Below are 201,473 nucleotides of genomic sequence, written 5' to 3' on the forward strand. Positions count from 1 at the left end.
CCTCCTGCTCGGAGACCCCGCGGAGCGCCGCGATCTGCGCGTCGCTGAAGCCGTGCTCCTTGGCCCACCGGACGGTGTCCGCGTCCAGGGTCTCGGCGGCACGGACCTCGTCCGCGACCTCGTTGATGAGCACGATCTGGTCGATGAACCACGGGTCGATCTTCGTGGCCTCGAAGACCTCGGCCGCCGTGGCGCCGGCGACGAGGGCCTGCTGCACCGTGACGATGCGGCCGTCGGTCGGGACCGAGGACTTCTCGAGCAGGGCGGCCTTGTCGAGCTGGTCGGCGGGCACGTCCCAGTGGAAGCTCGACCCGCGCTTCTCGAGCGAGCGGAGCGACTTCTGCAGCGCGGTGGCGTAGTTGCGGCCGATCGCCATCGCCTCGCCGACGCTCTTCATCGTGGTGGTGAGCGTGGCGTCGGCGGCCGGGAACTTCTCGAACGCGAAGCGCGGGGTCTTCACGACGACGTAGTCGAGCGTCGGCTCGAAGCTCGCCGGGGTGACGCGGGTGATGTCGTTCTGGATCTCGTCCAGGCGGTACCCGATGGCGAGCTTCGCGGCGATCTTGGCGATCGGGAAGCCCGTCGCCTTCGACGCGAGCGCCGAGGAGCGGGAGACGCGCGGGTTCATCTCGATGACGATCAGACGGCCGTTCGCCGGGTCGACCGCGAACTGGATGTTGCACCCGCCGGTGTCGACCCCGACACGGCGGATGATGTCGATGCCGATGTTCCGCATGTTCTGGTACTCGCGGTCGGTCAGCGTCAGCGCCGGGGCGACGGTGATCGAGTCGCCGGTGTGCACGCCGACCGGGTCGACGTTCTCGATCGAGCAGACGACGACCGTGTTGTCGGCGTTGTCCCGCATCAACTCGAGCTCGTACTCCTTCCACCCGAGGATCGACTCCTCGAGCAGGACCTCGGTCGTCGGGCTGGACTGCAGACCGTCGCCGACGAAGCGCACGAGTTCCGACTCGTCGTAGGCGAAGCCGGAGCCGAGACCGCCCATCGTGAAGGACGGGCGGACCACGAGCGGGTAGCCGAGGTCCTTCGCGAACTCCTTCGCCTCCTCCAGGGTGTGCGCGATGTGGCTGCGCGCGACGTCGGCGCCGGACTCGAGGACGAGCTCCTTGAAGAGCTGCCGGTCCTCACCGCGCTGGATGGCGTCGACCTTCGCGCCGATGAGCTCGACGCCGTACTTCTCGAGGATGCCGGCTTCGTCGAGGGAGATCGCCGCGTTCAGCGCGGTCTGCCCGCCGAGAGTCGGCAGGACGGCGTCCGGCTGCTCGATGCGGATGATCTCCTCGAGCGAGGCGTTCGTGATCGGCTCGATGTAGGTCGCGTCGGCGAAGTCCGGGTCGGTCATGATCGTCGCCGGGTTCGGGTTCACCAGGATGACGCGGACGCCCTCCGCGCGGAGGACGCGGCAGGCCTGCGTGCCGGAGTAGTCGAACTCGGCGGCCTGCCCGATCACGATCGGGCCGGAGCCGATGACCAGGACGGAGCTGATGTCGGTGCGCTTGGGCATCAGTTGCCCTCCTTCGTGATGTCGGCGGCAGGCGTGGTGGCGTCGGCGGTGGCCGCGTCGAGCGGCGCTCCCTGCCGTCGGGCGAGCACCATGTCCCGGAAGCGGTCGAAGAGGTACATGCTGTCGTGCGGTCCGGCGGCGGCCTCGGGGTGGTACTGCACGCTGAACGCGGGGATGTCGAGCGCCCGGAGGCCCTCCACGACGTTGTCGTTCAGTGAGTAGTGCGAGACCTCGACACGACCGAAGCCGACCGGGGACTCGAGGACCTGACCGACGGGCGCGTCGACCGCGAAGCCGTGGTTCTGGCTCGTGATCTCGACCTTGCCGGTCGTGGTGTCGAGCACCGGCTGGTTGATGCCGCGGTGCCCGAACGGCAGCTTGTACGTGCCGAAGCCCAGGGCGCGGCCGAGCAGCTGGTTGCCGAAGCAGATCCCGAAGAACGGCCGGCCGTCACGGAGGCTCTCCTGCAGCAGGGACACCTGCGCGTCGGACGCCGACGGGTCGCCGGGGCCGTTCGAGTAGAAGAGCGCGTCGGGGTCGAGCTCGCGGAGCCGCTCGACCGTGACGTCCTGCGGCAGCACGTGCACCTCGAAGCCGCGCTCGGACAGGTAGCGGGTCGTCGACGACTTCACACCGAGGTCGAGGACGGCCAGCTTGCCGATCCGCTCGCCGACCGGCTCGACGACGTACTCCTCGGCCGTGGAGACCTCGGCGGAGAGGTTCTTCCCCGCCATGCCGGCCTGCTCGTTGACGATCCGGAGCTGCTCGTCGGCGTCGAGCGTGGCGTCCGCCCCGCTGAACACGCCGCCCTTCATGGCGCCCGCGTCGCGGATGCGACGGGTGAGGGCGCGGGTGTCGATCCCGGAGATCCCGACGATGCCGTCGCGCACCAGGTGGTCGTCGAGCGACGCGTCCGCGCGGTGGTTCGACACCACGCGGCTCGGGTCGCGCACGACGTACCCGGCGACCCAGATGCGCCGGGACTCGGGGTCCTCGTCGTTGACCCCGGTGTTGCCGATGTGCGGCGCGGTCTGCACCACGATCTGCCCGGCGTAGGAGGGGTCGGTGAGCGTCTCCTGGTAGCCGGTCATGCCGGTCGCGAAGACCACCTCGCCGAGCGTGCGCCCACGGGCGCCGTAGGCCCAGCCGTCGTACCGGGTGCCGTCTTCGAGGACCAGTACGGCCCGTTCGCGTGTCATGAGTTCGTCCCTTCGCCCGCGGTGTGCGGGGAGTCGTTCGTCGTCGCCAGTCCCTGCAGGGCGGTGAGCGCTTCCGCGTCGCCCTCCGGGAACCGGAAGTAGGTGTCGAGGTCCGTCGCTGCTGCGGCGCCGGTCGCCGTCCATCGCAGTCGGACCAGTCCCCCGGGCTCGACCACTCGGTCGATCGCCCACGTGGCCCGGTCGGCGCCGCGCACGGCGCTCCGGGCGATCCACCGGTCGTCCACGCCGGCGTGGTGCAGCACGACACCGGTCGCGTGCACGGTCACGCCGCCGCGACCGCGGAAACCGAGTCCGCCGGCGGTGATCCGTTCGAGCGGTTGGTCGGCTCGGGTCGTCGCGACGGTGAACCCGTCCCACGACCCGGCCGCCGGACCACGGTCGGCCGGTACCGGGACGGGAGGCACGGCCTCCGCCTGCCGTCGACTGCGGGTCCGCCAGGTGCGCGCCATCGCGACGAACAGCGCGGCCACCGCGAGCAGGATGACCCCGCCGAGCAGCCAGCGCGCCGTGTCACCGCTCATGCCGTCGCCACCCGTGCCGCTGCAGCCCGGCCCGCGACGGTGTCGGCGTCGACGAGCTGCCCGTCGAGCACCGTCGGCTCGCCGTGGTGGAAGGTCGCGACGACCCGGCCGGGCAGCCGCATCCCGAGGTACGGCGAGTTCTGCGACTGCCCGTGCAGGTCTGCCACGGAGAACTCGCGGCCCGCCGCGGGGTCGTAGAGCGTGATCTCGGCTGGCGCACCTGCGGCGATCGCGTGGCCGTGACCCGCGACCTGACCGATCCGGGCCGGCGCGCTCGACAGCACCCGGGCGACGTCGGCCCAGTCCAGTCGGCCGTCCTCGACCACGGCGGCGTGCACCACGCTCAGCGCGGACTCGAGCCCGACCATGCCGTTCGCGGCGGCGGGCCACTCGCAGTGCTTGGCCTCGGCTGGGTGCGGGGCGTGGTCGGTCGCGACGATGTCGATCGTGCCGTCGGCCAGGGCGGCGCGGAGTGCCTCGACGTCCTCGCGCCGACGGAGCGGCGGGTTCACCTTGTAGCGGGCGTCGTAGCCCGGGGCGCCGTCGTGCCCGGCGATCAGGTCCTCGGTGAGCAGCAGGTGGTGCGGTGTGACCTCGGCCGTGACGTCGATGCCGCGGGACTTGGCCCAGCGGATCACCTCGACGCTGCCGGCGGTCGAGACGTGGCAGACGTGCAGCCGTGCTCCGACGTGGTCGGCGAGCAGGACGTCCCGCGCGATGATCGACTCCTCCGCCACGGCCGGCCAGCCCGCCAGACCGAGTTCGGACGACAGTCGGCCTTCGTTCATCTGCGCGCCGACCGTCAGACGGGGCTCCTGCGCGTGCTGTGCGAGCACGCCGCCGAAGCCCTTGATGTACTCGAGCGCCCGGCGCATCAGCAGCGGGTCGGCGACGCACGAGCCGTCGTCCGAGAACACCCGGACCTTCGCGCGTGAGGTCGCCATGGCGCCGATCTCGGACAGGTGCGTGCCCTGCAGCCCCTGCGAGACGGCACCGATCGGACGGACCGTGACGTACCCGGCGTCGTCCCCGAGCGCCTGCACCTGCTCGACGACCCCGGCGGTGTCGGCGACCGGCGAGGAGTTCGCCATCGCGTTCACGGCCGTGAAACCGCCGGCGGCCGCGGCCCGCGAGCCGGAGAGGACGGTCTCGGACTCCTCGTGCCCGGGCTCCCGGAGGTGGGTGTGCAGGTCGACCAGGCCCGGCAGGGCGAGCAGCCCGTCGGCGTCGACCACCGTCGCACCAGCCGCGTCGTGACCGGACCCGACCGCGGCGACGAGCCGTCCCTCCAGGCGGATGTCGGCACGCGAGCCGTCGACCAGCTGCGCGCCACGGATGAGGTGTGCGGTCATGCGACGGTCTCCTTCTGGTGGTCACCGGTGAGGGCGAGGTAGAGCACGGCCATCCGGACCGAGACGCCGTTCGCGACCTGTTCCACGACGGTCGAGCGAGCGTCGTCCGCGGCGACCCCGGCGATCTCGAGGCCCCGGTTCATCGGTCCGGGGTGCATCACGAGCGTCCGCTCGGGCAGCCGGGCGAACCGCGCGGCGGTCAGCCCGAAGTGCCGCGTGTACTCACGCGGGTTCGGGAAGAAGGCGTCGTCCATCCGCTCCTGCTGGATCCGGAGGGTCATCACGACGTCCGGGTCCTCGGCCAGTGCGGCGTCGAGGTCGTGGTGCACCGCGGCCCCGAACGGACGGTCGACCGCGGGCAGCAGCGTCGGCGGGGCGGCGAAGGTGACGTGCGCGCCGAGGGTCCGGAGCAGCCAGGCGTTGCTCCGCGCGACCCGGCTGTGCAGGACGTCGCCCACGATGAGCACGCGGACGCCGTCGAGTCCCTGCCCGCGGCTCGCCGTGCCGTGCAGCCGACGGCGCATCGTGAACGCGTCGAGGAGCGCCTGCGTGGGGTGCTCGTGCGTGCCGTCACCCGCGTTGACGACGGGCACGTCGATCCAGTCCGCCTCGGCGAGCACGCGCGGCGCGCCGGACGCTCCGTGGCGGATGACGATGCCGTCGATGCCCATCGCGTCGAGGGTCTGCACGGTGTCCTTGAGCGACTCGCCCTTCGACACGCTCGACCCCTTGGCGGCGAAGTTGATGACGTCCGCGGACAACCGCTTGGCGGCGGCCTCGAACGAGATGCGGGTGCGGGTCGAGTCCTCGAAGAACAGGTTCACGACCGTCCGACCGCGGAGCGCCGGGAGCTTCCGGACCTCGCGCGTGTTGACCTCGGCCATCTCCTCGGCGACGTCGAGGATCCCGATCGCCTCGTCGCGTGACAGGTCGGCGGTGGAGAGCAGGTGCCTCACGACGCACCACCCTGTTCGGGACCGCCCTGTTCGATGACGACGTCGTCGACACCGTCCGTCTCGGTCAGGTGCAGCGTGACCCGTTCGTCGCCCGCCGTCGGCAGGTTCTTGCCGACGTGGTCGGCGCGGATCGGCAGTTCGCGGTGGCCGCGGTCGACGAGGACCGCGAGGCGGACGGCGCGCGGACGGCCGATGCCCTGCAGGGCGTCGAGGGCCGCGCGGACCGTCCGGCCGGAGTACAGCACGTCGTCGACCAGGACGACGACCTTGCCGTCGACGCCGCCGGCCGGGATCACCGTCGGGTGTGGCGCTCGACCGATGCCCCGGCGCAGGTCGTCCCGGTACATCGTGACGTCGAGTGCGCCGACCCGCTCACTGCCGATCCCCGCCGCGGCTGACTCCCACCCGGGCTCGATGTCGGCGAGGATGCGACCGAGGCGCTCGGCGAGGACGGCCCCACGCGTCGGGATGCCGAGCAGCACGAGTTCCGAGCCACCGTGGTTGGCCTCGAGGATCTCGTGCGCGATGCGTGTCAGAGCACGCGTGATGTCGGGTTGCTGCAGGACCGTTCTGGTACCCACGCCGACCTCCTTCCCCGCCTCTCTGGACGGCTCCCGTCTCTCTGGACGGCTTCAAGGATGCTGACGGCTTCGAGCCTAGCGGGACTCCTGGTCCTCCGCGACAGTCCGACCGGACGGTCCGCGGCCGCCCGCGACGGCGCCGAGGACACCGTTCACGAAGCCGGCCGAGTCGTCCGTGGAGAGCGACTGCGCGAGCTCGACGGCTTCGGCGATCGCGACCGCGTCGGGGACCTCCGGGTTGAACCGGAGCTCCCAGACCCCCATGCGCAGGATGCAGCGGTCGAGCACGGGCATACGCGCGATCGACCAGCCCTGCGCGTGGTCGGCGATCACGCCGTCGATCTCGTACCGGGCCTCGTCGATGCCCGTGACGATCTGCCGCGCGTAGTCCCAGCTGGAGGCACGCTCCGGCTGGTCGAGGTGGCGGACCGTCTCGGTCGCCAGGACGTCCGCGATCGGCAGCTCGCGCACCTCGGCCACGTAGAGCATGTCGAGGGCGCGCTTCCGCGCCTTGGAACGAGCACTCATCCGGTCAGCGCCTAGTCGTTGACGCGGCCGAGGTAGTTGCCGTCACGCGTGTCGACCTTGACCTTCGTGCCGCTCTCGAGGAACAGCGGGACCTGGATCTGGTAGCCCGTGACGATCGTCGCCGGCTTGGTGCCGCCGGAGGAGCGGTCACCCTGCAGGCCCGGCTCGGTCTCGATCGTGGTGACGATCGAGGTCGGGAGCTCGACGTAGAGCGGGTTGCCCTCGTTCATCGCGATGGTGACCTGCGCGGACTCGAGCAGGAAGTTGCGCGCGTCACCGACGACGGCCGCCGGGACGTTGACCTGGTCGTAGGTGTCCTGGTCCATGAAGACGTACGAGTCGCCGTCCTCGTAGAGGTACTGGAAGTCGCGACGGTCCACCACCGCGGTCTCGATCTTCGCGCCCGCGTTGAAGGTGCGGTCGACGACCTTGCCGGAGACGACCTGCTTGAGCTTGGTGCGCACGAAGGCGCCGCCCTTGCCCGGCTTCACGTGCTGGAACTCGACGACCGACCAGAGCTGCCCGTCGATGATGAGAACGGCGCCGTTCTTGATGTCAGTGGTACTCGCCATTGGTCTTCCGTTCGATGGTGTTGTGAAGGAGTCCGGGCTCGTGGAGCCCCGGACGAGTGTAGCGGACGGGCTACTGCCGTCGGCGCGCGAGCCAGGCGTCGATCGCTGCCCAGGCGAGCAGGACGACGCAGGTGCCGCCGAGCAGGGCGCCGGCCACGAGCGTGCTGATCACCGCGGTCGGTCGCGCGGGCGTCGCCAGGTACACCACGGCCAGGAGGCCCGACCCGGCTCCCAGGAGCACGAGCAGCACCCGACGGATCATGCCCGACACCGTCTGCCGGTCCCGTCGATCGCTGAGCAGGCGGATCTTCACCGACAGACGGCCGGCCTCGACCGCCTCGGTGATCTTGTCGATGCGTCGTGGGAGCCGACGTGCCGAGGTGACGAGGCCGAACAGTTCGCGCACCAGCACGTTCCGGATCGCGGCCGGACGGAGCTGGTCGCGGATCTGCTCCGCAGCCAGGCCGCGCGACTCCTCGAGCAGGTCGAACGACGGGGTCAGCGTGCGGAGCGTGCCCTCGAAGATCGCCAGGGCTCGGGCCGCCGCCACGAAGTCCGCCGGCGCACGGAGGCGGTACCGCCCAAACACCGCGACGGCGTCGTCGACCGTCTCGACCCCGATCCGTGCGCCCGGACCGAGCTCCTCCGCGACGAAACGGGCCATGTCCCGACGGAAGTCGGACTCGTCCTCGGCGTTGCGGACCGGGGCCATCCGGAGCACCGCGTCGGCGATGCGCGAGGTGTCGTCCTGCAGGTAGGCGGCGAGGAGTTCCTGGACCGTGTCCCGGAGACTCGGGTCGAGCCTCCCGACCGAGCCGAAGTCGATGAGGGCGGGCCGACCGTCGGGCAGCACCAGGACGTTCCCCGGGTGCAGGTCCGCGTGGTAGACCCCGTCGAAGACGACCTGGCGCAGGAACGACCGCAGGATCGCCCGCATCGGCTCGTCGAGGTCACGGTCCGAGCGCTCGGCCCGGATGGCGCTGAGCGTGTCCCCCTCGAGGAACTCCATCACGAGCACGCGACGGCTGGACAGGTCGCGGTACGGCTCCGGGAACCGGACCTCGTCGGGTCGGGCGCTGCGGGCCTGGGCGGCGCGGAGGGACTCGAGGTTGCGGAGTTCGGCCGAGAAGTCCACCTGGCGGATCAGGTCCGCACCGTACTGCTCGGCGACCTGCACCACCCCGAGCTGTCTTGCCTGGGCGGAGGTCCGGGTGAGGAACCGCACGACGCGGAGCGCGATGTCGACGTCCCGCCGGACGGCTGCGTCGATGCCGGGGCGCTGGACCTTCACGGCCACCGCGGTGCCGTCGGTGAGCCGGGCGCGGTGCACCTGCGCGATCGAGGCCGCGGCGACCGGTTCCGGGTCGAACGACGCGAACACCTCGGACACCGGCGCGCCGAGCTCGGCCTCGAGCAACGTCGCGACCTCGACCGGGTCCGCGGGACGGACGCCCCGCTGCAGGTGCGCGAGACCCTCGGTCCACTCCTCGGGCAGCAGGTCGTCGCGCGTGGACAGGAGTTGGCCCATCTTCACGAAACCGCCGCCCGCTTCCTCCAGTGCCCGGCGCAGGTGGTCCGCCTGGTCACGGCGCAGGTCAGCGGTGGCCGGGTCCCGGGAGAAGTCCAACCGACGGAACGGCAGCAGCGCGTGTCGTCGGGCGATCCCGAGCACCTCGGTGAAGCGGCGGCCGCGGCTGCGGAGACCCGAGGGCTCCTGGCGCTGCTGGGTGGAGAAGTCGCTGAGGCGGGGCGGATTCGGCACGCCGTCAGTCTGCTCCGCGGGCCTGGGGCCGACCGGGGTACAGCCCTCAGGCACCCACCTCCTGGTAGGCGGTGAAGAGGAGGTGGTCCTCGGGACCCTCGAGCGTCACCGGCTTGCCGACAGCATCGAGGATGATGAACCGGAGCATGCCGGCGCGGGCCTTCTTGTCGCGGCGCATCGTCGCCAGGAGGCTCTGCCACCGGCCGAGCGGGTAGGTCGTCGGGAGCGACAGCGAATCCAGGATCGAGCGGTGCCGGTCGACCGTGGCGTCGTCCAGGTGCCCGGTGAGGCGTGCCAGCTCGGCGGCGAACACCATGCCGACCGCCACCGCCGCACCGTGTCGCCACTGGTACCGCTCGGCGTGCTCGATGGCGTGGCCGAGGGTGTGCCCGTAGTTGAGCACCTCGCGGCGGCCCTGCTCGGTGAAGTCCTCGGACACGACCTGGGCCTTCAGCTCGATCGCGAGTTCGACCACGCGGCGGAACTCCGGCTTCGTCGGGTCGGTCACGCGGTCGACGTCCGCCTCGATCACGTCGAGGATCTCCGGCACGGCGATGAACCCGGCCTTCACGATCTCGGCGAAGCCCGCCAGGATCTCGTTCCGTGGCAGGGTGCGGAGCAGGTCCAGGTCACCGACCACGGCGCGCGGGGCGGCGAAGGCCCCGACCAGGTTCTTGCCCTCGTTCGTGTTGATGCCGGTCTTGCCACCGACGCTCGCGTCGACCAGCCCGAGGACCGTCGTCGGCATCGGCAGGTACGGCACACCGCGCAGCCAGGTCGCGGCGACGAAGCCGGCGAGGTCGGTGACGGCACCGCCGCCGAGGCCGATCACGGCGTCGGTGCGGGTGAAGTCCGACTGCCCCATGACCTGCCAGCAGAATGAGGCGACCTCGATCCGCTTCGCGGCCTCGGCGTCGGGCACCTCGGCGATGAGGGCCTCGAGCCCCGCGCCGACGAGCAGCTGACGGAGGTCCTCGGCGCGGGCACCCAGGGTCGGGGCGTGCACGATGAGGACCTTCGCCACTCGCGGACCGAGCAGGGCGGGGACCGACGCGAGCAGGCCGTTGCCGACCGCGACGACGTAGCCGTCCTGGCCGCCGACGCGGATCTCGGTGGTGCCCTCGGGCAGGGTCGACTCGGTCACGGTGCTCCTTCGTCGGAGGTGGGGGGAGGTGGAGTGCGGGTGCCGGCGGGTGCGCTGTCGCGGACCCAGGTGACGACGTCGTCGGCGACCCGGGACATGGGTCGGCGCGAGGTGTCGAACACCACGTGGGCGAGCGCGGCGTACGTCGCCGCCCGCTCGTCCAGGATCGTCTGCCAGGCGTCGATGCCACCCGAGGCGATGAGTGGGCGGTCGCTGCCGACGATCCGTGCGGCGACCGCCTCGGCCGTGACGGTGAGGAGCACGACGTGCGCGCCCGCCATCGCGGCGCGGGTCTCCGGGTGCATCACCGCTCCCCCGCCGACCGAGACGACGCCGCCGATCTGCACGGCGCGACGGACCGCCGCGGCCTCGAGTTCCCGGAAGGCCGGCTCGCCGCGCTCGGCGAAGAGCTGCGGGATCGGACCGTGTTCGCGTGCGATCACCCGGTCGGTGTCGGTGAACGGCACGCCCAGGGCCTTCGCGACCCGACGCCCGACGCTCGACTTGCCGGCACCCATCGGCCCGATCACGACGACGGGCGGGACCGCGGCCCCGGCCTGGACTGCCCCGGGCGGGACGTCGGCCCCGGTCACCAGGCGGCGGTCTGCGCGGACGACTCGGTGCGACGCGTCCGGAGCGTGTCCGGGATCGCGGCGAGGTAGCCCTCGAGGTTGCGCTTGGTCTCGGCGACGCTGTCGCCACCGAACTTCTCGAGCACGGCGTCGGCGAGCACGAGTGCCACCATCGCCTCTGCCACGACCCCGGATGCCGGCACCGCGCAGACGTCCGAGCGCTGGTGGTGTGCGGCCGCGTCCTCGCCGGTGGCGACGTCGATGGTCTGCAGGGCGTGCGGCACGGTGGCGATCGGCTTCATCGCGGCACGGACGCGGAGCACGGTGCCCGTGGACATGCCGCCCTCGGTCCCGCCGGCGCGGTCGGTCCTCCGGACGATCTCGCCGTCCTCACGCTGGAGTTCGTCGTGGGCGGCTGAGCCACGTCGGGCCGCGGTCGCGAAGCCGTCCCCGACCTCGACGCCCTTGATCGCCTGGATCCCCATGATCGCCGCCGCCAGTCGGGCGTCGAGACGACGGTCCCACTGCACGTGCGAGCCGAGCCCCGGTGGGACGCCGTAGAACAGGACCTCGACGACGCCGCCCAGGGTGTCGCCGTCCTTCTTGGCCGCCTCGACCTCGGTCACCATGCGCTCGGAGGTCGCGGGGTCGAAGCAGCGCAGCTGGTCGTCGTCGAGGCGGTCGACGTCCTCGGGCACGGGCAGTGCGGCGTCGTCCGGCACCCGGACGGTCCCGACCTGCAGGGTGTGCGCCACCGAGGTCATGCCGAGTTCGGCGAGGAAGGACTTCGCGACGGCGCCGAGGGCGACCCGCGCGGCGGTCTCACGGGCGGACGCGCGCTCGAGGATCGGCCGGGCCTCGTCGAAGCCGTACTTCTGCATGCCGACGAGGTCGGCGTGCCCGGGCCGCGGGCGGGTCAACGGCGCACCTCGGCCACGCGACGCGTCGGTCTGCTCGACGGGCTCGGGGTTCATCACCTCGACCCACTTCGGCCATTCGGTGTTGCCGATGCGGATCGCGATGGGGCTGCCCATCGAGAGGCCGTGTCGGACGCCGCCGGACAGGTGGAGCTCGTCCTGCTCGAACTTCATGCGCGAGCCACGCCCGTAGCCGAGCTTGCGGCGCGCGAGGTCGGCGCGGATGGACTCGTACGACACCGGGACGCCGGCCGGGAGGCCTTCCATCATGGCGATCAGTTCGGGTCCGTGGGACTCACCAGCGGTCAACCAACGAAGCATGACGACATCCTCCCACAGCGACGGGCGGCGGCCGGTGTACCGCGAGGTGCACCGACCGCCGCCCGTCGCGCGAGGTCCTGCTGGGGGTCCGACCGACTACTGGTAGGCGGGGTGGGCGCGCAGCCAGGCCTGGAACCGCTGCACGGCCTGCTCGTGCTGCGCGAGCGTGTCCGAGAACACGGTCTCACCGCTCTCGAGGTCGACCGTCACGAAGTAGTGCCAGTTGCCGGTCGCCATCTTCGTCACCGCGTTGATGGCGAGGTCGCCCGGGTTGGAGATCGGTGCGGGCGGCAGCCCCTCGTGCTGGTAGGTGTTGTACGGGTTGGACCCGTCCGCACGTTCGGCGTCCGTCGTCGTCACACGGTGCGTGTTGCCCGTGCCGTACGCCACCGTCGCGTCGGACTGCAGGAGCATGCCGTCGTCGAGTCGGTTCTGGAAGACCCGCGCGACCTTCGGGTAGTCGGCTGCGAGGCCGGCTTCCTTCTGCACGAGCGACGCGAACACGACGACGCGCTCCTGATCGGCGGCGGCGACACCGGCGGTCTCCAGGTGCTGCTTCATGGTGTCGACCATGGTCTGGAAGTACTGCTGCGCCGTCCACTTCGGGTTGATCGGGTAGGTGGCCGGGAACAGCCAGCCCTCGAGCGTGGTCACACCGGACGGCAGGCCGTACGCGGAGACGTCCTTCGCTGCAGCCTCGACGTCGGCCTTGCTCAGCCCGGCCTTCGAGACCATGCCGGCCTCGATGTCCTGCAGCGCCGTGCCCTCGGGGATCACGATCGACGGGTCCTCGACCCGGTTGGCCTTGTCCTGCAGCGCCGTCAGCGCCGCCTTCGAGCTCATCTTCTTCTTCAGCGAGTACGAGCCGGGCTGGAACTGCACGTTCGGCGACGAGAGCAGGAGCTGGTAGAAGACCTTCGAGGTCTTCACCACGCCGCTCCGCTGCAGCGTCGCGGCGACGTCCTCGCCGATGTCACCGTCCTTGATCGTGATCGTCACCTTCGAGGTGCCGTCGCCGGTGTAGTCGTCGCTCTCCTGCGACCCCGAGATCGCGCTGGCGATGGCCTGGATCTTCGGCGCCGCGAAGTTGTAGGCGACCGCACCGCCGGCGACCACGATCGCCACGATGACGATCCCGGCGATGAGAGGCCCCTTGCGGCGCGGCGGACGCTCGTCGCGCGGCGGTCGGGAGGCTCCCCCACGTCCGCCACGTCGCCCGCCACCGTCGCCACCGAGGCCACTCCCGCCGCCGGTGTCACCGGCACCACTCGTGCTCGCCGGGGCGTCGCCGTCCACGGGGTCGCCGTCCGGGCCGTCGCCGACCCGCTCGGTGCCGTCCGGGAGAGGCGTTCCGCCGCCGACGCCCTGCCAGGTGCCGCGTCGTCGGGGCTGCTGCCCGTGGTCGTCGTCGAGGTCGTCGGCCGGGCCACCGTCGGCCGGGCCGCCGTCGGCCGGTGCCGCGGTGCCGGGGACCGGACCGCTGTGCAGCGAGCCGCCGAGGAGGGCGTGCACGTCGGGGTGGACGTCGTCGCCTGTGGGAGCGGCGCCGACGCCGGGACGGGGGGCGGGCCTCTCGGCAGCGTCGGGACGCTGGTCCCCGTCGTCGTCGGGTCGGGCGGCGGTCGGATCGACGGCGTCGTCGGCCGATGCCGCCGCTGCGGCTCGTGCACGCGCAGCACGGGCTTCCCGACGCGACAGCGGCGGGTCGTCCGTGGGCGTCTCGGTGGGTCCCTCGCCTCGGCGGGTCCCCGTGCGGTCACGGCGTTCGGCGTCGCTGCCGGTCGCGATGATCGCGTTCCAGTCCAGATCGTCTGCCAACGGTCCTCGGTCTCTCGGTCGGGAACCCCGCGCGGCTCCGGTCCGCTGGGGCGGGTCCGGGAGGGCAGCTGTCAGGGGAGTTCGGCCCCGGGTGGGGCGCCGGCTGCGCGCTCGTGGTCGAGCGCATGTTGCAGAATGATAACAGCGGCCGCTTGGTCGATCACGGCCCGCGACTTCTTCGTGTTCTTCCCCGCCTGGTGGAGCCCGCGCTGCGCCGTGACCGTCGAGAGTCGCTCATCGACGAGCCGGACCGGCCGGTGCGCCGCGATCCGGGCGGCGAAGTCCCGGGCGTCGGTCGTGGAGGGGGTGTCCCCACCGGACATCGAGAGCGGGAGCCCGACGACGATCTCGAGGACGTCGTACTCCTCCGCGATCGCCAGGATCCGCCGGAGGTCGGCCGAGTCGTCCCGACGGACGGTCTCGACCGGGGTGGCGAGGAGCCCGTCGCGGTCGCACACCGCCACCCCGATCCGGGCGCGGCCGACGTCGATGCCGAGCCGGCGCCCGGAGCGGACCGCCACCGTCAGGCCGCGATGCGGTCGGACACGGCGCGGAGGGCCGCGGGAAGCGCCGACGCGTCGGTGCCACCGCCCTGCGCGAGGTCCGGCTTGCCGCCGCCGCCACCGCCGAGGACACCGGCGGCCTCCTTGGCGAGCGGCCCCGCCTGGACACCGGCGGAACGGGCGGCGTCGTTGGTCGCGACGATGACGACCGGCTTGCCGCCGACGACTGCACCGAGCACGACCACGGCGGCGTCGGAGCCGAGCTGGCCCCGGACACCGGTGGCGAGGGCACGGAGGTCGTCGCCGGAGGACAGCCCGTCGACCACCTGTGCGACGAGCGCCACGGCACCCACGCGCTCGGCGGTCCGGGCGATCGCCGGCACGCGCTGCTGCAGGTTCGCCGACTCGAACTCGGCGATGCGCTTCTGGGCCGTCTTCAGGTCCTCGAGCAGCGACTGCACACGGCCCGGGAGGTCGTCACGCGGCGCCTTGAGTGCGCTCGAGAGCTGGGACACGATGGTCCGCTCGACGGCGAGCTCGCGGAAGCCCTCGAGGCCGACGAGCGCCTCGACACGGCGGTTGGTCGACCCGACGCTGGACTCGCCGACGAGGTTGACGAGGCCGACCTGGGCGCTGGAGGCAACGTGGATGCCACCGCAGAGTTCACGGGACCAGGGGCCGCCGATGTCGACCATGCGGACCTCGGCACCGTACTTCTCGCCGAACAGCGCCTGGGCCCCGAGGGCCTTGGCGTCGTCGATCGGCAGGATGCGCGTGGAGACCTCGAGGTCGGAGCGGATCGCGGTGTTCACGACCTCCTCGATCTCGGAGCGGGTCTCGAGCGACACCGGCTGGCTCCACGAGAAGTCGAGGCGCATGTAGCCGGCCTTGTTGTACGAGCCGGCCTGCAGTGCCTCGGGGCCGAGGACGTCGCGGAGCGCCGCGTTCACCAGGTGCGTGGCCGAGTGGGCCTGGGTCGCACCACGGCGGTACTCGGCGTCGACCAGGGTCGTCGCCGGGTCACCGACACCGACCTCGCCGGAGCGCACCTGGACGGTGTGGCTCCAGAGGCCGGGCACCGGACGCTGCACGTCGAGCACCTCGAGGTCGAAGCCGTTGCCGACGATCGCCCCCTGGTCGGCGTCCTGGCCACCGGACTCGGCGTAGAGCGAGGTCTCGCCGAGGATGACCTCGGCGATGTCGCCGACGACCGCGCGGTCGACGCTCCGGCCGTCGACGATGAGGCCGAGGACCCGGCTCTCGGCCTGCAGGGCGTCGTAGCCGAGGAAGACGGTCTCCCCCGCGGCACGGAACGCGCTGTAGACGCTGAGGTCGGCGAGGGCGGTCTTCTTGCTCTTCGCATCGGCCTTGGCACGCGAGCGCTGCTCCGACATGAGCGTCTCGAACGCGGAACGGTCGACGTGGACGCCCGCCTCCTCGGCCATCTCCATGGTCAGGTCGATCGGGAAGCCGAACGTGTCGTGCAGCAGGAAGGCGGTGTCCCCGCCGATCGACGGACGGCCGTCCTGCTTGGCGCGGTCGACGGCGACGTCGAGGATCGTCGTGCCCTGCGCGAGCGTGCGGAGGAACGTCTCCTCTTCCGCGTAGGCGATCCTGGCGATGCGGTCGTACTGCTCGCCGACCTCGGGGTAGGCGTCGCGCATGGCGTCGCGCGACGCCGGGAACAGCTGGGGGAAGGTCGCACCCTCGACCCCGAGCAGCCGCATCGCGCGCACGGTGCGACGGAGCAGGCGACGGAGGATGTAGCCACGACCCTCGTTGGACGGTGAGACACCGTCGGTGATGAGCATGAGCGCCGAACGGACGTGGTCCGCGATGACGCGCATCCGGACGTCGTCCTCGTGGTCGGCACCGTAGCGGCGGCCCGAGACCTCGGCCGCCTTGTCGAGGACCGGGCGGACCTGGTCGATCTCGTACATGTTGTCGACGCCCTGCTTGATGAAGGCGACGCGCTCGAGCCCCATGCCGGTGTCGATGTTCTTGTTCGGCAGCTCGCCGGTGATCTCGAAGTCGTACTTCGACCGCACGTCGGCGATCTGGTACTGCATGAACACCAGGTTCCAGATCTCGACGTAGCGGTCGTCGTCGGTCGCGGGACCGCCGTCGACGCCGTACGCCGGGCCACGGTCGAAGAAGATCTCCGAGCAGGGGCCGGCCGGACCGGGCTGCCCCGTCGACCAGTAGTTCGTGTCCTTGCCGAGGCGCTGGATGCGGTCGTCCGGCAGCGTCGAGTGCCGCTTCCAGAAGTCGATCGCCTCGTCGTCCTCTTCGTAGACGGTGACCCAGAGGTCGTCCGCCGAGAAGCCGAGCCCGCCGTCGGACTCCGGGTCGGTCAGGAACTCCCAGGCGTACTGGATCGCCTGCTCCTTGAAGTAGTCGCCGAACGAGAAGTTGCCGTTCATCTGGAAGAACGTGCCGTGCCGCGGGGTCTTGCCGACCTCTTCGATGTCGTTGGTGCGGATGCACTTCTGGACGCTCGTGGCGCGGGGGTACGGCGCCGGGATGAGCCCGGTCAGGTACGGGATGAACGGCACCATGCCGGCCACCGTGAACAGCAGCGACGGGTCGTCCGAGACGAGCGACGCGGACGGGACGACGGTGTGGCCGCGGTCACCGAAGAACTGGAGCCAACGACGGCGGATCTCTGCGGTCTGCATGGTGCTTCCTGTAGGGCGTGTGGCGGGGACGGGAGGCTCGGAGCGAGTCAGGTGGGACGGTGCGGCAGGCGGACCCAGCGTCCGGAACGGGGCTGCGTCAGTCCGTGTGGGCGGTCGGGCGCAGCTCGGCTCCGCGTGAGCGGTACCCCTCGGCCACCGCGCCCGTGAAGGCCTTCGCGCGGGCGTCGACCTGGGCGAGGAGGTGTGCGGCGGACGGCGTCCGGCTGACGCGCTGCGCGGCGACGAAACCGATCACCACGCCGACGGCGACGAAGAACAGCTGCTTCACGATGCCTCCCTCTCGGGCACGCCGGGGCGTGCGTCCGACAAGCGTAGCGCGGGCACGAAGAACGGCGGGCCGCCCTCCGAGGAGGACGACCCGCCGTTCACACAGGCGCTGGGATCAGCGGGCTGCGTAGTACTCGACGACGAGCTGCACTTCGCAGGTCACGGGGACCTCGGCGCGCTTCGGGCGACGGACCAGGCGGGCCTGGAGCTTGTCGATCTCGACCTCGAGGTAGCCCGGGACCTTCGGGAGGACTTCCTGGTGGCCACCGGCAGCGGCGACCTGGAAGGGCTCGAGCGACTCGGAGCGCTGCTTGACGTGGATCAGCTGGCCCTCCTTGACGCGGAAGGAGGGGCGGTCGACGAGCTTGCCGTCGACCAGGATGTGGCGGTGCACGATCAGCTGGCGGGCCTGCGAGGTCGTGCGGGCGAAGCCGGCGCGGAGCACGAGGGCGTCCAGACGCGTCTCGAGGGTCTCGACGAGGTTCTCACCGGTCAGACCGGCCGCCTTGCGGGACTCTTCGAAGACGATGCGGAGCTGCTTCTCGCGGATGCCGTACTGGGCGCGCAGACGCTGCTTCTCACGGAGGCGCACCGCGTAGTCGCTGTCCTGACGACGGCGGGTACGACCGTGCTCACCGGGGCCGTAGGGGCGCTTCTCGAGGTAACGGGCCGCCTTCGGCGTCAGCGGGATGCCGAGCGCGCGAGACAGGCGGGTCTTGCTGCGGGTGCGTGACTTGGTAGACACAGGGTCCTTTTCTCTGTACTGAACTGAAGGTGTCACGGGTCTCGGAGCGCACACGCGCCGACGGACCCCGTGACGGGATCCAGAGGGATGAGCCTGTGGGATCGGGCGGCTACAGCCCGAACCTCTGCCCCCGTGCCGGTCAGGTCCGTTCAGGACGTGTCCGACACTGTGTCCTCGACGCAGCCGCACGCGAGGACCAGGACGTAGGCCCGTCAACGATAGCAGCATCCGGTCCCGATGTGGCCCTCACGGCACCCGCGCGTCGCACCCGGGGGTCAGTCGCCGCGGATGATCCCGCGGAGCCGGTCGAGCCGCGGGCCGATCTCGCGCTCGAAGCCGTTGCCGGTCGGTGTGTAGTACTCGGTGCCGTCCAGGGCGTCGGGCAGGTACTGCTGCGTCGCGACCCCGTGCTCGGCGTCGTGCGAGTAGACGTACCCCTTGCCGTGTCCGAGCCGCTTCGCTCCGGCGTAGTGCGCGTCGCGGAGGTGGTTCGGCACGACACCCATCCGGCCGGCCTTGACGTCGGCGACGGCCTGGTTGACCCCGTTGTACGCCGCGTTCGACTTCGGCGCGGTCGCCAGGTAGACGACGGCCTCGGCGAGCGGGATCCGGCCTTCGGGCATGCCGATCAACTGCACGGCCTGTGCGGCTGCGACGGCGATCGGCAACGCCTGCGGATCCGCCATGCCGATGTCCTCGGACGCCGAGATGATGATCCGTCGGGCGATGAACCGCGGGTCCTCGCCGGCCTCGATCATCCGCGCCAGGTAGTGCAGCGCCGCGTCGACGTCACTCCCCCGCACCGACTTGATGAAGGCGCTGATCACGTCGTAGTGCTCGTCGCCCTGCCGGTCGTACCGGAGGAGTGCTCGGTCCACCGCCGCGGCGACCGTGTCGGCGTCGACGACCGGGGCGGTGCCGGCCGCACGCTCGTCGTCGTCCTGGGCCGCCACCGCGGACGCCGCCGCTGCCTCGAGCGCGGTGAGGGCCCGGCGGGCGTCACCGGAGGCCAGACGGACGATCGCGGCCCGCGCTTCGTCACCGAGGACCACCGCACCACGCAGGCCCCTGGCGTCCTCGACCGCGCGGTCGACCAGCATGCCGAGGTCGGCGTCGGTCAGCGGCTTGAGCGTGAGGAGCAGCGAGCGCGAGAGCAGCGGCGAGATGACCGAGAAGGACGGGTTCTCGGTCGTCGCGGCGATGAGGATCACCCAGCCGTTCTCGACCCCGGGCAGCAGGGCGTCCTGCTGCGCCTTGCTGAACCGGTGGATCTCGTCGAGGAACAGGACCGTCGTCGCCCCGTAGAGGTCCCGGTGCGTCAGGGCCTTCTCCATGACCTCCCGGACGTCCTTGACACCGGCGGTCACCGCGGACAGCTCGACGAACTCACGGCCGGACTGCCGGGCGATCGCCTGCGCCAGGGTCGTCTTGCCGGTGCCGGGCGGGCCCCACAGGATCACCGAGACGCCGCCGGGGCTCTCCCGCGAGCCGGTCGCCAGCTGCACGAGCGGCGATCCGCGTCCGAGGAGGTGCTGCTGACCGGCCACCTCGTCGAGACTGGTCGGGCGCATGCGGACGGCCAGCGGTACCGAACCCTGGGCCAACCCGGTCCGGCCACCCGTCGTGGGCGCGTTCATCCCCGACCGGTCAGTTGCCATGCGTCGATCGTAAGCGCCAGCACCGACGGGCCGGTGACGGGCGAACCGGTACGCTCGTCGGACACCGCGACGAGAGGTCAGAAGAGCACCGTGGCACCGAAGAACCAGAGCCGTGAAGCCCGCGAGCGACTCCGTCTCTACCAGGCCAGACAGGGCCTCCACGAGCGTCAGCGTCGACGTCGTGTCCGTGACAACGTCATCGGGGCCGGTGCCCTCGTCCTCGTCGCCGCCCTCGCCACCGGGTCACAGCTGGTGCACGCGTCGACGCGGGATGACGACCGCGCCTCCACTCCGGCCAGCGCGACCTCCACGGCCACCCCGACGGCGTCGGCCAGCGCGACCGCCGGCAACACCGGCGACGTGCCGAGCAAGCGCATCGCACAGGGCACGACGTGGACCGGCACGCTCACGCTGAACAAGGACATCCGCCTGGGCATCGAACTGGACGGGGCGAAGGCCCCGCAGGCCGCGAGCGTCGAGATCGACCTCATCCGCAAGCAGTTCTACGAGGGCACGAAGTGCCACCGCCTGGCCGACAGCACCGGCTTCCACTTCCTGCAGTGCGGATCGGCGAACGGCGACGGCACGGGCGACGCCGGGTTCCAGTACGGACCGCTCGAGAACGTGCCGAGCGACGGCACCTACGCGAAGGGCACGATCGCCATCGCTCGCGGCGCGACCCCCGCGTCCCAGACGACGCAGTTCTTCATCGTGACGGACGACACCACGCTCGACCCGTCGACGGGCGGCTACACGGTGGTCGGCAAGGTGACCAGCGGGCTGTCGGACCTCGTGTCGAAGGTGACGTCGAAGGGCATCGCCGACGCGGGTTCCGACGGGTCCGGTGAGCCGAAGGTGGCCACCGAGATCACCGGCGCGACCATCGCGGAGCAGAAGTAGTCCACAGCGAAAGCGCACACGCCCGTCGTACGGCGCGGCGGTGCAATAGGCTGACGACCTGACCGTGCCGACGGTGACGTCGGTGATGCACGACCACGATCGAGGCGAGACCTGTGGCATCTGACGAAGCAACGACCTGGGGCCGGGTTGACGAGAACGGGACGGTCTACGTCCGGTACGAGGACTCGGAGCGGGTCGTGGGTGAGTACCCCGACGCCTCCGCGGAAGAGGCGCTGGCCTACTTCGCCCGCAAGTACGCGGACCTCGAAGGCCAGGTGAAGATCGCGGAACAGCGCGTCAAGGGCGGCGCGTCCGCCAACGACGTCGCCCGCACCGTCGAGCACCTGCGCAGCCTGGTGGCCGAAGCCCGCGTCGTCGGCGACATCAAGTCGCTCGAGGACCGCATCGGCGCCCTGACCGACCAGGTGGGCTCGCTCACCAAGGAGCAGGCCGCCCAGGCGCAGGCCGCCCTGACCGAGGCGCTGGCCCACCGCACCGCCCTGGTGGAAGAGGCCGAGGCACTCGCCGCGGTGGACCCCGCCCGTGCGCAGTGGAAGCAGGTGACCGCGCAGCTCGACGACGTGTTCGCCCGGTGGCAGCAGCACCAACACGACGGGCCCCGGATCCCGAAGAACGACGCGAACGACCTCTGGAAGCGGTTCCGCACCGCCCGCTCCACGGTCGACCAGCACCGTCGAGCCTTCTACTCGGAGCTCGACTCGCAGCACCGTGACGCCCGGGCGCGCAAGCAGGAGCTGGTCCAGCAGGCCGAGGCGCTTGCTCCCCGCGGTTCCGACGCCATCCCGGCCTACCGGGAGCTGCTCGACGAGTGGAAGAACGCCGGCCGCGCCGGCAAACGCCACGACGACACGCTCTGGGCACGCTTCAAGGCAGCCGGCGACGTCCTCTTCGAACAGCGCCATGCCGAGAACACGGCCGAGAACGAGGAGTACTCGGCCAACCTCGAGGCGAAGCTGGCACTCCTGACCGAGGCCGAGCCGATCCTGCAGATCACGGACCGGGTCGCCGCGCGCAAGGCCCTCACCGACGTGCAGCGCCGCTGGGACGAGATCGGACGGGTCCCCCGCGCCGACGTCCGTCGCGTCGAGGACCGCATCCGTGCGGTCGAGGACCACGTGCGCAGCCTCGAGGACACCCACTGGAAGCAGTCCGACCCGGAGCGCAAGGCCCGTCAGACGGGTCTGGCCAGCCAGCTCGAGGACGCGATCGCCAAACTGCAGTCGGAGCTCGCCGACGCGCAGGCGACCGGCGACGCCCGCAAGATCAAGGACGCGCAGGAAGCGCTCGACGCCCGCAAGATCTGGCTCGACGCGCTCGGCGGCTGAGCACGAGCTGCACCGACGAACGCCCCGCGACCAGATCGGTCGCGGGGCGTTCGCGTTGCGCTCGTGTGGATCGGACCGAGCAGACCAGGCGCTGACGATCAGGCGCGGACGATCACGCGCGGACGATCAGGCGGAGACGGGCATCCCGAGGAGCAGTCGGATGTCCAGGTCGTCCTGTCGCATCTGGGCGGCGAGTTCGTCCATGCCGCGGAAGGCGACCATGCCCCGGACGTAGGCGACGAACAGCACCGAGATCGTCTCGTCGTACAGGTCGAGGTCGACGTCGAGCAGGTGGGCTTCGATCTGCTTCGCCGGGACTCCCTCGAACGTCGGGTTGTTGCCGACCGAGACCGCGGCCGGGTACGTCACACCGTCGTGCAGCACCCGGGCGGCGTAGACGCCGTCAGCGGGCACGAAGCCCTCGCAGGCCGGCGCGAGGTTCGCCGTCGGGTACCCCATCGCGCGGCCGCGCTGGTTGCCGTGCACGACGACGCTCCGGACGGCGTGCTCACGACCGAGCAGACGAGCGGCCTCGGCGACCCGACCGACGGACAGGAGTTCGCGGATCCAGGTCGACGACACGCGTCGCTCCCCCACCGACCGGACGTCGTCGGCCAGGTCCACGTCGTCGATGAGCTCGACCTGGAAGCCGTGCCGTTCGCCGAGCTGTCGGAGCAGGGTGACGTCCCCGGCACCGCGGGCACCGAACCGGAAGTCGCTGCCGACGAAGACGAGCTTCGCGTGCAGGGTGTCGACGAGGATCTCGGACACGAACGCCTCGGCCGGCTTCGCCTGGAGCGCCGAGTCGAACCGGAGCAGCAGCGTCGTGTCGACACCGACCGCGTCGAGGAGTTCGCGCCGCTGGGCCGTGCTGGTCAGTGCCGGCGGCACACGCAGCGGGTCGATGACGTTGAGGGGGTGCTGGTCGAACGTGACCACCGTCGAGACGAGACCGCGGGCCCGTGCGGCGTCCTCGAGATGGGCGATGACGGCGCGGTGGCCGACGTGGACACCGTCGAACTTGCCGATGGTGACCGCGCTCGGACCGAAGTCGTCGGGGACGTCGGCGACGTCGTCGTAGAAGTGCATGCGCAGGTCCTCCGTCCTCACTCTGCAGACGCCACGGACGCGGCGGCCCGGTGGTGCTTGCGGAGCCACCAGAGTCCGGCGATCGGCAGCACGAGCGGGGCGAATGCGTAGCCGAGGCCGTAGTACGACCAGATCGTGTCGTCCGGGAACAGCTGCCGATCGAGCAGTGAGAGCGTCCCGATCACGAGCACACCGGTCATCTCGAAGACGATCGTCACGCAGGCGACCCGGTACCAGGCGCGGCCCGGCACGATGAGGGCGACCATGGCGACGATGTACACGACGGCGGCGATGGCGCTGAGCGTGTACGAGAACGGCGCGAACGAGAACTTCTCCGCGATCTGCACGATGCTCCGGCCGGTCGCGGCCAGGGCGAGGATGCCGTAGACGGCGATCAGGACCCGTCCGACACCGCTCGCCAGGGTCGACGTGCGACGGCCCCGGGCCGGGCGGTCGGTTCCTGCGGAGGACTTGATCACCATTGCACCGATCCTACCGACCGTCGCAGCGTCCCGAGCACGGGGAGCGGGCCGCGGACGACGTCGCCGGGGACGTCCGGACAGGAGGGCCGGCGTCAGTTCAGCGCGAACCAGATCTGGTACATCCGGTACACCATCACCGCTGCGGTGAAGGCCCCGGCGCCGAGCACGACGGTGCTCCAGCGCGTCCGGTCGACGAGCGCCCAGACGATCGTCGCCGGCGGGACCAGGACCACCGACACCGCGTAGACCCAGAACTCGAGCACGTTGCCCTGCGGCGGGTTCCCGACCGCCGGGGCGACGAGCGAGACCACCAGCTGCGCGAGGAGCAGGAGTTCGACGAGCGCGAGCCCGCCGACGGTGTAGTCGTTCGGCTTCCGTCCGATCAGGCCGAGCACGACCGCGGCCAGCCCGATGACGCACGCGATGCCGAACTGCACCCACATGAACCACTCGATCACGTGTTCGCTCCTGTCGCGGTCGGGAAGTTCGTGATGACCCGGAGCTGTCCACGCCGGACGGCGACGAGGCCGACGAGCCGGTCGGCACCCGTGGCGATCGCCGCGACCGGGCCGTCGGTGTCGGGGTGGTCCGCAGTGATCCGCTTGCCGTCCCCGAGGTCCTTCGCCTGGGCGCCGTCGAGCTGCACGACCGGGAACAGGCGACGGGCGACGTCGGTCGGTCGGGCGAGGGCGGCGCGGACGTCGACGGCGTCGTCTTCGAGGTCGACGGCGTCCTCGACCGCGAACGGGCCGACGACGGTCCGACGGAGTGCGGTGAGGTGGGCGCCGGTGCCGAGGGCGGCGCCGACGTCGCGGGCGAGCGCACGGATGTACGTACCGGACGAGCACGAGACGACGACGTCGAGGTCGATCACGGCGACGTCGGCCCCGTCCACCGAGACGACCCGGTCGGCTCGGCCCCGCACGTCGAACCGGTCGACGGTCACACGTCGGGCCTTGAGCGTGACCGCCTCCCCCTTGCGGGCCAGGTCGTAGGCACGTCGACCGTCGACCTTGATCGCGCTGACCGTCGACGGCACCTGGTCGATCGGACCGCGGAGCGCCGCCACGGCAGCTTCGATCGCGTCGTCACTCACCGTGCCCGCGGGGGCACCGTGGGCCGTGATCGGGTCACCGTCGGCGTCGTCCGAATCGGTGCCGACACCGAGCCGGATGGTGGCCGTGTAGGTCTTGCCGAGGCCGACGAGATGCGTCAGGAGGCGTGTCGACGGACCGACGCCGAGGATCAGGAGCCCGGTCGCCATCGGGTCCAGGGTCCCGGCATGTCCGATCTTCTTGAGGTCCAGGCGTCGTCGGGCGATCGAGACCACGCGGTGGCTCGAGATGCCCTGCGGCTTGTCGACGAGGAGGATGCCGTCGGGCGGGGTCACGAGCACCGGACGAGACTAGCAGCGGCATCGCGGCACGGCGCCAGTCAGCAGGCGTCGTTCCACTCGCGTCGGGGGTGCTCCGGGTCCGTGACGTCGAGCACCGCGGAGGCGGCGATCTTCACGTCGGCCCGCCGCTCGAGCCGGCCGGTCTCCTGCTCGACCCACAGGGACCACCGCCACAGGGTGCGGGTGCTCGGCGCGAGGAGCCCGTGGCCGTGCACGACGAGCACGCCCTCACCGGCCCCGGTCGTGCGGAACGGGGTCACCAGGTCGTTCCGCAGCGTGTCCACGTCGGTGGACGGGGCAGCCGCAGCCATGGCCTGGACGCCGTGCTGCTCGAAGCCCGCGACGAGCGCCGCCGCGACGTGTTCGAGGTCGGTCCCGTCCTGCCCGTCGACGGCGATGACCGTCCGGTTCGTCCCGACCTGCGCGACCACCTCGCTCGCGATCGCGGCCATGGTGTCGATCTCCTGCGGTGCCCAGCGTGCCATGCCACCACCGTAGGCTGTCGTGGTGAACGTGGGCAGAGCCTCCAGTCCGTCCGTGGACGACGCGACGATCCACAGGGCTGCGGCGATCTCGTCCCCCTTGCTGGCCTGGTACCGCCGGGAGGCTCGTGACCTGCCCTGGCGTCGTGTCGGCTTCCCGGCCTGGGGCACCCTGGTCAGCGAGATCATGCTCCAGCAGACGCAGGTCGCGCGGGTCGTCCCCCGACTGGAGGCGTGGCTCACCCGGTGGCCGACCCCCGCGGACCTCGCGGCGTCGCCCCCGGCGGACGCGGTGCGTGCCTGGGACCGGCTCGGCTACCCGAGACGGGCCCTCGCCCTGCACGCGGCCGCGACGGTCATCGCCGAACGGCACGGCAACGTCGTCCCCCGTGACGTCGACGACCTCCTGGCCCTCCCCGGGATCGGGGACTACACCGCCCGGGCCGTCGCGGTCTTCGCGTACGGCGACCGGCACCCCGTCGTCGACGTCAACGTCCGGCGTGTCCTGGCACGTGCCGTCCTCGGCCAGGGCGAGCCCGGGCCGGCGAAGGCCAAGCAGGACCTGCCGCTGATGGAGGCGACCCTGCCGGCCGACCGCGACGACGCCGCGGCGACGAACGCGGCGGTGATGGAGCTCGGAGCACTCGTGTGCGTCGCGCGGTCCCCCGCCTGCGACGCCTGCCCGATCGCGGACCGCTGCGCCTGGCGAGCGGCCGGGTACCCGGAGCACGACGGACCGCGCGCGCCGAAGCAGTCCCGGTTCGCCGGGAGCGACCGACAGGTCCGCGGGATGATCATGGCCGAACTGCGGGCGAGCGACGTCCCCGTCACGCCGACGGAGATCGCGATGGTGTGGCCGGATGCCGGTCAGCGGGACCGGGCGCTCGCGTCCTTGCTGCGTGACGGACTCGCCGAGGGCGACGACCTCGAGGGCTACCGACTGCCGCGCGGCTGACCCCCTGGCGCCTCCGGCCTCGCACACGTGCGAGCACCTGCCACACCAGAGCGCCCGCCGCGCGCCAGTGCGCCTGCCACGCCAGAGCGCCTGCCACACGAGAACGCCCGCCACCGGGGTGGTGGCGGGCGCTCTCGTGGTCGATCGGGTGTCAGACGCGAGCGTCGGGCCCGGACGGCGCTGTGCCGTCCACGTCCTCGTCCCCGTCCTCGTCGTCGTCGTCGTGCTTGTACGGGTCGGCATCGCCGGCGTAGGTCGCACCGACCGCCGCCTGCTGGACCTGCAGGTCACGCATCTGGGCCTGCGCGAGCAGATCCTCGAGGTGCGCCGACGTGTCCGGCAGGGCGTCGGCGATGAACTCCAGCGACGGGGTGAGCCGCGCCGTGATGTTCTTGCCGACCTCGGTCCGGAGCATGCCGGTCGCGGCCTTCAGCGCCGCGGCGGAGTCCGCCCGCTCCTCGTCGGAGCCGTACACGGTGTAGAAGATCGACGCGTGCTGCAGGTCCCCCGTGACTCGAACGTCGGTGATCGTGACGAAGCCGAGCCGCGGGTCACGCAAGCCCTTGTCGAGTCGGCGGGCGACGACTTCCTTGATGCGGTCCGCCATCTTGCGGGCACGCTGCGGGTCAGCCATGGGTTCCTCCTTGCGGAACGGGGTGAGGCCCCGCCTCTCCCGTTCGGGAGAGGCGGGGCCCAGGGTACTCAGTGCGATCAGTCGCGCGGCTTCTCGACCAGTTCAGTGGTCTCGATCTCATCGCCGGGCTGGATGTCGTTGAACTTACCCAGACCGATACCGGCCTCGTAGTCCGTGCGGACCTCGGTGACGTCGTCCTTGAAGCGACGGAGCGACTCGATCGCCAGTCCGTCGGCCACGACCACACCGTCACGGATGACGCGCGCCTTGGCGTTGCGCGTGATCGTGCCGGAGCGGACGATGACACCCGCGATGTTGCCGAACTTGGAGGAACGGAACACCTCGCGGATCTCCGCCACACCCGACTGGACCTCTTCGTACTCGGGCTTGAGCATGCCCTTGAGCGAGTTCTCGATGTCCTCGAGTGCGTTGTAGATGACCGAGTAGAAGCGGACGTCGATGCCTTCACGGGCAGCACGCTCGCGGGCCTTGACGTCCGGACGGACGTTGAAGCCGACGACGATCGCGTTGTCGATCGTGGCGAGGTCGATGTCCGACTCCGTGATCGCACCCACACCGCGGTGCAGGATGCGCAGCTGGACACTGTCGTCCACCTCGATGTCGAGGAGCGACTGCTCGAGTGCCTCGACGGCACCGGAGACGTCACCCTTGATGATGAGGTTGAGCGAGTCGACCTTGCCCTCTTCGAGCGCGCGGGTGAAGTCCTCGAGCGAGATGCGCTTGCGGGCCTTGGCCAGCTGGGCGTTGCGCTGCGCGGCTTCACGCTTCTCGGCGATCTGACGGGCAGTGCGGTCGTCCTCGGTGACGAGGAACGTGTCACCGGCGCGGGGCACCGACGACAGACCCTGCACCTGGACCGGACGGGCAGGCGTCGCGGCCTCGACCAGGTTGCCGTTCTCGTCGGCCATCGCACGGACACGGCCGTACGCCGTGCCGGCGACGATCGCGTCACCGACGTGCAGCGTGCCGGACTGGATGAGGACGGTGGCGACTGCACCACGGCCCTTGTCGAGCCGTGCTTCGATCGCGACGCCTCGGGCGTCCTTGTCGGGGTTCGCACGCAGGTCGAGACCGGCGTCCGCGGTCAGCAGCACCGCGTCCAGGAGGTCCTGGATGCCGATGTTCTGACGGGCGGACACGTCGACGAACATGACGTCGCCGCCGTACTCCTCGGCCACAAGGTTGTACTCGGTGAGCTGCTGACGGACCTTGGCCGGGTTCGCCCCGTCCTTGTCGATCTTGTTCACCGCGACCACGATCGGCACACCGGCCGACTGGGCGTGGTTCAGCGCCTCGATCGTCTGCGGCATGATGCCGTCGTCCGCCGCGACCACCAGGATCGCGATGTCCGTCACCTGTGCACCACGAGCACGCATGGCCGTGAAGGCCTCGTGACCCGGGGTGTCGATGAAGGTGATCGGGCGTTCGATGCCCTCGTGCTCGGTGACAATCTGGTACGCGCCGATGTGCTGCGTGATGCCGCCGGCTTCACCCTCGACGACCTTGGAGTTCCGGATCGCGTCGAGCAGTCGGGTCTTACCGTGGTCGACGTGACCCATGACGGTGACGACCGGGGGACGCTGCTGCAGGACGGAGTCGTCCTCGTCGGCGTACTCGGCGTCGATGTCGATGTCGAAGCCCTCGAGGAGCTCCTTGTCCTCGTCCTCGGGCGAGACGACCTGGATCTTGTAGCCCAGCTCCTCGCCGAGGACCTCGAAGGTCGCCTCGTCGAGGGACTCGGTCGCGGTCGCCATCTCACCGAGGTGGAACAGCACCGTCACCAGGTTGCCGGGGCTCGCGTCGATCTTGTCCGCGAAGTCCGAGATGCTCGCACCGCGACGGAGTCGCACGACCGTGTTGCCGTCACCACGCGGGACCTGCACGCCGCCGAGCGACGGTGCCTGCCGCATCTCGTACTCGGCGCGCTTCGTCCGCTTCGACTTGCGGGCACGGCTCTTGCCGCCACCACGACCGAACGCACCAGCGGTACCCCCACCGGGGCCACGGCCACGGCCGCCACCACCTGCGGGGCGCGGGCCGGTGAACGCGGGACGGGCGAAGCCGCCACCTGCGCCGGCACCGGCACCACCGGGACGGTTGAAGCCGCCGCCGGGGCCACCACGGCCGCCGCCACCCTGGCCCGGGCGCTGCCCGAAGCCGTTCGGACGGTTGTTCTGGCCGGGACCACCGGGGCGCGGAGCACCCGGACGGGGCGCACCGGGACGCGGCGGCTGAGGACGCGGGATGCCGTTGCCGGCACCGGCGGCCGGGCGCTGGCCCATGCCCTGGTTGGAGGCGAACGGGTTGTTGCCGGGGCGCGGCGGACGTGCGCCCATGCCCTGGCTCGACGCGTAGGGGTTGTTGCCGGGACGGGCTCCGGGCTTCGGCCCACCGGGCTTCGGGGCGGAACCGGAACCGGACGGCTTGGTGCCGCCGGGCTTCACGGCGTCGCTGGGACCGGAGTCCTGCTGGTCGCCGTCGGTCTGCTGCGCAGCTGCCTGCTGCTCAGCGGCCTTCTGCTCGGCCGCGGCCTTGCGTGCTGCCTCGGCCTCGGCCTGCCGCTGCGCGACGGACTTCGGGGCGGCGGGAGTCGGCGCACCGTCGACCGGCTGGGCCGCGGGTGCTTCCTCGACGACGGGCTCGGGCGCCGGGGTGGGGCGCTTCGGGCCGGGCTTGGGGCCACCGGGCTTCGGCGCACCGGAACGCGGTGCCGCGGGAGCCTTGGCGGCGGGGGTCGCCGGAGCGGACGACGCGGACGCGCCCTCTGCCTGCAGCGCTGCACGGAGCTTCCGTGCGACGGGGGGTTCGATGCTCGAGCTCGGGCCCTTGACGAATTCGCCGAGTTCCTTGAGCTTCTCCATTGCGGTCTTGCTGTCGACGCCGAGCTCGCTTGCGATCTCGTGTACGCGTGGTTTCGCCACTGTTCTCCTTCACGGGTCCCACCCCGTCAAGGGGCAGGACTCAATGGTTGACGGGTCTCATTTCGAGCCGCTCATCAGTTGTCCATAAGCCGTTCAGCCTGTTCTGTCATGTCCTGGCGCTCGGGAGCTGTGCTGTTCGGGCCATCGGGCCCCAGCCCAGCGAGGTACTCGCGCACCGCGGACGTGTCGGGATCACGCTCCAGCCGGAGCGCACGGCGGAATGCCCTGCGCTTGACGGCCAGTTCGTACGCTTCGACGGTCGGTGTGAGCCATGCACCCCGGCCCGGCATGACTGCCTTCGGATCCGCTACCACGGAACCATCGCTGCGAGCGACGACACGGAGGAGGGAGGATCGGGTTGCGCGACGACGACTGCCGATGCACGTTCTGACGGCGTCCACTCTACTCCTTGACTCCGACGACCGCGATCCGGCGCGCCCGAGGCCTCTCGCCACGAGCGAACCGGACCGCGCCGATGGGGGTGCTGCTCAGTCGTCACCGTCGAGGATCGAGTCCGGCTGGATGTCGATCCGGGCACCGGTCAGCTTCGCGGCGAGACGGGCGTTCTGCCCCTCCTTGCCGATCGCGAGCGACAGCTGGTAGTCCGGCACGAGTGCGCGGACGGCCTTCGTCGAGGCGTCGAGCACGAACGCGCTCGTGACCTTCGCGGGCGACAGGGCGCTGGCGACGAAGGTGGAGAGGTCCGAGGACCAGTCCACGATGTCGATCTTCTCGGCACCGAGCTCGTTCGTCACCGCACGCACGCGGGCGCCGAGTTCGCCGATGCAGGCGCCCTTTGCGTTCACGCCGGGCTCGTTCGCCTTGACCGCCATCTTCGTGCGGTGCCCGGCTTCGCGCGCCAGCGAGGTGATCTCGACGACACCGGAGGCGATCTCCGGGACCTCGAGGGCGAACAGCTTCCGGACCAGGCCCGGGTGCGTCCGCGACACGGTGATCTGCGGCCCCTTGTGGCCACGACCCACGCTCGTCACGTAGACGCGCAGGCGGGTGCCGTGCGCGTAGGTCTCCCCCGGTACCTGCTCTTCGGGCGGCAGGATCGCCTCGACGGTGCCGAGGTCGACCATCACCATCTTCGGGTTCGGTCCCTGCTGCACGATGCCGGCGACGATGTCGCCTTCCTTGCCGCGGAACTCGCCGAGGATCTTGTCGTCGCCGATGTCGCGCAGACGCTGGTTGATGACCTGCTTGGCGGCGAACGCCGCGATCCGGCCGAAGTCGCTCGGCTGATCGACGGACTCGCCGATGACGTTGTCGTCCTCGTCGCGTTCGGGCACGAACACGGACACTTCGCCGGACTTGCGGTCCAGCTCGACCCGGGCCTGGGCGTCGACGGGTTCGTCGTTCTCAGCGCCGTGCTTCTGGTAAGCGGTCAGGATGGCAGATTCGATGATCTGGACGAGCTCGTCGAACGGGATCTCCCGCTCACGCTCCATGAGTCGCAGGACTGCGAGGTCGATCTTCACCGAGGTGCCTCCGTATTCAGATGAGTCACTCCCGCGGATGGAACCGCGCGGAAGCCGTCGTCGATCGTACCGCAGGAATGGCGGAGGCCCGTGGCGGATCCGCCACGGGCCTCGCTTCGGACGCCGGTGTGTCAGATCGCCCGGACCGCCTCGAGCAGTTCCGCGACCGGCAGGTCACGACGCTCACCGGTCGCCCGGTTCCAGAGCTCGACGACGCCGTCGGCAGCGCCGCGCCCCGCGACGACGACGACCGGCATGCCGAGCAGTTCCGCGTCCCGGAGCTTGACGCCCGGCGACACCTTCGGCCGGTCGTCGTAGACCACGTCGAAGCGCTCGCCCTCGAGCTGCGCGACGATCGACTCCGCCAGGTCGTACGCCGTGGCGTCCCGCCCGGTGGCCACCACGTGCACGTCGAACGGGGCGACGTGCTTCGGCCAGGCCAGGCCCTTCTCGTCGTTGTGCGCCTCGGCCAGGATCGCCAAGATGCGGGTCACGCCGATGCCGTACGAGCCCATCGTCACGGTCGCCAGCTTGCCGTTCTCGTCCTGCACCTTCAGCCCGAGCGCCTCGGCGTACTTCCGGCCGAGCTGGAACACGTGACCGATCTCCATGCCCCGAGCGGTCTCGAGCGGACCGGAGCCGTCGGGCGCGGGGTCACCGGCACGGACGTCGGACACCTCGGCGACGCCGTCGGCGACGAAGTCCCGCCCGGCCACCAGGCCGGAGACGTGGACGCCGCGCTCGTTGGCTCCGGTGACCCAGGAGGTGCCGTCCACCACGCGCGGGTCCACGAAGTAGCGCAGGCCGGTCGCACTGTCCGCTCCGAGGACCTGCGGGCCGATGTAGCCCTTGACCAGGCCACGGTGCTTGCGGAAGTCGTCGTCGCCGGCGGCTTCGACCTCGGCCGGGGCGAAGGCGACCTCGGCGCGCTTGAGGTCGACGTCACGGTCGCCGGGCAGGCCGACCACCACGATCTCTCGCGTGCCGTCGAGGTGCGTCAGTGCCAGGACGACGTTCTTCAGCGTGTCCGCCGCGGTCCACGGGGCGCCGTCGCGCGGGGCGACCGCGTTGGCGTGCGCCACGAGCGACTCGATCGTCGGCGTGTCCGACGCCGGCAGCAGCACGGGCTCCGGCAGGCCGTCGACCGGCTTCGCGTCGGGCACCGGGGTGACGTACGCCTCGACGTTGGCCGCGTAGCCGCCGGCACTCCGCACGAAGGTGTCCTCGCCGACCGCGATCGGGTGCAGGAACTCCTCGGACTTCGAGCCGCCCATGGCGCCGGCGTCGGCCTTGACGATGACGTACTCGAGGCCCAGGCGCGCGAAGATCCGCTCGTAGGCGTCGCGCATCACCTGGTAGCTGCGCTCGAGACCAGCGTCGGAGACGTCGAACGAGTAGGCGTCCTTCATCGTGAACTCACGGCCGCGCAGCAGCCCGGCGCGCGGACGGGCTTCGTCGCGGTACTTGTCCTGGATCTGGAAGAGCGTGACGGGGAGGTCCTTGTAGGACGAGTACAGGTCCTTCACGAGGAGCGCGAACATCTCTTCGTGGGTGGGCGCGAGTAGGTAGTCGGAGCCCTTGCGGTCCTGCAGGCGGAACATGCCGTCGCCGTACTCGGTCCAGCGGTTCGTGGCCTCGTAGGGCTCGCGCGGCAGGAGCGCGGGCAGCAGGACCTCCTGCGCACCGGCCGCGACCATCTCGTCGCGGATGATGCCCTCGATCTTCGCGCGGACGCGGAGTCCGAGCGGCAGCCAGGCGAAGATGCCCGGCGACTGGCGGCGGACGTAGCCGGCGCGGACGAGCAGCTTGTGACTCGTCACCTCCGCGTCGGAGGGGTCGTCGCGGAGCGTGCGGAGGAAGAGGTGAGAGAGCCGTGTGACCACGCCGTCAGCCTAGCGGCGCGCGGTCACGACGCGACCCGCCTGTGGACGGCGGGGCCGCGGCGCCGGACCTGTGGCGGAACGGACGGGAGGCCCGTGGCGGTGTCGCCACGGGCCTCCCGTCCAGCAGTCGGCTGCGAACAGCGACCGCGCGGCTGCTAGGGAGTGACGACCAGCGGCTTGCCGGTGCCGGCGGCGGGACCCATCTCGTCGGCGAGACGGTTCGCCTCCTCGATGAGGGTCTGGACGATCTCGGCCTCGGGCACCGTCTTGATGACCTGGCCCTTCACGAAGATCTGGCCCTTGCCGTTGCCCGAGGCGACGCCGAGGTCGGCCTCACGAGCCTCGCCCGGACCGTTCACGACGCAGCCCATGACGGCGACACGCAGCGGCACGGTCATGCCCTCGAGACCCGAGGTGACGTCGTTCGCCAGCTGGTAGACGTCGACCTGCGCGCGGCCACAGCTCGGGCAGGAGACGATCTCGAGCTTGCGCTCGCGGAGGTTCAGCGACTGCAGGATCTGCAGGCCGACCTTCACCTCCTGTGCGGGCGGAGCCGAGAGGGACACACGGATGGTGTCGCCGATGCCCTCGCCGAGCAGGATGCCGAACGCGGTCGCGCTCTTGATCGTGCCCTGGAACTCCGGGCCCGCCTCGGTCACGCCGAGGTGCAGCGGCCAGTCGCCGCGCTCGGCGAGTTGGCGGTACGCCTTGACCATGATGACGGGGTCGTTGTGCTTGACCGAGATCTTGAAGTCGTGGAAGTCGTGCTCCTCGAACAAGGAGGCTTCCCACACGGCCGACTCGACGAGCGCCTCGGGCGTGGCCTTGCCGTACTTCTGCATCAGGCTGGGCTCCAGCGAACCGGCGTTCACGCCGATGCGCAGGGACACGCCCGCAGCCTTCGCGGCGGCGGCGATGGCACCGACCTGGTCGTCGAACTTCCGGATGTTGCCCGGGTTCACGCGCACCGCGGCGCAGCCGGCGTCGATGGCCTGGAAGACGTACTTCGGCTGGAAGTGGATGTCCGCGATCACCGGGATCTGGGACTTCTTGGCGATGATCGGCAGCGCGTCGGCGTCGTCCTGGCTCGGCACGGCGACACGGACGATGTCGCAGCCCGACGCGGTGAGCTCGGCGATCTGCTGCAGGGTCGCGTTGATGTTCGTGGTCGGCGTCGTGGTCATTGACTGCACCGACACGGGGGCGTCGCCACCGACCAGGACCTTGCCGACCCGGATCTGCCGGGACTTGCGACGAGGGGCCAGGGTGTCGGGGGCCTTCGGCATTCCGAGGTTCACTGCGGGCACGTCCCGAACTCTACGCGCTCGTCCGGACAGCACGGTCCGCCGGGACTCAGGCTGGGTCGGCGGCAGCGGCCGTGTGTGCTGCCCGGGTCCGCGTCAGAGCGTGTCGACGACGGTGACGAGCGGGGCGTACAGCCGCATCGCGTCGAGTGCCCGGGCGTGGTCGACGTCGCTCGCGCCGGCACACGCGTCGGCCACCACGGTGACCCGGACGCCCGCATCCGCGGCCGCCAGGGCGGTCGAGAGGACGCAGCAGTCCGTGGAGACCCCGGTGAGCACCAGGTGGCGTCGCTCCGGCCCGGCTCCGGTGTCGGTGTCGGTCTCGGTGTCGGTGACGGTGTCGGTCTCGGTGACGGCCTGGAGGCTCGTCCCCCACTTCCCGAAGGTCGGCTCGGTGACGACGGGGACGGACGACGTCGTGACCCCGCTCGGCGTCCCCGTCGCCGCGAGTGCGGCGAACGGCTCGGTGAGTGCGTACAGCTCGTCGTCGTCCGGGACGAGCGCGAACGGCCAGTCGCGGTAGTACGGCACCCAGGCACCCGTCGGCTCCGCGGGCGCGACGAACCGGGTGACGACGGTGCGACCCGCGAAGCGCGGCAGGAGCCGCTCGATCGCGGCCGAGGCCTCGGCGAACCGCGGTGCCGCCCACGGGCTGTCGCCGGTGAACACCCGCTGCATGTCGATGACGACGAGCCAGGCGTTCGCCGTGTCCACCGCCACGTCCGCTGCCGTCACGGGCGGAGCTCGGCATCCGGCACGCGCGACACCGGCTCGGTGACCGGCAGCGCCTCCTGCCGACGGACGGCGCGGCCGCCGGACAGCAGCGTGCCGAGGAACCCGACGACGAGCGCCACGAGGACCCCGAGGTTGGCGTACGCCCAGGGCCCGGTCACCCCGCCGAGACCGAACGGTCCCAGCAGGAAGCCCTGCCAGTGCACGAGTTCCGCCCCCGGCGTCGAGTTGGTCACGAGCCCCCACCCGAGCACCGAACCGATGACCACCAGCGCGATGGCGGACCACCGGACGCTGCCGTAGCGACCCCGCGGGGTGTCGAGCTCGCCCTCGGCGTAGGCGCGTCGACGGAGCAGGACGTCCGCGACGAACACCCCGCACCATGCGGCGATCGGGACGCCGAGGGTGATGAGGAACGCCTGGAACGGACCGATGAAGTCCGTCGCGAAGAACACCACGAAGACCGCCCCGGCGACCATGAGCACGCCGTCGACACCGGCGGCCACCGGTCGCGGGATCCTGACCCCCGCGCTGAGGAGCGCGAGCCCCGAGGAGTAGATGTCGAGGACTGCTCCGCCCACGAGCCCGAGGATCGCGACCACCGCGAACGGCACGAGGAACCAGGTCGGCATCACCGTCACCAGGGCACCGATCGGGTCCGCCGAGATCGCTGCGTGCAGTTCCTCCGAGGACCCGGCGAGCATCACCCCGATGACGACGAGGACTGCGGGCGCCAGGGCACCGCCGAAGGTCGTCCACCCGACGACCCCGCCGGTGGAGGACGATCGCGGCAGGTAGCGCGAGTAGTCCGCAGCCGCGTTCACCCAGCCGAGACCGAAGCCCGTCATGACGAGGACCAGGGCACCGATGACGTTCTGCGCGCTCCCCGCCGGCAGGGCGGCCAGCGTGCCGAAGTCGATCGAGGGCAGCGCGAGCACCACGTAGACGATCGTCAGCACGCCGGTGACGACGGTGATCCAGGTCTGCATCCGCATGATCACGTCGAAGCCCGCGATGCCGGCCCCGACCACGAGCGCCGCGACGACGACCAGGGCGACGAGCTTCGTCAACACGCCGTCGTCCCAGCCGAGCGCCTGGAACACCGTCGAGGTCGCGAGCACGGCGAGGGCGGCCAGCGCGGTCTCCCACCCGACGGTGAGGACCCAGCTGAGGAAGGACGGCAACCGGTTGCCGTGCACGCCGAACGCGGCACGACTGAGGACCATCGTCGGGGCGGAGCCCCGCTTGCCGGCGATCGCGACCACGCCGCACAGCAGGAACGAGAAGACGACACCGATCACCGAGACCACGGTCGCCTGCGCCAGCGAGATCCCGAAGTCCAGGACGAACGAGCCGTAGGCCAGGCCGAGCACGGAGATGTTGGCGGCGAACCACGGCCAGAACAGCCCGCGCGGACGGCCCTTCCGCTCCGACTCGGTGATCACGTCGATGCCCTGCCGCTCGACGGTGCGGGTCGGGTCGGCGATCGGCCGCTTCGGGGCCGTCGGCTCTGCACTCATGGGGTGAGCGTAGTGGGCGCCGACGGCCTCGTCGTTCCCCCGCTCCCCGGAGCGGTCACGCTGCGCGAGGAGGTCGCCGCTACCCGAAGAGGTCGACCGGTCGGACGATGTCGGCGTAGATGAGGAGCGCGCTCATGCCGGCCAGCAGCACGACGACGACCATCGTCAGCGGCATCGTCTTCGCCAGGTCGATCGGACCGGGGTCGGCCTTGCCGAACAGGCGGAAGGTCCGCCGTTTCACGGCCTCCCAGAGCGCACCCGCGATGTGGCCGCCGTCGAGCGGCAGGAGCGGCACCATGTTGAGCACGAACAGGCCGATGTTCAACGACGCCAGCAGGCCGAGGATCGTGTAGACCTTGTCGACCACGGGGACGCCGCTCATCGACGAGACCGTCCCGATCGCCCGACCGACACCGACGACCGACACCGGGCTGTCCTGCGACCGGGCCTGCGATCCGAAGGCCGCGTTCCACACCGCGACCAGACGCTGCGGCAGGTCGATGATGAGGTGTGCCGATGCGCCGATCTGTGCGCCCGTCGCGGGCAGGACCGCCGCCGGGGACTGGCGCACCAGGGTCTGCCCGATGCTCACTCCCACCACGCCGACACGCTGGGTCTTCGTCGTGCCGTCGCTGTTCTCCGCGACCGTCCCGTCTGCGTCGTAGACGTCCCGGGTGGCCAGGACCGGCGTGACCCGCAGCGTGCGTTCGGTGCCGTCGCGTTCGACGACGACCGGGACGGCCTTGCCGGCGGACCGCTGGAAGGTGTCCGAGACCTGGGTGATCGTGGGGTTCCGCACGCCACCGACGGACAGGACGACGTCGCCGGAGCGGAGGCCGGCCTGCTTCGCGGGCGACACGGCGTCACCGTCCGTGCACGTCGTGCGCGCACTGGTCGGCAGGACGCAGTCGACACTCGACGTGAACGTCGTGGTGGGGGCACCGAAGCCGACGAGCAGGACCCCGAACAGCACGATGCCGATCACCAGGTTCATCGCCGGTCCGGCGACCATCACGATGATCCGCTTCCACGGCGTCAACCGGTAGAACGCGCGGGAGTCGTCACCGCCGGACTCGGCGATCTGCTCGGCGCTGGCCGCCCGGGCGTCCTGCACGAAGGCCGAGTACATGCCGGTGTTCGTGATCTCGCGTCCGGAGGCACGGGGCTTGAGCATCCCGACCATCGAGATGTAGCCGCCGAGCAGGATCGGCCGCAGCCCGTACTCGGTCTCGCCGCGCCGGAAGGACCAGATCGTCTTGCCGAACCCGAGTGAGTACTGGGTCACCTTCACGTTGAAGAGCTTCGCGAAGGCCAGGTGGCCGAGTTCGTGGAGGCCGATCGACACCAGCAGACCGATGACGAAGACGACGACGCCGAGGACGAAGAGCAGGACGGTTCCGACGGTCACCGGCAAAGAGTACGGGACGCTGGCCATGACGGAGCCGTACGCGGGCTGGGTGGCGATGTGAGCCTCCAGAGCGGTGCCGCCCGGGAGGCACGGATCACGCCGTGCGCGACAGGATGCGGTCCGCGGTCTGCCGCGCCCACCGCTCCGCGGCGAGCACACCGTCGAGCGACGGCTCCCCCGCGGTGTGCTCGTCGACGACCCGCACCACCGTGTCGACGATGTCGAGGAACCCGATCGCGCCCGCATGGAACGCGGCGACCGCCTGCTCGTTCGCGGCGTTGAAGACCGCCGGGAACGTCCCGCCGAGGACACCGACGCGCTTGGCGAGGTCGACGGCGCCGAACGCCCGGGTGTCCAGCGGTTCGAAGGTCCAGGTGCTCGCGGTCGTCCAGTCGAGGGGGACGCCGACGTGCGGCACGCGGTCCGGCCACGCCATCCCGAGCGCGATCGGCAGGCGCATGTCCGGCGGCGACGCCTGCGCGATCGTCGAACCGTCGACGAACTCGACCATCGAGTGCACGATCGACTGCGCGTGCACGGTGACGTCGATGCGGTCGTAGGGCACGCCGAACAGCAGGTGCGCCTCGATGACCTCGAGTCCCTTGTTGACGAGCGTCGCGGAGTTCGTCGTGACCACGAGGCCCATGTCCCACGTCGGGTGTGCCAGCGCCTGCGTCGGCGTGACGTCGGCGAGCTCGGCGCGGGTCCGCCCGCGGAAGGGGCCACCGCTGGCGGTCAGGACCAGGCGTCGCACCTCGGCATCGCTGCCCGACCGGAGCGCCTGCGCGATCGCCGAGTGCTCGCTGTCCACTGGGACGATCTGCCCCGGAGCGGCCGCTGCCTGCACGAGTGGACCGCCGACGATCAGACTCTCCTTGTTGGCCAGCGCCAGCGTCGCGCCCGTCTCGAGGACCGCGAGGGTCGGGCCGAGCCCCACCGAACCGGTGATGCCGTTGAGGACGACGTCCGCCTCGACGCTCCGGACCAACCGTTCGGCGTCGGCGGCCCCGAGGGCGGTCTCGCGGACCCCGAACCGGTCGGCCTGCTCCGCGAGGGCGCCGGCGTTGCTGCCCGCCGTCAGGCCGACGACCTCGAAGCGTTCGGGGTTCCGTTCGATGACGTCCAGCGCCTGGGTCCCGATCGATCCGGTGCTGCCGAGGAGGACGACGCGGCGGCGGGCGGGCATCGGGCTCAGCCCTTGGCGAGCAGGTCGACCACGAACACCAGGGTGGCGTTGGCCGGGATGCCCGAGCCCTCGGGCGGGTTCGCGCCGTAGCCGTCTTCCGGGGTGACGACGATCATGACCTGGGAGCCGATCTTCTGGCCGACCAGACCCTTGACGAAGCCGGGGATCAGGCCGCTGTTCGAGATGGTGAACGTGGTCGGGGAGCCCTTCGACCACGAGGAGTCGAACTCCTTGCCGCCCTTGTAGGCGACGCCCTTGTACTGGACGAGCGCGGTGTCGCCGTCCTTGATCGTGTCGCCGTCACCCTGCTTGATGACCTCGGCGGTGGTCTTCGTCGGCGCGGCCGTGTCGGGGATCGTGATCGTCGGCTCGCCCTTCGCGCCGTCCTTGACGGTCGGCAGCTTCGGGTCCTGGTCCTTCGGTGTGCCGGTCGCCTTGGTCGGGGTCTGCTCGACCACGTCCGCCACGACGACGATGGAGCCGCTCGTGTTGAAGCCGAGTGCCGCCGCCTGACCGACCACGGCGACGCGGTCACCGACCTTCGCGCACGACAGGATGGCGCCGAAGCCGGTGCCACCGACGGAGAGGACCTGCGGGTTGCCCTGGTCGAACCCGACCGTGACGAGGTTCTTCGCGTCCTTCGCGTTGTAGGCGCTGTAAGCGACCTGCACGAAGTCGCCCTCGGCGAGGGAAGCGCCTGTGCCCTTCACGACCCGGGTGGCCTGCGGCGGGTCTGCCGTCAGGCCCTTGTCGAACGTGACCTTCGGTGCCGCCGAGCCACCGACCGCTCCGGTGGCCTCCACGGAACCCGAGGCCTTGCCGGGCTTCGGGCACGAGGTGATCGGCGTCGGGGTCGAACTCGGGGCGGAGGTGGCTGATGCCGAGGGGTCCGACGAGCCGGAGCCGGAGCAGGCCGCGAGGCCGAGGATCACGGCGGGCACGAGGGCGAGGGGGAGCAGACGGAGACGCTTCACGCGTCTCATCCTGCCGCACCCACTGATGCGTCGGCTCCGAGTACCAGGATCTCGGCCTCGTGATGGACCGGGAACGCGACGGAGCGGGCGATGAAGCAGAGGCGGTTCGCCTCGGCGTGCGCCGCGCGGGCATCCTCGACGCGGTCGTCCTCGCGGATGGTGACGACGGGGCGGAGGACCGTCCCCGTCAGCTCGCCGGAGCCGTCGCGGTGCACGTCGAGGCTCGCCGTGGCTCGGTCCCGGTAGTCGACCACCGTGATGCCGAGGGTCGAGGCGACGTACAGGTAGCTGAGCATGTGGCACTGGCTCAGTGCCGCCAGGAGCATCTCCTCCGGGTTCCACCGGTCTCGGTCACCACGGAAGGTCGGGTCGGCGCTGCCGAGGACGTCGGGCTTGCCCGCAGCGGTGACCACGTGGTCTCGGCCGTAGTCGCGGTACCCGCTCGTGCCGGTCCCCCGGTCGCCGGTCCAGCGCACGGACACCTCGTAGGAGTGGTCGGTCATCGGCGGTCCCTTCGTCGCGGTGCGCGGTCCGTTGGTCGGTAGGCTCGCGGGATGCGCGCGGCTCCCAGCACCGACCGTCATCCTCTCACCGTCGACGGGTCCGTCGAGCTGGCGGTCCTCGACCGTTCCGGCTTCGACGAGAGTCGGCACATCGGGGCCGGAGTGGTCGTGGCTGCCGACGGCACGGTCATCGACGCGGTCGGTGACGCCGTGGCGAGCATCTACCCCCGCTCGACGATGAAGCCGTTCCAGGCGCTGGCGATCCGCCGTGCCGGAGCGCTCTTCGCGGGGGACGAGCTCGTGATGACGACCGCGAGTCACGCCGGGACCCCGTCCCACCAGTCACTGGCGCTGCGCATGCTCGAACGCTTCGACCACCGCGAGGACGACCTCGGGTGCCCACCGGACCTGCCCTTCGACCGGGAGAGCGCGCGCGGCATGGACGGTCCGCGACGTCTGGCGATGAACTGCTCCGGCAAGCACGCCGGGATGCTCGCTGCCTGCCGCGTGCACGGATGGGACGCGGCGACGTACCTCGACATCGACCACCCCCTCCAGCGTGCGGTGCGCAGCACCGTCGAGGACGTGACCGGAGAGGTCGTCGACGTCGTCGGCACCGACGGGTGCGGCGCGCCGGTGTTCCCGCTCACGCTCACCGGCCTGGCGCGCGGCATCGCGGGCGTGGTGGCCCGCGCGGACGACGACACGGCAGCGCTGACCGACGCGGTGCTGGCGAACGCGTGGGCGATCGACGGCGTGGGCCGGGCGAACACCGTGACGATCGAGCGGCTCGGCGTCCTGGCCAAGCTCGGTGCCGAGGGCGTGATGGTGATGGGCGTGCCCCAGGGGCCTGCCGTCGCGGTCAAGGTGCTCGACGGTTCGCTCCGCGCCGGCACGCTGGCGGCACTGACGCTCCTCGTGCGCAACGGACTCGTCGACGCCGCGGCCGCGGACGAGGTCCTCGCCACGACCGGCGAACGGGTGCTCGGCGGCGGCGTACCCGTCGGCGCGGTCCGCGTCGGCTCGGGCCTGCACTGAACCGGGATCCGCGCTGAGTCCTCCCCCGGGTCCGGGGCGCGGGGGACGTCGTGACGGTTCGGGATGACGAGCAGCGGCAGCGTCGGGGACACCGCGACACCGACGGCTTCCGCCGAACCGTCGGACAGCCGATGCCGGAGACGGCACCCGTACCGCGTGACGTCGACGACGGCGGTCCACCGACGTGGTGACGTCGCCGTGCTCGGGACCAGGACGACCGATGCCCGACGGCGGCCGTCCGGGTCCAGGAGCGCAGCCGCTGCGGTCCCCTCGGGCATGCCGCTGCGGACGACGCGCCGGCCGAGGACAGCGACGTCAGCGCTGACGCGCAGCGACGCCGATCCGGCGAACGGGTCGACGAGGTCCCGGTCGGCGTGCCGACGGCGGAGCTGGTCGAGCTGGTCCACCAGGCCGGTGAAGACGGCCCGAGCGAGCGCGCCGGTGCCGCACACGACGATCCCGTCGGTGGGGTCGAGCCGGACGAGCGCACCGCTGCTCGTGCGACCGACGACGACGAAACCGTCCGTTGCGTCGTCCGGCACTCGACCGTCGTCCAGGTCCGCGTCCCGCGCTGGGCCGGGACTCGCGACGGCCTCTTCGCGGGCATCGACGGACTCGCCGCGCTCGTCACCGGCACCCGCATCGGCACCGGCATCACCATCGGCACCGGGCGGGACGACGACCACCGGAGGCTCACCGTCGTGTCCTCGGGACCGCACCGAGAGCCCGACGAGCGTGCACACCGTCGCCGCGCAGCACAGGGCCGGCACGCTGCCGTTCGGCACGACCAGCGTCCCGGCGAGGATGAGGACCGCCACCGTCACGGCGACGCGACGTGCTGCACGAGGTTCCATGTCCCCCATCACAGCGCTGACACGCACCCGCCGCGGGTCCCCGACCAGGACTGTGGAGAACCGGGGGGCGAACGCGTCACTGTGGACAGGCGGCCGCGGACGTCACTGCAGCAGGAAGAACTGCTCCCCCACGTCCACGCGAGCACCGCGCTCGACCCGGTACCGGCGCCCCGGCTCGCAGCGGCGGATCGACCCGTCGATGTGCCGGACCACCGTGCCGTTGCCCGAGTAGCGGTCGGACACCCAGAGGTCGTCGCCGTCGCGCCCGAGTTCCAGGTGGGTCTTCGACACGGACTTGCCGGGGTCGCGGATGGTCAGCAGGTCGTCGAACCGTTCACCGGCCTCCGGGCGCGGCAGCCGCCCGAGGAGCGCCGACCCGTGGACGCCGAGCCGCTCACCGGTGCTGAAGTGCAGCAGGAACGGGGCGTGTTCGGCGGTACGGGACACGATGCGCGTCTCTTCGACGTCCTCGTCCTCGTCCGCGTCGAACGCCGGGCCGTCCGGCCTTCCGCCGTCCGGCGCTCCGTCGACGGGCGTTCCGCCGTCCGCAGCCTCGTCCAGGAGTCCGACAGGGGGCAGGGGTGCAGCAACCGGCGGCTGCCGGGGTGCGACGGGCGGGAGTGGCGCCGCGGAGGCGACGGGGGCCTCTTGGTCGACCGTGACGTCGCCGCTGTCGCTGTCGCTGTGCGCCGGACCGGGGTCCGGCGCGTCGTCGAGAACACCAGCGTCGTCGACGACGGGCTGGCCAGCCGCGGTCTCGACCGGGTCGTGCTGATCCGCAGCAGGTCCGTCCGCGACGGACTCGTCGGGAACGGGCTCGTCGGCAACTGGCCCGCCGACCACGGGCTCGTCGGCGACGGGCTCATCGGTGACGGCCTCGTCGACGACGGGCTCATCGGCGACGGCCTCGTCGACGACGGGCTCGTGGGTGCCGGGGTCACCCGCACCGTCGCGGTCCTCGGTCAGCTCGTGCGCGTCGGAGACGGCGCTGCGGAGTGCGTCCTCGTCAGCGGCCCAGTCCGGCCGGGTGAGCGGCAGGGGCATCACGGGACCGGTGAACGCCGCGGTGACGGCGGGTCGGACGGATCCGCACTCCTCGCAGAAGATGTCGTCGGGCTCGAGAGCGTGCCCGCACACGTGGCAGGTCGCACTCTGGCTCCCCGGTGCCACGAGCGGAGCGGGGCGGGGCGCGCGCCGCTCGAGGACCGGCTGGAACGCCGCGGTGTCACCGGGCCGGGGAGCGTCGTCGGACTCGCCGGCACCCGATCCGTCGGCGTCGTCCGAGGACGTCGGCGTGGCCGTGACCGCAGCCGAGGGGGCACGACCGATCCACCAGGACGGTCCGGCCGGCGGAGCGGCCGGGGTCGTCTGCGGTTCCCAGACCGGGACGTCAGCGGAGGGACCGGCCGAGTCGGCGGCGTCCGGTTCGAGGGGGGCCCAGGCGGCGGTGCGCTGGACCTCCGGGTCGTCCTGCGGGGCGACGGCCTCGGAGGGGAAGGCGTCGGGATCGAGTGTCGGCTCCGTGGGCGTCTCTGCACCGGCGGGGCGTCCGGTCCAGTCGCCGAGACCGGTGCCGGCGCCGTGCACGTGGCTGGGGGCACCGCGCGGCGTCAGGTCCGGGCGCGGAGTGACCGAGCCGGACGACGACCCCGCGTCGGGGGCGTCACCGGCACCAGCACCAGCACCAGCACCGGCACCGGCACCGGCACCAGCCGAGCCGGTCGCTGCCGGGGCGGGTCGCGCACGATCGGCGCCGGTCAGCCAGGCGCGGGTCGCGGGGTCGAGCGTCGACTCCGGGAGCCAGGTGTCGTCGCTCGTCTCGGGCGGGCGGCCGTGCGCGTCGGGTTGCTGCAGCGGTGGCGGGGTGGCGCGGTCGGCGGCTTCGACGGGTGCAGTGCGGCGAGCTGCCGAGGTCGTGACGGCTCGTCCGCACTCACCGCAGAAGATCGCTCCGTCGGGGAGCGCCGATCCGCAGTGTTCGCATCTGATCACAGGGTGCCTCTGTCCTCGTCCGGCCGTCCGCGAGGTGCCTCCGGCCTCGGGACATCGTAGTCACCGCCGATCGGAGCACTCTCCGACCGCTCCCGACGGCGACGTGGCACGGCCGCTCACCGCCGGAGCGACCGCAGCGACGTCGCCGCGCGGAACCGGGCGCGCCGGTCACGCCCGGCGCGCAGCGCGGCGATCGCCCCGTCCGCCGCCGCCCAGGTCCGGTCGGCGACGGCGTCGTCGACGTCGCTCGGCCCGAAGACGGCCGCATCGGCGTCGGCGGCGATCCCCGCGCCGGCCTCCCCGGGTGCAGCTGCACCGACCTCGCGGCGGGTCGCCGACGGGGCGACGTCGTGTCCGCCGTCGAGCAGGGCGTCCCGGTACTCGTCCCAGGCACCGACCACGCGCGCCCGGGGATCCGGTGCTCGTCTCCGCCGTCGACGACGGAGACGCTTGGCCAGCACGACGGTGGCGATCGGCAGCAGCACGAGTGCGAGGAGCCCGAGGACCCCGAGCGCCCACGGCAGCACGGCGAGCAGGATCTGCAACCACACCGGCTGCGTCGGCGGGGTGTCACGGTCCGCCTGCGGTGGTGTCTGCTCGTCCTGGTCGAGCTGCTGGGCCGGCGGCGGCGGGACGACGGTCTCCGGCCGTGTCACGGGCTGCGGCGTCTGGTCGGACTGGTCCGGGATCTCGCGGACCGCCGGGTTCGGGTCGAGCATGACCCATCCCCACTGCGCCGTGTCCACCTCGATGCGTGCGGTGACGTCCGAACCGCGGAAGGTGGTCCGGCCGGTGGTCGCCTCGCTGGTCGTGTCCCGCGCACCGGAGTCGCCACCGGGCGCGAACCCGAGGACGACCCGCGCGGGGAAACCGATCTCCTGGGCCATCAGAGCAGCGGCGACGGCGTACTGCTCCTGGTCCCCCACCATCGGCACCGCGGTGAGGAGTTCCGTGATCCGGTCGGCGCCGTGTCCGCTCCGGCTCGGACGGTCGTCGCCGACGCCGTGACTGACGTAGCCGTTGCGGTGCAGGGCCTGCAGGGCCGCGAGCAACTGTGCCCCGTCGCTCGTGTCCGCGTCGCTGTCGGCGCCCACGGCGTCCTGCACCGCAGCGGGGACGTCACGCGGAGTCGGGACGACCGCATCACCCGGTCGTGCGTCGCGGAGTTCGTCCTCGGTCGGCTGCTCGGGGAGCACAGCCGACAGCGTGTACCGGGTCCGGTCGCTCACGCCGTCGACGACCGCCGCGGTGCCGGTGGAGCGGTTGTAGAAGAAGGCGGTCCGCTCGCGATCGGCGTCCGGGCCGCGGAACGACACCGACGTCAGTTCTCCGACCGTCGGCAGCCAGACGCCCCGGTACCCGTCCACGGTCACCGCGACCCGGACGGCGGTCCCCCGGACGTCGCGTGTGTCCACCGTGGTCGGGACGCGCTCGAACGAGCCGGATGCCGCGTCGCCGTCCGGCCCGCCGACGCGGTAGACGACGCCGTCGTAGCTGTCGAGGGTGGCGATCCGCACGAACCCGCCGGCGGGCAGTCCGGTGACCGTGAGCTGCGGCTGGTCGGCCCGACCGCGTTCCTCGTAGGCGCGGAACCCGCTCAGCGGGCTGACCTGGTCACGCGGGTCGAAGGGCTTGACGACGCCGCTCCGCGCGACCGTGCGGGTGCCGGCAGGCGGTGCCACGAAGCCGAGTCCGGTCGCGACGACCGCCGCCGCGGCGATCGTGGCCGTGCCGACCAGCGCCGGCCGGACGACGGCACGGGCGATCGGGATGCGGGTACCGGTGGTCGCCGCGACGGTCGCCGCACGGCGGAGGTGCCGGACGGTCAACGCCCACACGAGCGCGATCCCCGTCAGCAGGACCCCGAGCCAGACGGACGTCTCGAGCCGGGTCGGACCGAAGACCGTGCCGGTCACGAAGAGCGCCAGTGCGGGCAGGCTGGCCAGTTCCGGACGGGAGGCACGGGTCGCGATGCTCACGCCGACGACCGTCACGAGGAGCACGGACACGAAGTACGGCACGAGGAGCGCCTCGTAGGACCCGACCGGCAGGCTGATCGTCAGGAGCTGCCGCCACCCGAGGGCGACGCCGCTGAACAGGTCGACCAGCCCGGGCACCGTCGGGAGCGGGCCGTCCGCCCCACCGGGTACGGCCGCGGGCACCCCCGTCGCCGCGAACCCGACGACGGTCGCGATCGACACGACCGCGGCCGGGAGGCGCATCCCGGCCCCCAGGAGCGCCACCACCGAACCGACCACCACCGCGGTGGCCCCCGCGGACACCATGGCGGCGTCACGGTGGATCGGCCACCACGCCGCACTCGCGAGTGCCACGAGGAGCCAGACGGCCAGGGTGCCCGCGACGAGACGCAGCGGTGCCACACGACGACGACGGGCTGCGCGCGCGCCGGAACGAGGACCGGAGCGGGCCACGGGAGGACGCGGGGACCGGCGCTCGTCGGCCGTCACACGGAGACCGATCGCTGCAGTGCGTGGCGGAGGTCCTCGAGGTACCCCACCGTCATGATCGTCAGGCCACCGACGCGCACCGACCGGGGCACGGCCTCCGGCTCGCAGACCACGGCGACGACCTCGACCCCGACCGGGAACCGGGTCGCCGCGAGGCGGAGGGCCGGCACGCCGACGGTCGACCCGACGACCAGGAACGCGACCGAGATCCCGGGGGTGTCGCGCCCGACGATGCGCGCGACCTCGGCGATCGGCAGGCAGGCGTCCGCCAGCCCGACCCGGGCGAACGCGTCGAGCAACCGGGTCGGTGTGACGGTCGGCATCGGGTGCACGGCACGGACGGCGCGCTTGGCGAACTCCGGGGTCCGTTCCGAGACCGCCACCGTGACCTCACGGCCGTCCCGGACGGCTCGGGTGCCGAGCGACGCGGCCACGCTGACCGCGAGCTCGAACTCGTCGTCGTCGGCGAACTCGGCGCGGGCGACGCCGAGCGCGACGACCAGGTGCGAGCGTCGGGTGTCCTCGAACTGTCGCACCATGAACGCGCCGGTCTTCGCCGTCGACTTCCAGTGGATCGTCCGCGGGTCGTCGCCCGGCATGTACTCGCGGATCGCGTGGAACGCGATGTCCGCGGGTGAGAGGTCGGTGGTCGCCTGCCCCTCGAGGTCGCGGACCAGCCCGGTGCTCGTCGACGGGATCGCGATCGTCCGCGGGTGCACGATGACCTGCTCACGCGTGGTCCACACGACCTCCCGGCGGACCAGGCCGACCGGGTCCGCACGGACACCCGTCACCGGTCCCACGTCGAGGACCCCTCGGCGGACGGTCGGGACCGCGACGTGCTGCTCGAAGGTGCCTCGCGGCGGTACCGCGGGGATCGTGACGTCGACGAGTCCGACCCCGACCGGCACCTCGACCGTCGTCGGGACGGTCGGCAGGCGCGTGGGGTTCTCGGCGGTGATCGTCACCCCGGCGTCGGCCCCGACGACCACGCGGTGCTGCGGTGGGGTCATCCGGATGAGCAGCCGGGACCGGCCGAGGAGCGCGATCGCCGCCACCACCACCAGGACCGCCCCCGCCCACCCGACGACCACGACCTCGCGGAGCCCGGAGCGGTACCCCGCGACGAACGCGACGATCGTCAGGACGACCGCGGTCCATCCGAGGCCCGTCACGACGGAGGCGACGTCGTCCCGGACACGGATGACGAGCCTCCCGGCCGTACGCCACGCGCGGACCACACCGACCACGGCGTCAGCGGCGACGTCCTCGCGGTCACCGACGAGACGGGTCCGGACGTTGGTGGGTCCGGCGACCGTCCGGGTGCCCTCCTGGGTGGCCGCCCGACGCGACCGTGTCGCCAGGGGCCGCCGGGACCGCGTCCCGGCGGGACGGTGGTCCGTCATCGCGGGACCCGGTCGGCCGGTGGTGGCGTGTCGACGAGCAGCTGCGCGACGACGCTCGAGGCACTGACGCCGTCGAACTCGGCCTCCGGATCGAGCACCATGCGGTGCGCGAGGACCGGCTCGGCGAGTGCCTTCACGTCGTCGGGCGTGACGTAGTGCCGACCGTTGACGGCGGCGAGGACGCGGCTCGCGCGCATCAGGCCCATCGCTCCGCGCACACTGACGCCGAGTCGGACCTCGGGCGCGGCCCGGGTGCCGTCCACCAGGCGCGCGACGTAGTCGGCGATCACCGGGTCGACGTGCACGGTGCGGGCGAGAGCGGCCATCTCGGTGACGGTCGCCGCGGGCACCACGCTCGCGACGGGGACCGCCGCGGATGGCGCCGCGGACGTCTCGAGGATCCGGACAGTCGCCGCGTGGTCCGGGTAACCGATCGACGTCTTCATGAGGAACCGGTCGAGCTGCGCCTCCGGCAGGCGGTAGGTGCCGGCCTGCTCGATCGGGTTCTGGGTGGCGACGACCATGAACGGCTGCGCCAGCCGGTGGGTGACGCCGTCCACGGTGACAGCGGACTCCTCCATCGCCTCGAGCAACGCCGACTGGGTCTTCGGGCTCGCGCGGTTGATCTCATCGGCCAGGACGATGTTCGCGAACACCGGGCCACGGTGGAACTCGAACGCCTGCGCACGCTGGTCGTACACGCTGATGCCGCTGATGTCGCCGGGCAGCAGGTCCGGGGTGAACTGGACACGGTTCGTCGACCCCTGCACGCTCTGGGCGAGGGCGCGCGCCAGGCTGGTCTTGCCGGTCCCCGGGACGTCCTCGAGGAGCAGGTGCCCCTCGCTGAGCATCGCGGTGACGGCGAGGCGGATCACGAACGTCTTCCCGAGGAGCACCTGCTCGACGTTGGTCACGATGCGGCCGGCGACGTCGGCGAACCAGGTGGCCTGCTCCGGGGTCATGCTCATGCGGGTGTCGTTCCTTCGGTGGTGGGGACGGCGTCGGCGGTGCTGGCGGTCACGATGTCGGCTCGGCGGGGTCGCCGGCACCGGGTGCGGGGTCAGCCGGAGGGTCCACCGGTGGGTCGGCCGCTGCGACGGGTGACGTCGGCGAGGACCTGCCGGTCGTGGCCGAGAGCCTGGGGTCGGCGTCCAGCTGCACCGTGACGAGGATCCGGACGGACCTGGCGCCGGCTGGCGCTGTCGGGGCCGTGTCGCCGGGTTGCCAGGTGTCCGCGTCCTGTGGCGTGATCCCGACCGTGCCGTCGCCGTCGCTGTACCACCGGGCCGTGTACGACGTCACACTCACACCGCTGCCGACGGTCGGACCGCTGACCACGATCTGCTGCCCCTCCTGCGCGCCGTCCACCGAGCTCGACGTGTCGAAGGCGACACCCGGTGCGGACCACGAATCGTCCTTGCCGGTGCAGAAGGCGTCGCCGGGCGCCCCGCACGCCTGGAGCGTGAGGGTGGCCGGGGCGTTCCGCGCGCCGGTCCCGGGCACCCCCGTCCAGGCCTGGCCGGGCTGGAGCGAGAGGACCGATGTGCCCGTCTGGAGGCGGTAGTGGTCGACCTCCGCACCCGGGGCGGTGACCCGGAGGTCGGACTGCGTGGCGGTCGCCCCGGAGACGATCGCGACGGCCGGGGCAGCGGTGCCGCCCGGGGTCTCGTAGGCGACCGCGCTGGCGGAGGCGACGTTGCAGAACAGGCCGTTGTCGGACACCACCGCGTACCGGACGCCACCGCCGCCGACACCCGCGTCGGTCGTCCCGGACTCCGCGCCGAGCGATGTCTGGCCCGACAGGGTGTCGCAGCTCGGGCTGCTCCCCGGTGCGACCCGGTACACCCGGTAGGCCGGACCGGACCCCCCGGCACCGTCCGCGGGCGACCAGGTGATCGTCACCGTCGACCTGCCCTGGTCGTCCGGCTGCTCACCGGTGACGGCCCGGACGTCCTGCGGCGCGCCGGGGGTCCCGACGGCGGTTCCGGACGCCGTCGCGCTGTTCCACTGCACGACCGTGCCGTCCCGAGCCGCGTCGTTGCGGGGCGAGACGGTCACGACGTAGACCGCGCCGCTCGTCGCGCCGCTGAAGGACGTGGTCGTCGCGGTGCCCGTGCGTCTCGTGTCACTGAGGCCAGGGCCGGCGATCGTCACGACGTGGTCGTCGACGGCGCTGCCCGTGGCGGGTCGGGGCACCGGGTCCCACGAGACGTCGAGCTGCCCGGGGTTCGTCCGGTCGGGGACGACCGAGAGCCCGGTCGGCGCCGTCGGGACGAAGTCGGCGCTCATCGTGGCTGACTGCGGCGACGGCTGCGAACTGCCGAGTTCGTTCTCGGCCAGGACGCTGAACCGGTAGGACGCGGTCGGGTCCAGCCCGGTGACCGTGCAGACGGTGGCGGTGCCGCAGTCCTTCGTGACGCCGCCGGTCCCGGTCACGCGGTAGCCGGTGATCGGTGCGTTGTTCGCACGGGGGGTGGACCAGTTCAGCGTGACCTGCCCACCGGCCTCGGTACCGGTCCGGGTCGGGGTACCCGGCGCGTCCGGGACATCCTGCACCGAGACCGTCACGTCGCCCCACACGGATCGGTCGGCGTCCCCCGTCGCATCGACGGCCCGGTACTGCAGGTGTGTGTCGACCGGCTTCGCGTCCGCGGCGACGCTCACCCGGAGGCGCGACCGGTCGGCACTCGGGGTGATCGTCACGCCCGCGGGGATGCCGCCGGCGAGGCCGCGGATGTCGACGACCCGCAACGGCTGCCCCGGGAAGGGGTTCGTCTGTCGGTCGTTCGCGAGCACGTCGACCGTGGTGGACGTGCCTCGTCGTACGACCGCGCTGTCCGGCCCGGGCTGCACCAGCGGTCGGGTCGACGTGACGACCTCGATCGTGATGCGGCCCGACCGCCCCTGGGCCGTCGAGTCGGCGACACCGACGCCGACCGTGGACCGCTCGCCCGGTGACGCCGCGTCGTCGACCGCGACGGTCAGGCGCCGCCCGGAGATCGTCGCCGTCGTGCCGTTGCCCGGTCGCTCGACCACGGACCACCGCAACTCCGGCAGGTCCCCCGGGTACGGGTAGTCGGTCAGCTTGGTGAGGTCGAGCACGCGCCGGTCGCCGGGCTGCATCTCGAGGGTCGTCCCCGTGAGCGCCGGCGGCTGGTTCGAGCGCGGCGTCACGGTGATCGGCAGCACGAGGGTCGCGACACGTCCGGTTCCGCCGTTCGCAGCCGATCCGTCCGTCACCTCGAACGAGATCGACGCCTTGCCGAAGTAGAGCTTCGACGAGGTGAACTGCAGCGTCGAGTCGTCGACCACCAGGGAACCACCGTCGGCGTGCGTCGCCTTCACGGCCCCGGGGTCGGTGACGACCGCGGTCTTGCCGTTCGCGGTCACGACGTAGCGGGACAGCGGGATACGGACCGTCGACTCACTGCGGACGGAGACCGCGGGAGCGGTCCGGTCAAGCTGCGGGAGCGCGTCGTCAGCGCCCGGGACGTGGACGAAACCGTAGGACACCACGTCCGGGTGGTCGCGTCGTGCGACCGAGAACGGGATCACCTGCGACGTGTCCGAGACACGGACGACGAGGCGGTCGTCACCGGTGACGGACGCGGTGCCGCGGTAGCCGTCGACCACGCCGACCCGGAGGTCCGCGTCCGTGCCCTCGGCGAAGAAGACGTTCCGGAGGACGTCGACGGTGACGGTCTGCCGTCCGATCACGTCCTGGAGGTCGAGCACGGTGTCGTCGACCTCGGGGCGCAGTGGGAGTGCGTCCTCGTCGACCGTCACGGTGACGAACGCGGTACTGGTCGCGCCCTGGTCGTCGGCCACCGTGTACGCCACCGCGAAGTCGCCGCGCCGGGCGGACGGCGGCGGGGTCACCTGGACGGTCTGGCCGCCGACGACCCGCGCGCGGACGTCCGGCGCGGTGGGCTCCACCGCGGTGACGGTGAGGCGACCGCCCTCGGGGTCGGAGTCGTTCTGCAGCACCCGGACCGACACGGATCCGCCGGGGCGGATGGTGACGCGGTCGGCCTCGGCGACGGGACGGCCGGCCGCGTCGGCACGCGGGGCGATGCCGACGCGGACCGTGCCCGTGGCGCGGGCCCCGAGGGCATCGACCACGGTGTAGGTGAACTCGTCCGTCCCCGCTGAGTAGTCACCGGCTTCGTAGGTGAGCGAATCGGCGGCGACGTCCGCCACCGAGCCCTTCTCCGGGTTCGATGCCACGCCGACGAGCTGCACGGAGTCGCCGTCCGGGTCGATCCCGCTCAGGGGCACCGAGACGCGCACTGACTGACCGGCGACCACGCGCGCCGTCACCGTCTGCGGGACGGGCGCGCCGTTCGTCGCACGGTCGCGGTCACGGACGGACACCGAGACGGTCGCGTCTGCGGTCTGCCCGTCCGGTCCGGCGACCCGGTACGCCGCCGTGTAGGTGCCCGGGGTGTTCGGTGCGAGGTAGCGCAGGTGGTCACCGGAGGCGAACAGCAGACCGGCACCGCGAGGGACGTCCTGGACGAGGTCGGGCAGCAGCGAGATCGCTCCGCCCTCCGGCTGGGTGTCGTTGGCGAGGACGTCGATGTCGGTGACGGCGCCGACCCGGACGGTCGCTGTGTCCGGCTGGGCGACGGGCGGCTGGATGCGCTCCGGCTCGGGGATCTCGACGACCGTGATCGTGCCCGTGGCCGTCGCGAGTCCGTTCGACACCGTGTAGCCGAAGGACACCGGGCCGTCGAGCGGTGCGGTGAGGCTCACCCGGACGATGTGCTGGTCGACCACGTCGGCCTGGACGCCGGAACCGCTCGGCGGCCCGTCGAGTCCGGTGACGAGGAGGACGCCGCCGGCCGGGTCGAAGTCGGTCGCCGTCACGTCGGTGTCCTTCGACGAGAGCGTGGTGACGAAGACGGTCTTCGGCGTCGTCACCGGCGCGGCCGAGGCGTCGGGCGGCGCGAGCACGGTGATCCGGACCACGCCGCTCGCCGTCTTGGTTCCGTCCGAGACGGTGTACTCGAGCTGCCAGTCCCCCGGCGTCCGCGCTTCGACGCGCACGGTCCCGCTGTCGTAGCTCGGCGTCACCGTCAGGCCTGGCGCTGACGACACGCTCGTGAGGGTGACGGCACCGTTGCCCCCGCGGACGTGATCGAGCGGTTCCACCGTGAACGGCTTGTCGGCGTACCCGCTCACGGGGAAGCCCTCGGCGCGCAGCGGCACGTCGCCCTGCGCCGCCACCGTCACCGTGACCGGACCGCGACCGGTGTCCCGGCCGTCGCTGACGGTGACCTGCTGGACCCGGTCGCCGGTGCGACCGCTGTCGTTCCGGTAGTCGAGCAGGCCGTCCGGCGTGGTCGAGGTGTGGTCGCCCTCGGACGGGTCGGCCGACTCGAGGTACACCGGGTCGCCGTCGGGGTCGATCCAGTCGCCGAGGACGTTCGTCGAGACGTGCCCGCCCCGGACGACGTCGGCCCGTGTCGCGCGGACCTGCCGGGGCGGCTCGTTCTCGGACTCCGGCCGGACGGTCACCCGGACGGTCGCCGTCGCGGACCCCCCGTTGCCGTCGGTGATCGTGTACGGGAACGTCACGACACCGGTGGCCGCGGCGGGCAGGGAGACCTGCAGCTGTTGGCCGTCGGTGACGATCATGACGCGCGCCACCGAGTCGTCGACGTCGCCGACGTCGCTGACGACCAGCGGGTCGCCGTTCGGGTCGTGGTCGTTGAGCAGGACCGGGAGGGTCGTGGTGCGGCCAGGACGAGCACCGAGGTCGTCGTCGACCGCGACGGGCGGGGCCTGCTCCTTCTCGACCTCCGGGTCGTCGTCCGACGCCCGCTCCTGCTGCTGGTCGTCCTGCTCGTCGACGAGCTGCGCCCAGTTGTCGATGAGCTGACCGCTGCGGCCGACGGCCCAGGAGCGCCCGGTCTCCGGGTCGTTGGCCACCACGGTGCGCCCGTTGTGCACCACTTGGAGCGCCGCGCCGCCCGGAACCCGGTCGAGGTCCTGCACGGCACGACCGTCGCAGGTGTCGATCGCCTGCCCGCCACTCCACGCTCCGAACGTGCACCCGTCGTCGGTCCACGGTCGAGCGGCACGTCCGGAGACGGCGAGGGCGGACTGCTGCACGGCGCCGGAAGCGGACACACGGACGAGGCCGGCAGTGCCCGCGACCGTCACGTCGTCACCGGTGCTGGTCGACTGCTGCAACGCGGGTGCGGAGCCGACTCGGTCCCCCAGGTCGACGGTCCGCCCGTCGATCGAGAGCACGCCGTCGGTGCGGTCGAGGACGGCGATGTGGTCGCCGACGGTCGCGACCTGGAAGGCGTGCGTGCGGTCCATCCGGACGGATGAGCGGCGTTCCACGGTCGGGGTCGTACCCAGAGCGACGAGCGACGCGGTGCCGGTCCGCGGCGAGTACACCGCGACGTGGTCGGCAGACGCGTCGAACACGGCATCAGCGCCCAGGGTCAGTTGCGGGTCCGTCGAGGCGTCGAACTCGTCGAGGGAGTCCGCGGGTGTGGACCAGAGGTCGCCAGTGTCCGCGTTGCCGATGACGGCGGTGTCCCCGGCGAAGAGGACGGTCGGCGAACCCGTGGGCAGCGTGACGGCGTCACCCAGGGTGGCGTCCGCGACGTCGACCCGGGCCACCGTGCCCTTCGTCTGGTCGACCGCGTAGACCGTCGATCCGTGCTGCAGCACGGCAGTGGCGTCCGAGGAGGTCTCCACCGCGGTGTTCAGTTCGAGCACCTGTGGATTGACGCGGCCCACCGCTCCGTACTGCGCCGAGGGCACCCAGACCGTGCCGTCGCCGAGGTCGACGCGCTGTGCGTGGTAGCCGTTCGACACGAGCGCCGTCCCGGCGACGACCGCCCCGACGACGACGGCCACCGCGGTCGTCACGGTCGCGGAACGCCGGGCAGCGAGCAGCCGTCGGATCACCGGGCTCCGCCGATCGTGCCGCACCGCTCGACGCTGTCCGCCCCGGTGCGGCCGTCACGGTTCACCGCGACCCGGATGCACTGCTCGACGCCGGGGCGGCCGGTCGCGACGAACGTCGTCCCGGTCTGCTGGCTCGTCGCACCATCGGTCGTCACGACGAAGGTGTCGCCCTGCTGGAGGCCCGGATCGGTCCAGCGGAACGTCACGGCGGACGCACCGGCGGTGGCGCTGACGTCCGACACGACGGGTACGGCGTCGTCACCGCCGCGGGTGAGGACAGCCGCGGTGGTCACGGCAAGCGCCACCACCACGACCGAGGACAGGACGGTCGCCCAGACCAGAGCAGACCGCGATCCGCGGCGGCCGCGCGCGGTGGAGGCGGACCGGTGGACGGTCCCGACACTCTCTGACGCGCTCGCCACCGCGCCGCCGCGCAGGGTGGAGCGGGTCCGACGACGACGGCCCGACCGAGCTCCGGCCCCACCGCCACCCGCACCGACCGCCGCGATGACGGTCTGTTCGCCGGGGCGCGACGGTGTGGCGACCGCCCAGGCCTCGACCGCGACCTCGGCCGGGGTCTGCGGGAGACCGAGCTCGGCCTCGACCTGCTGGAACCCACGCACGAGTTCCATGACCGTCGGAGGTCGGTCCCGTGGGCGCCGCGAGAGCGCTGTACCCAGGACTCGTTCGAGGGTCGGTGGCACGTCGGGACGCCCGGTGGGCAGCGGTCCGCCCTTGTCGATCCGCGCCATGAGGTCGGCGGCGCCGTTCTTGCCGCCGGGCACCTCGAACGGACTCCGCCCGGCCAGGAGCGAGTACACGGTCGCTGCGAGCGAGTAGACCTCGGACTGGATCGTGCCGCGCGACTCGTCGCCGAGCACCTCCGGCGCCGACCACGGGATCGACATGCCGACGGGCTCGTCGGGATCGGCCTCTCCGAGGGTCGCGGCGATCCCGAAGTCCGACAGCACCGGGTTGCCGTAGGCCGTGAGCAGGATGTTCGACGGCTTCACGTCACGGTGCAGCACGCCGTCGCGGTGTGCGGTCTCGAGCGCCGAGCCGATCCGCACGCCGACCGAGAGGACCTGCGACACCGGGACCGGTTCGCGACGGTAGCGCTCGCTGATCGACGCCGAGCAGAGCTCCATGACGAGGTACGGGCGACCGTCCGCGGCGACGCTCGCCTGGAACACGGTGAGGATCGAGGGGTGGGTGCTGAGACGCGCCATCAGGTTCGCCTCGGCCTGGAACATCTGGCGGACGCGGTCGTCCACGACCTCGTCGAGCAGGACCTTGACCGCGACCTGGCGTCGGGGCATGTCCTGCTCGTAGAGGAACACGTCGGCGAAGCCACCGGAGCCGAGCACGTGCACCGGACTGAAGCCCGGAAGCACGGGAGGGCTCGACGGCAGTCTGCGGGCCATGGACGCTCCTTCCCGGCTGAGTGGCGTGGTCACGACGGCGTTGCGGGATTCTACCGGGCCTGGTCGTCCAGACCCGTTCGCAGCACGTCCCGTCGAGGTCAGTGACGCGGGAGGGTGTCCTCGATGTCGTCGGGCACCGCCGGGGCGTCGTCGACCTGCAGCACGACGACCGTGACGTTGTCCCGACCGCCGGCGATGACGGCGTCGCCCACGAGCCGCTCCGCGAGCTCCTGCGGGTCGTCGACCTTCGCAGCGATGCGCGAGATGCCGACGTCGCCGATCTCCTTCGTCAGGCCGTCCGAGCAGACCACGTAGCGGTCGCCGGTCCGGAGCGGGATGGTCCACCAGTCCGGCTCCGGCGGCTCGCCGAACCCGACGGCCCGGGTGATGACGTTGCTGTCCGGGTGGGACTCGGCGTCCTCGGCCCGGAGGACACCGGCGTCCACCATCTCCTGCACCACCGAGTGGTCGATCGTCAGTCGCTTCAAGGGTGCTCCCGCATCGCTGCGGTAGGTGCGCGAGTCACCGACGTTGAACACGAGTGCCGAGGGCTGTCCGTGCGTCGCGACGAGCGCCACGCCGGTGACGGTCGTGCCGGCACCGATGGCGTTGCCGCCCGCTGCCCGCTCGATGTCGGCGGTGGCGAGCAGCAGTGCCCGCTGGATGGTCTGCCGCGAGGCAAACGGTTCGGTGGTGGAGTCGCCGAGGCGGCGCACGACCGCGTCGGACGCCCGGTCACCCGCCAGGTGGCCACCCATGCCGTCCGCCACCACGAAGTAGGGGGCGTCGACGATGTAGCTGTCCTCGTTGTGGTCACGGCGGCGTCCGACGTCGGTCGCGGCCCCCCACGACAAGGTCAGCGTCGCACCGTTGCCGTCGGGCAAGTCGATGGCGTGGGAGGAGGCAGCACGGCCGAGTTCGGTCACGGTTCAGGGTCGCTCTCTGGGGGTTCGGGACGGACCGGTGGTGGACGGTGGAGACAAGAGGGGTCCGGACGACTCGCGACCGCCGGGAGGGACGGACCGCAGGTACGGCGACAGCACCTCGATGGTGGCGCCGTCCCCGATGTCGACAACCGTACCGGTCAGCACGACCATCGAGGCACCCGAGGGCATCCGGTGCGGCGGGGCGCCGGGAGCGCGGACGACCGTGCCGTTCGTGGCGTGCAGGTCGTCGACGACGGCGGTGGACCCGGCGGCGTGGAACAGGACGTGGGAGGAGGACACCACTCCGCCCGGCGAGGGCACGGTCACGAGTTCCGGCACCGGGCCCTGGACGACCCGCGGGGGGCCGGGCCGCCGGCCGACGACGACGGGACGGTCCAGGCGGTACACCCGTACCCCGATCCGGATCGAGGGGACGTCCGCGGGGAGGCCGGCCTCCTGGTCCGGGCGAGACGACGCCGGAGTCCGATGACGCCCGGGACGAACGAAGGTGTCGTCGAGCTGCCCCGGAGCGGTGGTCGCCCGACGCCGGTCCGCCGCACGCAGCACGGTGTCGTCGAGCTGGTCCTCGTCGTCCTGCACGTGCGGCTCCTCCGGTCGGCACCACAACCGTAGACGATGCGGTGCACCCGGTCTCATCCACGCCACGCCGCCCGGATGCCCAGCGTGCAACTGCGGAGCACCAGTTGCGCGAGCGGGTCGTCAGCGCGCAGGTCGAGCGCGTACCGCGCCCGCGTCTCGGCACGGAGCTCCGCGCCCAGAGCCCACGCGCACCACGCACCGAGCCCGAGTGCTCCCCCGACGCCGACCACGGACTGTCCGGAGTCGCGTTCCCCGGACCACTGACGCCAGGCGTCCACACAACGGTCGCCGGCCCGTCGCACCCGGTCGCGGTCGGGCTCCGGACCGGATCCGAGCAGCGCCGAGGGCATCGGGTCGGTGAACGGATCGTGCCCGCTGATGCCGATCGGGTCGTCGGCGTCCGGGTCGGCCAGGAACCCGAGGAGCGCCACGCGGGTCGACAGCGCGCCGCACGCCGTCGTGAGCGCGATGCCGCCCGCCGTGGTCAGGGGGCCCGGTGCGACGAGGGCGCGAGCAGCGCTCGGCAGCGTGACGGCAGCGGCGATCTCGTGACTGTGGCGAGGGGAAGTCGGGGGCGTGGGTCCGGTCGTGGTGTCTGTGGTTCGCATGCAGGCGAGCCTGACGTGGGTCGGGCCTCCAGGACGGCCGCTCCAGCGACCAGTGGACGGCCAACCGTCGCGACCGCCCTGTGGAGGGACGGAGGTCAGACCGCCACGGGCTCGAGACTCTCGGCGACCAGGTCCCAGCCGTTCCCGACCTGCTCGATGACGACTCCGTGCGCCGCAGCCCAGGCGGCGAGTTCCACCATCGAGGAAACCGACGCCTGGGTCCGCCCGAGCAGCGAGACGAGCCACCCCTTCGCCGTCTTGTTCCAGTGGTTCAGTGCCTTGCGTCGACCGTCTCCGGCGACGCTGACCACGCGCAGGGGAACGCTGTCCGGAACCGGCGCGAGCGCGCGGTAGCCCTCCGACCGGAGGTCGAGGACCAGCCCCGGCGGACGGGTCGCCAGCGCCGCTGATGCCGGAACAGACCAGTGCGACGCGAGCCGGATCCCGGGGAGCCGGGAATCGTGCGACAGCCGGTACGCGGGGATCCGGTCCCCCGCGCCCACCGGTCCGAACATCGCGGACTGCACGACGACGTGACGATCCCACCAGGCGCGCGTCCCCGCGTCCGCGGTCAAGGCGTCCAGCGGGTCATAGAGCACGCCCGTGTACCGCTCGACGGCCGGCATGGTCGGACTGGTCTCGAGGACCATGTTGCGGAGTCGTTCGGCGACCGACTTCGGCCCGAGCTTCAACGCCGTCCGCGCGGAGCTCTCCTCAGAACTGACGGAGCGGGCCGCGGTGATCACCGCGGCCCGCTCTGTGGCCAGTTCCGGGAACGAGAGCTCACCCAGATCGAGCGAGCTCTCTGTGTCCCCGCCCTCCCGCTTCGTCTCGGACGGCGGGAGGAGGACGGTCAGTCCGGTCAGGACGCCAGCGCGGCCTGCCGCGCAACGATCGTGACCGTGTCGTGCTCGACGGAGAGGAAGCCGTCCTCCGCGTCGACCGCGACCGTGGAGCCGTCGGCCCGCGTGATGCGGACCTGACCCTGCGCGAGGATCGCGAGCATCGGCTCGTGTCCCGCGAGGATGCCGATCTGGCCCTCGGTCGTGCGCGCGACGACCATGGTGGTGTCGCCCGACCAGACCTCGCGGTCAGCCGAGACGACGCTCACGGTGAGACCCGCCATCTCAGCGGTTCTCCTTCTGGATCTGAGCCCACTTCTCTTCCACGTCGTTGATGCCACCGACGTTGAAGAACGCCTGCGTCGCGACGTGGTCGAACTCGCCATCGGCGATGGCGCGGAAGGACTCGATGGTGTCCTTGAGGGGCACCGTGGAGCCCTCGACACCGGTGAACTTCTTCGCCATGTAGGTGTTCTGGGACAGGAACTGCTGGATGCGACGGGCGCGCTCCACCGTGATCTTGTCCTCTTCGGAGAGCTCGTCGACACCGAGGATGGCGATGATCTCCTGCAGCTCCTTGTTCTTCTGGAGGATCTGCTTGACGCGCGTGGCGGTCTCGTAGTGGTCGGCGCCCAGGTACCGGGGGTCCATGATCCGTGACGTGGAGGTCAGCGGGTCGATGGCCGGGTAGAGACCCTGCGACGCGATCTCGCGGGAGAGCTCCGTGGTGGCGTCGAGGTGGGCGAACGTGGTCGCCGGCGCCGGGTCGGTGTAGTCGTCAGCCGGCACGTAGATCGCCTGCAGCGAGGTGATCGAGTGGCCACGCGTCGAGGTGATGCGCTCCTGGAGCACACCCATCTCGTCAGCGAGGTTCGGCTGGTAGCCCACCGCGGACGGCATGCGACCGAGCAGCGTGGAGACCTCGGAACCGGCCTGCGTGAAGCGGAAGATGTTGTCGATGAAGAGCAGGACGTCCTGCTTCTGCACGTCGCGGAAGTACTCCGCCATCGTCAGCGCCGACAGGGCGACACGGAGGCGCGTCCCCGGCGGCTCGTCCATCTGGCCGAACACGAGGGCCGTCTTGTCGAAGACCCCTGCCTCTTCCATCTCACCGATGAGGTCGTTGCCCTCACGGGTGCGCTCACCGACACCGGCGAACACCGACACACCGCCGTGGTCCTGCGCGACACGCTGGATCATCTCCTGGATGAGGACGGTCTTGCCGACGCCCGCACCACCGAAGAGACCGATCTTGCCACCCTGCACGTACGGGGTGAGGAGGTCGATGGACTTGATGCCGGTCTCGAACATCGAGGTCTTGGACTCGAGCTGGTCGAAGGCCGGGGCCTTGCGGTGGATCGGCCAGCGCTCGGTGATCTCGATCTTCTCGTCGGAGTTGAGCACGTTGCCGAGGACGTCGAAGACCTTGCCCTTGGTGACGTCGCCGACGGGGACCGAGATCGGAGCGCCCGAGTCACGGACTTCCTGACCACGGACCAGGCCGTCGGTCGGCTTCAGGGAGATGGCACGGACGAGGTCGTCGCCGAGGTGCTGCGCGACCTCGAGGCCGATCTCCTGCGACGACTCACCGATGGTGATGGTCGTGAACAGGAGGTTGTACATCTCCGGGATCGCGTCATGCGGGAACTCGATGTCGACGACGGGACCCGTGACACGGGCGATCCGGCCGACACCGGGCGCCGACGACGTCTCGACCGCGGTGGTTGCGGTGTCGGTCATGGCTGGTGCCTTCCTGGGGTGGGTGTCTGTCCGCGCACGCGGCGGACTACTTCTTCTTCGACGAGAGGGCGTCGGCGCCGCCGACGATCTCGGAGATCTGCTGCGTGATCTCGGCCTGTCGCGCGTTGTTCGCGAGACGGGTGAAGTCACGGATCAGGGAGTCGGCGTTGTCGCTCGCCGCCTTCATGGCCTTCTGACGGGCGGCGTGCTCGGAAGCAGCCGACTGCAGCATGGCGTTGAAGATGCGGCTCTCGATGTAGACCGGGAGGAGCGAGTCGAGCACCGCGTCGGCGTCCGGCTCGAACTCGTAGAGCGGGAGCGGCTCGTCGCCCTGGGGCTCGTCCACTCCGTCCACGACCTCGAGCGGCAGCAGGCGGACGACCTGCGGCTCCTGCGTGGCGAGGCTGAGGAACCGGTTGAAGACGATGTGGATCTCGTCCACGCCACCCTCTGCGGTGTCCTGCAGGAACTTCGCCACGACGGCGTCGCCGATCTCCTTGGCGGTCGAGAACTCCGGCTGGTCGGTGTTGCCGACCCACTGCTGCTCCGACGCGCGCTCGCGGAACGTGAAGTACCCGACGGACTTGCGCCCGACCAGGTAGTACACGATGTCCTTGCCCTCGCTGCGGAGCAGGGAGGCGAGCTCCTCGCCCTGCTTGAGGACGTTCGTGCTGAACGCGCCGTTGAGACCGCGGTCCGAGGTGAACAGCACCACGGCCGCGCGGGTCGACGTCGCCGGCTCGGTGGTCAGCACGTGGTCGACGTTCGAGAACGTCGCCACGGCCGACACGGCCCGGGTCACCGCACGGGAGTACGGACCGGACGCGGCCATGCGGGCTTGCGCCTTCTGGATCCGCGACGCCGAGATCAGCTCCATGGCGCGCGTGACCTTCTTCGTGGTCTTCGCGGACTTGATCCGCTGACGGTAGACCCGGACCTGCGCTGCCATCTAGCGACGACCCTTGACGATCTGCTCCTGGTCGACGTCCTCGGAGTCCGCGGCGTCGAACTGCTCCGAGCCGAGCGTCTTGCCGTCGCTCGTTTGGAAGCTCTTCGTGAACTCGTCGATCTGCTTCGACATCTCGGCGACGGTGTCGTCGCTGAGCTGGTTCGTCTCGCGCAGGGTCGTGAGCACGTCGGAGTTGCGACGCAGGTGGTCGAGCAGCTCGGACTCGAAACGCAGCACGTCCGGCACGGGGACCGTGTCGAGCTTGCCGTTGGTGCCGGCCCAGATCGAGACGACCTGCTCCTCCACCGGGTACGGCGAGTACTGCGGCTGCTTGAGCAGCTCGGTCAGGCGGGCACCACGGTCGAGCTGACGACGCGACGCCTGGTCGAGGTCGGACGCGAACATCGCGAACGCCTCGAGCGAGCGGTACTGCGCCAGTTCGAGCTTCAGGGTGCCGGAGACCTTCTTGATCGACTTCACCTGGGCGTCACCACCGACGCGGGACACCGAGATGCCCACGTCGACGGCCGGACGCTGGTTCGCGTTGAAGAGGTCCGACTGCAGGAAGATCTGGCCGTCGGTGATCGAGATCACGTTGGTCGGGATGTACGCCGAGACGTCGTTCGCCTTCGTCTCGATGATCGGGAGACCCGTCATCGATCCGGCGCCGAGCTCGTCGGACAGCTTCGCGCAACGCTCCAGCAGACGGGAGTGCAGGTAGAAGACGTCACCCGGGTATGCCTCGCGTCCCGGCGGACGACGCAGGAGGAGCGACACCGCACGGTAGGCCTCGGCCTGCTTCGACAGGTCGTCGAAGATGATCAGGACGTGCTTGCCCTGGTACATCCAGTGCTGGCCGATGGCCGAGCCGGTGTAGGGGGCCAGGTACTTGAAGCCGGCCGGGTCGGAGGCCGGAGCGGCGACGATGGTCGTGTACTCCATCGCGCCGGCGTCCTCGAGCGCACCCTTGACGGAGGCGATCGTGGAGCCCTTCTGACCGATGGCGACGTAGATGCAGCGGACCTGCTTGTTCTCGTCGCCGGAGTCCCAGTTGGCCTTCTGGTTGATGATCGTGTCGATCGCGATGGCCGTCTTGCCGGTCTGGCGGTCACCGATGATCAGCTGACGCTGGCCGCGGCCGACGGGGATCATCGCGTCGATCGCCTTGATGCCGGTCTGCATCGGCTCGTGGACCGACTTGCGGGACATGACGCCCGGCGCCTGCAGCTCGAGGGCACGACGACCCTCGGCGGCGATCTCGCCGAGACCGTCGATCGGGGCACCGAGCGGGTCGACGACCCGGCCGAGGAATGCGTCGCCGACGGGGGCGGAGAGGACCTCACCCGTGCGGGTGACTTCCTGGCCCTCTTCGACGCCGGAGAACTCGCCGAGCACGATGGCACCGATCGAGTCCTCGTCGAGGTTCTGGGCGAGGCCGAGCGTGCCGTCCTGGAAGCGGATCAGCTCGTTGGCCATGACGCCGGGGAGGCCTTCGACGTGGGCGATGCCGTCACCGGCGTCGGTGACGTGCCCGACCTCGGCCGTGGAGGCCTTCGTCGGCTCGTAGTTCGAGACGAAGTCCTTCAGGGCATCACGGATCTCATCGGGGCTGATGGTGATGTCTGCCATGGGATTTTCCTTGTTGGTTTCCGGGGCCCTTCGGCTCCGAGAGGGTGATGCTGCCGGGCGGGGCAGTTCCCGTTGTGGACTTGGAGGGACGAGTCCGACCGTACGCTCAGCCGGCGAGCTGCAGACGGAGGTCTGCGAGCCGCGTCGCGACGGTGCCGTCGATGACGTCGCCGCCGACCTGCACGCGCACCCCGCCGACGACCGAGGGGTCGACGACGCGGTTCACGGTGATGTCCCGTCCGTAGCGCTGCGCGATCCCCCGGGCGACACGAGCCGCCTGGTCGTCGGACAGCGGCGTCGCCGTGATGACCGTGGCGACGAGCTTGTCCGCCTGGTCTGCGACGATCCGGGAGGCGTCACGCACGATCTCGCCGATGCGGCGGCCGCGGGGCTGCTGCACGAGGTTCGACACGATGGTGATCGTCTGCTGCGACACCTTGCCGGCCAGCAGACGCTCCGCGAGGGAGCCCTTCTGGTCGGCGCTGCCGAGCTTGGTCCCGAGCGCGAGCTCGAGTCCGGCGTCCGAACGGACCGCGGTCTCGAAGGCGAACAGCTCGGCCTCGATCGAGGTCGACTGGTCCGCCGTGGCGGCCACGGCGCGTACCGCTGCGTCCTCGATGCCGGCAAGCAGGTCACCCTGCGACGACCAGCGCGAACCGGCCACGGCGGCCAGGACGGCGCGCGTGGCGTCGCTCTGTCCGGCGAAGACGCGGTCGATGAGGACCTTCTTGCCTGCGGTGTCGGCTGTCGGGTCGGCGAGCAGGTTGAGCAGCTGCGGCGCCCGGGCGATCGCTCGCCCGGAGGCGAAGATCTGTGCTCCGACGCCCAGGTCGACGGCACCGCCGAGGTCGGCGAGCACCGCCCTGGTGGACGTCATCGCTTCGCGGGTGGCGCTGCGCATGCTCAGTGCTCCGTTCCGGCCGCCGTCTGGGCACCCTGCGACGACTCGAGGTCGGCGAGGAAGCGGTCGACGACGGCGGTCGCCTTGGCGTCGTCCTGGAGGGACTCGCCGATGACACCCGACGCGAGGCCGAGTGCGAGCGTGCCGACCTCGGAGCGGAGCGACTGGAGCGCGCTCTGGCGCTCTGCCTCGATCTGCGCCTGGGCGTTCGCGGTGATGCGTGCGGCGTCGGCGCTGGCCTGCTCGCGGACCTCGTTGCCGATCGCGGTGGCGTCGGCACGGGCCTGCTCACGGATGCGCGATGCCTCGGCACGCGCATCAGCCAGCTGCTTGTTGTACTCGTCGAGCGCAGCAGCGGCCTGTTCCTGGGCGGCTTCGGCCTTCTTGATGCCGCCTTCGATGGCCTCGGTGCGCTCATCGAGCATCTTCGTGATCCGCGGCGTGACGACACGCCACATCACGATGAAGATGATGACGAAGGCCACCGCCGACCACAGGATGTCGTACCACTCGGGGATCAGCGGATTGTGGGCCGCTTCCTCCGCCGCGATGATGAGTGCAGTCTGCATCGAGAAGCCTTACGCGGTGAAGATGAAGTACGTCGCGATGCCGATGAAGGCAAGGGCCTCGGTGAAGGCGATACCGATGTACATGAGGGTGGTGAGGCGACCCTGGAGCTCGGGCTGGCGGGCCACGGACTCGATGGTCTTGCCGACGACGATGCCGACGCCGATGGCCGGGCCGATCGCAGCGAGGCCGTAGCCAACCGTCGCGATGTTGCCGTTGATCTCCGCGAGAACGGTCGTTGCGTCCACGTGTTTTCCTTTCGAGGTGCGGGTCCGACGAGTGTCGGTCCCGTAGGGGGTCAGAAGGGTGTCAGTGCTCGTCAGCCAGCGCGAGCTGGATGTAGACGGCCGTCAGCAGCATGAAGACGTACGCCTGGAGCAACCCGACGAGGACTTCGAAGAAGCTGAAGGCGATGCCGAACGCGAGCGTCCCGACACCGAACAACTTGAAGAGGCTCTCCGCGTCGAAGAAGAAGAACCAGGTCGCCGAGAAGAACAGGACGAGGAGCAGGTGCCCCACGACCATGTTCATCAGGAGTCGCAGCGTCAGCGTGATCGGACGGAGCACGAAGGTGGAGACGAGCTCGATCGGCGTCACGATGATGTACAGCGGCCACGGCACCCCGGGCGGGAAGAGCGAGTTCCGGAGGAACGTGCCCGGGTGCTTGCGGAGCCCGGCGTAGATGAACGCGACGTAGGCGACGATCGCGAGGATCATCGGCATCGCGATGCGGCTGGTACCGGCGATGTTCATGAACGGGACGAGTCCCGTGAGGTTCATGAACAGGACGCCGAAGAAGATCGTCGCGAGGAGCGGCAGGAAACGCTTGCCGTCCTTCTCACCCAGGTTGTCGAAGGTGTTCCGACGGACGACGTCGAAGGCGTACTCGATGAATGCCTGTCCACGGTTGGGGACCAGCTTGAGCGCGCGGGTTCCGGCGAACGCGAAGACGAGGAGCACGGCCACCGCGAAGAAGCGGATGAGGACGATGCGGTCCATCTCGAACGCAGTACCGGCGAAGAAGATCGGGTCCGGGAAGAACTCGTTGATCGACGGACCATGGAACTCGGCGGCCTTGCTGCTCCCCGCCGCGACGGGGTTACCCGCAGCGATGAGGGACAGGGGAAGAGCGTGGGATAGCAGCGCTGTCTCCTGTGTCGGGGCGCGCACGCATGGCACGCGGAGGTGGACTGGTGTGGAGGCTTGCCCGTCCGAGCTCATGCTCCGGCAGCGGGCTCCCGAAGCCTATCAGGTGTGTGCGGCTTCTCGGGCTCTCAGGCAGCGGGGCCGTGATCCTCAGCGTCCGTTCGGTCTCCCGGCAGCTCGACGCCGATCGGGACGCGCGCACGTGCGATGACGGTGACGTCGATGACGAGCGAACCGATCACACCGATGATGATCGCGATCGCGAGGACGGGCGTGTTGACCCAGTCACGGTCCTTGAGTGCCACGAGCACGACGATGAACAGGACGAACTTCACCAGGAAGGTGCCCATGATCGTGCCGAAGAAGGCGCCGGAGATCATCTGACCGCCGGAGAACCGGATCGCCAGGAGCACGCTGACCGCGGTGAGCCCGCAGAACACGACGCTCAACACCGCACCGATCAGCCCGCCGGTCAGCCCGGGGCCGCCCGCGACGAACCAGCCGACGACACCCCCGACGATGGCGAGGGCACCGGCGAGGACCGCGCCCTGCAGGAGGATGCGGCGGAACACCGGCCGGACGTGGTCGAGGCCGTTCGGGGTGGTCACGAGGGGTCTCCAGAGATCGGGTGGGACGAGGGGCGGGTGGGTGCGTCACGGATGGAGGCGGCGCGGTCCAACGGGTCGAGACTGGCGTCCACGGCTCCCCCGTTCCGGGCGGTCGTCTGCGCGGCGATCTCCACGCGCTTGCGTCCGAGCGGCGCGAACGTGGCGATGGCGCACGCCGTGAAGCCGACGGCGACGAAGGCCGTGACCCACCACCAGTTGACGAAGAGGAACAGCAGGCAACCGAACGCGACGGTCGCCGTCCACGCGTAGAAGACCAGCACCGCGTGGAAGTGCGAGTGCCCCATGTCCAGCAGGCGGTGGTGCAGGTGCTTCCGGTCGGCGGAGAAGGGTGACTTGCCGGCACTGACGCGACGGACCACGGCGAGGGCGAAGTCCAGGATCGGCACGACGAGGATCGCGAAGGGCAGCAGGATCGGGATGAACGCCGGCAGCAGGTCGGTGCGGGTGCGCACGGCGGCTGGGTCGATGTTGCCCGTGATCGACACCGCACTGGTGGCCATCAGGAACCCGACCAGAAGTGCGCCGGCGTCACCCATGAACAGCTTCGCGGGGTGCCAGTTGAGCACGAGGAACCCGGCACAGGCACCGACCAGCACCGCGGTCAGCAGCGACGGCAGGTTGAAGAAGAACTCCGTCTCGACCACCACGCGGTTGATGAAGAACGTGTAGAGGAAGAACACCCCACCGGCGATGATCGCGACGCCGGCGACCAGACCGTCCAGGCCGTCGATGAAGTTGACTGCGTTCATCACCAGGACGACGGCGAGCACCGTGAAGATCAGGCTCATGTAGGACGAGCCGACGCCGAGCGTGTTGCCGATCGGCAGTGAGACGATCGCGACGCCCTGCCACGCGAGGATGCCTGCGGCGATGATCTGGCCCGCGAGCTTCGTCATCCAGTCGAGGTCCCAGATGTCGTCCGCGACACCGAGCACCACGATGATCGTCGCCCCGGCAAGGACGGCCAGCACCCGCCCCGGCTCCGCGAAGACGAGCCGGAAGTAGTCCTGGCCGGCGATCGCCGGGAAGAGGAACCACGCGCAGAGCAGCGACACGATCACGCCGAGGAACATCGCGATGCCGCCGAGTCTCGGCGTCGGGGTGCGGTGCACGTCCCGTTCGCGGACCTTCGGGTACCACCTGTACCTGACGCCGAGCTTCCAGACGAGCCAGCTCACCAGGAAGCTCACGACCGCCGAGATGACCCCCGCGAGCAGGTAGAACTTCACCGCAGGAGGTCGTCCCCGACGACCCGCCTGATCTCGTCGTCGGAGATCACGCCGTGGCGCACGATCCGCAGGCCGTCGCCCGCGGCCAGGCCGGTGGCGTCGACGATCGTGGAGCCGGTCGAGGAGGCGGTGCCCTCGTGCACGGGGATCGCGCCTCCGTCGAGGTACACCGCGATGCTGTCGCCGAGCATCCGTTCGGCCTCGTCGATGTCCATCGCGGCGGGCTCACCGGTCGCGTTCGCGGACGACACTGCGAGCGGCCCCACTTCCTGGAGGAGCTCGAGGGCGATGCGCGAGTCCGGCATCCGGAGCGCCACGGTGCCGCGTGTCTCGCCGAGGTCCCAGTCGAGGGACGGCTGCGCGCGGAGGATGACGGTGAGACCGCCGGGCCAGAACTCGTCGACGAGTCGTCGCACCGCTTCGGGGACCTCGCTGGCGAGGGCGTCCATCGTCGCCACGCCCGGGATGAGCACGGGCGGTGGGGACTGCCGCGTCCGGCCCTTCGCGTCCAGGAGGCGCTGCACGGCCTGCGCGCTGAACGCGTCCGCGGCGACGCCGTACACGGTGTCGGTGGGGACGACGACGAGTTCACCGCGACCGAGGGCGGCTCGGGCGAGCCGCATCCCGGTGAGGAGCCCGTCGGGGTCGGAGCAGTCGTATCGGGAAGCCATGACCTGCACGATGATAGTGCGCGAGGATGGGGGGCATCGTGAACGAGACGCCAGCGCCCCCACTCCTGTTCCTCTTCGACATGGACGACGTTCTCGTCCGCTACGACTGGAAGACCCGCATGGCCGGACTCTCCGAGCTGACGGGACACGACTTCGTCGAGCTCCGGCGCCGCTGGTGGGACACCGGCAGCGAGCAGCGCGCCGAGGCGGGGCACTTCGCGGACGGCGACGAGTACCTGGCCGCCTTCCAGGAGGCCATGGGCTGCGACGTCGACGAGGCCGAGTGGGCCCGGGTCCGCGGCGCCGCGATGACCGAGCTGCCCGACCGGCTCGAAGCGGTCCGGATCGCCAAGGAGCACGGCCGGGTGGCGCTCCTCACGAACAACGGTCCGTTGGCCCGACGCTGGCTGCACGAGTGGGTGCCGTCCCTGCCTCCGCTGTTCGGCGAACACCTGGACACGTCGAGCAGGTTCGGTGCGCGCAAGCCCGAGCAGGACGTCTTCCGGCGGGTGCTCGAGCACCACGGCGTCCCCGCCGAGCGGACGTTCTTCGCCGACGACATGCCGGAGAACGTCGCCGGCGCTCGGAGTGTCGGCATCACAGCCGTCCTGGTCGAGCACGACACCGACCTGCGGCACGCGGTCCGGACCTTCGTCGCGGCGCACGAGACCACGCCCGTCCCGACGAACGCCCAGCCGGCCCCCGCCTGACCGCCGACCGGGAGGCTCGACCCAGGTCCGCCTAGCGCGTGGCGGTGGTCGTGCGGTCGCGTCCGGTGAGGTCGACGTGCGTCTCCGGTGATCGGAAGCCGCGCGCGGCGAGGACCGCTCGGACCCCGGCACCCTGCTGTTCGGCGTGCTCGACCACGACGAGACCACCGGGCACGAGCAACCGCCACGCGGTCTCGGTCAGGGCGCGCACGGCGTCGAGGCCGTCGGGTCCGCCGTAGAGCGCGAGTGCCGGGTCGTGGTCGCGGACCTCGGGGTCGATCGGCACCGCGTCGTCCGGGACGTACGGCGGGTTCGACACGACGACCGAGACCTGTCCGTCGAGCTCCGGGAACGCGTCGGCGAGGTCGCCCTCAACGAGTCGCACGGTGCCGCCGTGGGCGTCGACGTTGCACCGGGTCCACGGGAGGGCCTCGGCCGACCGCTCGACGGCGTACACGACGGCGTTCGGAACCTCGGTGTCCATGGCGATGGCGATCGCACCGCTCCCGGCACCGAGATCGACCGCGATCGGCTCGGGGACCGCGGTGGCGCGGAGCGCGTCGATGCCGAACTGCACGACCGACTCGGTCTCGGGTCGTGGCACGAACACCCCCGGTCCGACGGACAGGGTGAGCGCACGGAAGTGGGCTTCGCCGGTGACGTGCTGCAGTGGCTCGCGGGTGACACGTCGCGCCACCGCGTGCCGGAAGCGTTCGACGTGCTCGGCTGCGATCGCTCCCCCGGTCAGCGCCCGGGCCTGCACCGCGCCACGAGAGGTGTCGGTCGCCCACGCCAGCAGCAGCTCGGCGTCGACCTGCGGCGTGGGCACACCCGCTGCCGACAGCGCCGCGACCGCCTCACGCAGGAGGCGGTCCGCGGCGAACGTCGGCTGCGGGAGGTCCACGCCGCTCAGGCGTCCTGGTCGCCGATGGCGGCCAGTCGAGCCTCTTCGTCCGCTGAGATGGCGGACTGGATGACCGGCTCGAGCGCACCGTTCATGACACGGTCGAGGTCGTACGCCTTGTAGCCGGTGCGGTGGTCCGCGATCCGGTTCTCCGGGAAGTTGTACGTCCGGATGCGCTCCGAACGGTCCATCCCGCGGATCTGCGACTTGCGCGCGTCCGACGCCAGGGCGTCGAGCTCCTCCTGCTGACGAGCGAGGATCCGGGCACGCAGGACGCGCATCCCCGCCTCTCGGTTCTGCAGCTGCGACTTCTCGTTCTGCATCGCGACCGTGATGCCCGTCGGGAGGTGCGTGATGCGCACCGCGGAGTCCGTCGTGTTGACGGACTGCCCACCCGGACCCGACGACCGGTACACGTCGATCTTCAGGTCGTTCTGGTTGATCTCGACCTCTTCGGGCTCGTCGACCTCGGGGAAGACGAGCACCCCGGTGGTCGAGGTGTGGATACGACCCTGCGACTCGGTCTGCGGCACCCGCTGCACACGGTGCACCCCGCCCTCGTACTTCAGGTGCGCCCACACGCCCTGGGACGGGTCCGTCGTGTTCGACTTGATCGCGACCTGGACGTCCTTGTACCCGCCGAGGTCGGACTCGGTGCGCTCGAGGAGCTCGACCTTCCAGCCCTTGCCCTCGGCGTAGTGCGAGTACATCCGGAGCAGGTCGGCCGCGAACAGCGCCGATTCCTCGCCGCCCTCGCCGCCCTTGATCTCCATGATCACGTCGCGGCCGTCGTCCGGGTCGCGCGGGATGAGGAGTCGGCGGAGGCGCTCCTGGCGTTCGGCCAGCTGCCCCTCGAGCCCGGGGACCTCTTCCGCGAACGCCTCGTCCTCACGCGCGAGTTCCCGGGCGGCGGCGAGGTCGTCCCCCGCCGCCTGCCAGGCTTCGTACGCGGCCTTGATCTGGCTGAGTTCGGCGTACCGCCGGTTGACCTTCTTCGCACGGGCCGGGTCGGCGTGGAGCGCGGGGTCCGACAGCTGCTGCGTCAGTTCCTCGTGTTCCGCCAGCAGCCCTGCCACCGACTCGAACACGCGTTACTCCTGGTGGCCGTTGCCGTGGTGACCGCTGGTCGCCGGCACCGACTTCTGGATCTGGACCAGGAACTCGACGTTCGACTGCGTCTCCCGGAGGTTCCGCAGCACCACGTCGAGCGCCTGCTGCGGGTCGAGCCCGGCGAGGGCACGACGCAGGCGCCAGGTGATCGCGACCTCGTCGGCGGAGAGCAGCTGCTCCTCCCGACGGGTCCCGGAGGCGTTGATGTCGACGGCGGGGAAGATCCGCTTGTCGGCCAGGTGACGGTTGAGGCGGAGCTCCATGTTGCCGGTGCCCTTGAACTCCTCGAAGATCACCTCGTCCATCTTCGACCCGGTCTCGACGAGAGCGGTGGCGAGGATGGTCAGCGAGCCGCCGTTCTCGATGTTGCGGGCGGCGCCGAAGAAGCGCTTGACCGGGTAGAGCGCAGCCGAGTCCACGCCACCGGAGAGCACGCGGCCCGACGGCGGGGTGGCGAGGTTGTACGCGCGGCCCAGACGGGTGATGGAGTCGAGCAGCACCACGACGTCGTGGCCGAGCTCCACCAGGCGCTTGGCACGCTCGATGGCGAGCTCGGCGACCGTGGTGTGGTCCTCGGCGGGGCGGTCGAAGGTCGAGGCGATGACCTCGCCCTTCACCGTGCGCTGCATGTCGGTGACCTCTTCGGGACGCTCGTCCACCAGGACGACCATCAGGTGCGCCTCCGGGTTGTTCTTCGAGACGGCGTTCGCGATCGCCTGCAGGACGACGGTCTTGCCGGCCTTCGGCGGGGAGACGATCAGGCCGCGCTGGCCCTTGCCGATCGGCGACACGAGGTCGATGATCCGCGTCGACAGCTTCGCCGGCTCGGTCTCGAGGCGCAGACGCTCGTTCGGGTACAGCGGGGTGAGGTCCTGGAAGTCGACTCGGGCGGCGGCCTCGTCGGCGGTCTGACCGTTGATCGTGTCGATCTTGACCAGTGCGTTGTACTTCTGACGGCTCTGCTGCTCGTTGTCACGCGGCTGCTTGATCGCGCCGACGACGGCGTCGCCCTTGCGCAGGTGGTACTTCTTCACCTGGCCGAGGGAGACGTAGACGTCCTCCGGCCCCGGCAGGTAGCCCGTGGTGCGGACGAAGGCGTAGTTGTCGAGCACGTCGAGGATGCCGGCGATCGGGATGAGGACGTCGTCCTCGGTGACCTCGGGCTCGAACTCGTCGTTCTGGCCGCCGCGACCGCGCTTGCGGTCACGCTGCCGGCGGGTGCGCCCGTTCTCGGCTTCCTGCTCGGCGGCGCGCTGCTGCTCGCCACGCTGCTGGTCGCCACGCTGCTGCTCGCCGCGCTGCTGTTCCGGCTGCTTCTGGTCCTGCTGCTTCTGGTCGCGCTGCGCGTCGCGCTGGTCCTGCTGCTTCTGCTGGCCGTTCTGCTGCTTGCCGTTCTGCTGCTGGGCCGGCTTCTGCTCGGGCTCGGCCTGCTGCTGAGCGGGCTTCTGCTCGCCCTGGTCGGCCTGGTCGGCGTTCTGCCCGCGGCCACGACCGCGGCCACGGCTGCGTCGGCCACGACGGGCGCCGCCCTCGGTCTGGTCGCCCTGGTCGGACTGGTCGTTCTGCTGGCCCTCGTCCTGGCGGGCGTCGTCCTGGACGGCGTCCTGGTCGCCCTGCTCGACGGCGTCCGCGACCGGGACCTGGGTCTCGGCGGTGGCACCGCGCGACTCCTGAGTGTCGGCCTGCTGCGCCTGACGGTCGCGGCCGCGACCACGACGCTGGCCACTCTGGGCGGCTTCCTGGGCGTCCTTCTCGGCACGGACCTGGTCGAGACCGGCGAGGAGGTCCTCGGTGCCGGTGTGCCCGGCGTTGGTGTGCGAGACCGCAGCGGTCGGCTCGGCGGTGACCGTGCCTCCCGAGGTGACGCGGCGGCTGCGACGGCCGCGCGGTGCGGACTCGGCGGGGGCCTCGGTGGTCTGCGCGGCCGGAGCCTGCGCGATGTCGACCTGCGTGGCGGGCGCCTCGGCCGCTGCCGGTGCGACCTCGGCAGCCGGGGTGCCGGTGCCGGCACCGTCGAGGACCGGCGTCTCCGAGGCGGACGCCTCGGCCGGTCGCTTGTCCTCGATCGATGCGATCAGGTCGCCCTTGCGGAGCTTCGAGAGCCCGGTGATGCCGAGAGACGAGGCGATGCGCTGGAGCTCCGGGAGACGGAGCGTGCGCAGGTCAGTGGGGATCTCCACCGAGGTGGAGGTGGTGACGTCGGTCACGATGCTGTTGTTCCTTCCGACCGCAGAACGCGGAGAGTTTCCACCGGACCCGTGGCAGCGTGCAACGGCCGTCGTTCAGACGACGGACCGGGAACGGTGATCTGGCCAAGAACGGTGATCTGGAGAGAGTGCCCCACGCACCGGATCAGGCTGGCGGTCGACCGTGGATGGTCGAGGCCTGCGCGAGATCGGCTTCGAGCGTCGGGAGCGCCTTCACTGTAGCACCACCCAGATCGACGGCCAGCATGAGCGGGCGCCAGGTGGATTCGGCGTGTCGCTCGACCAGTTCCGCGGCGTCGAGACGCTGTGCCGGATCACTGCCCATGACCAGGAGGCTCGGTCCGGCACCCGAGACGACGGCGGCCAGGCCGTGCTGCCGGAGCAGGCCGATGAGGGCGTCGGTCTCCGGCATCGCACTCGCCCGGTAGGCCTGGTGGAGCCGGTCCTCGGTCGCGGCGAGGAGCAGTTCCGGGCTCTGGATGAGTGCCGCGACGAGCAGCGCCGACCGGGAGACGTTGAAGGCCGCGTCCTCGTGCGGCACCGTCATCGGCTGCAGGGAGCGAGCGAGCTTCGTCGAGAGCGTCGACGTCGGCACGAACACGACCGGCGAGACACCGCGGTGCACGAGCAGCCGTTTGTGTGCCGGGCCGTCCGGGGTCATCCACGCGATCGTCAAGCCGCCGAACAGGGCCGGGGCGACGTTGTCCGGGTGCCCCTCCATCTCGGTCGCGAGGGTGAGCAGGGTCGCGGCGTCCAGGTCGACCATGCCCTCGAGCAAGCCTCGAGCCGCCATCAGCCCGGCGACGATCGCCGCTGCCGAGGACCCCATGCCGCGTCCGTGCGGGATGGCGTTCGTGGCGTGCAGCTCGAGCCCCGGCTGCGCGACCCCGGCGTGCTCGAGGCCTCGGCGGACGGCCCGGACGACCAGGTTCGTGTCGTCCGTCGGGACCTCGCCCGCGCCGACACCGTCGATGGTGACGGTCGCGCCGGGTTCCGAGCGGACGCGGACGACGACCTCGTCGTAGAGGGAGAGCGCGAGCCCGAGGGAGTCGAAGCCGGGTCCGAGGTTCGCCGACGTCGCCGGGACGCGCACACGCACCGCCCGTCCGGCCGGTACAGCATCGTGGGCGGTCATGCCCTCCCCCGGTCCGGACGAGCGGTCGGCGTTCACCGCGCGCTGACCAGTCCGAGCACGTCGGCGATCGCCGCGGTGTCGACGGGGACGCTCGTCGGCGCGACCTCGCCACCGTCCTGGGTGCGGAGTGCCCACTGCGGGTCCTTGAGGCCGTGACCGGTCACCGTGATGACGACCGTGGCCCCCTTCGGGATGACGCCCGCGTCGGAGCGCTCGAGGAGCCCGGCGACGCCGATGGCCGAAGCGGGCTCGACGAAGACGCCGACCTCGGCCGACAGCAGGTGGTGCGCCGCCAGGATCGCCTCGTCCGAGATGGCGCCGAAGTAGCCGTCGGTCTCGTCACGGGCCTCCAGCGCGTACTTCCACGACGCCGGGTTGCCGATGCGGATGGCGGAGGCGATCGTCTCCGGGTGTCGGACGACCTCGCCGTGCACGATCGGGGCCGAGCCCGCCGCCTGGAAGCCGAACATGCGCGGCATCTTGGTGGAGCGGCCCGAGGCCACGTCCTCGCGGTAGCCGCGGGAGTACGCCGTGTAGTTGCCGGCGTTGCCGACGGGCAGGAAGTGGAAGTCCGGCGCGTCGCCGAGGACGTCGACGACCTCGAAGGCGGCGGTCTTCTGCCCCTCGATGCGGTCGTTGTTCACCGAGTTGACCAGGTGCACCGGGTAGTTGGCGGACAGGTCGCGCGCGATGTCCAGGCAGTCGTCGAAGTTGCCCTGCACCTGCAGCAGCTGGGCGTCGTGGGCGACCGCCTGGCTGAGCTTGCCCATCGCGATCTTGCCCTCGGGCACGAGCACGGCGGCGGTGATCCCGGCGTGCGTCGCGTACGCGGCGGCCGAGGCGCTGGTGTTGCCGGTCGAGGCGCAGATGACGGCCTTCGCGCCGTGCTCGACGGCCTTCGAGATCGCCATCGTCATGCCGCGGTCCTTGAAGGAGCCGGTCGGGTTCATGCCCTCGTACTTCACGTACACGGTCGCGCCGGTGCGCTCGGAGAGTCGACGCGCCGGGATCAGCGGGGTCCCGCCCTCACCGAGCGTCACGATCGGGGTCGCGTCGGTCACGTCGAGTCGGTCGGCGTACTCGCGCAGGACTCCCTGCCACTGGTGGGCCATCAGGCTTCTCTCTCTGTCCGGTGGATCGGTGTGGATGGGTCTGTCGGGAGGCGCGTGCCGGCGTCAGGCGCCGACGAACCGCAGGACGCTGGTCACGTCCAGGACGACGTCCTCGCCGCGGAGTGCGGCCACGGTGTCGGCCAGGTCGGCTTCGCGCGCCAGGTGCGTGCCGATGACGAGCGTCGCGGTCCCCTCGGTGGCGCCCGTGGTGGTCTGCTCGACGGTCTCGACGCTGACGCCGTGGGCCGCGAGCACCCCGGCGACGGTCGAGAGCACACCGGGTGCGTCCGACACGTGCAGGGAGATCTGGTAGCGGGTGCGGACGGTCCCGATCGGGAACACCGGCAGCGCCGACCGCGTCGACTCGGCGACGCCCGGACCACCGATGACGTGCCGTCGCGCCGCGGACACCAGGTCGCCGAGGACCGCGGAGGCCGTCTCGACCCCGCCGGCTCCCGCGCCGTAGAACATGAGGTCACCAGCGGCCTCGGCCTCGACGAACACCGCGTTCTTCGCGCCGTGGACGCTGGCCAGCGGGTGCGACTCCGGCACCAGTGCCGGGTAGACACGGGCGCTGACGCCTTCGCGGCCGTCGGCATCGGTGAGGCGCTCGCACGTGGCGAGGATCTTCACGACGTAGCCGGCCTTGCGGGCGGCGCGGACCTGCTCGATCGTGACCGAGGTGATGCCCTCGCGGTGCACGGCGGCGAGCGGGACCGAGGTGTGGAACGCGATCGAGGCCAGGATCGCGGCCTTCTGCGCGGCGTCGTAGCCCTCGATGTCCGCGGTCGGGTCGGCCTCGGCGTACCCGAGCTCCGTCGCGGTGGCCAAGGCGTCCTCGAACGTCGCGCCCTCGCGGTCCATCAGGTCGAGGATGAAGTTCGTCGTGCCGTTGACGATGCCCATGATGCGCTCGATGCGGTCACCCGCGAGCGAGTCGTGCAGCGGTCGGATGATCGGGATCGCCCCGGCGACGGCGGCCTCGTAGTAGAGCTGCGCGCCGACCTGCTCGGCAGCGGCGAAGAGCTCCGGGCCATGGGTGGCGAGCAGCGCCTTGTTGCCGGTGACGACGTCCGCACCGGACTGCAGCGCCTGCAGCACGAGCGTGCGGGCGGGCTCGATCCCGCCGATGAGCTCGACGACGATGTCGGCGCCGAGGATGAGCGAACCGGCGTCCGTCGTGAACAGCTCCCGCGGCAGGTCGACGTCCCGCTGGGCGTCGACGTCGCGCACGGCGATCCCGACGAGTTCGAGGCCGGCGCCGGCACGCGTGGCGAGCTCCGGTCCGTGCTCGAGCAGGAGTCGTGCGACCTGGGAGCCGACCGAGCCGGCTCCGAGCAGTGCGACGCGGACGTTGCGGTATTCGATCATCTGGTGGGGGTCTCTCCGGGTCGGGTTCTCAGGCGTCCGTACCGGCGTCGGGTACCGGCACGACGCCCGTGTCGCGGGCGAGGAGGTCGTCGACGCTCTCGCCCCGCACGAGGATACGGGCTGCCCCGTCGGCGACTGCGACGACCGGCGGACGGCCGACGTGGTTGTAGTTGCTCGCGAGGCTCCAGCAGTAGGCACCGGTCGCGGCCACGGCGAGCAGGTCGTCGCGGTGCACGTCGCCGGGCAGGTACTCGTCGTGGACGACGACGTCACCGCTCTCGCAGTGCTTGCCCACCACCCGGGTGAGCACCGGGTCGGCGTCCGAGGTCCGCGCGAGCCGCGCCGTGTAGTCGGCTCCGTAGAGCGCCGGCCGGACGTTGTCGCTCATCCCGCCGTCCACCGAGACGTAGGTGCGCGTCGCGGCGGATCCGTCCTCGGAGTCGACCGTGACGGGCTTGATCGTGCCGACGCGGTAGAGCGTGACGCCGGGCGGGCCGACGATGTACCGGCCGGGCTCCACCGCGATCTCGGGCACCGGGATACCTCGGGACGAGCACTCGTCCGCGATGATCACGGCCAGGGCGTCGGCGACGTCCTCGGGTTCGAGGGCGGAGTCGGCCTCGGTGTAGTCGATCCCCCAACCACCGCCGAGGTTGAGCTCCGGCACCGGACCCGACTCGACGAGCGTGGCGTGCACGTCCATGAGCCGACGGGCGGCCTCGCGGAACCCGCTGTCGTCGAAGATCTGCGATCCGATGTGCGAGTGCAGCCCGACGAAGGCGAGCGAGGGCTCGGCACGGACGGCGGTCGCCGCCTGCACCGCCTCGGACAGCGGGATGCCGAACTTCTGGTCCTCCCGCGCGGTGGCGAGGAACTCGTGTGTCGAGGCGTGCACGCCGCTGTTGATCCGGATGCGGACCCGCTGCGTCACCCCGGCGTCGGCGGCGATCCGGGCGACCCGGCCGATCTCCTCGTGGCTGTCGAGCACGATCGTGCCGAGGCCGACCGCGACGGCGCGCTCGATCTCGGCGTCCGACTTGTCGTTGCCGTGGAAGCCCATCCGTGCCGGGTCGACGCCCGCGGCCAGTCCGACGGCGAGTTCGCCCATCGTGCAGACGTCGAGCCGGAGGTCCGCGTCGGCCATCCAACGCGCGACGTGCGTCGTCCAGAAGGCCTTCGCCGCGTAGTAGACGTGCGCCCGCGTCCCGATCCGGGTGAACGCGTCGGTGAAGGCGTCCCGCACGCGGACGGCACGCGACTGCACGTCACGCTCGTCGACGACGTAGAGAGGGGAACCGAAGCGCTCGACCAGCGCGTCAGCAGCGACCCCACCGATCGCGAGCATGCCCTCGTCGGTACGGGTCGCGGAAGCGGGCCAGATCCGGTCCACCAGCTCGGAGGCGTCCGCCGGGTACCGCAGTCGCGGCGGCGCAAGGGGGTTCTCGCTCACGGGACCCGATCCTATCCGGCCGGGGCGTCCCTCCCGGCCATGTGACGCCGCCTGTGGACGGCCGTCGGACACGGCACCACGCGCCCGGTCAGCAGCGACCGGTGGTGCGGAGGCCCGCCTCGTTGAGGGGCAGTTCGTCGGCCGTGATCCGGACCGTCGCCGCCGCCGAGGTCACCCGGAGCGAGCGCACCCGGAGCTGCTCCGGCAGGAACTGCGCCGTGCACACCGGCACCGGGACGTCCGAGACGCCGGGGATGTCGTCGACGTCGAGCCCCAGTGAGGAGTTCGTGATCCGCACCGTCTTCGGCGTGATCGTCACCCCGCGCCCGTCGGACTGCGCCGTGACCGAACCGTCCGCCGCGTAGCCGATCCGGAAGCCGAGCACCGAGGCACTCCCCCGCAGCTCGACCCCACCGTCGATCAGGCGGACCCGCTCGAAGAGGGGCGAGTACTTCGCCAGGTCCTTCACCGCACCGGAAGCGAGCCGGACGGTGCCGTCGACGTCGTGCACAGCACCCTTGCCGTCCACCGGCAGGTCGTGCGCCGTGACGTCGGCGGCGAGCGGGATGCCCTCCACCGTGAGTCGGTCCGAGGTGATCCGGACGTCGTCGAGGGTGCCGCGGAGCAGCTGCGGGATGACGACCCCCGGCACGTGTGCGTCGACCGTTCCCGTCGTGCCGTCCGGCAGCGACTGCTCGACCTGCGACGCGACCGTCCGGTCCACCACGCCGCGGAGCACGAACTCCGCCACCACGACGAGCACGGCGAGGACCACGAGGACGACGACCAGCACGATCGCGACCGTCCGGCCGCGGCGCTTCGGACGTCGGCCCGCTGCCGGCGCTGCTGCGGACGACACGACTACATCCGGTCGGGCGCGCTGACGCCGAGCAGCCCGAGACCGTTGCGGACGACCTGCCCGGTGGCGTCGTTCAGCCACAGGCGCGTGCGGTGCAGGTCGGTCACCGGCTCGTCGCCCAGCGGGGTGACGCGGCAGGAGTCGTACCAGCGGTGGTACAGCCCGGCGAGCTGCTCGATGAAGCGCGCGATGCGGTGCGGCTCGCGGAGCTCGGCGGCCTGACGGAGCACCCGCGGGTACTCGGCGAGGGCACCGAGGAGCGAGCTCTCCGACTCGTGCGTGAGCAGCGACGCGTCGAAGACCGACCGGTCGACACCGGACGCCGCGGCGTTCCGCGCGACGGACTGCGTGCGGGCGTGGGCGTACTGCACGTAGAAGACGGGGTTGTCGTTCGTCCGCTTGGTGAGCAGGTCGAGGTCGATGTCGATCGCGGTGTCGCTCGCGAACCGGACGAGGGCGTACCGACCGGCGTCGACACCCACCGCGTCGACGAGGTCCTCCATCGTCACGACGGTGCCGTTGCGCTTCGACATCCGGAGCGGCTGGCCGTCCTTGAGCAGGTTCACCAGCTGACCGATGAGGATCTCGAGGTTCTTGCCCGGCTCGTCCCCGAACGCAGCGCACATCGCCATCATGCGACCGACGTAGCCGTGGTGGTCCGCGCCGAGCATGATCAGGTTGCGCTCGAAGCCGCGCTCGCGCTTGTCGAGGTAGTAGGCCAGGTCACCGGCGATGTACGCGGGCTCGCCGTCCGACTTGATGACCACACGGTCGCGGTCGTCGCCGAAGTCCGTCGTGCGGAGCCACAGTGCGCCGTCGGCCTCGTACATCCGGCCCTGCTCCTGCAGTCGGGCGATGGCGCGGTCGACGGCCTTCGACTCGTGCAGGGAGTTCTCGTGGAAGTAGACGTCGAAGTCCACCCCGAAGTCGTGCAGGGAGCGCTTGATGTCCGTGAACATGAACTCGACGCCCTCGCGCCGGAACAGCTCCTGCGCCTCGTCGCGCGGCAGGTCCGTCACGTCGAGCCCCGGCTCGAGCGTCGCGAGCACCCGGGCAGCGATCTCGCCGATGTAGGCGCCGCCGTAGCCGTCCTCGGGTGTCGGCTCGCCGAGCGCGGACGCCAGCAGCGACCGGGCGAACCGGTCGATCTGGTTGCCGTGGTCGTTGAAGTAGTACTCGCGGGTGACCAGGCCGCCCTGCGCCTGGAACACGCGGGCCAGGCTGTCGCCGACCGCGGCCCAGCGAACCCCGCCCATGTGGATCGGACCGGTGGGGTTCGCTGAGACGAACTCCAGGTCGATCCGCACCCCGTCGTACAGGTCACCGTGGCCGAAGGACTCCCCCTGGTCGACGACGGTGCGCGCGACCTCGCCCGCCGCGGCGGCCTCGAGCGTGATGTTGATGAAGCCCGGACCCGCGACGTCCACCGACGCCACACCGTCGAGCTCGGTCAGCTCGCCGGCGATCTCCGTGGCCAGCTCCCGCGGGTTCGTGCCCAGGCGCTTCGCGAGTTGCATCGCCGCGTTCGACGCCCAGTCGCCGTGCGCCCGGTTCTTCGGACGCTCCAGAGCCACGTGCGAGTCCTCGATCGTCACCGTGTCGGCAGCACCTCGTCGCTCGACGATGCCCGTGAGGATCGACAGGTACGCTTCGGAGAGTTCGGCAGGAGTCACGGCGGACGAGTCTACCGGGACACCCAGGCAGCACCCGGACCACGCCGGGCACCATGCAGCAGGATGGGGCGTCATGACCTCCCGCAGCCTCCGGGCGATCAGCATCGCCGCCCTCGTGCTCCCCGCCGCCCTCGTCCTCGCCGGCTGCTCCGGTGGCGACGGCGACGGCACGACCGCCTCGGCCTCGGCGACCGCCGGCGTCGTGGGACGACCCGTGACGCAGACCTGCGACGAGCTCGTGCCCGCCGACACGTTCAGCGTCTACGGGCAGCGGTTCGACCGCGTCCGGTCCCCGAAGCCGACGAAGGGCTCCCCCGTCGCTCAGATCGTCGCCCAGGACGGTCGGGTCTGCACCTGGCGGTCCACCACCGACGACAGCGTGACCGTGACCGTCGCCGTCGCCCACCTGCCGCAGGAGCAGCTGACGCAACTCGAGGACGCCCTCTTCGAACAGGGTGGTTCCGTCCCCACCTACACGGTCGAGGGCTACTTCAGCCTCGCCGGCAGGACCGGCCGCGCCGACGCCTTCGCCGACCGCTCCTGGATCCACACCTCGTCCTCCCTCTACACCGAACCCGGCACCGCGCAGCCCGTCGTCGACGCGGTCCGGGCAGCGGTCGCGCCCGACACCACGGCCCCGAGTGGGTCCCCGACGCCCTGATCGGACCGCTCGGCGGACCGCCGTCGGACGGGAGGCGCGGGGCGGGGCCGGCACGGGCCTCCCGTCCGGTGGGGCGTCCTGTCCGGAACAGCAGGCCGGAGGCCGGACACGCGTACGAGGGCGCGGTCCGGACCTGCTACGGTTGATGTCACCCCGGGCCCCCATAGCTCAGGGGATAGAGCACTGCCCTCCGGAGGCAGGGGCGGAGGTTCGAATCCTCCTGGGGGCACAGTGACACTCCCGCGCAAGCTGACGTCCTCGCTGCGCTCGGTCGGCAGCGCGCGATGTCGGCTTCGCCGACTGATCCCCCGTGGCGACTCCGGTGGGCCGGCGCACCTCGTCGTGGTGACCCCGGTGGGTCGGCGCACCTCCTCGTGACGACTCCGACAGGGTGACGCACCTCGTCGTGGCGACTCCGGTGGGCCGGCGCACCCCGTCGTGGTGACCCCGGTGGGCCGGCGCACCCCGTCGTGGCGACTCCGACGGGTGAGCGTCACCGCTGTTTCCGAGGAGGACACCTCGGGGCCCTAGGATCACGCGGCGTGACGCACTCCACGCAGCGGGAACTCGACCGGGGCAGCCTCGCGGCACCCGCCCGGACCCTGCTCGACGTCCTCACTGCCACCGCCGCGACGCACCCTGACGCCCTGGCCCTCGAGACGCCCGAGGGGCCGCTCGACTACCGCGCGCTCGTCGCCCTCGTGCACGAGGGCGCCGACGACCTGGCACGGCACGGCGTCCGCCGCGGCGACCGGGTCGGCATCCGCATCCCCTCCGGCGGCCGCGACCTCTCGCTCTCGATCCTCGCCGTCCTCGCCGCCGGTGCCGCCTACGTCCCCGTCGACGCCGACGACCCCGAGGAACGCGCGACCCTCGTCTTCGGTGAGGCCGGTGTCGTCGGCGTCATCGGGGCCGGCGGGGTGCTCCGCGACCGCGCCGGCGCAGCCCTGCCGGTCACCGACCCCACGGCGAGCGCCGAGCCCCCGACCACCGACGACGACGCGTGGGTCATCTTCACCTCCGGGTCCACGGGGGTGCCGAAGGGCGTCGCCGTCACCCACCGCTCCGCTGCCGCGTTCGTCGACGCCGAGGCGCGGATGTTCCTGCAGGCCGCTCCGCTCGGTCCGGCGGACCGGGTGCTCGCCGGGCTCAGTGTCGCGTTCGACGCGTCGTGTGAGGAGATGTGGCTGGCCTGGGGGCACGGCGCCTGCCTGGTCCCGGCGCCCCGGTCGTTGGTGAAGAGCGGTGTGGACCTCGGGCCGTGGCTCATCGCGCACGGGATCACCGTCGTGTCGACGGTCCCGACGCTCGCGGCGCTGTGGCCGGACGACGCGTTGGAGTCCGTGCGTCTGGTGATCTTCGGCGGTGAGGCGTGCCCGCCCGAGCTCGCCGCCCGCATCGCGTCGCGGGACCGGGAGGTCTGGAACACCTACGGACCGACCGAGGCCACGGTCGTCGCGTGCGGGGCCCTGCTCGACGGCAGCACCCCGATCCGGATCGGGCTGCCGCTCGACGGGTGGGACCTGGCCGTCGTGGACGCCGAGGGGCAGCGGGTCGCGCCGGGGCAGGTGGGTGAGCTCGTCATCGGGGGTGTCGGGCTCGGCCGTTACCTCGACCCGGCGAAGGACGCGGAGAAGTACGCGCCGTTCCCGACCCTCGGGTGGCCGCGGGCGTACCGGTCCGGCGACCTGGTCCGCTACGACCCGGAGGGGCTCGTCTTCCAGGGTCGTGCGGACGACCAGGTGAAGCTCGGTGGGCGGCGCATCGAACTCGGCGAGATCGACGCCGCGCTCCAGGCGCTCGACGGAGTCGCGGGTGGTGCTGCCGTGGTGCAGCGGACCCCCGCCGGCAACCAGGTGCTCGTCGGGTACGTGGCCCCGGTCGCCGGCGCGCCCATCGACACGGCCGCGGCGAACGAGCGACTGCGACAGGAGCTGCCCGCCGCGCTCGTGCCGCTCCTGGCCGTGGTCGACGTCCTGCCGACGCGCACGTCGGGCAAGGTCGACCGGGCGGCCCTCCCCTGGCCGCTCGAGGGTGTGACCGGCACCGACCTGCCGCCGACCGTCGCGTGGATCGCCGAACGGTGGTCCGCGATCCTCGGCGTGCCCGTCGCGGACGTCGACGACGACTTCTTCGCGCACGGTGGCGGCTCGTTGACCGCTGCGCAGCTGGTCTCCGCGATCCGCGAGCGGTACCCGACGACGACCGTCGCCGACGTGTACGACCATCCCCGCATCGGTGCACTGGCGGACGCGCTGGACGAGTCCGGTCCGGTCGCCGCGGTCCGCCGTGACGTCGTGCCGGTCCCGCCCGCGACCGGTGCGCTGCTGACCCTCCTCGGGCTGCCGCTCCAGGTGCTCCGCGGACTGCGGCTGCTCAGCTGGACGGCGCTGGTCGCACAGGTCCTGCACGCCACGACCATGCCGTTCCTGCCCGTGCTGCCCTGGCCGGCGCTCGTGGTCGGTCTCCTGCTGTTCGTCAGCCCCGCGGGCAAGATGACGCTCACGGTCGTCGCGGCCCGTCTGCTGCTGGCCGGCGTCCGTCCGGGCGACCATCCCCGTGGTGGGTCGGTGCACGTGCGGGTCTGGCTCGCCGAGCGGATCGCCGAGGCGGTGGACGGTCCCTCCACGGCGGGCGCGCCGTGGATCAGCTACTACGCCCGCGCACTCGGCGCGACCGTCGGTCGCGGCGTCGACCTGCACACGCTGCCGCCCGTGACCGGCATGCTCACGATCGGCAAGCGGGCCTCGGTCGAACCCGAGGTGGACCTCGCCGGGCACTGGGTGGACGGCGACGTCTTCCGGCTCGGCCGGGTGCACGTCGGAGCGGACGCGGTCGTGCACAGCCGCTCGACGCTGATGCCCGGCGCCCACGTCGGTGCCGGCGCCGAGGTCGAGGCCGGTTCCGCTGTCGCCGGCGCCGTCCCCGACGGCGAACGGTGGGCTGGTTCTCCCGCCGGACGCGTCGGCTCGGCACGCCACGGCCGGGAGGCGCGCCCCGCCTCCCCGAGACGCTGGCTGCTCGCGTACGGGGTCGGCTCCGTCGCCGTCGCCGGGCTCCCCGTGGTCGGGGTCGCCGCCGGGCTCGCCGTCGTCGCCGCGGTGGTCGGGCGTCCGGACTCGCTCGGCGCCGTGGTGGGTCCGGCCTTGGTCGCCGTCCCGCTCGGCACGGTCGTCGCCGGCGTCGTGTACGCGGGCCTCGTCGTCGCCGCGGTCCGGCTCCTCGGACTCGGACTGGTCGAGGGACGACACCCGGTGCGCTCACGGACCGGCTGGCAGGTGTGGAGCACCGAGCGGATCCTCGACGCCGCCCGGACGCTGCTGTTCCCGCTGTACGCGAGCCTCGTCACGCCGCTGTGGCTCCGGCTGCTCGGTGCGCAGGTCGGTCGGGACACCGAGATCTCCACCGTGCTGCTCATCCCCGCACTGACGCAGATCGCTTCGGGTGCGTTCCTGGCCGACGACACGATGGTCGCCACGTACGAACTCGGCGGTGGACGGGTGAAGATCGGCCGCTCGAAGGTCGGGCGTCGGGCGTTCCTCGGCAACTCGGGCATGACCGGTGCCGGTCGCTCGGTCCCCCGCGAGGCACTCGTCGCGGTGCTCTCGGCCGTGCCGAAGAAGGCCGAGCGCGGGTCGTCCTGGCTCGGCAGCCCGCCGGTCCGCCTGCGCCGGGCCGCCGCGCAGTTCGACGAGGAGCGCACCTTCCGGCCGCCGACCCGCCTCAAGGTCGCCCGCGGCGCGTGGGAGCTGCTGCGTCTGCTCGCCCCGATGGTGTCCGCCGCCATCGCCCTCGGCGTCGCGTCGACGCTCCTGGCGTCCTGGAGCACCGTCGGCATCGGGTGGACGGTGCTGCTCGCCGGCCCGGTGCTCATCGTCGCCGGAGCGGTGGCCGCGGCCGTGTCGACCCTGGCGAAGTGGGCCTTCGTCGGCCGGATCACCGCGACCGAGCACCCGCTGTGGTCCTCGTTCGTCTGGCGCAACGAGGTGCAGGACACCTTCGTCGAGACCGTCGCCCGTCCCTGGTTCGCCGAGCAGGCCATCGGCACGCCCGCCCTGTCCGTCTGGCTGCGGAGTCTCGGCGCGATGATCGGCCGCGGCGTGTGGTGCGAGACGTACTGGCTGCCCGAGGCGGACCTCGTCACGATCGGCGACGGCGGGACGGTCGCCCGCGGCACCGTCGTCCAGACCCACCTGTTCCACGACCGCGTCATGCAGCTCGACGCCGTCACCCTCGACGCGGGGTCGACGCTCGGCCCCCACGGCGTCGTCCTGCCCGCCGCCCGCATCGGCCCCGGTGCGACCGTCGGACCTGCGAGCCTCGTCATGCGCGGCGAGCAGGTCCCCGCCGGGACGCTCTGGGCCGGTAACCCGATCGCGCCGTGGGGACGCCCGCCGTGGCGTGACGCCCCCGGGGCCGTGACAGACTGACCGGCACCGTGAAGCAGACCGACCCCGCCGCCGACCCGTACACCCCGCACAGCGGCGACCGACGCTGGTCGAGCCGCCACCACGACCTGCACCTCGACTACCGCGTCGCCACGAACCGCCTGGACGCGACCGCGACCGTCACTGCGGTGGCGAACGAAGCGCTCGACCGGGTCGTCCTCGACCTGCACGGGCTGTCCGTCGACCGGGTCGACGTCGACGGTGTCCGCGCGAAGAAGGTCTCCGTCGGCACCCACAAGACGACCGTCACGCCCGCGACGCCGATCGCCGCCGGAGCCGAGTTCACCGTGCACGTCCGCTACCGCGGCGCACCCCGACCGCTCCGGAGCCCCTGGGGCACGCTCGGGTGGGAGGAGCTGACCGACGGCGTGATCGTCGCCAGCCAGCCGATCGGTGCGCCGTCGTGGTTCCCCTGCAACGACCGGCCCGACGACAAGGCGACCTACCGGATCGAGCTCACCTGCGAAGCCGGGTACGACGTCGTCGCGAACGGGGCACTGCTCGGCCGTGACCGCACCGCACGCGGCAGCCGGTGGACCTTCGCCGTCACCGAACCGATGGCGTCGTACCTCGCCACGGTGCAGATCGGCCGCTACCGCACGACGACGATCCGCGGCGGCGACGTCCCGGTCACGCTGCACCACCCGGCCGACCTGACCGCGGCGGTGAAGACCGACTTCGGACGGGTGCCGGACATGATCGCCCTGTTCACCGACCGCTTCGGCCCGTACCCGTTCGCGGAGTACGGCGTCGTGGTCACCGACGACGAGCTCGAGATCCCGCTCGAGGCACACGGCCTGGCCGTCTTCGGCCGGAACCACGTCGACGGCGAACACGGGACCGACCGGCTGATCGCCCACGAACTCGCCCATCAGTGGTTCGGGAACTCGGTCACCCTCGGGCAGTGGCGGGACATCTGGCTGCACGAGGGCTTCGCCTGCTACGCCGAGTGGCTCTGGTCCGAGCACCGCGGCGGTGCCTCGGCGGACGTGCTCGCCGCCGAGCACCGGGCCGGCCTGCTCGACCAGCCGCAGGACCTGGTGGTCGCCGACCCGGGCGCTCGGGACATGTTCGACGACCGCGTCTACAAGCGTGGGGCGATCGCCCTGCACGCCCTCCGTCGGACGATCGGTGACCAGGCCTTCACCGCGGGGCTCCGGACCATCACCGAACGGCACCGCCACGGGACGGTCGCGACGACCGACGTCGTCGAGGCGTTCGCCGCGGCGGACGACAGGACGCCCGTGGACGTGCTGCTCGCCATCGGGCCGTGGATCGACGAGCCCGGGGTGCCGGACCTGCCCTAGTCCCGGGGTCGCGTCTCCCCCGCGAGCATCCGGGCCAGGACCGCGTACAACTCCTCGGGGTCACGGGCGAGCATCTGCTTGACCAACGCCGTCTGCTCGTCCACCACGACCTCGTACACGCCGCGCTCCACCCCGTCGAGGGTCGCGCGCGCCACGTCCGCCGGGTCGGTCTTGGCCAGCGGGACTCCCGCCGCCATGTCCGTGTCGGCGATGCCGAGGTGCACGGACATCACCGATGTCCCCTGTCCGGCCAGCTCGTGGCGCAACGCGTTGCCCATGTTCCACAGGGCAGCCTTCGACACCGCGTACGCGGAGGCGCCCGGCATGGCCAGCCAGGAGGCGCCCGAGGCGATGTTCACGATGCTCCCACCACCGTTCGCGGACAGCACGGGTGCGAACGCCCGGATCACGGACAGGGTGCCCCAGACGTTCGTGTCCATGTCGGCGTGCGCCGCGTCCAGATCACCCAGCAGGGTCGCCGTGGTGGCGATCCCGGCGTTGTTGATCAGGAGGTCGGTGTCGGTCGCGACAGCGGCGGCGGCTGCGACGGACGCCGGGGAGGTGATGTCGAGGGCGAGCGGCTCGACGCCCTCGAGGTCGATCAGTTCAGGCCGGCGGGCGGTGGCGTACACCTTCGCCCCGCGTTCGACCAGCTGGGCGGCGAGGTGGCGTCCGATCCCGCGGTTCGCGCCGGTGACGAGGGCAGTGGCTCCAGAGATGTCCATGCCGCTACGGTAGAACCTGACGTCAGCGTGAGGATCAAGCCCAGGGGGTCGAGGATGCGGATCGGTGCACTCGCCGAACAGGCCGGCGTCAGCGTGCGGTCGCTGCGGTACTACGAGGAACGAGGCCTCCTCGAGTCCGAGCGGACTGCAGGAGGACACCGGGAGTACCGCGAGTCCGACGTCACGCGTGTGCGCTTCATGCAGATGCTCTACGCCGCGGGCATGCCGAGCCGCCGGATCATCGAGCTCCTGCCCTTCCTCGACACCGGGGTCGCCACGTCGACGATGCTCGACCACTTCGACGAGGAGAGCGATCGCATCCGACGCCAGATCGAGGCCCTCACCGCCACCCGTGATCGCCTCGCCCGGCTCCGCGGCATCGCGGCGGAGTCGGTCGCTGGTCGGCCGCCGGAGGAGTGTCGCTCCTCAGCGAACGCCGCCGCCGCCTGATGGCCGGTGTCGTCCCCGGGCGCTGAGCACCACGCCTCTACGGGCGCTCTCCGCTCTCCCGGTCGGAGACCAGCCCGACGCGTCGGTCCTGGACCGTGACCGGGGCGCCCCCTGCCGCGACGGCGAGCACGAGGTCGTCACCGAGCCGGAGGACCGTCACCGGCTGCACGAGGCCGTCGAAGCGGGCGGTGTGCCCGCTGGACTCGGGCGTGACCCGGTCGGCAGCGACGGACTCCGGCGTCATGCACCCGAGCACCACGTCGACCTCGGTCGGGTCGACACGGAGGCCCCGACCGTCCCGTTTCAGGACGGCCTCCTTCACGGCCCAGCACGCGGTGAGGTCGACGGCGGCGGACCCGGACCGTCCGGCTCGCTGACGCTCCCCCGGCGTGAAGGCGTCGAGCTCGGCGGCGGCGACGCGGGAGAGGCGTTCGACGTCGACGCCGATCGCGCTCGGGACGATCGCGCTCGGGTCGGTCGTGGCGGGGCTCGTCGAGCCGGAACTCGTCGTGGCGCGGCTGGTCGTGCTCGGGCCGACGGCCAGTGCGAGGACGCCCGTCGTCCGCGACAGGCTGACACCGATGTCGTGACCGTCCACGACGGCTGCCGGTCGGCCGTGGTCCGCGGCCCCGCAATGCGCGCAGCGACGCTCGACGCGCACCAGCGCCACGGCGGTGTCGGTGACGTCCGCGACGAAGGCGACCAGGGCCTCCCGGTCGGCGGCGCGCGTCCCACGTCCGGTCAGGACGCGGACGACGACACCGTCCGACACGGAGCCCTTCAGGCGTGCGTGAGGGCGATGAGTGCGACGTTCATCGTCGCGTACTTGCCCTCGGACCGGGTGGCCTGGCGGACGCGGCCACGGAGGACCTCGTACCGGCCGTCGCTCTCGCGGACGAACCCGATCACACCGCTCAGCGGTGTCGACACGCGGTGGTACCCGTCCTCCAGTGGGACGACTTCTGCAGTGGTCGCTCGCTCCATTGCTGGACCCCTTCCTCGTTGACGTGGACTCACCATACCCCGCTTCGGGGGACACGCCTCCCGGATTGTCCGCATCCGGCTCGGAGCCACGGAGGCGATACGGGGTACAGGTCGACGCCTCCTGACGGAGTTCTCCACAGCCCGGGCCGGTCCAGCGGGTGCCTGGATAGACTCCGAGCGACGGCCACGGACCAGGTCGACAGGACCACGGAAAGAGGACGGATGCGCGCGGTCGGAAGCAGGACGGACTCCGGGTCGGCGAGGGTGACGCGGCTGTCGTCGGGGATCGTCTCGGCGGTGACCGCGATGGCGCTCGTCGTGCTCCCCGCAGCGGGAGCGCAGGCCACCGCACCGGTCGACATCGGCAGCGCCTACGTCGTCGACGACGCCGACGCACTGACCGACGCGCAGCAGGCCGACGTCGAGCAGGCCGTGCAGGAGCTCTACCAGGACACGCAGACCCAGCTCTACGTGGTCTTCGTCCCGTCGTTCACCGACCCGACCGACCACACCGCATGGGGCGCGGCGACGCTGCAGCGGAACCAGATCGAGACGGACGGCATCCTGCTGTCCGTCGCGGTCGACGAGCGGAACTACGACGTCCAGCAGACGAACGAGACCGCGATCAGCTCCGGCGACGTCGAGAACGCTGTCGACTCGGACCTGCTCCCCCGGCTGAAGCAGGGGCAGTGGGCCGCTGCGGCGACCGCGTTCGCCGCCGGACTGCAGCAGACCCAGCAGCCCGCCGACCTGACCTGGCTGTGGATCCTGCTCGGCCTCGCCGTGCTCGCCGCCGTCGTCGCGGTCCTGTTGATCCGTACCCGCAACAGACGCCGCGCGGCCGCGGCACGCGAGCAGCAGGAGCAGACCCTCGCCGAGCTCGAACGCCGAGCCGGTGGCGCCCTCGTCACGATCGACGACGAGATCCGCACCGCCGAGCAGGAGGTCGGGTTCGCCGCGGCCCAGTTCGGCGACGACGCCGCGAAGCCGTTCGCCGACACCGTCGCGATCGCCAGACGCGAGGTCCGCAAGGCCTTCGCCCTCCAACAGCAGCTCGACGACGAGGTCCCGGACACCGCCCAGCAGCGCGTCGACTGGTCGAACCAGATCATCGCGACGTGCGAGCAGGCCCACGCGGCGATCGAGTCCCAGACCGAGGCGTTCGACCAGCTCCGGGCGCTCGAGGAGACGGTGGACACCGCCTCGGCCGACCTCACGACGTCGCTCACCGCGGCTCCCGCCGCCGTCGACGCAGCCCGCGCCGCTCTCGAGCGCGTCCGGAACGCCTACACCGGCCGGACCCTCGCGACCGTCGCCGACAACGTCGACCAGGCCGTCGAGGTCCTGCGGTACGCCGACGAGCGCGCCGCCGCAGCCCGGACGGCCCTCGCCGCCGGTGACCGTGGCGCAGCGGTCGTCGCCGTCCGCGACGGCCAGCACGCGCTGGCTCAGGTGCAGCAGCTCACCGGTGCCGTGACGGCCGCCGAGACCACCTTCGCCGACGCTGCCAGCCGCGCCGAGGCCATGCGCGCCGACATCGAGGGGGACCTCGCCGCCGCCGGCACCCTCACCACCGGTGGTGCGGACCTGGCCGCCGCCGTGGCGCGAGCGCAGCGGGTCCTCCGCGCCGACGTCGACCCGCGCGACCCGGTCGGCGCCGTCGACGCACTGACCAGGGCGAACACCGACATCGACGCGGCCCTCGCCAGCGCCCGCACCGCCGAAGAGCAGCACCGCCGCGCGACCCAGGCCCTCGACGCCGCGCTGCGGGACGCCCGGAGCCGGATCGCCCAGGCCCGCCAGTACGTGACCGTCCACCGCGGCGGTGTCGGCTCGACCGCCCGCACCCGTCTGTCCGAGGCCGAACGCGCGCTCGACGACGCCCTCGACCTCGCGGTGACCGACCCCCAGCGTGCGCTGCAGGCGGCCCGTGCAGCCGAGCAGTACGCGGCCGCGGCCATCGACGAGGCGGACAACGACATGGGCGGATGGCCCGGTGCCGGTGGGGGCACGGGTGGCGGCCGCGGTGGCGCCCAGCTCGGCGGACTCGTCACCGGCATCGTCCTCGGCGGCCTGCTCGGCGGGCGCGGTGGCAGCTACGGTGGCGGCAGCTTCGGCGGGGGCGGCGGCTTCTCCGGCGGCGGCCGGTTCTGACCAGACCTCTCGAACAACCCAGCAGTCCATCCACGAAAGGGAACCAGCAATGGCAAAGCAGTCCATCTTCGGCCGCATCTCCACACTCGTCCGGGCGAACATCAACCAGCTGATCGACAACGCCGAGGACCCGCAGCTGATGCTCGACCAGCTCGTCCGCGACTACTCGAACAACATCGCGGACGCCAAGAGCGCCATCGCGCAGACGATCGGGAACCTCCGCCTGCTCGAGCAGGACAACGAGGAGGACGTCCGCGCCGCTCAGGAGTGGGGTCAGAAGGCCGCGAACGCCTCCGCCGCTGCCGACCGGTACCGGGCCGAGGGCAAGGCCTCGGACGCCGACAAGTTCGACAACCTCGCGAAGATCGCGATCGGCAAGCAGATCGCCGCCGAACAAGAGGTGCAGGACAACGCCGCACCACTCGCCACGCAGAACGAGCAGGTCGAGAAGCTCAAGCAGGGTCTCGCCGGCATGGAGCAGAAGCTCGAGGAGCTCCGGTCGAAGCGGAACACCCTCGTCGCCCGTGCCAAGACCGCCGAGGCGCAGTCGAAGGTGAACGACGCCCTGGGCAACATCGACATCACCGACCCGACGAGTGACCTGGCCCGCTTCGAGGAGAAGGTCCGCCGCGAAGAGGCGAAGGTCATCGGCCAGCAGGAGCTGCAGGCCTCCAGTCTCGACGCACAGTTCGAGAGCCTCGAGGACGTCGGCCGCGACGCCGAGGTCGAAGCCCGTCTCGCCGCCCTGAAGTCCGGCGGCCCGACGGTCTGACCCCGACCGGTCGGCACACGCTCGACGACTGCTCCGGACGACGTCGGACCCGCCTGACAGACTGACACGATGCGCTTCATCGTGGTCGGTCAGTGGCAGGGTTCGGCGTCGTCGCGCGCCATGCGGCTCGCGGACGGAGCAGCCGCCGTCGCAGCGGACCTCCCCCGCACGGCGACCACCACGATCGACGTGCCGACCGGTGCCGGCGACCGCCTCGACACCGCGGTCGCGCGGTACACCTCGGTGCTCACGGTCTCCGGCTCCGTCGCCGCGGAGGCGGCTGTCGCCACCGAAGCCGTCCTCGTGATCGGTGGTGACGGCTCCAGCGTGCTCGGCGCCTCCGTGCTGGTCGGGGCGGACACGGCGGTGGTGCGCCTCTCCGGGTCGAGTGGGTTCCGGGCGTTGAACCGCGCCCAGCCGGTCGCGGCCGAGACGGCCGCACTGCGCCTCCTGGTCGACCGCCCGTCGGAACTGTTCCCGGACCTGCCGGTCGTCCCGGCGTCGTCGGTGGTGGTCGCGGGCACGCGCGGCACCGAGTCCGCCGAGGCGGCCGCACTCGACCGGGCCGGGATCACCCACCTCGACGTGGACGCGGCGACCCCGGACGCCGTCCGTGCCGCGGTCGAGCGCACCGGTGCCGGCAGCGTGTTCGTGCACGTGGACCTCGACGTCCTCGACCCCTCGCAGGTCGACGGGCTGCTCGAACCGGTCCCCTTCGGCATCGACGGCGCAGCCCTCGTCGCCCTGGTCCAGGCGGCCACGGACGGACGACGGCTCGTCGGAGCAGCCCTGACCGGGTTCGCCCCGGTCGACCCGAGCCGTGCCGTCGAGGACCTGGGCGTGATCCTGCGGGTCGTCGGCGCCCTGTCCACCGCGGCGCGCGCGGCCTGACGCACCCGTCGGGTGCGGTTCTCCACCGGGCGCACCGCTCCCGGCCGATGACCGCCCGGCGAAGGCTACGCTCGGCCACATGACGGACTACGACCTCATCGTGATCGGAGCCGGCGCTGTCGGCGAGAACGTGGCGGACTACGCCCACAAGCGCGGCCTCTCGGTCGCCGTGGTGGAAGCCGAACTCGTGGGCGGTGAGTGCTCCTACTGGGCCTGCATGCCGTCCAAGGCACTGCTCCGCAGCAGCCACGCGATCGCCGCGGCCAAGCGCGTGGGTGGCGCGGCGGAAGCCGTGACCGGTGACGTCGACGCGGCCGCCGTGCTCGCACGCCGCAACTCGTTCACGAGCAACTGGGACGACGCATCGCAGGTGCAGTGGCTCGAGTCCGCCGACATCGCACTGATCCGTGGCCGCGCCGTGATCACCGGTGAGAAGACCGTCGAGGTCGACGGCACCACGTACACCGCACACGCCGTCGCCCTGGTCACCGGTTCCGTGCACACCCTGCCGCCGGTCCCGGGTCTGGCCGAGGCGAAGCCGTGGGGCACGCGGGAGGGCACCAGTGCGCAGGAGGTCCCGGAGAGCCTGCTCGTCATCGGTGGCGGCGTCGCCGGTTCCGAGCTGGCGACCGCCTGGGCAGCACTCGGCGCGAAGGTCACGCTGGCCGCCCGCCACGGTCTGCTCGGCGGCATGGAGCCCTTCGCGGGCGAACTCGTCGCCGACGGCATGCGGGAGCTGGGCATCGACGTCCGCACCGGTGTGAACCCGACCCGCGTCGACCGCGACGAGCACGGGCTGGTCACCACCACCTTCGACGACGGCACGACCCTCGTCACGAGCGAGGTCCTCGCCGCGACCGGCCGCGCACCGGGCACCGAGCACCTCGGGCTCTCCTCCGTCGGGCTGACCGACGGCGAGTGGCTCGACGTCGACGACACCATGCTCGTCACCGGCACCGACTGGCTGTACGCCGTCGGTGACGTCAACCACCGCGCGCTCCTCACCCACCAGGGCAAGTACCAGGCCCGCGCAGCCGGCGAGGTCATCGCGGCACGGGTCCAGGGCCGTCCGGTGCACGCCGAGCCGTGGGGCGCGCACGTCGCCACCGCGGACCACGCCGCGGTCCCGCAGGTCACCTTCACCGACCCCGAGGTCGCGAGCATCGGCCTCACCGAGGAGCAGGCGCGTCAGCAGGGCATCGACGTCCGCGCGGTCGAGTACGACCTGGGCAGCGTCGCCGGCTCGGCACTGCAGGCGGACGGCTACACCGGCCGGGCGAAGATGGTCGTCGACGAGTCCCGCGGGGTCGTCGTCGGGGTCACCTTCGTCGGGCAGGACGTCGCCGAGATGCTGCACGCCGCCACCGTGGCGGTCGTGGGCGAGGTCCCGGTCGACCGGCTCTGGCACGCGGTCCCGGCCTACCCCACCATGAACGAGATCTGGCTGCGCCTGCTCGAGACCTACGGCCGCCCCGAGTAGCCGATGCGGAACCCGCTCGTCGACTCGCCGGTGTCCCGTGCGGGATGGCTCTTCGCGACGGCCGTGGGCCTGGCGATCGGGCTGCCGCTGTCGTCCGGACCCGTGCGGGTCGTCGATGGCGTGATCGTCTGCCGAGGACTGCCGCGCTGGGTCTTCCGGCGCGGTGGGACCTGCGTCGGCTCGGTCTACCTGACGCGGGACAACGACGGCGACCGGGTCCTGCGGCACGAGCGTGTGCACGTCGACCAGTGGCGCCGCTACGGCATGCTCATGCCGCTGCTCTACGGGATCGCCGGGCGGGATCCGCTCCGCAACCGCTTCGAGGTCGAGGCCGGGTTGGAGGACGGCGGCTACCGCTGACCCGCGTTCCCCGCGCTCGGCACCCGGCTCGGCTGGCGCCGCCTGGCGTCCGGCGCCCGGCGCCCGGCGCCGCCCGGCCACGCACAACAGCAACCGGCTCGAACCACGGGATCCCCCGGTTCCAGCCGGTTTCCGCTGTGCGGCGCCGTTCTGCGCCGCCGATCTGCGCCGCCGATCCGATCGAGCGCCCGGCAGAGGACAACCGGGCATCGTCCTCGCGCCGAACGGTCACGACAACGGATCCGCCGTTCGGTCACGTTCGGTCGTTCCGCGGCGCTGAGAACGACGATGTGTGACCACTCGACGGACCCGAGCCGGGCGCGGCAGCCCGGCCCGATGCACGCGGCAGCCCGGCGCAGCGCACGCGTCAGCCCGGCTCAACGCGAGCGGCGCGGGACGACCAGCGGCGTCCCGGTCTCCGGATCCGGCACGACCACGCACGGCAGCCCGAAGACGTCCGCGACGAGTTCCTCGGTGACGACGGACGCCGGCGTCCCCTGCGCGACGATCGCGCCGTCCCGCATCGCGATCATGTGCGTGGCGTAGCGGGCCGCCTGGTTGAGGTCGTGCAGCACCGCGACGACCGTTCGCCCGGCGGCGTGGAGCGTGGACGCCAGTTCGAGCACGTCGTACTGGTGCGCGATGTCGAGGAACGTCGTCGGCTCGTCGAGCAGCACGATGTCGGTCTGCTGCGCGAGCACCATCGCGATCCAGACCCGCTGCCGCTGCCCGCCGGAGAGTTCGTCCACGCCACGGTCGGCGAGCCCCAGGATGTCGGTCTGCGCCAGGGCCGCCTGCACGACCTGTCGATCGGTCCCGCTGGAGGGGTGCAGCAGGTCCTGGTGGGGGAACCGTCCGCGGGCCACGAGGTCCCGCACGGTGATGCCGTCCGGAGCGATCGGCGTCTGCGGCAGCATCGCGACCCGCCGGGCGACGGCCTTCGGGCGGTACGACGTGATCGGCCGGCCGTCCAGGTACACGGTGCCGGCCGAGGGCTTGAGCGTCCGGGCCAGCGCCTTCAGCAGCGTCGACTTGCCACACGCGTTCGGCCCGACGATGACGGTCAGTTCGCCGTCAGGGACGTCCACGTCGAGGTCCTGCACGACGACCCGGTCGTCGTACCCGAGCCGGAGACCCCGGGCTCCGAGCGCGGTGACCGGTGCCTCCGGGGTGAGGACGGTCGCGGGACGACCGGCAGGACTCAACACTCCGCCTTGCCGTGCCGCCAGTACCCCATGAACGCGACCTGCTTCCGGTCCAGCCCGATGCTCCGCACGAGGTGACGACGGAGCTCCTTGACGCAGCCGGCCTCCCCCGCGATCCAGGCGTACACCGGCAGGTCGTCGTCCTCACGCGGGACGTCCCAGAGCACCTGCTCGTCGACGTCCACGTCGACGAGTTCGGCCGCGGCCGCAGCGCGTCGGTCGACGACGAGCGGGTCCGGTGCCACGGTCGAGGCCCAGGCGTGCACGTGGTCCGTCATCCGGGCCCCGTGCGAAGCACCGTTGCGGGCGATCCAGCGGACCTCGACCCCGGCGGGCGCCGACACCGGCAGCCGGTCGGCGTCGGTCGGGACCTCGATGAAGACGTGTCCGACGGCGCTGACGTCGAGGGCTTCGAGGATGGCGCAGATCGCGGGCGCGGCGGTCTCGTCCCCGGCGAGCAGGATCCGGTTCGCGGACCCGGGCGAGAACTCGGCAGCGCCGGACGGCAGGTCGGCGGGCGACTCCGGGACGCTCGGCCCGACGATCCGCAGTTCGTCACCGACGCGGCACGCGGACACCCACCGCGATGCGGGGCCGGCGTCCCCGTGGGCGACGAAGTCGATGTCGAGCTCGTGGGCGTCGGGCCGGAACGAGCGGACGGTGTAGGTGCGGATCGGGTTCCGGGTCGCGTCCGGCAGGGCACGCCACGCGGCGAACCAGTCCTGCCCCTCGGGCAGGTCCGAGAACCCGTGGCCCTCGAGCGGCAGGAGCACCTTGATGCGCTGGTCGAGACCGACGGCCGAGAAGTCCGCGAGCTCGTCGCCCGTCAGCGTCACCCGGACGAAGTGCGGGGTGAGCGACGTGACGGCGGCCACACGGACGGAGAAGACACGGTACCGGGCTGCCACACCTCGAGTATGGCATGCCTAACCTAACGACAGAAGGGCGCGAGGCACTGCGACACTGGTCGGGTGTCCGAGCACGATGACGAATTCGCCGACGTCCCCGCCCTGGCGGCCGCGAGCGGCGTGAGCGAGCCGCTCCGCGCCTCCCGGCAGGACGTGCGCACCGACGGCGGCGGGACGGTCTCGGCGATCCGCTGGTCCCGCACCGGCCCGCCCGCGCCCGGACGGGAGGCACGGATCACCTACCTGCACGGGCTCGGCATCGACGCCCACAGCTTCGACCAGACCGCGGTCGCGATCGACCAGCCGGCCGTCGCGCTCGACCTGCCCGGGCACGGCCGCTCGGCCTGGCGGGAGGACGCGGACTACGCGGCGACCGCGACGGCACCGACCGTCCTCGCCGCCCTGGACGCCCTCGACGTGCCGCCGGGGCTCGTCGTCGGCCACTCACTCGGTGCGATCCTGTCCGCGCGGCTCGCCGCCCTCGCACCCGCGCGGGTCACCGGGCTCGTGCTCGTCGACATGTCCCCGGACTTCGCGCAGCGGGCCGTCGACCGGATCGCCCGTGCCCTGGAGTCCGAGGAGCCGTTCGCGAGCCTGGACGAGGTCGTCGAACGGGCGATCGCCGCGCGAGTCGGTGGGGACGAGGCGACACTCCTCCGGGAGGCGCGCCACTCGACCCGGCTCGGCGCCGACGGACGACTCGTGCGGCGGCACCACTTCCCGCACCTCGGCGGTCGCACGTCGTCCGTCGGGCGGTTCGTGGACGCGTGGCCGGACCTCGAGCAGCTCGACGTCCCGCTGCTGCTCGTCCGCGGTGACCGGGGGTACGTCTCCCCCAAGCTGCACCACGCGTTCGCCGAGCGGCTGCCGGACGCCACGATCGTGACGGTGGAGTCGCGGCACGCCGTGCAGACGCAGGCGCCGCTCGCCCTCGCGGACGCGATCCGGGAATGGGCGACCACTCGCGGCTTGTTGGATGGCGTCGAAGAACCCCCCGAGACTTCGTCCGAGACCTGACACCGCCGGTGCCCGGCTGCCCGGTAGCCTCGTCCGAGCGTCGCTGACGACCGTCGTCTCGCCGCCCTCGTCCCGGCCCTCGTGGGTCTGGCTCCGGGAAGGAACCCAGCATGCGTCCGCTCCACCGCACCGCCCTGGCCGCGGCAGCCCTCGCCGTCGCGACCTCGGTCGCCCTGGCCGGCTGCTCCGGCGGCTCCGACGACACCCGGGGCGGCGCCGACGCGACGGTCCGGGTCGGCCTGGTGCTCGAACCGACCAGCCTCGACATCCGCACCCAGTCCGGCAACGCGCTCGACCAGGTGCTCATCGACAACGTCTACCAGGGGCTCGTCGGACGGACCGCGAGCGGGAAGGTCCGCGACGTGCTGGCGTCCTCGCACGAGGTGTCCGACGACGGCCTGACCTACACGTTCACGCTGCGCGACGGTGCGACCTTCCAGGACGGCGAGCCGGTCACCGCGAAGGACGTCGTCTGGTCGTTCGAGGACGTCAAGGCGCACGAGTCCTACGTCGACGCGGACGACCTCGCCGCGGTGGAGACCGTGGCCGCCACCGGAGACGACACCGTCACGCTGACCCTCTCGAAGCCGGACTCGGACCTGCTCTGGAACCTCACCGGCCGCGCGGGCCTGGTCCTCGAGCAGGCGGCGGACAACGACCGGACGAAGACCGCGAACGGCACCGGGCCGTTCGAGGTCGCCAGCTGGAAGCAGGGCGACTCGCTCACCTTCCGCCGGAACCCGGACTACTGGGGCGCGACGGCGAAGGTGGCGAAGGTCGTCTTCCGGTACATCACCGACCCGTCGACGGCCGTCAACGCCATGGCCGGCGGCGATCTCGACGTCGAGACCGCGGTCGACGGCACCCTGAAGAGCCAGCTGCAGAACACCTCCGGCGTCACACTGCACACCGGCAAGACGACCGACAAGTACACGCTCGCGTTCAACGACCAGAAGGCACCCTTCGACGACGTCCGCGTCCGCAGGGCGATCCGGCAGGCCGTCGACCCGAAGGCCGTCATCAAGGCGATCGGCGGCGGCGGGGTGGAGCAGGGCGGTCCGATCCCCGCGCTCGACCCCGGCTACCAGGACCTGACCCACATCGACGCGTACGACCCCGCCTCGGCGAAGAAGCTCCTGCGGCAGGCCGGCGTCACGAAGCCGACGCTCACCCTGACCTACGCCAACGTGTACCCCACGGCGATCGGCGACGTCCTGACCTCCGAGCTCGCCGACGTCGGCATCACGCTCAAGGTGCAGCGCGTGGACTTCGCGACCTGGCTCGACTCGGTGTTCAAGAACAAGGACTTCGACCTCAGCATGGTGAACCACACCGAGGCGCGGGACTTCGGCAACTGGGCGGACCCGGACTACTACTTCGGGTACGACAACGCCGAGGTCCAGCGGCTCTACGCAGCCTCCGTCGCCACGACCGACCAGGCCGAGAAGGTGCGCGCCCTGCAGCAGGCGGCGAAGATCGTCAGCGACGACGCCGCGGCCGAGTGGCTGTACACGGCGACCACCACGACGGCGGTCCGCGACGGGGTCACCGGCTTCCCGTTCGACAGCACCACGACCCGCTTGGACCTGGCGGACCTCGCCGTCTCGTAGCATCGGAGTCGTGACCCGATTCCTCGTCGGGCGGGTGTTCCTGCTCGCCGTCGGACTGCTCGTGGCGAGCCTGATCGTCTTCGCGACGCTCCGCGTGCTCCCCGGCGACGTCGCGCAGGTCGTCGCCGGAGCCGAGGCGACGCCCGCCCAGGTCGCGGCGCTCCGCGAGCAGCTCGGGCTCGACCGGCCCGTCGTGCTGCAGTACCTCGACTGGATCGGCGGCCTGTTCCACGGTGACCTCGGCAACTCGCTCGTCACTCGCGGCCCGGTCGCCCCGGAGATCGCGCAGAAGCTCGCGGTGACGCTGCCGCTCGCCGGCATGTCCCTGGCGGCCGCGCTGGTCATCGGCGTCCCGCTCGGCGTGCTGGCCGCGGTGCTCCGTCGCCGACCGGGTGGCGCGGTCATCTCCGGTGCCGCGCAGGCCGTCGCCGCGATCCCGGTCGTCTGGGCCGGCATGCTGCTCGTCGCCCTGTTCGCCGTGACGCTGCACTGGCTTCCCGTGCAGGGCTTCCCGCTCGACGGCTGGGACACGCCGGGCCGGGCGTTCGCGGCGCTCGTCCTGCCCGCGCTGACCATCGGCGCGGTCGAGGGAGCCGTCATCCTCCGCTTCACCCGGTCCGCGACGCTGTCCGTCCTCGACGCCGACCACGTCCGCACAGCGGCGGCCGTCGGCTTGACGAAGAACCGGGCGCTCCTCCGCCACGGCCTGCCGAGCGTCGCGCTGACCGTGCTCGCCGTTCTCGGTGTGCAGATCGCCGGGCTGCTGGTCGGAGCCGTCGTCGTCGAGCAGCTGTTCTCACTGCCCGGGGTCGGCCGCATGCTCGTCACCGACGTCGGCCGGCGCGACATCACGAAGGTGCAGTCCGAGCTCCTCGTGCTCACCGGTCTCGTGCTGCTGGTCGGGTTCGCCGTCGACGTGCTGCATCGCGTGCTGGACCCGAGGCAGCGCGAGGCTTCGTCGTGAGCGCGCTCGGCCGGCTGCTCCGGACCCCGACCGGACTGTTCGCCGTCGTCGTCCTCGGGCTGCTCGTCGTCCTGGCCGCGGTGTCGCTCGTCTGGACGCCCGAGGACCCGTTCCGCACCGACCCGTTCCACCAGTGGGAGCGCCCGAGCGCCGCGCACTGGTTCGGCACCGACGGGGTCGGCCGCGACATCGCCAGCTACCTGCTCGCCGGCACCCGGACCACGCTCCTCGTCGCGGTCGGCGCCGGGGTCATCGCCAGCGTCGTCGGCATCGTCCTCACCGCGATCGGCTCCCTCACCGCCCGCTGGATGCGCGAGGCCACGGCGGTGCTCCTCGACGTCCTGGTCGCCTTCCCCACCCTCCTCACCGCGATGCTCCTCACCGCCGTGTACGGCGGGTCGCTCGGCGTCGTCGTGGTGTCCGTCGGGCTGGCGTTCGGCGTCACCATCGCCCGGGTCGCCCGCGGTGAGATCCGGCGCATCGCACGGAGCGACTACGTCGTCGCAGCCCGCGCGTCCGGGGTCGGGCCGCTGGGCGTGCTGTTCCGCCACCTGGTCCCGAACGCCGCGCCGTTGTTCACCGTGCAGCTGTCGCTCGCGATGGCGACCGCGGTCCTCGCCGAGGCCGGGCTGTCCTACCTCGGCTACGGCGCCGACGCGGGCACGGCGTCCTGGGGTCGGCTGCTGTCCGACCTGCAGACCTACATCGGCGTGCATCCGTGGAGTGCGACCTGGCCGGGTGCGGCGATCGCGCTCGTCGTGATGGCGCTGTCCCTGCTCGGCGACGCGGTCCGGGACGCCACGGACCCACGGCTGATGACCAGTCGGCGGGGGCCGGACGCGGCTCCCGCACCCGGCACCGCAGTGGGCACGCCCGACACACCCGACACCCGCGGCACGACCGGCACGGTCAGCGGAACGGAGGGCATCGCATGAGCACCGGAACGGCGACGACCGGCCTCGAGGTCCGCGGCCTGACGGTCCGGATCGCGGGGCGGACGGTGCTCGACGACGTGACGTTCACCGTGCCTCCCGGCCGTCGCGTCGGCGTGATCGGCGCGTCCGGGTCGGGCAAGTCGATGACCTCGCTCGCCCTGATGGGCCTGGAACCCGCCGGTGCGACCGTCAGCGGCAGCATCCGCCTGGACGGACGGGAGCTCGTCGGCCTACCCGACCGCGAGCGTGCACGCACCCGCGGCGCGGCCATCGGGATGGTGTTCCAGGAGCCGGGGACCGCCCTCGACCCGCTCCGGCGCGTCGGCAGGCAGATCGTCGAGCCGCTCCGGCTGCACCGGGGTCTCGACCGGCGCGCCGCCGCCGAAGCCGCCGTCGGACTCGCCCGGGACGTCGGTCTGCCGGACCCGGAACTGCTGCTCCGGCAGTACCCGCACCAGCTGTCCGGCGGGCAGCGGCAGCGGATCTGCATCGCGATGGCGATGGCGGGCGAGCCCGCGTTCCTCGTCGCCGACGAGCCGACCACCGCGCTCGACGTGACCACGCAGGCGCGGATCCTCGACCTGTTCGAGTCGCTCACGGCCTCCAGGGGGACGGGGATGCTGTTCGTGACGCACGACCTGGCGGTCCTGTCGCGGATCGCGGACACGGCTGTCGTCCTGGAGGCCGGACGTGTCGTCGAGCAGGGCCGCGTCGCCGACCTGCTCGCCACGCCCGGGCACCCCGCCACGCTCGCGCTCGTCGAGGCAGCCCGGGCCACCGCCAGGAGGACCTCGTGACGGAGCTCGACACCGCTGCTCCGGCCCTCGCCGGCGCGGACCTCAGCCGCACGTACCGGCTCCCCCGGCGTGGCCCCTTCGAGCCCGGCGCGGTCCGCACCGCCGTGGACGGCGTCGACCTCATCGTCCCGTCCGGCGCACGGCTCGGGATCGTCGGTGAGTCCGGGTCCGGCAAGTCGACGCTCGTCCGCCTCCTCGCCGGGCTGGAGGCCCCCACCACCGGCACGGTCCACGCTTCTGGCCGCCCCGTGGACGCGCGGGCATCGGCCGCGTCCTCGCGCTGGTTCCGGCGCGAGACCGGCATCGTGTTCCAGGACCCGGTCGCCTCGCTCGACCCGCGGATGCGCGTCGGTGCGATCGTCGCCGAACCGCTCCGGGCACTCCGTGTCGCCGGCGACCACCGCGCGATGGTTGCGGCGGTCCTGGAACGGGTGGACCTGCCAGCCGACGCTGCTGACCGGTACCCGCACGAGTTCTCCGGCGGGCAGCGCCAGCGGATCGCGATCGCCCGCGCGGTGGTGCACCGACCGCGGATCCTGTTCGGGGACGAGCCGATGAGCGCCCTCGACGTCGTGGTGCGCGCCCGCGTGATCGACCTGTTCCGCTCGTTCGTGGACGACCTCGGGGCGACACTCGTGCTCGTCTCGCACGACATCGGGGTCGTCCAGCGCCTGTGCGACACCGTCGCGGTGATGTCGGCGGGGCGGATCGTCGAGCACGGCCCGGTGTCCCTGCTCGACGCGCCGACGCACGAGGTCACCCGGGCCCTGGTCGCGGCGGCGCCGACGCTGCCGTAGGGCCAGGGGCGCGCGGGCGGCCCGGCGAGGCCGGGGTGGCGGCGCCCGGGTCGCACAAACCGCCGCTCACATCCGCCGAGGTTGCACGGACTGCCGGCCACGCGCCTCCAGGCCTGCAGATTTCGCGACCTCGGCGGACGACGCGCGGCATGTCGTGCGACCTCGGCGGACGGCGACACGCCCGGCGACACGCCCGGCGACAGGCCCGCCCGACGAGCGCCCGCGCCGAGCGCCCCGCGCTACCAGCCGGCGGGGTGTCGCCGCTGCCAGCGCAGCCGGCGCTCGAGCTGCGCCCCGATCGCCAGGAGCACCCGCTCACCACCCGGACGTCCGATGAGCTGCACCCCCATCGGCAGCCCCGCGCCGTCCGGGTGCCCCTCGCCCGTGACCCCGACGGGCAACGAGATCGCGGGCAACCCCGACACGTTCGCCATCGACGTCCAGGGCGAGTACGCGCACTGACGACGGAAGTCCTCCTCCGGGTCGTCGCCGTACCAGCCGAGCGGCCTCGGGGTCATGGCGAGCGTCGGCGTGAGGACGGCGTCGAACCGGTCGAACGCCCGGATCAGCGCGATCGAGAACGCGTCCAGTCCGGCCATCGCGTCGAGCACCTGCGTCGCGGACAGCTCCCGCCCTCGCGACACCAGCCAGGCGACGAGGGGCGTCAGGGCGCGCAGGTCGATGCCGGGGATCCGGGCGATGCCGGCGCCCGAGGACTCCCACGCCACCTGGAACGACTCCGCGTACGGCACGCGCGGCATCACGACCTCCTCGACCCCGTGCCCGACCTCGCCGAGCACACGGACGGCGGTGTCCACGGCCTCCCGCGCGGCCGGGTCGACGACCACGTCGACGAAGTCGTCCCACGGCGAACCGTCGAGCAGCCCGACGACGAAGCGCCCCTCGCCCCGGACGGCGGCCGCGGTGAACGGCCCCTCGCCGACCTCGGGTGTCACGAGCGCGTAGGGCTGGCGCTCGGCCAGACCGGTCGGCGCCACGAGTGCGTCGAGCAGCATCCCCGCGTCGGCGACGGTCCGGGTGAGCGGCCCGGCGACAGCGAGTCCGCCCAGCCCGGCACGCCCGGGCATCGACGGCACCCGACCACGACTCGGCTTGAGTCCGACCAGGCCGGTGGCCGCGGCCGGGATCCGCACCGAGCCTCCACCGTCCGACCCGACGGCCGCCGGCAGCAGCCCGGCTGCGACGGCGACGGCGGCGCCGCTCGACGACCCGCCCGGGGCACGCGTGGTGTCGTACGGGTTGCGGGTCGTGCCGAAGCGCGTCTCGGAGGACGACGACATGCCGAACTCGGGCGTCGCCGTCTTGCCCAGGCTGATCGCCCCGGCGTCGTCGAGGGCGGTGACGAGCGGGTGGTCGACCGTCGCCGGGTCACCCGGCAGGGCGAGCGTCCCGGACCGGGTCGGGACGCCGCGCCGGTCCGTCAGGTCCTTGTCCGCGGACGGGAGGCCCCACAGCGGCCTCGACGTCGGCACCAGGTCGCCGAGGTGGTCGGCCCGGGCACGCGCGGCCTCGGCAGTGACGGTCACGAACGCGCCGAGCTCCGGGTCGAGCCGCTCGATGCGGGCGAGGTAGTGGTCGGTGACCTCGCGGGCGGTGGTGTCACCGCGGCGGATCCAGTCCCAGAGTTCCTGCGCGGACAGGTGGTGGAGTTCGAACACGGATCGAGCCTAGGCCGACATGTCGTTCCCCGGCCCTTGACCGACCGCCTCGACGGGTCCAGGCTCGGCGCATGGACCACGGCGGAGTGCTCGGTGCGGATGCGCCCGACCCGGAGATCGCGCGCCGGGCCGCGGCCCGCTCGCTGGGGTTCGGCGTCGCCGGGCTCGTCGCACAGCGGCATCTCGAGGACTTCGGTTCCGTCGGCGTGCAGACGGGCGAATCCGACGGCGTCCGCGACAGTGCGACCGTGTCGCGGCAGTACACACTCTGGCGGAACCCGGAGGACCACGACGACCCGGTGAACCTAGCGGCGATGGACGACGAGCGGCGACGGTCCCTGGAGGAGGTCCCGCCCTGGCCACGCCCGGACTGGCTCGTCGCCACGGTCGAGCGGATGCGGTACCCGATGCTGTGGGAGGCGGTCCGGACCCACTGGAGCCGGCTCGGTACCACCCGCCCGTCACCTGCCGAGGCGCTCGTCCAGCACGTGCAGTACGTCCTCGTCAACGGGTACCGCGACGAACTCGCTCTCCCGGAGTCCACCGAGGACCCCTGGCCGACGCTGGTCGACGAACGCAGCGTCCAGTCCGGACACCCCGTCTTGGTCGACGGCGTCGAGCGCCCCGGGCTGCTCCTCGACACGGACCCCTTCGTGCTCGGCCTGGCCACCGAGCTCGACGACGGGCGACTCCTGACGGCGGTGCTCCCCCGCGACGAGCTGCCCCTGCTCACCGTCGCCTTCGACTCCGCGACCCCGCTGGGCTAGTCCGCCTGGACCACGCTGAGGACCCGCCGCTCGTCCGCTGCCGTCAGACCCGACCGCCGACCGCGCGCAACCCCGCGAGCACGCTCGTCCTCGACGACGCGCCGCACGGTCTCGGCGAGCGGCCGAACCGTCCCGCCGGCCGCGAGGAACGCCCGACCGGCCCGCCGCGCGAACCCGACCTCACTCACCGGGATCCACAGCGGCAGCGACGCCGGCCCCGCCCAGTACGTGACCCCCTGCGCAAGGAGGGTCTCGTCGTCGGCCGCCACGAGCCTCCCGTCGAACCCGGTGGCGGTCGCCACGGTGTCCAGGAAGGCCCGCATCGACGTACTCGGCCCGACGGCGTCGACGGTCCCGACCGTGCCCACCCGCCCGGCCCGGACGATCCACTCCGCCAGGTCTGTGACATCGACCACCTGCACCGCACGGTCGTCAAGGACCGGAGTGAGCACGTCGCCGCCGCGGTCGAGCCGAGCAGCCCAGTAGCCGAACCGGTCACTCGGGTCGCCGGGTCCGACGATGAGGCCGGGCCGGACCACGAGCGCGTCTGTCCCGCGCACCCGCCGGGTTGCACGCTCCCCGGCGGCCTTCACGTCGGCGTACTGCGTCAGGTCCACGGGCTCGACGACCGGCGCGTCCTCGTCGTCGCCGGCCCGGTCGGTCCGCGCGTACACGGAGATCGTCGAGACGGAGGTCCAGTGCCGGGCACGCGTCGCGAGCGCCTCGAGCGCACTCGCGACGTGCGCCGGATCGGTCGCGAGCTCGACGACCTCATCCCAATCGTCGCCGAGGTGCGCGTACGCGTCGGCAGCCGAGCGGTCGGCGCGGACGAACCGTGCGCCGGCCGGCGGCTCCCCCGACTCCCCGCGGGCGAGACATGTCACCTCGGCACCGTCCCGTATTGCCGCCTCGGCGACCGCCCACCCCAACCACCCGGTCCCACCCAGCACCAGAACGTGTCGCATGCGGCCAGTCTGGCAGCGCACCGGACGAGAGGCCCGGGGCGGCCCGGCACCGCGCCTCCCGCCCCGGTCCGTGGCCGCCCCGGCGAGGTGGGACGATGGAGGGATGACCGCCACGCTCGTCGCCAAGGGGCTCGCCGGCGGCTACGCCGCCCGCACGCTGTTCGACTCCCTCGACCTCACGGTCGCACCCGGTGACGTGATCGGCGTCGTCGGCGTCAACGGCGCGGGCAAGTCCACGCTGCTCCGCCTGCTGGCCGGGGTCGACGAGCCGCTCGCCGGGGCCGTGTCACTGTCGCCGACGGACGCGTTCGTCGGCTGGCTGCCACAGGAGCACGAGCGGGTGCCCGGGGAGACCGTCGCCGGGTACGTCGCCCGCCGGACCGGGTGCGCCGACGCGGCGGCGGAGATGGACACGACGGCGCTGGCCCTCGGCGAGCCCGACGCCGGGGATGCCGCCGCCGACCGGTACTCGGTCGCCCTCGAGCGCTGGCTGGCCTCGGGTGCCGCGGACCTGGACGAGCGGATGCCGGTGGTGCTCGCCGACCTCGGCCTGACCCTCGACGCACCCGACGGCTCGGTCACGGCGGACTCGCTGATGACCTCGCTGTCCGGCGGACAGGCGGCCCGGGTGGGGTTGGCGGCGCTGCTGCTCTCCCGGTTCGACATCGTGCTGCTCGACGAGCCGACGAACGACCTGGACCTCGACGGGCTGGACCGGCTCGAGGAGTTCGTGCGCGGCCTGCGCGGCGGCGTCGTCCTCGTCAGCCACGACCGCGAGTTCCTCGCCCGCTCGGTGACGGCGGTCCTGGAACTCGACCTGGCGCAGTCGTCGAACCGGCTGTTCGGCGGTGGCTACGACGCCTACCTCGAGGAACGCGAGATCGCCCGCCAGCACAAGCGCGACGCGTACGACGAGTTCGCGTCCACCAAGGCCGACCTGGTCTCGCGTGCCCGGACGCAGCGCGAGTGGTCGAGCCAGGGCGTGCGGAACGCGATGAAGAAGGCCCCCGACAACGACAAGATCCGTCGCAAGGCCGCCAGTGAGTCGAGCGAGAAGCAGGCGCAGAAGGTCCGGCAGATGGAGTCGCGCATCGCCCGGCTGGACGAGGTCGAGGAGCCGCGCAAGGAGTGGCAACTCGAGTTCACGATCGGGCAGGCGCCCCGGTCCTCGGCCGTCGTCGCGACCCTGTCGAACGCCAGCTACGAGCAGGGCGACTTCACCCTCGGGCCGGTGTCGCTGCAGGTGAACGGCGGCGACCGGATCGGCATCACGGGCCCGAACGGCGCCGGCAAGTCGACGCTGCTGCGGGCGCTGCTCGGGCGGCAGGAACCGACGACCGGCACGGCGTCGATCGGGTCGAGCGTGGCGGTCGGCGAGGTCGACCAGGCCCGGTCGCTGTTCACCGGGTCCGAGCCCCTGGCCGCCGTGTTCGAGGACCTGGTCCCCGAGATGAACACCCCGGACGTCCGCACCCTGCTCGCGAAGTTCGGGCTGAAGGCCGACCACGTCGGACGGGCCGCCGGTGAGCTCTCGCCGGGCGAACGGACCCGTGCCGGGTTGGCGCTCCTCCAGGCCCGCGGGGTGAACGTGCTCGTGCTCGACGAGCCGACGAACCACCTGGACCTCGTCGCCATCGAGCAGCTCGAGCAGGCACTCGAGTCCTACGAGGGGACGCTGCTGCTGGTCACCCACGACCGGCGGATGCTCGACACCGTGCAGCTCGACCGGCAGTGGCGGGTCGAGGCCGGCCGGGTCACCGAGGTCTGAGCGTCGGGAGCCCGGTGCTCACCCGCCCGGGACGCCGACGAGCGCCCCGGACACGTACACCTGGACCGCCCGCTCGACGTCGAAGTCCGGGTCGTCCGCCGTCCCGATGCACAGGTTCCCGACACCGCGGAGCAGTTCGTAGCCGGTGACCCCCGCGCTCGTCGCCCGCCCCGGAACGGCAGCGCGCGCGGCGGTCAGCAGATCGCCGCACACCGGCACGAGTCGGTCGACGAAGTACCGGTGCAGGGCGTCGGTCGCGGCGCCGTCGCCGTGCATGGCGACGGGCAGTCCGTGCTTGGTGACCAGGAAGTCGACGAAGAGTCCGATCCATTGCCGCAGTGCCGCATCCGGGTCGGACGCCTCGGACAGGAGGCGCGGGCCGGCCTCCGCGCACGCCTCCACCTGGTGCCGGTAGACGGCGAGCACCAGGTCGGCCCGGGTCGGGAAGTGCCGGTAGACGGTCCCCACGCCGACCCCGGCCTCCGTCGCGACCGCACGCACGGGGGCGTCGACGCCGGACCGGACGAAGACCCGGGCGGCGGCGTCGAGCAGGGTCTCCTGGTTCCGGCGCGCGTCGCTGCGTTGCACGCGGTCGGACGCGGCTGGGCCGGGCTCAGGCATGGGGGCTCCTCGACGGTCGTTGCAAACGGAACTAGGTTCCGGTACTGTCCGGAACACTGCTCCGCTTCATCGTACGGCAGCGGACACCCCCGCGGAAGGAACCCCGTGCCCACCTCGACCACCCCCGCCCTGGACCACCTGCTCGGTGACGGCGCCCCCGTCGTCTCCATCGCGCCCGTCACCCTCGACGCACCGGGCCGCCCGCTCCCCCTGCAGGTCCGCGTGTCCGCACCGGCGACCGGCACCGACCTGCCCGTCGTGCTCTTCTCGCACGGCAACGGCATGCACCTCGACGCCTACGCACCCCTCGTGTCGTTCTGGGCGGCGCACGGGTTCGTCGTGGTGCAGCCGACGCACCTCGACTCGCGCCGCAACGGCATCGGGTTCGACCACCCGATCTTCCCGACGATCTGGTCCGAACGCACCACCGACCTGGTCCGGGTGCTCGACCAGCTCGACACCGTCGAGACCGCACTGCCCGGCCTGTCCGGCCGCGTCGACCACAGCCGCGTCGCCGCCACCGGACACTCGTGGGGCGGCCAGAGCGTGCAGAGCCTGCTCGGCGCGCGCATCCTCGACGACGCCGGACAGCCCGGCGAGGACCGACGGGAGGCCCGGATCACCGCCGGCGTCCTCCTCGCCGCCACCGGGGTGGCCGGCGACGACCTCGTCCCGTTCGCGACCGAGCACTTCCCGTTCATGCGGCCGTCCTTCGCCGAACTGACGACCCCCACGCTCGTCGTGGCCGGCGACCACGACCAGTCACGGATGTCGACCCGCGGCCCGGACTGGTTCACCGACGCCTACAGGCAGAGCCCCGGTGCAACGGACCTGCTCGTCCTCCGCGGCGGCGAGCACTCCCTCGGCGGGATCTCCGGCTACGAGGCCGCCGAGACCACCGACGAGGACCCGGAGCGCGTCGCCCTCGTCCAGCGTCTGACCACGGCGTACCTGCGCTCTGCACTCGATGCCGGTGACGACGCGTGGGAGCAGGCCCGGGCCTCCATGCCGACGGGTCCGGACGCGTCGGCGACGCTCGAGCACCGCGGCCGCTGACCGCCCGGGCGACCGCGTGCCAGCGTTCGCCCGTCAGCGTTCGCCCGTCAGCGACCGGCCGTCAGCGACCGCCACGGTGGAACGGGCAGCCACCGGAGCGGCCGGACCCGACCCGGGACCGCGCCCGGACACGGCCGCCCGAAGCCGGCTTCGTCGGCAGACGTCGACGGTCCACATCGAGCCCCTCGTCGAGCACGCCGACCCGTGGGTCGCTGAGGGTCGCGATCGCCGAAGCGAGTGCGACGATCGCGAGCTTCTCCCCCGGGCACCGATGGCCGGTCGCGACGTCGCCGCCACCGTGCGGGACGAACGTCTCGATCGCCTCGTAGTCGTCGACGCCGAGGAACCGCTCCGGGTCGAACCGGTCGGCCGCGGGCCACGAACGGTCGTCGGTGTCGGTGCCGAGCAGGTCGAGCAGGACCCGGCCGCCACTCGCGAGCCGCTGTCCGTCGAGTTCGAGGTCCTCGGTCGCCCACCCGGGCAGCATCGGCACGAACGGCGCCGTCCTGCGGATCTCCTGCGCGAAGGCGGTCGCGAGGGGCCCGCCGGCGAGCGAGCGTCCGGTGACGGACTCCTCGGCGATCCGGGCACGCCACTCAGGCCGGTCGTGCAGCTCCTTCGCGGCGAACGCGACGAACCGGGCAACCGCGATGAGCGGACGGATGCTGTTCTGGAGCTCGACGCCGGCGGTCACCGCGGGCAGCAGCACGCCGGAGCGGTCACGGTGCCACGCCCACTCGTACAGCGCCGTGCCCTCGGCCGGGTCGAGCTCGCCGTCGCGGACCGCCCGGACCAGGCGTTCCGCGTGTCGGTTCGACCACCACCGGTTCCGGACGGCGAGCAGGTACTCGGGCGAGTACGGCACACCGAACCCGTCGACGATCTGCGCGAGGCGTGCTGCCCACCGGGTCTTCGCGGCGGGCGTGCCGGGCAGACCCGCCCACCGCATGCTGGCACGGCCGAACACACCGACGGCGGCGTCGTAGGCGGACCGCTGCCCGCCGCCGAGCCACTCGTCGAGTTCCCGGTGCCACTCCTCGGCGATGAGCGGGGTGAGGCGGGCGACCTGCTCGTCCTCGTACGCGACGTCGACGAAGGTCGCCTTGCGGTGCCGGTGCTCGGCGCCGTCGAGGCTGTGCACGGACCCGTCGCCGAACAGCGTCTGCTGAACGATCGCCGGCATCGCACCGTGTCGGGCGATCCGGTCGCTGTAGAACAACTCGACACCCTCGGCACCGCGGACCAGCAGCGCGTCACGGAGCAGGAAGCGCATCGGCACCGCCCTGGCACCGTCGGCCGCCCGGCGCCAGACGTGGGCGCCGAAGCCGTAGCCGCGGGTGAGCAGGGACGGGGAGTCGTCGACAGGCATGCCCCCATGCTGCCGACGTCCGCCCGTCCGCCCTCTCAAGCGGGGCGGTCCCGTCAGGCCGTCCGGAACCCCAGCAGCTCGAGCACCTCGGCGGACTCCTCCTCCGGTGAGCGGTCGGCGGTGACGGTGAGATGCGCCTCGTCCGGCTGCGGCGGCTCGAGGGTCGCCAGCTGCGATGCGAGCAGGGACGCCGGCATGAAGTGCCCGGACCGCGAGGACATCCGCTCCTCGAGCAGGGCCCGGTCCGCGGCGACGTGCACGAAGACCACCCCGGAGGCCCGCAGCACGTCCCGGTACGACCGCTTCAGTGCCGAGCAGGTCACCACTCCGTTCGTCCCGGCGTCGAGGTGGCCGCGGATCCAGCCGGCGACGACGTCGAGCCACGGCCAACGGTCCTCGTCCGTCAAGGGTGTGCCGGCGTGCATCTTCGCGACGTTCGCCTCGGGGTGCATGCTGTCCCCCTCCGCGAACTCCCACCCGAGCGCGTCGGCGACCATCGCCGCGACGGTGGACTTGCCGGATCCGGAGACGCCCATCACCACGAGCACCTGGGGGTCCAGCGTCCGGGACTCCGAGCGGGGCTGCCGTCCGTCCGGCTGCCCGCTCATCGGATGAAGATCCCGGCGACGAGCACGCCGACCAGACCGATGACCGAGATCAGGCACTCGAGCACCGACCACGACTTGAAGGTCTGTCCCACCGAGGTGTTGAGGTACCCCTTCACCAACCAGAACCCGGCGTCGTTGACGTGCGACAGGAACACCGACCCGGCGCCGATCGCGAGCACGAGCAGTGACGTCATCGGGGACGACAGGTCGTGGGCGATCGGGGCCATGATGCCCGCTGCGGTGACCGTCGCGACCGTGGCGGACCCGGTGGCGACGCGGACGAGCGCGGCGACCACCCAGGCGACGAGGAGCACCGAGATGCCGGAGTCCTTGACCGCGTCGGCGATCACGCCGCCGATGCCCGTGTCGATGAGCACCTGCTTGAAGCCACCGCCGGCACCGACGATGAGGAGCACCCCGGCGACCGGCGGCAGCGCGCTCTCGAGCGACTTCGCGACCGCGGACCGGTCCATGCCGCCGCCGATCGCGAAGAAGACCATCGCGTAGACGGTCGCGATGCCGATCGCGATCATCGGCGTCCCGAGGAAGTCGAGCACTCCCACCCAGGCACCACCCGCGTCCGGGGCGATGGCCTCGCGGATCGCCTGCGCGAGCATGAGCACGACGGGCAGCAGGATGCCGACCAGCGCGACGGCGAACGACGGGCTGCGCGGCTCGCTGATCACCCGCGTGAAGTCGCTTTTGCCGTGGGGCAGGGACGCGGTGTCCTCCGTGGCGGGGGTGCGGCGGGCCTCCCGGCCGGAGTGCGCTGGGTCCTCGCCCCGTGCGCCGAAGATGTCCGGCACCGGGACGTCGACCCAGCGCGCTGCGAAGCGGGCGAAGACCGGGCCGGCCAGGACGATGACGGGGATCGCGAGCACGATGCCGAACGCCAGCGTCGTGCCGAGGTCCGCACCCACCGTCGAGACGGCGACCAGCGGACCGGGGTGCGGCGGGACGAACGCGTGCATGGTGGAGAGCCCGGCGAGGGCCGGGATCGCGATCTTCATGATCGGGACGGAGCTGCGCTTGGCGACCAGGACGATGATCGGGATGAGCAGGACCAGGCCCACCTCGAAGAACATCGGCAGGCCGATCAGCGCACCGATCAGTGCCATCGTCCAGGGCAGCGCGGCGGCCGAGGACCGGCGGACCAGGGTGTCGACGACCCGGTCGGCGGCGCCGGAGTCGACCAGGAGCTTGCCGAACATCGAGCCGAGACCGACGAGGATGCCGACGCTCGTCATGGTCGCGCCGAAGCCGTCCCCGAAGCTCGTGACTGCCTTCTCCGGTGCGAGCCCGGCGCCGAGGCCGACGCCGAGCGCACCGATCGTCAGGGCGACGAAGGGGTGCACCTTGAGCCAGGTGATGAGGGCGATGATCACCACGATGCCGACGAGGGCGGCGATGACGAGCTGTGGGATCGGACCGGACGGGTCGACCGTCTCGGTCCCGGCGGCGAGCACGTGGCTCGGGATCGCCGGGGTGGTCTGGAGGTGAGGCATCTGCGCCCCTTCCTGGAGCAGCTCCTGCGCTGCTGCCGTCCTGCTGCTGGTGCCGGGCCGACCGGGGTGTCGATCCCGGCTGCGGTCGCCGCTGCAATAATCTGATTAATCAGACTACATCGTCGTCGTCCGCGCGCCACCCGGGCTCAGGCGCAGTCTGCCGCTGCAATGGTCACCGCGTCACACATCCGCGTGACCAGGCCCGTCGAGGAGGAACGATGCCGACACCCGGCGGTCTGCACGCCCACGTGCTCGACACGCTCGGGCAGCGCATCGTCGACGGCACCCTCGCTCCCGGCGCCGTGCTCCGCCCGGACGACGTCGTCGCCGAGTTCGGCGTCTCGCGGTCCGTCGTCCGCGAGGCACTGCGTGTCCTGCAGTCCCTCGGACTGGTCGAACCACGGCAGCGCGTCGGCACGCAGGTGCAGCCGTCGACCCGCTGGGAACTCCTGGCCCCGTCGGTGATCCGCTGGCGGGGCACCTCCGGGGCGTACTTCACCCAGCAGCGCGAGCTCCTGGACCTCCGGCTGGGCATCGAGCCGGTCGCCGCGGGCCTCACCGCGGAACACGGCGGAGCGGCGGCCGACGCCGTGCTCGCCGCCGCGCAGGAGATGGTCGCCGCAGCGTCCGCGGGTGACGGGCGCGCCTACCTCGACGCCGACGTCCGCTTCCACCGCGCGCTGCTCACCGGCTCCGGCAACGCGGTCTTCGCCCACTTCGCGGGCACCGTCGAGGCGTTGCTGCGCACCCGGACGAGCGAGTCACGGGACACGATCACCGGGTGGACGGCGGGGGCGGCGGCCCGGCACGAAGCCGTCGGTCGGGCGGTCGTCGGACGGGAGGCCCGGGTCGCCTCCGCCGCGGCCGCCGACCTGGTGCGCACCACGCGGGACGAGTTCGTCGCCGAAGCGGATTGAGGGCGGATCGGGACGGGGTCCCGTTCGGCGGTCGACGTCAGTCGCGCGGACCGAACAGCGGCTTGCGGGTGCTCCGCAGGCGCAACCGCATCGTGACCGTGCCGAGCCACCGGTCGTACTTGTAGCCGACGCGGCCCATCCGCCCGACCTCCTCGAAGCCGAGCCGCTCGTGCAGCCGGATCGACGCGTCCGCGGACCGGTCGGCGATCACGGCGATCACCTCCCGGACGCCGACGGTCCGACAGGCGTCGAGGAGCGCCTCCATCAGCGCCCGGCCGAGGCCCTTGCCGCCCGCCGCGGCGCCGAGGTAGATCGAGTCCTCGACCACCCGGTTCGACCGGTCGCGGATGTTCCACGGCTCGACGAGCGCGTACCCGAGCACCTGTCCGGACGGGTTCTCCGCGACCAGGAACGGCAGCTTGCGACGCTGGACCTCGTCGAACCGCTTCTTCCAGGCTGCGAAGGTGAACGCGGCCGCGTCGAAGGTCACGGACGAGTTGCGCACGTAGTGCGTGTGGATCTCGCGGACCTCGGGCAGGTCCGCAGCCGTGGCGGGACGGATCGCGTACGCGAACGCCGGCTCGACCGGCGCCGGGGTACGCAGGTGGCGCGGCAGGACGCGCCGCTGCTGGTATTCCTCCTCGAGCACGACACGAGCCTACGGGAGGCCCGTCACGCCTCCGCCGGCAGTGTCCATTCGACGGGGTCGGCCCCCTGGGCGACGAGCAGGTCGTTCACGGCCGAGAACGGACGGCTGCCGAAGAACCCGCGGGCGGCGCTGAGCGGGCTGGGGTGGGCCGACGCCACGACCGGGGTGTCACCGAGCAGCGGTCGGACCGACGCGGCCTGCGCACCCCAGAGCACGGCGACGAGCGGACGGTCGCGGGCGACGAGCGCCTCGACCGCCCGCTCGGTGACCCGTTCCCAGCCCTTGCCGCGGTGGCTGGCGGGTTCGCCGACGCCCACCGTCAGCACGCGGTTGAGCAGCAGCACGCCCTGGTCCGACCAGGCGCGGAGGTCACCGTGCGGCGGCGGCGTGACGCCGAGGTCGTCGTGGAGTTCGCGGTAGACGTTCTGCAGGCTGCGCGGGACCGGCCGCACGTGCGGGTCGACGGCGAAGGACAGCCCGATCGGGTGTCCGGGCGTCGGGTACGGGTCCTGGCCGACGACGAGCACCTTCACCCGGTCGAACGGCTCCTCGAAGGCGCGGAGCACGGCGGGACCGGCGGGCAGGTACGGACGACCGGCCTCGGTCTCGGCACGGAGCCAGGCGCCGATGCGGTGGACGTCGTCCTCGACGGGCGCGAGCGCTGCCGCCCAGCCCGGGTCGACCAGGTCGGCGAGGGGCTTCGGCTGCACGCTCAGGCGCCCATGGTGGCGACCGAGACGGACTCGTCGCCCGCCACCACCCGCCAGACACTCCCCGTGCCCCGGACCTCGAGGGCGCCTTCGCCCACGACCAGCGTGGTGTCCTCGTCGACGGCCAGGCCCGCGGTGACGAACTCGGCCTCGGCGGCGGCGACCAGCCGGGCGAGGGTGCCGGCCTGGACCGCGTGGACGTCGATGGTCAGGTCGACGAGCCCGAGCCCTTCGCGGAGCTCGACCTCGTCGAGCCCCTCGGACGCGGCCTCGGGACACACCTCGACGCCGCCGATGCGGAAACCGCCGACCAGGGCGCGGTCCGCGGCGATCATCGCGCCGGCCGAGTAGCCGAGGTAGGGCAGCCCGTCGGAGACGAGCAGGCGGATCTGGTCGACGAGCGGAGCGACCGCGTCCAGGTAGTCGGGGGTACGACCGCCGCCCACGACGAGAGCGTCGACGTCGCTGAGGACCGTGGTCTCGAAGACCGCGCCCGCCGCGACCTCGGTCACCAGCACCTCGGCGGCACGGGACCCTCCGAGGACCTCGGCGATGTCCGCGGTCGACGACGGCGAGGCCCCGTCCGCGGAGGCGACGGAGAGCAGTGCGATGCGCGGGACGGTCCGTCCCACGGCGGCCGAACGGGCGGTGGCCTCGGCGGTGAAGGCCGCGGCGGCGTCCGCGGCGACGAAGGAGCCGCCGCCGACGAGGTGGATGCTCACGACTCGGCCGTCACCGGTGCGAGGGCGCTCCACGGGAACGTGATCCAGCCGTCGACACGACGCCACACGTGGTCCGGCTCGAGGACGGTGCCGGGCTTCGAGTACAGGCACGCGCTCCGGACGTCGGCTCCGGCGGTGCGGATGATGTCGACCACGAGCGCCAGGGTGCGACCGGAGTCGGACACGTCGTCCACGACCAGGACCCGCTTGCCGGCGAGGCTCGGTGCGTCGAGGGCCGGAGCGAGCACGACGGGCTCCTCCAGCCGCTGCTCGACGTCGGTGTAGAACTCGACGTTGATGGAGCCGCACTCCTTGGTGCCCAGGGCGTAGGCGACGGCACCGGCGATGATGAGCCCACCACGAGCGACGGCCACGACGACCTCGGGCTCGAAGCCGGCGGACAGGACGTCCTTCGCGAGCAGCCGTGCTGCGTCGCCGAACTCGAGCCAGCCGAGCACCTCCGGTCCGCTCGTCACGGTCACGGTCGACGAGGCGGGAGACTCCGCGGGTTCGCTGCTGATCGGCATCTGCCCACGGTACCGGCAGGGATGCTCCGCCCGCGACCCGTGATCGCCGCCCGGGCGCTGCGGGCCCGCGGCGGCGCCCCGGCCGCTACGCCTTCGGGGTCAGCGGCCCGCGGGCGAGCTTGTGCTGCGCCGACTGCGCCACCGGCCGGACGGTCACCAGGTCCAGGTTGACGTGGGCCGGCAGCTCGACGGCGTGCACGATCGCCTCGGCCACGTCGTCGGCGACCAGTGGTGCCTCCACCCCGTCGTAGACCGCCGCGGCCGCGTCGCTGTCGCCGCCGAACCGCACCAGTGCGAACTCGTCGGTCTTCACCATGCCCGGCGCGATCTCGACGACCCGGATCGGTTCGCCGTTCAACTCGAGTCGGAGCACGCCGACCAGCGCGTGCTCGGCGTGCTTCGCGGCGACGTACCCGCCGCCGTTCTCGTAGGCGACGAAGCCCGCCGTGCTCGTCACGGTCACGACGTCCGCGCCGCCGGTCTCACCGGCACGACGACGGAGTGCCGGCAGGAGGGCAGCGGTGACGCGCTTCGTGCCGAGGACGTTCACCTCGAACATCGCCCGCCAGTCGTCGACGTCACTGTGCTCGACCGAGGCCGACCCGAACGCTCCCCCGGCGTTGTTGACGAGCACGTCCGCGCCGCCGAGCTCGTCCACCCGTGCGGCGAGCGCCGCGACGTCGGCGGAGTCCGTGACGTCGACGACCAGGGTGTCCGCGCCGGTCTCCGCGGCGAGCGCCTCGAGCCGGTCGGCTCGGCGGGCGACGGCGAGGACGTCCCACCCGTGTCGGCGGAACAGGCGGACGGTGGCGGCGCCGATGCCCGAGCTGGCTCCGGTGACGACGGCTCGACGTGTGGTCATGATGCTCCTCGCGGGTCGGGGACGGTGGGCGGCCCGGGGCAACGCTACCGACACCGGGGCAGCCGTCGGACGGTAACGTGCGGAGGATGACGACGGACGCCGCCCCTCCCGCGCCCTCTGCCCCGGCGGGCGCGCTCGACCCGGGTCGGATCCGGCGGCGGATCCCGATGTGGGACACGGCGCGCTTCCTGGCGGTGACGCTGGTGGTGATCGGGCACGCGATCCAGCGGCAGACGACGGGCAGTGAGCACGCGTTGGCGCTGTACACGTTCATCTACGCGTTCCACATGCCGGCGTTCGGGGTGATCAGCGGGTACTTCTCGTCGGCGGACACCCCGACGGCGAAGCGGATGCGGCGGACGTTCACGGACATCGTGGTGCCGTACATCATCATGCAGACGATCTGGACCGTGGTGCAGGCGGTGGTGGAGGGCGGCAAGGAGTTCAACCCGACGAAGCCGACGTGGACGCTCTGGTTCCTGTTGGCGTTGGGGATCTTCCGGCTGATCCTGCCGTACCTGTCGCAGCTGCGGCTGCCGCTGGTGTGGGCGGTGGTGCTGAGCATCGGCGTCGGGTACTTCGACAACGTGGACTCGACGCTGTCCCTCGGCCGGGCGATCAGCCTGCTGCCGTTCTTCCTGCTCGGGTGGCAGGTGAAGCAGTGGGGGCTGTTCGACCGCTGGTACGAGGCGTCCCGGCGGACGGTGGTCCGCGTGCGGGTCCTCGCGGGTGTGGTGTTCCTGGCGTGGGCGGTCTCGTGCGCGCTGTGGATCCCGCAGTTCAAGGAGTTCGACCTGCACCACTGGTTCTTCTACGACGACTCGTACTCGGGACTCGGCGAGGACGCGTGGTGGGCCGGCGGGGTCCGCTTCGCGCTGATGCTGCTGGCGACGCTGTTGACGGCGTCGTTCCTGGTCCTCGTGCCGCGGCGCACGGTCTGGTTGACGCGGTTCGGCGCGGCGACGATGTACGTGTACCTGCTGCACACGTTCCTGCTGTACCCGATCCGCGAGTCGGGGGTGCTGGCGGGTGAGCACTCGGCGTGGCCGTTCGTGCTGCTGATGGTGCTGGTGGCGTGTGCGGTGAGCCTGTTCCTGGCACAGCCGTTCGTGCGTCGTGGGATGCGGTGGTTGCTCGAGCCGAAGGTCGACTGGCTGTTCCGCCGGGACCCGGCCTGAGCGCGGGCCGACGCGTGAGCGCCGTCGTCAGGCGCGGAGCGTGTCGCTCGGGCGTTCCCCGAACCGTTCGGCGTAGTACCCGGCGAAGCGTCCGAGGTGCACGAACCCGAGCTGGCGGGCGATGGCCGCGACGCTGACCTCGCCCGGTCGGGCGTCGGCGAGCAGGGTGCGGGCTCGACGGAGTCGTGCCTCGCGCAGGGCCTCGAGCGGCGTGGGCAGGTCGTTCCGCCCGAAGGCCTGCTGGAGTCCGCGTTGGCTGAGGCCGGCGGCTGCGGCGAGGTCGGCCGTCGTGATCGGCTCGGTCAGGTGGGCTTCGATGTAGTCGAGCGCGCGGATGACGTTCGCCGGGTGGCCGGGGAAGCGTGGGAAGGCCGGGGCGGGCGCGAAGGCGTCGAGGACCCGGCGGCTCACCGCGTCCACCATGCGTGCCCGGGTGAGGCGGTCAGCGGCCGGGTCGAGGAGGACCGGGGTCGACGCGGCGAGCGTGCGCTGCAGTGCGGCGAGTCCCTCGGGGTCCGGCGTCTGGGCGAACCGGAGCGGTTCCGCGTGCTCGCCGCTCCGCGCCAGGTGGAGCGCTTCGAGGGCCGGGCCGTCGATGTCGATCGTGTGCAGCGTGATGCTCGGCGGGGCCTCGATGGTGAAGGGGCGGCCGGTCGGGTAGACGGCGGGGGTGCCGGCGCTGACGACGAGTTCGGTGTCGGCGCCGCCGTCGATGGCCAGTTCACCGTCGTGCGCCCAGGTGACGAGGTAGCGGCCCTGGGGCTCGATCCGGCCCCAGCGGCGAGCGCTGAGCGCTGAACTCCGCAGTCGCAACCGCTCGTCACCCACGGCACGCAGCCGGTACCCGAACGGCCGGTCCTCGTCCTGCGTGAGCCGCACGGCGTGCGCGTCGTGCACACGCTCGTAGAAGTGGGTGGCCTCGTCGATGTCCCGGCCGGCCACGTCGTGCCGTCTGACGTGCGAGCGTCCGGGCTGCTCGGGCGGGTTCGGAGAGGGCATGACGGCGACACTGTAGGTCACGCGCGTTCCCCGTCGCGACACGAGCGGACCCGTCGTCCACTTCCCGTCATCCCGGGAGGCCCGTCCGCCTCGGCACCGCGCGTTACGTCCGACGACTCCCCCGCTGGTGCCCGCCCGGTCAGCTGCGTAGCGTGACGCGCGACGGAAGAGGAGCCCCGATGACCACGAACGACGCAGCCGCCTGGCGGTTCGAGACCACGCAGGTGCACGCGGGTGCCGCACCGGACCCGACCACGGGTGCCCGGGCGACGCCGATCTACAAGACGACCTCGTACGTGTTCGAGAACTCGGACCACGCCCGCGACCTGTTCGCGCTGGCGCAGCCGGGGAACATCTACTCGCGGATCATGAACCCGACGAACGACGTCGTGGAGCAGCGCATCGCCGCGCTCGAGGGCGGGACCGGGGCGTTGCTCGTGTCGAGCGGCCAGGCGGCGGAGACCTACGCGGTGCTCAACATCGCGGGTGCCGGTGACCACATCGTGTCGTCGTCGTCGATCTACGGCGGCACCTACAACCTGTTCAAGTACACGCTGGCGAAGCTCGGCATCGAGACGACGTTCGTCGAGGACCAGGACGACCCGGAGGAGTGGCGTCGCGCGGTCCGTCCGAACACGAAGCTGTTCTTCGCCGAGACCATCGGCAACCCGCGCATCAACGTGCTCGACATCGAGACCGTCGCGGGCGTCGCACACGAGTCCGGCGTGCCCCTGATCGTCGACAACACGATCGCGACGCCGTACCTGATCCGTCCGTTCGAGCACGGCGCGGACATCGTGGTGCACTCGGCGACGAAGTTCCTCGGCGGACACGGCACCGTCATCGGCGGCATCATCGTCGACGGCGGCACGTTCGCGTGGTCCGAGCACGCCGAGCGGTTCCCGGAGTTCAGCACCCCGGACCCCTCGTACCACGGGGCGGTGTTCTCGCAGGCCGTCGGTGACGCGCTGGCGTACATCGTCAAGGCCCGCGTGCAGTTGCTCCGCGACCTCGGTGCGTCGAACTCGGCGGACACGGCGTTCGCGCTCCTGCAGGGCATCGAGACGCTGAGCCTGCGGATCGAACGGCACGTCTCCAACGCGCAGGAGATCGCAGAGTGGCTGGACCGGCACCCGGACGTCGCCACGGTCGCCTACGCGGGGCTGCCGACGAGCCCGTGGTACCCGGCGGCGACGAAGTACGCGCCCCGTGGTGTCGGCGCCGTGCTGTCCTTCGAACTGAAGGGCGGCGTCGACGCGGGTCGTGCCCTGGTCGACGAGCTGCAGCTGTTCTCGCACCTGGCGAACATCGGCGACGTCCGCTCGCTCGTGATCCACCCGGCGTCCACCACCCACTCGCAGCTGACCCCCGAGCAGCAGCTCACCACCGGGGTCACGCCGGGCCTGGTGCGCCTGTCGGTGGGCATCGAGAACGTCGAGGACCTCAAGGCCGATCTCGAGGCCGGGCTCGCCGCAGCCCGCGCCGTCGCCCAGGCGGGCCTGCGCGCCTGACCCGTGCCGCGCCTCCCGGCTGAGGCACCCGCGGGACGCAACGTGGGCGGCTCCTCGCAGCGGTACTCCGTCGCGGGAACCCGCCCACGTTGCGTCCCGCGGGGCTGCCACGCCGGGCGCGACGTAACACGGCGGCGGCGAGCCGCGCCTCCAGGGAGGATGGACGCACCATGGACTGGCAGACGACTCCCGAGGACTCCGTGCCGTCCACCCTGGTGCCCGGCGCCGAGCTCGGCACCCTCGGCAAGCCGCCGGTCACCGGTGCGTGGCGGCCGGGCGACCCGCCCGGCGCACGGCGCTTCGAGGCGCTCGGCGAGCAGTTCGTCCGCGGCGGCCGGATCCCGTCGGTCCGCGTCGCGTACGAGACCTGGGGGACGCTCTCCCCCGCGAAGGACAACGTCGTCCTGGTGTTCCACGCCCTGACCGGCGACTCGCACGTCGCGGGCCCGCCCGGACCGGGGCACCGCACGGCGGGCTGGTGGGGTGACGTCGTCGGACCCGGACGCGCCATCGACACCGACCGCTGGTTCGTCGTCGCGCCGAACATGCTCGGCGGTTGCCAGGGCACCACCGGGCCGTCCTCGGTCGCACCCGACGGCGTCGAGTGGGGCTCCCGGTTCCCGTTCGTCACGATCCGCGACCAGGTCGCCACGCAGCTCCGGTTGGCCGACCGGCTCGGCATCGAGCGCTTCGCCGCCGTCGTCGGTGGCTCGATGGGCGGCATGCACGCCCTGGAGGCCGCCGTCACCGCCCCGGAACGCGTCGCCCGGCTCGCGGTCCTGGCGAGCACCGCGCAGACCACCGCGGACCAGATCGCCGCGAACTCCCTGCAGCGTGCCGCGATCCAGATGGACCCGGGGTTCGCCGGCGGCGACCACCACGACGCCGAACCCGGCGAGGGCCCGCACCGGGGACTGGCGCTGGCGCGGCGGATGGCGATGATGACCTACCGGGCCTCGGACGAGCTCAACGGCCGGTTCGCCCGCTCGTGGCAGAGCGACGTCTCCCCGCTCGGCGACGACGGACGGTTCTCGGTGGAGAGCTACCTCGACTTCCACGGCAACAAGTTCACCCGACGGTTCGACGCGGCGTCCTACGTCGCCCTCACGCACGCGATGGACTCGCACGACGTCGGTGCCGGCCGCGGCGGAGTGGCTGCGGCGCTCGCCCGGGTGCGCGCTCAGACGCTCGTCGTCGGCATCTCCAGCGACCGGCTCTTCCCCGTCGAGGACCAGCACCGGATCGCCGCCGGGGTGCCCGACACGCTGGACGGCGACCGCGCCGCGGTGATCACGAGCGAGTTCGGTCACGACGGTTTCCTCATCGAACACGAGGCCGTCGGGGCGCACCTGCGGCGACTGCTCGACTGATCGGGGTGCATCGGTGTCCCCGGAAGACGGGACACCCGCAGACCGATCCGTCGACCCCCGCGCGCCGAAGACCCCACTACGGGTGTCGCCCGTGGAATGATGCAGAGTGCACGGTCTCGACCAGTGCTCGGTTTCCCAAGACCAACCAGCTTCCCGAACCAGGAACAGCCAGGACCAACGATGGAACTCCTCGCGCAGGAACGCGACCGCCTCCTCCGGTCGACGACCCGTGTCGTGGGCGTCGTCTGCGCGCTCGTCAGCGTCGTGGGCGTGGCCACGTCCCTCGCCGTCCCCGTGGCACAGCTCGTCCTCGGACTCGGCTGCATCGCCGTGATGGTCGGGGCGCTCCTCGCGTTCGGGGCCAACGGTTCGACCTGGTGGACGGCCACCACCGTCGTCGCCGGTCTCGGCGCCGTGACGATCCTCACCACGGCCGTCGCGGCGGACGACCGCGGCGTGATCGCCAGCGCACTCGTCCCGCTCGCCGGCGGTGGACTCGCCTCCCTGCTCATGGCGCAGCGCGGACACCGGGTCGGACTCGGCCTCGCCGCCGGTGCCGGAGTCGTCTCCGTCGGGCTGATGAGCTGGGCCAGCGGCGCCGTCCTCAGCGCCCCGGTCAGCGGCGTGCTCCTCGGTTGGGTCCTCGTCGCCGTCGTCGCCGTCTGGATCAGCCGCAGCATCCCGCGCGTGGCTCGTCGCATCTACAGCATCGGCACCGCTCACCGCGCCGAACGCCAGGCCAGCGAGACCGAGGCGCAGCGACGACAGGGCGCCCGACTGCTGCACGACACCGTGCTCGCCACCCTGACCCTGCTGGCGCACTCCGGCGTCGGCGTCTCCGAGCACGCGATGCGGGAGCAGGCCGCGGAGGACGCACGACTCCTCCGCCACCTCCGCCTCGGCGCGACCCCGCAGCCACAGCAGTCCGGTGACTACTCCCTCACCCGGACCGAGGAGTCCCCGCTCGGCCAGACCCTGGAGTCCGTCAAGCAGCGCTTCGGCCGCATGGGTCTCGAGGTCGCCTGGCACGGCACCGGGCAGGTCCTGCTGCCGAAGCACGTGCTCGACGCGTTCCTGCTCGCGCTCGGCGAGTGCCTGGAGAACGTCCGACGCCACGCCGGCGTCCCCGAGGCGCACGTCACGATCGTGCACGACGAGGCGATGGTGCGCGCGATGGTCACCGACTCCGGCGTCGGCTTCGAACTCGACACCATCAGCGCCGAACGGCTCGGCTTCAAGGAGAGCGTCGTGAACCGCCTCCGCGAGGTCGGCGGCGACGCCCGCCTGTTCTCGGCACCCGGTGCCGGCACCACCGTCGTCCTGGAGGCACCCCGATGAGCGGCGTCCCGGAGGACACCATCAGCCACGGCCTGCCCGGTGAGCAGACCGCCCCCCGCACCCGCCGGGAGGCCCGCGAACGCTACCGGGGCACAGAACGACGACAGGCGCGCGGCCTGCCCTCCACCTCGACCGGCGCCCGCTCGCTCCGACAGGCAGCCCAGCCCGGTGCCTCGCTCGGTGCCGGCCACCTCGGGCTCGGTGCCGCCGTGCTCACCGGACTCGAGGCGCTCGGTGGGATCGTCTTCTTCCTCGTGCACTGGGACGACTACACCAACCCGTGGATGACCGCGACCGCCTGGGCGCTGTTCGTCGTCGCCGCGAGCTGCGTGCTCGCCACGGTCCTCACGTACGGAGAACGACTGACCGGTGTCGCCTTCGGGCTGATCTGCGTCGTGCTCGCCTGCATCGTCACGCTCGACTTCATCGGCATGTGGGACCAGCACGACGTCGGCCACACCGCCACCGCGTCGATGGCGGCCGGGTTCGCGCTGCTGCCGATCACGACCCTCCGGCCCGCCCGTGAGGTCATCGCCGCGATCGTCGGCCTCGGCCTGGCGTTCGCCGTCTACGCCGTGGTGTCCACCCCGCTGACGACCGAGACCCTGCCCGGCATCGTCACCATGCTCGCGGTCACCGTCGTCCCGCCGTCCGTGGCGCTGTTCGTCGTGCACCGGTTCCGGCAGCTCGTGCAGCGCGAACTCGACCGGGTGCTCGTGCAGAGCAACGTCGGCGCCCCGCAGTTCGCCGTCGGGATGCTCGCCTCGGACGAACTCGCGCGCCTGGACCTCGCCGCCGAGAAGCTGCTCGACGCCGTCGCGAACGGCTCCGACCCGTTGCCGCTCTCCGACGCGTCGGCCTCGGACGCCGCGTCCCTCGCCACCGAGCTCCGCCTGCACCTGATCGAGGGCCGCCGCGAGACCTGGCTCTACCACGCGATCACGGAGTCCGACAACCTCGGCCGTTCCGTCGCCGTCACCGACCCGAGCGCCCTCGCGGGCCACCTCACCCCCGCCCAGCGCGACGGCCTGCTCCAGGCGCTGTGGCAGATGGTCGGCGACGGCCGCGCCCAGCAGCCCGGTGTGCCCGTCGTCTCGGTCACCCTCGGTCCCGTCGGCAGCGACGGCCACCCGGTCACCGACGACACCATGGACGTCCCGGTCGTCATCGAGTCGCGCGGGGTCCCCCGCCGCCGCCTCGGCCCGGCCGCGTGGACCGCCCTGCAGCGCATCGGGCCCTACACCGACAGCGTCCGCGACGGCGTGCTGCACGTCACGGCGCACTGCGTCGTCAACCGGCACCCGCAGATGTGACGCACCACGAGCCTCCCGGCAGCGATGCCGGCACGCAGCGAGTGCCGCTACCGGAAAACATGGCCAGCCTCCCCGAACCGGGCCGCCGATCCTCCTAGGATCAGCAGGCCCGGGACGGACCCACCAGAAAGGACCATCGCGCATGGCGACTCCAGCAGAACCGATCAGACTCGCTCTCGTCGACGACCACCGGATGCTGCTCAGCGCCCTGACCGAGTGGATCCGGAACGCAGCCGACGACATCGCGATGGTCACCGCGGTCACCACGTGGCCGGAGCTGCTCACCAGTCCGGCCTTCCCGGTCGACGTCGTGCTGCTCGACCTGGACCTCAAGGACTCCATCCCGGTGTCCCTGAAGATCTCGACGCTGAAGACCGCTGGCGTGAAGACGGTCGTGATGAGCACCTACTCCGAGCCGAACGTGGTCCGTGAGGCCCTCGGTGCCGGGGCCCTCGGCTACCTCGTCAAGAGCGAGGACGCGGCGATGATCGTCGAGGCGATCCGCGCAGCGCAGCGCGGCGAGCAGTACGTCTCCGCCGAACTCGACCTGGCGATCAACAGCGGCGACGTCGGCGGCGTGCCGAAGCTCAGCGCCCAGGAGCGTCGTGTGATGGCGCTCTACGGCGGTGGTGAGCCCGTGAAGAGCGTCGCCTACCAGCTCGGCATCTCCGAGGAGACCGCGAAGAGCTACCTCAAGCGCATCCGCGAGAAGTACCGCGTCGCCGGGTTCGACGTCGGCACGAAGGTGGCGCTGCGGAAGCGTGCGATCACCGACGGGATCATCGTCCAGGACGGTTCCCCACACGGGCTGTAGGGGCGGCCTGCCGGGCGAGCGGGCGGGCTCCACCGCGAGGTGCCGCGATCGTGGCATCTCGGGGGCCGGGATGCCGCGATCTTCGCATCTCGGCGGAGTGCGCGCGGCGAGTCAGGGCGTCTGGCGACACGACCACGGTCGGGGCCGGGGGTCTGGGTCATCTGCCGGCTGGCCGGGAGGCTCGGGCTGCGTCCCGAAGGCGGGCCTCAGTGTGAGGACACGGACTCGCGGATCGAGCCGGTGCTGGCCCCCGCCGTCCGGACCGCCGCTGCGCGTCGGTTCGTGCGGTTCTCGACCGCGTAGCTGATCACCGCGACGAGGACGCCGAGCAGCGCCAGACCGATGCCGAGCCAGCCCGGGGCGACGAAGCCGAAGCCGGCCGCGATGACCGCGCCGCCGAGCGCAGCGCCGAGCGAGTTGCCCAGGTTGAAGGCGGAGTGGTTGAGTGCTGCCGCGATGGTGCGGGCATCGCCGGCGACGTCCATCAGTCGGGACTGCACCGCCGGCGGGATCGCGGACGAGGTCGCACCGAGCAGGAACGCCCCGATGAACAGGCCGACGACCCACTGTGCGGTGAGGACCGTCACGAGCAGCGCGCCGATCAGGGCGAACAGCCCGACGAAGATGGTGGCCTTGACGCTGCGGTCGGCCAGGAATCCTCCGAGCAGGCCGCCGACGACCATGCCGAGCCCGACGACGACCAGCACGAGCGGCACCGAGGACTCCGACAACCCGGTCACGTTCTGCACCAGCGGCGAGATGTACGAGTAGACGGCGAAGAAACCGCCGAAGCCGACCGCCCCCAGGCTCATCACGATCCAGACCTGCGGCACCCGGAAGGCGCGGAGCTCCCGCCCGATGGTCGCGTGCACGTCCCGACCGCTGCGCGGCACGAACACCGACACGGCGAGGAACGTCAGCGCGAACAGCGCGGCCACGACCCCGTACGCGGTCCGCCAGCTGGCGACCTGACCGATCCAGGTGACCGCGGGGACACCGACGACGTTGGCGACCGACAGGCCGAGGAGCACGAGGGCGATGCCCTTGCCGCGCTTGCCCGGTCCCATGATGTCGCCGGCGACGATCGAGGCGATGCCGAAGTACGCACCGTGCGGGAGTCCGGCGACGAACCGGGCCACGAGGACCAGGCCGAACGAGGGCAGCACCGCGCTCGCGACCGTCGCGACGACGAAGCCGACCAGCAGCGCCATGAGCAGACCCTTGCGCGGGAACCTGGCGGACATCGCCGCGATCGTCGGTGCACCGACCACGACCCCCAGGGCGTACGCGCTGACGATCCAACCGGCGTGGGCGACCCCGCCCTCGGGGTCGGCGGAGTACTGACCGGGCAGCAGCGCCTCGGCGATGTTCGGCAGCAGGCCCATCGCGACGAACTCGGTGGTCCCGATGGCAAAGCCACCCAGCGCGAGAGCGAGGATGGCGAGCGTGCGACGTGCCGGCGTGAGCTGGGACATGGGACCTGTTCTCGTGCGCGAGCACGGTGGGTACGAGCACGTGGGATCGGGTGCCGGATCAGTGTAGACCGCTCCAACACGGCGGCGGAAGACGAGTGGCCGAATCGATTCGACCGACATGTCGACAGTGTCGCTGACTGGACGATCCAACGCATTCGCGCCGACCGGGATTCCCGATCGGCGCGACGGTCCCGTCACGACGAGCTGTCCGTGCTGGTGCTGGTGCTGGTGCTGGTGCTGGTGCTGGTACTGGTACCGAGCGTCACCGCGGCCAGAGATTGGCGAGCAGTCGGGCGAGTTCGTCCAGGTCGCGGGTTGGCCACTCCGCCAGGTTGGTGCGGAACTCGTCTCGCGCTCCGGTGCGGATCCGTTCCATCCGGGCGACGGCGTCATCGGTGGGGCTGATCACGACCGCGCGGCGGTCCGCCGGGTCCTGACCCCTCGACACCAGACCGAGCGACTCGAGTTGCCGGAGCTGCCTGCTGAGCACGCTCTTGTCGAAGCCCAGCGACTCCGCCAGCTCCCCCGCGCCGACCGGCCCGCGGTCGACGAGCTCCTGCAGCGTCCGGAAGCCGGACGGTTGCAGTGCCGGGTCGACGTCCGTCGCCTGCTGCCGGAGGCGCGTGCGGTACGCGCTGAACAGCGCCGCGAACTGGCGCTCCAGCACTCCGACGCGGGCTTCCAGGCCGTCCGGGAACCCGTCGTCACCTGCGGTGGGCGGAGTCCCGGACGACGTCATCTCACGAGTTTCGAGCACGTGTCCCGGCGGAACCCTGGGAACCACCGGCCTCGATGACCGGGTTCGATCCGGTGACCGTACCGATGCCGGCGAAGTCCTCCGCGGACCCGGCCAGCGGCCCCTGGTCCGTGGATCGCTCGGCGACGGTCTTCGTGGTCAGCGGCACGTTCGGCATGAAGACGATCGCCAGGACGAGCAGGACCGCGATCGGCGCCGCGATGAGGAACACGTCGGCGACGCCCTGCCCGTACGCCGACTCGATGATCTGGCGGACGCCCGACGGCAGCTTGCTCACGGCCGGGATGCTGCCAGAGGACAGCTCCTTCGCCACGGCCGCGCCCTTGGCGCCGAGCGCCGCGATCGCCTTGCCGAGTTCGGCCTGCTTGTCACCGAGCAGGTCGGTGACGCGGTTGCCGAGAACGGTCCCGAGCACCGACACCCCGAGCGCACCGCCGAGCGAGCGGAAGAACGCGACGCCGGCGGAGGCCGCACCGATGTTCCGCGGCTCCGTCGTGTTCTGCACCACCAGGACGAGGTTCTGCATCACGAGACCGACGCCGGAACCCATCACGAACATGTACACGGCCACGACGAGGTAGGGAGTGTCGTACTCGATCGTCCCCATGAGGGCGAGACCGACCACGAGCGCGATCGACCCGATCAGCATGATCGGCTTCCACTTGCCGGTCTTCGTCACGAGGCTGCCGCCGACGGTGGAGGCGATGAGCAGTCCGCCGATCATCGGGATCGTCAGCAGGCCGGACTGCGTCGGAGTGGCCCCGCGAGCCAGCTGCATGTACTGCGCCAGGTAGACCGTGGCGCCGAACATCGCGATGCCCACGGCGATCGATCCGATCACGGACATCGAGAAGGTCCGGCTCCGGAAGAGCGTCATCGGGAGGATCGGCTCCGTCGCACGGAGCTCGATGAACACCGTCGCGACGAGCAGGACGACTGCGCCGATCACCATGACGGCCGACGTCGGCGACACCCAGTCGAAGTTCTTCCCCGCCAGGGTGATCCAGATCAGCAGGAGCGAGACACCACCGGCGATCGTCGCGATGCCCAGGTAGTCGATCGACACCTTCCGCTTCGGCATCGCGCGGAGCTTCAGGGTGAGCTGCAGCAGGATGATCGCCGCGACCGCGAACGGGACTCCGACGAAGAAGTTCCACCGCCACCCGAGGCTGTCGGTCAGCAAGCCGCCGAAGAGCGGTCCGCCGACGGTGCCGACGGCCATGACCGCACCGAAGTACCCGCCGTAGCGGCCGCGCTCGCGGGGACTGATGATGTCGGCCAGGATGATCTGGCTCAGCGCGGTCAGGCCACCGGCGCCGAGACCCTGCAGGACGCGGAACGTGATGAGCGTCCCGGGGTTCTGTGAGAAGCCAGCCAGGGCCGACCCGAGGACGAAGACCACCAGCGACAGCTGGATGAGCAGCTTCCGGTTGAAGAGGTCGGCGAGCTTGCCCCACACCGGGGTCGACACGGTCGTCGCCAGGAGGGTCGAGGTGACGACCCACGTGTAGGCACTCTCACCGCCGCCGAGGTCGCCGATGATCCGCGGCAGCGACGTGCTGACGACGGTCGAGGCGAGGATCGCGACGAACATGCCGAGCAGCAGACCGGACAGCGCTTCGAGCACCTGCCGCTGCGTCATCGCGGGTGCGTCGGACGAGGACCGGTGGGCAGCCTCGGGTTCGGCTTGTGACATCTGGACTCCTCAGAACTCTCCGGCATGCCACGCTGCACCCGTTACTTGACCAGCGTCAATCATTGCACATGGTTGACCGAAGTCAATGATCTGCGTGGGAGGCACGACTCCGCCGGGGCACACTGAACGCTCCCTCGTCGGAGTGCCGCTCCAGCATCCGCGCTCGCGTCGAGGACATGCAGAAACCCCGACGGTGGATCAACGTCGGGGTCGAGGCGTACTGCGTTCCTGTGTCAGGTGACGAGACCGCTCATGACTCAGGCCGCGCGCCGCTCCGAAGCGTGGGCGGCGACCCGCGCCTCGGGCAGTTCGTCGCGGTGCACCCACCCGGTCCCGCACTCGGCGCAGCTCGCCCAGGCGTGCTGCTCGTCATCGGAGACGTCGATCACGACCGAGGGGAGGTCGCAATCCGGGCACCAACCGTCGTGCATCATGAGCGGGCTCCTTCCGTCGCGGGTGCCGGTGCTCGTGCGCCGGCTGATGGACCCAGCACACACCCGACCGCCGACATCGCCGGAACGTCGGCGGCGTGTCTGCCGACCCACACCGGGCGGTACACGGCGCTGGCGATCACCTGTGGGGTTCCGTCCGTCCGAGCGGCGCCGACACGGCTGCGTTAGGTTCTGGGTGGACACGCCGCTTTCCATGGGGGGAAAACAACGGTGACAGCACCAACAGACCTGTCGGCATTCGCATTGCCCGACCTCACGTACGACTTCCCAGCAGCCGACGCGGTCGCACGGGCCTGCGACGCCGCGAAGACGTCCATCAGCCTCCAGACGCCCTCCCGAGGTGCGCTGGTGCTGCTGGGCAGCACGGACTTCGCGGGGAGATTCGCCGAGACCTTCCGCGCGAACGCCGCGATCGCCGTCGAGGACTCGCGCGAACTGAGCACCAAGCTCGGCGAGATCGCGCAGGGCATCCGCCGGTTGAGCGACGCCGCGCGCGAGGAGAACATGCGTCGGCGCGCAGCCCGAGCCTGGCGCGACCGCGTGGTCGCCCGGAGAGCGGACGCCGTCGACAGCATGTGGGACCACGTCTTCGGCGAAGAACCACCACCGAGCAGCGGGAAGCTCGACGCTCCGACCTTCCCGGACACCAGCTACGCCCCGCGGGCCAGGAGCACGCCGTCCCCCGGAGCCGGTCCGGGGAGCGGGGGCGGAGTCTCGTCCGCACGACCGGAGAGCCTCCGGTCGTTCGCGTCGGGGTCCGCATCGCTCGACGGTGACCTCAGCGCCCTGCCCGGGCGCATCGAGAGCGCGATGGCCTCCTTCGCGCGGACCTGCGACTTCGGGACGGTCGACGTAGCACCGGTGGTACGGGGCTTCCGCGCCTGGTTGGACGCGAACGGCGGCGACGTGCGCTGGGCGAACACGGTCGCTGCTGCCTTCGAGTCCGCCGGTGCGGGCGGCGCGGTCGTCAGCGTCGCCGACAGTTCGCTGGCGGCAGCACTGCAGGCGGCGGGGGTGAACCGGACGAGGACGGACCTCGACTTCGGTGAGCCCACGCTGTTCGGCGCCGTGCCCACCAGCGGCTTCGCGGCCGATCCGGTGAACACCGCGACGGGCAACTTCATCGAGGTGGAGCACGACCTCGCGTTCGCCGGGGGCGCGACGGCGCTCGACCTGAGCCGGACCTACAACTCCTTCGACACCGTCGGCGGGGCGTTCGGCCCCGGGTGGTCATCCGTGCTCGACATGCGCCTCGAACTCCTCGACGACCACATCGCGATGGTGACCGACGACGGTCGGCGGATCACGTTCCCGACCCGGGGCTCCTCGGGTGTCCGGGCCGTCGGTGAGAACCTGTGGTTGGCCACCGAACCCGCAGCCGTGTCCGGGGCTGCGTCGAGTACGCCCCCGGACGGGACGGTGCTCGTCGTCCGTGACAACGCCGGAGCCTGGTGGTCGTTCGCGATGACCGGCGCATGGCTCGCCTCCGGGACGGGGGACCGAGCTGCGGTCACCGCCGGTCGCGACCGGGACGGCAGACTGGTCCGGCTCGAGCACCGCCGCGGACGAGCCGTCGCCTTCGCCCACGCCGACGGTCTGGTCCGCTCGGCCCGGTCGTCGGACGGCCGCACGGTGACGTACGAGTACGACGCCGACGGGATGCTCGCCACGGCGACGAGTCCGAGTGGCACCCGGTCGTACACGTGGGACCAGGACCGCCGGATCGAGCGGGTCACGGCAGCGGACGGCGTCGTCGAGTGCGTCAACACCTACGACGAGCACGGCCGGGTGCTCCGCCAGGCAACCCCGCACGGCCGGACACTGCGCTTCGCCTACCTGCCCGGACGCGTCACCTCCGTCTCCGACGAGGACGGCGCGAACGCGAACACGTGGATGTCGGACCGGCACGGACGGGTGGTCGGGATCGTCGACGCCGACGGTCACCGGCAGTCCCTGAGCCACGACGAACACGGGAACCTCGTAGCGTCGACCGCTCGTGACGGTTCGGTCACCGTCCACGCCTACGACGACCAGGGTCGGCTCGTCAAGACCGTGGCCGCGGACGGCACCGACACGACGGTGTCCTACGACGAGCAGGACCGCGTGCGGCGGATCGAGCGCGACGGCCGGCTCGTCACGTTCGAGCACGCCGGGCCGTCCGCCCGGTTCCCCTCGGTCGTCGCCGACGAGCGCGGAGCCGCATTCGCCCTGACGTGGGACGACGACCTGCTCGTCCGGATGGAGGACCCTGCGGGCGTCGTCGTCGCCTACGAGTACGACCGCGCCGGTGACCTGGTCGCCGTTCGTGACGCACTCGGCGGCACGATCCAGATCGACCGTGACCCGGCCGGTCGGGTCGCGGCGACCACCACCCCGCTGGGGCACCGCACCCGCTTCACCTACGACGACGCCGGCCGAGTGACGTCCCGCGAGGATCCCGCCGGCGCCGTGTGGACGTTCGAGCGGGACGCCGGTGGCCGCATCGGTGCCGTCGTCGATCCGCTCGGTGGCAGGACGACCCACGAACACGGTCCGAGCGGCGACGTGACGAGCACGACCGATCCACTCGGACGGACGACCGAGCTACGCTACGACCGTCTCGGCAACCTCAGCGCGGTCGTCCTGCCGGACGGCGCGCGCTGGGACCTGCTGCACGACGCACTCTCGCGACTGCAGGAGGTCTCGGACCCGGCAGGAGGCCGATGGCTCCGGGAACAAGACGTCGTCGGGCGGCCGACTGCTCGGGTCGACCCCAGCGGCGTCCGGTCCGTGGTCGAGCTGGTCGACGGTGGCCCGTCGGTCGACGGGTCACCGTCTGCTCCGTCCTTCGAGTTCGACCTCGCGAACCGTGTCGTTGCTGGGACGTCTCCGCTCGGGGACCGGACAGCGATCGAGTACGACGCCTGCGGTCGGCTGGCCGCGTGGACCGATGTGGACGGCGGCCGGACCACGCTCCGGTACGACGCCGACTCACGCCTCGTCGAGCGCGTGGAGCCGTCCGGTGCCGTCACCGTGTTCGAGTACGACGCATGTGGTCGGCTCGTCCGGGAGCACGTCCCCGGTGTGGGTACGACCCGATACGGCCACGACCTGGCCGGGCGACTGACCTGGATCGACGACCCCCGGAACGGACGGCGCACGATCGCTCGCGACGCCGCCGGTCAGATGGTCGCCGTCGACGACGGACTCGGTCGGACCACCGCGTTCGATCACGACGCCGTCGGACAGGTGACGCAGACGACGGCCCCTTCCGGCGAGCGCACCCGCACCGACCACACGCCCCTCGGTCAGGTGTCGAGCACGACCGACCCGTTGGACCGGACGGTCGTCTCCACTCGGGACCCGGCCGGACGGTTGTCGACCCGAACGGACCCCGACGGACGCACGACGACCTGGGTGCGCGATGCGGCCGGTCGGCTGTCGGAGGTGCGTCACGACGACCGACTCGTCGCGAGCATCGCACGGGACGCCGACGAACGGTCGGTGACGATCAACGACCTGACGCATCCCGACGGCACGCCCACCGTCCACCGTCTGGAGTACGGAGCACGGGGCGAGCTCCTCCGACGCACCACGACGCGTGCCGGTCGGAGCACGACGACCCGGTGGGAGTACGACGCCGCGGGCAACCAGCGCGCAGTGATCTCCCCGGACGGGGTGCGGACCGAGTTCGACCGTGGTCGCGGTGGCGTCCTGACCGCCATCCGTCGGTCGGACTTCCCGGAGGCGACGTTCCGGCATGACGAAGACGGTCGCCTGACCGGCGCTCTCGCCGGAGCGCTCGCCCAGGCGTGGGAGTACGAGGACGGGTTCCTCGTCAGCCACTCCTCCGACGGCAGCGAGACCGTCCTCGAGCGCGACGACCGCGGGCGTCTGACAGCCGTCCGTGCTCCGGACGGCGAGGCCGTGCGTTACGAGTACGACACGGCCTCGCAGCTCCTCGCCGCCCGTGAAGGGTCCTCGGTGTCGACCTGGAGCTACGACGGATCCGGTCGGCTCGTCGACGAGCAGCGGGCCGCTGAGCGGTACTCGTACTCGCACGACGGAGCCGGAGCGCTCCTGCAGGCCGAACGCCACGGCGACGCTCCTTCAGTCGTCCAGTTCGCGTACGACGGCCTCGGACGGCGAGTCCGAGCCGAGTCGGACGAGTTCACGATGTCGTACGCCTGGGACGAGCTGGGTCATCTCCGCACCGTCGTGCGCGAGGACGGCACCGACAGCGACCGCACCGACCTCTGGGTGAACGCCCTCGGGGAACTCGCCGAGGTCAACGGCACCGCGCTCAGCTGGGACCTGACGACACCGGTGGCGACTCTTCTGTCGGTCGGCGACGTGCCAGTCATCACGGCACCCGGCCTCCTGGGTGTCGACGGGACGTGGAAGCCGTCCGGGTGGCGTCGTGCGCGCTCGACACAGCGCGCGGACCCGTGGACGGCGACGGACGCAGTCACGACTGCGGGCCTCCCGGACGGCATCGGGGTCAGCCCGACCGGGACGGTCGTGGTCGGCGGGCTCGAAGTCACGGGCGCGCGCATGTACGACCCATCGGTGCGCTCGTTCCTCTCGCCCGACCCGCTGCCGGCGGTGGTGGGTGCGGCGTGGTCTGACAACCCGTACTCGTACGCCGGCAACGACCCGGTGAACCAGATCGACCCTTCTGGCCTCCGCCCGATCACGGACGCGGAGCTGGCCGCTTACGGTGCCGGGCGCCAAGGGCTCCTCGGCATCGCGCATCGGTTCTCGAACAACGGCGCGTTCGCGATGGACGGGGACGTCCATGCTTCGCACGCGCTGTCTTGGCTGCTCGGGATGTCCCTCCTCGACCCCTCGCCAGGTCCCGGGTTCTTGCTCGGGCTCTTGAGCCCCATGCCCCTGATCGGGATCCCCATCGGTATGGCGGCGGACTTCTACGCCGGGACGGTTCTGACGAGCGGGCAGGGTGAGATGCTCTTCGGATGGGCAACGGGGACGTCGCCGAGGACCCTGTTGTACGGGTCGGACAGCAAGATGACACAGGCCGTGCGAGAGCAGTTGCCAGCAGACCAACGTAAGAACATCATCCGTGACTTGAAGGCTGGCGAGCCGGTGGCATCCGGATACGGCTACAACGCTGAGTCCCCCGGACTCGACAATCCGAACTTCGTACGAGACCTCGTGACGGTCGCCACGTGGCCCATCGCTCCGGAGGAGAATCGAACGCTTCTCGCGCTCGGCTCGTACGAAGTCGAGGCGCGTGTTGTGAGTCGCGATGCGGATGGACCTGCCGTTGTCGAGTACACCGCAACCAATGAGACAACTTTGGGCTCCTTCCTCCGGGGGCTTCCCGGTTTCAGCTACGAAGATCTCAATCGAATGGCAGGAGACCACGGCCCGATGTCGCGAGTGACCGAGCGGTTCACTTGGAAAGAGGAAGTGCAATAGTGGATTGGCGTCGAGCGGTGCGGCTGGTGCTGTTCCCATCACTCATCGTGTCCCTGACCGGGTGCACGATTCAGTCGCAGCCCGCCCCAAAGGACTATGTGGGCTCTTGGCAGCTCCAAGCCGAGAACGGGGCGTCGCCAGCGCGCTTCACTCTGGCAGCGGACCACACGTACACCGCGGAGGATCTGCCACGAGCGCTCGCATGTCGGCTTGAGATCGCCGCGGGAAGCCCTCCCGGCTGCCGAGACGGCAGCCCCTCGGTGAGTTTCTCCGGTTCATGGCGGCTGGCGGACGGGAACCCGCGCGAACTCTGGCTGGAGTACAACGACTTCCTCGTGCGCAGGGCGGTCCGCGATGGCGACGACCTCGGCTTCTTCGTGCGATCAGTCGAGGCACCACGACCCGATTACGTGTTCCACAGGACGTCTTCGACTTGACTGCGAACCTGACCGCCGATCTTCATCAGAAGTGACGATCGACGGCGGCCACGCCGCGCATCGGCGCGGTGGTGATCCGGTCCGTGGTCGCGGCCAAGACCTGAACCGGGGCAGCCGGCGACCACGGCCCGTTCTCGCGACCGCCACGCCCTGGCGTCGAGTCCTGGGCAAAATTTGAACCCCTGGCCTCGGACTGCACCGGACTGACAGCGCGACGCGCTATCGCTGCGCACGAGCCTCGCGAGCACTGACGCCGACCACCGTTAGCGCGACACCTCCGAAGACCCTCATCCGCTCGTTGCGCATGGGGGCCTTTCGTCGTTCCGGCGTCGGCGGTCCCCAGCAGACTCCCCGCCGTGGGAAAGCGACGATCGGACCGGTTCGTCCCGCCCGTGACCGCGACGCCCTTCAGCCTCTCCCCCGAGGCGTACGGCGGCCCCGTCTTCGGCGCGGGACTCCTCCCGGTGCACGCCTACGTGCAGACGCCGGAGGGGCTCTTCCGCGTCGAGGGGGGTCGCGTCTCGCAGACGCCCGCCGCCGTGCTCGTCCGCTGGGACCGGGCCGACGGCCTCCCGCTGGAGGTGTGGGTCTGGCGCACTGCCGCTGTGAGGCACCGCGCATTAGCTACGGATTCCGCATGACTGTTCTTCTCGCCGTTCTGACAATCGCGGGCGCTCTCCTCGCCGTAACAGGGGCGATAGATGCATGCCGCGGACGGAGGCGCGAGGATCCGAAGGGCTCCGGCCTATATTCCGTGCCTTCCGGCGGACCGAGGGGGCTCTTTATAGCCCTCCTGGGCGCGGCTGTCGCCCTTGTCAGCGGCTGCCTCGGCCTGTTCACGTAGGCCGCTGCTCTAGTCTTCGATCGCGGCTTCGAGGCGCTCAACCTTTGCGTCGAGCTCGCCAGAGTACCCGGGTCGAATGTCCGCCTTCAAGACGAGCGACACCCGGCTTCCAAACGGCGCGACGGCCTCCGTCGCACGCTTGACAACGTCCATCACGGAGTCCCAGTCGGGCCCTTCAACCTCTGTGAACATTGACGTCGTGCGATTCGGGAGCCCGCTCTCGCGGACCACTCGGACGGCCGCCGCGACTGCGTCGTGCACGGAGCCGTCCTCTCGGCCGTTGCCACTCGGCGAAACGCTGAACGCGACCAACATCACAGACCACCCTTCCATGTACTCTTCTGAGCTATCGCGCCCTCGAGCTCGGTGAACATCGACGAGGTGCGGTTCGGCAGGCCGGACTCGCGGACGACCCGCACGGCTGCGGCGACGGCGTCGTGGACGGAGCCGTCCTCGGCTGCGGCGGGGCCGCCGGACGGGGCGATGGAGAAGGCGACGATCATGTCCCCATCCTGCCCCGACACACGTCAACGCGCGACGGGGTCCGCGTGGGTCGGGTCGGCGGCCGGACGGGAGGCCCGTGGTGCGATCCCCTGCCGCCACAGCCGGACGAGCACCACGACGGCCCAGACCAGAACCGCGACCTCGAGCGCGTTCCGCACCGAGAGCACGACGAGGATCCAGGGCTGCACCATGAGCACCTGGTCGTAGTAGGCGGGGTAGACGAGCTGCGTGAGGAACGCCGTCGGCAGCATCGCTGCGGCGACGGGCAGGAACCGCCAGGCGCTCCCCCGTCCGGCGACGAGCCCCCACACCACGGGGACGGCGAACCACCCGATGTACTGCGGCGATCCGACCTTGTTGGTCGCGATGAGCGCGGCGACGAACAGGAGCGCCAGGACCGGTGCCACCTGGGACTGCCGAGCACCGGTGCGCACAGCGAGCAGGGCGAGGACGACCCCGACGACGACGACGACCGCCATGAGCGGGGTGGACAGCGCCGCGGCGACGGCGGTCCCGGCACCGGACACCTCGAAGGTCAGGATCTCCTGGTCGTAGAAGACCGCCGCTTCCGGAACGTGGGCAGCGGCGGCCCAGAGGAACGGGGTGGCGAGCGGTGACTCGATCTGCAGCCCACGACCGGTCTGTTCGCCGATGAACGAGAGCAGGTGTGCCGCGCCGCCGAACAGCACGTCGACCAGGACGACGAGCCCGGTGACGGTGAACGCACCGGCGACGACCTCGACACGACGCCCGCGGCGGAGGACGAACAGCACCCCGACCAGGGCCGCCGGCCACACCTTGATCCAGGCCGCGACGGTGAACACCGCGGAGGCGATCCCCGGTCGTGCGGCGACGAAGGCCACGCCGACCAGTGCGACCGCGGTGGCGACGGTGTCGATCCGTCCGAGGCCGATCGGTCCGAGGGCCAGCAGGAACACCAGCCACCACCAGACCACCCGGACGCCGAACGCCCGGAAGCGCCAGAGCACCGCGGCCGCGACCGCGTTCAACAGCACCATGAGCAGCAGCCATCCGGTGCCGATCGACGCGGTGCCGCCGAGGGCCGCGGCCGCCATCGGCACGATCGCCAGGATCGGGTACACCCACGCCGAGTCGATGCCGACCCAGAAGTGCGATGACTGCCCCGACTCGATCCACCGTCGGTAGGTGATGGTGACGTCACCGATCGGCTGGTTCGGCACGACCAGCGTCAGGGACCAGAGGACCAGGTGCACCGTGACGAACGCCACCCCGAAGACGACGATCTCGGGCCACGGGTTCCTGCGCACCGGACGAGCGTACCGACCGGGCACGGATCCTCAGCCGATCCCGAGAGTGACGTGTCACCGTCCTCGGGTGACCTCCGCTCCGAACCGCCCGTCCCCCCGCCCCCGGCGTCGCCTCGTGGTCGTGCTCGTCGTGCTCGTCGTCGTCGCCGTGGTCGCGGTGGTCGCCGTCGCGTTCGGCACCCGCGCGTACACCTCCGGTGAGAACGCCAAGGCGTCCGCGACACCGACGGTCGCCGCCAGCCGTGCTCCGTCCACGCTCGACGCACAGGACCTGTCCGGCACCTGGACGGTCGGCGACGGGTCCGAGGCCGGCTACCGCGTCCACGAGGTCCTCAACGGCTCGGACGTCACCGTCACCGGCCGCACGTCCGACGTCACGGGGACGGCGACCGTCGACGGCACCACGATCAGCGCGGCGACGATCACCGTGCAGGTCGGCACCATCGCGACCGACTCGGCACAGCGCGACTCGTACTTCCGCGACTCGGCCCTCGACACGCAGGCGTTCCCGACCGCGACGTTCACCCTGACCGAGCCGGTGTCCGACGCCGTCCCGACCGGCAGCGGCACGACCGAGGTCCGCGCGACCGGCACGCTCGAGTTGCACGGCGTCACGAAGCCGGTGACGGCGACGCTGCAGGTCGGACTCAGCGGCGACGGCGTCGACGTCTCCGGCACGGTCCCGATCACGTTCTCCGACTACTCGGTGCAGGCGCCGAACCTGGGCTTCGTGAAGGTCGACGACGCGGGGGCGGTCGAGTTCCTCGTGCACGCCTCGCCGTCGTCCTGACCGGCGACCGGGCGGGTCACGGCGCGACCGGCTGACGGACGGGAGGCTCGGCACCGGCCCGCCGGCGCGCCTCCCGTCCGACGGGCCGTCCCGCCACCCCGTCAGTCGACCTGCGCGTCGCCCGTGACCGCGAGGTCGCGCACCACCCCGGGCAGCTGCTCGACGAGCGAGGTCATCGGGAACGGCCCGCCCCGCGAGGCCCGACGCGCCGCGACCCCGTGCACGACCGCTGCCGCCGCTGCCAGGTGCGCGAGGTCCTCCGGTCCGACCTCGGACGTGCCGGCGCGGGCGGCGACGAGCGCGCCGAGCACCCCGCCGAGGACGTCCCCGGCACCAGCCGCTGCGAGCCAGGGGGTCGCCGACGACGCGACCAGCCGGACCCCGCCGTCGGGCGTGACGACGTGCGTGTCGGCGCCCTTGAGGAGCACGACGCTCCCGGTCCGTTCGGCGGCACGGAGGGCCGAACCGCGCGGGTCACCCTCGACCTCGTCCCGGGACACACCGAGGAGGGCCGCGAGCTCGCCCGCGTGCGGGGTGAGCACCGCGAGCGGCCCGAGGTCGACGAGCGGGATCGCCCCCGCGTCGACGACGACCGGGACCCCGTCGTCCGAGGCGTGCGTGAACGCGGAGCGGGTCGTCTCGTCCAGTGCGTCGAGCGACGGCGCCGAGATCCCCGACCCGACGAGCCACGCCTGGACGCGACCGACGCCGGCGACGATCTCGGGCCGACGGGCGAGCACGAAGTCGGTTGCACGGTCCGGGCCGACGTACCGGACCATGCCGAGGCCGGTGTGCACGGCGGCGTCGACCCCCATCACGGCCGCACCCGGGTACTGCGCGGACCCGGTGGCGACGCCGAGGACCCCGCGTCGGTACTTCGAGGTGTCGCCGGTGGGGACGGTGATCCAGCGGGCGGTGTCGACGGGTCGGACGGAGACGAAGTCGTTCATCGTGCCCACGGTACGGTGACGGGCATGAGCCTGTCCCTGCCTGGTCGTGTCGTCGTCTTCGACTACGGCGAGGTGATCAGCCGGACCCCGCACGCCGCTCGTGCCGCACTGCTCGAGGCGACCGGGCTCGACGCCGACACGCTGTTCCCGGTGTACCAGGAGCTCCGGCACGACCTGGACCGCGGCGACCTGACGGTGCTGGAGTACTGGCGCGCGATCGCCGAGCGCACCGGCCGGACCTGGTCGGTGACGGAGGTGCACCGGCTGTGGACGCTCGACTTCACCGGCTGGTTCGAGGTCGACCCCGAGGTCCTGGCCCTCGTCGAGGAGCTCCACGACGGCGGCACCCGGCTGGCGCTGCTCTCGAACGCGGGCTTCGACTTCGGCGACCCCTACCGCCGCTCGCCGATGGGCTCGCTGTTCGAGACGGTCGTGGTGAGCGCGGAGGAACACGTCCTGAAGCCCGACGCCTCGATCTACCACGAGACCTGCACACGTCTGGGCATCGAGCCGAGTGCCATGGTCTTCGTCGACAACCGTGCGGAGAACGCTGCCGGCGCGGACGCCGTCGGCGCGGTGGGGGTGCACTTCACCTCGGCCGCCGGACTGCGCCGGTCGCTCGAGGAGCTCGCGGCCGGCCTCTGACGGGAGGCACGGGTCACCTCCTGACGCCTTCTCGCTTCCTCCGAGGAAGCGCCCGGTACCATCGAGGCATTGTGGACGACCCTCCTAGTTCTGACCATCACATGCCCGCCGCTCACACAGTGAGCTGCCTGACTCCGAGGTGTGCCTCGTGAGCCCCGTCGACATCGTCATGCTGATCGGCGGCATCCTGCTGACGCTCGGCACCGGCGTCTTCGTCGCCTCCGAGTTCGCGCTCGTGAACCTCGACCGCGCCGACGTCGAAGCCCGCCGGGACCGCGGTGAGACCGGCCTCGGCACCGTCATCGGTGCGCTCAAGGTCACCTCGACGCACCTGTCCAGCGCGCAGCTCGGCATCACGCTGACGACGCTGCTCACCGGCTACCTGCTCGAGCCGTCGATCGCCACGCTGCTCGAAGCGCCGTTCCTCGCGATGAACCTCGCCGAGGGCGTCGTCGAGACCGTGGGCTCGATCGTGGCGCTCGTCATCGCGACCCTGCTGTCGATGATCCTCGGCGAACTCGTGCCGAAGAACTTCGCGCTCGCCCTGCCGCTGCAGACCGCACGCCTGGTCGTGCCGCTGCAGGTCGGCTTCACGACGGTGTTCAAGCCCGCCGTCGCCCTGCTCAACGGCACCGCGAACGCCGTCCTCCGCGCGATCGGCATCGAGCCGCAGGAGGAGCTCTCCGGCGCCCGCAGTGCCGAGGAGCTCACGTCACTGCTCCGCCGGTCCGCGTCCGAGGGCTCGCTCGAACAGGACACCGCGACGCTGCTCGAGCGCACGCTGTCCTTCTCCGAGCTCAACGCCAGCGACGTGATGACGCCGCGTCCGCGCCTGTCGACGATCCGCGTGTCCAACAGCGCCGAGGCGGTCATCGCCCTGGCCCGCAGGACCGGTTTCAGCCGCTTCCCCGTCATCGAGGAGGACGCGGACGACGTCGTCGGGCTCGTGCACGTCAAGCAGGCCGTCTCGGTCCCGCGTGAGAAGCGCGCCGAGGTGCCGGTCGGCGCCCTGATGACGGACGCCGAGCGCGTGCCGGAGACCATGCCCGGCGACACCCTGCTCACCGAGGTCCGCGGTCGCGGCTACCAGATGGTCATCGTCGTCGACGAGTACGGCGGGACCGCCGGCGTCGTCACGCTCGAGGACCTGGTCGAGGAGATCGTCGGCGAGGTGTCCGACGAGCACGACCGGGCGCGCATCGACGTCGTCCGGAGCCGCGGCTGGCTGACCTTCCCGGGGCTGCTGCGCCCCGACGAGCTGGAGGACCGCGCGAGCGTCACCGTCCCCGAGGACGGCCCCTACGAGACCGTCGGCGGGTTCCTCATGCAGGAGCTCGGGCGCCTGCCCGTGGTGGGTGACGAGGTCGCCATCGACTCCGGCGTCTTCCGCATCGAGCGGTTGGACGGCCGGCGCATCGACCGGATCCGGTACACGCCGAACCCGGTCGGCGAGGACACCCTGGGCAGCAACGCCGGTGCCGGCAACGGCAAGCGCACCACCACGACGGACCAGGAGGCCACCCGATGAGTTCCGACTGGTGGGGCATCTTCTGGCTGTTCGTGCTGCTCGGCGGCAACGCGTTCTTCGTCGCGGCCGAGTTCGCCGTCATCTCGGCCCGTCGCTCGCAGATCGAGCCGCGTGCGGAGCAGGGGTCGCGAGCCGCGCAGATGACGCTGTGGGCGATGGAGCACGCCACCCGGATGCTCGCGACCACACAGCTCGGCATCACGGTCTGTTCGCTGCTGATCCTCAACGTCTCCGAGCCGGCGATCCACCACCTGCTCGAGGTCCCGCTGCACCTGACCGGGTGGAGCGGCGAGGTCATCGGCGTGATCGCGTTCGTCTTCACGCTGCTGCTCGTGTCGTTCCTGCACGTGGTCTTCGGCGAGATGGTCCCGAAGAACATCTCGTTCTCGATGCCGGACCGGGCGGCGCTGCTGCTCGTCCCGACGCTCTGGTACATCGGCCACGGCCTGCACTGGGTCGTCGTCGGGCTCAACGAGGTCGCGAACGCGGTGCTGCGCCTGTTCAAGGTGGAGCCCAAGGACGAGGCCGTCAGCGCGTACACGGTGGAAGAGGTCCAGACGATCGTCGAGCAGTCCCGACGCGAGGGCACCCTCGCCGACGACTCGGGCACGCTCCGGATGGCGTTCGAGTTCACCGAGAAGAAGGTCAAGGACGTCGCCGTGCCGATGTCCGGGCTCGTCACCCTCCACGAGGACGCGACGCCCGCCGAGGTCGAACGGGCCGTCGCCCAGCGAGGCTTCTCGCGGTACGTCCTGGTCGACGACGCGGGCGACCCGACCGGGTACGTGCACGTCAAGGACGTCATCGACCTGCGGCCGGACGAGTTCGACGACCCGGTGCCGCCGAAGCGCATCCGCCAGCTCATCTCGCTCTACACGGAGATGGACCTGGAGGACGCGCTCGCGACGATGCGCGGGGCCGGACGCCACGTGGCGCGGGCATTCGACGCGGACGGTCGGACGACGGGCGTGCTGTTCCTCGAGGACATCCTCGAGGAACTCATCGGCACCGTCGAGGACGCCACCCGGCGTCGCTGACCCAGCGCATTGAATCCCCTCGCGAAAGCGACAGTCGTGTCCCGCTCATCGGCGCAGGACTGTCGCTTCCGCGGTGAGGACGGCCGAGGCCGCCGCTGAGGTGACGCCCGGACGGACGGGAGGCCCGGTACCAGCTGGTACCGGGCCTCCCGTCGTCGTGCTCCGCTACCAGCTGACGGGCAGGGGCTTGCCCTCCTCGTAACCGGCGGCGGACTGGATGCCGACCAGGGCACGGTCGGCGAACTCGGGCAGGCTCGTCGCGCCGGCGTAGGTGGCGGAGCTGCGGAGACCCGTCGTGATCATGTCCAGCAGGTCCTCGACGCTCGGCCGCTCGGGATCGAGGTAGATCGTGGAGGACGAGATGCCCTCCGCGAAGAGCGCCTTGCGCGCCCGCTCGTACGGGTCGAGGCGCTCGAAGCGCTCCCGCACCGCCTTGGCGGACGCCATCCCCCAGCTCTCCTTGTACGCGCGCCCGGCGTCGTCGCGGCGGAGCACGCCGGGTGCCTCGAGTGTGCCGGCGAACCACGAGCCGATCATCACGGCCGACGCGCCCCCGGCCAGGGCCAGCGCGACGTCGCGGGGGTAGCGGACGCCACCGTCAGCCCAGACGTGCGCGCCGAGCGAACGCGCGGCGGCGGCGGTCTCGAGGACGGCGGAGAACTGCGGACGACCGACCGCCGTCATCATGCGCGTGGTGCACATCGCCCCGGGACCGACCCCGACCTTGATGATGGACGCACCCGCGGCGACGAGGTGGGCCACGGCGTCGGCGGTGACGACGTTGCCGGCGACGAGCGGGATGCCGAGGTCGAGCGCCGACACCGCGCGCAGCGCGCGGATCATGCCCTCCTGGTGACCGTGCGCGGTGTCCAGGACCAGGACGTCGACACCGGCGTCCGCCAGCGCTGCGGCCTTCGCGGCGACGTCGCCGTTGATGCCGACGGCCGCGGCGACACGCAGTCGGCCGGAGGCGTCGACCGCGGGCCGGTAGATGTCGGAGCGGATGGCGCTCGTCGGGCTGACGGTGCCGACGACCTTGCCGTGCCGCATCACCGGCGCGAAGTCGACGCCGGCCGCGGTGAGCACGTCGTACACATGGCGGGAGGACCCGGCGTCCTCGGCGTCGATCGCGGTCGTCGCGCCGTGCAGCAGGTCGCCGAGGACCGCGTCCGCACCGGCGGTGGCGAGACGGGTCGCGGGCACGCAGCCGAGGTACTCCCCCGCCTCGTCGCGGACCACGACACCACGGCCGGCGACGGGCAGCAGCTGCTCGAGCGCCTCGGCGACGGTGGTGTCGGCGCCCAGGTCGAGCGCGGAGTCGAACGCGACCGGCTGTGCCTTCACCCAGCGGATCGCCGCGTCGAGGTCCTGCAGGTGCATGTCCTGCGGAAGCACGCCGAGGCCGCCCCGCCGAGCGAGGGTCGCGGCCAGTCGCGGACCGGTCACGGAGTTCATGTTCGCGCTGACGATCGGGATCGTCGCGCCGGTGCCGTCGTTCGTGGCCAGGTCCACGTCGAAGCGGCTCGTCACGCTCGACCGGCTGGGGACGAGGAAGACGTCGGAGTAGGTCAGGTCGTGGGTCGGCCGCGTCTCGTAGAACCTCATGACGGCCACTGTACGGCGGCCTGCGGAGCGCCGCCGGGGAGCGCCAAGCGGACCGGCCTGGAGGCTCGACTCACCCGCCGTCTCCCACCTCACGGCCACGGATGAGCGGCTAGGGTTGACGGCGTGCGGGACAGGGTTGCCCTGCACGACACACACGAGCATCAATCGACGGAGAGTGGGCGATCGGCTGTGTCGAGCCATCTGACCGGAACTGACGAGACCGCGGGCGAATTCGGCGCGAACGAGTGGCTGGTGGACGAGCTCTACGAGCAGTTCGTCGCCGACAAGAGCAGCGTCGACGAGTCCTGGTGGCCGGTCCTCGAGAGCTACCACCGGACCCAGCTCAGCAGCACCGACTCCACCACCTCGACTGCCGCGACCGACTCGACCACCGAAGCCCCCGCGCAGGCCGCTGCCGCCGCGGACGCCCCCGCCGAGCAGCCCGCCGCCGTCGCCGGGCCGTCCAGCACGCAGCAGCCCGCGACCGGCGAGGCGAAGACCCCGCTCCAGGCCCGGACCACCTCGCGCCAGCCGTCGCCGCAGCCGATCCCGGCCGAGGCGAACGACTCCGCCGACGAGCACGAGGAGACGCACGAGGACGTCGCCACCCCGCTGCGCGGCATGGCGAAGACCCTGGCGTCGAACATGGACGCCTCGCTGACCGTCCCGACCGCGACCAGCGTCCGGACGATCCCGGCGAAGCTGATGATCGACAACCGGATCGTCATCAACAACCACCTGCGGCGAGCCCGTGGCGGCAAGATCTCCTTCACGCACCTGATCGGCTGGGCCATGGTCCAGACGCTCAAGGAGTTCCCGAGCCAGAACGTCTCCTACGAGGAGCGCGACGGCAAGCCGTTCCTCGTCACCCCCGCGCACGTCAACCTCGGCATCGCGATCGACGTCCCGAAGAAGGACGGCACGCGCTCCCTGCTCGTCCCGAGCATCAAGCGGGCCGAGACCCTGACGTTCGGGCAGTTCCTCTCCGTCTACGAGGACGTCGTCAAGCGCGCCCGGGACAACAAGCTGACCCCGTCGGACTTCCAGGGCACGACGATCTCCCTGACGAACCCCGGCGGCATCGGCACCGAGCACTCCGTCCCGCGCCTGACCAAGGGCCAGGGCTGCATCGTCGGTGCCGGAGCGCTCGAGTACCCGGCACAGTTCCAGGGCTCGGCACCGAAGACCCTGGTCGAGCTCGGTGTCGGCAAGACCATCACGCTGACCAGCACCTACGACCACCGCGTGATCCAGGGCGCCGGCTCCGGCGAGTTCCTCAAGAAGGTGCACGAGCGGCTGATCGGTCAGCACGGCTTCTACGACGACATCTTCGCCGCGCTCCGGATCCCCTACAAGCCGATCCAGTGGGCGAACGACATCAACGTCGACCTGGCGCACCGGGTGAACAAGACCGCACGCGTGCAGGAGCTCATCAACAGCTACCGCGTCCGCGGGCACCTGATGGCCGACATCGACCCGCTCGAGTACCGGCAGCGCACGCACCCCGACCTCGAGATCGAGCGCCACGGGCTGACGTTCTGGGACCTCGACCGCGAGTTCGTGACCGGCGGGCTCGCCGGGACGACCACCGCTCCCCTGCGCGACGTGCTCGGCATCCTGCGCGACGCCTACTGCCGCACCGTCGGCATCGAGTACATGCACATCCAGGACCCGGAGCAGCGCCGCTGGGTGCAGGAACGCATCGAAGTGCCCTACTCGAAGCCGTCGAAGGACGAACAGCTGCGGGTCCTCGGCAAGCTCAACGAGGCCGAGGCGTTCGAGACCTTCCTGCAGACCAAGTACGTCGGCCAGAAGCGCTTCTCGCTCGAGGGCGGCGAGTCGACCATCGCCTTCCTCGACACCCTGATCCAGAACGCCGCCGGTGCCGGCCTCGACGAAGTCGCGATCGGCATGGCGCACCGCGGTCGCCTCAACGTCCTGACGAACATCGCCGGCAAGACGTACGGTCAGATCTTCCGCGAGTTCGAGGGCACCCAGCTGCCCGGCACCGTCTCCGGACAGGGCTCCGGCGACGTCAAGTACCACGTCGGCACCGAGGGCGTGTTCCGCGCGTCCGACGGCACGGCCATCCCGGTGACCATCGCGGCGAACCCGTCCCACCTGGAGGCCGTCGACGGCGTGCTCGAGGGCATCGTCCGCGCGAAGCAGGACCGGAAGCCGGCGGGGACGTTCGGCACCCTGCCGGTGCTCGTGCACGGCGACGCGGCGATGGCGGGACAGGGCGTGGTCGTCGAGACGCTGCAGATGTCGCAGCTGCGCGGCTACCGCACCGGCGGCACCGTGCACCTGGTCATCAACAACCAGGTCGGCTTCACCACCCCGCCGGAGTCCGCGCGCACGTCCGTCTACTCGACGGACGTGGCGAAGACCATCCAGGCGCCGGTCTTCCACGTGAACGGCGACGACCCGGAGGCCGTGTCCCGCGTCGCCGACCTGGCGTTCGCGTACCGCGAGGAGTTCCACCGCGACGTCGTGATCGACCTGGTCTGCTACCGCCGGCGCGGTCACAACGAGGGCGACGACCCCTCGATGACGCAGCCGCTGATGTACAACCTCATCGAGGCGAAGCGCTCCGTCCGCACGCTGTACACCGAGGCCCTCGTCGGCCGCGGCGACATCACGCAGCAGGAGTACGACGACGCGCACCGCGATTTCCAGGACCGCCTGGAGCGTGCGTTCGCCGAGACCCACGAGGCACAGACCGGCACCATGCCGACCGTCTCGGTCGACGACTCCGGTGCCGTGAACGGCCTCGAGCGTCCGACCTCGCAGCGTGACGACTCCGAGCTCGAGGTGCGCGAGACCGCGATCTCGCAGGAGCTCGTCGAACTCATCGGCGACGCGCACGGCAACCCGCCGTCGGGCTTCTCGATCCACCCGAAGCTGCAGCAGCTGCTCACGAAGCGCCGCGAGATGACGCGTGCCGGCGGTGTCGACTGGGCGATGGCCGAACTCATGGCGATCGGTTCGGTCCTGGTCGAGGGCAAGCCCGTGCGGTTCGCCGGACAGGATGCCCGCCGCGGCACGTTCGTGCAGCGTCAGGCGGTCTTCCACGACCGGACGAACGGCCAGGAGTGGCTGCCGCTCGCCAACCTGACCGAGGACCAGGCACGCTTCTTCATCTACGACTCGCTCCTCAGCGAGTACGCGGCGATGGCGTTCGAGTACGGCTACTCGGTCGAGCGTCCCGAGGCCCTGGTGCTCTGGGAGGCGCAGTTCGGCGACTTCGCCAACGGCGCCCAGACCGTGATCGACGAGTTCATCTCCTCCGCCGAGCAGAAGTGGGGCCAGCGCTCCGGCCTGGTGCTGCTGCTCCCGCACGGCTACGAGGGTCAGGGACCGGACCACTCCTCCGGCCGCATCGAGCGGTACCTGCAGCTCTGCGCGCAGGACAACATGGTGGTGGCTCGGCCGTCGACCCCGGCGTCGTACTTCCACCTGCTCCGCCGACAGGCGTGGGCGAAGCCGCAGAAGCCGCTCGTGGTGTTCTCCCCGAAGGCGATGCTCCGCCTGCGCCAGGCGACGAGCGCCGTCGACGACTTCACGTCCGGCTCGTTCCAGGAGGTGCTCGACGACGACCGCCTGCAGTCGCGCGGCGTCGACAAGGGGTCGGTGCGCCGCGTCGTCCTGCACTCGGGCAAGATCCACCACGACCTGCGGACCGAGGCCGAGAAGCGTGGCATCACCGACGTGGCCCTCGTCCGGCTGGAGCAGCTCGCCCCGTTGCCGCTCGACCGGATCCTCGAGGTGCTCGCGAGCTACCCCGAGGCCGAGGTCGTCTTCGCGCAGGAGGAGCCCGAGAACCAGGGCGCCTGGCCCTTCGTCTGCATGAACCTGTCGCCGCACCTCGACGGCCGGCCGCTGTCCGTCTCGTCCCGCTCGGCGAGCGCGGCCCCGGCCACCGGTTCCTCGAAGCGCAGTGCACAGGAGGCCGCAGACGTCATCGACCGCGCGCTGCGGTAGTACTCGCACCCCGCAACGAACAACGCGCCCCGTTCCGACGGGGCGCGTCGTTCGCTGTGGGGCGGGGCCGCAGGCGGCAGTGCACCACGGCGCGGGCGGGGCGGTCGGCGCGATAGCCCCGGCCGCGAGTCAGAGCATCCGGGTGTACCGCACGCCGGCTTCGTGGTACCCGCGGCGCTGGTAGAAGCGGTGCGCGTTGTCGGTCGCCGCGGCGCTGACGGCAGACAGGCGCCGCGCGCCCTGCTCGGCCGCCCACGTCTCGAACGTGCCGAGGAGTGCGGAACCGGTGCCGTGCCTCCTGGCCGTCGGATCGACGACCAGCAGCAGGAGCTGTGCGGTCGGCTCGTCGCTGGCGTACGTCCACGTGACCTGCGCGCCGGCGACCGCGATCGGACGGCCGTCGTCGCCACGGACCACCCAGGTGCGGTGTCCGGCCTCGGCGGTGAGCCGGTCGAGTCGGGCCTGTATCGCGTCGGGCTCCACCCGGTGGCCGAGCAGGCGCAGCAGGTCGGTCACCGCGGCGACGTCGGGTTCGGTCCAGGTGCTGATCGGCTCGGCGTCGGTCATGTCCGCACCCTACCCGTTCACGACGTCGTCACCGCGGGTGTGACGAGCCCGGCCGCGCGGGACCGGGCGTCAGTGGGTCGACTGCACCGCGCGGAGTCGGGCGAGGACCTCGTCCCGGAGCTGCTCCGGCGCGGATTCGCGGCAGGCGCGCTTGACGGTCTCCATGAGCACCACGCCGACGCGGTGTTCGGTGAGGCAGTCCTCGCAGCCGTCCATGTGCTCGCGGATGTCCGCAGCGTCCTCGTGTCGGAGTTCGTCGTGGAGGAACTCCTCGAGTTCCGCCTTCGCCTTCGAGCAGTCACACCCGCTCATCGTGCGTCCTTCCGGGTCGTGCGGGTGCCGGCCGTCGTGGCCGCCCGCGTGCCTGCACCTCGGCCTCGTCCGCGCATCGTCGCCGTCGACGCTGCGTCCGGGACGACACCGGTCTCACGTGCGTGGTCGGCCAGCAGTCCGCGGAGCAGCCGGCGGCCACGGTGGAGGCGGCTCATGACCGTCCCCACGGGGGTCTTCATGATGTCGGCGATCTCCTGGTAGGAGAACCCTTCGACATCGGCGAAGTAGACGGCCATCCGGAAGTCCTCCGGGATGGCCTGCAGCGCGTCCTTCACGGCGGAGGACGGCAGGTGGTCGATGGCGTCGGCCTCGGCGGAGCGCGCCGAGATCGACTGGGTCACGCTCTCCGCGCCGCCCAGCTGCCAGTCCTCGAGCTCGTCGATCGTGCCCTGGTACGGGTTCCGCTGGTTCTTGCGGTACGTGTTGATGAACGTGTTCGTCAGGATCCGGTAGAGCCACGCCTTGAGGTTCGTGCCCTGGCGGAACTGTCGGAAGGCGGCGAACGCCTTCACGAAGGTCTCCTGCACCAGGTCGGAGGCGTCGGCCGGGTTGCGCGTCATCCGCATCGCCGCACCGTAGAGCTGGTCCATGAACGGCAGCGCCTGGTCCTCGAACAGACGACGCAGCTCGTGCTCGGACACGGTCTTCGCGTCGACGGGCTCGGGCGCCGCGTCGGGCCCTGCGTCGGAGTCGAGTCCGGCCAGGTCTTCGTCCTCGACGGCGTCGAGCTGCGCCTCGGTCTCGTCGACCAGGTCGTCCGGTGCGTGCTGCGGTTCGTCGGTCGTCATCGCCCGCCAGTCTAGGCGGACGGTGGTGTCCGGGCCCTGTGGCTCGGCGAGCGTCGTGACGACCCGAGGCAGCAGTGCTGTGTCGGCCGTTCGTGACGGTGCGAGTGCGATCACCGTGCTCCTCCCGATGGGTTCAGTAGTGTGGTGAACCGATGGCAGCCACGACGCATTCCCACCCCTGGACCGCCCCGGTCGCGCGCGGCCCGCTGGCCGGCGACGTCGCGCTGCCGGGCTCGAAGTCGCTGACGAACCGGGAGCTCGTCCTCGCCGCCCTGGCCGACGGCCCGTCGACGATCCACCTGCCGCTGCACTCGCGGGACTCGTCGCTGATGACGACCGCGCTCCGGCAGCTCGGCGTCGGGATCGACGAGGTCCGACCCGCGGCCGGCGACCCGGTGAACCCGTACGGTCCTGACCTGCGGGTCACGCCCGGACCGATGCACGGCGACGTCCGGGTGGACTGCGGTCTCGCGGGGACCGTGATGCGCTTCCTGCCGCCGCTCGCCGCCCTGGCCGAGGGACCGGTCACGATCGACGGCGACCCCTACGCCCGGAAGCGCCCGATGGCCGCGGTGGTCCAGGCCCTGGTCGACCTCGGGGTGCAGGTCACCGACGACGGCGGCGGCGCGATGCCCTTCACCTTCGTCGGCACCGGCGCGGTCCGGGGCGGCGCGCTCGACATCGACGCGTCGGCGTCGTCCCAGTTCGTCTCCGGGCTGCTGCTCTCCGCACCGCGTTTCACCGAGGGGCTGCACCTCCGGCACACCGGCGAGCGACTGCCGAGCCTGCCGCACATCGCCATGACGGTCGAGGTCCTCCGCGCCCGCGGCGTGCAGGTCGACGAGCCGTCGGTCGGGGAGTGGGTCGTGCACCCCGGGCCGATCGCGGCGCGGGACGTCACGATCGAACCGGACCTCTCGAACGCGGCCCCCTTCGCCGTCGCCGCCCTCGTCGCCGGCGGCACGGTCCGGATCCGGACCTGGCCGACCGAGACGACGCAGGTCGGTGCCGACCTCGAGACGCTCCTGCCGCTGTGGGGCGCGACCGTGACGCGGGACGGCGACGACCTGGTGTTCGACGGCGGCGTCGGGATCCGGGGTGGGGCCTCCGTCCCGGGCGTCGATCTGGACCTGACCCGCGGCGGCGAACTGGCCCCCGCGCTGGTCGCGCTCGCGGCCCTGGCCGACGGACCGAGCGAGGTCTCGGGCATCGGTCACCTGCGGGGCCACGAGACGGACCGGCTGGCCGCGCTCGCGGCGGACGTCAACGGTCTCGGAGGCGCGGTGACGGAACGACCGGAGGGCCTGCGGATCGATCCGGCGCAGCTCCACGGCGGCGACTGGGCCGCGTACGAGGACCACCGCATGGCCACCGCCGGAGCCGTCGTCGGCCTGGTGACGGCGGGCGTGGCCGTCGACGACATCGGCTCGACCGCGAAGACGCTGCCGCAGTTCCCCGAGCTGTGGGCCGACCTGCTGGCGACGAGCACCGCGCGGACGAGCGAAGGGGACCCGGCATGAGCTGGTGGGACGAGACCGACGGCGGCACCGACGAGGACGAGCCGTACGGCCAGTACGACGAGTCCAGCGTCCGTGTCCGCCCGAACCCGAAGGGCAACCGGCCGCGCACCAAGACCCGACCCTCGTACGACGACGCCCCGACCGGCTGGGTGACGAACGTCGACCGCGGTCGGTTCGGCGTCCTGGTGACGAGCGAGGAGGGCGAGCACGTCGTCACCGCGACGAAGGCACGCGAGCTGGGTCGGAAGTCCGTCGTGACCGGTGACCACGTCTCGCTCGCGGGCGACGTCTCGGGCGACGAGGGCTCCCTGGCCCGCATCGTCCGGGTGGCCGAGCGCACCTCGCTGCTCCGACGCAGCGCCGACGACTCGGACGAGGTCGAGCGCGTCATCGTCGCGAACGCGGACCAGATGCTCATCGTCGTCGCCGCGGCCGACCCAGAGCCCCGGACCCGGCTCATCGACCGGTACCTGGTGGCGGCGTTCGACGCGGGGCTCGACCCGATCCTCTGCATCACGAAGACCGACCTCGCCGACCCGACGTCGTTCCTGGCGCACTTCGCCTGCCTCGACCTGCGCATCGTGACGAGCCGCGCGGACGACGTGCCGTTCGAGGCGTTGCACGAGCTGCTCGACGGCAAGGTCACCGTCACCGTCGGGCACTCCGGCGTCGGCAAGTCGACGCTCGTGAACGCCCTGACCGGGTCGACGCGGGCGATCGGCGTCGTGAACTCCGTCACCGGTCGTGGGCGGCACACGTCGTCGTCCTCGATCGCACTGCGGGTGCGGGACGGCGGCTGGATCATCGACACCCCGGGCGTCCGGTCGTTCGGCCTGGGCCACGTGCAGCCGGAGAACGTGTTCCGCGCGTTCGCCTCGCATGCGGTCACCGTGCAGGACTCCCCCGACGGCATCCCGCTCGACCAGGCGCACGACTGGGAGATCGTCGACCGGGTACAGAACGGCGAACTCGGGACGACCGGCGTCGAGCGCCTCGACTCGTTCCGGGCCCTGCTGACGGGCATGGGCGCCGAGGACCCCGGCACGGCGTAGGTCCCGCGCCGGCCCCCTCGACTTCGCGCCGAGGTGGGCGTAGTCTCGCTCCTCGTGTCCGAAGTTGCAAAGTACAACTACGCGTCCCCGAACGCGTCGTCCTCCCCCACCGCTCCGACCGTGCACGGCCATGCGGCCCCCCGCCCACCGCACCGCTCCCCCGGTGTGCTGCGCCCGCAGGGCCTCGGGCAGGTGCTGCGCTCGTTCGGCTCGCACATCCTCGTCCCGCTCTTCCTCGCGGTCGGGATGACCCTGGCCTACCTGGGTGCCTTCCACGCCCCCACCCCGCACGACCTCCCGGTCGGGATCGTCGGCACGACCCCGACCACGCAGGTCTTCGCGCAGACGGTGACCGACCGGTCCGACGGCGCCCTCGTCGCGCACGTCGTCGACGACAGCCGGGCCGCCGAGCAGCAGGTCCGGGACCGAGAGCTCGCGGCGGTCTACGCCCCGAGCGACGCCGACGCGACGCTCTACGTCTCGACCGCCGCCAGCGAGACCACGGCCTCGGCTGCGGAGGAGGTGTTCGTGCCGATCGCGTTCGAGCAACACCTGCCGTTCCACGTCGTCGACGTCGTCCCGACCGGTGCCGAGGACACCACCGGTCAGGGCCTGTTCTTCCTGCTGGTCGGCCTGAGCGTCGGCGGGTACTCGTCCGCGATCGCCGTCGCCGCCTTCGCCACGCGCCTGCGCCCGGTGTGGACCGCCGTCGTCGGACTCGTCACCGCGGGAGTCGTCGCAGGCATCGGCATCGTCGTCGCCGGCCCGGTGTACGGCGTGCTGACCACCCACCAGTGGCAGGTGTTCCTGTTCGCCTGGCTGTACGACGCGGTCGTCATCGCGCTCGGCGTCGGCCTGCACCCGCTCATCGGCCGGTGGACCACGCCGGTGCTGACGATGCTGTTCGTGATGCTCAACTTCACGTCCTCGGGCGGGATCTTCCAGCCGGCGTTCCAGCCCGGGTTCTTCGCGGGCCTCAACACCTTCTGGAGCGGCGCGGCCTGGCTGCAGGCCGCACAGGACCTGCAGTACTTCCCCGGCACGTCGCTCGGTCGGAGCGGCCTGGTCCTGGGACTCTGGTTCGTCGCCGCCGTGCTGCTCTGCGTCCTCGTCCACGGGCTCGTCGCCCGTCGGACGCGGATCGCCCGCGAGCGTGCGGTCACCCGGCTGGAGGAGGAAGAGGTCGTCGCGGCCTGACCGCCGCTACGCTCGGGGTCGTGGACCTCAGCGCCGACCTGGACTTCGCCCGTTCCCTCGCCGACACCGCCGACGCGATCAGCCTGGGCCGCTTCCGCGCCGCGGACCTGCACGTCACCGAGAAGGCCGACCACACCGCGGTCACGGACGCCGACCAGGCCGTCGAGCGGGCGCTGCGCGATCGACTCGCCGCGGAGCGACCGGACGACGCGTTCCTCGGCGAGGAGACCACGGCCGACACCGGTGCCGAGGCCGTCAGTGCGGGTCATCGCCAATGGGTGGTCGACCCGATCGACGGCACCGCGAACTACCTCCGGGGTGTGCCGGTGTGGGCGACCCTGATCGCACTGGCGGTGGACGGACGTCCGGTCCTCGGCGTGGTGAGCGCCCCGGCGCTCGGCAGACGCTGGTGGGCAGCCGAGGGTCTCGGCGCGCACTCGCTCGAGGGGCCGCTGCAGGTGTCGGGTGTCCGAACACTCGAGGACGCCAGCCTCAGCTACAACTCCCTGCAGCAGTGGGACGACGACGACCGGCTCGACTCCCTCGTCGCGCTGTCCCGGAAGGTCTGGCGCACCCGGGCCTACGGCGACATGTGGTCGTACATGATGGTCGCCGAGGGGGTCCTCGACGTCGCAGGCGAGCCGGACCTCAAGCCGTGGGACATGGCGGCCCTCGTGCCCATCGTGGAGGAGGCCGGCGGGCGCTTCACCTCGCTCGACGGCGACCCGGGGCCGTGGCACGGCAGCGCCCTGGCCACGAACGGCCTGGTCCACGACGCGGTCGTCGAGGTCGTCCGCCGCGACTGACGGACGGGAGGCGCGGCCCGCTCAGTCCTGTCGGCGCGGCTCCACGACGTGCCCCGCCGACCCCGTCCCGTCGTCCGCCCGCTCGTCGGAGGCGGGGCGGGCCTCCCGGTCGTCCGCGCCGTCCCGCCGCGCGGCACGACGGCGGACCAGCAGGTCGGCGACCGCCAGCACGAGGGCCAGCGCGATGAGCGACACCGTGAAGGTCGTGCCACTGCGGAAGGCGTCGTGGTACGCCTCCAGCCGGCCGCCGGACCCCGACCCGGCGGACTCGCTCCGGACGATCCCGTAGAAGATGCTCGTCGCCACCGCGGTGCCGATCGCCGTCCCGACGCGCTGCCCGAGCTGCTGCATCGAGCCGGCGACGCCGGACTGCTCGACCGGGACCTCGGCGAGCGTCAGGGTCTGGTTCGGCGAGACGACGAACCCGCCTCCGAGGCCGCCGACCAGGAACGCCCCGGCCATCGCCCACGGTGTGACCTCCGGCGGGGTGAGGACCGCGGCGAGCACGAGCAGCACGAAGCCGACGACGACGGCCACGAGCCCGGCGACGACCAGAGCCCGACCGATGCGGTTCACGAGCCGGCCGCCGACGTAGGAGCCGACGGCGCTCGTGATCGCGAACGGGATGCTCACCATGCCGGCGAACACCGGGGCGAGCCCGAGACCCTCCTGCAGGTACAGCGTCACCATGAGGAACGACGCGGGCAGGGCCGCGAAGTAGACGGCGACGATCGCCAGGCCGTTCCGGTAGGACGAACGGCGGAACAGCTCGAAGTGGACGACCGGTGACTTCCCCCGGCGCTTGTACCCCTGTTCCCACAGCACGAAGCCGACCAGGAAGACCGCGAACACCACCAGCCAGAGCCACCGGGCGGCCGATCCTCCGCCGCCGGACGTGGTCACGAACGGCAGCATCAACGCGATGATCGCGACTCCGAGCAGCAGGATCCCGACGATGTCGAGCTCCCGATCCGCGGCCTTCCCCTGCGACCCGCGCGGGAGCAGCCGCCAGGCGAAGACCAGCGCGACGAGGCCGAGCGGGACGTTCATCCAGAACAGCAGGCGCCATCCGTCCTGCTCCCCGCCGAGCGCGATCAGCCCACCGCCGATCGTCGGGCCGAGCGCCGTGGACACCCCGATGACCGCGCCGAACAGGCCGAAGGCCCGGCCGCGTTCCTCGCCGCGGAACAGCTGCTGCACCAGGCCGATCACCTGCGGCATCTGCGTCCCTGCGGCGAAACCCTGCAGGATCCGGGTGACCGTGAGCACCTCGATCGTCGGCGCGAGCGCACAGAGCAGGCTCGAGACGGTGAAGGCGACGAGCCCGATGACGAACAGCCGGCGTCGGTTGGTCAGGTCACCCAGACGTCCCGCCGGCACCAGGGCGAGCCCGAACGCGAGCGCGTACCCGGCGACGATGAGCTGCAATGCGGAACTCGTCGCGTGCAGGGACTCCTCGATGGAGGGCAGACCCACGTTGACCTTCGACAGGTCCAGGATCGTCAGCGCCGCCACCGCGACGCACACCCCGAACGCCCGCCACCGTTGCCGGTCCGACGCCCGATCGCTCGTCTGTTCGCCCGTCCGCTCACTCATCGCCCCGTTCGTACCCGGGACATGCTCCGGGCAGACCCACGGTTCTGTACCCCGACCCCTACCACGGCGTCCGGACGGGGGTCCGCGGGTCCCCCCGGACTGGGGGCACGCGGATCGAGACCTTTCCCTGACGGACGGCTCGGCACGACCGAAGAGGGGTTACCGTTCTCACGACGGAAGTCCAGGTGGATGCAACGGGATCCCTAGTCCCAGCGTGCACCGGACCGCCGTCATTCGTCCGAAGACCCTAACCCGAGGGGTGATCAAGACGATGACATCATCGTTCCCGAGCGGAACCGAGCCCACCCAGGCTCGTCATCCGCGATCTGTCCACACGTCGACCCTGCCAGCGAACCGGGCCACCCACCCGTCGTCCGCCGGCACCACCCACCGCGGAGCCACCCACTCCGCTGCGGGCTCCCACGTCGTCGGCTTCCCCGCCGGCGCGTCTCGCTCCCCCGTGCCTGTCACTGGCCCTGGCGCCGGAGGCCGGTGAGTCCTGATGGAACTCACCGGTCGACGCACTGAGGTCGACCGGATCACGACCCTCGCCGTACTCCCTCGGGAGTCCGCGCTGGTCGTCGTCGGCGATCCCGGCTCCGGACGCACAAGCGTCCTCGACGCGGCCAGCAGCCGCGTCTCCCTCCCCGTCGTCCGCATCGGCGTGAACGGCAGCGAATCCCGCTGGCCGCTCGGTGGTGTGACGACGCTCTTCAGCGCACTCGACGACCCCCGGGCCGCCGCACACGTCACCCGGATCCTCGGGACCATGCGCGACGCCGACCCCGCGCAGGTCATCGTCGTGGCCCACGAACTCCTCGACACCCTGCGCACGCTCCAGATGGCGCCGACCCTGGTCCTCATCGACGACCTCGACCGGATGGACGAGGCGAGCCAGACGCTCATCGCGTTCCTCGCCGGTCGACTCGTCGGCACGTCCCTGCGTGTCGTCGCCACGGTGACCAGCGTGCCGTCCGACAGCCCGCTCGCGGCCCTGCCGGCGCTGCGCCTGGAGGCCCTGCACCCGGACGAGGCACTGCTGCTCGCCCGTGAGATGGCCGCCGACGACGCGAACGACGGCGTGCTGGCGGTCATCGCGGAGCAGACCGCCGGCAACCCCGGCGTGCTCCGCGAGCAGCTCGGCATGCTGCGCCGTGAGCAGCTGCTCGGCACGGAACCCCTCGTGCTGCCGCTGCGCCCGACGCCGACCACGGACCGGGTCGCAGCGCCCGTGTTCGCGGCGGTCGCAGGACGCGATCTGGACGTCCTGGCCCGCCTCGCCCTGGTGCCCGTCACGAAGGCCGCCGGTCCGGAGTGGGACCGCGACGTCGTCGAGGACCTCGCGTCCGTCGGCCTCGTCACGGTCCGCGGTCAGTCGATCTCGGTCCGCTCCCCGCTCGTGCGTTCCTTCCTGCACTGGCGGATGACGGCCCGCGACCGTCGGGCGGCCCACGCCGAGCTCGCCGTGTCCGCCGCGACCCACGACCCGCGTTCCGCGTCGTGGCACCGGAGCTTCACGGACGACGTCCCGGACGCCGTCGCCCTGCTGCACGCCGCCCTGGCGTACGCGGCGGACGGCGACCCCGCTGCAGCCGTGACACTGACCGAGCGCGCATTGCACGTCGGCACCCGTTCCGAGAGCGAGCACCTTGCGCTCCTCGCGGTCGCCGAGGTCCTGCTCGCACACCGGCTCCTCGGCTACGCGGCACGGTACCTCGCCGCGATCGCGCCGTTCCGGTCCCGCCTCGACGACGTACGCCGCCTGCGGCTGCACTACTCGGTGCAGTACCTCAACGGCGAGGCCGTCGAGGCCGACGAGCTCCTCGTCCCCGCCGACGCGACCGACGCCGACGAGGCGGAGGCCGTCACGGGCCTCCTGGCCATGGTCGCCAGCTTCCGGGCCGAGGCCTGGGAACTGGAGCACGCCCGTGACCTGCTGCACCGCGCGGAACCGTTCGAGTCGGCGCTGCCGGCCGGCACGGCGCAGATCCTGCAGGCCGCTCGGCAGATGGTCGCCGCGGTCGACGGGCACCTCCCGCCGGACCGGGAGCTGCACGACGGACTCGCGACGACCAGCCTGCTGGCCCTCTCCGACCCGGCACTGCTCCTCCTCGCCCACGCGCTCAGCCTGTCCGAGCGGTACCGCAGCGCCCGGCGTGTGTTCGCGCTGGTCATCGCCCGCTCCTCGCACACCGCACCGGTGTGGGTGGAGGCCGCCCGGTACCTGACCGCCGAGAACGAGGTGCGCTCGGGCAACTTCCGGCTCGCCCTCCGTGCGATCGACGCCTGGGAGACCGGGTCGAGCGTCGTCGAGCGACTGCGGGAGCCCTCGCGGGCGATCGCGATCGCCTGGCGGCACTTCCTCGAGGGACGCCCGCTGGTGAGCCTCGAGGTGCTCGACCGGTGCCTGGCGCTCCGGTCCACGAGCGGGCTCTGGGGCGCGACGGCGAAGCTGCACGCGTTCCGCGGTCGGGTCCTGCTGTTCGAGGGCCGCGCGGAAGAGGCCGCCGTGGCACTCGAGACCGCCGACGCGATCGGACGGACGGTCCGGAACCCGACGGTGCTCCGGCACCTCGGGGACCTGATCGAGTCCTACGTCCGGCTCGGACGGACCGACGACGCGCGGACCATGACGGCCCGGCTCGCCGCCGACCACCGGGCGCACCCGTCGCGCTGGGGTGCCCTCGTCCTGGCCCGGAGCCTGGCGCTCGTCAGCGACGACACCTCCCGGGACGCCGCACGCCACCGTGCGCTCGAGCTGTTCGAGCCCACGGATTCGCAGTTCGAACGGGCCAGGACCCTCGCGGCACTCGCCTCGACGGGCACCGGTCCGGACCGTGCACGACTCGGCGCCGCATCGGCTGCGGCGTACGAGGCAGCGGGGCTCCGTCGTCCGCTCGTCACCCCGCAGGGCGTCGCCGCGATGCCGCCGGCGGTCGGCTCGTCCGCGCTCCGGCAGTCGCAGTACGACTCGACGCCCTCGCCGACGACGCCGCGGAGCGCGCCGGACGGCACGCCGGTGCTGACCCTGCTCACCGCCGAGGAGCAGGCCGTGGTCCAGAAGGTCACGGAGGGCTACCGGAACCGCGAGATCGCCTCGTCCCTGTACATGTCGCAGCGGACGGTCGAGCTCCGGCTCACGCAGATCTACCGGAAGGTGGGGGCGCGCTCGCGCTCGCACCTGGTGGCGCTGCTGGGGTAGCCGCGACGGCGCACAGGACGGGAGGCCCGGTACCAGCTGGTACCGGGCCTCCCGTCCGTCATGGTGCCGACTCGAGGCCGGGTCGGTGGACGCGCGGTCAGACGGTCGCCGCGCGGCGCGTCGGGCTGTGCCAGACCCCGCTGGAGCCACCACGGAACGCCAGGACGAGCGCCCGGAGGCACAGGTACGAGTCGAGGACCCGGAGGAGCGGGAACGTCAACCCGTACAGGACGTACACGCCCCGACGTGACACCACCGCGACGACGATCGTGAGCAGGTAGTCGGGCAGCAGCACGCCGATCACGATCCCGGTGACCGGGTCGACGGCGAGCACGGCGTCCGGGAAGCCGGCACCCATCCCGAGGGCCACCAGGACCGCGGCGGTCCCGGCGAGCGCCACCGCGGGCAGCAGCAGGAGCATCATCAGGCTCGACGTCAGGAGCTCGAGGACGAACAGTCCGGTGGCGAGCCCGAAACGGCGGAGGCCGAACCGGTGGCGCCGGAGGGTCTGCCAGAAGCCGAGGTTCCAGCGACGGACCTGCTTGGCGTAGTCACGGAGAGTGTCGGGGTCCTGCGTGTAGGCGACGGCGGCGCCGGGGCGGAAGGCGACACGACCGAGGTCCTTCGCGTGCACCTCGAACGTCATGTTGAAGTCCTCGATGGCCAGCCCCTCGGCGGTGATGTCGATGTCGCGGAGGATCCGGGTGCGGTACATCGAGGCGAAGCCGGGGACGATGGCGACGACGTTCGCGGCGGGGGCGGCCTGGCCGAACTTCTGCAGGTACTGGACGGCGACGTAGACGCGTTCGCGGTAGGCGACGAGCAGGCGACCGAAGACGGTGGGGGCTCGGGGCTCCAGGATGGTGGTGGCACGTCCGGCGACGGCGACGACGTCGGGTGCGGAGAACTCGGGGAGCCCGGTGCTGAAGTAGTCGGTGGACAGGTGTGTGTCCGCGTCGAGCAGCATCATCACCTCGAAGCGTTCGGGGATGGCGAAGTGCTCGATGGCGGCGGCGATCGCGCCGGCCTTGCCGCGGTTCGGCTGCAGGTCGTACACCTGCGCGCCGGCGGCACGGGCGATCTCGACGGTGCGGTCCGAGGAGCCGTCGGAGACGACGAGGATCTGCTCGGGCGGCAGGTGTTCGGCGGCGGAGCGGATGGTCCGTTCGATGACGAGTTCCTCGTTGTGCGCGGCGACGAGGACGGCGACGTCCGCGGTCGTCGGCGGGCGGTAGCCGCGCGGGACGGGTGCCGGCATGCCGCGGCGGCGGGCGCGGCGACCGCGGCCGTCGGCGCCGATGCGGTGGAGGCGGGCGGTGACCACGCGGGTCGCGCCGACCGTGGTCCAGAGGATCGTGTTGACGCCGAGGACGAGCACGAGGGCGACGACGAACGTGAGCATGGGGCGACGCTAAGCCGCGCGGAGTGGGCCGCGCACCGCATTCCCGCAGCCGTGGCCGCATGCGGTTGCGGGAGTCCGCATGCGGTCCCGCAGTCGCCGCCACGGTGCTGCGGAGCACCGCAAGACCGGTCCGGGGGCGTTGCCGGAGGGGCACTCGACCCGTGATGGTGGCAACGCACCGACCGCCGGCCCCGTCATCGGGGCAGGACCGCGTACCCGAGATCGGTACCCGACCGGCCGCACCCGGACCGCCGTCGTCCGTCCCCGCCTGATCCGGGGACGGACGACGGCCCGGACGAGGCCCACCTGATCCCGCGGTCCACCCGACGGCGGTCGGTGCCTGCCGGGACGACCCTCCCGGTTGTGTCCCGACCCGAGGGGAACCCGCATGTCCATCGCACCATCGCCGTCCGACGCGCTGTCGGTCCGCACGTCGCCGGTCGCTCCGTCGACGTCGGCCGTCCCGACGTCCCCGGACGTCCCCGCTTCCCTGCACCGCAGCGTGCCGGGCACCGACGGCACCACCGCGGCTGGCGGTACCCGTGGTTTCGAGTTCGACGTGGCGATCGTGGGCCTCGGCTACGTCGGGCTGCCGACCGCCCTGGCGTACCACCACTCGGGCACCTCGGTGATCGGCCTGGACGTGTCGCAGCGTCGCCTGGAGACGATCCGGTCCCGCGGCGCCGACCTGCTCGAGGACGACCGGGTGCGTCTGGAGTCGGCGTTCCTGGCGGACGACTTCGTCCTCACCGACGACCCCTCGATGCTGGCACGTGCCGCGGCCGTGATCGTGTGCGTGCCGACGCCCGTCGACGAGTACCTGGTCCCGGACCTCGCGATCCTCCGCGGCGCCGCGGCGACGGTCGTCGAGCACGCCGTCCCCGGGCAGCTCCTCATGCTGACGAGCACCACCTACGTCGGGTGCACCGACGACCTGCTCGTGCAGCCCCTCACCGAGCGCGGGCTGCTGCCGGGCAAGGACGTGTTCGTCGCGTTCAGCCCGGAGCGCATCGACCCGGGCAACGCCTCGGTCGCGCACGAGGACGTCCCCCGCGTCCTCGGTGCCGCGACGCCGGAGTGTGCGGAGATCGCGGACGAGATGCTCGGCCGCTACGCCCGGGTGCACCGCGTTCCCTCGCTCGCCGCGGCGGAGATGACGAAGCTCCTCGAGAACACGTTCCGCGCCGTGAACATCGCGCTGGCGAACGAGTTCTCGGACATCTGCCGCACGATGGGCATCGACGTGGCGGACGTCGTGGACGCCGCGGCGACCAAGCCGTACGGGTTCATGGCGTTCATGCCGGGCCCGGGCGTCGGCGGCCACTGCATCCCCTGCGACCCGCACTACCTGCTCTGGCAGCTCAAGGCGGACCGGCAGGCAGCGCCGATGATCACCCAGGCGATGACCGAGATCGCAGCCCGTCCGGGTCGCGTCGTCGACCGCACCCGTGAGGTCCTCTCGGACGCCGGCCGTGGTCTCCGCGGCGCCCGGGTGCTCGTCGTCGGCATCGCGTACAAGCGCGACGTCGCCGACCTCCGCGAGTCGCCCGCGCTCGAGATCCTCGAGGGCCTGCTCGCCGCCGGTGCCGACGTCGGGTTCGCGGACCACCGCTTCGACTCCGTCCGCCTGCACGACGGCACCGTCCTCGACGACGTCGTCGACGAGGCCGCCTTCGGCGCGGACGTCGTGCTCCTGCACACCCGGCACAGTGACGCCGACCTGTCCTGGATCACCGGCGAGCAGCTCGTGATCGACACCACCTACCGGGCTGCGGACCTCACCGGCCGCATCCTCCTCTGAAAGGGAACGCCATGAAGTCCATCGTCACCGGAGGCGCCGGGTTCATCGGCAGCCACCTCGTCGAACGCCTGCTCGCCGACGGCGACGACGTCGTCGTCCTCGACGACTTCTCCACCGGTCGTGCCGACAACCTGGCCGCCGTGGCCGGACACGACCGGCTGCGCGTCGTCGAGGGCAGCATCCTCGACCGTGCGCTCGTCACCGAACTGGTCGCCGGGTCGGACCGGGTGTTCCACCTGGCCGCCGCGGTCGGTGTGAAGCTCATCGTGGACCACCCGCTGCAGGGGCTCCGCACGAACATCCACGGCAGCGAGAACGTCCTGGACGCCTGTGTGGCCGCCGGCGCCAAGCTGCTCCTCGTCTCGACGAGCGAGATCTACGGCAAGAACACCGCCGACGCGCTGCACGAGACCGCCGACCGCGTCCTCGGTTCGCCGCTCGTGGCCCGCTGGACGTACGCCGCGGCGAAGGGCATCGACGAGGCCTTCGCGCACGCCTACTTCAAGGAGTACGGCCTGCGCGTCGCCATCGCCCGTCCGTTCAACACCGTCGGCCCGCGCCAGACCGGCCGCTACGGCATGGTCGTCCCGAACCTGGTCGGCCAGGCCGTCCGCGGCGAACCGCTGACCGTCTACGGCGACGGCGTCCAGTCGCGCTGCTTCTCCTTCGTCGGCGACGTGGTCCCCGCGATGGTCGCGCTCATCGAGCACGAGGAGGCCTACGGCGAGGCGTTCAACCTCGGCGGCGAGCGCGAGATCAGCATCGCCGAACTCGCGGAGCTCGTCATCGACATCACCGGCTCGGACAGCCGGATCACCTACGTCCCCTACGACGAGGCGTACGGCGAGGGCTACGAGGACATGCGTCGTCGTGTCCCGGACAACACCCGCGCCAAGGCCGCCGTCGGGTTCGCCCCGGTGACCCCCCTGGAGGCCGTGGTCCGGTTGGTCGCCGAGGACCTCCGGACCCGGACGGCCGACTCCGCCGCCGCCGTGGCCAGCGCGCCGGCCGGTGCGACGGCGGTGGTCTGAACATGTGCGGCATCATCGCGGCACGCGTTGCCGACGACGCCACCCCGTACCTCCTGGACGGCCTGGAGCGCCTGGAGTACCGCGGGTACGACTCCGCCGGCATCGCCGTGCGCACCAGCACCGGCCGCACCGAGACGATCCGTTCGGTGTCCCGGGTCGGCGACCTGCGCACGCTGGTCGCCGCCCGTTCCGGTGACCCGTTCACGGGCATCGGCATCGGACACACCCGCTGGGCGACGCACGGCGCCGTCCGTGAGACGAACGCGCACCCGCACGCCGACTGCTCCGGCCGGATCAGCGTCGTGCACAACGGCATCATCGAGAACGCGGACCTGCTCCGCGCGCAGCTGAGCACCCAGGGGCACGTGTTCGCGTCCGAGGTCGACTCGGAGGTCATCACGCACCTGGTCGAGCGTGCCCTGGCGGTCGACCCGGACCTGATGCTCGCGGTGCAGATCGCGACCGCGCAGCTCGAGGGGTCCTGGGCCATCGTCGTGCTCGACGCCCGGGACGGCCGGATGGTCGTCGCGGCCGACCGGTCCCCGCTCGTGGTGGCCCGTGCCGCCCGCGGTGACTTCGTCGCGAGCGACATCGGTGCGATCGCCACCTGGGCCGAGACGTTCGTCGCGCTCCGTGACGGCGACGTCGTCGAGCTCGGCGAGAGCTGGACCTGGTCGTCCCGCGGCGAGATCGTGGCGGTGCCGTTCGCGACGCCGTCGCCGTTCGCCGCCGAGGCGCTCGAGCTCGGCGACCACGCCGACCACATGGCGAAGGAGATCGAGGAGCAGCCCACCGTCGTGGCGGAGATCCTCGACCGCATCGCCGGTGGTGCGGTCGACGGGAGCATGTGGCGCGGCCTCGGGCTCGCGCCGTTCGAGCGCGTCGCGGTGGTCGCGTGCGGCACGTCGCTGAACGCCGGGCAGGTCATCGCGACCGCGCTCCGCGGGCTCGGCGGCGTCCCCACCGACACCGTCGTCGCGAGCGAGGCCGACCAGGCCGTCCTGACACCGGGCACGCTGGTCGTCGCGATCAGCCAGTCCGGCGAGACCGCGGACGTGCTCCGTGCGCTCGACCGGTTCGCGGACCGGTACCAGGTGCTCGCGCTGACGAACAACCTGCACTCCTCGCTCGCCCGACGAGCCGACGCGGTGCTCGACTGCCACGCCGGGCCGGAGATCGGCGTCGCCGCGACGAAGACGTTCACCGCGCAGGTCGTCGTCGGCGTCTCGGCGATGATCTCGGCGCTCGTGGCGTCCAGCCGGATCGACCGGTCGCGGGCACTGGCGCTCGTCGGCGACATGCAGCGGCTGCCCGGCCTCCTCGCCGGTGCGGCCGAAGCGTCGCTCGACCGGATCCCGCTGCTCGTCTCGAGCGTGCGGGACGCTTCCGGGTTCCTGTTCCTGGGACGTGGGGCGGGCCTCCCGTTCGCCGCCGAGGGTGCGCTGAAGCTCAAGGAGCTCTCCTACCGGTGGGCCGAGGCCTACCCGGCTGGTGAGCTGAAGCACGGTCCGCTCGCTCTCGTCACCGACGGCACCCCCGTGGTCGTCGTCGACAACGGCGAGCACAAGATCCAGGCGAACGTCGCCGAGGTCCGTGCCCGCGGCGGCTTCGTCATCACCATCGGTGGTGTCGGCGCCGACGTGCCCGCACTCGGCCGCGACGCCGGCCGGCTGCTCTCACGACGGACCGACGTGACAGACCAGGGCATGTCGCTCTGGGGGCCGCTCGAGTCCGTGGTCCCCCTCCAGATGCTCGCCCGCGAGCTCGCACTGCAACTCGGCTGCGACGTGGACAAGCCCCGCAACCTCGCGAAGTCGGTGACGGTCGAATGACCAAGGACCAGTCGTTCAACCGTCTGACGGTGATCCTCGCCGTCCTGGCGGCGGTGGCGATCGTCGTCACCGGCCTCCTCGGGGCAGCCCCGGCACGCGCCGCGACGACCACGAAGCCCGTCACGGTCAGCCTGACCTTCGACGACGGCGACGCCGACCAGATGCAGGCCGCGCAGGCGCTGCAGCAGAACGGCCTGACCGCCACGTTCTACATCATCACGGGCTACCTCAACGCCCCCGGCTACATGCAGCAGTCGGACCTGGCCACCCTCGCAGCGGCCGGCAACGAGATCGGCGGGCACAGCGTCACCCACCCCGACATGTCCGCGCTGTCCCAGGCCGAGGCACAGCGGCAGGCCTGCCAGTCCCGTGCCACGCTGTCGTCATGGGGCTACACCGTCCGGAGCTTCGCCTACCCGTTCGCGGAGTCGACCACGAAGACGCGTGACGCCGTCCGCGCCTGCGGGTACACCAGCGCCCGTGGCCTCGGCGACGTCCGGACACCGTACGACTGCGCCGGCTGCGTCACGGCGGAGACCCTGCCGCCGCGGAACGCCATGCTGACCCGGGCACCGAGCCAGGTCGAGGCGAACTGGACCCTGGCCGACCTGCAGCAGCAGGTCACCCAGGCGAAGACCGACAAGGGCGGCTGGGTGCAGCTCACCTTCCACCACATCAGCGACGACACCTCGCTCGACCCGACGACCTCGCCGGCACTGTTCGCACAGTTCGCCCAGTGGCTCGCCGCCTACTCCGCGGACCCCGCGAACGCCACCACCGTGAAGACGGTCGGCGACGCCGTCGGCACCCCGGTGCAGCCGGTCGTGCAGTCCCCGGTCCCGGTACCCGCAGCCCCCGGTGTCAACGCGGTGCAGAACCCGTCCTTCCAGACGACCTCCACCACCAGCCCGAGCGGCCAGAAGTGCTGGCAGTACGGCGGGTACGGCTCGAACACGGCAGCGTTCAGCACCGTCACCCCGGGCCGCACCGGCACCACCACCAAGGCGGCATCGCTGACCGTGAGCGACCACGTCGACGGTGACGCCAAGTGGTTGCCGACGTTCGACCTCGGCGACTGCGCCCCCACCGTGGTCGCCGGCCACACGTACTCGCTCCGCGAGTACTACAAGGCGAACACCGTCACGCAGTTCACCGTCTACCTGCGCGACTCGACGACCGGCTCCTGGCACTACTGGACGTCGAGCCCCTGGTACGCCTCGGCCTCGACGTGGACGCAGGCGGTGTGGACGACGGACCAGATCCCGGCCGGGTTCGACGGGATCAGCTTCGGCCTGAACCTGTTCTCGAACGGCACGCTGACCACCGACGACGTCGCCGCGTACGACACCGTCGGCGCCCCGCCGCTCGCGACCACCACCACGACGACGAACAGCGCGACGACGAAGGCGAAGGCGAGCAGCAGCGTGAGCCGGATCGCCCCGGCCGTGGACGCCCTGACCGTCCGGTCCCGTGCGGTCCTCGGGCAGCTCGACACGTCGGGCATGCCCGGCCAGCTCGACACCCCGTCCACGCCTGCCGGTTCGGCAGCCGCCGCATCGTCGGCGCTGCCCGGCACGATCGCCCGGTGACGTGAGCACGACACCCGAGCCCCGACCCCGGGAGACCCGCACCCGCGGCTCCCGGGGCCGCGGTGCGCGTCCGCGCACGGCTGCGGCACTCGTCGGGACACTCGCGCTCGCCGCGGTGCTCGCCGGCTGCGGCGGTCCCTCCGGCGGGGGCGCGGTGGCCCGCACCTACCCGTGGCACACCAGGATCGTCTCCACCACGTTCTGGGTCGGCGAGGTCTTCGACCCGGACGCCGACGACGGCAGCCAGGTCTACTCCACCTACGACGACGACTGGCAGGGCAGCTACGGCGGCTGCGACGGCGTCATCGTCGAGCGTGTCTGCCAGACCGAACGACGCCGAGCCGCGAACGGGTACTTCCCGACGCACATGAAGCCGAAGGAGAACCCGTTCTACCTCGACGTCCCGTACGACGACGTCAACGACCGCACCGGGTTCCGCGACCGCGACCGGGTCGTCCCCTGGGCGGGCGACCCCGCCTACCGGAAGCACCGCGGTGACGACGGCTTCAGCTACCTCAAGAACCGGTGGGTGCAGCTGAGCAAGGACGGGCGGACCTGCTACGGCCAGGTCCAGGACGCCGGCCCCGGCACCTACCACGACAGCGCCTACGTCTTCGGCCCTGGCAACAAGCGACCGGCCAACAAGCGGTACAACGGTGCCGGGGTCGACGTCTCCCCCGCGCTGAACGGCTGTCTCGGGTACGCCGAACTCGACGGCGAGGACGACCGGGTGAGCTGGCGGTTCGTCGAGGCCGACAAGGTCCCGAACGGACCGTGGCGCCGCATCGTCACGACCAGCCAGGTGTCGCAGTGAGCGCACCTGCCGCGAGCACACTCCTGAGAGGGGTGTGCTCCCAGTGAACCGCTGAGGACGGTCTGCGACGATGTCGGCTTGACCTCCCTGCCCGCATCCGCCGTCTTCGGTGCCCTGCTCATCGGCGCCGTGCTCCCCCTCGTGCCGTTCCTCGGTCGGGTCGCCCGCCTGGCCGCGACGATCGTGCACGAGGTCGGGCACTGCGTCGTCGTCGTCCCCTTCGGCGGCCGCATCCGACGCATCGACCTGCACCCGGACGGCTCCGGGGAAGCCTGGGTCCAGCTCGGACGGGTCCCCGGCGGCATCCGCTGGCTGGTGCGGCTGCTCAACCTCTTCGCCGGCTACAGCGCACCGATCTGGGCCGGTGTGCTGCTCGTCACCGGCGCCGTCGTCGGTTCGCCGTGGCTGCCCGTCGCCGTGCTCGGCGTCGTCGGCCTGGTCGCCCTGCTGTTCGTCCGGAACTGGTTCGGGCTGCTCGTGGTGATCGGGTTCGACGCGCTCGCCGTCTGGGTCGCCGTCCGCCCGTCGGACCTCACCCTCCTCGTGGTGTCCGCCCTCGGTGCCGCGCTCCTCGTCGACGGGCTCCGCTCGCTCGTGCAGGTCGTCCGGTGGCTCCTCACCGGGGCGCGGGTGCAGACCGACTTCCACATCGCAGCGGCCGAGATGCACCTGCCCGCGGTCGTCTGGTTCGTGCTGTTCCTCGCCGTGGACGGGGTCGCGGTGTGGGCTGCCCGGGGGCCGCTGCTCGCCGTCGGCGACACCGTCCTCACCGGCGTCCGCGCCCTCCTCGGCACCTAGCTGGCACGACGGAGGCCAGGACCTGCGACCCACCGGGGCGTCGGCTTCCTGGCGACCGATCGCGTGGACAGCACGGTGGCGGCCGGCGCCGAGAGCGACGACGTCCGGTCGTTCCCGGGCGACGCAGTGCCCGCACGGCCCGCGTCCGGATCCGCCGGGCGACTCGCGGTCGTGCTGCGCGTCGCCGCCGGACGGTCGGCGGCCGCACCACGTCCCGCTCCGTAACCCGACGCCGCAATCGGCCCGCGACCATGCCGAGCCTGCGAGAGTACGGCAACGACCGGACGCGGGAGCGGCCGGACGACCCGGCACGGAGGTGGACGCATGACGGACGAACGACCCGGTTTCGCGACCGAGCAGGTGCACGGCGGCTTCATGCCCGACACCGCCCACGGTGCACGGGTGCCCGCGATCCACATGTCCTCCGGCTTCCTGTTCGACGACGCCGCCCAGGCCCGCGACCGGTTCGCCGGGACCGACGACGGCTACACGTACACCCGGCTCGGCAACCCGACGAACGCCGACGTCGAGCGACGCGTCGCCCTCCTCGAGCGGGGCGCCGACGCGATCCTGGTGAGCAGCGGTCAGGCGGCCGCGACGGTCGCGTTCCTCGGGCTCCTCGCCGCCGGGGACCACGTCGTCAGCGCCGCGAGCATCTACGAGGGCACCCGCGGCCTGCTGCTGCAGAACCTCGGCCGGCTCGGCATCCAGGTCGACTTCGTCACCGACGCACGAGACCTCGAGGCCTGGGCTGCAGCCGTCCGGCCCGAGACCAAGCTTTTCTTCGCCGAGTCGATCCCGAACCCGAAGAACGACGTGCTCGACATCACCGGCGTCGCCGAGGTGGCCCATCGCGCCGGTGTCCCGCTCGTCGTCGACAACACCCTCGCGACGCCGTACCTCGTGCAGCCCGTCGAGCACGGAGCCGACATCGTCATCCACTCCGCCTCGAAGTTCCTCTCCGGGCACGGGGCCGGCCTCGGCGGGGTCGTCGTGGACGGCGGCCGGTTCGACTGGAGCGCGAACCCGGAGCGCTGGCCGCACCTCACCCAGCCCGACCGTGCCCTCGGCGGCGCCAGCTACGTCGACCGTGCCGGCACCGGTGCCTTCCTCGCCTACGCGCGCGACGTCGTCGCCTCTCGCATCGGACCGACCCCCTCGCCGTTCAACGCCTTCCTCCTCCGCCAGGGCATCGAGACGCTGTCGCTCCGCGTCGAGCGGCACGTGGCGAACGCGCTGACGGTCGCGACCTGGCTGGAGGCGCAGCCCGAGGTGACGAGTGTCGACCACGCGGGTCTGGCCTCCAGTCCGTACCACGACCTCGCCCAGCGCTACCTGCCGCGCGGAGCCGGTTCCGTCTTCGCGTTCACGCTCGCCGGCGGCGAGCCGGCCGCGCACGCGTTCATCGACGCGGTCGAGCTGTTCAGCCGGATGACCCACCTGGGCGACGTACGGTCGCTGGTGCTGCACCCGGCGACGACGACGCACGCCGGGCGCACGGCCGCCGAGCGGGCGGCGCAGGGCATCGACGACGGGCTCGTGCGCCTGTCGATCGGCATCGAGGACGCCGCCGACCTGCTCCGCGACCTCGAGCGTGGGTTCGCCGCGGTGCGCGCGGTCACGACGGACGGTCGGATCGTCGGCCGGGAGGGGCACCCCGCGCCCGGCACGGCGGTCACCGTCCTCGACGGGGCCCACTGATGGCGAGGATGCAGCACGTCGGGTACTTCTTCTCGCGCGGCTTCGGCCCGCAGGCATGGGGTCGAGCGGACTGGCACTGGGGCCACGACTGGACCAGACCGGAGATGTACCAGCAGGCCGTCCGTGCCCTCGAGGACGCCGGCCTCGACCTGGTCATCGCCGAGGACGCGATCTCGCTCGGGAACCCGACGACCCTCGACCTGCGGATCCGGCAGGCGTACGGCGGGCCGAAGCACGACCCGCTGCTGCTCGCGCCGTGGCTGTTCGCCGCGACACGGCACATCGGCATCGCCCCGACCGTGAACGCCGGCGTCACCCCGCCGTACCTGGCAGCCCGACAGCTGGCGACGCTCGCGCACCTGTCGTCGGACCGACTCGGCGTCAACGTCGTCACCGACGTCGGCAGCGCGCGGCACGCCGGACTCGACCCGCTGCCGCACGACGCCGCCTACGACCGCGCCGAGGAGTGGATCGGCCTGCTCCGTCGGCTCTGGCACTCGTGGGGGTCGGGACACCTGCAGTCCGAGTCGGACTGGCACTTCGCCGACGGATCCGAACTCGACGCGTTCACCCACGAGGGCCGGTACTTCCGGACCGCGGGGCCGCTGAACGCCCTGCCGCTCGAGTCCGACCCGGTCGTGGTCTCCCCCGGTGGTTCCGGCCGTGGACTCGGCTTCGCGGGCGCACACTCCGACGTGCAGCTCGCGCTCGCTCCCCTGTCGGCCGCCGCGGTCGCCGCCTACCGGACGAAGGTGCACGCCGCCGCCGCCGAGGTCGGACGCCGACCGGAGGACCTCCGCGTCCTGTTCGTGCTCAAGCCCGTCGTGGTGGCCTCACCGGAGGAGGCCGACCGCATCGTCGAAGCGTCCCGGCACCCTTCCGACGAGGACCTCCGCACGGTCGCGCTCGCGTGGGCGAGCGACTCCGAGACCGACCTGCTCGCACTCGACCTCGACGCGCCGATCCCCGCCGGCACCTTCGCCGACCACGTCTCGGCCGGCACCGTCCGGGGGCTCCTCGGGGACACCCCGGACGCACCCCTGCGCGAACTGCTCACGCGGAAGGCCCGCCTCGGCCGGGTCGCGGACCGCTCGGGCTTCGTCGGGACGGCGGAGGAGTTCGCGGACTTCATCGAGGAGCTCGGGTCGGACGCCGACAACGACGGGGTGATCCTGTCCGGCGACCTGCACCCGGCGCAGGTGTACCGGATGCTCGGCGACCTGGTGCCGGTGCTCCGCCAGCGCGGGATCCTCCGCCGCGAGTACGGCGCGGGCGGTCTGCGGCAGAACCTGTTCGACTTCTGACTTCCGCAAGACGCAACCCCGGCGTCAGGACGGGACGTCACAGCGTTGCGTCCTGACGCCGGGGTTGCGTCTTGCGAGGCTACTTCTTCTTCTTCTTGCTGTCCTTCTTCTTGCTGTCCTTCTTCTTGCCGTCCTTCTTCTTGCCGTCCTTCTTCTTGCTGTCCTTCTTGCTGTTCTTCTTGCCGTCCTTCTTCTTGCTGTCCTTCTCGGCGGGCGGCTTCTCCGGCTGCAGCGGGGCGGGCTCGGACGCAGCGGCCGACTCGACACCGTCGACCGGCTCGACGACGACGGCCGAACCGGTGTCCACGAGCACGTCGACCGCCTGTTCGCTGACGACCGGTGCCAGGGCGTCCTCGACCCGCTCGACCAGGACCTCGGCACCGGACTCGGCGAGCCGCAGCAGCGCCTGCGCAGCGCGCAGTCGCGTCGTCGACTTCCGTGCCGACGCATCCGCCCGGGCACCCTCCAGGAACGTCCGGAGCGCACGCTCGGGCACCGACCGTCCACGCGGAGCGGAACGGTCCAGGCGGTCCAGCTCCCCCGCGATCCCGGCGGCGTCGTCCTCGACGTGCTCGTGCCGGACCGACTCGAGCAACGCCGCGACCGCAGCCGCCGCCCGTTCGACACCCGGAGTGTGCTGGTCCATCACGACGAGCATCTCGAACACCGCGCCGTAGGACATGGTCTCGAGACGCACCGGCTCGGCACCACGACCGCGCAGCACCAGCCGCGCGTCGGGCGTCGGCAGCCAAGCGACCACGGCCGCGACGGAGGCGACCGACCCCACGATGCGCTCGTACTCGGCCAGTCCCAGACGGCCCTGCTCCCGCAGACGGACTCGGATCGCGATCTCCTGCACGGTGTACCTCTCGTTCGGGACGGCGCCGACGGGGTGCGGCACCGTGTCCCGGAGCGTAGCCCTCGCACCCGGCAGGACAGGATCGGGCCCGTCCCGACAACGGTCCCGGACATGCAAAAGGCCCTACACCGTCCGAGAACGGTGCAGGGCCTTCGATGGCAACTCACGTGACAGCGGTCCGACGATCGGCAGGTGGTGGAGATGGGGGGAATCGAACCCCCGTCCATCGCTGCAATTCGACGTCTTCTACGGGCGTATCCGGATGTTCGTTCTGCTCGGCCCCGTCCGTTGCTACCGGCTTCTCGGACGACAGGCCCAGTCTCAGTGCAAGTCCCGCACGGCCCTGAGGCGCAACCGTGCAGCAAGTCCTCTGGATGACGCCGGAACTCAGGTTAGAAGACGATCACCTGGCCGACGGACTTCATGTGCTGGGCTGCTTACGCAGCGAGAGCGAAGTCAGTGCGCTTGGAATTGGCACTTGTTGTTTTCCACGGATCGTTGACGAGATGACCGTGGGTCCTCGGCCCGCTTCCCGTCGGCACACAGGCAATGTCGAAACCGATCATCCCCATGCAGGCCGTCGTGCGAACCGCTGTCACGCTGTTGAGTTGCCAAGCCTGGTGCCCGGACGAACCGGGCCAGGCAGCTGTTCAGTCTACCGACTGAACACGTCCCATGCTAGTCGAGCTGGCTGGTCACTCGCCGAGACGGTTGCGGGAGCGCATGGCCCGCTCGGCCTCGCGCTTGTCGGTCTTCTCGCGCAGGGCCTGGCGCTTGTCGAACTCGCGCTTGCCCTTCGCGACCGCGATCTCGACCTTGGCCCGACCGTCGTGGAAGTAGATCTTCATCGGCACGAGCGTGTAGCCACCCTGTGCCGTCTTGTGCGAGATCTTCACGATCTCCTGCTTGTGGAGGAGCAGCTTCCGCTTCCGACGGGGAGCATGGTTGTTCCACGTCCCCTCGGTGTACTCGGGGATGTGCACGGCGTCGAGCCACGCCTCCCCCGCGTCCACGAACGCGTACCCGTCGACGAGCGACGCCCGGCCTTCGCGCAGCGACTTCACCTCGGTCCCGCTGAGCACCATGCCGGCCTCGTACGTGTCCTCGATGAGGTAGTCGTGGCGCGCACGACGGTTCGTCGCGACGACCTTCTCCCCGCGTTCCTTCGCCATGCCCGGCTCCTCTTCGTTCGGTGTGTCCGCGCTGCGCGCGAGCCGCCCAGCATATCGAACGCCGGGAGGCCCGCGCACCTTCCCGGGATCTCCCCGGTTACGGTGTGCGGGCCTCCCGACGTGGCGACCCGCGTGAGGGCCGGTGCTCGGCTCAGACCTTCAGGTACCGACGGATCGCGATGGAGGCCGAGACGGCCGCCAGGACGACACCGATCACGATGACCGCCGGGACGACGACCGCCGCGTCGTCCATCCCGATGAACGCCGTCCCGGAGAACCGCTTCGTCAGGTAGTTGCGGACGAAGAACCAGACCACGGCCGTGATCGCACCACCCGCGAGCACGGCTCCGACCGCGGCGGCGATCACCCCCTCGAGCACGAACGGCGTCTGGATGAACCGGTTCGAGGCTCCCACCAGCCGCATGATGCCGAGTTCCCGTCGTCTCGAGAACGCCGACAACCGGATCGTGGTGGCGATCAAGAGGACCGCCGCGACGAGCATCAGCCCCGCGATGCCGATCGCCGTGTACGACGAGGCGTTGAGCAGGTTGAAGATCGGCTGCAGGTACCCGCGCTGGTCGACGACGCTCTGCACGCCCGCGACCTTGGACAGGCTCTCGACCAGGACGTCGGCCTGCGACGGGTTCTTCAGGTTCACCCAGAACGTCTCGTTGAGGTACTCGGGCTTGACGAACTCCGTGGCGGGCGAGTCCTTGAACTGCTGCTTGAACCGTGTGTACGCGTCCTGCTGGTCCTCGAAGTACGCCTTCTCGATGTACGGCTTCAGCGTGGACGACTCGAGCTGCTGCTTGATCTGGGCACGTTGGTCGTCGGTCGCCTTCGCCCCGGTGCAGTTGCCCGTGGTGTCGGTGTCGGTGCAGAGGTAGACGGCGACCTGGGCCCGGTCGTACCAGTAGCCCTTCATCTGGTTGATCTGCATCTGGAGCAGGATCGCGGTGCCGACGAAGGTCAGCGAGATGAAGGTCACCAGGACGACGGAGACGACCATCGAGGCGTTCCGACGGAGGCCGGAACCGACCTCGGCCATGACGAGTCCGAGCCTCATCGGATGAGCCCCGGGATGGTCTGGATGCCGGTCGTGTTCGAGACGCCGCCGCGCTGGATGGGCAGGGCCTGGGTCTGGTAGCCGCCGGCCTGCTCGTCACGGAGGACCGTGCCGCCGGAGAGCTCGATGACCCGCCGCTGCATCTGGTTCACGATGCTCGCGTCGTGCGTCGCCATCAGGATCGTCGTGCCTCCTTGGTTGATGCGTTCGAGCAGCGCCATGATGCCCGCCGACGTCGTCGGGTCGAGGTTGCCGGTCGGTTCGTCGGCCAGCAGGACGGCGGGCTTGTTCACGACGGCACGGGCGATCGCCACGCGCTGCTGCTCACCGCCGGAGAGCTCGTGCGGCATGCGGGTCGCCTTCCCGGAGAGCCCGACGAGCTTGAGCACGTCGGTGACGGACTCGCTGATGAAGCCCTTGCTCTTGCCGATCACCTGCAGCGAGAACGCGACGTTGTCGAAGACGTTCTTGTTCGGCAGCAGTCGGAAGTCCTGGAACACGACGCCGAGGTTGCGGCGGAAGTACGGGACCTTGCGGGACGAGAGCGCGCCGAGACGCTGTCCGAGGACGTGGATCTGCCCGCGGGAGGGCTTCTCCTCCTTGAGGACGAGCCGGAGGAAGCTCGACTTCCCGGAGCCGGACGCACCGACGAGGAAGACGAACTCACCCTTGAGGATCTCGAGGGTGACGTTGTCGAGAGCGGGACTCGGGTTGCCCGAGTACACCTTGGTGACCTGGTCGAATTTGATCATGACCGGATCAGGGTAGGTCGCGAACCGGTGTTCCTGCTCCAGGCGCGCGGCTCAGGAACCCGCGGGGTCGCTCAGATCGGTGCCGGATCGGGCTCAGTCCTCGTCGGGACGCTTGCGCCACCGGATGCCGGCGTTGATGAAGCCGTCCAGGTCACCGTCGAAGACCGCCGACGGGTTGTTGACCTCGTACTCGGTCCGCAGGTCCTTGACCATCTGGTACGGCGCCAGGACGTAGTTGCGGATCTGGTCGCCCCAGCTGGCCGTGATCGTGCCGGCCAGTTCCTTCTTCTTCGCGCTCTCCTCCTCCTTCTTCAGGAGCAGGAGGCGCGACTGCAGCACGCGCATGGCGGCGGCACGGTTCTGGATCTGCGACTTCTCGTTCTGCATCGAGACGACGGTGCCGGTCGGCAGGTGGGTCAGGCGGACGGCGGAGTCGGTCGTGTTGACGGACTGTCCGCCGGGGCCGGAGGACCGGAAGACGTCGACACGGATGTCGTTCTCCGGGATGTCGATGACCATGGTCTCCGGCATCAGCGGGATGACCTCCACCGCGGCGAAGGACGTCTGGCGCTTGCCCGCGGCACCGAACGGCGACATGCGGACCAGGCGGTGCGTGCCGGCCTCGACCGACAGCGTGCCGAACGCGTGCGGGCCGTCGACCTCGAACGTGGCGGACTTGATGCCGGCCTCTTCCGCGTAGGAGGTGTCCATCACGGTGACCTTCTGGTCGTGCTGCTCGGCGTACCGCAGGTACATGCGCATGAGCATCTCGGCGAAGTCCGCCGCGTCGACCCCACCGGCACCGGCACGGATCGTGATCACGGCCGGACGGTCGTCGTACTCGCCGTCGAGGAGCGTCTGGACCTCGAGCTCGCCCATGGTCTTCGTGATGGCCTTGAGTTCCTCGGCCGCCTCGTCGGCGGACTCCTGGTCCTCGGCCTCGTTCGCCATCTGGACCAGGACCTCGAGGTCGTCGAGGCGCTGTGCGGTGGCGGTGAGCTTCTTCAGCTCGGACTGTCGGTGCGCGAGCGCGCTGGTGACCTGCTGCGCGTGGTCGGTGTCGTCCCAGAGGTCGGGCGCACCGGCCTGCTCGCTGAGCTCGGCGATCTCACGCTCCAGCCGGTCGACGTCGACCACGGAGCGGATGTTCCCGAAGGTCACTCGGAGGGCGTTGACCTGCTCGCTGATGTCCAGTTCGACCATGGTCCCCGATCCTACCGGCCGGGCGTCCGGCTCGACGCCGGACTCAGCGCCCGAGCGAGGGCTCCCGGCGCGCCAGACCCGCCGCACCGGCACGCTCGACGGCGACCGGCAGCGCCCGGAGGAAGGCGTCGACGTCCTGGTCGGTCGAGGTGTGCCCGAGGGTGATCCGGAGTGCACCGCGGGCGTCGTCCTCACCGAGGCCCATCGCGAGCAGCACGTGCGAGGCCTCGGGCACCCCGGCCTGACAGGCCGACCCGGTGGACACGGCGACCCCGGCGGCGTCGAGCAGGAACAGCAGCGAGTCCCCCTCGCAACCCGGGAACGTGAAGTGCGCGTTGTTCGGCAGCCGGTCGACCGGGTCCCCCATCAGCACCGCGGACGGCACCGCGGCCCGGACCCCGTCGACCAACCGGTCCCGCAGGTGCCGGACGTCGGCGTGCGGTGCGGCGGCGGCGACCCCGAAGGCCGCAGCACCCGGGGCGTCCTGCGTGCCGCTCCGCACCTGGCGCTGCTGGCCGCCGCCGTGGATGAGCGGTTCGACGACCGCGCGTCGGCCGAGCACGAGCGCGCCGACCCCGACCGGACCACCGATCTTGTGCGCCGAGACGCTCAGCGCATCGAGCCCGGAGGCGGCGAAGTCCACCGGGACCTGCCCGTAGGCGGCGACCGCGTCGCTGTGCACCGGGACGCCGACCGCGTGCGCGAGCGCCACGATCCGCTCGACGGGCTGCATGGTGCCGACCTCGTTGTTCGCCCACAGGAACGTGACCAGGGCGACGTCGTCGGCGGAGGCGAGTCGGGCCTCCAGTCCGGCCAGGTCGACGCGACCCTGCGCGTCGAGCGGGACGACGTCGACGACGGCGCCCTCGTGGCGCTCCAGCCAGTCGACCGTGTCGACGGTGGCGTGGTGCTCCCCCGCCGGCACCACGATGCGGGGGCGCCGACGGTCGCGCTGCCGCGCCCAGAACAGCCCCTTCACCGCGAGGTTGATGCTCTCGGTCCCGCCCGAGGTGAAGACGACCTCCACCGGGTCGGCGCCGAGCGACGCGGCGACACGGGCACGACCGTCCTCGAGCAGCATCCGCGCGTGCTGGCCGGCACTGTGGATCGACGACGGGTTGCCGACCGTCGCCATCGCGTCGGTGAACGCGGCGAGCGCCGCGGGCAGGATCGGCGTCGTCGCGGCGTGGTCGAGGTAGACGGGCACGGGGTACCCCTTTCTGGAGCGTTTTCAGGATACCCGGTCGGCCTCGTACCCTGGGGGCGTGTACGAGACCGCGACCGAGACCACGCCCGGCTTCCGGGTCGACGACGGCGACCCCCGGATGACGGTGCGGTCCGCCTCGGCGACCGCGGTGACGGTGGTCGTCGACGGCCGGGGCGCCTTCCCCCTGGCACGCCGGGGCGACACCGACGAGTGGAGCGCCAGCACGCCCGGCGTGCGGGTCGGGGACACGTACCACCTGCTCGTGGACGGACCGTCGGGACCACGGCACGATTTCGACCCGACGCGCCCGCTCCTCGACCCGTACGCACGCGGGATCGTCGCGACCGGCGCCGAAGCCGAGGCCGGCGCCGACGGCACCCGCTGGACCAGCGTCGTCGTCGACGGCGACTTCGACTGGGGCGGCGTCACGAAGCCCGTCGTCCCCCTCGACCGGGCCGTCGTCTACGAGGCGAACGTCCGGACCTTCACGAGCGCGAACCCGGCGGTCCCCGAGGAGCTCCGTGGCACGTACGCCGGCATCGCGCACGAGAGCACCATCGCCCACCTGCAGCGCATCGGCGTGACGACGCTGGAGCTGCTGCCCGTGCAGGCGTTCGACACCGAGCGCTGGCTGCGCGAGGCCGGGCGTGAGAACGCGTGGGGCTACAACACGCTCGGCTTCTTCGCCCCGCACGCGGGCCACGCCTCCGCCGGTGCCCGGGCCGCCGGTGCCGACGGGGTGCTCCGCGAGTTCAAGGGCATGGTCCGGCTGCTGCACGAGGCGGGGATCCAGGTGGTCCTCGACGTCGTCTACAACCACACCGCGGAAGAGGGTCTCGGCGGCCCCACGACCTCGCTCCGCGGGATCGACGCCGCCGGCCGCTACCGCTGGTCGGACACCGACACCTACTACGACACGACGGGCTGCGGCAACACCGTCGACACCTCGGTGACGGCGACCGCCGACCTGGTCCTCGACAGCCTGCGCTACTGGGCGCGCGAGGTCCAGGTCGACGGCTTCCGCTTCGACCTGATGGCGTCGCTGGCCCGCGACGCCGACCACGTGTTCGACCCCGAGCACCCGCTGCTCGAGCGGATCCGGAACCACCCCGACCTGCAGGACACGCTCGTCATCGCGGAACCGTGGGACGTCGGGCCGGACGGGTGGCGTACCGGTTCCTTCGGTGCCCGCACCCTCGAGTGGAACGACGGGTTCCGCGACACGGTGCGGAAGTTCTGGCTCGAGGACGTCGCCGACGAACGACGCCGCGGCGCCCCGGACGCCGGGATCGGGGCGCTCGCCGGAGCCCTCACCGGTTCGCGCCACCTGTTCGGGGCAGAGCGCGGCCCGCTGTCCGGCGTCAACTTCGTGACCGCCCACGACGGCTTCACCCTGCACGACCTGGTGTCCTTCGACGCGAAGCACAACGAGGCGAACGGCGAGGAGAACCGCGACGGCTCGAACGACAACCGCTCGTTCAACCACGGCATCGAGGGCGACACCGCGGACCGGGGCGTCCGTGCGGCGCGCGGGCGCTCGATGCGGAACCTGATGGCGACCGTGCTGCTCTCCGCCGGCGTGCCGATGATCACCGCGGGTGACGAGCGCAGCCGGACCCAGAACGGCAACAACAACGCCTACGTCGTCTCCGACGACCTGACACCGGTGGACTGGTCGGACGACGAGGACGCCGAGTCCATGACCGAGGCGATGGCCGCCCTGACCCGGCTCCGTGCGGCGCACCCGGCACTCCGTCCGTCGCGGTTCGGCGTCCCCGGGCAGACCACGCCCTCGGCGTCGCGGATGACCTGGTACGGCCCGGACGGACAGGCGATGACGGCCGAGGGCTGGGACCAGCCCATCCACCGTGCCCTGCAGTACTTCGTCGAGTCGACGCCGGAGCACGAGCCCTACGACCGCGTGCTGGTGGTCGTGCACGGCAGTGGACGCACCCGCGACCTGACGCTGCCGACGCGCGAGGACGTCTTCGCGTACCGGCTGGCCTGGTCCAGCGAGAAGCACCGCGACCACGACCGGCACCGCACCGCCGGCACCGGGTTCACGGCCTACGGCCCCGGCATCCACGTCTTCGAGGTCGTCTGACGGACGGCCCCGTTCGGCACCGGGTCCGGAGGCGCGACACGCTTCCCGGGGAACACGGACGGCCCAGCCGGGTAGCGTCTGCTCCGTGGCCTCCGTAGACCGACCCCGGCGTCCGAAGATCGGGCGCATCCCGATCACCGAACTCGCCCCGACGACGCCGAACGGCTTCCCGGGCAAGGGCTTCGACGGGGAGGTGATCACGTTCGGTGCGACCGTCTTCCGGGAGGGGCACGGCATCATCGGCGCGGACCTCGTCCTCGTCCGGCCCCTCGGCCAGAAGCCCGAGACGACGCAGGCCGTCGCCCAGCAGACCCCTGCACCCGCGGCGCCTCAGGTCGACGAGCGCACCCTCCGCGTCCCGCTGACGCTCGTCGCCGCGGGCACCGACCGCTACGAAGCGACCGTGCAGGTCGAGGGCACCGGTGTCTGGGAGTGGCACGTCGAGGCGTACTCCGACGACTGGGCGACCTGGGTGCACGGCGCCCGACTGAAGATCGCCGCCGGCGTCGACACCGAGGCGACCCTGCTCGACGGTGCCGCACTGCTCGACCGTCAGGGCTCCGCCGTGGCCACCCGTGCCGCGGCCCGACTGCGGGACACCGACCTCGACGCGGCCGAACGCCTGGCCGCCGTGGACGACCCGCGCGTCGTCGCCGAGATCGCCGAGACACCGATCGACTCGCTGCGCACGAGCTCCGCCCTGCAGCTGCTCGACGTCGAGCGCACCCGCGCCGGCGTCGGCGCCTGGTACGAGTTCTTCCCCCGCAGCGAGGGCGCCAAGCGCAACCCGGACGGCTCGTGGAAGAGCGGCGACTTCCGGACCGCGGCCCGTCGTCTGCCCGCCGTGGCCCGGATGGGCTTCGAGATCGTCTACCTGCCGCCGATCCACCCGATCGGCCGGACCGCCCGCAAGGGCCCGAACAACACGTTGACCGCCGGACCGGACGACCCGGGCAGCCCCTGGGCGATCGGTGGGCCGGAGGGTGGCCACGACGCCATCCACCCGGACCTCGGCACCGAGGACGACTTCCGCGCCTTCGTCGAGACCGCGAAGAACACCGGCATGGAGGTCGCACTCGACTTCGCCCTGCAGTGCTCCCCCGACCACCCCTGGGTCACCGAGCACCCGGAGTGGTTCACGGTCCGCGCCGACGGCTCCATCGCCACGGCCGAGAACCCGCCGAAGCGGTACCAGGACATCTACCCGATCCAGTTCGACACCGACCCCGAGGGGCTGGTCGCCGAGGTGCTCCGGGTCCTGCGCCACTGGATCACGTTCGGCGTCAAGGTGTTCCGCGTCGACAACCCGCACACCAAGCCGCTGTGGTTCTGGGAGCGCGTGATCCGTGAGGTCCGCGACGAGCACCCGGACGTCGTGTTCCTCGCCGAGGCGTTCACCCGCCCGGCGATGATGCGCGCCCTGGCCGAGACCGGGTTCCAGCAGTCGTACTCGTACTTCACCTGGCGGAACACGAAGGAGGAGATCGAGACGTACTTCGACGAGCTCTCCCACGAGACGAGCGCCTACCTGCGCCCGAACCTCTTCGTGAACACGCCGGACATCCTCACCGAGTTCCTGCAGTACGGCGGCCGTGCCGGCTACAAGGTGCGCGCCGCCCTCGCCGCGACCGGCGCCCCGACGTGGGGCATGTACGCCGGGTACGAGCTCTTCGAGGACGTCGCCCGCCCGGGCTCCGAGGAGAACATCGACAACGAGAAGTACGAGTACAAGCCCCGTGACTTCGCGCTCGCCGAGGCGGAGGGCGCGAGCCTCGCCCCCTACGTGACGATGCTCAACCGTCTGCGGTCGGCGCACCCTGCGCTCCGGCAGCTGCGGAACACCACCGTGCACAGCGCTGAGGACGACGCCATCGTCGTGTACTCCAAGCACCTGCCCGGACGGTTCACCCGGTCCGGTCGGGACGACACCGTGATCGTCGTGGCGAACGTCGACCCGCACTCCGCTCGTGAGACGACCGTGCACCTCGACCTCACCGCCCTCGGGCTCGAGCCCGGCACCGAGTTCGACGTCCGCGACGTCGTGACCGGTGCCCGCTGGACCTGGGGCTCCTCGAACTACGTGCGCCTGGATGCCTTCCAGGAGCCCGTGCACCTGCTCGTCGTGGAAGGACCGCACCGATGACCGATCCCAACAGCACCGGGCAGAACAGCGCACCGCAGGACGGCGCACCACAGCCGCCCCGTGGACCGGGCCTGCCGCCGGTCCCGCCGCCACCGCCCGCGATCCCCCGTCAGGTGGTCCGCACCGAGCCGAACACCTCGGCACCGGGTGAGGACCTCCCGGGCGTTCCGGCCGCCGCACCCGAGTCACCCTCCCGGGACGTGCCGGAATCGGCGACCCTCGCCGGCGGACTGACGACGGACGCACCGGACGAGACGGAGGCGCCCACCGCCTCCCGGACGGAGGGCGCGCGCGCCACGTCCCCCAGCACCACCGCCGCCACGACGGAGCCGGTCCCCGGTCCCGTCGACGAGTGGATCCGCCAGCAGGTCGCCGAGGGCCGGTGGTCCCAGCCGCACGACGTGCTCGGTCCGCACCCGGTCGACGGCGGCACGAGCGTCCGGGTGGTCCGCCACCTGGCGACCGCGGTCCGCATCGTCCGACCGGACGGCGACGACGTCGAACTCCGTCACGAGGGTGAAGGCGTCTGGGCCGGCGCGACCCGCGGCGAGCTCGGCCGGTACCGCGTCGAGGCCGACTACGAGGGCGACGAGACCTGGACCACCGACGACGCGTACCGGTTCCCGCCGACGCTCGGCGAGCTCGACCTGCACCTGTTCGGCGAGGGCCGCGACGAGCAGCTCTGGCACCACCTCGGTGCGCACGTCCAGACCGTGGACGGCGTCGACGGCGTGGCGTTCGCCGTGTGGGCTCCGCGTGCCACCGCGGTCCGCGTGATCGGCGACTTCGAGGGCTGGGAAGGCCGCACCACCGCGATGCGCCGTCTCAACGACCTCGGCGTCTGGGAGCTGTTCTGGCCGGGTGCCCTCGAGGGGCAGCGCTACAAGTTCCAGATCCTCACCGACAGCGGTTGGGTGGAGCGGGCCGACCCGTTCGCCCGCCGTACCGAGGTGCCGCCGCTCACCGCGTCCGTGATCACGAGCGCACACCACACCTGGTCGGAGGGCGACCAGCAGTGGATGGCCGCGCGTGCCACCGCGACCACCCACGACGCGCCGATGAGCGTCTACGAGGTGCACCTCGGCTCGTGGCGTCCGGGTCTCAGCTACCGCGAGGTGGCCGACGACCTCATCGGGCACCTGCAGTACACCGGCTTCACCCACGTCCAGTTCCTGCCGCTCGCCGAGCACCCGTTCGGTGGGTCCTGGGGCTACCAGGTCACCGGCTACTACTCGCCGACGGCACGGTTCGGCTCCCCCGACGACCTGCGGTACCTCATCGACCGACTGCACTCGGCGGGCATCGGCGTGATCATGGACTGGGTCCCCGGCCACTTCCCGAAGGACGAGTGGGCGCTGGCGAAGTTCGACGGCTACGCACTGTTCGAACACCCGGACCCCCGCCGCGGCGAGCAGCTCGACTGGGGCACCTACGTGTTCGACTTCGGGCAGCCGCAGGTGCGCAACTTCCTCGTCGCCAACGCGCTGTACTGGCTCGAGGAGTTCCACATCGACGGCCTCCGGGTCGACGCGGTGGCCTCGATGCTCTACCTCGACTACTCCCGCACCGAGTGGCTGCCGAACGTCCACGGTGGCCGCGAGAACCTCGAGGCGATCTCGCTCCTGCAGGAGACGAACGCGACCGCCTACAAGCGCTACCCCGGCATCGTGATGATCGCCGAGGAATCGACCTCGTGGCCTGGCGTCACCCGGCCGACGAGCGCCGGCGGGCTCGGCTTCGGGCAGAAGTGGAACATGGGCTGGATGCACGACACGCTGCAGTACGTCGAGCGTGACCCGGCCTTCCGCTCGTACCACCACGACGAGATCACGTTCTCGTTCGTCTACGCGTTCAGCGAGCAGTTCACCCTGCCGATCAGCCACGACGAGGTCGTGCACGGCAAGGGCTCGCTCTACGGCAAGATGCCCGGCGACGAGTGGCAGAAGCTCGCCAACGTGCGCGCCTACCTGGCGTTCATGTGGGCGCACCCCGGCAAGCAGCTGCTCTTCATGGGCCAGGAGTTCGCGCAGCCCTCGGAGTGGAGCGAGGCGAACGGCCTCGACTGGTGGCTCCTCGACGACCCGGGCCACCGCGGCGTGCAGGACCTGGTCGCCGAGCTGAACCGCGTCTACAAGGAGAACCCGGCGCTCTGGACGTTCGACGCCAGCGCGGAGGGCTTCGAGTGGCTCGAGAGCGGTGACGCGCCGCACTCGACGCTCGGGTTCCTCCGCAAGGCGGGCGACGAGAAGCTGGCGGTCTTCGTCAACTTCTCCGGCGTCCCCGTCGAGCACCGCTTCGGGCTGCCGACGGCGGGCACCTGGAACGAGGTGCTCAACACCGATGCGTCGGCGTACGGCGGTTCTGGTGTCGGCAACCTCGGCTCGGTCGAGGCCGAGGACGTCCCGTGGGCGGGCCGCCCCGCCTCCGCGAACCTCGTCGTGCCCCCGCTCGGCGCGGTCTGGCTGCGCTTGGCCGAGTAGCACCCTCGCGGAACGCAACCTCGGCGTCGACTCGCAACGGTCTTCCGTTGCGGGACGGCGCCGAGGTTGCGTTTTGCGAGGGTAGACGGACGGGAGGCCCGGTACCAGCTGGTACCGGGCCTCCCGTCCGTCCTGTGTCGCGTCCCGCGCCGCGGCTCAGTAGAGCGCGTTGGCGAGTCGCCGTCGCGCCGCGACGACGCGCGGGTCCTCGGCACCGATCAGCTCGAAGTACTCGACCAGCCGCACGCGGAGCGCCTCACGGTCCTCACCGAAGACCGTCGGGACGAGGTCGAGGAGACGTCCGAAGGCGTCCTCGACGTGCCCGCCGCTGATGTCGAGGTCGGCGACCGCGAGCTGGGCCGCCACGTCCGACGGACCGGCACCGGCTGCTGCCCGGATCTCGTCCGCGGTCCTGCCGGCGAGACGGTCGAGCAGCGAGACCTGCGCCAGACCGGCGACGGCCATCTGGTCGTGCGGATCCTGCAGGATCGCGGTGCGGTACTCGCTGATCGCGGTGGCGTAGTCGCCGGCCTCGATCGCGTCGTACGCAGCCTGGTGGTGCGGCGGCAGCGGCTCCGGTTCCGGTTCGCCCTGCTCGGCGTCGTCGGCCTCGATCGCTCCGTCGACCTGGACGCGACCGGCGATGCCGTTCTGCTCCGCCGCCTGCAGGACCTGCTCGAACACGTCGCGGACCTCAACCTCGGGCAGTGCGCCGACGAAGAGCCCGAGCGGGCGGCCACCGATCACCGCGGCGACCGTCGGGATCGACTGCGCCTGGAACGCCTGCACGAGCTGCGGGTTGGTGTCCGCGTCCACCTTGGCGAGGACGATGCGACCCGCGTACTCCTCGGTCAGTCGCTCGAGGACCGGCGAGAGCTGCTTGCACGGGCCGCACCACTCGGCCCAGATGTCGACGATGACCGGGACGACGGTGGAGAGCTGGACGATGTCCTGGAAGCTCTGATCCGTGACGTCCATCACGAGGGACGGGACGCTCAGCACGCCGTCACCAGTGGCGCCGGCTGCCGGAGCACCGGCGGCAGGCCCGCTCGGGGCTGCCGCCGCCGGGACACCGGGGCCCTGCGGCGGACGCTGCGCCCGGTCGACGAGGGACGAGAGGTCGACCGCTCCACGCAAGCTGGACGGGGTCGGGGGGACGTTGGTCATTGCACCTCACTCGCTGCGATCAGGCCCTGAGTGAACCCGAGGAGTTCTATCTTGTCGTCCGAGCCCACGGGGGGCACGGAGAAGAGCAACTGGACGCCGTACGTGGCCGTCACACCGTTGGTGCTGGAGTCCACACCCGACAGCGCCTTGACCGCACCCTCGGGGTTGACCTCGGCACCGTCTGCCGTCGGGGTGACCTTCTCGACCTCGTTGAGGTCGACGGACACGAGCGCACCGGCGGTGTTCGTCGCGAGGGCCAGGGCGGTGTCCTCGGGCACCTCGGACGAGTACTCGATCTTCGCGGTGTCCGGCAGCCCCTTCGCCTTCTCGTCCTTGTAGGACTTGCCGATGCGCGATCGCAGGTCGTCCCCGTCGCTGGCGAACAGGTCGGCGGACTCGCTCTCGGTGTCCTTCGAGAGGATGTCGCCGTACGCCGCGGCGACGGCGTTCGGGGCCAGCGCCAGGAGCTTGGTGTCCGGAGCGAGCTGGGCGGCACCGACGGAGGTCGGCGCGAGCGACGGCAACTGTGCATCGGCCTCGAGCGAGACGGCGTACTCGACCTTGTAGTCGGAACGGGCGTCCTGCTGCACGAGGGTCAGCGCCTGCGGGGCCGTCTTCTTGTCGGTGCAGTCCGCGGCGACCACGGCGAACACGGTGCGCGGCCAGGTGTCGGTCTGCTGCGGCAGCGCGACGCACACGTCGTCGGCGTCAACGGCGGGCAGGGCCTGCGCCTTGTCGTCGCTGTCGCGGATGGTGTAGTTCGCCTTGCGGATCTCGAGCGCCGGACCGGTGAAGCGGGTGGCGGCGAGGTCCGCGTCCTTGTCGGCGTCGGCCTTCTCGGCGACCTCGGCCACGCGGGACACGATGCGGCCGATCTGCTGCTTCGTCGCGGCGGTCGAGGTGTCCGCGGCAGCGGCACCGGTCGCCGTGGCGGTCGGGGTCGGGGTGACGTCCGCGCCACCGCCGGTCGGCCAGTACTCCGAGGAGCAGCCGCTCAACACGAGTGCACCGGCGACGAGCACCGGCACGGCGATGATCGCGCGGCGACCACGTCGGCTGCGGGCCGGCACCTGGGCTCCGGCCGCGGCGGCGCGACGGGAGGCACGCACGCGCGGCGGGCGCCCGCCCCCGCTCCGACGACGCGGACCACGGGATCGGCGCTGGTGCAGGAAGGCCCAGACGAGCAGCACCAGGCCGCCGAGCACGAAGACACCACCGGCGGTCAGCAGCGGACCCACGGAGGGCGTCGCGGTGTCGCGCGGCCACGTCACGGAGATGTCCGAGGGTGCGGCGTCCGAGCCGTCGCCCATCACCACGAGCGACACGTCGGCCGGCAGTCGGACGGTGAACTGACGGGCATCGTCGTACTCCTGGTACCAGAGGTCGCTGCCCTTCGGATCGGGCAGGTCGGAGCCGGATCCGGTGGTGCGGGACTGCAGGGAGGCGTCGTCGGCGTCGTAGCGGAGGGTCGTGTGTTCGGCGTCACCGATCCAGGCGTCGACGTCCGACGTCTTGCCGTAGGCGGCGAACACCTTGCCGGAGCCCGAGACGTTCACGCGCTGGTAGCCGGGGTTCGCGTTCAGGACGCTGCCGGGCAGCACGGTGACGGGAGCGGCGTTCGTCCCGCTCGTCGCGGCGACGATCGAGGTGGGTGGCGCGAACACGGTCCGCTGCCCGACTCCCAGGCCGACGAGGAGCACCCCGATGACGAAGCTGACGATCGCCAGGACGAATCGCACGGATCTCTCTCCCTCCGCGCCGGGGTGGGTGGATCGGCGCAGGACAACGGCCCAGGGTACCCAGGACAGCTGGGAGGCGCATCCCCGGGTCCACCGCAGGCCTCAGGAGCCGTCGCGGACGCACCACTACAATCGGGGTCCGGACTGCACGGGGTGGTCCGTGACGACCACAGGGAGCGACACGTGGCGAACGACGAGGCAGAGTTCGGGACCGAGCTGCGGGGCTACCGCAAGGACGAGGTCGAACGGGCTCTGAACGACCTCCGCCGCGAACTGATCAAGTCGAACACCGACCGGGCCGAGGCGGCGAAGGAGATCCGTCTCCTGCAGTCCCGCGTCTCGGACCTGCAGGGCGAGCTCGACGAGGCCGGTACCCCGACCTACAGCGGCCTCGGCACCCGGCTGGAGTCCACCCTCCGCGTCGCCGAGGAGCAGTCCACCCGGCTGATCAGCCAGGCCGACATCGACGCCCAGCGGCTCCGCGCCACCAGTCGTACCGAGGCCGAGCGCACCCTCCGCGAAGCCCGCGACGAAGCCCAGGTCACGCTCGAGGACGCCCGCACCCGGGCGACCAACGAGCTCTCCCGCGCCCGCGCCGAGTCGGCCGACACCGTCGAGCGCGCCCGCTCCGAAGCCGGCATCCTCGTGCAGGACGCCCGCAACGAAGCCGCCGCCGTCCGTGGAGCCGCCGTCACCGAGGCCGCCGAGGTCCGCTCGGTCGCCATCCGCGAGACCAACGCCCTCCGCGCCCAGGTCGAGCACGAGGTCGCCGAACTGCGCGAGGTCGCCCAGCGCGAGTCCGCCGACGCCCGTCGTGCCGCCGCCGACCTCGACCGCGAGACCGAGCACCGCCGCAGCGTCTTCGAGGCCGACCAGGCTCGTCGCCTCGAGGACCTCGACCGCGAGGAGGGCACCCGCCGTGAGCAGCTGGAACGCACGCTGACCGAAGCCCGCACCGCGTGGGAGCGCGAGCACGGTGAGGCGCGCCGAGCCCTCGAACTCGAACTCGAGACCGCTCGCGCCGAACTGACCGCGGAGGTCGACCAGCGCCGGGCCGGACTCGCCGCCGAGATCGACGACCGGCGGAGTGCCCTCGACGAGGAGTTGGCTGCCGCCCGTGCCGAGTGGGACCGCGAACTCGCCGTCGCTCGGACCGACCTCGAGCAGGAGATCGCCGCCGCGCGTGCCCAGCTCCGGGTCGACTCCGAGCAGACCGCGGCCGAGAACGCCCGCCGGGTGCAGGAGACCACTGATCGGATCGAGCGCGAGACCGCCGAGCACGTCGCCCGCATCGAACGTGAGCGCGACGCCGCCGCCGCCGAGGCCGAGCGCGCCGCCCGGGAACACGAGAACGAACTCGCCGCCCGTCGGGAACGCGAGCACGCCGAGGTCGACACCGAGATCGCCGACCGTCGGACGGCCGAACTCGACGACCTGTTGGCCGAGCGCACCGCCCTCCGCCAGGAGATCGACACGGCCCGTGCCGGTCTCGCCCGGGAACGCGACGAGGTGCGTGCCGAGATCGCCCGCGAACGTGACGACGCCCGCGCGGCCCTCGAGACCGAACTCGCCGCCCGCCGCGACGACGCCGAGCAGGAGTACCTCGACCGGCACCGCGCCACGGTCACCGAGACGCAGAAGTACCTGGACGAGGCGAACCTCCAGCTCGCCGAGGCCACCCGCCGCGCCACCACGGCACGGGAGACCGCCGACCGCCTCGAGCGGGAAGCCGCGGACCTCGCTCGCCAGCAGGAGACCGCGGCGCAGGAGCACGCCGCCGACCTGGTGCGTGAGGCACAGGAGCGTGCGCACCGCCTCGTCGCGGACGCCGAGGACCGGACCGCCGAGCTCCTGGCCGATGCGGAGGACCGGCTCGGAGCGATCCGGACCGAGCGGGAAGCCGTGGCGGGGTACCTGGAGAACCTCCGGGGCGTCCTGAGCCACGCAGCCGGCGTCATCGACGAGCAGGCGCCGGCGCAGGGCGACCGGGCGGACTCCGACGAGCAGGACGACACGGATCGCTGACGACGCCGTCCGCGGCGCCGGCCCCGTCCTCTGACGGGGCCGGGCTACTGACGGGGCCGGGCTAGGGGCGCTGGTCGTCCGCGGGCCAGTGGGTCGGCAGCGGAGCGCTGCCCGGGACGACGAGATCGGCGATCGCGTCGAGGACGGTCCGCACGTACTTCTCCCCCACCCACAGGTGCTTCGCCCCCGCAACGGGAACGACCCGGACCGTCGGGGCGATGGCGAACCGTCGGGCTGCCTCGTCGGGCTGCAGGAAGTCGTCGTGCTCCGGGACGAGGGCGACCACCGGCACCTCGACCGCGGCCCAACGCGCGAGTTCCTCGTCAGAGGTGCGGTGCAGTGGCGGCGACAGCAGGACCACACCGGCGACGTGCCCGGCCTCGACGTGCTCGAGGGCGTGCTTGAGGACGACCTCGGTGCCGAACGACCAGCCGACCAACCACGGCGTCGGCAGCCTCCGCTCGACGACGTCGTGCACGGCAGCACGGAGGTCGAACCCCTCGGACACGCCGTCGCCGAAGACACCCTCCGAGGTACCGCGGGGCGAGGTCACCGATCGGAAGTTGAAGCGCAGGACCGCGATGTCGGCCAGCGCGGGCAGACGTGCGGCGGCCTTCTTCAGGACGTGCGAATCCATGAAGCCCTGCGCAGTCGGCAGCGGGTGCAGGGCGACGACGGTTCCCCGCGCGGGCCGGTCGAGCGGTTCCGCCAACTCGCCGACGAGGGTCAGGTGGTCATCGGTGACCAGCTCGATGTCGGTACGAGAAGCGGGCAGGACCGTGCCCGACCGGATCTCGGCGCCGTCTGCGGCGGGTGCGGGCTCGGACGTCATGCGATGCTCCAGCAGTGGTGGTGCCAGTGACGTCGGGCTGCCAGGTCGGCTGCGTCGCCGAGGACGCCGTCCGCACGCCAGACCACGACGTGTGCGACGCCGGGCTCGATCGTCAGGCCACAGCCCGGGCAGACGTACTCCTTCTGCGCGGACGCTGCCGAGATCGGCTGGACCGACCACTCGCGACCACGCCGGTGCTCGGTGCGCCGCCAGCCGTTGAGCATGCGGTCGAAGCCGGAGTCCTCCGGCTCGACGTCATGACCACGACCGCGTGGGCCCCGCGGCCGGTTGCTCCGCGGCACCCCGATCGCCGATCAGTACCAGTTGTACGAGACGCTGTGCGCCCAGGCGCCACAGGGAGTGCCGTAGACACCGGTGATGTAGTTGAGACCCCAGGTGATCTGCGTGGCCGGGTTGGTCTGCCAGTCGGCACCGGCGGATGCCATCTTGCTGCCCGGCAGCGACTGCGGGATGCCGTACGCGCCACTCGGGTTGTAGGCGTTGACCCGCCAGCCGGACTCCTTGTTCCACAGGGAGACGAGGCAGCTGTACTGGTCGTTGCCCCAGCCGCGAGCGGCGACCATCTGCTGGCCGATGGCCTGGGCGCTGCCCGGGTCCGGCGTGGCGACGGGCACGACCGGCGTGCTGGCAACCGGCTGCTGAGCGGACGTCGACGTCGTCGCCGCGTCGGTGTCGGTCGCGTCGGCGTCCGGCGTCGCGGTGGGGGTCGGCGTCGGCACCGGCTTCGGCGCTGGCTTGGTGACGTCGAAGCCGTCACGCCCTGCGTCGAAGTCGCCGTACGTGCCGTGCGCCGAGAACTGCTGCGGCACCGAGATCGGCGCCGGCGCCAGCACGGGTGCGGCCGACGCGGCGTCCGTCTGCATCGGGTTGAAGAGCGACCCGCCGACGAAGGCTGACACCGCGAAGAAGGAGAGCACGGGGATCGTCGAGCGCTGCCAGACGAAGCCCCCGAAGGACCGCGGCGCCGGCGGCTTGACCGGGGCGACTGCGCGGCTGCGTGCACGACGCACGGCACGCGGTGCGGTCAGGGTCGACGCGACGGCGGCACGAGCCGCGGAGGCGTCCGAGACACGGTTCGCGGCGACGGACACGGGCGCGATGACGGGAGCGACGTGCTGCTGCGCCTGCGGTGCGGTCACCGGACGGGCGACCGAGGTCTCCGTCGTGCGGATTCGGTTCTTCGCCGCTCGGCGCTCACTGACGATCGCGAGATCGTCCGGTGCGCGGGTTCCGCGGTCGGATCGGTTGTCTGCCGTGTGCCTGCCCATGAGTCTGACCAGGATAACGGAACGATCACGGAAAGCGAAGCACCTGACCCAGGTGAGTCGGTTCGGTCCGTCCGGGAGGCCCGGTGCAGGTCCTCGTTCCGGCCTCAGCGGACGGCGAGCATGACCTCGATGACGGCGTCGAGCAGTGCGTCGACCTGCGCTTCGCGGTACCCGCCGTGCTTCGGACGGAACACGACGGATCGCACCTCGGTCAGGCTCAGCGGCTTGCCGTCCTTGAAGTACCCGTGCAGCCGACGGGAGAACGCGTCGACGTCCTTCGGGTGGTACCCGGTCGTCAGGAAGCTGACCCGCTGGAACCGCTGCGCGTCGGGACGTCCCAGTCGCGCGACGACGTCCGAGGCCTTCCCCCGTGCCTCCGCGTACCAGGCCTTCTGGCCGACGTCCGCGATCTCGCGCTCGCGCTCACGGGCGGCGAACGCGTCCTCCAGTCGCTCGAGCGCAGCGTCGACGTGGACGGTCGAGTAGCCGCCCTTCTTCATCGAGAAGGCGGTCGCACGGATCTTGGCGGCCTCGATCCCCGGGGCACTGTCATTCGCGGTGTACGCGCGACGAGCGTCTTCGAGGAAGTGGTCGACCTCGTCGGAGTCGTAGCCGAGGACCGAGCGGGGGGCAGTCGGGAACGTCGAAGGCACGGCGCCATTGTGCCAGGCTCCGACCGGTGCGCCACCTGGACGCGCGGACCCGTCCGGTCAGGAGGATCGACGGAGCGAGCGGACCGTCAGTGGTTGACGACGAGGTACATCAGGTACGCGATGGCCGCGGACGGCAGGATGCTGTCGATCCGGTCCAGCAGTCCCCCGTGGCCGGGCAGGAACGACGAGATGTCCTTGATGCCCAGGTCTCGCTTGATCATCGACTCGGTGAGGTCGCCGAGGGTGGCGGACCCGGAGATGAGCACCCCGAGGATGATGCCGGTCCACCAGGGCAGACCGAGCATGAGCCAGGCGACCAGGATGCCGACGATGATGCTCGCGCCGACCGAGCCGCCGAAGCCCTCCCAGGTCTTCTTCGGGCTGATCCGCGGAGCCATCGGGTGCTTGCCGAGGTTGATGCCGGTGGCGTAGGCCCCGGTGTCCACGGCGACGACCACGAGGATGAACCCGACGACCCAGAGCTGCCCCTGTTCCTGCGCGGACAGCAGCACCACGCAGGCACCGAGCAGGGTCACGTACGCCTGGACGAACAGGCCGTTCGTCAGGTCCCGCGCCACGCTCGCCGCCGGCGGCTTCGTGCGCGACACCGCGACCTCGACGAGACGCCAGAGCGAGATGAACACCACACCGCCGAGCAGCGTGAACAGCGCCCAGATCTGCCCGCCCAGGAATGCCGCCGGCACCGTGGCGATCGCGACCGCGATGCTCGGGATCCGGGGGACGTCACGACCGGCGAACCGCATCGCGCTCGCCAGTTCGTAGACGCCGAGCCCGAGCAGGAACGCGGCCACGACCATGAACGACGGGGTGTACAGCAGCAGCGACCCGAGCATGACCACCGCGAACGCCAGGGCGATCGCGATGGCTGCCGGCAGGTTCCGCCCGGTCCGTGCTGTCAGTGCCTCGTTCCGCGCACCGAACTCCGCTCGGCGCTGACGGATCTGCGCCTCGAAGTCGTTCCGGGCCGCCCTCGCCCGCGCGTCGAAGTCCTGTCGGAACCCCGATGTGCGGCGGTCATCAGATGTGGGGCGGTCGTCGCCCTGGTCGGGACGGCGCATCAGACCTCGAGGAGTTCGGCTTCCTTCTTCTTCAGCGCCTCGTCGATCTGGTCGACGTGCTTCTTCGTCAGGACGTCGAGCTCCTTGTCGCTGCGGGCGATGTCGTCGTCGGACACCTCGCCCTTCAGCGCGTCGAGGTCGTCCTTCGCCTTGCGGCGGATGTTGCGCAGGACGACCTTGTGGTCCTCACCCTTGCTCTTGACGATCTTCACGAACTCCTTACGGCGCTCGGCCGAGAGCTCGGGGATCGTCACGCGGACGATCTCGCCGTCGTTGGTCGGACTCGCACCGAGGTTCGGGAAGGTCGCGATGGCACGCTCGATCTCCTTGAGCGCCGTCTTGTCGTACGGCGTCACGATGAGCGTGCGGGCTTCCGGCGTCTGCAAGGACGCGAGCTGCGCGAGGGGGGTCGGGGACCCGTAGTACTCGACCGGGATCTTCTGGAAGAGCGCGGCGTTGATGCGTCCGGTGCGCACGGTGCCGAAGTCGTCCTTCGCCACCTCGACGGCCTTCGCCATCTTCTCGGTCGCATCGGTCATGACGTCACTGATCACGGTGGTTCTCCTTCGGTACGGGTCGAGTCTAGTCAGTCGGCGGCGGTGCGCCGGTCAGTTGCTGACGACGGTGCCGATGCGCTCGCCCTGGATCGCGGCGCGGACGTTGCCCTCGCCCTCCATGCCGAAGACGTGCATCGGCATGCCGTTGTCCATGCAGAGCGAGAACGCCGTCGCGTCCACGACCTTGAGGCCCTTGAGCAGCGCGTCCTGGTAGGTCACGTGGTGCAACTTCTCGGCGGTCGGGTCCTTCTTGGGGTCCGCGGAGTACACGCCGTCGACGCCGTTCTTGGCCACGAGCACCTCGTCGGCACCGATCTCGAGCGCGCGCTGCGCCGCGACGGTGTCGGTCGAGAAGTACGGCAGGCCCGCGCCCGCACCGAAGATGACGACACGGCCCTTCTCGAGGTGGCGCTCGGCACGCCGCGGGATGTACTGCTCGGCGACCTGGGTCATGCTGATCGCCGACTGCACGCGCGTGGCGGCACCTGCCTGCTCGAGGAAGTCCTGCAGCGCAAGGGCGTTCATGACGGTGCCGAGCATCCCCATGTAGTCGGCGCGACCGCGGTCCATGCCGCGCTGCGACAGCTCGGCGCCGCGGAAGAAGTTGCCACCGCCGACGACGATCGCGACCTCGACCTCTCGGGCGGCGCTGGCGATCTGCTTCGCGATGGTGCTGATGACGTCAGGGTTGACGCCCAGGGATCCGGCGCCGAACGCCTCTCCCGACAACTTCAGCAGGACTCGTCGGCGTCCGGTCTTCTCGTCGGTCATGTCGGGGCACCCTTCGTCGTGGTCTCGTGGAAATGTACTCGGTGCGCGGGGGCGCACGACAACGGGGCCAGGAACCGGTTGGTTCCTGGCCCCGTCATGGGTTCGTTACGCGCCGACCTTGACGCGGGCGAAGCCCTGGATCGTGATGCCGGCGTTCTCGGCGGCCTTCGCGACGGAGATCTTGTTGTCCTTCGCGTAGTCCTGGTCGAGGAGCGAGATGCCCTTGATGAAGGCGTTGACGCGGCCCTCGACGATCTTCGGGAGCGCAGCCTCGGGCTTGCCCTCTTCGCGCGTGATCGCCTCGACGGTCGCGCGCTCCTTCTCGATGGCCTCGGTCGGGACCTCGGCGCGCGTCAGGTACGACGGGTTCGCGAACGCGACGTGCTGCGCGATCGAACGCGCCTCGGCGGCGTTGTCACCCTCGTACGCGACGACGACGGCGATCTGCGGCGGCAGGTCCTGGCTCGTCTTGTGCAGGTAGATCTCGAAGGCCGAGCCCTCGACACGGCGGACCGTGCGGACCTCGAGCTTCTCGCCGAGCGCGGCGGCGTTCTCGTTGACGACCTCGAGCACCGTCTTGCCGTCGAGCGGCGCAGCGTTCGCGGAGGCGACGTCGGTGGCCCCGGCAGCGGCGACCGCTCCGAGCACCTTGTCGGCCAGGGTCGTGAACTTCTCGTTCTTGGCGACGAAGTCGGTCTCGCTGGCGAGCTCGACGACGGTGGCGGCACCGTTGTCGGCCGATGCCACGACGACACCTTCCGAGGTCGCACGGTCGTCGCGCTTGGCGACGGCCTTCGCGCCCTTGATGCGGAGCAGTTCGACGGCCTTGTCGTAGTCGCCGTCAGCCTCGACGAGGGCGTTCTTGGCGTCCATCATGCCGGCGCCGAGGTCCTCGCGGAGCTTCTTCACGTCAGCAGCGGTGAAGTTTGCCATTGCCTGGAGTCCTTTCTGGACTGTGCGTGTGTGGAGAGTGGGGAGCGGAGCAGGGGCGCCGGACCGGTCACGGTCCGGCGCCCCGGGTGCTCACTCGGCGGGAGTGGTCTCCGCAGCGGCGGCGGCCTCGGCCGTCGGCTCGGCGTTCTTGTCGGCGTCGGCGATCGGCTCGCCGATCTCCTTCGCGGCGACCTGCGCGTCGGCGTTGTTCTCCTCGACGGTGGCGCCCTCCGGAGCGGCGTCGGCGGCCGGGGTCGCGCTGTCGCCACCGAGGAGCTCCTGCTCCCACTCGGCGAGCGGCTCGGTGGCCTCGTCGTCGTTGCCACCGTTGTGACGGGTCTTCAGGCCCTCGGCCGCGGCGTCGGCGACGATGCGGGTCAGGAGGCCCACGGAGCGGATCGCGTCGTCGTTGCCCGGGATCGGGTACGTGATCTCGTCCGGGTCGCAGTTGGTGTCGAGGATGCCGATGATCGGGATCCCGAGCTTCTGCGCCTCGTCGACAGCGAGGTGCTCCTTCTTGGTGTCGACGATCCAGAGCGCGCTCGGGGTCCGCGTGAGGTTGCGGATACCACCGAGGGTCTTGTGGAGCTTGTCCAGCTCGCGCTTCTTGATGAGGAGCTCCTTCTTGGTGAAGCCCTTCGTCGTGTCGTCGAAGTCGATCTCCTCGAGCTCCTTCATGCGTGCGAGGCGCTTGGAGACCGTCTGGAAGTTCGTGAGCAGACCGCCGAGCCAACGCTGGTTGACGTACGGCTGGCCGACGCGGGTCGCCTGCTCGGCGATGGAGCCCTGCGCCTGCTTCTTGGTGCCCACGAAGAGGATCGTGCCACCGTGCGAGACCGTCTCCTTGACGAAGTCGTACGCGCGGTCGATGAAGGCCAGCGACTGCTGCAGGTCGATGATGTGGATGCCGGAGCGCTCAGCGAGGATGAATCGCTTCACCTTCGGGTTCCACCGACGGGTCTGGTGTCCGAAGTGGACGCCGCTGTCGAGCAGCTGGCGGATGGTGACGACGGCCATGTGCCGTCCTCCTTCTGTCTTCTCGGCGCACGGCATGACCGTGCACCTGGTGCGGTTGTGTCGACCACGACCGGAGGTCATGGTCCCTGGTGCCCGGACACACAGCCGCCCGCTCGCGAGAGCGGGACCGATGACCGTGTGTGCTGCGTGGACACGCGAAGTCAGCGCGCTCGGCGCGCTGCTGGGGAAATGCTAACAGAAGGGAGGCCCGGATCACGCGAGCCGAGCGGCTGACGTGATCCGGGCCTCCCGGACGTGGATGGAGCGGATCAGGACTTGGCGCTCACGGCGTCGCCCTCGGCGCTGATGCCCATCTCCTCGAGGGAGCGGCCCTTCGTCTCGGGGATCTTCGCGATGACGAAGAAGAGCGAGAGCAGGGCGAACAGCGCGTAGATGCCGTACGTGACCGTCAGGTTGAAGCCGGACAGCACCGGGAACGAGATCGTGACGATGAAGTTCGCGATCCAGTTGGCCGCCGAGCCGACGCCGAGCGCGGTGGCCCGGATGCGGTTCGGGAACATCTCACCGAGCAGGACCCACATGAGCGGACCCCAGGTGGCGCCGAACGACACGACGAACAGGTTCGCGAAGACCAGCGCGATGACACCCCACCCTCCGGGGAGCTGCGGTTCGCCGTTCACGATCGAGGCCTGCGAGAAGGCGATCGCCACCATCGTCAACGACACGAACATGCCCGCGGAACCCGCGATGAGCAGCGGCTTCCGACCGACCTTGTCGACCAGGAAGATCGCGATGAAGGTGACGGCCACGTTGACCACCGAGGTGATCGTCGAGATGAGGAAGGACTGCTCCTCCTTGAACCCGACCGCCTGCCAGAGCGTCGTCGAGTAGTAGAAGATCACGTTGATGCCGACGAACTGCTGCAGCACCGCCAGGATGATGCCGACCCAGACGATCGGCTGGAGCCCGAAGCGGTTGCCCCGGATCGAGCCCTTCTTCTCGTTGGCTTCCTTCTTGATGCCGTCCTGGATCTCCTCCAGGCTCGTGTTGACCGTGTCGCGCGGGACGATCTTGCCCATCACCTCGCGCGCGTCGTCGCTCCGGCCCTTCGTGAGCAGGTAGCGCGGCGACTCCGGCAGGGTGATCGCGAGGACGCCGTAGACGATCGAGGGGATCACACCGACCAGGAACATCCAGCGCCAGGCGGCGAGGCCCAGGACCTCGGAGGACGCACTGCCAGCGGTCACGGCGAACAGCTGGTCGGAGAGCAGCGCGGCGAAGATGCCGAGCGTGATGGCGAGCTGCTGGAACGACGCCAGACGCCCGCGGATGGCCTTCGGCGAGACCTCGGAGATGTACGCCGGTGCGATGACCGAGGCGGTGCCGATACCGAGGCCACCGACGAGGCGCCAGATGACGAGGTCCCAGGTCGCGAACGCGAACGCGCTGCCGATCGAGGACACGAAGAACAGCACGGCGGCCCAGAACATGATCTTGGTGCGGCCGAAGCGGTCGGCCAGGCGGCCGGCGAAGTAGGCGCCGAAGGCGCAGCCGATGAGGGCCGAGGCGACCGCGAAGCCGCTGGCGGCGTCGGAGAGGTCGAACTCACCCTTGATCGCGTCGACGGCACCGTTGATCACGGATGAGTCGAAGCCGAAGAGGAAGCCACCGACCGCCGCCGCGATGGCGAACAGTGTGACCTTCCCCTTGAACGCACGGTCGTCGCCGTGTCCGGTGGTCGTGGTCGACACGATGCTCCTGGGTTCCCGCCGCCGTGCCGGGTGCTGCACGGTGCCCCGGCGGTCGGCTGGATCGCCGTCCGAGCGGCGTTGCGGTGTCCGGAGCGGCCCCGACAGTACCCCTTCCGCGGCTGCTCAGCACATCAGGTGTGGTGCAGCCCGACCTGTCCTGCACCGGACGGCAGGCCGGGGTCGCCCTCCACAGACCGCGTCCGGCCGACCCCGTGGCCGTGTCGGACGCGGGAGCGTGGACCCGGCAGGTCGGGATGCGGCAGTGCGGGATACGGGAGGGCGGGATGCGGGA

The 201,473-nt window shown here is 71.5% G+C and carries 168 protein-coding genes, 1 tRNA gene and 1 other RNA gene (1 of these 170 cut by a window edge); 55 read left to right on the forward strand and 115 right to left on the reverse strand.

The window, feature by feature from the left end; all coding sequences use genetic code 11:
* The 18 genes from carB to DEJ33_RS03270 all read right to left on the reverse strand — a co-directional run.
* Positions 1 to 1,525: the beginning of a carbamoyl-phosphate synthase large subunit gene (gene carB, locus DEJ33_RS03185; RefSeq protein ID WP_111194258.1), read on the reverse strand. Its footprint begins 1,754 nt before the window's first position; 1,525 of the gene's 3,279 nt are visible here — the first part of the coding sequence; it begins with the start codon at positions 1,523 to 1,525; its stop codon lies beyond the left edge, outside the window.
* Positions 1,525 to 2,724 carry a glutamine-hydrolyzing carbamoyl-phosphate synthase small subunit gene (gene carA / locus DEJ33_RS03190; RefSeq protein ID WP_111194259.1) on the reverse strand — a complete coding sequence of 400 codons (1,200 nt, stop codon included), beginning with the start codon at positions 2,722 to 2,724 and terminating at the stop codon, positions 1,525 to 1,527. The genes carB and carA overlap by 1 nt, the downstream gene beginning before the upstream one ends.
* Positions 2,721 to 3,266, reverse strand: coding sequence for a hypothetical protein (locus tag DEJ33_RS03195; RefSeq protein WP_111043756.1), 546 nt, complete (start codon positions 3,264 to 3,266; stop codon positions 2,721 to 2,723). The genes carA and DEJ33_RS03195 overlap by 4 nt, the downstream gene beginning before the upstream one ends.
* A complete protein-coding gene (locus DEJ33_RS03200; protein WP_111194260.1) occupies positions 3,263 to 4,618 on the reverse strand; it encodes a dihydroorotase in 1,356 nt (451 codons plus the stop codon). Before DEJ33_RS03200 ends, DEJ33_RS03195 begins: the two co-directional genes overlap by 4 nt.
* Positions 4,615 to 5,574, reverse strand: a complete 960-nt coding sequence (locus DEJ33_RS03205) for an aspartate carbamoyltransferase catalytic subunit (RefSeq protein WP_111194261.1) — start codon at positions 5,572 to 5,574, stop codon at positions 4,615 to 4,617. Before DEJ33_RS03205 ends, DEJ33_RS03200 begins: the two co-directional genes overlap by 4 nt.
* Complete coding sequence (gene pyrR / locus DEJ33_RS03210) at positions 5,571 to 6,155, reverse strand: bifunctional pyr operon transcriptional regulator/uracil phosphoribosyltransferase PyrR (RefSeq protein ID WP_111043759.1); 585 nt, start codon at positions 6,153 to 6,155, stop codon at positions 5,571 to 5,573. The genes DEJ33_RS03205 and pyrR overlap by 4 nt, the downstream gene beginning before the upstream one ends.
* 75 nt (positions 6,156 to 6,230) lie before the next feature.
* On the reverse strand, positions 6,231 to 6,683 hold the full coding sequence (nusB, locus tag DEJ33_RS03215; protein ID WP_111043760.1) for a transcription antitermination factor NusB: 453 nt from the start codon (positions 6,681 to 6,683) through the stop codon (positions 6,231 to 6,233).
* An 11-nt stretch (positions 6,684 to 6,694) separates the two neighbouring features.
* Positions 6,695 to 7,255, reverse strand: coding sequence for an elongation factor P (gene efp / locus DEJ33_RS03220; protein ID WP_110902182.1), 561 nt, complete (start codon positions 7,253 to 7,255; stop codon positions 6,695 to 6,697).
* 70 nt (positions 7,256 to 7,325) lie between these two features.
* Positions 7,326 to 9,017 (reverse strand): AarF/ABC1/UbiB kinase family protein, encoded by a 1,692-nt coding sequence (locus DEJ33_RS03225; RefSeq protein ID WP_111194262.1) that lies wholly within the window; start codon positions 9,015 to 9,017, stop codon positions 7,326 to 7,328.
* A gap of 46 nt (positions 9,018 to 9,063) precedes the next feature.
* On the reverse strand, positions 9,064 to 10,161 hold the full coding sequence (aroB, locus tag DEJ33_RS03230) for a 3-dehydroquinate synthase (RefSeq protein ID WP_375342137.1): 1,098 nt from the start codon (positions 10,159 to 10,161) through the stop codon (positions 9,064 to 9,066).
* Positions 10,158 to 10,679, reverse strand: coding sequence for a shikimate kinase (locus DEJ33_RS03235; protein ID WP_111194300.1), 522 nt, complete (start codon positions 10,677 to 10,679; stop codon positions 10,158 to 10,160). Before DEJ33_RS03235 ends, aroB begins: the two co-directional genes overlap by 4 nt.
* A gap of 71 nt (positions 10,680 to 10,750) precedes the next feature.
* Positions 10,751 to 11,971: a chorismate synthase gene (gene aroC / locus DEJ33_RS03240; protein ID WP_111194263.1), complete on the reverse strand. Its 1,221-nt coding sequence runs from the start codon at positions 11,969 to 11,971 to the stop codon at positions 10,751 to 10,753.
* 96 nt (positions 11,972 to 12,067) lie between these two features.
* Positions 12,068 to 13,789, reverse strand: coding sequence for an endolytic transglycosylase MltG (gene mltG / locus DEJ33_RS03245; protein ID WP_111194264.1), 1,722 nt, complete (start codon positions 13,787 to 13,789; stop codon positions 12,068 to 12,070).
* Positions 13,790 to 13,860: 71 nt separating this feature from the next.
* The gene (gene ruvX / locus DEJ33_RS03250; protein ID WP_111043763.1) at positions 13,861 to 14,310 is read right to left on the reverse strand and encodes a Holliday junction resolvase RuvX; all 450 of its coding nucleotides are present in this window, start codon (positions 14,308 to 14,310) and stop codon (positions 13,861 to 13,863) included.
* Positions 14,311 to 14,312: 2 nt separating this feature from the next.
* Positions 14,313 to 16,970 (reverse strand): alanine--tRNA ligase, encoded by a 2,658-nt coding sequence (alaS, locus tag DEJ33_RS03255; RefSeq protein ID WP_111077234.1) that lies wholly within the window; start codon positions 16,968 to 16,970, stop codon positions 14,313 to 14,315.
* Between the two features lie 97 nt (positions 16,971 to 17,067).
* Positions 17,068 to 17,259, reverse strand: coding sequence for a hypothetical protein (locus tag DEJ33_RS03260; RefSeq protein ID WP_111194265.1), 192 nt, complete (start codon positions 17,257 to 17,259; stop codon positions 17,068 to 17,070).
* A 114-nt stretch (positions 17,260 to 17,373) separates the two neighbouring features.
* On the reverse strand, positions 17,374 to 18,003 hold the full coding sequence (gene rpsD / locus DEJ33_RS03265; protein ID WP_110902175.1) for a 30S ribosomal protein S4: 630 nt from the start codon (positions 18,001 to 18,003) through the stop codon (positions 17,374 to 17,376).
* A gap of 275 nt (positions 18,004 to 18,278) precedes the next feature.
* Positions 18,279 to 19,661, reverse strand: coding sequence for a replication-associated recombination protein A (locus tag DEJ33_RS03270; protein ID WP_375334686.1), 1,383 nt, complete (start codon positions 19,659 to 19,661; stop codon positions 18,279 to 18,281).
* Positions 19,662 to 19,751: 90 nt separating this feature from the next.
* Here DEJ33_RS03270 and DEJ33_RS03275 point away from each other — a divergent pair, with 90 nt between their 5' ends.
* Together DEJ33_RS03275 and DEJ33_RS03280 are read left to right on the forward strand one after the other, a co-directional pair.
* Positions 19,752 to 20,561: a peptidylprolyl isomerase gene (locus DEJ33_RS03275; RefSeq protein ID WP_111077362.1), complete on the forward strand. Its 810-nt coding sequence runs from the start codon at positions 19,752 to 19,754 to the stop codon at positions 20,559 to 20,561.
* A 113-nt stretch (positions 20,562 to 20,674) separates the two neighbouring features.
* Positions 20,675 to 21,907: a DUF349 domain-containing protein gene (locus DEJ33_RS03280; protein ID WP_111077237.1), complete on the forward strand. Its 1,233-nt coding sequence runs from the start codon at positions 20,675 to 20,677 to the stop codon at positions 21,905 to 21,907.
* 126 nt (positions 21,908 to 22,033) lie between these two features.
* Here DEJ33_RS03280 and DEJ33_RS03285 read toward each other — a convergent pair whose 3' ends face one another.
* From DEJ33_RS03285 to DEJ33_RS03305, 5 genes are all read right to left on the reverse strand, one after another.
* A complete protein-coding gene (locus tag DEJ33_RS03285) occupies positions 22,034 to 22,996 on the reverse strand; it encodes a bifunctional riboflavin kinase/FAD synthetase (RefSeq protein ID WP_110902172.1) in 963 nt (320 codons plus the stop codon).
* Positions 22,997 to 23,013: 17 nt separating this feature from the next.
* Entirely contained in the window at positions 23,014 to 23,478 is a 465-nt protein-coding gene (locus tag DEJ33_RS03290; RefSeq protein WP_111077238.1) for a hypothetical protein, read from the reverse strand.
* A 92-nt stretch (positions 23,479 to 23,570) separates the two neighbouring features.
* Positions 23,571 to 23,936, reverse strand: coding sequence for a hypothetical protein (locus tag DEJ33_RS03295; RefSeq protein WP_111077239.1), 366 nt, complete (start codon positions 23,934 to 23,936; stop codon positions 23,571 to 23,573).
* Positions 23,933 to 24,874 (reverse strand): tRNA pseudouridine(55) synthase TruB, encoded by a 942-nt coding sequence (gene truB, locus DEJ33_RS03300; protein WP_111077240.1) that lies wholly within the window; start codon positions 24,872 to 24,874, stop codon positions 23,933 to 23,935. The genes DEJ33_RS03295 and truB overlap by 4 nt, the downstream gene beginning before the upstream one ends.
* 38 nt (positions 24,875 to 24,912) lie before the next feature.
* On the reverse strand, positions 24,913 to 25,359 hold the full coding sequence (locus tag DEJ33_RS03305; RefSeq protein WP_111077241.1) for a hypothetical protein: 447 nt from the start codon (positions 25,357 to 25,359) through the stop codon (positions 24,913 to 24,915).
* A gap of 52 nt (positions 25,360 to 25,411) precedes the next feature.
* Between DEJ33_RS03305 and DEJ33_RS03310 the strand changes: the two genes are divergently transcribed.
* Entirely contained in the window at positions 25,412 to 26,311 is a 900-nt protein-coding gene (locus DEJ33_RS03310; RefSeq protein ID WP_375334687.1) for an A/G-specific adenine glycosylase, read from the forward strand.
* 151 nt (positions 26,312 to 26,462) lie between these two features.
* Here DEJ33_RS03310 and rbfA read toward each other — a convergent pair whose 3' ends face one another.
* The 12 genes from rbfA to DEJ33_RS03370 all read right to left on the reverse strand — a co-directional run bounded on the left by rbfA (position 26,463) and on the right by DEJ33_RS03370 (position 40,881).
* The gene (gene rbfA, locus DEJ33_RS03315; RefSeq protein ID WP_111194266.1) at positions 26,463 to 26,945 is read right to left on the reverse strand and encodes a 30S ribosome-binding factor RbfA; all 483 of its coding nucleotides are present in this window, start codon (positions 26,943 to 26,945) and stop codon (positions 26,463 to 26,465) included.
* A gap of 77 nt (positions 26,946 to 27,022) precedes the next feature.
* Complete coding sequence (infB, locus tag DEJ33_RS03320; RefSeq protein ID WP_111077243.1) at positions 27,023 to 29,887, reverse strand: translation initiation factor IF-2; 2,865 nt, start codon at positions 29,885 to 29,887, stop codon at positions 27,023 to 27,025.
* A 74-nt stretch (positions 29,888 to 29,961) separates the two neighbouring features.
* On the reverse strand, positions 29,962 to 30,342 hold the full coding sequence (locus DEJ33_RS03325; protein ID WP_309146911.1) for a YlxR family protein: 381 nt from the start codon (positions 30,340 to 30,342) through the stop codon (positions 29,962 to 29,964).
* Between the two features lie 33 nt (positions 30,343 to 30,375).
* Positions 30,376 to 31,371: a transcription termination factor NusA gene (gene nusA / locus DEJ33_RS03330; RefSeq protein ID WP_111043773.1), complete on the reverse strand. Its 996-nt coding sequence runs from the start codon at positions 31,369 to 31,371 to the stop codon at positions 30,376 to 30,378.
* A gap of 131 nt (positions 31,372 to 31,502) precedes the next feature.
* A complete protein-coding gene (locus DEJ33_RS03335; RefSeq protein ID WP_111043774.1) occupies positions 31,503 to 33,254 on the reverse strand; it encodes a proline--tRNA ligase in 1,752 nt (583 codons plus the stop codon).
* Between the two features lie 155 nt (positions 33,255 to 33,409).
* On the reverse strand, positions 33,410 to 34,540 hold the full coding sequence (ispG, locus tag DEJ33_RS03340) for a flavodoxin-dependent (E)-4-hydroxy-3-methylbut-2-enyl-diphosphate synthase (protein WP_111077244.1): 1,131 nt from the start codon (positions 34,538 to 34,540) through the stop codon (positions 33,410 to 33,412).
* A gap of 114 nt (positions 34,541 to 34,654) precedes the next feature.
* Positions 34,655 to 35,236 (reverse strand): cysteine hydrolase family protein, encoded by a 582-nt coding sequence (locus tag DEJ33_RS03345; RefSeq protein ID WP_111077364.1) that lies wholly within the window; start codon positions 35,234 to 35,236, stop codon positions 34,655 to 34,657.
* Between the two features lie 53 nt (positions 35,237 to 35,289).
* Complete coding sequence (locus DEJ33_RS03350) at positions 35,290 to 36,810, reverse strand: cytosine permease (RefSeq protein ID WP_111077245.1); 1,521 nt, start codon at positions 36,808 to 36,810, stop codon at positions 35,290 to 35,292.
* A gap of 79 nt (positions 36,811 to 36,889) precedes the next feature.
* Positions 36,890 to 38,218, reverse strand: coding sequence for an RIP metalloprotease (locus tag DEJ33_RS03355; protein WP_258366075.1), 1,329 nt, complete (start codon positions 38,216 to 38,218; stop codon positions 36,890 to 36,892).
* A 94-nt stretch (positions 38,219 to 38,312) separates the two neighbouring features.
* Positions 38,313 to 39,404: a 1-deoxy-D-xylulose-5-phosphate reductoisomerase gene (gene dxr, locus DEJ33_RS03360; protein ID WP_111077247.1), complete on the reverse strand. Its 1,092-nt coding sequence runs from the start codon at positions 39,402 to 39,404 to the stop codon at positions 38,313 to 38,315.
* A gap of 5 nt (positions 39,405 to 39,409) precedes the next feature.
* Positions 39,410 to 40,378 carry an FKBP-type peptidyl-prolyl cis-trans isomerase gene (locus tag DEJ33_RS03365; protein ID WP_181432807.1) on the reverse strand — a complete coding sequence of 323 codons (969 nt, stop codon included), beginning with the start codon at positions 40,376 to 40,378 and terminating at the stop codon, positions 39,410 to 39,412.
* A gap of 5 nt (positions 40,379 to 40,383) precedes the next feature.
* Positions 40,384 to 40,881 carry an OsmC family protein gene (locus tag DEJ33_RS03370; RefSeq protein WP_111077249.1) on the reverse strand — a complete coding sequence of 166 codons (498 nt, stop codon included), beginning with the start codon at positions 40,879 to 40,881 and terminating at the stop codon, positions 40,384 to 40,386.
* 51 nt (positions 40,882 to 40,932) lie between these two features.
* Here DEJ33_RS03370 and DEJ33_RS03375 point away from each other — a divergent pair, with 51 nt between their 5' ends.
* Positions 40,933 to 41,919, forward strand: a complete 987-nt coding sequence (locus tag DEJ33_RS03375; protein ID WP_111077250.1) for an asparaginase — start codon at positions 40,933 to 40,935, stop codon at positions 41,917 to 41,919.
* A gap of 956 nt (positions 41,920 to 42,875) precedes the next feature.
* On the opposite strand, the gene DEJ33_RS03380 is transcribed toward DEJ33_RS03375, so the two are convergent.
* From DEJ33_RS03380 to DEJ33_RS03480, 21 genes are all read right to left on the reverse strand, one after another.
* Positions 42,876 to 44,765 (reverse strand): zinc-ribbon domain-containing protein, encoded by a 1,890-nt coding sequence (locus tag DEJ33_RS03380; RefSeq protein ID WP_111077251.1) that lies wholly within the window; start codon positions 44,763 to 44,765, stop codon positions 42,876 to 42,878.
* Between the two features lie 116 nt (positions 44,766 to 44,881).
* Entirely contained in the window at positions 44,882 to 47,146 is a 2,265-nt protein-coding gene (locus tag DEJ33_RS03385; protein ID WP_111077252.1) for a transglutaminase domain-containing protein, read from the reverse strand.
* A gap of 83 nt (positions 47,147 to 47,229) precedes the next feature.
* On the reverse strand, positions 47,230 to 48,639 hold the full coding sequence (locus DEJ33_RS03390; RefSeq protein ID WP_111077253.1) for a DUF58 domain-containing protein: 1,410 nt from the start codon (positions 48,637 to 48,639) through the stop codon (positions 47,230 to 47,232).
* A complete protein-coding gene (locus DEJ33_RS03395; protein WP_111077254.1) occupies positions 48,636 to 49,607 on the reverse strand; it encodes a MoxR family ATPase in 972 nt (323 codons plus the stop codon). The genes DEJ33_RS03390 and DEJ33_RS03395 overlap by 4 nt, the downstream gene beginning before the upstream one ends.
* Positions 49,608 to 49,656: 49 nt before the next feature.
* The gene (locus DEJ33_RS03400) at positions 49,657 to 55,593 is read right to left on the reverse strand and encodes an Ig-like domain-containing protein (protein ID WP_146242510.1); all 5,937 of its coding nucleotides are present in this window, start codon (positions 55,591 to 55,593) and stop codon (positions 49,657 to 49,659) included.
* Complete coding sequence (locus tag DEJ33_RS03405) at positions 55,566 to 56,993, reverse strand: serine/threonine-protein kinase (protein WP_111077256.1); 1,428 nt, start codon at positions 56,991 to 56,993, stop codon at positions 55,566 to 55,568. The genes DEJ33_RS03400 and DEJ33_RS03405 overlap by 28 nt, the downstream gene beginning before the upstream one ends.
* A 98-nt stretch (positions 56,994 to 57,091) precedes the next feature.
* The gene (locus DEJ33_RS03410) at positions 57,092 to 57,919 is read right to left on the reverse strand and encodes a PP2C family serine/threonine-protein phosphatase (RefSeq protein ID WP_258366404.1); all 828 of its coding nucleotides are present in this window, start codon (positions 57,917 to 57,919) and stop codon (positions 57,092 to 57,094) included.
* A gap of 3 nt (positions 57,920 to 57,922) precedes the next feature.
* Positions 57,923 to 58,519 (reverse strand): hypothetical protein, encoded by a 597-nt coding sequence (locus tag DEJ33_RS03415; protein ID WP_111194268.1) that lies wholly within the window; start codon positions 58,517 to 58,519, stop codon positions 57,923 to 57,925.
* Positions 58,520 to 58,572: 53 nt separating this feature from the next.
* A complete protein-coding gene (locus DEJ33_RS03420; RefSeq protein ID WP_111077258.1) occupies positions 58,573 to 59,127 on the reverse strand; it encodes a hypothetical protein in 555 nt (184 codons plus the stop codon).
* 95 nt (positions 59,128 to 59,222) lie between these two features.
* On the reverse strand, positions 59,223 to 59,993 hold the full coding sequence (locus tag DEJ33_RS03425; protein WP_309147002.1) for a peroxide stress protein YaaA: 771 nt from the start codon (positions 59,991 to 59,993) through the stop codon (positions 59,223 to 59,225).
* Positions 59,990 to 60,253, reverse strand: a complete 264-nt coding sequence (locus tag DEJ33_RS03430; RefSeq protein ID WP_110902146.1) for a F0F1 ATP synthase subunit epsilon — start codon at positions 60,251 to 60,253, stop codon at positions 59,990 to 59,992. The genes DEJ33_RS03425 and DEJ33_RS03430 overlap by 4 nt, the downstream gene beginning before the upstream one ends.
* Before the next feature lies 1 nt (position 60,254).
* Positions 60,255 to 61,709 (reverse strand): F0F1 ATP synthase subunit beta, encoded by a 1,455-nt coding sequence (atpD, locus tag DEJ33_RS03435; RefSeq protein ID WP_110902145.1) that lies wholly within the window; start codon positions 61,707 to 61,709, stop codon positions 60,255 to 60,257.
* Between the two features lie 46 nt (positions 61,710 to 61,755).
* Positions 61,756 to 62,658, reverse strand: coding sequence for a F0F1 ATP synthase subunit gamma (locus DEJ33_RS03440; protein WP_111043790.1), 903 nt, complete (start codon positions 62,656 to 62,658; stop codon positions 61,756 to 61,758).
* Positions 62,659 to 64,287, reverse strand: coding sequence for a F0F1 ATP synthase subunit alpha (gene atpA / locus DEJ33_RS03445; RefSeq protein WP_110902143.1), 1,629 nt, complete (start codon positions 64,285 to 64,287; stop codon positions 62,659 to 62,661).
* A 106-nt stretch (positions 64,288 to 64,393) separates the two neighbouring features.
* Positions 64,394 to 65,188: a F0F1 ATP synthase subunit delta gene (locus DEJ33_RS03450; RefSeq protein ID WP_111043791.1), complete on the reverse strand. Its 795-nt coding sequence runs from the start codon at positions 65,186 to 65,188 to the stop codon at positions 64,394 to 64,396.
* Positions 65,189 to 65,190: 2 nt separating this feature from the next.
* Positions 65,191 to 65,757 carry a F0F1 ATP synthase subunit B gene (locus DEJ33_RS03455; protein ID WP_111077260.1) on the reverse strand — a complete coding sequence of 189 codons (567 nt, stop codon included), beginning with the start codon at positions 65,755 to 65,757 and terminating at the stop codon, positions 65,191 to 65,193.
* A gap of 9 nt (positions 65,758 to 65,766) precedes the next feature.
* A complete protein-coding gene (atpE, locus tag DEJ33_RS03460; RefSeq protein ID WP_058729232.1) occupies positions 65,767 to 66,003 on the reverse strand; it encodes an ATP synthase F0 subunit C in 237 nt (78 codons plus the stop codon).
* A 61-nt stretch (positions 66,004 to 66,064) separates the two neighbouring features.
* On the reverse strand, positions 66,065 to 66,925 hold the full coding sequence (gene atpB, locus DEJ33_RS03465) for a F0F1 ATP synthase subunit A (RefSeq protein ID WP_181432868.1): 861 nt from the start codon (positions 66,923 to 66,925) through the stop codon (positions 66,065 to 66,067).
* Between the two features lie 104 nt (positions 66,926 to 67,029).
* Positions 67,030 to 67,509: a hypothetical protein gene (locus DEJ33_RS03470; RefSeq protein WP_111077261.1), complete on the reverse strand. Its 480-nt coding sequence runs from the start codon at positions 67,507 to 67,509 to the stop codon at positions 67,030 to 67,032.
* A complete protein-coding gene (locus tag DEJ33_RS03475; protein WP_111077262.1) occupies positions 67,506 to 68,759 on the reverse strand; it encodes an MraY family glycosyltransferase in 1,254 nt (417 codons plus the stop codon). Before DEJ33_RS03475 ends, DEJ33_RS03470 begins: the two co-directional genes overlap by 4 nt.
* The gene (locus DEJ33_RS03480) at positions 68,756 to 69,430 is read right to left on the reverse strand and encodes an L-threonylcarbamoyladenylate synthase (RefSeq protein ID WP_111077366.1); all 675 of its coding nucleotides are present in this window, start codon (positions 69,428 to 69,430) and stop codon (positions 68,756 to 68,758) included. The genes DEJ33_RS03475 and DEJ33_RS03480 overlap by 4 nt, the downstream gene beginning before the upstream one ends.
* 38 nt (positions 69,431 to 69,468) lie before the next feature.
* Between DEJ33_RS03480 and DEJ33_RS03485 the strand changes: the two genes are divergently transcribed.
* Positions 69,469 to 70,140: an HAD family phosphatase gene (locus tag DEJ33_RS03485; protein ID WP_258374584.1), complete on the forward strand. Its 672-nt coding sequence runs from the start codon at positions 69,469 to 69,471 to the stop codon at positions 70,138 to 70,140.
* 31 nt (positions 70,141 to 70,171) lie between these two features.
* Here DEJ33_RS03485 and prmC read toward each other — a convergent pair whose 3' ends face one another.
* The 9 genes from prmC to argS form a co-directional block, all read right to left on the reverse strand.
* The gene (gene prmC, locus DEJ33_RS03490; protein WP_111077264.1) at positions 70,172 to 71,044 is read right to left on the reverse strand and encodes a peptide chain release factor N(5)-glutamine methyltransferase; all 873 of its coding nucleotides are present in this window, start codon (positions 71,042 to 71,044) and stop codon (positions 70,172 to 70,174) included.
* Between the two features lie 5 nt (positions 71,045 to 71,049).
* Positions 71,050 to 72,132 (reverse strand): peptide chain release factor 1, encoded by a 1,083-nt coding sequence (prfA, locus tag DEJ33_RS03495; RefSeq protein WP_110902136.1) that lies wholly within the window; start codon positions 72,130 to 72,132, stop codon positions 71,050 to 71,052.
* A 3-nt stretch (positions 72,133 to 72,135) separates the two neighbouring features.
* Positions 72,136 to 74,361: a transcription termination factor Rho gene (rho, locus tag DEJ33_RS03500; RefSeq protein ID WP_111077265.1), complete on the reverse strand. Its 2,226-nt coding sequence runs from the start codon at positions 74,359 to 74,361 to the stop codon at positions 72,136 to 72,138.
* Positions 74,362 to 74,506: 145 nt separating this feature from the next.
* The gene (gene thrB, locus DEJ33_RS03505; RefSeq protein ID WP_111043900.1) at positions 74,507 to 75,496 is read right to left on the reverse strand and encodes a homoserine kinase; all 990 of its coding nucleotides are present in this window, start codon (positions 75,494 to 75,496) and stop codon (positions 74,507 to 74,509) included.
* Positions 75,497 to 75,528: 32 nt separating this feature from the next.
* Complete coding sequence (gene thrC / locus DEJ33_RS03510; protein WP_110902134.1) at positions 75,529 to 76,608, reverse strand: threonine synthase; 1,080 nt, start codon at positions 76,606 to 76,608, stop codon at positions 75,529 to 75,531.
* A 63-nt stretch (positions 76,609 to 76,671) separates the two neighbouring features.
* On the reverse strand, positions 76,672 to 77,979 hold the full coding sequence (locus DEJ33_RS03515; RefSeq protein ID WP_111077266.1) for a homoserine dehydrogenase: 1,308 nt from the start codon (positions 77,977 to 77,979) through the stop codon (positions 76,672 to 76,674).
* Between the two features lie 28 nt (positions 77,980 to 78,007).
* Positions 78,008 to 79,429: a diaminopimelate decarboxylase gene (lysA, locus tag DEJ33_RS03520; protein WP_111077267.1), complete on the reverse strand. Its 1,422-nt coding sequence runs from the start codon at positions 79,427 to 79,429 to the stop codon at positions 78,008 to 78,010.
* Between the two features lie 88 nt (positions 79,430 to 79,517).
* Positions 79,518 to 80,288, reverse strand: a complete 771-nt coding sequence (locus DEJ33_RS03525; protein ID WP_111077268.1) for an LmeA family phospholipid-binding protein — start codon at positions 80,286 to 80,288, stop codon at positions 79,518 to 79,520.
* 2 nt (positions 80,289 to 80,290) lie between these two features.
* Positions 80,291 to 81,961: an arginine--tRNA ligase gene (gene argS / locus DEJ33_RS03530; RefSeq protein ID WP_111043799.1), complete on the reverse strand. Its 1,671-nt coding sequence runs from the start codon at positions 81,959 to 81,961 to the stop codon at positions 80,291 to 80,293.
* Positions 81,962 to 82,034: 73 nt separating this feature from the next.
* Here argS and DEJ33_RS03535 point away from each other — a divergent pair, with 73 nt between their 5' ends.
* The 4 genes from DEJ33_RS03535 to DEJ33_RS03550 all read left to right on the forward strand — a co-directional run bounded on the left by DEJ33_RS03535 (position 82,035) and on the right by DEJ33_RS03550 (position 88,377).
* On the forward strand, positions 82,035 to 82,622 hold the full coding sequence (locus DEJ33_RS03535) for a hypothetical protein (RefSeq protein ID WP_111077269.1): 588 nt from the start codon (positions 82,035 to 82,037) through the stop codon (positions 82,620 to 82,622).
* A 157-nt stretch (positions 82,623 to 82,779) separates the two neighbouring features.
* Positions 82,780 to 82,851, forward strand: a tRNA-Arg gene (locus tag DEJ33_RS03540).
* A 313-nt stretch (positions 82,852 to 83,164) separates the two neighbouring features.
* Positions 83,165 to 87,052 carry a Pls/PosA family non-ribosomal peptide synthetase gene (locus DEJ33_RS03545; protein ID WP_258374717.1) on the forward strand — a complete coding sequence of 1,296 codons (3,888 nt, stop codon included), beginning with the start codon at positions 83,165 to 83,167 and terminating at the stop codon, positions 87,050 to 87,052.
* An 8-nt stretch (positions 87,053 to 87,060) separates the two neighbouring features.
* Entirely contained in the window at positions 87,061 to 88,377 is a 1,317-nt protein-coding gene (locus DEJ33_RS03550; protein WP_258374718.1) for a M1 family metallopeptidase, read from the forward strand.
* On the opposite strand, the gene DEJ33_RS03555 is transcribed toward DEJ33_RS03550, so the two are convergent.
* Positions 88,374 to 89,102 carry an SDR family oxidoreductase gene (locus tag DEJ33_RS03555; protein ID WP_111077271.1) on the reverse strand — a complete coding sequence of 243 codons (729 nt, stop codon included), beginning with the start codon at positions 89,100 to 89,102 and terminating at the stop codon, positions 88,374 to 88,376. The two genes, DEJ33_RS03550 and DEJ33_RS03555, sit on opposite strands and share 4 nt — an antisense overlap.
* A 54-nt stretch (positions 89,103 to 89,156) precedes the next feature.
* On the opposite strand from DEJ33_RS03555, the gene DEJ33_RS03560 reads away from it, so the two are divergent.
* Positions 89,157 to 89,552 (forward strand): MerR family transcriptional regulator, encoded by a 396-nt coding sequence (locus tag DEJ33_RS03560; RefSeq protein ID WP_111077272.1) that lies wholly within the window; start codon positions 89,157 to 89,159, stop codon positions 89,550 to 89,552.
* Positions 89,553 to 89,589: 37 nt separating this feature from the next.
* Here the strand turns inward: DEJ33_RS03560 and DEJ33_RS17075 are convergent, their stop codons facing one another.
* On the reverse strand, positions 89,590 to 90,324 hold the full coding sequence (locus DEJ33_RS17075) for a 4'-phosphopantetheinyl transferase superfamily protein (protein WP_111237571.1): 735 nt from the start codon (positions 90,322 to 90,324) through the stop codon (positions 89,590 to 89,592).
* 8 nt (positions 90,325 to 90,332) lie between these two features.
* Positions 90,333 to 90,536, reverse strand: coding sequence for a hypothetical protein (locus DEJ33_RS17080; RefSeq protein ID WP_111043803.1), 204 nt, complete (start codon positions 90,534 to 90,536; stop codon positions 90,333 to 90,335).
* Between the two features lie 222 nt (positions 90,537 to 90,758).
* Here DEJ33_RS17080 and DEJ33_RS17085 point away from each other — a divergent pair, with 222 nt between their 5' ends.
* The 5 genes from DEJ33_RS17085 (at position 90,759) to DEJ33_RS03590 (ending at position 96,193) form a co-directional block, all read left to right on the forward strand.
* The gene (locus tag DEJ33_RS17085; protein WP_111077273.1) at positions 90,759 to 92,690 is read left to right on the forward strand and encodes a TPM domain-containing protein; all 1,932 of its coding nucleotides are present in this window, start codon (positions 90,759 to 90,761) and stop codon (positions 92,688 to 92,690) included.
* A 49-nt stretch (positions 92,691 to 92,739) separates the two neighbouring features.
* Positions 92,740 to 93,462, forward strand: a complete 723-nt coding sequence (locus tag DEJ33_RS03575) for a PspA/IM30 family protein (protein ID WP_110902123.1) — start codon at positions 92,740 to 92,742, stop codon at positions 93,460 to 93,462.
* Positions 93,463 to 93,531: 69 nt separating this feature from the next.
* Complete coding sequence (locus tag DEJ33_RS03580) at positions 93,532 to 94,353, forward strand: arginase family protein (RefSeq protein WP_111194269.1); 822 nt, start codon at positions 93,532 to 93,534, stop codon at positions 94,351 to 94,353.
* 79 nt (positions 94,354 to 94,432) lie between these two features.
* Positions 94,433 to 95,833 (forward strand): NAD(P)/FAD-dependent oxidoreductase, encoded by a 1,401-nt coding sequence (locus DEJ33_RS03585; protein WP_111077275.1) that lies wholly within the window; start codon positions 94,433 to 94,435, stop codon positions 95,831 to 95,833.
* Positions 95,834 to 95,836: 3 nt separating this feature from the next.
* Positions 95,837 to 96,193: a Fe-S oxidoreductase gene (locus DEJ33_RS03590; protein WP_111077276.1), complete on the forward strand. Its 357-nt coding sequence runs from the start codon at positions 95,837 to 95,839 to the stop codon at positions 96,191 to 96,193.
* A 377-nt stretch (positions 96,194 to 96,570) separates the two neighbouring features.
* Here the strand turns inward: DEJ33_RS03590 and DEJ33_RS03595 are convergent, their stop codons facing one another.
* Together DEJ33_RS03595 and DEJ33_RS03600 are read right to left on the reverse strand one after the other, a co-directional pair.
* The gene (locus DEJ33_RS03595) at positions 96,571 to 97,398 is read right to left on the reverse strand and encodes an ABC transporter ATP-binding protein (RefSeq protein WP_111077277.1); all 828 of its coding nucleotides are present in this window, start codon (positions 97,396 to 97,398) and stop codon (positions 96,571 to 96,573) included.
* Positions 97,395 to 98,306, reverse strand: coding sequence for a siderophore-interacting protein (locus DEJ33_RS03600; protein WP_111043807.1), 912 nt, complete (start codon positions 98,304 to 98,306; stop codon positions 97,395 to 97,397). Before DEJ33_RS03600 ends, DEJ33_RS03595 begins: the two co-directional genes overlap by 4 nt.
* Positions 98,307 to 98,369: 63 nt before the next feature.
* Here DEJ33_RS03600 and DEJ33_RS03605 point away from each other — a divergent pair, with 63 nt between their 5' ends.
* The 6 genes from DEJ33_RS03605 (at position 98,370) to DEJ33_RS03630 (ending at position 104,426) form a co-directional block, all read left to right on the forward strand.
* The gene (locus DEJ33_RS03605; RefSeq protein WP_111194270.1) at positions 98,370 to 99,323 is read left to right on the forward strand and encodes an alpha/beta fold hydrolase; all 954 of its coding nucleotides are present in this window, start codon (positions 98,370 to 98,372) and stop codon (positions 99,321 to 99,323) included.
* Positions 99,324 to 99,433: 110 nt separating this feature from the next.
* The gene (locus DEJ33_RS03610; protein ID WP_111077279.1) at positions 99,434 to 100,933 is read left to right on the forward strand and encodes an ABC transporter substrate-binding protein; all 1,500 of its coding nucleotides are present in this window, start codon (positions 99,434 to 99,436) and stop codon (positions 100,931 to 100,933) included.
* 10 nt (positions 100,934 to 100,943) lie between these two features.
* Complete coding sequence (locus DEJ33_RS03615; protein ID WP_111077280.1) at positions 100,944 to 101,897, forward strand: ABC transporter permease; 954 nt, start codon at positions 100,944 to 100,946, stop codon at positions 101,895 to 101,897.
* A complete protein-coding gene (locus DEJ33_RS03620) occupies positions 101,894 to 102,832 on the forward strand; it encodes an ABC transporter permease (RefSeq protein WP_258374719.1) in 939 nt (312 codons plus the stop codon). The genes DEJ33_RS03615 and DEJ33_RS03620 overlap by 4 nt, the downstream gene beginning before the upstream one ends.
* Complete coding sequence (locus tag DEJ33_RS03625; RefSeq protein ID WP_111077281.1) at positions 102,829 to 103,629, forward strand: ABC transporter ATP-binding protein; 801 nt, start codon at positions 102,829 to 102,831, stop codon at positions 103,627 to 103,629. Before DEJ33_RS03620 ends, DEJ33_RS03625 begins: the two co-directional genes overlap by 4 nt.
* Positions 103,626 to 104,426, forward strand: a complete 801-nt coding sequence (locus tag DEJ33_RS03630; protein WP_111077282.1) for an ABC transporter ATP-binding protein — start codon at positions 103,626 to 103,628, stop codon at positions 104,424 to 104,426. Before DEJ33_RS03625 ends, DEJ33_RS03630 begins: the two co-directional genes overlap by 4 nt.
* A 239-nt stretch (positions 104,427 to 104,665) precedes the next feature.
* Here DEJ33_RS03630 and DEJ33_RS03635 read toward each other — a convergent pair whose 3' ends face one another.
* Positions 104,666 to 106,105 (reverse strand): amidase, encoded by a 1,440-nt coding sequence (locus tag DEJ33_RS03635; protein WP_111077283.1) that lies wholly within the window; start codon positions 106,103 to 106,105, stop codon positions 104,666 to 104,668.
* A 71-nt stretch (positions 106,106 to 106,176) separates the two neighbouring features.
* Here DEJ33_RS03635 and DEJ33_RS03640 point away from each other — a divergent pair, with 71 nt between their 5' ends.
* The gene (locus DEJ33_RS03640; RefSeq protein ID WP_111077284.1) at positions 106,177 to 106,872 is read left to right on the forward strand and encodes a hypothetical protein; all 696 of its coding nucleotides are present in this window, start codon (positions 106,177 to 106,179) and stop codon (positions 106,870 to 106,872) included.
* Here DEJ33_RS03640 and DEJ33_RS03645 read toward each other — a convergent pair.
* The gene (locus tag DEJ33_RS03645; RefSeq protein WP_111077285.1) at positions 106,869 to 107,837 is read right to left on the reverse strand and encodes an NAD-dependent epimerase/dehydratase family protein; all 969 of its coding nucleotides are present in this window, start codon (positions 107,835 to 107,837) and stop codon (positions 106,869 to 106,871) included. The two genes, DEJ33_RS03640 and DEJ33_RS03645, sit on opposite strands and share 4 nt — an antisense overlap.
* Positions 107,838 to 107,940: 103 nt before the next feature.
* Between DEJ33_RS03645 and DEJ33_RS03650 the strand changes: the two genes are divergently transcribed.
* Positions 107,941 to 109,605 (forward strand): ABC-F family ATP-binding cassette domain-containing protein, encoded by a 1,665-nt coding sequence (locus tag DEJ33_RS03650; protein ID WP_111077286.1) that lies wholly within the window; start codon positions 107,941 to 107,943, stop codon positions 109,603 to 109,605.
* An 18-nt stretch (positions 109,606 to 109,623) separates the two neighbouring features.
* Here the strand turns inward: DEJ33_RS03650 and DEJ33_RS03655 are convergent, their stop codons facing one another.
* Positions 109,624 to 110,226, reverse strand: a complete 603-nt coding sequence (locus DEJ33_RS03655; protein ID WP_111077287.1) for a TetR/AcrR family transcriptional regulator — start codon at positions 110,224 to 110,226, stop codon at positions 109,624 to 109,626.
* Positions 110,227 to 110,331: 105 nt separating this feature from the next.
* On the opposite strand from DEJ33_RS03655, the gene DEJ33_RS03660 reads away from it, so the two are divergent.
* Entirely contained in the window at positions 110,332 to 111,282 is a 951-nt protein-coding gene (locus DEJ33_RS03660; protein WP_111194271.1) for a chlorophyllase, read from the forward strand.
* 61 nt (positions 111,283 to 111,343) lie between these two features.
* On the opposite strand, the gene DEJ33_RS03665 is transcribed toward DEJ33_RS03660, so the two are convergent.
* From DEJ33_RS03665 to DEJ33_RS03675, 3 genes are read right to left on the reverse strand one after another with little or no spacing between them, the layout of a single operon-like run.
* Positions 111,344 to 112,651, reverse strand: a complete 1,308-nt coding sequence (locus DEJ33_RS03665) for a cytochrome P450 (protein ID WP_111194272.1) — start codon at positions 112,649 to 112,651, stop codon at positions 111,344 to 111,346.
* A gap of 53 nt (positions 112,652 to 112,704) precedes the next feature.
* Positions 112,705 to 113,259, reverse strand: a complete 555-nt coding sequence (locus DEJ33_RS03670; RefSeq protein WP_111194273.1) for a gluconokinase — start codon at positions 113,257 to 113,259, stop codon at positions 112,705 to 112,707.
* Positions 113,256 to 114,764: a GntP family permease gene (locus tag DEJ33_RS03675; RefSeq protein WP_111194274.1), complete on the reverse strand. Its 1,509-nt coding sequence runs from the start codon at positions 114,762 to 114,764 to the stop codon at positions 113,256 to 113,258. The genes DEJ33_RS03670 and DEJ33_RS03675 overlap by 4 nt, the downstream gene beginning before the upstream one ends.
* 218 nt (positions 114,765 to 114,982) lie before the next feature.
* Between DEJ33_RS03675 and DEJ33_RS03680 the strand changes: the two genes are divergently transcribed.
* Complete coding sequence (locus DEJ33_RS03680; RefSeq protein ID WP_111194275.1) at positions 114,983 to 115,681, forward strand: FadR/GntR family transcriptional regulator; 699 nt, start codon at positions 114,983 to 114,985, stop codon at positions 115,679 to 115,681.
* Positions 115,682 to 115,718: 37 nt separating this feature from the next.
* Here the strand turns inward: DEJ33_RS03680 and DEJ33_RS03685 are convergent, their stop codons facing one another.
* The 5 genes from DEJ33_RS03685 to DEJ33_RS03705 all read right to left on the reverse strand — a co-directional run bounded on the left by DEJ33_RS03685 (position 115,719) and on the right by DEJ33_RS03705 (position 119,151).
* A complete protein-coding gene (locus DEJ33_RS03685; protein ID WP_111077293.1) occupies positions 115,719 to 116,330 on the reverse strand; it encodes a GNAT family N-acetyltransferase in 612 nt (203 codons plus the stop codon).
* Positions 116,331 to 116,353: 23 nt separating this feature from the next.
* Positions 116,354 to 117,040: a uracil-DNA glycosylase gene (locus DEJ33_RS03690; RefSeq protein ID WP_111077294.1), complete on the reverse strand. Its 687-nt coding sequence runs from the start codon at positions 117,038 to 117,040 to the stop codon at positions 116,354 to 116,356.
* Between the two features lie 2 nt (positions 117,041 to 117,042).
* Positions 117,043 to 117,762 (reverse strand): Type 1 glutamine amidotransferase-like domain-containing protein, encoded by a 720-nt coding sequence (locus DEJ33_RS03695; RefSeq protein ID WP_181437242.1) that lies wholly within the window; start codon positions 117,760 to 117,762, stop codon positions 117,043 to 117,045.
* On the reverse strand, positions 117,759 to 118,289 hold the full coding sequence (locus tag DEJ33_RS03700) for a phosphoribosyltransferase (RefSeq protein ID WP_181432864.1): 531 nt from the start codon (positions 118,287 to 118,289) through the stop codon (positions 117,759 to 117,761). Before DEJ33_RS03700 ends, DEJ33_RS03695 begins: the two co-directional genes overlap by 4 nt.
* 85 nt (positions 118,290 to 118,374) lie before the next feature.
* A complete protein-coding gene (locus tag DEJ33_RS03705; protein WP_111194277.1) occupies positions 118,375 to 119,151 on the reverse strand; it encodes an SDR family oxidoreductase in 777 nt (258 codons plus the stop codon).
* Positions 119,152 to 119,237: 86 nt separating this feature from the next.
* Here DEJ33_RS03705 and DEJ33_RS03710 point away from each other — a divergent pair, with 86 nt between their 5' ends.
* The gene (locus tag DEJ33_RS03710) at positions 119,238 to 120,329 is read left to right on the forward strand and encodes an acyltransferase family protein (RefSeq protein WP_111194278.1); all 1,092 of its coding nucleotides are present in this window, start codon (positions 119,238 to 119,240) and stop codon (positions 120,327 to 120,329) included.
* Positions 120,330 to 120,356: 27 nt separating this feature from the next.
* Here the strand turns inward: DEJ33_RS03710 and DEJ33_RS03715 are convergent, their stop codons facing one another.
* On the reverse strand, positions 120,357 to 121,328 hold the full coding sequence (locus tag DEJ33_RS03715; RefSeq protein WP_146242511.1) for a helix-turn-helix domain-containing protein: 972 nt from the start codon (positions 121,326 to 121,328) through the stop codon (positions 120,357 to 120,359).
* A 179-nt stretch (positions 121,329 to 121,507) separates the two neighbouring features.
* Here DEJ33_RS03715 and DEJ33_RS03720 point away from each other — a divergent pair, with 179 nt between their 5' ends.
* From DEJ33_RS03720 to DEJ33_RS03740, 5 genes are all read left to right on the forward strand, one after another.
* The gene (locus DEJ33_RS03720; protein WP_111194279.1) at positions 121,508 to 122,839 is read left to right on the forward strand and encodes a bifunctional o-acetylhomoserine/o-acetylserine sulfhydrylase; all 1,332 of its coding nucleotides are present in this window, start codon (positions 121,508 to 121,510) and stop codon (positions 122,837 to 122,839) included.
* A gap of 170 nt (positions 122,840 to 123,009) precedes the next feature.
* A complete protein-coding gene (locus DEJ33_RS03725; RefSeq protein ID WP_111077300.1) occupies positions 123,010 to 124,209 on the forward strand; it encodes a homoserine O-acetyltransferase in 1,200 nt (399 codons plus the stop codon).
* Between the two features lie 180 nt (positions 124,210 to 124,389).
* Positions 124,390 to 125,547, forward strand: coding sequence for a sensor histidine kinase (locus DEJ33_RS03730; RefSeq protein WP_111077301.1), 1,158 nt, complete (start codon positions 124,390 to 124,392; stop codon positions 125,545 to 125,547).
* Complete coding sequence (locus DEJ33_RS03735; RefSeq protein WP_111077302.1) at positions 125,544 to 126,860, forward strand: hypothetical protein; 1,317 nt, start codon at positions 125,544 to 125,546, stop codon at positions 126,858 to 126,860. The genes DEJ33_RS03730 and DEJ33_RS03735 overlap by 4 nt, the downstream gene beginning before the upstream one ends.
* A gap of 142 nt (positions 126,861 to 127,002) precedes the next feature.
* Positions 127,003 to 127,674 (forward strand): response regulator transcription factor, encoded by a 672-nt coding sequence (locus tag DEJ33_RS03740; RefSeq protein ID WP_110902095.1) that lies wholly within the window; start codon positions 127,003 to 127,005, stop codon positions 127,672 to 127,674.
* Positions 127,675 to 127,880: 206 nt separating this feature from the next.
* On the opposite strand, the gene DEJ33_RS03745 is transcribed toward DEJ33_RS03740, so the two are convergent.
* From DEJ33_RS03745 to DEJ33_RS17090, 4 genes are all read right to left on the reverse strand, one after another.
* Entirely contained in the window at positions 127,881 to 129,149 is a 1,269-nt protein-coding gene (locus DEJ33_RS03745) for an MFS transporter (RefSeq protein ID WP_111077303.1), read from the reverse strand.
* A gap of 262 nt (positions 129,150 to 129,411) precedes the next feature.
* The gene (locus tag DEJ33_RS03750) at positions 129,412 to 129,888 is read right to left on the reverse strand and encodes a MarR family winged helix-turn-helix transcriptional regulator (protein ID WP_111077304.1); all 477 of its coding nucleotides are present in this window, start codon (positions 129,886 to 129,888) and stop codon (positions 129,412 to 129,414) included.
* Position 129,889: 1 nt separating this feature from the next.
* On the reverse strand, positions 129,890 to 131,602 hold the full coding sequence (locus tag DEJ33_RS03755; protein ID WP_375334688.1) for an MDR family MFS transporter: 1,713 nt from the start codon (positions 131,600 to 131,602) through the stop codon (positions 129,890 to 129,892).
* A gap of 257 nt (positions 131,603 to 131,859) precedes the next feature.
* Complete coding sequence (locus tag DEJ33_RS17090) at positions 131,860 to 132,036, reverse strand: hypothetical protein (RefSeq protein ID WP_181432862.1); 177 nt, start codon at positions 132,034 to 132,036, stop codon at positions 131,860 to 131,862.
* 228 nt (positions 132,037 to 132,264) lie between these two features.
* Between DEJ33_RS17090 and DEJ33_RS03760 the strand changes: the two genes are divergently transcribed.
* Positions 132,265 to 137,475, forward strand: coding sequence for a DUF6531 domain-containing protein (locus DEJ33_RS03760; protein WP_146242512.1), 5,211 nt, complete (start codon positions 132,265 to 132,267; stop codon positions 137,473 to 137,475).
* A gap of 793 nt (positions 137,476 to 138,268) precedes the next feature.
* Entirely contained in the window at positions 138,269 to 138,553 is a 285-nt protein-coding gene (locus DEJ33_RS03765) for a hypothetical protein (RefSeq protein ID WP_146242513.1), read from the forward strand.
* Positions 138,554 to 138,765: 212 nt separating this feature from the next.
* Here the strand turns inward: DEJ33_RS03765 and DEJ33_RS03770 are convergent, their stop codons facing one another.
* From DEJ33_RS03770 to DEJ33_RS03780, 3 genes are read right to left on the reverse strand one after another with little or no spacing between them, the layout of a single operon-like run.
* Positions 138,766 to 139,071 (reverse strand): thiamine-binding protein, encoded by a 306-nt coding sequence (locus tag DEJ33_RS03770; RefSeq protein WP_111077369.1) that lies wholly within the window; start codon positions 139,069 to 139,071, stop codon positions 138,766 to 138,768.
* Positions 139,071 to 139,259, reverse strand: coding sequence for a thiamine-binding protein (locus DEJ33_RS03775; RefSeq protein WP_375342138.1), 189 nt, complete (start codon positions 139,257 to 139,259; stop codon positions 139,071 to 139,073). The genes DEJ33_RS03770 and DEJ33_RS03775 overlap by 1 nt, the downstream gene beginning before the upstream one ends.
* A gap of 24 nt (positions 139,260 to 139,283) precedes the next feature.
* Entirely contained in the window at positions 139,284 to 140,549 is a 1,266-nt protein-coding gene (locus tag DEJ33_RS03780; RefSeq protein ID WP_220034439.1) for a glycosyltransferase family 87 protein, read from the reverse strand.
* A 67-nt stretch (positions 140,550 to 140,616) separates the two neighbouring features.
* On the opposite strand from DEJ33_RS03780, the gene DEJ33_RS03785 reads away from it, so the two are divergent.
* Positions 140,617 to 141,339: a YceI family protein gene (locus DEJ33_RS03785; protein WP_258378079.1), complete on the forward strand. Its 723-nt coding sequence runs from the start codon at positions 140,617 to 140,619 to the stop codon at positions 141,337 to 141,339.
* A 101-nt stretch (positions 141,340 to 141,440) separates the two neighbouring features.
* Here DEJ33_RS03785 and DEJ33_RS03790 read toward each other — a convergent pair whose 3' ends face one another.
* A complete protein-coding gene (locus DEJ33_RS03790) occupies positions 141,441 to 142,289 on the reverse strand; it encodes an ADP/ATP-dependent (S)-NAD(P)H-hydrate dehydratase (RefSeq protein ID WP_111194301.1) in 849 nt (282 codons plus the stop codon).
* Between the two features lie 24 nt (positions 142,290 to 142,313).
* Between DEJ33_RS03790 and DEJ33_RS03795 the strand changes: the two genes are divergently transcribed.
* From DEJ33_RS03795 to DEJ33_RS03805, 3 genes are all read left to right on the forward strand, one after another.
* Entirely contained in the window at positions 142,314 to 142,934 is a 621-nt protein-coding gene (locus DEJ33_RS03795) for an HAD family phosphatase (RefSeq protein WP_111194282.1), read from the forward strand.
* Positions 142,935 to 143,103: 169 nt separating this feature from the next.
* Positions 143,104 to 144,462, forward strand: a complete 1,359-nt coding sequence (locus DEJ33_RS03800; RefSeq protein ID WP_258378083.1) for a hemolysin family protein — start codon at positions 143,104 to 143,106, stop codon at positions 144,460 to 144,462.
* Positions 144,459 to 145,499 (forward strand): hemolysin family protein, encoded by a 1,041-nt coding sequence (locus DEJ33_RS03805; protein ID WP_111077309.1) that lies wholly within the window; start codon positions 144,459 to 144,461, stop codon positions 145,497 to 145,499. Before DEJ33_RS03800 ends, DEJ33_RS03805 begins: the two co-directional genes overlap by 4 nt.
* A gap of 165 nt (positions 145,500 to 145,664) precedes the next feature.
* Here the strand turns inward: DEJ33_RS03805 and DEJ33_RS03810 are convergent, their stop codons facing one another.
* Complete coding sequence (locus DEJ33_RS03810; RefSeq protein ID WP_111194302.1) at positions 145,665 to 147,104, reverse strand: GuaB1 family IMP dehydrogenase-related protein; 1,440 nt, start codon at positions 147,102 to 147,104, stop codon at positions 145,665 to 145,667.
* A gap of 189 nt (positions 147,105 to 147,293) precedes the next feature.
* On the opposite strand from DEJ33_RS03810, the gene DEJ33_RS03815 reads away from it, so the two are divergent.
* Positions 147,294 to 151,088, forward strand: a complete 3,795-nt coding sequence (locus DEJ33_RS03815) for a multifunctional oxoglutarate decarboxylase/oxoglutarate dehydrogenase thiamine pyrophosphate-binding subunit/dihydrolipoyllysine-residue succinyltransferase subunit (protein ID WP_181437243.1) — start codon at positions 147,294 to 147,296, stop codon at positions 151,086 to 151,088.
* Positions 151,089 to 151,217: 129 nt separating this feature from the next.
* On the opposite strand, the gene DEJ33_RS03820 is transcribed toward DEJ33_RS03815, so the two are convergent.
* From DEJ33_RS03820 to DEJ33_RS03830, 3 genes are all read right to left on the reverse strand, one after another.
* Entirely contained in the window at positions 151,218 to 151,655 is a 438-nt protein-coding gene (locus DEJ33_RS03820) for a GNAT family N-acetyltransferase (RefSeq protein WP_111194283.1), read from the reverse strand.
* A 69-nt stretch (positions 151,656 to 151,724) separates the two neighbouring features.
* A complete protein-coding gene (locus tag DEJ33_RS03825; RefSeq protein WP_111077311.1) occupies positions 151,725 to 151,967 on the reverse strand; it encodes a zf-HC2 domain-containing protein in 243 nt (80 codons plus the stop codon).
* Positions 151,964 to 152,776, reverse strand: coding sequence for a sigma-70 family RNA polymerase sigma factor (locus DEJ33_RS03830; protein ID WP_111077374.1), 813 nt, complete (start codon positions 152,774 to 152,776; stop codon positions 151,964 to 151,966). The genes DEJ33_RS03825 and DEJ33_RS03830 overlap by 4 nt, the downstream gene beginning before the upstream one ends.
* A gap of 152 nt (positions 152,777 to 152,928) precedes the next feature.
* Here DEJ33_RS03830 and aroA point away from each other — a divergent pair, with 152 nt between their 5' ends.
* The 4 genes from aroA to DEJ33_RS03850 are packed head-to-tail and all read left to right on the forward strand — an operon-like array spanning position 152,929 to position 157,351.
* On the forward strand, positions 152,929 to 154,296 hold the full coding sequence (gene aroA / locus DEJ33_RS03835; protein ID WP_111194284.1) for a 3-phosphoshikimate 1-carboxyvinyltransferase: 1,368 nt from the start codon (positions 152,929 to 152,931) through the stop codon (positions 154,294 to 154,296).
* Positions 154,293 to 155,348 (forward strand): ribosome small subunit-dependent GTPase A, encoded by a 1,056-nt coding sequence (gene rsgA, locus DEJ33_RS03840; protein WP_111077313.1) that lies wholly within the window; start codon positions 154,293 to 154,295, stop codon positions 155,346 to 155,348. Before aroA ends, rsgA begins: the two co-directional genes overlap by 4 nt.
* Before the next feature lie 54 nt (positions 155,349 to 155,402).
* Positions 155,403 to 156,545 carry a hypothetical protein gene (locus DEJ33_RS17095; protein ID WP_181436513.1) on the forward strand — a complete coding sequence of 381 codons (1,143 nt, stop codon included), beginning with the start codon at positions 155,403 to 155,405 and terminating at the stop codon, positions 156,543 to 156,545.
* A gap of 20 nt (positions 156,546 to 156,565) precedes the next feature.
* A complete protein-coding gene (locus DEJ33_RS03850) occupies positions 156,566 to 157,351 on the forward strand; it encodes an inositol monophosphatase family protein (RefSeq protein WP_111194285.1) in 786 nt (261 codons plus the stop codon).
* A 21-nt stretch (positions 157,352 to 157,372) separates the two neighbouring features.
* Here the strand turns inward: DEJ33_RS03850 and DEJ33_RS03855 are convergent, their stop codons facing one another.
* Positions 157,373 to 158,947, reverse strand: coding sequence for an MFS transporter (locus tag DEJ33_RS03855; RefSeq protein WP_111194286.1), 1,575 nt, complete (start codon positions 158,945 to 158,947; stop codon positions 157,373 to 157,375).
* 502 nt (positions 158,948 to 159,449) lie between these two features.
* Here DEJ33_RS03855 and DEJ33_RS03860 point away from each other — a divergent pair.
* The gene (locus DEJ33_RS03860) at positions 159,450 to 162,149 is read left to right on the forward strand and encodes a LuxR family transcriptional regulator (protein ID WP_111077316.1); all 2,700 of its coding nucleotides are present in this window, start codon (positions 159,450 to 159,452) and stop codon (positions 162,147 to 162,149) included.
* Positions 162,150 to 162,246: 97 nt separating this feature from the next.
* Here the strand turns inward: DEJ33_RS03860 and DEJ33_RS03865 are convergent, their stop codons facing one another.
* Positions 162,247 to 163,551 carry a glycosyltransferase family 2 protein gene (locus DEJ33_RS03865; RefSeq protein WP_111077317.1) on the reverse strand — a complete coding sequence of 435 codons (1,305 nt, stop codon included), beginning with the start codon at positions 163,549 to 163,551 and terminating at the stop codon, positions 162,247 to 162,249.
* 388 nt (positions 163,552 to 163,939) lie between these two features.
* Between DEJ33_RS03865 and DEJ33_RS03870 the strand changes: the two genes are divergently transcribed.
* The 8 genes from DEJ33_RS03870 to DEJ33_RS03905 all read left to right on the forward strand — a co-directional run bounded on the left by DEJ33_RS03870 (position 163,940) and on the right by DEJ33_RS03905 (position 174,421).
* Entirely contained in the window at positions 163,940 to 165,352 is a 1,413-nt protein-coding gene (locus DEJ33_RS03870; protein WP_111077318.1) for a nucleotide sugar dehydrogenase, read from the forward strand.
* A gap of 11 nt (positions 165,353 to 165,363) precedes the next feature.
* On the forward strand, positions 165,364 to 166,383 hold the full coding sequence (locus tag DEJ33_RS03875) for an NAD-dependent epimerase/dehydratase family protein (RefSeq protein WP_111077319.1): 1,020 nt from the start codon (positions 165,364 to 165,366) through the stop codon (positions 166,381 to 166,383).
* A 2-nt stretch (positions 166,384 to 166,385) separates the two neighbouring features.
* A complete protein-coding gene (gene glmS / locus DEJ33_RS03880; RefSeq protein WP_111077320.1) occupies positions 166,386 to 168,215 on the forward strand; it encodes a glutamine--fructose-6-phosphate transaminase (isomerizing) in 1,830 nt (609 codons plus the stop codon).
* Positions 168,212 to 169,804, forward strand: coding sequence for a polysaccharide deacetylase family protein (locus DEJ33_RS03885; protein WP_111077321.1), 1,593 nt, complete (start codon positions 168,212 to 168,214; stop codon positions 169,802 to 169,804). Before glmS ends, DEJ33_RS03885 begins: the two co-directional genes overlap by 4 nt.
* A 1-nt stretch (position 169,805) precedes the next feature.
* Positions 169,806 to 170,618, forward strand: coding sequence for a hypothetical protein (locus DEJ33_RS17100; protein ID WP_181436514.1), 813 nt, complete (start codon positions 169,806 to 169,808; stop codon positions 170,616 to 170,618).
* Positions 170,619 to 170,696: 78 nt separating this feature from the next.
* Positions 170,697 to 171,416, forward strand: a complete 720-nt coding sequence (locus tag DEJ33_RS03895; RefSeq protein ID WP_181437244.1) for a M50 family metallopeptidase — start codon at positions 170,697 to 170,699, stop codon at positions 171,414 to 171,416.
* Positions 171,417 to 171,740: 324 nt separating this feature from the next.
* Complete coding sequence (locus DEJ33_RS03900; protein ID WP_111077323.1) at positions 171,741 to 173,117, forward strand: O-acetylhomoserine aminocarboxypropyltransferase/cysteine synthase family protein; 1,377 nt, start codon at positions 171,741 to 171,743, stop codon at positions 173,115 to 173,117.
* Positions 173,117 to 174,421, forward strand: coding sequence for an LLM class flavin-dependent oxidoreductase (locus DEJ33_RS03905; protein WP_111077324.1), 1,305 nt, complete (start codon positions 173,117 to 173,119; stop codon positions 174,419 to 174,421). Before DEJ33_RS03900 ends, DEJ33_RS03905 begins: the two co-directional genes overlap by 1 nt.
* A gap of 79 nt (positions 174,422 to 174,500) precedes the next feature.
* Here the strand turns inward: DEJ33_RS03905 and DEJ33_RS17105 are convergent, their stop codons facing one another.
* The 7 genes from DEJ33_RS17105 to DEJ33_RS03940 form a co-directional block, all read right to left on the reverse strand.
* Positions 174,501 to 175,322 carry a hypothetical protein gene (locus tag DEJ33_RS17105; protein WP_181436516.1) on the reverse strand — a complete coding sequence of 274 codons (822 nt, stop codon included), beginning with the start codon at positions 175,320 to 175,322 and terminating at the stop codon, positions 174,501 to 174,503.
* 151 nt (positions 175,323 to 175,473) lie between these two features.
* Positions 175,474 to 175,850: a transfer-messenger RNA gene (gene ssrA, locus DEJ33_RS03915) on the reverse strand.
* A gap of 125 nt (positions 175,851 to 175,975) precedes the next feature.
* Positions 175,976 to 176,452, reverse strand: a complete 477-nt coding sequence (smpB, locus tag DEJ33_RS03920) for an SsrA-binding protein SmpB (protein ID WP_110902063.1) — start codon at positions 176,450 to 176,452, stop codon at positions 175,976 to 175,978.
* Positions 176,453 to 176,603: 151 nt separating this feature from the next.
* Positions 176,604 to 177,518 carry a permease-like cell division protein FtsX gene (ftsX, locus tag DEJ33_RS03925; protein ID WP_110902062.1) on the reverse strand — a complete coding sequence of 305 codons (915 nt, stop codon included), beginning with the start codon at positions 177,516 to 177,518 and terminating at the stop codon, positions 176,604 to 176,606.
* Positions 177,515 to 178,270 (reverse strand): cell division ATP-binding protein FtsE, encoded by a 756-nt coding sequence (gene ftsE / locus DEJ33_RS03930; RefSeq protein WP_110825177.1) that lies wholly within the window; start codon positions 178,268 to 178,270, stop codon positions 177,515 to 177,517. Before ftsE ends, ftsX begins: the two co-directional genes overlap by 4 nt.
* A gap of 93 nt (positions 178,271 to 178,363) precedes the next feature.
* Positions 178,364 to 179,473, reverse strand: coding sequence for a peptide chain release factor 2 (gene prfB / locus DEJ33_RS03935; RefSeq protein WP_111077325.1), 1,110 nt, complete (start codon positions 179,471 to 179,473; stop codon positions 178,364 to 178,366).
* 43 nt (positions 179,474 to 179,516) lie between these two features.
* On the reverse strand, positions 179,517 to 180,680 hold the full coding sequence (locus tag DEJ33_RS03940; RefSeq protein WP_111077326.1) for a cysteine desulfurase family protein: 1,164 nt from the start codon (positions 180,678 to 180,680) through the stop codon (positions 179,517 to 179,519).
* A gap of 58 nt (positions 180,681 to 180,738) precedes the next feature.
* On the opposite strand from DEJ33_RS03940, the gene DEJ33_RS03945 reads away from it, so the two are divergent.
* The 3 genes from DEJ33_RS03945 to glgB all read left to right on the forward strand — a co-directional run bounded on the left by DEJ33_RS03945 (position 180,739) and on the right by glgB (position 187,407).
* Entirely contained in the window at positions 180,739 to 182,784 is a 2,046-nt protein-coding gene (locus tag DEJ33_RS03945; protein ID WP_111194288.1) for a glycogen-debranching protein, read from the forward strand.
* 85 nt (positions 182,785 to 182,869) lie between these two features.
* On the forward strand, positions 182,870 to 184,927 hold the full coding sequence (locus tag DEJ33_RS03950; RefSeq protein ID WP_111077328.1) for a maltotransferase domain-containing protein: 2,058 nt from the start codon (positions 182,870 to 182,872) through the stop codon (positions 184,925 to 184,927).
* A complete protein-coding gene (glgB, locus tag DEJ33_RS03955; protein ID WP_258374721.1) occupies positions 184,924 to 187,407 on the forward strand; it encodes a 1,4-alpha-glucan branching protein GlgB in 2,484 nt (827 codons plus the stop codon). Before DEJ33_RS03950 ends, glgB begins: the two co-directional genes overlap by 4 nt.
* Positions 187,408 to 187,563: 156 nt before the next feature.
* On the opposite strand, the gene DEJ33_RS03960 is transcribed toward glgB, so the two are convergent.
* Positions 187,564 to 188,574, reverse strand: coding sequence for a tetratricopeptide repeat protein (locus tag DEJ33_RS03960; protein ID WP_111077329.1), 1,011 nt, complete (start codon positions 188,572 to 188,574; stop codon positions 187,564 to 187,566).
* Positions 188,571 to 190,313, reverse strand: coding sequence for a hypothetical protein (locus DEJ33_RS03965; RefSeq protein WP_111194289.1), 1,743 nt, complete (start codon positions 190,311 to 190,313; stop codon positions 188,571 to 188,573). Before DEJ33_RS03965 ends, DEJ33_RS03960 begins: the two co-directional genes overlap by 4 nt.
* Before the next feature lie 183 nt (positions 190,314 to 190,496).
* Here DEJ33_RS03965 and DEJ33_RS03970 point away from each other — a divergent pair, with 183 nt between their 5' ends.
* Positions 190,497 to 192,338 (forward strand): hypothetical protein, encoded by a 1,842-nt coding sequence (locus DEJ33_RS03970; RefSeq protein ID WP_181432857.1) that lies wholly within the window; start codon positions 190,497 to 190,499, stop codon positions 192,336 to 192,338.
* Positions 192,339 to 192,399: 61 nt separating this feature from the next.
* On the opposite strand, the gene DEJ33_RS03975 is transcribed toward DEJ33_RS03970, so the two are convergent.
* The 10 genes from DEJ33_RS03975 to DEJ33_RS04020 form a co-directional block, all read right to left on the reverse strand.
* Entirely contained in the window at positions 192,400 to 193,170 is a 771-nt protein-coding gene (locus tag DEJ33_RS03975) for an alpha/beta hydrolase (RefSeq protein ID WP_111077331.1), read from the reverse strand.
* Positions 193,167 to 193,472, reverse strand: a complete 306-nt coding sequence (locus tag DEJ33_RS03980; protein ID WP_181432856.1) for a hypothetical protein — start codon at positions 193,470 to 193,472, stop codon at positions 193,167 to 193,169. Before DEJ33_RS03980 ends, DEJ33_RS03975 begins: the two co-directional genes overlap by 4 nt.
* Positions 193,473 to 193,484: 12 nt before the next feature.
* Positions 193,485 to 194,459: a lytic transglycosylase domain-containing protein gene (locus tag DEJ33_RS17540; protein ID WP_258378081.1), complete on the reverse strand. Its 975-nt coding sequence runs from the start codon at positions 194,457 to 194,459 to the stop codon at positions 193,485 to 193,487.
* 104 nt (positions 194,460 to 194,563) lie between these two features.
* Entirely contained in the window at positions 194,564 to 195,112 is a 549-nt protein-coding gene (locus tag DEJ33_RS03990) for a DivIVA domain-containing protein (RefSeq protein WP_111077332.1), read from the reverse strand.
* A gap of 86 nt (positions 195,113 to 195,198) precedes the next feature.
* Positions 195,199 to 196,191, reverse strand: coding sequence for a phosphatidate cytidylyltransferase (locus tag DEJ33_RS03995; RefSeq protein WP_111077333.1), 993 nt, complete (start codon positions 196,189 to 196,191; stop codon positions 195,199 to 195,201).
* The gene (gene frr, locus DEJ33_RS04000) at positions 196,191 to 196,745 is read right to left on the reverse strand and encodes a ribosome recycling factor (RefSeq protein ID WP_111077334.1); all 555 of its coding nucleotides are present in this window, start codon (positions 196,743 to 196,745) and stop codon (positions 196,191 to 196,193) included. Before frr ends, DEJ33_RS03995 begins: the two co-directional genes overlap by 1 nt.
* 54 nt (positions 196,746 to 196,799) lie before the next feature.
* A complete protein-coding gene (gene pyrH / locus DEJ33_RS04005; protein ID WP_110902050.1) occupies positions 196,800 to 197,519 on the reverse strand; it encodes a UMP kinase in 720 nt (239 codons plus the stop codon).
* 105 nt (positions 197,520 to 197,624) lie between these two features.
* Positions 197,625 to 198,452 carry a translation elongation factor Ts gene (tsf, locus tag DEJ33_RS04010; RefSeq protein ID WP_111077335.1) on the reverse strand — a complete coding sequence of 276 codons (828 nt, stop codon included), beginning with the start codon at positions 198,450 to 198,452 and terminating at the stop codon, positions 197,625 to 197,627.
* A 90-nt stretch (positions 198,453 to 198,542) separates the two neighbouring features.
* Entirely contained in the window at positions 198,543 to 199,469 is a 927-nt protein-coding gene (rpsB, locus tag DEJ33_RS04015) for a 30S ribosomal protein S2 (RefSeq protein WP_111077336.1), read from the reverse strand.
* A 269-nt stretch (positions 199,470 to 199,738) separates the two neighbouring features.
* Positions 199,739 to 201,181 (reverse strand): sugar porter family MFS transporter, encoded by a 1,443-nt coding sequence (locus DEJ33_RS04020; protein ID WP_258374722.1) that lies wholly within the window; start codon positions 201,179 to 201,181, stop codon positions 199,739 to 199,741.
* Positions 201,182 to 201,473 lie beyond the last annotated feature (292 nt).

The organism is Curtobacterium sp. MCPF17_047, from assembly GCF_003234045.1.
Taxonomy (GTDB): domain Bacteria; phylum Actinomycetota; class Actinomycetes; order Actinomycetales; family Microbacteriaceae; genus Curtobacterium.

What these genes read in the sequence shown, in the direction of transcription:
- carA (WP_111194259.1), bottom strand. Translation starts at nt 2,724, where the DNA reads ATGACACGCGAACGGGCCGTACTGGTCCTCGAAGACGGCACCCGGTAC.
- DEJ33_RS03195 (WP_111043756.1), bottom strand. Translation starts at nt 3,266, where the DNA reads ATGAGCGGTGACACGGCGCGCTGGCTGCTCGGCGGGGTCATCCTGCTC.
- DEJ33_RS03200 (WP_111194260.1), bottom strand. Translation starts at nt 4,618, where the DNA reads ATGACCGCACACCTCATCCGTGGCGCGCAGCTGGTCGACGGCTCGCGT.
- nusB (WP_111043760.1), bottom strand. Translation starts at nt 6,683, where the DNA reads ATGAGTGCTCGTTCCAAGGCGCGGAAGCGCGCCCTCGACATGCTCTAC.
- efp (WP_110902182.1), bottom strand. Translation starts at nt 7,255, where the DNA reads ATGGCGAGTACCACTGACATCAAGAACGGCGCCGTTCTCATCATCGAC.
- DEJ33_RS03235 (WP_111194300.1), bottom strand. Translation starts at nt 10,679, where the DNA reads ATGGGTGCCGGCAAGTCGAGCGTCGGGCGTCGGGTCGCGAAGGCCCTG.
- aroC (WP_111194263.1), bottom strand. Translation starts at nt 11,971, where the DNA reads ATGCTTCGTTGGTTGACCGCTGGTGAGTCCCACGGACCCGAACTGATC.
- alaS (WP_111077234.1), bottom strand. Translation starts at nt 16,970, where the DNA reads ATGCAGACCGCAGAGATCCGCCGTCGTTGGCTCCAGTTCTTCGGTGAC.
- DEJ33_RS03270 (WP_375334686.1), bottom strand. Translation starts at nt 19,661, where the DNA reads ATGGCAACTGACCGGTCGGGGATGAACGCGCCCACGACGGGTGGCCGG.
- DEJ33_RS03285 (WP_110902172.1), bottom strand. Translation starts at nt 22,996, where the DNA reads ATGCACTTCTACGACGACGTCGCCGACGTCCCCGACGACTTCGGTCCG.
- DEJ33_RS03290 (WP_111077238.1), bottom strand. Translation starts at nt 23,478, where the DNA reads ATGGTGATCAAGTCCTCCGCAGGAACCGACCGCCCGGCCCGGGGCCGT.
- DEJ33_RS03305 (WP_111077241.1), bottom strand. Translation starts at nt 25,359, where the DNA reads ATGGCACGCTGGGCACCGCAGGAGATCGACACCATGGCCGCGATCGCG.
- rbfA (WP_111194266.1), bottom strand. Translation starts at nt 26,945, where the DNA reads ATGGCTGACCCGCAGCGTGCCCGCAAGATGGCGGACCGCATCAAGGAA.
- ispG (WP_111077244.1), bottom strand. Translation starts at nt 34,540, where the DNA reads ATGCCGAAGGCCCCCGACACCCTGGCCCCTCGTCGCAAGTCCCGGCAG.
- DEJ33_RS03345 (WP_111077364.1), bottom strand. Translation starts at nt 35,236, where the DNA reads ATGCAGCGGGTGTTCACCGGCGACAGCCCGTGGGCGGCACCGCGGTTC.
- DEJ33_RS03350 (WP_111077245.1), bottom strand. Translation starts at nt 36,810, where the DNA reads ATGAGTGCAGAGCCGACGGCCCCGAAGCGGCCGATCGCCGACCCGACC.
- dxr (WP_111077247.1), bottom strand. Translation starts at nt 39,404, where the DNA reads ATGCCCGCCCGCCGCCGCGTCGTCCTCCTCGGCAGCACCGGATCGATC.
- DEJ33_RS03370 (WP_111077249.1), bottom strand. Translation starts at nt 40,881, where the DNA reads ATGACCGACCACTCCTACGAGGTGTCCGTGCGCTGGACCGGCGACCGG.
- DEJ33_RS03375 (WP_111077250.1), top strand. Translation starts at nt 40,933, where the DNA reads ATGCGCGCGGCTCCCAGCACCGACCGTCATCCTCTCACCGTCGACGGG.
- DEJ33_RS03390 (WP_111077253.1), bottom strand. Translation starts at nt 48,639, where the DNA reads ATGACGGACCACCGTCCCGCCGGGACGCGGTCCCGGCGGCCCCTGGCG.
- DEJ33_RS03395 (WP_111077254.1), bottom strand. Translation starts at nt 49,607, where the DNA reads ATGAGCATGACCCCGGAGCAGGCCACCTGGTTCGCCGACGTCGCCGGC.
- DEJ33_RS03405 (WP_111077256.1), bottom strand. Translation starts at nt 56,993, where the DNA reads ATGGCCCGCAGACTGCCGTCGAGCCCTCCCGTGCTTCCGGGCTTCAGT.
- DEJ33_RS03420 (WP_111077258.1), bottom strand. Translation starts at nt 59,127, where the DNA reads ATGCGAACCACAGACACCACGACCGGACCCACGCCCCCGACTTCCCCT.
- DEJ33_RS03430 (WP_110902146.1), bottom strand. Translation starts at nt 60,253, where the DNA reads ATGGCGGGTCTCACCGTGAGCGTCGTCTCGGCTGACCGCGAGGTCTGG.
- atpD (WP_110902145.1), bottom strand. Translation starts at nt 61,709, where the DNA reads ATGACCGACACCGCAACCACCGCGGTCGAGACGTCGTCGGCGCCCGGT.
- DEJ33_RS03440 (WP_111043790.1), bottom strand. Translation starts at nt 62,658, where the DNA reads ATGGCAGCGCAGGTCCGGGTCTACCGTCAGCGGATCAAGTCCGCGAAG.
- atpA (WP_110902143.1), bottom strand. Translation starts at nt 64,287, where the DNA reads ATGGCAGACATCACCATCAGCCCCGATGAGATCCGTGATGCCCTGAAG.
- DEJ33_RS03450 (WP_111043791.1), bottom strand. Translation starts at nt 65,188, where the DNA reads ATGCGCAGCGCCACCCGCGAAGCGATGACGTCCACCAGGGCGGTGCTC.
- DEJ33_RS03455 (WP_111077260.1), bottom strand. Translation starts at nt 65,757, where the DNA reads ATGCAGACTGCACTCATCATCGCGGCGGAGGAAGCGGCCCACAATCCG.
- DEJ33_RS03480 (WP_111077366.1), bottom strand. Translation starts at nt 69,430, where the DNA reads ATGGCTTCCCGATACGACTGCTCCGACCCCGACGGGCTCCTCACCGGG.
- thrB (WP_111043900.1), bottom strand. Translation starts at nt 75,496, where the DNA reads ATGACCGCCCACGATGCTGTACCGGCCGGACGGGCGGTGCGTGTGCGC.
- thrC (WP_110902134.1), bottom strand. Translation starts at nt 76,608, where the DNA reads ATGGCCCACCAGTGGCAGGGAGTCCTGCGCGAGTACGCCGACCGACTC.
- DEJ33_RS03515 (WP_111077266.1), bottom strand. Translation starts at nt 77,979, where the DNA reads ATGATCGAATACCGCAACGTCCGCGTCGCACTGCTCGGAGCCGGCTCG.
- DEJ33_RS03535 (WP_111077269.1), top strand. Translation starts at nt 82,035, where the DNA reads ATGACCTCCCGCAGCCTCCGGGCGATCAGCATCGCCGCCCTCGTGCTC.
- DEJ33_RS03555 (WP_111077271.1), bottom strand. Translation starts at nt 89,102, where the DNA reads ATGGACATCTCTGGAGCCACTGCCCTCGTCACCGGCGCGAACCGCGGG.
- DEJ33_RS03560 (WP_111077272.1), top strand. Translation starts at nt 89,157, where the DNA reads ATGCGGATCGGTGCACTCGCCGAACAGGCCGGCGTCAGCGTGCGGTCG.
- DEJ33_RS17080 (WP_111043803.1), bottom strand. Translation starts at nt 90,536, where the DNA reads ATGGAGCGAGCGACCACTGCAGAAGTCGTCCCACTGGAGGACGGGTAC.
- DEJ33_RS17085 (WP_111077273.1), top strand. Translation starts at nt 90,759, where the DNA reads ATGCGCGCGGTCGGAAGCAGGACGGACTCCGGGTCGGCGAGGGTGACG.
- DEJ33_RS03575 (WP_110902123.1), top strand. Translation starts at nt 92,740, where the DNA reads ATGGCAAAGCAGTCCATCTTCGGCCGCATCTCCACACTCGTCCGGGCG.
- DEJ33_RS03580 (WP_111194269.1), top strand. Translation starts at nt 93,532, where the DNA reads ATGCGCTTCATCGTGGTCGGTCAGTGGCAGGGTTCGGCGTCGTCGCGC.
- DEJ33_RS03585 (WP_111077275.1), top strand. Translation starts at nt 94,433, where the DNA reads ATGACGGACTACGACCTCATCGTGATCGGAGCCGGCGCTGTCGGCGAG.
- DEJ33_RS03590 (WP_111077276.1), top strand. Translation starts at nt 95,837, where the DNA reads ATGCGGAACCCGCTCGTCGACTCGCCGGTGTCCCGTGCGGGATGGCTC.
- DEJ33_RS03610 (WP_111077279.1), top strand. Translation starts at nt 99,434, where the DNA reads ATGCGTCCGCTCCACCGCACCGCCCTGGCCGCGGCAGCCCTCGCCGTC.
- DEJ33_RS03625 (WP_111077281.1), top strand. Translation starts at nt 102,829, where the DNA reads ATGAGCACCGGAACGGCGACGACCGGCCTCGAGGTCCGCGGCCTGACG.
- DEJ33_RS03640 (WP_111077284.1), top strand. Translation starts at nt 106,177, where the DNA reads ATGGACCACGGCGGAGTGCTCGGTGCGGATGCGCCCGACCCGGAGATC.
- DEJ33_RS03645 (WP_111077285.1), bottom strand. Translation starts at nt 107,837, where the DNA reads ATGCGACACGTTCTGGTGCTGGGTGGGACCGGGTGGTTGGGGTGGGCG.
- DEJ33_RS03650 (WP_111077286.1), top strand. Translation starts at nt 107,941, where the DNA reads ATGACCGCCACGCTCGTCGCCAAGGGGCTCGCCGGCGGCTACGCCGCC.
- DEJ33_RS03655 (WP_111077287.1), bottom strand. Translation starts at nt 110,226, where the DNA reads ATGCCTGAGCCCGGCCCAGCCGCGTCCGACCGCGTGCAACGCAGCGAC.
- DEJ33_RS03665 (WP_111194272.1), bottom strand. Translation starts at nt 112,651, where the DNA reads ATGCCTGTCGACGACTCCCCGTCCCTGCTCACCCGCGGCTACGGCTTC.
- DEJ33_RS03670 (WP_111194273.1), bottom strand. Translation starts at nt 113,259, where the DNA reads ATGAGCGGGCAGCCGGACGGACGGCAGCCCCGCTCGGAGTCCCGGACG.
- DEJ33_RS03675 (WP_111194274.1), bottom strand. Translation starts at nt 114,764, where the DNA reads ATGCCTCACCTCCAGACCACCCCGGCGATCCCGAGCCACGTGCTCGCC.
- DEJ33_RS03680 (WP_111194275.1), top strand. Translation starts at nt 114,983, where the DNA reads ATGCCGACACCCGGCGGTCTGCACGCCCACGTGCTCGACACGCTCGGG.
- DEJ33_RS03700 (WP_181432864.1), bottom strand. Translation starts at nt 118,289, where the DNA reads ATGCCGATCAGCAGCGAACCCGCGGAGTCTCCCGCCTCGTCGACCGTG.
- DEJ33_RS03705 (WP_111194277.1), bottom strand. Translation starts at nt 119,151, where the DNA reads ATGACCACACGTCGAGCCGTCGTCACCGGAGCCAGCTCGGGCATCGGC.
- DEJ33_RS03710 (WP_111194278.1), top strand. Translation starts at nt 119,238, where the DNA reads ATGACGACGGACGCCGCCCCTCCCGCGCCCTCTGCCCCGGCGGGCGCG.
- DEJ33_RS03715 (WP_146242511.1), bottom strand. Translation starts at nt 121,328, where the DNA reads ATGCCCTCTCCGAACCCGCCCGAGCAGCCCGGACGCTCGCACGTCAGA.
- DEJ33_RS03720 (WP_111194279.1), top strand. Translation starts at nt 121,508, where the DNA reads ATGACCACGAACGACGCAGCCGCCTGGCGGTTCGAGACCACGCAGGTG.
- DEJ33_RS03725 (WP_111077300.1), top strand. Translation starts at nt 123,010, where the DNA reads ATGGACTGGCAGACGACTCCCGAGGACTCCGTGCCGTCCACCCTGGTG.
- DEJ33_RS03730 (WP_111077301.1), top strand. Translation starts at nt 124,390, where the DNA reads ATGGAACTCCTCGCGCAGGAACGCGACCGCCTCCTCCGGTCGACGACC.
- DEJ33_RS03735 (WP_111077302.1), top strand. Translation starts at nt 125,544, where the DNA reads ATGAGCGGCGTCCCGGAGGACACCATCAGCCACGGCCTGCCCGGTGAG.
- DEJ33_RS03740 (WP_110902095.1), top strand. Translation starts at nt 127,003, where the DNA reads ATGGCGACTCCAGCAGAACCGATCAGACTCGCTCTCGTCGACGACCAC.
- DEJ33_RS03745 (WP_111077303.1), bottom strand. Translation starts at nt 129,149, where the DNA reads ATGTCCCAGCTCACGCCGGCACGTCGCACGCTCGCCATCCTCGCTCTC.
- DEJ33_RS03750 (WP_111077304.1), bottom strand. Translation starts at nt 129,888, where the DNA reads ATGACGTCGTCCGGGACTCCGCCCACCGCAGGTGACGACGGGTTCCCG.
- DEJ33_RS03755 (WP_375334688.1), bottom strand. Translation starts at nt 131,602, where the DNA reads ATGTCACAAGCCGAACCCGAGGCTGCCCACCGGTCCTCGTCCGACGCA.
- DEJ33_RS17090 (WP_181432862.1), bottom strand. Translation starts at nt 132,036, where the DNA reads ATGATGCACGACGGTTGGTGCCCGGATTGCGACCTCCCCTCGGTCGTG.
- DEJ33_RS03770 (WP_111077369.1), bottom strand. Translation starts at nt 139,071, where the DNA reads ATGTTGGTCGCGTTCAGCGTTTCGCCGAGTGGCAACGGCCGAGAGGAC.
- DEJ33_RS03775 (WP_375342138.1), bottom strand. Translation starts at nt 139,259, where the DNA reads ATGATCGTCGCCTTCTCCATCGCCCCGTCCGGCGGCCCCGCCGCAGCC.
- DEJ33_RS03790 (WP_111194301.1), bottom strand. Translation starts at nt 142,289, where the DNA reads ATGAACGACTTCGTCTCCGTCCGACCCGTCGACACCGCCCGCTGGATC.
- DEJ33_RS03795 (WP_111194282.1), top strand. Translation starts at nt 142,314, where the DNA reads ATGAGCCTGTCCCTGCCTGGTCGTGTCGTCGTCTTCGACTACGGCGAG.
- DEJ33_RS03800 (WP_258378083.1), top strand. Translation starts at nt 143,104, where the DNA reads ATGCTGATCGGCGGCATCCTGCTGACGCTCGGCACCGGCGTCTTCGTC.
- DEJ33_RS03805 (WP_111077309.1), top strand. Translation starts at nt 144,459, where the DNA reads ATGAGTTCCGACTGGTGGGGCATCTTCTGGCTGTTCGTGCTGCTCGGC.
- DEJ33_RS03810 (WP_111194302.1), bottom strand. Translation starts at nt 147,104, where the DNA reads ATGAGGTTCTACGAGACGCGGCCGACCCACGACCTGACCTACTCCGAC.
- DEJ33_RS03820 (WP_111194283.1), bottom strand. Translation starts at nt 151,655, where the DNA reads ATGACCGACGCCGAGCCGATCAGCACCTGGACCGAACCCGACGTCGCC.
- DEJ33_RS03825 (WP_111077311.1), bottom strand. Translation starts at nt 151,967, where the DNA reads ATGAGCGGGTGTGACTGCTCGAAGGCGAAGGCGGAACTCGAGGAGTTC.
- DEJ33_RS03830 (WP_111077374.1), bottom strand. Translation starts at nt 152,776, where the DNA reads ATGACGACCGACGAACCGCAGCACGCACCGGACGACCTGGTCGACGAG.
- aroA (WP_111194284.1), top strand. Translation starts at nt 152,929, where the DNA reads ATGGCAGCCACGACGCATTCCCACCCCTGGACCGCCCCGGTCGCGCGC.
- rsgA (WP_111077313.1), top strand. Translation starts at nt 154,293, where the DNA reads ATGAGCTGGTGGGACGAGACCGACGGCGGCACCGACGAGGACGAGCCG.
- DEJ33_RS03855 (WP_111194286.1), bottom strand. Translation starts at nt 158,947, where the DNA reads ATGAGTGAGCGGACGGGCGAACAGACGAGCGATCGGGCGTCGGACCGG.
- DEJ33_RS03860 (WP_111077316.1), top strand. Translation starts at nt 159,450, where the DNA reads ATGGAACTCACCGGTCGACGCACTGAGGTCGACCGGATCACGACCCTC.
- DEJ33_RS03865 (WP_111077317.1), bottom strand. Translation starts at nt 163,551, where the DNA reads ATGCTCACGTTCGTCGTCGCCCTCGTGCTCGTCCTCGGCGTCAACACG.
- DEJ33_RS03870 (WP_111077318.1), top strand. Translation starts at nt 163,940, where the DNA reads ATGTCCATCGCACCATCGCCGTCCGACGCGCTGTCGGTCCGCACGTCG.
- DEJ33_RS03875 (WP_111077319.1), top strand. Translation starts at nt 165,364, where the DNA reads ATGAAGTCCATCGTCACCGGAGGCGCCGGGTTCATCGGCAGCCACCTC.
- glmS (WP_111077320.1), top strand. Translation starts at nt 166,386, where the DNA reads ATGTGCGGCATCATCGCGGCACGCGTTGCCGACGACGCCACCCCGTAC.
- DEJ33_RS03885 (WP_111077321.1), top strand. Translation starts at nt 168,212, where the DNA reads ATGACCAAGGACCAGTCGTTCAACCGTCTGACGGTGATCCTCGCCGTC.
- DEJ33_RS03900 (WP_111077323.1), top strand. Translation starts at nt 171,741, where the DNA reads ATGACGGACGAACGACCCGGTTTCGCGACCGAGCAGGTGCACGGCGGC.
- DEJ33_RS03905 (WP_111077324.1), top strand. Translation starts at nt 173,117, where the DNA reads ATGGCGAGGATGCAGCACGTCGGGTACTTCTTCTCGCGCGGCTTCGGC.
- smpB (WP_110902063.1), bottom strand. Translation starts at nt 176,452, where the DNA reads ATGGCGAAGGAACGCGGGGAGAAGGTCGTCGCGACGAACCGTCGTGCG.
- ftsX (WP_110902062.1), bottom strand. Translation starts at nt 177,518, where the DNA reads ATGAGGCTCGGACTCGTCATGGCCGAGGTCGGTTCCGGCCTCCGTCGG.
- ftsE (WP_110825177.1), bottom strand. Translation starts at nt 178,270, where the DNA reads ATGATCAAATTCGACCAGGTCACCAAGGTGTACTCGGGCAACCCGAGT.
- prfB (WP_111077325.1), bottom strand. Translation starts at nt 179,473, where the DNA reads ATGGTCGAACTGGACATCAGCGAGCAGGTCAACGCCCTCCGAGTGACC.
- glgB (WP_258374721.1), top strand. Translation starts at nt 184,924, where the DNA reads ATGACCGATCCCAACAGCACCGGGCAGAACAGCGCACCGCAGGACGGC.
- DEJ33_RS03960 (WP_111077329.1), bottom strand. Translation starts at nt 188,574, where the DNA reads ATGACCAACGTCCCCCCGACCCCGTCCAGCTTGCGTGGAGCGGTCGAC.
- DEJ33_RS03975 (WP_111077331.1), bottom strand. Translation starts at nt 193,170, where the DNA reads ATGACGTCCGAGCCCGCACCCGCCGCAGACGGCGCCGAGATCCGGTCG.
- DEJ33_RS17540 (WP_258378081.1), bottom strand. Translation starts at nt 194,459, where the DNA reads ATGGGCAGGCACACGGCAGACAACCGATCCGACCGCGGAACCCGCGCA.
- DEJ33_RS03995 (WP_111077333.1), bottom strand. Translation starts at nt 196,191, where the DNA reads ATGCGCCGTCCCGACCAGGGCGACGACCGCCCCACATCTGATGACCGC.
- pyrH (WP_110902050.1), bottom strand. Translation starts at nt 197,519, where the DNA reads ATGACCGACGAGAAGACCGGACGCCGACGAGTCCTGCTGAAGTTGTCG.
- tsf (WP_111077335.1), bottom strand. Translation starts at nt 198,452, where the DNA reads ATGGCAAACTTCACCGCTGCTGACGTGAAGAAGCTCCGCGAGGACCTC.
- rpsB (WP_111077336.1), bottom strand. Translation starts at nt 199,469, where the DNA reads ATGGCCGTCGTCACCATCCGCCAGCTGCTCGACAGCGGCGTCCACTTC.